General features: G+C 66.8%; 218 protein-coding genes, 5 tRNA genes, 3 pseudogenes and 2 riboswitches (2 of these 228 cut by a window edge). Of the genes and pseudogenes, 87 read left to right on the top strand and 139 right to left on the bottom strand.

Features of this window, described 5'->3' with window-relative positions; genetic code table 11:
• The 7 genes from JOF55_RS05855 to JOF55_RS05885 all read right to left on the bottom strand — a co-directional run.
• A protein-coding gene (locus JOF55_RS05855; RefSeq protein ID WP_310270710.1) for a type I restriction-modification system subunit M crosses the window boundary here: on the bottom strand, positions 1-500 show its 5' end (the start). Its footprint begins 1,909 nt before the window's first position; the window shows 500 of its 2,409 coding nt (coding positions 1-500); its start codon is at positions 498-500; its stop codon lies off the left edge, out of view.
• Between the two features lie 161 nt (positions 501-661).
• Complete coding sequence (locus tag JOF55_RS05860; protein ID WP_310270713.1) at positions 662-1,039, bottom strand: hypothetical protein; 378 nt, start codon at positions 1,037-1,039, stop codon at positions 662-664.
• A gap of 330 nt (positions 1,040-1,369) precedes the next feature.
• Positions 1,370-1,807: a hypothetical protein gene (locus JOF55_RS05865; RefSeq protein ID WP_310270716.1), complete on the bottom strand. Its 438-nt coding sequence runs from the start codon at positions 1,805-1,807 to the stop codon at positions 1,370-1,372.
• 524 nt (positions 1,808-2,331) lie between these two features.
• Positions 2,332-3,714 (bottom strand): hypothetical protein, encoded by a 1,383-nt coding sequence (locus JOF55_RS05870; RefSeq protein WP_310270719.1) that lies wholly within the window; start codon positions 3,712-3,714, stop codon positions 2,332-2,334.
• Positions 3,698-5,005 carry a WXG100 family type VII secretion target gene (locus tag JOF55_RS05875; RefSeq protein WP_310270722.1) on the bottom strand — a complete coding sequence of 436 codons (1,308 nt, stop codon included), beginning with the start codon at positions 5,003-5,005 and terminating at the stop codon, positions 3,698-3,700. Before JOF55_RS05875 ends, JOF55_RS05870 begins: the two co-directional genes overlap by 17 nt.
• Positions 5,005-5,313, bottom strand: a complete 309-nt coding sequence (locus tag JOF55_RS05880) for a type VII secretion target (protein ID WP_310270725.1) — start codon at positions 5,311-5,313, stop codon at positions 5,005-5,007. The genes JOF55_RS05875 and JOF55_RS05880 overlap by 1 nt, the downstream gene beginning before the upstream one ends.
• Positions 5,310-5,789: a YbaB/EbfC family nucleoid-associated protein gene (locus JOF55_RS05885; protein WP_310270728.1), complete on the bottom strand. Its 480-nt coding sequence runs from the start codon at positions 5,787-5,789 to the stop codon at positions 5,310-5,312. Before JOF55_RS05885 ends, JOF55_RS05880 begins: the two co-directional genes overlap by 4 nt.
• Before the next feature lie 115 nt (positions 5,790-5,904).
• Here JOF55_RS05885 and fdhD point away from each other — a divergent pair, with 115 nt between their 5' ends.
• Entirely contained in the window at positions 5,905-6,762 is an 858-nt protein-coding gene (gene fdhD / locus JOF55_RS05890; RefSeq protein WP_310270732.1) for a formate dehydrogenase accessory sulfurtransferase FdhD, read from the top strand.
• Between the two features lie 26 nt (positions 6,763-6,788).
• Here fdhD and JOF55_RS05895 read toward each other — a convergent pair whose 3' ends face one another.
• The 5 genes from JOF55_RS05895 to tig all read right to left on the bottom strand — a co-directional run bounded on the left by JOF55_RS05895 (position 6,789) and on the right by tig (position 12,138).
• Positions 6,789-7,427 carry an RBBP9/YdeN family alpha/beta hydrolase gene (locus JOF55_RS05895; protein ID WP_310270735.1) on the bottom strand — a complete coding sequence of 213 codons (639 nt, stop codon included), beginning with the start codon at positions 7,425-7,427 and terminating at the stop codon, positions 6,789-6,791.
• A 188-nt stretch (positions 7,428-7,615) separates the two neighbouring features.
• Entirely contained in the window at positions 7,616-8,911 is a 1,296-nt protein-coding gene (gene clpX, locus JOF55_RS05900) for an ATP-dependent Clp protease ATP-binding subunit ClpX (RefSeq protein WP_310270738.1), read from the bottom strand.
• A gap of 326 nt (positions 8,912-9,237) precedes the next feature.
• Complete coding sequence (locus JOF55_RS05905; RefSeq protein ID WP_310270741.1) at positions 9,238-9,870, bottom strand: ATP-dependent Clp protease proteolytic subunit; 633 nt, start codon at positions 9,868-9,870, stop codon at positions 9,238-9,240.
• Between the two features lie 52 nt (positions 9,871-9,922).
• Positions 9,923-10,549 (bottom strand): ATP-dependent Clp protease proteolytic subunit, encoded by a 627-nt coding sequence (locus JOF55_RS05910; RefSeq protein ID WP_310270744.1) that lies wholly within the window; start codon positions 10,547-10,549, stop codon positions 9,923-9,925.
• A 185-nt stretch (positions 10,550-10,734) separates the two neighbouring features.
• Positions 10,735-12,138, bottom strand: a complete 1,404-nt coding sequence (tig, locus tag JOF55_RS05915) for a trigger factor (protein ID WP_310270747.1) — start codon at positions 12,136-12,138, stop codon at positions 10,735-10,737.
• 239 nt (positions 12,139-12,377) lie between these two features.
• Here tig and JOF55_RS05920 point away from each other — a divergent pair, with 239 nt between their 5' ends.
• A complete protein-coding gene (locus JOF55_RS05920) occupies positions 12,378-13,310 on the top strand; it encodes a ferredoxin family protein (protein WP_310270750.1) in 933 nt (310 codons plus the stop codon).
• Positions 13,311-13,337: 27 nt separating this feature from the next.
• Here the strand turns inward: JOF55_RS05920 and JOF55_RS05925 are convergent, their stop codons facing one another.
• Together JOF55_RS05925 and JOF55_RS05930 are read right to left on the bottom strand one after the other, a co-directional pair.
• Positions 13,338-13,478 (bottom strand): hypothetical protein, encoded by a 141-nt coding sequence (locus JOF55_RS05925; protein ID WP_310270752.1) that lies wholly within the window; start codon positions 13,476-13,478, stop codon positions 13,338-13,340.
• Positions 13,479-13,628: 150 nt separating this feature from the next.
• Positions 13,629-13,702: transfer RNA gene (locus tag JOF55_RS05930), tRNA-Pro, on the bottom strand.
• Positions 13,703-13,912: 210 nt separating this feature from the next.
• Here JOF55_RS05930 and JOF55_RS05935 point away from each other — a divergent pair.
• The 5 genes from JOF55_RS05935 to JOF55_RS05955 all read left to right on the top strand — a co-directional run bounded on the left by JOF55_RS05935 (position 13,913) and on the right by JOF55_RS05955 (position 18,664).
• A tRNA-Gly gene (locus JOF55_RS05935) sits at positions 13,913-13,983 on the top strand.
• Positions 13,984-14,225: 242 nt separating this feature from the next.
• On the top strand, positions 14,226-15,704 hold the full coding sequence (locus tag JOF55_RS05940; protein ID WP_310270754.1) for an MDR family MFS transporter: 1,479 nt from the start codon (positions 14,226-14,228) through the stop codon (positions 15,702-15,704).
• A gap of 189 nt (positions 15,705-15,893) precedes the next feature.
• Entirely contained in the window at positions 15,894-16,529 is a 636-nt protein-coding gene (locus tag JOF55_RS05945; protein WP_310270756.1) for a 2'-5' RNA ligase family protein, read from the top strand.
• A gap of 47 nt (positions 16,530-16,576) precedes the next feature.
• Positions 16,577-17,800: a GNAT family N-acetyltransferase gene (locus JOF55_RS05950; protein ID WP_310270760.1), complete on the top strand. Its 1,224-nt coding sequence runs from the start codon at positions 16,577-16,579 to the stop codon at positions 17,798-17,800.
• Positions 17,801-17,890: 90 nt separating this feature from the next.
• Entirely contained in the window at positions 17,891-18,664 is a 774-nt protein-coding gene (locus JOF55_RS05955) for a hypothetical protein (protein WP_310270763.1), read from the top strand.
• 82 nt (positions 18,665-18,746) lie between these two features.
• Here the strand turns inward: JOF55_RS05955 and JOF55_RS05960 are convergent, their stop codons facing one another.
• The 3 genes from JOF55_RS05960 to JOF55_RS05970 are packed head-to-tail and all read right to left on the bottom strand — an operon-like array spanning position 18,747 to position 20,448.
• On the bottom strand, positions 18,747-19,553 hold the full coding sequence (locus tag JOF55_RS05960; RefSeq protein ID WP_310270767.1) for an Fpg/Nei family DNA glycosylase: 807 nt from the start codon (positions 19,551-19,553) through the stop codon (positions 18,747-18,749).
• A gap of 52 nt (positions 19,554-19,605) precedes the next feature.
• Complete coding sequence (locus JOF55_RS05965; protein WP_310270769.1) at positions 19,606-19,959, bottom strand: hypothetical protein; 354 nt, start codon at positions 19,957-19,959, stop codon at positions 19,606-19,608.
• An 18-nt stretch (positions 19,960-19,977) separates the two neighbouring features.
• A complete protein-coding gene (locus tag JOF55_RS05970; protein WP_310270771.1) occupies positions 19,978-20,448 on the bottom strand; it encodes a ribose-5-phosphate isomerase in 471 nt (156 codons plus the stop codon).
• 204 nt (positions 20,449-20,652) lie between these two features.
• Here JOF55_RS05970 and JOF55_RS05975 point away from each other — a divergent pair, with 204 nt between their 5' ends.
• A complete protein-coding gene (locus JOF55_RS05975) occupies positions 20,653-21,450 on the top strand; it encodes an MBL fold metallo-hydrolase (protein WP_310270773.1) in 798 nt (265 codons plus the stop codon).
• Positions 21,451-21,513: 63 nt separating this feature from the next.
• Here JOF55_RS05975 and JOF55_RS05980 read toward each other — a convergent pair whose 3' ends face one another.
• Positions 21,514-22,941, bottom strand: a complete 1,428-nt coding sequence (locus JOF55_RS05980; RefSeq protein WP_310270776.1) for an aldehyde dehydrogenase family protein — start codon at positions 22,939-22,941, stop codon at positions 21,514-21,516.
• A gap of 135 nt (positions 22,942-23,076) precedes the next feature.
• A complete protein-coding gene (locus tag JOF55_RS05985) occupies positions 23,077-23,694 on the bottom strand; it encodes a mycothiol-dependent nitroreductase Rv2466c family protein (protein WP_310270779.1) in 618 nt (205 codons plus the stop codon).
• A gap of 267 nt (positions 23,695-23,961) precedes the next feature.
• On the opposite strand from JOF55_RS05985, the gene pepN reads away from it, so the two are divergent.
• Both pepN and JOF55_RS05995 read left to right on the top strand, forming a co-directional pair.
• Entirely contained in the window at positions 23,962-26,559 is a 2,598-nt protein-coding gene (gene pepN, locus JOF55_RS05990; RefSeq protein ID WP_310270781.1) for an aminopeptidase N, read from the top strand.
• Between the two features lie 124 nt (positions 26,560-26,683).
• Complete coding sequence (locus JOF55_RS05995) at positions 26,684-27,436, top strand: response regulator (RefSeq protein WP_310270784.1); 753 nt, start codon at positions 26,684-26,686, stop codon at positions 27,434-27,436.
• Positions 27,437-27,461: 25 nt separating this feature from the next.
• On the opposite strand, the gene JOF55_RS06000 is transcribed toward JOF55_RS05995, so the two are convergent.
• From JOF55_RS06000 to JOF55_RS06010, 3 genes are all read right to left on the bottom strand, one after another.
• Positions 27,462-27,989: a DUF5130 family protein gene (locus JOF55_RS06000; RefSeq protein ID WP_310270787.1), complete on the bottom strand. Its 528-nt coding sequence runs from the start codon at positions 27,987-27,989 to the stop codon at positions 27,462-27,464.
• Positions 27,976-28,230 carry an aa3-type cytochrome oxidase subunit CtaJ gene (gene ctaJ / locus JOF55_RS06005; RefSeq protein ID WP_310270790.1) on the bottom strand — a complete coding sequence of 85 codons (255 nt, stop codon included), beginning with the start codon at positions 28,228-28,230 and terminating at the stop codon, positions 27,976-27,978. The genes JOF55_RS06000 and ctaJ overlap by 14 nt, the downstream gene beginning before the upstream one ends.
• A gap of 638 nt (positions 28,231-28,868) precedes the next feature.
• Positions 28,869-29,522, bottom strand: a complete 654-nt coding sequence (locus JOF55_RS06010) for an HNH endonuclease (RefSeq protein WP_310270793.1) — start codon at positions 29,520-29,522, stop codon at positions 28,869-28,871.
• A 233-nt stretch (positions 29,523-29,755) separates the two neighbouring features.
• On the opposite strand from JOF55_RS06010, the gene JOF55_RS06015 reads away from it, so the two are divergent.
• From JOF55_RS06015 to JOF55_RS06025, 3 genes are all read left to right on the top strand, one after another.
• Complete coding sequence (locus JOF55_RS06015; RefSeq protein WP_310270795.1) at positions 29,756-31,891, top strand: prolyl oligopeptidase family serine peptidase; 2,136 nt, start codon at positions 29,756-29,758, stop codon at positions 31,889-31,891.
• A gap of 162 nt (positions 31,892-32,053) precedes the next feature.
• Entirely contained in the window at positions 32,054-33,031 is a 978-nt protein-coding gene (locus JOF55_RS06020; protein WP_310270798.1) for a mechanosensitive ion channel family protein, read from the top strand.
• Positions 33,032-33,047: 16 nt separating this feature from the next.
• The gene (locus tag JOF55_RS06025) at positions 33,048-33,434 is read left to right on the top strand and encodes a globin (protein WP_310270801.1); all 387 of its coding nucleotides are present in this window, start codon (positions 33,048-33,050) and stop codon (positions 33,432-33,434) included.
• Positions 33,435-33,523: 89 nt separating this feature from the next.
• On the opposite strand, the gene JOF55_RS06030 is transcribed toward JOF55_RS06025, so the two are convergent.
• The 6 genes from JOF55_RS06030 to JOF55_RS06055 all read right to left on the bottom strand — a co-directional run bounded on the left by JOF55_RS06030 (position 33,524) and on the right by JOF55_RS06055 (position 44,655).
• Positions 33,524-34,165 (bottom strand): DUF8010 domain-containing protein, encoded by a 642-nt coding sequence (locus tag JOF55_RS06030; RefSeq protein ID WP_310270804.1) that lies wholly within the window; start codon positions 34,163-34,165, stop codon positions 33,524-33,526.
• On the bottom strand, positions 34,158-34,601 hold the full coding sequence (locus JOF55_RS06035; protein WP_310270807.1) for an acyl-CoA thioesterase: 444 nt from the start codon (positions 34,599-34,601) through the stop codon (positions 34,158-34,160). Before JOF55_RS06035 ends, JOF55_RS06030 begins: the two co-directional genes overlap by 8 nt.
• Before the next feature lie 80 nt (positions 34,602-34,681).
• The gene (locus JOF55_RS06040) at positions 34,682-39,634 is read right to left on the bottom strand and encodes an NAD-glutamate dehydrogenase (protein ID WP_374727404.1); all 4,953 of its coding nucleotides are present in this window, start codon (positions 39,632-39,634) and stop codon (positions 34,682-34,684) included.
• A gap of 188 nt (positions 39,635-39,822) precedes the next feature.
• Positions 39,823-42,369 carry a hypothetical protein gene (locus JOF55_RS06045; RefSeq protein WP_310270814.1) on the bottom strand — a complete coding sequence of 849 codons (2,547 nt, stop codon included), beginning with the start codon at positions 42,367-42,369 and terminating at the stop codon, positions 39,823-39,825.
• 17 nt (positions 42,370-42,386) lie between these two features.
• Positions 42,387-44,063 (bottom strand): energy-dependent translational throttle protein EttA, encoded by a 1,677-nt coding sequence (gene ettA, locus JOF55_RS06050; RefSeq protein WP_310270817.1) that lies wholly within the window; start codon positions 44,061-44,063, stop codon positions 42,387-42,389.
• A 148-nt stretch (positions 44,064-44,211) separates the two neighbouring features.
• Entirely contained in the window at positions 44,212-44,655 is a 444-nt protein-coding gene (locus JOF55_RS06055; protein ID WP_310270820.1) for a single-stranded DNA-binding protein, read from the bottom strand.
• Between the two features lie 393 nt (positions 44,656-45,048).
• On the opposite strand from JOF55_RS06055, the gene JOF55_RS06060 reads away from it, so the two are divergent.
• Positions 45,049-45,122 (top strand) — tRNA-Arg (locus JOF55_RS06060).
• A gap of 148 nt (positions 45,123-45,270) precedes the next feature.
• Here the strand turns inward: JOF55_RS06060 and JOF55_RS06065 are convergent.
• Positions 45,271-45,462 (bottom strand): DUF397 domain-containing protein, encoded by a 192-nt coding sequence (locus JOF55_RS06065; protein WP_310270823.1) that lies wholly within the window; start codon positions 45,460-45,462, stop codon positions 45,271-45,273.
• Positions 45,459-46,310 (bottom strand): helix-turn-helix domain-containing protein, encoded by an 852-nt coding sequence (locus tag JOF55_RS06070; RefSeq protein ID WP_310270826.1) that lies wholly within the window; start codon positions 46,308-46,310, stop codon positions 45,459-45,461. The genes JOF55_RS06065 and JOF55_RS06070 overlap by 4 nt, the downstream gene beginning before the upstream one ends.
• Before the next feature lie 123 nt (positions 46,311-46,433).
• Between JOF55_RS06070 and JOF55_RS06075 the strand changes: the two genes are divergently transcribed.
• The 13 genes from JOF55_RS06075 (at position 46,434) to JOF55_RS06135 (ending at position 55,155) form a co-directional block, all read left to right on the top strand.
• Positions 46,434-46,877 carry a hypothetical protein gene (locus tag JOF55_RS06075; protein WP_310270829.1) on the top strand — a complete coding sequence of 148 codons (444 nt, stop codon included), beginning with the start codon at positions 46,434-46,436 and terminating at the stop codon, positions 46,875-46,877.
• Complete coding sequence (locus tag JOF55_RS06080) at positions 46,874-47,083, top strand: hypothetical protein (RefSeq protein WP_310270832.1); 210 nt, start codon at positions 46,874-46,876, stop codon at positions 47,081-47,083. Before JOF55_RS06075 ends, JOF55_RS06080 begins: the two co-directional genes overlap by 4 nt.
• Complete coding sequence (locus JOF55_RS06085; protein WP_310270835.1) at positions 47,076-47,297, top strand: hypothetical protein; 222 nt, start codon at positions 47,076-47,078, stop codon at positions 47,295-47,297. The genes JOF55_RS06080 and JOF55_RS06085 overlap by 8 nt, the downstream gene beginning before the upstream one ends.
• Positions 47,294-47,641, top strand: a complete 348-nt coding sequence (locus tag JOF55_RS06090) for a hypothetical protein (protein ID WP_310270838.1) — start codon at positions 47,294-47,296, stop codon at positions 47,639-47,641. Before JOF55_RS06085 ends, JOF55_RS06090 begins: the two co-directional genes overlap by 4 nt.
• 735 nt (positions 47,642-48,376) lie before the next feature.
• Positions 48,377-48,550: a hypothetical protein gene (locus JOF55_RS06095; RefSeq protein ID WP_310270840.1), complete on the top strand. Its 174-nt coding sequence runs from the start codon at positions 48,377-48,379 to the stop codon at positions 48,548-48,550.
• A gap of 284 nt (positions 48,551-48,834) precedes the next feature.
• A complete protein-coding gene (locus tag JOF55_RS06100) occupies positions 48,835-49,200 on the top strand; it encodes a DUF6317 family protein (protein WP_310270843.1) in 366 nt (121 codons plus the stop codon).
• On the top strand, positions 49,197-50,504 hold the full coding sequence (locus JOF55_RS06105) for a WXG100 family type VII secretion target (RefSeq protein WP_310270845.1): 1,308 nt from the start codon (positions 49,197-49,199) through the stop codon (positions 50,502-50,504). The genes JOF55_RS06100 and JOF55_RS06105 overlap by 4 nt, the downstream gene beginning before the upstream one ends.
• Positions 50,505-50,516: 12 nt before the next feature.
• Positions 50,517-51,188 (top strand): hypothetical protein, encoded by a 672-nt coding sequence (locus JOF55_RS06110; protein ID WP_310270847.1) that lies wholly within the window; start codon positions 50,517-50,519, stop codon positions 51,186-51,188.
• Between the two features lie 28 nt (positions 51,189-51,216).
• Positions 51,217-51,786: a hypothetical protein gene (locus JOF55_RS06115; RefSeq protein ID WP_310270850.1), complete on the top strand. Its 570-nt coding sequence runs from the start codon at positions 51,217-51,219 to the stop codon at positions 51,784-51,786.
• Complete coding sequence (locus tag JOF55_RS06120; RefSeq protein ID WP_310270853.1) at positions 51,783-52,469, top strand: hypothetical protein; 687 nt, start codon at positions 51,783-51,785, stop codon at positions 52,467-52,469. Before JOF55_RS06115 ends, JOF55_RS06120 begins: the two co-directional genes overlap by 4 nt.
• A 273-nt stretch (positions 52,470-52,742) precedes the next feature.
• Positions 52,743-53,144, top strand: coding sequence for a YciI family protein (locus JOF55_RS06125; RefSeq protein ID WP_310270856.1), 402 nt, complete (start codon positions 52,743-52,745; stop codon positions 53,142-53,144).
• A 5-nt stretch (positions 53,145-53,149) separates the two neighbouring features.
• The gene (locus JOF55_RS06130; protein ID WP_374727405.1) at positions 53,150-54,397 is read left to right on the top strand and encodes an RNA polymerase sigma factor; all 1,248 of its coding nucleotides are present in this window, start codon (positions 53,150-53,152) and stop codon (positions 54,395-54,397) included.
• A 20-nt stretch (positions 54,398-54,417) separates the two neighbouring features.
• Complete coding sequence (locus tag JOF55_RS06135; protein WP_310270863.1) at positions 54,418-55,155, top strand: polyamine aminopropyltransferase; 738 nt, start codon at positions 54,418-54,420, stop codon at positions 55,153-55,155.
• 593 nt (positions 55,156-55,748) lie between these two features.
• On the opposite strand, the gene JOF55_RS06140 is transcribed toward JOF55_RS06135, so the two are convergent.
• The 4 genes from JOF55_RS06140 to JOF55_RS06155 form a co-directional block, all read right to left on the bottom strand.
• Complete coding sequence (locus tag JOF55_RS06140; RefSeq protein WP_310270865.1) at positions 55,749-56,669, bottom strand: heme o synthase; 921 nt, start codon at positions 56,667-56,669, stop codon at positions 55,749-55,751.
• Positions 56,670-56,677: 8 nt separating this feature from the next.
• Positions 56,678-57,070, bottom strand: a complete 393-nt coding sequence (locus JOF55_RS06145; RefSeq protein ID WP_310270867.1) for a DUF3817 domain-containing protein — start codon at positions 57,068-57,070, stop codon at positions 56,678-56,680.
• A 257-nt stretch (positions 57,071-57,327) separates the two neighbouring features.
• Positions 57,328-58,494, bottom strand: coding sequence for an LLM class flavin-dependent oxidoreductase (locus JOF55_RS06150; RefSeq protein ID WP_310270871.1), 1,167 nt, complete (start codon positions 58,492-58,494; stop codon positions 57,328-57,330).
• A 101-nt stretch (positions 58,495-58,595) separates the two neighbouring features.
• Complete coding sequence (locus JOF55_RS06155) at positions 58,596-60,005, bottom strand: GNAT family N-acetyltransferase (RefSeq protein ID WP_310270874.1); 1,410 nt, start codon at positions 60,003-60,005, stop codon at positions 58,596-58,598.
• Positions 60,006-60,326: 321 nt separating this feature from the next.
• Between JOF55_RS06155 and JOF55_RS06160 the strand changes: the two genes are divergently transcribed.
• The 5 genes from JOF55_RS06160 (at position 60,327) to JOF55_RS06180 (ending at position 65,143) form a co-directional block, all read left to right on the top strand.
• On the top strand, positions 60,327-61,358 hold the full coding sequence (locus tag JOF55_RS06160; protein ID WP_310270877.1) for a DivIVA domain-containing protein: 1,032 nt from the start codon (positions 60,327-60,329) through the stop codon (positions 61,356-61,358).
• 4 nt (positions 61,359-61,362) lie between these two features.
• A complete protein-coding gene (locus JOF55_RS06165) occupies positions 61,363-62,142 on the top strand; it encodes a hypothetical protein (protein WP_310270880.1) in 780 nt (259 codons plus the stop codon).
• Positions 62,143-62,304: 162 nt separating this feature from the next.
• Positions 62,305-63,279, top strand: a complete 975-nt coding sequence (locus tag JOF55_RS06170) for a coiled-coil domain-containing protein (RefSeq protein WP_310270883.1) — start codon at positions 62,305-62,307, stop codon at positions 63,277-63,279.
• A 9-nt stretch (positions 63,280-63,288) separates the two neighbouring features.
• Complete coding sequence (locus tag JOF55_RS06175; protein ID WP_310270884.1) at positions 63,289-63,807, top strand: hypothetical protein; 519 nt, start codon at positions 63,289-63,291, stop codon at positions 63,805-63,807.
• Between the two features lie 196 nt (positions 63,808-64,003).
• Positions 64,004-65,143, top strand: coding sequence for a polysaccharide pyruvyl transferase family protein (locus tag JOF55_RS06180; RefSeq protein WP_310270887.1), 1,140 nt, complete (start codon positions 64,004-64,006; stop codon positions 65,141-65,143).
• Positions 65,144-65,150: 7 nt separating this feature from the next.
• Here JOF55_RS06180 and thiD read toward each other — a convergent pair whose 3' ends face one another.
• Positions 65,151-65,984 (bottom strand): bifunctional hydroxymethylpyrimidine kinase/phosphomethylpyrimidine kinase, encoded by an 834-nt coding sequence (thiD, locus tag JOF55_RS06185; RefSeq protein WP_310270890.1) that lies wholly within the window; start codon positions 65,982-65,984, stop codon positions 65,151-65,153.
• A riboswitch (TPP riboswitch) is annotated at positions 65,972-66,117 on the bottom strand. Its footprint overlaps the gene before it by 13 nt.
• A gap of 251 nt (positions 66,118-66,368) precedes the next feature.
• Here thiD and JOF55_RS06190 point away from each other — a divergent pair.
• On the top strand, positions 66,369-66,638 hold the full coding sequence (locus tag JOF55_RS06190; protein WP_310270894.1) for a hypothetical protein: 270 nt from the start codon (positions 66,369-66,371) through the stop codon (positions 66,636-66,638).
• Between the two features lie 127 nt (positions 66,639-66,765).
• Positions 66,766-67,515 carry a hypothetical protein gene (locus tag JOF55_RS06195; RefSeq protein ID WP_310270898.1) on the top strand — a complete coding sequence of 250 codons (750 nt, stop codon included), beginning with the start codon at positions 66,766-66,768 and terminating at the stop codon, positions 67,513-67,515.
• Positions 67,516-67,600: 85 nt separating this feature from the next.
• On the opposite strand, the gene JOF55_RS06200 is transcribed toward JOF55_RS06195, so the two are convergent.
• Positions 67,601-68,002 carry a hypothetical protein gene (locus tag JOF55_RS06200; protein WP_310270900.1) on the bottom strand — a complete coding sequence of 134 codons (402 nt, stop codon included), beginning with the start codon at positions 68,000-68,002 and terminating at the stop codon, positions 67,601-67,603.
• Positions 68,003-68,257: 255 nt separating this feature from the next.
• Here JOF55_RS06200 and JOF55_RS06205 point away from each other — a divergent pair, with 255 nt between their 5' ends.
• Entirely contained in the window at positions 68,258-69,820 is a 1,563-nt protein-coding gene (locus tag JOF55_RS06205) for an AMP-binding protein (protein WP_374727406.1), read from the top strand.
• A 73-nt stretch (positions 69,821-69,893) separates the two neighbouring features.
• Positions 69,894-70,541 carry an oligoribonuclease gene (gene orn / locus JOF55_RS06210; RefSeq protein ID WP_310270904.1) on the top strand — a complete coding sequence of 216 codons (648 nt, stop codon included), beginning with the start codon at positions 69,894-69,896 and terminating at the stop codon, positions 70,539-70,541.
• A 207-nt stretch (positions 70,542-70,748) separates the two neighbouring features.
• On the opposite strand, the pseudogene JOF55_RS06215 reads toward orn, so the two are convergent.
• Together JOF55_RS06215 and JOF55_RS06220 are read right to left on the bottom strand one after the other, a co-directional pair.
• A pseudogene (locus tag JOF55_RS06215) lies at positions 70,749-71,203 on the bottom strand (SDR family oxidoreductase); the annotation flags it as partial.
• Positions 71,198-71,684: pseudogene (locus tag JOF55_RS06220) on the bottom strand (alcohol dehydrogenase catalytic domain-containing protein); the annotation flags it as partial. The pseudogenes JOF55_RS06215 and JOF55_RS06220, both read right to left, overlap by 6 nt.
• A 575-nt stretch (positions 71,685-72,259) precedes the next feature.
• On the opposite strand from JOF55_RS06220, the gene JOF55_RS06225 reads away from it, so the two are divergent.
• A tRNA-His gene (locus tag JOF55_RS06225) sits at positions 72,260-72,335 on the top strand.
• Positions 72,336-72,426: 91 nt separating this feature from the next.
• Here the strand turns inward: JOF55_RS06225 and JOF55_RS06230 are convergent.
• The 5 genes from JOF55_RS06230 to JOF55_RS06250 form a co-directional block, all read right to left on the bottom strand.
• Complete coding sequence (locus JOF55_RS06230; protein ID WP_310270912.1) at positions 72,427-73,458, bottom strand: uroporphyrinogen decarboxylase/cobalamine-independent methonine synthase family protein; 1,032 nt, start codon at positions 73,456-73,458, stop codon at positions 72,427-72,429.
• A 25-nt stretch (positions 73,459-73,483) separates the two neighbouring features.
• The gene (mnmA, locus tag JOF55_RS06235; RefSeq protein WP_374727238.1) at positions 73,484-74,572 is read right to left on the bottom strand and encodes a tRNA 2-thiouridine(34) synthase MnmA; all 1,089 of its coding nucleotides are present in this window, start codon (positions 74,570-74,572) and stop codon (positions 73,484-73,486) included.
• 2 nt (positions 74,573-74,574) lie between these two features.
• Positions 74,575-75,804, bottom strand: coding sequence for a cysteine desulfurase family protein (locus tag JOF55_RS06240; RefSeq protein WP_310270917.1), 1,230 nt, complete (start codon positions 75,802-75,804; stop codon positions 74,575-74,577).
• Positions 75,805-76,028: 224 nt separating this feature from the next.
• Complete coding sequence (locus tag JOF55_RS06245) at positions 76,029-76,988, bottom strand: electron transfer flavoprotein subunit alpha/FixB family protein (RefSeq protein WP_310270920.1); 960 nt, start codon at positions 76,986-76,988, stop codon at positions 76,029-76,031.
• Between the two features lie 35 nt (positions 76,989-77,023).
• Positions 77,024-77,806, bottom strand: coding sequence for an electron transfer flavoprotein subunit beta/FixA family protein (locus tag JOF55_RS06250; RefSeq protein ID WP_310270923.1), 783 nt, complete (start codon positions 77,804-77,806; stop codon positions 77,024-77,026).
• 325 nt (positions 77,807-78,131) lie between these two features.
• Between JOF55_RS06250 and JOF55_RS06255 the strand changes: the two genes are divergently transcribed.
• Both JOF55_RS06255 and JOF55_RS06260 read left to right on the top strand, forming a co-directional pair.
• A complete protein-coding gene (locus JOF55_RS06255; RefSeq protein ID WP_310270926.1) occupies positions 78,132-78,974 on the top strand; it encodes a DegV family protein in 843 nt (280 codons plus the stop codon).
• Between the two features lie 171 nt (positions 78,975-79,145).
• Complete coding sequence (locus tag JOF55_RS06260; RefSeq protein WP_310270929.1) at positions 79,146-80,027, top strand: endonuclease domain-containing protein; 882 nt, start codon at positions 79,146-79,148, stop codon at positions 80,025-80,027.
• A 48-nt stretch (positions 80,028-80,075) separates the two neighbouring features.
• Here the strand turns inward: JOF55_RS06260 and hrpA are convergent, their stop codons facing one another.
• The 6 genes from hrpA to glgP all read right to left on the bottom strand — a co-directional run bounded on the left by hrpA (position 80,076) and on the right by glgP (position 90,873).
• Positions 80,076-84,044, bottom strand: a complete 3,969-nt coding sequence (gene hrpA / locus JOF55_RS06265; RefSeq protein ID WP_310270932.1) for an ATP-dependent RNA helicase HrpA — start codon at positions 84,042-84,044, stop codon at positions 80,076-80,078.
• A 143-nt stretch (positions 84,045-84,187) separates the two neighbouring features.
• The gene (locus JOF55_RS06270; protein ID WP_310270935.1) at positions 84,188-85,366 is read right to left on the bottom strand and encodes a class I SAM-dependent methyltransferase; all 1,179 of its coding nucleotides are present in this window, start codon (positions 85,364-85,366) and stop codon (positions 84,188-84,190) included.
• An 81-nt stretch (positions 85,367-85,447) separates the two neighbouring features.
• Positions 85,448-86,230, bottom strand: coding sequence for an enoyl-CoA hydratase/isomerase family protein (locus tag JOF55_RS06275; protein WP_310270938.1), 783 nt, complete (start codon positions 86,228-86,230; stop codon positions 85,448-85,450).
• Positions 86,231-86,357: 127 nt separating this feature from the next.
• Complete coding sequence (locus JOF55_RS06280) at positions 86,358-87,146, bottom strand: ABC transporter ATP-binding protein (protein WP_310270940.1); 789 nt, start codon at positions 87,144-87,146, stop codon at positions 86,358-86,360.
• 175 nt (positions 87,147-87,321) lie between these two features.
• Positions 87,322-88,191 carry an LLM class F420-dependent oxidoreductase gene (locus JOF55_RS06285; protein ID WP_310270942.1) on the bottom strand — a complete coding sequence of 290 codons (870 nt, stop codon included), beginning with the start codon at positions 88,189-88,191 and terminating at the stop codon, positions 87,322-87,324.
• Between the two features lie 129 nt (positions 88,192-88,320).
• Positions 88,321-90,873 (bottom strand): alpha-glucan family phosphorylase, encoded by a 2,553-nt coding sequence (glgP, locus tag JOF55_RS06290; protein ID WP_310270946.1) that lies wholly within the window; start codon positions 90,871-90,873, stop codon positions 88,321-88,323.
• 95 nt (positions 90,874-90,968) lie between these two features.
• Here glgP and JOF55_RS06295 point away from each other — a divergent pair, with 95 nt between their 5' ends.
• Complete coding sequence (locus JOF55_RS06295; RefSeq protein ID WP_310270950.1) at positions 90,969-92,363, top strand: neutral zinc metallopeptidase; 1,395 nt, start codon at positions 90,969-90,971, stop codon at positions 92,361-92,363.
• 129 nt (positions 92,364-92,492) lie between these two features.
• A complete protein-coding gene (locus JOF55_RS06300; RefSeq protein ID WP_310270953.1) occupies positions 92,493-93,959 on the top strand; it encodes a neutral zinc metallopeptidase in 1,467 nt (488 codons plus the stop codon).
• 71 nt (positions 93,960-94,030) lie between these two features.
• On the opposite strand, the gene JOF55_RS06305 is transcribed toward JOF55_RS06300, so the two are convergent.
• Positions 94,031-94,960, bottom strand: a complete 930-nt coding sequence (locus tag JOF55_RS06305; RefSeq protein ID WP_374727407.1) for a tetratricopeptide repeat protein — start codon at positions 94,958-94,960, stop codon at positions 94,031-94,033.
• A gap of 355 nt (positions 94,961-95,315) precedes the next feature.
• Here JOF55_RS06305 and JOF55_RS06310 point away from each other — a divergent pair, with 355 nt between their 5' ends.
• Positions 95,316-95,573 carry a cousin-of-CoaP protein gene (locus tag JOF55_RS06310; protein WP_310270959.1) on the top strand — a complete coding sequence of 86 codons (258 nt, stop codon included), beginning with the start codon at positions 95,316-95,318 and terminating at the stop codon, positions 95,571-95,573.
• 82 nt (positions 95,574-95,655) lie between these two features.
• Here JOF55_RS06310 and JOF55_RS06315 read toward each other — a convergent pair whose 3' ends face one another.
• Positions 95,656-95,958, bottom strand: coding sequence for an MTH1187 family thiamine-binding protein (locus tag JOF55_RS06315; RefSeq protein ID WP_310270964.1), 303 nt, complete (start codon positions 95,956-95,958; stop codon positions 95,656-95,658).
• 223 nt (positions 95,959-96,181) lie between these two features.
• On the opposite strand from JOF55_RS06315, the gene JOF55_RS06320 reads away from it, so the two are divergent.
• Positions 96,182-96,682, top strand: coding sequence for a MarR family winged helix-turn-helix transcriptional regulator (locus JOF55_RS06320; RefSeq protein WP_310270967.1), 501 nt, complete (start codon positions 96,182-96,184; stop codon positions 96,680-96,682).
• A gap of 88 nt (positions 96,683-96,770) precedes the next feature.
• Here JOF55_RS06320 and JOF55_RS06325 read toward each other — a convergent pair whose 3' ends face one another.
• Positions 96,771-97,130 carry a DUF3817 domain-containing protein gene (locus JOF55_RS06325; RefSeq protein ID WP_310270970.1) on the bottom strand — a complete coding sequence of 120 codons (360 nt, stop codon included), beginning with the start codon at positions 97,128-97,130 and terminating at the stop codon, positions 96,771-96,773.
• 348 nt (positions 97,131-97,478) lie between these two features.
• On the opposite strand from JOF55_RS06325, the gene JOF55_RS06330 reads away from it, so the two are divergent.
• Together JOF55_RS06330 and JOF55_RS06335 are read left to right on the top strand one after the other, a co-directional pair.
• The gene (locus tag JOF55_RS06330) at positions 97,479-97,913 is read left to right on the top strand and encodes a TipAS antibiotic-recognition domain-containing protein (RefSeq protein ID WP_310270973.1); all 435 of its coding nucleotides are present in this window, start codon (positions 97,479-97,481) and stop codon (positions 97,911-97,913) included.
• Positions 97,914-97,984: 71 nt separating this feature from the next.
• On the top strand, positions 97,985-99,340 hold the full coding sequence (locus JOF55_RS06335; protein WP_310270976.1) for a DNA polymerase IV: 1,356 nt from the start codon (positions 97,985-97,987) through the stop codon (positions 99,338-99,340).
• 62 nt (positions 99,341-99,402) lie between these two features.
• On the opposite strand, the gene JOF55_RS06340 is transcribed toward JOF55_RS06335, so the two are convergent.
• A complete protein-coding gene (locus JOF55_RS06340) occupies positions 99,403-100,233 on the bottom strand; it encodes a hypothetical protein (RefSeq protein WP_310270979.1) in 831 nt (276 codons plus the stop codon).
• A 137-nt stretch (positions 100,234-100,370) separates the two neighbouring features.
• On the opposite strand from JOF55_RS06340, the pseudogene JOF55_RS24415 reads away from it, so the two are divergent.
• Positions 100,371-100,841, top strand: a pseudogene (locus JOF55_RS24415) (PIN domain-containing protein); the annotation flags it as partial.
• Positions 100,842-100,907: 66 nt separating this feature from the next.
• Here JOF55_RS24415 and JOF55_RS06345 read toward each other — a convergent pair.
• Entirely contained in the window at positions 100,908-102,095 is a 1,188-nt protein-coding gene (locus JOF55_RS06345) for an acetyl-CoA C-acetyltransferase (RefSeq protein ID WP_310270981.1), read from the bottom strand.
• Between the two features lie 154 nt (positions 102,096-102,249).
• On the opposite strand from JOF55_RS06345, the gene mce reads away from it, so the two are divergent.
• Positions 102,250-102,690, top strand: a complete 441-nt coding sequence (gene mce, locus JOF55_RS06350) for a methylmalonyl-CoA epimerase (protein ID WP_310270984.1) — start codon at positions 102,250-102,252, stop codon at positions 102,688-102,690.
• Positions 102,691-102,719: 29 nt separating this feature from the next.
• Here mce and JOF55_RS06355 read toward each other — a convergent pair whose 3' ends face one another.
• On the bottom strand, positions 102,720-103,364 hold the full coding sequence (locus JOF55_RS06355) for a TetR/AcrR family transcriptional regulator (protein ID WP_310270986.1): 645 nt from the start codon (positions 103,362-103,364) through the stop codon (positions 102,720-102,722).
• Between the two features lie 218 nt (positions 103,365-103,582).
• Complete coding sequence (locus JOF55_RS06360) at positions 103,583-103,975, bottom strand: SPW repeat domain-containing protein (RefSeq protein WP_310270988.1); 393 nt, start codon at positions 103,973-103,975, stop codon at positions 103,583-103,585.
• A gap of 166 nt (positions 103,976-104,141) precedes the next feature.
• On the opposite strand from JOF55_RS06360, the gene JOF55_RS06365 reads away from it, so the two are divergent.
• Positions 104,142-105,626 carry a coiled-coil domain-containing protein gene (locus JOF55_RS06365; RefSeq protein ID WP_310270991.1) on the top strand — a complete coding sequence of 495 codons (1,485 nt, stop codon included), beginning with the start codon at positions 104,142-104,144 and terminating at the stop codon, positions 105,624-105,626.
• Positions 105,627-105,674: 48 nt separating this feature from the next.
• Here JOF55_RS06365 and JOF55_RS06370 read toward each other — a convergent pair whose 3' ends face one another.
• Together JOF55_RS06370 and JOF55_RS06375 are read right to left on the bottom strand one after the other, a co-directional pair.
• Positions 105,675-106,490 (bottom strand): alpha/beta fold hydrolase, encoded by an 816-nt coding sequence (locus JOF55_RS06370; RefSeq protein WP_310270994.1) that lies wholly within the window; start codon positions 106,488-106,490, stop codon positions 105,675-105,677.
• A gap of 83 nt (positions 106,491-106,573) precedes the next feature.
• A complete protein-coding gene (locus JOF55_RS06375) occupies positions 106,574-107,323 on the bottom strand; it encodes an alpha/beta hydrolase (RefSeq protein ID WP_310270997.1) in 750 nt (249 codons plus the stop codon).
• A 144-nt stretch (positions 107,324-107,467) separates the two neighbouring features.
• Here JOF55_RS06375 and JOF55_RS06380 point away from each other — a divergent pair, with 144 nt between their 5' ends.
• Positions 107,468-108,043, top strand: a complete 576-nt coding sequence (locus tag JOF55_RS06380) for a hypothetical protein (RefSeq protein ID WP_310270999.1) — start codon at positions 107,468-107,470, stop codon at positions 108,041-108,043.
• 21 nt (positions 108,044-108,064) lie between these two features.
• On the opposite strand, the gene JOF55_RS06385 is transcribed toward JOF55_RS06380, so the two are convergent.
• The 9 genes from JOF55_RS06385 to nucS all read right to left on the bottom strand — a co-directional run bounded on the left by JOF55_RS06385 (position 108,065) and on the right by nucS (position 116,962).
• Positions 108,065-108,367: an Rv1322 family protein gene (locus JOF55_RS06385; RefSeq protein WP_310271002.1), complete on the bottom strand. Its 303-nt coding sequence runs from the start codon at positions 108,365-108,367 to the stop codon at positions 108,065-108,067.
• Positions 108,368-108,410: 43 nt separating this feature from the next.
• The gene (locus tag JOF55_RS06390) at positions 108,411-109,409 is read right to left on the bottom strand and encodes a DUF3558 domain-containing protein (RefSeq protein WP_310271005.1); all 999 of its coding nucleotides are present in this window, start codon (positions 109,407-109,409) and stop codon (positions 108,411-108,413) included.
• Between the two features lie 89 nt (positions 109,410-109,498).
• Positions 109,499-110,233 (bottom strand): dihydroxyacetone kinase phosphoryl donor subunit DhaM, encoded by a 735-nt coding sequence (gene dhaM / locus JOF55_RS06395; protein WP_310271008.1) that lies wholly within the window; start codon positions 110,231-110,233, stop codon positions 109,499-109,501.
• Positions 110,230-110,886, bottom strand: coding sequence for a dihydroxyacetone kinase subunit DhaL (dhaL, locus tag JOF55_RS06400; RefSeq protein WP_374727408.1), 657 nt, complete (start codon positions 110,884-110,886; stop codon positions 110,230-110,232). Before dhaL ends, dhaM begins: the two co-directional genes overlap by 4 nt.
• A 78-nt stretch (positions 110,887-110,964) precedes the next feature.
• Positions 110,965-111,960 (bottom strand): dihydroxyacetone kinase subunit DhaK, encoded by a 996-nt coding sequence (gene dhaK / locus JOF55_RS06405; protein ID WP_310271014.1) that lies wholly within the window; start codon positions 111,958-111,960, stop codon positions 110,965-110,967.
• A 208-nt stretch (positions 111,961-112,168) separates the two neighbouring features.
• The gene (locus JOF55_RS06410) at positions 112,169-113,716 is read right to left on the bottom strand and encodes an aldehyde dehydrogenase family protein (protein WP_310271017.1); all 1,548 of its coding nucleotides are present in this window, start codon (positions 113,714-113,716) and stop codon (positions 112,169-112,171) included.
• 191 nt (positions 113,717-113,907) lie between these two features.
• Positions 113,908-114,192, bottom strand: a complete 285-nt coding sequence (locus JOF55_RS06415; RefSeq protein ID WP_310271021.1) for a PMP-22/EMP/MP20 family protein — start codon at positions 114,190-114,192, stop codon at positions 113,908-113,910.
• A gap of 27 nt (positions 114,193-114,219) precedes the next feature.
• On the bottom strand, positions 114,220-115,899 hold the full coding sequence (locus JOF55_RS06420; RefSeq protein WP_310271024.1) for a sodium:solute symporter family protein: 1,680 nt from the start codon (positions 115,897-115,899) through the stop codon (positions 114,220-114,222).
• A 403-nt stretch (positions 115,900-116,302) separates the two neighbouring features.
• Entirely contained in the window at positions 116,303-116,962 is a 660-nt protein-coding gene (gene nucS / locus JOF55_RS06425; RefSeq protein ID WP_310271025.1) for an endonuclease NucS, read from the bottom strand.
• Positions 116,963-117,066: 104 nt separating this feature from the next.
• On the opposite strand from nucS, the gene JOF55_RS06430 reads away from it, so the two are divergent.
• Positions 117,067-117,600 carry an NUDIX domain-containing protein gene (locus JOF55_RS06430; protein ID WP_310271028.1) on the top strand — a complete coding sequence of 178 codons (534 nt, stop codon included), beginning with the start codon at positions 117,067-117,069 and terminating at the stop codon, positions 117,598-117,600.
• A gap of 82 nt (positions 117,601-117,682) precedes the next feature.
• On the opposite strand, the gene JOF55_RS06435 is transcribed toward JOF55_RS06430, so the two are convergent.
• Positions 117,683-118,837, bottom strand: coding sequence for an FAD-dependent monooxygenase (locus tag JOF55_RS06435; protein WP_310271030.1), 1,155 nt, complete (start codon positions 118,835-118,837; stop codon positions 117,683-117,685).
• 112 nt (positions 118,838-118,949) lie between these two features.
• Here JOF55_RS06435 and JOF55_RS06440 point away from each other — a divergent pair, with 112 nt between their 5' ends.
• Positions 118,950-119,513, top strand: a complete 564-nt coding sequence (locus tag JOF55_RS06440) for a TetR/AcrR family transcriptional regulator (protein ID WP_310271033.1) — start codon at positions 118,950-118,952, stop codon at positions 119,511-119,513.
• Positions 119,514-119,780: 267 nt separating this feature from the next.
• Entirely contained in the window at positions 119,781-120,593 is an 813-nt protein-coding gene (locus tag JOF55_RS06445) for an SAM-dependent methyltransferase (protein WP_310271035.1), read from the top strand.
• 115 nt (positions 120,594-120,708) lie between these two features.
• Here JOF55_RS06445 and JOF55_RS06450 read toward each other — a convergent pair whose 3' ends face one another.
• Together JOF55_RS06450 and JOF55_RS24420 are read right to left on the bottom strand one after the other, a co-directional pair.
• Positions 120,709-121,293 carry a dienelactone hydrolase family protein gene (locus tag JOF55_RS06450; RefSeq protein WP_310271039.1) on the bottom strand — a complete coding sequence of 195 codons (585 nt, stop codon included), beginning with the start codon at positions 121,291-121,293 and terminating at the stop codon, positions 120,709-120,711.
• Between the two features lie 39 nt (positions 121,294-121,332).
• On the bottom strand, positions 121,333-121,533 hold the full coding sequence (locus JOF55_RS24420; RefSeq protein ID WP_374727409.1) for a DUF5701 family protein: 201 nt from the start codon (positions 121,531-121,533) through the stop codon (positions 121,333-121,335).
• Between JOF55_RS24420 and JOF55_RS06455 the strand changes: the two genes are divergently transcribed.
• Positions 121,522-122,184 carry a LysE family translocator gene (locus JOF55_RS06455; RefSeq protein WP_310271041.1) on the top strand — a complete coding sequence of 221 codons (663 nt, stop codon included), beginning with the start codon at positions 121,522-121,524 and terminating at the stop codon, positions 122,182-122,184. The two genes, JOF55_RS24420 and JOF55_RS06455, sit on opposite strands and share 12 nt — an antisense overlap.
• On the opposite strand, the gene JOF55_RS06460 is transcribed toward JOF55_RS06455, so the two are convergent.
• Positions 122,185-122,619: a hypothetical protein gene (locus JOF55_RS06460; protein WP_310271046.1), complete on the bottom strand. Its 435-nt coding sequence runs from the start codon at positions 122,617-122,619 to the stop codon at positions 122,185-122,187. It lies immediately after the preceding gene.
• A gap of 182 nt (positions 122,620-122,801) precedes the next feature.
• Between JOF55_RS06460 and JOF55_RS06465 the strand changes: the two genes are divergently transcribed.
• Positions 122,802-123,263 (top strand): QcrA and Rieske domain-containing protein, encoded by a 462-nt coding sequence (locus JOF55_RS06465; RefSeq protein ID WP_310271049.1) that lies wholly within the window; start codon positions 122,802-122,804, stop codon positions 123,261-123,263.
• Between the two features lie 31 nt (positions 123,264-123,294).
• Here the strand turns inward: JOF55_RS06465 and murA are convergent, their stop codons facing one another.
• On the bottom strand, positions 123,295-124,551 hold the full coding sequence (murA, locus tag JOF55_RS06470) for a UDP-N-acetylglucosamine 1-carboxyvinyltransferase (RefSeq protein ID WP_310271053.1): 1,257 nt from the start codon (positions 124,549-124,551) through the stop codon (positions 123,295-123,297).
• A 137-nt stretch (positions 124,552-124,688) separates the two neighbouring features.
• Here murA and JOF55_RS06475 point away from each other — a divergent pair, with 137 nt between their 5' ends.
• Positions 124,689-125,261 (top strand): cob(I)yrinic acid a,c-diamide adenosyltransferase, encoded by a 573-nt coding sequence (locus JOF55_RS06475; protein WP_310271057.1) that lies wholly within the window; start codon positions 124,689-124,691, stop codon positions 125,259-125,261.
• Positions 125,262-125,266: 5 nt separating this feature from the next.
• Here JOF55_RS06475 and JOF55_RS06480 read toward each other — a convergent pair whose 3' ends face one another.
• A complete protein-coding gene (locus tag JOF55_RS06480) occupies positions 125,267-125,737 on the bottom strand; it encodes a GNAT family N-acetyltransferase (protein ID WP_310271060.1) in 471 nt (156 codons plus the stop codon).
• A gap of 142 nt (positions 125,738-125,879) precedes the next feature.
• Here JOF55_RS06480 and JOF55_RS06485 point away from each other — a divergent pair, with 142 nt between their 5' ends.
• Positions 125,880-126,152 (top strand): type II toxin-antitoxin system Phd/YefM family antitoxin, encoded by a 273-nt coding sequence (locus JOF55_RS06485; protein ID WP_310271062.1) that lies wholly within the window; start codon positions 125,880-125,882, stop codon positions 126,150-126,152.
• Positions 126,149-126,427, top strand: a complete 279-nt coding sequence (locus JOF55_RS06490) for a type II toxin-antitoxin system RelE family toxin (protein WP_310271065.1) — start codon at positions 126,149-126,151, stop codon at positions 126,425-126,427. Before JOF55_RS06485 ends, JOF55_RS06490 begins: the two co-directional genes overlap by 4 nt.
• 16 nt (positions 126,428-126,443) lie before the next feature.
• On the opposite strand, the gene JOF55_RS06495 is transcribed toward JOF55_RS06490, so the two are convergent.
• The 13 genes from JOF55_RS06495 to JOF55_RS06555 form a co-directional block, all read right to left on the bottom strand.
• Positions 126,444-126,899 carry a DUF2550 domain-containing protein gene (locus tag JOF55_RS06495; protein ID WP_310271068.1) on the bottom strand — a complete coding sequence of 152 codons (456 nt, stop codon included), beginning with the start codon at positions 126,897-126,899 and terminating at the stop codon, positions 126,444-126,446.
• Positions 126,900-126,911: 12 nt separating this feature from the next.
• Positions 126,912-127,277 carry a F0F1 ATP synthase subunit epsilon gene (locus JOF55_RS06500; RefSeq protein WP_310271071.1) on the bottom strand — a complete coding sequence of 122 codons (366 nt, stop codon included), beginning with the start codon at positions 127,275-127,277 and terminating at the stop codon, positions 126,912-126,914.
• Positions 127,278-127,467: 190 nt separating this feature from the next.
• Positions 127,468-128,901, bottom strand: a complete 1,434-nt coding sequence (gene atpD / locus JOF55_RS06505) for a F0F1 ATP synthase subunit beta (RefSeq protein WP_310271074.1) — start codon at positions 128,899-128,901, stop codon at positions 127,468-127,470.
• Between the two features lies 1 nt (position 128,902).
• The gene (locus JOF55_RS06510) at positions 128,903-129,826 is read right to left on the bottom strand and encodes a F0F1 ATP synthase subunit gamma (RefSeq protein WP_310271077.1); all 924 of its coding nucleotides are present in this window, start codon (positions 129,824-129,826) and stop codon (positions 128,903-128,905) included.
• Positions 129,827-129,836: 10 nt separating this feature from the next.
• Positions 129,837-131,492: a F0F1 ATP synthase subunit alpha gene (atpA, locus tag JOF55_RS06515; protein ID WP_310271080.1), complete on the bottom strand. Its 1,656-nt coding sequence runs from the start codon at positions 131,490-131,492 to the stop codon at positions 129,837-129,839.
• A gap of 60 nt (positions 131,493-131,552) precedes the next feature.
• Complete coding sequence (locus JOF55_RS06520; RefSeq protein WP_310271082.1) at positions 131,553-132,383, bottom strand: F0F1 ATP synthase subunit delta; 831 nt, start codon at positions 132,381-132,383, stop codon at positions 131,553-131,555.
• 106 nt (positions 132,384-132,489) lie between these two features.
• The gene (locus JOF55_RS06525) at positions 132,490-133,062 is read right to left on the bottom strand and encodes a F0F1 ATP synthase subunit B (protein WP_374727410.1); all 573 of its coding nucleotides are present in this window, start codon (positions 133,060-133,062) and stop codon (positions 132,490-132,492) included.
• A 31-nt stretch (positions 133,063-133,093) separates the two neighbouring features.
• Entirely contained in the window at positions 133,094-133,300 is a 207-nt protein-coding gene (gene atpE, locus JOF55_RS06530) for an ATP synthase F0 subunit C (RefSeq protein WP_310271089.1), read from the bottom strand.
• Between the two features lie 50 nt (positions 133,301-133,350).
• Entirely contained in the window at positions 133,351-134,133 is a 783-nt protein-coding gene (gene atpB / locus JOF55_RS06535) for a F0F1 ATP synthase subunit A (protein WP_310271091.1), read from the bottom strand.
• Between the two features lie 74 nt (positions 134,134-134,207).
• Positions 134,208-134,435, bottom strand: a complete 228-nt coding sequence (locus JOF55_RS06540; protein ID WP_310271093.1) for a hypothetical protein — start codon at positions 134,433-134,435, stop codon at positions 134,208-134,210.
• Positions 134,432-134,989, bottom strand: coding sequence for a Cg1360 family ATP-synthase-associated protein (locus JOF55_RS06545; protein ID WP_310271096.1), 558 nt, complete (start codon positions 134,987-134,989; stop codon positions 134,432-134,434). The genes JOF55_RS06540 and JOF55_RS06545 overlap by 4 nt, the downstream gene beginning before the upstream one ends.
• Before the next feature lie 86 nt (positions 134,990-135,075).
• Complete coding sequence (locus JOF55_RS06550) at positions 135,076-136,224, bottom strand: glycosyltransferase family 4 protein (RefSeq protein ID WP_310271099.1); 1,149 nt, start codon at positions 136,222-136,224, stop codon at positions 135,076-135,078.
• Positions 136,225-136,492: 268 nt separating this feature from the next.
• A complete protein-coding gene (locus JOF55_RS06555) occupies positions 136,493-137,140 on the bottom strand; it encodes an L-threonylcarbamoyladenylate synthase (RefSeq protein ID WP_310271102.1) in 648 nt (215 codons plus the stop codon).
• A 234-nt stretch (positions 137,141-137,374) separates the two neighbouring features.
• On the opposite strand from JOF55_RS06555, the gene JOF55_RS06560 reads away from it, so the two are divergent.
• Entirely contained in the window at positions 137,375-138,244 is an 870-nt protein-coding gene (locus JOF55_RS06560; RefSeq protein WP_310271105.1) for an alpha/beta fold hydrolase, read from the top strand.
• 57 nt (positions 138,245-138,301) lie between these two features.
• On the opposite strand, the gene prmC is transcribed toward JOF55_RS06560, so the two are convergent.
• The 8 genes from prmC to JOF55_RS06600 all read right to left on the bottom strand — a co-directional run bounded on the left by prmC (position 138,302) and on the right by JOF55_RS06600 (position 145,244).
• The gene (gene prmC / locus JOF55_RS06565) at positions 138,302-139,183 is read right to left on the bottom strand and encodes a peptide chain release factor N(5)-glutamine methyltransferase (RefSeq protein WP_310271107.1); all 882 of its coding nucleotides are present in this window, start codon (positions 139,181-139,183) and stop codon (positions 138,302-138,304) included.
• 95 nt (positions 139,184-139,278) lie between these two features.
• Positions 139,279-140,349 carry a peptide chain release factor 1 gene (gene prfA, locus JOF55_RS06570; protein WP_310271110.1) on the bottom strand — a complete coding sequence of 357 codons (1,071 nt, stop codon included), beginning with the start codon at positions 140,347-140,349 and terminating at the stop codon, positions 139,279-139,281.
• A gap of 87 nt (positions 140,350-140,436) precedes the next feature.
• Positions 140,437-140,667: a 50S ribosomal protein L31 gene (rpmE, locus tag JOF55_RS06575; protein ID WP_310271113.1), complete on the bottom strand. Its 231-nt coding sequence runs from the start codon at positions 140,665-140,667 to the stop codon at positions 140,437-140,439.
• Between the two features lie 173 nt (positions 140,668-140,840).
• A complete protein-coding gene (locus JOF55_RS06580; RefSeq protein ID WP_310271117.1) occupies positions 140,841-141,491 on the bottom strand; it encodes a LuxR C-terminal-related transcriptional regulator in 651 nt (216 codons plus the stop codon).
• Positions 141,488-143,146 (bottom strand): sensor histidine kinase, encoded by a 1,659-nt coding sequence (locus JOF55_RS06585; RefSeq protein WP_310271120.1) that lies wholly within the window; start codon positions 143,144-143,146, stop codon positions 141,488-141,490. Before JOF55_RS06585 ends, JOF55_RS06580 begins: the two co-directional genes overlap by 4 nt.
• 121 nt (positions 143,147-143,267) lie before the next feature.
• A complete protein-coding gene (locus JOF55_RS06590) occupies positions 143,268-144,032 on the bottom strand; it encodes a hypothetical protein (RefSeq protein WP_310271122.1) in 765 nt (254 codons plus the stop codon).
• Between the two features lie 7 nt (positions 144,033-144,039).
• Positions 144,040-144,564 (bottom strand): hypothetical protein, encoded by a 525-nt coding sequence (locus tag JOF55_RS06595; RefSeq protein ID WP_310271124.1) that lies wholly within the window; start codon positions 144,562-144,564, stop codon positions 144,040-144,042.
• Between the two features lie 14 nt (positions 144,565-144,578).
• The gene (locus JOF55_RS06600; protein ID WP_310271128.1) at positions 144,579-145,244 is read right to left on the bottom strand and encodes a signal peptidase I; all 666 of its coding nucleotides are present in this window, start codon (positions 145,242-145,244) and stop codon (positions 144,579-144,581) included.
• 220 nt (positions 145,245-145,464) lie between these two features.
• Here JOF55_RS06600 and JOF55_RS06605 point away from each other — a divergent pair, with 220 nt between their 5' ends.
• From JOF55_RS06605 to JOF55_RS06620, 4 genes are all read left to right on the top strand, one after another.
• Positions 145,465-146,061 carry a TasA family protein gene (locus tag JOF55_RS06605; RefSeq protein ID WP_310271132.1) on the top strand — a complete coding sequence of 199 codons (597 nt, stop codon included), beginning with the start codon at positions 145,465-145,467 and terminating at the stop codon, positions 146,059-146,061.
• A gap of 108 nt (positions 146,062-146,169) precedes the next feature.
• On the top strand, positions 146,170-146,760 hold the full coding sequence (locus tag JOF55_RS06610; protein WP_310271134.1) for a TasA family protein: 591 nt from the start codon (positions 146,170-146,172) through the stop codon (positions 146,758-146,760).
• Positions 146,761-146,980: 220 nt separating this feature from the next.
• Entirely contained in the window at positions 146,981-147,559 is a 579-nt protein-coding gene (locus JOF55_RS06615) for a TasA family protein (RefSeq protein WP_310271137.1), read from the top strand.
• 400 nt (positions 147,560-147,959) lie between these two features.
• Entirely contained in the window at positions 147,960-148,574 is a 615-nt protein-coding gene (locus tag JOF55_RS06620) for a TasA family protein (RefSeq protein WP_310271140.1), read from the top strand.
• Positions 148,575-148,822: 248 nt separating this feature from the next.
• Here the strand turns inward: JOF55_RS06620 and rho are convergent, their stop codons facing one another.
• The 7 genes from rho to JOF55_RS06655 all read right to left on the bottom strand — a co-directional run bounded on the left by rho (position 148,823) and on the right by JOF55_RS06655 (position 159,493).
• Complete coding sequence (rho, locus tag JOF55_RS06625; RefSeq protein ID WP_310271142.1) at positions 148,823-150,811, bottom strand: transcription termination factor Rho; 1,989 nt, start codon at positions 150,809-150,811, stop codon at positions 148,823-148,825.
• A 1,063-nt stretch (positions 150,812-151,874) separates the two neighbouring features.
• Positions 151,875-152,804 carry a homoserine kinase gene (locus JOF55_RS06630; RefSeq protein ID WP_310271144.1) on the bottom strand — a complete coding sequence of 310 codons (930 nt, stop codon included), beginning with the start codon at positions 152,802-152,804 and terminating at the stop codon, positions 151,875-151,877.
• Positions 152,805-152,887: 83 nt separating this feature from the next.
• Entirely contained in the window at positions 152,888-153,976 is a 1,089-nt protein-coding gene (thrC, locus tag JOF55_RS06635; RefSeq protein ID WP_310271146.1) for a threonine synthase, read from the bottom strand.
• Positions 153,973-155,277 (bottom strand): homoserine dehydrogenase, encoded by a 1,305-nt coding sequence (locus JOF55_RS06640; RefSeq protein WP_310271148.1) that lies wholly within the window; start codon positions 155,275-155,277, stop codon positions 153,973-153,975. The genes thrC and JOF55_RS06640 overlap by 4 nt, the downstream gene beginning before the upstream one ends.
• Positions 155,278-156,696, bottom strand: coding sequence for a diaminopimelate decarboxylase (lysA, locus tag JOF55_RS06645; RefSeq protein WP_310271151.1), 1,419 nt, complete (start codon positions 156,694-156,696; stop codon positions 155,278-155,280).
• A gap of 138 nt (positions 156,697-156,834) precedes the next feature.
• Positions 156,835-158,496: an arginine--tRNA ligase gene (gene argS, locus JOF55_RS06650; RefSeq protein ID WP_310271152.1), complete on the bottom strand. Its 1,662-nt coding sequence runs from the start codon at positions 158,494-158,496 to the stop codon at positions 156,835-156,837.
• A gap of 76 nt (positions 158,497-158,572) precedes the next feature.
• Entirely contained in the window at positions 158,573-159,493 is a 921-nt protein-coding gene (locus tag JOF55_RS06655; RefSeq protein ID WP_310271155.1) for a cation diffusion facilitator family transporter, read from the bottom strand.
• Between the two features lie 161 nt (positions 159,494-159,654).
• Between JOF55_RS06655 and JOF55_RS06660 the strand changes: the two genes are divergently transcribed.
• Positions 159,655-159,727, top strand: a tRNA-Arg gene (locus tag JOF55_RS06660).
• Between the two features lie 33 nt (positions 159,728-159,760).
• On the opposite strand, the gene JOF55_RS06665 is transcribed toward JOF55_RS06660, so the two are convergent.
• Both JOF55_RS06665 and JOF55_RS06670 read right to left on the bottom strand, forming a co-directional pair.
• Entirely contained in the window at positions 159,761-159,904 is a 144-nt protein-coding gene (locus JOF55_RS06665; RefSeq protein ID WP_310271157.1) for a hypothetical protein, read from the bottom strand.
• A 265-nt stretch (positions 159,905-160,169) separates the two neighbouring features.
• On the bottom strand, positions 160,170-160,808 hold the full coding sequence (locus tag JOF55_RS06670; RefSeq protein ID WP_310271159.1) for a class I SAM-dependent methyltransferase: 639 nt from the start codon (positions 160,806-160,808) through the stop codon (positions 160,170-160,172).
• Between the two features lie 776 nt (positions 160,809-161,584).
• Here JOF55_RS06670 and JOF55_RS06675 point away from each other — a divergent pair.
• Positions 161,585-162,745 carry a S1 family peptidase gene (locus JOF55_RS06675; protein ID WP_310271161.1) on the top strand — a complete coding sequence of 387 codons (1,161 nt, stop codon included), beginning with the start codon at positions 161,585-161,587 and terminating at the stop codon, positions 162,743-162,745.
• A 162-nt stretch (positions 162,746-162,907) separates the two neighbouring features.
• On the opposite strand, the gene JOF55_RS06680 is transcribed toward JOF55_RS06675, so the two are convergent.
• From JOF55_RS06680 to JOF55_RS06690, 3 genes are all read right to left on the bottom strand, one after another.
• The gene (locus JOF55_RS06680) at positions 162,908-163,867 is read right to left on the bottom strand and encodes a patatin-like phospholipase family protein (RefSeq protein ID WP_310271163.1); all 960 of its coding nucleotides are present in this window, start codon (positions 163,865-163,867) and stop codon (positions 162,908-162,910) included.
• A 110-nt stretch (positions 163,868-163,977) separates the two neighbouring features.
• Positions 163,978-164,430: an alternative ribosome rescue aminoacyl-tRNA hydrolase ArfB gene (arfB, locus tag JOF55_RS06685; RefSeq protein ID WP_374727239.1), complete on the bottom strand. Its 453-nt coding sequence runs from the start codon at positions 164,428-164,430 to the stop codon at positions 163,978-163,980.
• A gap of 102 nt (positions 164,431-164,532) precedes the next feature.
• Complete coding sequence (locus JOF55_RS06690) at positions 164,533-164,874, bottom strand: GntR family transcriptional regulator (protein WP_310271169.1); 342 nt, start codon at positions 164,872-164,874, stop codon at positions 164,533-164,535.
• A 65-nt stretch (positions 164,875-164,939) separates the two neighbouring features.
• Here JOF55_RS06690 and JOF55_RS06695 point away from each other — a divergent pair, with 65 nt between their 5' ends.
• A complete protein-coding gene (locus JOF55_RS06695) occupies positions 164,940-165,137 on the top strand; it encodes a hypothetical protein (RefSeq protein ID WP_310271172.1) in 198 nt (65 codons plus the stop codon).
• Between the two features lie 106 nt (positions 165,138-165,243).
• On the opposite strand, the gene JOF55_RS06700 is transcribed toward JOF55_RS06695, so the two are convergent.
• Positions 165,244-166,593, bottom strand: a complete 1,350-nt coding sequence (locus JOF55_RS06700; protein ID WP_310271174.1) for a serine hydrolase domain-containing protein — start codon at positions 166,591-166,593, stop codon at positions 165,244-165,246.
• 6 nt (positions 166,594-166,599) lie between these two features.
• Between JOF55_RS06700 and JOF55_RS06705 the strand changes: the two genes are divergently transcribed.
• Both JOF55_RS06705 and JOF55_RS06710 read left to right on the top strand, forming a co-directional pair.
• A complete protein-coding gene (locus JOF55_RS06705; protein WP_310271177.1) occupies positions 166,600-166,803 on the top strand; it encodes a hypothetical protein in 204 nt (67 codons plus the stop codon).
• A gap of 111 nt (positions 166,804-166,914) precedes the next feature.
• On the top strand, positions 166,915-167,871 hold the full coding sequence (locus JOF55_RS06710) for a CPBP family intramembrane glutamic endopeptidase (protein WP_310271181.1): 957 nt from the start codon (positions 166,915-166,917) through the stop codon (positions 167,869-167,871).
• A 16-nt stretch (positions 167,872-167,887) separates the two neighbouring features.
• Here JOF55_RS06710 and JOF55_RS06715 read toward each other — a convergent pair whose 3' ends face one another.
• From JOF55_RS06715 to JOF55_RS06735, 5 genes are all read right to left on the bottom strand, one after another.
• Positions 167,888-169,978: a transglycosylase domain-containing protein gene (locus JOF55_RS06715; RefSeq protein ID WP_374727240.1), complete on the bottom strand. Its 2,091-nt coding sequence runs from the start codon at positions 169,976-169,978 to the stop codon at positions 167,888-167,890.
• Between the two features lie 175 nt (positions 169,979-170,153).
• Positions 170,154-170,594 carry a hypothetical protein gene (locus JOF55_RS06720; RefSeq protein WP_310271187.1) on the bottom strand — a complete coding sequence of 147 codons (441 nt, stop codon included), beginning with the start codon at positions 170,592-170,594 and terminating at the stop codon, positions 170,154-170,156.
• 9 nt (positions 170,595-170,603) lie between these two features.
• Complete coding sequence (locus JOF55_RS06725; protein WP_310271191.1) at positions 170,604-171,851, bottom strand: MFS transporter; 1,248 nt, start codon at positions 171,849-171,851, stop codon at positions 170,604-170,606.
• 194 nt (positions 171,852-172,045) lie between these two features.
• Positions 172,046-172,819: a DUF6319 family protein gene (locus JOF55_RS06730; RefSeq protein ID WP_310271193.1), complete on the bottom strand. Its 774-nt coding sequence runs from the start codon at positions 172,817-172,819 to the stop codon at positions 172,046-172,048.
• A 275-nt stretch (positions 172,820-173,094) separates the two neighbouring features.
• Positions 173,095-174,594, bottom strand: coding sequence for a flavin-containing monooxygenase (locus tag JOF55_RS06735; protein ID WP_310271196.1), 1,500 nt, complete (start codon positions 174,592-174,594; stop codon positions 173,095-173,097).
• A 110-nt stretch (positions 174,595-174,704) separates the two neighbouring features.
• Here JOF55_RS06735 and JOF55_RS06740 point away from each other — a divergent pair, with 110 nt between their 5' ends.
• Positions 174,705-175,331, top strand: a complete 627-nt coding sequence (locus tag JOF55_RS06740; RefSeq protein ID WP_310271199.1) for a TetR/AcrR family transcriptional regulator — start codon at positions 174,705-174,707, stop codon at positions 175,329-175,331.
• Positions 175,332-175,549: 218 nt separating this feature from the next.
• The gene (locus tag JOF55_RS06745; protein ID WP_310271201.1) at positions 175,550-176,449 is read left to right on the top strand and encodes a hypothetical protein; all 900 of its coding nucleotides are present in this window, start codon (positions 175,550-175,552) and stop codon (positions 176,447-176,449) included.
• Between the two features lie 74 nt (positions 176,450-176,523).
• Here the strand turns inward: JOF55_RS06745 and JOF55_RS06750 are convergent, their stop codons facing one another.
• From JOF55_RS06750 to JOF55_RS06790, 9 genes are all read right to left on the bottom strand, one after another.
• Positions 176,524-178,743, bottom strand: a complete 2,220-nt coding sequence (locus JOF55_RS06750) for a 3-hydroxyacyl-CoA dehydrogenase NAD-binding domain-containing protein (protein WP_310271204.1) — start codon at positions 178,741-178,743, stop codon at positions 176,524-176,526.
• 127 nt (positions 178,744-178,870) lie between these two features.
• Positions 178,871-180,088: an acetyl-CoA C-acetyltransferase gene (locus JOF55_RS06755; protein ID WP_310271206.1), complete on the bottom strand. Its 1,218-nt coding sequence runs from the start codon at positions 180,086-180,088 to the stop codon at positions 178,871-178,873.
• Positions 180,089-180,256: 168 nt separating this feature from the next.
• Positions 180,257-182,047, bottom strand: coding sequence for an L-lactate permease (locus tag JOF55_RS06760; RefSeq protein WP_310271209.1), 1,791 nt, complete (start codon positions 182,045-182,047; stop codon positions 180,257-180,259).
• A 244-nt stretch (positions 182,048-182,291) separates the two neighbouring features.
• A complete protein-coding gene (locus tag JOF55_RS06765; protein ID WP_310271212.1) occupies positions 182,292-183,638 on the bottom strand; it encodes a (Fe-S)-binding protein in 1,347 nt (448 codons plus the stop codon).
• A complete protein-coding gene (locus JOF55_RS06770; RefSeq protein WP_310271215.1) occupies positions 183,638-184,924 on the bottom strand; it encodes an FAD-binding oxidoreductase in 1,287 nt (428 codons plus the stop codon). The genes JOF55_RS06765 and JOF55_RS06770 overlap by 1 nt, the downstream gene beginning before the upstream one ends.
• Positions 184,924-186,474: an FAD-linked oxidase C-terminal domain-containing protein gene (locus tag JOF55_RS06775; protein ID WP_310271219.1), complete on the bottom strand. Its 1,551-nt coding sequence runs from the start codon at positions 186,472-186,474 to the stop codon at positions 184,924-184,926. The genes JOF55_RS06770 and JOF55_RS06775 overlap by 1 nt, the downstream gene beginning before the upstream one ends.
• A 258-nt stretch (positions 186,475-186,732) precedes the next feature.
• Positions 186,733-187,896 (bottom strand): alkaline phosphatase family protein, encoded by a 1,164-nt coding sequence (locus JOF55_RS06780; RefSeq protein ID WP_374727411.1) that lies wholly within the window; start codon positions 187,894-187,896, stop codon positions 186,733-186,735.
• Positions 187,897-188,014: 118 nt separating this feature from the next.
• On the bottom strand, positions 188,015-189,157 hold the full coding sequence (locus JOF55_RS06785) for an acyl-CoA dehydrogenase family protein (RefSeq protein WP_310271224.1): 1,143 nt from the start codon (positions 189,155-189,157) through the stop codon (positions 188,015-188,017).
• Positions 189,158-189,160: 3 nt separating this feature from the next.
• Positions 189,161-190,348, bottom strand: a complete 1,188-nt coding sequence (locus JOF55_RS06790; RefSeq protein WP_374727241.1) for a CaiB/BaiF CoA transferase family protein — start codon at positions 190,346-190,348, stop codon at positions 189,161-189,163.
• An 83-nt stretch (positions 190,349-190,431) separates the two neighbouring features.
• On the opposite strand from JOF55_RS06790, the gene JOF55_RS06795 reads away from it, so the two are divergent.
• From JOF55_RS06795 to JOF55_RS06810, 4 genes are all read left to right on the top strand, one after another.
• Positions 190,432-191,151 carry a MerR family transcriptional regulator gene (locus tag JOF55_RS06795; RefSeq protein WP_310271230.1) on the top strand — a complete coding sequence of 240 codons (720 nt, stop codon included), beginning with the start codon at positions 190,432-190,434 and terminating at the stop codon, positions 191,149-191,151.
• A gap of 292 nt (positions 191,152-191,443) precedes the next feature.
• Positions 191,444-191,884 (top strand): SSI family serine proteinase inhibitor, encoded by a 441-nt coding sequence (locus JOF55_RS06800; protein ID WP_310271233.1) that lies wholly within the window; start codon positions 191,444-191,446, stop codon positions 191,882-191,884.
• 70 nt (positions 191,885-191,954) lie between these two features.
• Positions 191,955-192,350, top strand: coding sequence for a YidH family protein (locus tag JOF55_RS06805; protein ID WP_310271236.1), 396 nt, complete (start codon positions 191,955-191,957; stop codon positions 192,348-192,350).
• Positions 192,351-192,352: 2 nt separating this feature from the next.
• Entirely contained in the window at positions 192,353-192,724 is a 372-nt protein-coding gene (locus JOF55_RS06810; protein WP_310271239.1) for a YidH family protein, read from the top strand.
• A 64-nt stretch (positions 192,725-192,788) separates the two neighbouring features.
• On the opposite strand, the gene JOF55_RS06815 is transcribed toward JOF55_RS06810, so the two are convergent.
• From JOF55_RS06815 to gcvH, 3 genes are all read right to left on the bottom strand, one after another.
• The gene (locus JOF55_RS06815) at positions 192,789-193,025 is read right to left on the bottom strand and encodes a hypothetical protein (RefSeq protein WP_310271243.1); all 237 of its coding nucleotides are present in this window, start codon (positions 193,023-193,025) and stop codon (positions 192,789-192,791) included.
• A 130-nt stretch (positions 193,026-193,155) separates the two neighbouring features.
• On the bottom strand, positions 193,156-194,511 hold the full coding sequence (locus tag JOF55_RS06820) for an L-serine ammonia-lyase (RefSeq protein WP_310271246.1): 1,356 nt from the start codon (positions 194,509-194,511) through the stop codon (positions 193,156-193,158).
• Between the two features lie 28 nt (positions 194,512-194,539).
• The gene (gene gcvH / locus JOF55_RS06825; protein ID WP_310271249.1) at positions 194,540-194,914 is read right to left on the bottom strand and encodes a glycine cleavage system protein GcvH; all 375 of its coding nucleotides are present in this window, start codon (positions 194,912-194,914) and stop codon (positions 194,540-194,542) included.
• A gap of 153 nt (positions 194,915-195,067) precedes the next feature.
• Positions 195,068-195,191: riboswitch (glycine riboswitch) on the bottom strand.
• A gap of 88 nt (positions 195,192-195,279) precedes the next feature.
• Here gcvH and JOF55_RS06830 point away from each other — a divergent pair.
• From JOF55_RS06830 to JOF55_RS06840, 3 genes are all read left to right on the top strand, one after another.
• The gene (locus tag JOF55_RS06830; RefSeq protein ID WP_310271252.1) at positions 195,280-196,869 is read left to right on the top strand and encodes a PucR family transcriptional regulator; all 1,590 of its coding nucleotides are present in this window, start codon (positions 195,280-195,282) and stop codon (positions 196,867-196,869) included.
• Positions 196,870-196,987: 118 nt separating this feature from the next.
• The gene (ald, locus tag JOF55_RS06835; RefSeq protein ID WP_310271254.1) at positions 196,988-198,103 is read left to right on the top strand and encodes an alanine dehydrogenase; all 1,116 of its coding nucleotides are present in this window, start codon (positions 196,988-196,990) and stop codon (positions 198,101-198,103) included.
• Positions 198,104-198,542: 439 nt separating this feature from the next.
• The gene (locus JOF55_RS06840; RefSeq protein WP_310271255.1) at positions 198,543-198,908 is read left to right on the top strand and encodes a hypothetical protein; all 366 of its coding nucleotides are present in this window, start codon (positions 198,543-198,545) and stop codon (positions 198,906-198,908) included.
• Here the strand turns inward: JOF55_RS06840 and JOF55_RS06845 are convergent.
• Positions 198,862-200,103: an alpha-amylase family glycosyl hydrolase gene (locus JOF55_RS06845; protein WP_310271259.1), complete on the bottom strand. Its 1,242-nt coding sequence runs from the start codon at positions 200,101-200,103 to the stop codon at positions 198,862-198,864. The genes JOF55_RS06840 and JOF55_RS06845 overlap by 47 nt on opposite strands.
• Positions 200,104-200,425: 322 nt before the next feature.
• Here JOF55_RS06845 and JOF55_RS06850 point away from each other — a divergent pair, with 322 nt between their 5' ends.
• From JOF55_RS06850 to JOF55_RS06860, 3 genes are all read left to right on the top strand, one after another.
• Complete coding sequence (locus JOF55_RS06850; protein WP_310271263.1) at positions 200,426-201,538, top strand: ATP-binding cassette domain-containing protein; 1,113 nt, start codon at positions 200,426-200,428, stop codon at positions 201,536-201,538.
• Positions 201,538-202,386 (top strand): ABC transporter permease, encoded by an 849-nt coding sequence (locus JOF55_RS06855; protein ID WP_310271267.1) that lies wholly within the window; start codon positions 201,538-201,540, stop codon positions 202,384-202,386. The genes JOF55_RS06850 and JOF55_RS06855 overlap by 1 nt, the downstream gene beginning before the upstream one ends.
• 185 nt (positions 202,387-202,571) lie before the next feature.
• On the top strand, positions 202,572-202,961 hold the full coding sequence (locus JOF55_RS06860) for a VOC family protein (RefSeq protein WP_310271269.1): 390 nt from the start codon (positions 202,572-202,574) through the stop codon (positions 202,959-202,961).
• A gap of 243 nt (positions 202,962-203,204) precedes the next feature.
• Here the strand turns inward: JOF55_RS06860 and JOF55_RS06865 are convergent, their stop codons facing one another.
• Both JOF55_RS06865 and JOF55_RS06870 read right to left on the bottom strand, forming a co-directional pair.
• On the bottom strand, positions 203,205-203,489 hold the full coding sequence (locus JOF55_RS06865; protein WP_310271272.1) for an HC3 family zinc finger protein: 285 nt from the start codon (positions 203,487-203,489) through the stop codon (positions 203,205-203,207).
• A 41-nt stretch (positions 203,490-203,530) separates the two neighbouring features.
• Positions 203,531-203,866 (bottom strand): hypothetical protein, encoded by a 336-nt coding sequence (locus JOF55_RS06870; protein WP_310271275.1) that lies wholly within the window; start codon positions 203,864-203,866, stop codon positions 203,531-203,533.
• Positions 203,867-203,969: 103 nt separating this feature from the next.
• Here JOF55_RS06870 and JOF55_RS06875 point away from each other — a divergent pair, with 103 nt between their 5' ends.
• From JOF55_RS06875 to JOF55_RS06910, 8 genes are all read left to right on the top strand, one after another.
• Complete coding sequence (locus tag JOF55_RS06875; RefSeq protein WP_310271277.1) at positions 203,970-204,833, top strand: helix-turn-helix domain-containing protein; 864 nt, start codon at positions 203,970-203,972, stop codon at positions 204,831-204,833.
• Between the two features lie 18 nt (positions 204,834-204,851).
• Positions 204,852-205,058 carry a DUF397 domain-containing protein gene (locus JOF55_RS06880; RefSeq protein ID WP_310271279.1) on the top strand — a complete coding sequence of 69 codons (207 nt, stop codon included), beginning with the start codon at positions 204,852-204,854 and terminating at the stop codon, positions 205,056-205,058.
• 152 nt (positions 205,059-205,210) lie between these two features.
• Positions 205,211-205,606, top strand: a complete 396-nt coding sequence (locus JOF55_RS06885; protein ID WP_310271282.1) for a hypothetical protein — start codon at positions 205,211-205,213, stop codon at positions 205,604-205,606.
• 62 nt (positions 205,607-205,668) lie between these two features.
• Complete coding sequence (locus JOF55_RS06890) at positions 205,669-206,169, top strand: DUF3558 family protein (RefSeq protein ID WP_310271285.1); 501 nt, start codon at positions 205,669-205,671, stop codon at positions 206,167-206,169.
• 18 nt (positions 206,170-206,187) lie between these two features.
• Positions 206,188-207,696, top strand: coding sequence for a hypothetical protein (locus JOF55_RS06895; protein ID WP_310271288.1), 1,509 nt, complete (start codon positions 206,188-206,190; stop codon positions 207,694-207,696).
• Entirely contained in the window at positions 207,696-208,487 is a 792-nt protein-coding gene (locus JOF55_RS06900; RefSeq protein ID WP_310271291.1) for an ESX secretion-associated protein EspG, read from the top strand. The genes JOF55_RS06895 and JOF55_RS06900 overlap by 1 nt, the downstream gene beginning before the upstream one ends.
• Positions 208,488-208,592: 105 nt before the next feature.
• Positions 208,593-212,582 carry an ABC transporter ATP-binding protein gene (locus JOF55_RS06905; protein ID WP_310271293.1) on the top strand — a complete coding sequence of 1,330 codons (3,990 nt, stop codon included), beginning with the start codon at positions 208,593-208,595 and terminating at the stop codon, positions 212,580-212,582.
• A gap of 345 nt (positions 212,583-212,927) precedes the next feature.
• On the top strand, positions 212,928-216,665 hold the full coding sequence (locus tag JOF55_RS06910; protein WP_310271294.1) for a multifunctional oxoglutarate decarboxylase/oxoglutarate dehydrogenase thiamine pyrophosphate-binding subunit/dihydrolipoyllysine-residue succinyltransferase subunit: 3,738 nt from the start codon (positions 212,928-212,930) through the stop codon (positions 216,663-216,665).
• Positions 216,666-216,804: 139 nt separating this feature from the next.
• On the opposite strand, the gene JOF55_RS06915 is transcribed toward JOF55_RS06910, so the two are convergent.
• The 12 genes from JOF55_RS06915 to JOF55_RS06970 all read right to left on the bottom strand — a co-directional run.
• Positions 216,805-218,019: a helix-turn-helix domain-containing protein gene (locus JOF55_RS06915; protein ID WP_310271297.1), complete on the bottom strand. Its 1,215-nt coding sequence runs from the start codon at positions 218,017-218,019 to the stop codon at positions 216,805-216,807.
• A 683-nt stretch (positions 218,020-218,702) separates the two neighbouring features.
• Positions 218,703-219,935 (bottom strand): ATP-grasp domain-containing protein, encoded by a 1,233-nt coding sequence (locus JOF55_RS06920; protein ID WP_310271300.1) that lies wholly within the window; start codon positions 219,933-219,935, stop codon positions 218,703-218,705.
• Positions 219,936-219,987: 52 nt separating this feature from the next.
• Positions 219,988-221,223: an ATP-grasp domain-containing protein gene (locus tag JOF55_RS06925; protein ID WP_310271302.1), complete on the bottom strand. Its 1,236-nt coding sequence runs from the start codon at positions 221,221-221,223 to the stop codon at positions 219,988-219,990.
• Positions 221,214-222,494: a condensation domain-containing protein gene (locus JOF55_RS06930; RefSeq protein WP_310271305.1), complete on the bottom strand. Its 1,281-nt coding sequence runs from the start codon at positions 222,492-222,494 to the stop codon at positions 221,214-221,216. The genes JOF55_RS06925 and JOF55_RS06930 overlap by 10 nt, the downstream gene beginning before the upstream one ends.
• Before the next feature lie 143 nt (positions 222,495-222,637).
• Positions 222,638-223,918 (bottom strand): ATP-grasp domain-containing protein, encoded by a 1,281-nt coding sequence (locus JOF55_RS06935; RefSeq protein WP_310271308.1) that lies wholly within the window; start codon positions 223,916-223,918, stop codon positions 222,638-222,640.
• A gap of 33 nt (positions 223,919-223,951) precedes the next feature.
• Complete coding sequence (locus tag JOF55_RS06940) at positions 223,952-225,223, bottom strand: MFS transporter (RefSeq protein WP_310271311.1); 1,272 nt, start codon at positions 225,221-225,223, stop codon at positions 223,952-223,954.
• 7 nt (positions 225,224-225,230) lie between these two features.
• A complete protein-coding gene (locus JOF55_RS06945; protein ID WP_310271314.1) occupies positions 225,231-225,455 on the bottom strand; it encodes a hypothetical protein in 225 nt (74 codons plus the stop codon).
• A complete protein-coding gene (phzG, locus tag JOF55_RS06950) occupies positions 225,452-226,093 on the bottom strand; it encodes a phenazine biosynthesis FMN-dependent oxidase PhzG (protein ID WP_310271317.1) in 642 nt (213 codons plus the stop codon). The genes JOF55_RS06945 and phzG overlap by 4 nt, the downstream gene beginning before the upstream one ends.
• A 64-nt stretch (positions 226,094-226,157) precedes the next feature.
• A complete protein-coding gene (locus JOF55_RS06955) occupies positions 226,158-226,871 on the bottom strand; it encodes a maleylpyruvate isomerase family mycothiol-dependent enzyme (RefSeq protein ID WP_310271319.1) in 714 nt (237 codons plus the stop codon).
• 8 nt (positions 226,872-226,879) lie between these two features.
• Positions 226,880-229,108, bottom strand: a complete 2,229-nt coding sequence (locus JOF55_RS06960) for an FAD/NAD(P)-binding protein (protein WP_310271322.1) — start codon at positions 229,106-229,108, stop codon at positions 226,880-226,882.
• Between the two features lie 44 nt (positions 229,109-229,152).
• Complete coding sequence (locus JOF55_RS06965) at positions 229,153-230,361, bottom strand: pyridoxal-phosphate-dependent aminotransferase family protein (RefSeq protein WP_310271324.1); 1,209 nt, start codon at positions 230,359-230,361, stop codon at positions 229,153-229,155.
• Positions 230,358-230,686: the final stretch of an amino acid kinase family protein gene (locus tag JOF55_RS06970; protein WP_310271327.1), read on the bottom strand. 487 nt of this gene lie beyond the right edge of the window; only the last 329 of its 816 coding nucleotides appear in the window; its start codon lies beyond the right edge, outside the window; its stop codon occupies positions 230,358-230,360. Before JOF55_RS06970 ends, JOF55_RS06965 begins: the two co-directional genes overlap by 4 nt.

A 230,686-nucleotide genomic window follows, 5' to 3' on the forward strand; every position in this document is an offset into this window, starting at 1 on the left:
CCCAGCAGATCGGGGAACTCGAAGTCCTCGTTGCGCAGCCGCACCTTGCCGAAGTGGTAGATCAAATCCCGCAGCTTCTGGTCGGACAGGCCGGCCTGCCCGACCTTGCGGGTGAAGTCGATGTGCTGAACCACGCCCTCCAGCGAGGGGTTGTACACCTCCAGCTGCTCCAGTGCCGTGTTCAGCGCGTCACCGACCTGGTTGTGCACATGGTTGGCCAGCCAATCCCACCGCGCCTGGTCCGGCACGAAGAACGCGCTGCGGTTGCGATACGTGCCGGGAGCACCGGCCCGCTTCTCCGCTTCCTCCTCGCTGCGGCCGCGTTCCCGCTCCGCGGCGAGGACCCGCTCGCGCTCCACCTCGAACTGGTCCGAGGCGCGTTTCAGGAACAGCATCCCGAAGATGTACTCCTTGAACTCGGAAGCATCCATCTTGCCGCGCAGGATGTCCGCCGCCGCGAACAGGTGCCGCTCCAACTGCGGCAGGGTCAGCTTGGCCAATTCCGGCTCCGTCTCTCGACTCGGTGGGGTCGGTGGTGGTTCGCGACATGCGCGCTCCCGCCGGGTCCCTGTGGGCCTACTGCCGGGAGCGCGCGGCGACGACCGCGCACGCGGCCCCGAGCCTACGACCGGACGTCCTCACCGGAGGGGGCGGGCACGGATCACGGCGCCGCCGGCTCCGGGAACCCCTCGCGGAGTTGTTCGCGGGCGTGATCGATTCCGCTTTTGACCATCGCACGCCAACAGGGGCATTTCTCCGGACGCCCCAGAGCAGCACAGATCAGGACCCCGAGAACGCGAAGCGCACGAGCGGCCGGTCCCGGCCCGCCCGTCTCCGAGACGACGACTCTGCCCACCACGGCAGCGGCCACCTCGCGCGTGGCGGGAAACGGTGCCTCCTCGGAACCGAGGATCGACTCGGTGAGCTCCTGTTGGCCGCACCGACCGACCGTGTCCAGCCATCGAGCCAGCTCGGCCAACGTCTTGCAACAGCCGCGTGCCCACTCCGCCTCGAAACCCGACCACGCGCGCTGCCCCACTACGGCACGAGCACGCCGTGTGACCCGACGTCGCCAGGCCGTACCCGTGGTTGCGTGGACAGCATGATCTCGTTGTCGCTTTCTCTCCCGATACGCGTCGAAGAAGAGCACGAAGTCCCCACGGGGACCGCAGAAACGGTGGTCGGAGCAATACTTCGAGTCGTAGTCGTCACTGACCGTACGCTCGCACGGTTTCCGGCTGTGTGTGTTGGTACTGCCGCACAAGTGCGAGTCGGGGCGTCTTGATCGTTTTCCAGCCACCCGGACACGGTCGAACGCACCAACCGAGCAGAGGTACCGCGATCCGAGTGATCTCCTCGCGCAACGCTGTCACCGGCGTATCCCGAAATCTTTCAGTCTCGACGTTTCTCGGTCGGCAGTGTTTTCCGCATTCTTCGCACGTTTCGGTCCCCGTACCTTGTGCACAGCCAGTGCTATCCCTCGAAGGACCGTCCGAGCCAGGAAAAAATACCAGAAACAGAAGGCGGCAATCGCCAGCGGGCCGATCAGGATCTGTCCCAGCACTGCGGGTTCACCTGCTGCAACGGGTTTCCACACTCGCCCTCGGACGGGGGTGGCAGTGTCATACACCGGCACGAGCCTGCCCACATCAGCCTCATCGAGCGCGGAAATCCGTGCGTGATGGCGAACCTCTTCTCCGTGTTGGAAATGGTCCTCGAGAGGCGCGATCGTTCCCGCGAGCAGAACCCCGTGAACGAAGTACGCCGCGTAAGCCAGTGACGCGGCCATGATGAACGGCGCCCACACGGGCCACTTGTGTACCGGTCCTCCGGGTTGAAGAACTCCGGCTTGGTCTTCGCTCCACCACGGTCAATGGAGTAAAGGGGCATCGGAATCCGCTTATCGATGTCGACCGGCCGAAACTCCGAGTGGTCGAAGGTTCGTATCGGTGACCGCCACGCTGCGGTGACCTTCTCGGCAGCGTCCGGAACATAGCTCAGCCGGGCATCACACGACCACGTTGTTCCGAGCATCACCCAGTTGCGATGACAGTCCTGCACCTCGGCGTAGCCATAGACCGGGCCTGGTTCGGTGGCTCGGTACTCGATCCAACCGGACACGAACCATAGCCCGTAACAACCGACCAGTCCGCTCAACAGGAACGCGATGCTCATCCTGCGGTAACGGCGGACCGGACTCCCGACACCGTCCACCGATGTTTCCGCCACACTTTCTCCCGTACTGCTGAAGCTCCACACGCATGCTCATGAGGACACGCAGACTCGGACAGCCCGGCAGGAGGACCGGAACGCTATGGCCAGGCCGGCCCACTACCCGCTCATGGAGTCGTATGAGCCGTGCGAGCCGTGCCGCGATCGGGACCGGGCAGCACCAATAGCGAGTAGGGCAGCCACAACACCGCGAAAGGCCATCACCATCGCACCGATCACCAGCGGAAGCACGAAAAGCCCCAACCACCTCGGCGCGCTCTCCCGGTATTTGGGTTGCCAGTCACTACCGCCGTCCAAATACACGGGAATCCGTTTCCCGATATCAGCCGCACCGAATTCCGAGAAAGCCCTGTCGTAGCGGTTCGGCTGGTCCTTGAACCCTTCCACAGCAGTGACCGTGCCGATACAGACCGAACGTAGGCCCAGCACCGTCCAGTTCGGCTCGCACGACTCCAGGACAAGATGACCGTTTACCGACTGGAGGTCACTACCCCCCTGGTCGCCGGCGACGAACATCCCGTGGCTGAAGTACGCCGCATAGGCCAACAACGCGGCAACGCCCCAGTACCGCCAGAAGTATTTTTTGAGGACGCGTGATCGAGTGCCGGTTTCTTCATCTCCTGGCTCTCCTGCCGCTCCGGATTCCACCGCCGGACTCTCCGGCTGCTCCTCGTCCTCGCTGCGGCCTCGTACCCTTCTCTTGACGATCGCACAGCCGCGAAATACCGCCCGCGCGAGGAAGAGATACCAAAACAAGAACGCGAAGAGCGCCAGCACGCCGATCAGTAATTCGGCGAGAATCGGTGGTGAGCTTGCCTCCGCCCCTTTCCAGGTGCGCCCTCGAAATGCTTCGAACGAGTCGTACACCTCGACGGTGCGACCGATATCAGACCGGTCGAATCGGGAGAACCAAGCGTCGTAGCGCACCGTCTCCCCATGCTGAAAGTGCCCCTCCATCGGAGTGATGGTTCCCGTGCAACCGGATCGCAGTCCCAGCACGGTCCAATTCGGCTCGCACGACTCCACAACGAGATGCCCCTCTGCCGAGGGGGTATCCGCATGAGTCTTGGCGAGAAAGACACCATAGTCGAAGTACGCAGCGTAAGTCAGTACCGCGGCCACGATGAAAGGCTGCCAAAGAGGCCACTTGTGCATCGGTTGGCCCGGATCCCGCCGCAGAGCCCGCACGAAGCGCGAAAAGCCATGCCGCGTAGGCGATGTGGGAGTCCTTGATTTCCACCACAGGTTAAGCCCTCGGGCACACTGCCAGATTCCGGCGGTAACCAGCCCTATTGTGGCGAATACCAACGCCACTCCGGCATACTTGAACGCGGCGGTGTGCTGTCCACCCACTCCGGCCATGAGCCGGAACGCATAACCGCCGATCAGTCCGAGCAGTAGGAAAATACTTCCGTTACGCAGGCGGCGGCGAATGCGTTTCGGTACAGCATCTTCCATCTCGGCACTACTGGTCGCGTTCACCCCGAACCTCTCTGGTTTTCGATTCATGGGGCTTCTCGGACGGAGTTCCCTCCTCGGGGTTCCCTTCTTCCTGACCGAATGCCTTGTTGATCTCTTTTCCGAACTCCTTACCTCCCGCCACGGCATCACCGACTCCGGGCTTGATGTTGCCGAGATCACTGAGGGCAGGCTTGTGCTGACCGAGATCTCCGGAGGCGGCCTTGACCCAGTTCCCCCCGTCGAAAGCGTTCTTGTTCAGATGATTGTCCGTTTGGTCGACGACCTTGCCGAGCGTGGTGTTCGCGAGTGGCCCGCCCTCTCGATCCCACCGGTCGGCAGTGGCGCGCATGTTCTCCGCACGGGTACTGGCGGAGTCCGTGAAGTCATCGACTCGCTGGTTCCGTGCCTCCAGCCCCTGCCCCTGAATCCGGTCACCGAATGCGTCGCGGTTGTCCGCCTTGGTCCGCATCTCGGCCGACATGTGCTCTTCCTTCATCTTGATCCGACCGCCGAATCCGCTGTCGGGACGGCTTCTGCTTGTCGCGGCCAGATCGTCGGCGCGCTTGTGCAGGGTGTCGGCGGAGGTCTTGGCAAGTCCTCCCAACTTGTCGAGAGCACCGAACAGCTTCTTCAGGAACTGCGCGATCCGGCCCGCGATCTCGACGGCCTTGGCCACCGCGCGAGCGACGAAGGCCGCCACGGAACCACCGAAGGTGAACCAGCTCGACGCGAGCGCCGCCAATCCCCATGCGATCAGGGTGCCCACCATCTCGGCGATCAGGTCCCGGATCAGCGCACGAGTGCCCGCAACGACGGCACCGGCTAGTTTGACCTTGTTCGAGACCGCGAGGGAGGCAACTTCGGCGTTCCTGATGTGTTCGAAAAGATTGGCCGCCGAGCCCCGGTAAGCCTGTCCGGACTGCCCTCGCCACTCCGTGACCTGCGACAGTGAGCTCCTGTGCTGCTCGGATACGCCGCCGAGATGTTGATGGATATTGGCCCACGTATTGGCAGCGGCCTGGATCGCGGCCGGATCGCCCGCCAGATTGTCGAACGGTTCACGGACCCACTCCACGTTCTCGATGAGCCAACCGACAACGGACGACGCCAGCGTGGCCAGCGGATCCGTCAGAAAACCAGCGGCGTCCAACGCCATACCGGCTCCGTCGATGGCCAGCTGAGTCTCGTCGACCTGTGCGCCGTCATGAAAGATGTTCTCCACGTTGGCCGCGAAGTCCTCGGCACCGTCCAAAGGACCGGCTCCGGTGAATGTTTTGTCCTCGACCTGGATATCGGCCTGCAGATCGTCCATCAGCGCATCCCCTCAAACCTGTTGACAGCTTCCTCGTCGCGATCCCGGAACTCCTGGGCGGCTTCCTTCACTTTGTTCCCACTGTCCTCCATTGAACGAGGCAACTGCTCCAGCAGCTTCTCCGCGGCGTCACGCTCTTCCTCGAAGAGGACAGTCCACATCTGGCACAACGCCCCCATCGCTCCGGCGTCTATGGGGGTCTGTGTCGATGCCTCACGGGCCTTGTCCAGGGCCGAGGTGATCTCGCCGGTCAGGTGCTTGCCGTGGGCGTCCATGGCATCGGTGTTGGTGTGGATGCCGCCGCTCATCGTGAACCTCCGAAACGCCGACGGTCACCGCCGTCCCAGTCGTCATCCCAGTCGTTGCGGCCGAGATCCATCTCCGGAGCCTCGCCGCGCCGCGAGCCCGTTCCCGCGGACTCCTCCTCATCCGGCTGCAACCGGGCGATGCCGGCCTCGACCTGCTCATTGAGGAAGCTCATCGCCGCACCGTCACCCAGCAGCGGGCGCATGCTTTCCTGCACCTCGCGAGCGGCCTGCTCCTGAGCCTTGCGGATGGTCGCCATGATCGTGCTCGCCAGCTTGGTATGGCCGAGCTCCATCGCCTTCGGGCCGAGATCGAGCGACTCGATGCTGCCGCCACCGGCTACCGCCACGGTGACACTGCCGTCGTCGCTGCTGGCCCGGCTGCGCGCGTTGGCGAACGCCTCCTGCGACTGTTCCAGCTGCTGCTGCATCTGGCCGGCCTTGTTCTCGAAGTCCTCGAGGAACTTGTACGGATCCACCGGAATTCCTTCACCATCGTGATCAATGCGATGTAGAGCGTAACGTGAGTGGATCAGCGAATGTGGTCGATCCGGTAAACGGAATACAGCCGAAGAAAACGGCAGGAGGCTGGCAATGGGACGGATCACCGTACGGCGCCCGGTGCTGCGCATCACCTCCGACGGCAGCAGACAACGGCCGGACACCCTCGCCGCCGAGGAACCACTGGAGATCCGGGTCGATTCCCGCCCGCTCAGCGTCACGATGCGCACCCCGGGCCACGACGTGGAACTCGCGCACGGCTTCCTGCTCACCGAGAGCGTGATCACCACCCACGCCGACGTGCGCACGGCACGCTACTGCGACAGTCCGGGACCGGACGGGCGCAACACCTACAACGTGCTGGACGTGCAGCTCGCACCGGGTGTCGCCCCTCCCGACGCCTCCGTGGAGCGCAATTTCTACACGACCTCGTCCTGCGGCGTGTGCGGCAAAGCCGCGCTCGACGCCGTGCGGCTGCGCACCCGGCACCCACCGGCCCACGACCCGCTCACCGTCACTCCCGAACTGCTCACCGACATTCCCGACCGACTGCGCGAGGCACAGCGGGTGTTCTCCTCGACCGGCGGCCTCCATGCCGCCGGGCTGTTCGACTCCACCGGTGCTCTGCTCGCCGTGCGGGAGGACGTGGGCAGGCACAACGCCGTGGACAAGGTGCTCGGCTGGGCCCTGCTCGAAGGGCGTGTACCATTGGCCGGATGCGTGCTGATGGTCTCCGGCCGCGCTTCCTTCGAACTCGTCCAGAAGGCCGCGATGGCCGGCATCCCGCTGCTCGCCGCCGTGTCCGCTCCCTCGTCACTGGCCGTGGAACTGGCCGAGGAACAGGGCATGACCCTCGTGGGCTTCCTGCGCGGGCCGTCGATGAACGTCTACACCGGTGCCGAGCGGATACACCTCCAGCGCCCGACCGAACACACCACGAGCACAGGCTGAACACCCCCGGGAACGATGGGGCCTTCTCACACCGGCCGGAGTCGGTCCGGTACATACACCGCCGTGTGCGCCGGGGAGCCGAAGCGGTCCTCCAGCGGCACGGTCCCGTACAGCGCCCAGTGCAGCAACGAGGGCCACGGACCATAACCGGCCTCGGTGTTGAGGTCTTCCCCGTCCGGGATGATGTCGAGCTCCACCTGCAGAGCGCAGGCCAGCGAGTGGGCGCTGTACACCGGCAGATTCGGGTCCCCGGTGCCCGCGACGAGCCGGGTCAGCCCGGCCGCGCGCCGCAGCGAGTACGCATCGACCGGATAGGGCATCAACCCTTGCACGTCCGGATGGCGCCATTCCGGTGCCGGCGGGGACACCAACAGCACCCGGTCGGCTCGGCATGCCACCGGGCCGATGGTCGCGGCATGATGCAGCCACAGCGCCGCCCCGCAGGAATGCGCTGCGACGACGAGTTCCGCATCCGCGGGAACGGCATCCAGCCGGCGGCGAAGCACCGCGAGCCCGTCATCGAGGACGGGACGGTCCGGATCTCCCAGAGTGGACAGGTCCACCCGGACACCGCGCTCCGATAACTGCGCGGCGAGCCACTGCTGCCAGTGCCAGGGGCCCGATCCCCCGAAGCCGTGTATCAGCAGGACGTGCATCTCGCTCATCGCGCCGCTCCCCGAGATCGGTGGTCATGGCTGTTGACCGTGCCACCGATGATCTTCCCCCGAGGTCGGCTCGCAGGCGAACATCCCCACGGCACTCGAACGGCTGATAATGCCTGCCGGGGCGGCACGTTCGACGAACTCCCACCACCCGGACGAGCCGGCCAGGGGAGTTCGCCCCTCGTGCCTGGTCAGGCCGACTTTTCGCGGCGCTCGTGGCGACTGTTCGGCCGCGCCACGATCGTCGGATTCACACTCTCCCGGACGGTCTGCTCGGTGATGATGACCTTGGCGACGTCCGAGCGGCTCGGAACGTCGTACATCACCGGCAGCAGAACCTCCTCCAGGATCGCGCGCAGCCCTCGGGCACCCGTCCCCCGGATGATCGCCAGATCGGCGATGCCTTCCAGCGCCGAGTGCGTGAACTCCAGCTCGACACCGTCCAGCTCGAACAGCCGGGTGTACTGCTTGATCAGGGCGTTGCGGGGCTCGGTGAGAATCTTCACCAGCGCCTGCTTGTCCAGGTTCGTCACGCTGGCCACCGTGGGCAACCGGCCGATGAACTCCGGGATCAGGCCGTACTTGATGAGGTCCTCGGGCAGGACCTCGGAGAAGTGCTCGGCTGCGTCCACGTCGGCCTTGGAGCGCAGGTCGGCCCCGAAGCCGACGCTGCTCTTGCCCACCCGGTCCTCGACGATGTCCTCCAGGCCTCCGAACGCACCCGCCACGATGAACAGCACGTTGGTGGTGTCGATCTGGATGAACTCCTGGTGCGGGTGCTTGCGCCCGCCCTGCGGGGGGACGCTGGCGCTGGTGCCCTCCAGGATCTTCAGCAGCGCCTGCTGCACACCCTCGCCGGAGACGTCCCTGGTGATGGACGGGTTCTCGCTCTTGCGAGCGATCTTGTCGACCTCGTCGATGTAGATGATGCCGGTCTCGGCGCGCTTGACGTCGTAGTCGGCGGCCTGGATCAGCTTCAGCAGGATGTTCTCGACGTCCTCACCGACGTAGCCCGCCTCGGTCAGCGCCGTGGCGTCGGCGATGGCGAACGGGACGTTGAGCATCTTCGCCAGCGTCTGGGCGAGGTAGGTCTTGCCGCAGCCGGTGGGTCCGAGCATCAGGATGTTGGACTTCGCCAGCTCCACGTTCTCCTCACGGCTGTCGCGTGCGGAGTTCTGTTGCTGCTGCTCCCCGGCCTGAATGCGCTTGTAGTGGTTGTACACCGCCACCGAGAGGTTGCGTTTGGCACCGTCCTGGCCGATGACGTACTGGTCGAGGAAGTCGTGGATCTCGCCCGGCTTGGGCAGCTCGTCGAGCTTGACATCGCCGGCCTCGGCGAGCTCCTCTTCGATGATCTCGTTGCAGAGATCGATGCACTCATCGCAGATGTACACGCCGGGACCGGCGATGAGTTTTTTCACCTGCTTCTGGCTCTTCCCGCAGAAGGAGCACTTCAGCAGGTCGCCGCCGTCACCGATACGCGCCATGCCGATGACCTGTCCCCTCCGGCGCGCCGTTCTTCTGACGCACCTCGCCGTGTCTGCCTTCGACGGTACCTTCCGTGTCCCGCTTCGTGGAGACTCCGAAAACGTCGCCGGTCACAGCAGTGAACTCCACCATACGCCCGATGACCCCGACCACAGGGCGACCGGGACGAGTCCGGAAGGCTCGAAAACGCCGTCGACGAAACCGGGTGTTCTCGTCAGCCTGCCCCCGACACGCCGGGCACGGCGACAGCGCCGCCGCACTCGGCGTGTCGAGGTGGACCACAGTCATTCCCGCTGTCCGCGGACCTACCGCACGAAGGTCCGCCTCAGGACTGCTGTGCCGAGAGCTTGCGATACGGCATGATCTCGTCGACGATGCCGTACTCCTTGGCCTGCTCACCGGCCAGGATCTTGTCCCGCTCGATGTCCTCGCGGATCTGTTCCTGGGTCTTGCCGGTGTGCCGGGCCAGCGTGCTTTCCAGCAGCTTCCGCATCCGCTCGATCTCGTTGGCCTGGATCTCCAGGTCGGAGACCTGACCGTAGACACCCTCGGTGGCGGGCTGGTGGATCAGCACCCGCGAGTTCGGCAGTGCCATCCGCTTACCGGCCGATCCCGCGGCCAGCAGCACGGCGGCGGCCGAGGCGGCCTGGCCGAGGCAGACCGTGCGGATGTCCGGCCGCACGTACTGCATGGTGTCGTAGATGGCCATCAGCGCGGTGAACGAACCGCCCGGCGAGTTGATGTAGAGCTGAATCTCCCGGTCCGGGTCGTCGGACTCCAGATACAGCAGCTGCGCCATGATGTCGTTGGCCGAGACGTCGTCGACCTGCACCCCGAGGAAGACGATGCGTTCCTCGAAGAGCTTGTTGTACGGGTTCGACTCCTTGACCCCGTAGGCGGTGCGCTCGACGAAGGACGGGAGCATGTACCGGGACTGGGGGAGTTGGAATGAGTTCACGTCAGTGACTCCTCGTGACTATGGTGGCCGGCACGTTCGCGAACGGGCGCGATCAGGCGCTCGGCATGTTGGCGCGGTTGGCGATGTGGTCGATGAAGCCGTACTCGAGAGCCTCGTCCGAGGTGAACCAGCGGTCGCGGTCGGAGTCGGCGGTGATCTTCTCGACGGTCTGGCCGGTCTGCGCGGCGATCAGTTCGGCCATCTCACGCTTGTGCCGGGAGAACACATCGGCCTGGATCGCGATGTCCGAGGCCGTGCCACCGAGACCTGCCGAGGGCTGGTGCATCAGGATCCGCGAGTGCGGCAGCGCGAAACGCTTGCCCGGAGCACCCGCCGAAAGCAGGAACTGCCCCATCGACGCGGCGAAGCCCATCGCCACGGTCACCACGTCCGGCTTGATGAGCTGCATCGTGTCGTAGATGGCCATGCCCGCGGTGACCGAACCACCGGGCGAGTTGATGTAGAGCGAGATATCGCGCTCGGTGTCCTCGGCGGCCAACAGGATCAACTGGGAGCAGATCTGGTTGGCGATGGTGTCCTCGACCTGGGAGCCGAGCACGATGATGCGCTCCTGGAGCAACCGCTCGTAGACCGAGTCGTTGAGCGAGAGTCCACTGCTCGTGGTCCGCATCTGCGGCGACTGCGCCTCGGACGCCGGAACCGTCTGGTGCTGCGTCACGTCTCCCTGCCTTCTTCCACAATGGACCCGGTCGTCATATCGGTCGACCGGGCCGCGTTGAAGTATTGTCCGTCACCGGGCTGCCGGTGTAGCCGGTGATCCGTTACAACAGACCCTAACGAACGTGGGCGGCACCAGCTTCCCAGTACCGCCCACGTTCGCTCTTAGCGTGTTTTTCGACTCGATCACTCCGAGCCGGTGCTGCGCGACTGCTCCTCGGATTCGGCTTCGACGACCTCGGGCTGCTCCTCGGTCTCGCCGCCTTCCTCCTGCGTGCCGAACAGCTCGTCCAGGTCCAGAGCATTGCCCTCGGTGTCGGTCACCGTGGACTGGCGCACCACGGAGAACAGGGCCTTGCTCCGGCGGATGTCGGCGTAGATCACGCCCAACTGGTTGGACTGCTGGATCTGCTGAACGTACTGGTCCGGGCTGATGCCGGACTGCTGCGCCTGGTAGATGATCCGCTCGGTGAGCTCGTTGTCCGAGACCGAGATGTCCTCGGTGTCGGCGATCGTGTCCAGCACGAGCTGGGTCCGGACCGCCTGCTCGGCTTCCTCACGAGTCTCGGAGTCGAACTGCTCACGGGTCTTGCCCTGTTGCTGCAGCGACTCGACGAAGCGCTCCTCGTCGTGATCGAACGGGTGCACCGCGTCGTGCTCGCGCCCCTCGACCTCGGACTGCACGGCCGTCTCGGGCAACGGGACCTCGGTGTTCTCCAGCAGGGCCTCCAGGATCCTGTCCCTGGCCTGCATGCCCTGCTGCATCCGCTTGACGCGGCCGAGTCGTTCCCGCAGGTCGGCGAGCAGTTCCTCCACCGTGTCGAATTCGCTGGCCATCTGGGCGAACTCGTCGTCGGCCTCCGGCAGCTGCCGTTCCTTGACCGAATTGAGCGTCACCGTGACATCGGCCTCTCGGCCCGCATGGTCACCGGCGACCAGAGTGGTGGTGAAGTTCCTGGTGTCGCCTTCGCTCGCGCCGATCAACGCGTCGTCGATGCCCTCGATGAGCTGCCCGGAACCGATCTCGTAGGACAGGCCGCTGGTCTGGGCGTCGGAAACTTCCTCGCCGTCAACGGTGGCCGACAGGTCGATGCTGGTGTAATCACCGTGCGCGGCGGGGCGCTCGACACCGGTCAGCGTGGCGAAGCGGGCGCGCAGCTCGTCGAGCTGCTCCTGCACCTCGTCCTCGGTGACCTCGACGTCGTCCACGGTCACGGCCAGCTCGCCAAAGGCGGGCACAGTCAGCTCGGGCCGGACGTCGACCTCGGCGGTGAACTCGATCTGCTCACCGTCGGCGATGTTGGTGACCTCGAGTTCCGGACGGCCGAGAGTGTGAACATCGTTGCTGTTGACGGCCTCCATGTACTTCGACGGGACCGCCTCGTTGACAACCTCGTCGAGCACGGGGGCGCGACCGATGCGGCTCTCCAAAACGGGAGCCGGTACCTTGCCGGGGCGGAACCCCGGAATCCGGACCTGCTTGGCCAGTTCCTGATACGCGCGGTCGAAGTTCGGCTTGAGCTCGTCGAACGGCACCTCGACGTTGATCCGTACGCGCGTCGGGCTCAGGTGCTCGACGGTGCTCTTCACGTGGTCTCCTAGTGCGAACGTGCTTGGCTATCCCCGGCGGTGCCGGTGGGAGTCCGGGGCAGACCGCCGGTGGCTCCGTCGACGCCGGGTGACCTCTGAGTCTATTGCGTGAGCTCCGAGTACCCCGTCTCGGGTCATGCATATTCCCCGTACATCTTCCCATGCGTGCGTGAACGCCCGAGGACTGCGGGGCGACGGGCGAGGATGTCCGCTCGCCGCGGCCGTGTTGAGGTGGAGGAGTGCATAAGTGCTCCACCGAAACCACCGGCGCAAGCAGGTGCGCGGCGCTGTCCGTGGCCCTGGGCGAGCCGCTCGCGGGCACGGCCGCGGCGGCCGATACGTGGCTGTGCCTGGAGCAGCACGGCCCGTGGGGACGCGATGCGCTGACGCAGAGTCACCTCGACGCCGAGCTGGGAGCCGCCCTGGCCGAGCGGGCGGACTCCAGCGGTGTTCGCGTACAGCTGATCCGGCGCCCCGGGCGACATCCGGACGCCGGTGACGGCGGAAGCCGTCGGATCTACCTGGCGCACACCCGGCCGGGGGCGAGTTGGCTGCGCACGGCGGAATCGACGGATCCGTCCGAGCTGCTCGCCCTGGACTTCGACCGACTCGCGGACGGCAAGCACGATCACTGGGGTGATGCGGTCACCGATCCCGTGCTGCTCGTCTGCACCAATGGCAAGCGGGACCAGTGCTGCGCAGTCCGGGGCCGTGCGCTGATCGAGGAACTCGCGGGTCGCCATGACGGCGCGCTGTGGGAGACCACGCACACCGGCGGACACCGGTTCGCCCCCGCCGCCGTGCTGCTTCCCAGCGGGTACACCTACGGGCGTCTGGACGCCCGGCATGCCGATGCGGTCCTGTCGGCGGCGTGTGCGGACAAGGTCGTCACCGACCACTGCCGGGGTCGCTCGTGCTGGGACGGCGCAGGTCAGGCCGCCGAACTCGCCGTACGCGAGCACGCGGGCGAGTACCTGGCCGATGCTCTGTGGGTGCGGGATCCGGCCCCGAGCGAGGCGGAAGGACGAGTGCGGATCGCACATCGGGACGGCAGGCAATGGGCGGTGGCCGTGCAGCGGAGGACCCTCGATCCCCCCAGACCGAACAGCTGCGGGAAGTCGGCCATCCGACCGGTCACCTGGGGCGCCGGAGACGTCTCCGAGCTGCCCTGATCCTTCTCCTCTCCGACCGGGATCGTGCTATCGGGGGACGCTGAGACGGACGGGAGTGACGGCCGGGGCGACCTCACCGCCCGGATTCGCGGGGACGGGGCGCTCCACAAGCATCGAGACACCGATCAGCAGCACCGCGGCGGTTGCCAGCAATGCGATCACCACCACGGCCGATGTGTGCGGGCGTGACGGGAGAACAGGAGTCCTCTCGGTTGAGGTATGCACATCTCCTTCATCGCCGACGCCGCCGTGCCCCGTTAGCGTCGGATGCCGGTTGGCGCCGGTCACCCGCTTTGTCGCAGGCGACCGGCTCCGGCGTCGGGGTGGCGGGATTTGAACCCACGGCCCCTCGCACCCAAAGCGAGTGCGCTACCAAGCTGCGCCACACCCCGTCGTGAACCCGTAAGCCCGGGTCCGTTGCGAGCACCCTATCGCGACCGGTTAGGCTTGGTCATACGCGGTCGACATGACACCCTGCAGCAGCCATGCAATGGCTGCTGTGGTAGCTTCTCCGCGGCCACGTTCTCCGTGGGAGCGTTTCCGCACGGTGGTGTTCCGGCGGGGATGATCCATGCGGTATGGTGTCATGCGCGACGCCGCACGCGGGTGTAGCTCAATGGCAGAGCCCCAGCCTTCCAAGCTGGTCATGCGGGTTCGATTCCCGTCACCCGCTCCGAGGCGAGCATGAACTCGCCAGAAAACGGCCGCCCGGGCGGGCGGCCGTTTTCGTGTGTGCCCGGTCTTCCTGTGTGACCAGTGCCATGCTCCGGTCGCCGGAAATCGCTTGGCTCGCGCCCGCGAACGGGCGCATGCTGGGGAGTCTTGTGCGTCCACCGGAAAAGTCCCGGCGCGCCTTTCGGACTCGACGCACCCGCCACGGCAGGCCCCACCCGAGAGCGGACGGAGAGTTTCGGTTTGCGACGACTCGAAGGCATGCTGCCGGAATACAAGTGGCTGGTCGGCATCACCTTCGTGCTCGGTCTCATCATGCAGATCCTGGACATGACCATTCTCAACGTCGCGCTGGCGCGTCTGGGCGACGAGTTCGGCATCGAAGCGGGCACCCTGCAGTGGGTCCTGACCGGATACATGATCAGCCTCGCGGTGTTCATCCCCTCGTCCGGCTGGATCGCCGACCGGTTCGGCAGCAAACGAACCTTCCAGTTCGCCGTGATCATTTTCACACTCGCCTCGGTCCTGTGTGGAATGGCACAGAGCATCGGGATGCTCATCGCCGCACGCATACTGCAGGGCGTCGGGGGCGGCATGCTCGTCCCCGTCGGTCAGGCCATGCTCTTCCGCGCGTTCCCTGCACACGAGCGCGCGAAAGCCTCGGCCATCCTGGCGATTCCGATCACCGTCGCCCCCATGCTCGGTCCGTTCATCGGCGGCGTGCTGGTGCAGTACGCGAGCTGGCGCTGGATCTTCTTCATCAATGTGCCGGTCGGTGCCCTGGCCCTGCTGTTCACGTTCCTGTTCCTCCGGGAGGAGTACCGCGATCACCCCGGCAGGTTCGACCTGCCGGGATTCCTGCTCGCCGGTTCCGGGCTGGCCACCCTGCTGTTCGGGCTCGACGAGGCCTCCCGTCTGGGATGGTCGGCGCCGCAGGTCTGGTTGATTCTGGGCACTGCCGTACTGCTCGTCGGCGGACTCACCTGGCGGGAACTCAGCATCGCCGAACCGATGCTGAACCTGCGCCTGCTCGGCAGCCGGTTGTTCGGTCTCGGCAACGGTCTCCTGCTGTGCCAGACCGTGGCGATGTTCAGCATGCTGTTCCTGCTGCCGCTGTACCTGCAGAATCTGCGCGGCATCACGCCCATGCTCACCGGTGCGGTACTGATGCCGCAGGCACTGACCATGCTGCTGGTGACCCAGGTCGTCTCCCGGGTGTACGGGCGGATCGGCCCGAAGCGACCGATCGCCGTCGGCTTCCTGCTGCTGAGCAGCATCGGCCTCGCCATGCAACTGCTCACCCCGAGCATGTCGTTGTGGTTCATCGTCGCCGTCCTGGTCGTGCAGGGCGTGGCCATGGGGTTGTTGATGACTCCGCTGCAGACCGCCACGTTCGCCCGCACCTCACCGGCATCGATGGGGCACGCGACCTCGATGTTCAACGTCAGCAGGCAGGTGGCCACCGCGCTCGGCACGGCGGTCGTCGCCAGTGTGCTGGTCATGCTCACCAATGCCGGGCTGGCAAGCGCGGACCCGGCCGTTCCCGCCCAGCTCGTCCAGGCCCGGATGCAGGCGTTCCGAGGTGCCTTCCTGGTCAGCACGGTGTTCGGTGTGCTGGGGCTGCTGCTGACCGCGTGGGTGCGCGACTCCGATGCGGCCGCGACCCTCGATCGCAACCACCCTCATCGGGCCGCCGACACGCTCGACGAGACTCGTTCATGACCGAGCGGGCCGACGAGCGCAGGTGACGATGGCCACGCGCGAAAGCTCGGTCCGGCCCGCATCCGGAGCATGGGACATCGTGGCAGGAGGCCATGGCAGGGGGCCGTGGCAGGAGTCGAGATCCACAGGCACTATTTCCACGAGCCCGCTGCCGGAGACGGGCACGATGCGAAGGGCGCTATTCGAAGAATGACCGAGATGCCGCACGCCGACCAGGTCCGCAACCATGCACGCTGGCGTCCGGGGTGGGCCCCGGGGCGCACCAGTTACGCCTGGCTACTCCCGCTCGGTGATCAGCCCGGGCTCCGGGAGCTGGCCAACCAGTACCAGTACGCGCTGCGGGACCTGCCCGGCTTCGACCCCGTGCCGCTGGAATGGATGCACATCCTCCTGCAGGACGTCGGATTCACCGACGAGGTGCCTGCAGGCAGCACCGAAGCTCTGCTCGATGCCGCGCGCACCCGGCTGGCCTCCGTCGCCCCGCCGGCACTGACGTTTCACGACGGGGTCGTGCTCCCCGAGTCGCTGGCGCTGCCCGCCGAACCGCAGTCCGCGCTGTCCGAGCTGCGCTCGGCCCTGCGCGCGGCCAGTGCCGAGGTGATCACCGAATCGGCGCTGCCCGGGGAGCCCGAGGAAACCGACCAGCACGTCAGTCTCGCCCACCCCACGGCGGACGGCCCGGCCGCCTTCGCCGCGGCCACGCTCGCAGCCACCATCGTCGAACCTGCCACGGTTCGGGTTCCGTCCGTATCACTGGTCACACTCACTCGCGATCACGCCTCCAGTGAATGGGAGACACTCGACCGGGTGAGCTTCGGCGGCTGAGGCGGCAAATCGTCGCGTCCGTCCCGGCTCGGCGGTAGGAACGGGGCATGGCCGACCCGACGTTGACCGTGCACTCCCTCAGCCACGAGGACTTCGAGCGCTACTACAACGTGTTCGCCGCATCGTTCATGGAGGACCGGCGCGAACATTTCCGCGAACAGGTCCGGGACGTGTTCGACCCCGATCGCGCGCACGGTGTCTTCGACGGTGACGAGCTCATCGGCGTGGCCTGCATGCTCTCCCCGGAGATCACGCTGCCGGGGCGGATCCGGCATCCGCTGGCGGCGGTCACGACGGTCGGAGTGCAACCGGGACATCGTCGACGCGGGGTGCTGAAGATCCTCATGCGCGCGCAACTGGACGGACTGTACGAGTCGGGTTCCGAACCGGTGGCGGCGTTGTACGCCTCCGAGGGCGGCCTCTACGGCCGTTACGGGTACGGGGTCGGCTCCCACGAAATGCGGCTCTCCCTCCCCCACGGAGCCCCGTTCCTCCGAACGGTGGAGATCGATCAGCGCCCGGTTCGGGAGGTCGAACGCAAGCGGGGCTTGGAGTTCATGCAGGAGCTCTACCCATCGGTGGCGGGGCAGCGCATCGGATGGCTCTCCCGTGACGACGGCGCATGGCACATTCGGGTCGCCAATGACCAGGCGAATCGGGACGACAAGGGCGCGCTCCGCTATGCGCTCCATCCCGACGGTTACGCGCTGTACCGGCCGAAGACCAGGTGGAACGAGCGCGGACCCGCCTACGAACTCCACGTGCAGGAAGTTGCGGGGACCACCCCGCAGGCCTACGCGGCGCTCTGGCGCTACCTGCTCGACCTCTCCCTGGTCAGCGAGGTGACCTGGGACAAAGCGGCAGTGGACGAGCCGGTCACGAACCTGCTCGCCAACCCCCGGCTGGCGCGGCGGCGGATGAAGGACGGGCTGTGGGTACGACTGGTGGACGTGGACCGGGCGCTGCGGGCACGCCGCTACTCGGCGCCGCTGGACACGGTCCTCGAGATCACCGACGACTTCTGCCCCTGGAACGCCGGGCGCAGGCGCCTGCGTATCGGCCTCGACGGTGTCGCCGAGGTCTCCCCGACGGAGGACTCCGCCGAACTCGCACTGGACGTGAGCGACCTCGCCGCCGCATACCTGGGAGACACCACCCTCGCGGCGTTGGCTCGTGCCGGCCGGATCACCGAACTCGGCGCGGGTTCGCTGCTGCCCGCTTCGCGCGCCTTCACCACCGAGCACGCACCGCACTGTCCGGAAGGTTTCTGAAGGTATTCGTCCCACGAAAGAGTACTGTCGGAGACGTCGGAGTTGTGGTCGCGGCAGCATCGCCGCACCAGCGGTAGCGCGGGAGGAACCATGGGTACCGCAGTCGCTCTCATCGTGATCCTCGTCCTCCTCATCGGTGGCGCCGTGTGGTGGTACCAGTACCGCGCCGCGGCCAAACAGCGTGATCTCGACGACGCCAAGGCCGAGGCACGCCGCTGGGTGGAGCGCCTCGGCGGTCAGGTCCTGAACCTCATCGGCACCAACGAGGCCGCCAAGCAAGCCCTCGCCGATGCCTCGGAGCGGCACAACGCCGCAGGCTCGCAGATGGAGCAGGCCGATACCCCCGAGAAGTGCCGCCTGACCACGCAGACCGCGCTGGAAGGCCTGTACTACGTCCGAGCCGCGCGCGTCGCGATGGACATGGACCCCGGCCCGGAACTGCCCGATCTGGTGGGCCAGCGCGGTGCGGGCGCGGTCACCGAATACCGCGAGGTCGACGTGGAGGGACAGCACCAGGTCGCCTCGCCGCACCCCACCGAGCAGACCCCGCACTACTATCCCGGCGGCAGAGTCGCCGGGCGGCCGGTACCCCGGGGCTGGTACAGCGAGCCGTGGTGGAAGCCCGCACTCGTGGCGGGTGCGTGGGGCTTCGGCTCGTTCATGCTGATGGGCGCCCTGTTCGGCGGCATGGCCGGGGTGCCCGCCGCGGCCGCGTCCCCCGAGGAGTTCCCCGAGGGCGACGCCGGTGACATGGGCGACGGCGGCGACATGGGCGGTGACGGCGGCGACATGGGAGACATGGGCGGCGGCGACATGGGCGGTGGTGGTTTCGACCTGGGCGGCTTCGACATCGGCGGCTTCTGACCCCTCGGTGCCGGTGAGATTTTTGCAGTTTCGCGCGAAACTGCATTTTTATAAACGTGCGGTTTCGCGCGAAACTGCACAGCTACTGCTGGCAGGAGGGGCACCAGTAGAGGTTGCGTCCGCTCAGGTCGGCCGTCAGCACGGGAGTGGCGCACACCAGACACGGCTGCCCGGCACGACGGTAGACGTAGACTTCACCGCCGTGCCGGTCCTGCCGGGGCGCCCGTCCCATCACCTCCGGCTCGTGTTCCGGCCGCACCGTGTCGATACGCCCGCTGCGCACTCCTCCGGCCATCAACTCGACGAGATCGCTCCAGACGAGCTGCCAGCGTTCCCGCCCCAACTCACGTCCGGGCGTGTGCGGTGGGATGCCGTGCCGGAACAGCACCTCGGCCCGGTACACATTGCCGACCCCCGCGAGCACCTTCTGGTCCATCAGCAGTGCGGCGATACTCGTCCGTGAACGCGCAAGGCGCTCCCAGGCCCGTTCGGGGTCGGCATCTTCCCGCAGCGGATCGGGCCCCAGGCGCGAACGCAGCGCCGCGACCTCAGCACCGGTGAGCAACTGGCAGGCGATCGGTCCGCGCAGGTCCGTCCCGTACGTCGAACCGACGAGTCGCATCCGCACCTTGCCGCGTGGCTCCTCCATCGGCACCGGGGCCTCGGTGAACTTCCCGTACAGCCCGAGATGGACATGCACGACACGGTCGGGGCCGAAACTGTGCAGCAGATGCTTGCCGTGGGCTTCGACCCGTTCGAGAACGGAGCCGTCCACCAGCGACGCGTCAGCGGCGAAGCGCCCCTGCGGGCTGCGCACCCGGACTTCGGTGCCCGCATATCTCCGGTGATGCAGCCGGGCGAGCCGGTGCAGGGTGTGTCCCTCGGGCATACCTCACAACTCTGTTTCGTATCCGCGTGCGTAATCGAGCGCCGGAGCGTGGCTACACCAGAATCCACACGAGGACGGAAGCCACGGCATAGCCCAGCAGACACCACAGGCACGCCGACACACCGCGACGGGCGGCCATCCGAGGAGCCGTCTCGTGGCGATGCAGCACCCCCAGCACGATGCCCGCGATCATCGAGGCACACAGCGCGAGGAAGCCACCGGCCATCAGCAGGATCCCGACACCGAGGGCGCAGTCCGGCGCGCCGCACAGGGCGCCGTAGCCACCGGCCAGGGCGGGGACGAGCTCGGTCTGCCCGAAGAAAAGCACGGCAACTCCGAGCAGCGTGCCGCCGAAGGCCAGCAGTGGCGTCAGCAGCCAGGCGGTCGGGGCTCGTGACTCGGACATGGGCCTCGGCCTGCGAGTTCAGGCATCGGGCAATGCCGGGGGCGTGCCGGTCCTCTCGTAGTCGGCAAGCATGTCGATCCTGCGCTGGTGCCTTCCGCCCTCGAAGCCGGTACCGAGGAACACATCGACGATCTCCTCGGCCTCTTCGACGGTGTGCATCCGCGCACCGATGCTCACCAGCAGTGCATTGTTGTGCTGCCGGGACAGCTTCGCGGTCTCCACGTTCCAGGCGAGCGCCGCCCGAGCACCGGGCACCTTGTTCGCTGCGATCTGCTCGCCGTTGCCGGAGCCGCCGATGACCAGGCCGAGACTGCCCTCGTCCGCGACGACACGCCGAGCGGCCTCGATGCAGAACGGCGGATAGTCGTCCTCGGCGTCGTAGACACTGGGGCCGACGTCGGTGACCTCGTGACCGAGATCGGTCAACCGCTTGACGAAGTGGTTCTTGAGTTCGAATCCGGCATGATCGGAGCCTAGGTAGACGCGCACACGAGTAGTCTGTCAAACGGCCCACGCGGGACGCACACCCTGGTTAGGCTCGACCGTGATGACTTCCGACTGTGCGTCCGGCCGAGAGCTCGCGGCATGGGGTTTCGCTCACGATGTCGAGCTGGCTGCCGACGTCGACAGCAGCTCGGTGGCTCCCCCGCTCCACGGGGACACTTTCGAACCGGAACCCCGGAGGTGACGGGGATGGGGCACTGGATCGAGCTCGCCGACGGTGTGCTGGTGCGGCGGTATGCGGAGCTGGATCTCTCGGTCGGTCTCGTCGTCGGTAGTGAGCAAGCCCTCGTGATCGACACGCGCGGTGACACCGTGCAGGGTGCGGAGCTCGCCGAGGCCGCCCGGCGAGTGACCTCGCTGCCGTGGCAGGTGGCGATCACGCATGCCCACTTCGATCACTGCTTCGGCACGGCGGCGTTCCTGCCCGCGCCCGTCTGGGCACACGAGCGGTACGCGGCACATCTGCGACGAACCACCGAGAGCCAACGTGCCGAGTGGGTCACGCACTACCTCGCGGAGGGTCGGCGCGAAACCGCCGAGGCTCTCGGAGCGAGTGAGCCCGTCGTTGCCGATCGGGAAGTGCGTGACGAGGTCGAACTCGACCTGGGTGGCCGGCTCGTGCGGTTGAGGCATCCGGGTCGCGGGCACACCGACCACGACCTGGTGGTGCACGTACCGGATGCGGCGGTGGTCTTCGCCGGTGACCTGATCGAGCAAGGTGCGCCGCCCGCCTTCGAGGACTCTCTGCCGCTCGAATGGCCTTCCACCGTGGAGGAGGTGCTGCGGCTGCGACCGCGGACGGTCGTGCCGGGGCACGGTGACCCGGTGGGTCGCGACTTCACAGCCCGCCAACGGGACGAGCTCGCCCTGATCGCCGATCTCTGCCGCGCTGTCACCTCCGGATCACGCACCGAGAGCGAAGCACTGCACCGCTCTCCGTACCCCGCCGAAACCACCCGGGAAGCGCTCGCGCGGGCCGACGGCTGAACGGAACAGGCCCGGACTGCGAACCGTGTCGCGATGTCCGCATCATTCTCGGTATCCCGCGTCTCAGCGCTGGATGGACTTGACCTCGAGGAATTCCTCCAGACCGAACCGGCCGAACTCGCGTCCGTTGCCGGACTGCTTGTAGCCGCCGAACGGCGCGGCCGGGTTGAACGCTCCGCCGTTGACCGCGACCTGACCCGTACGCAGCCGCCGGGCGACCGACATCGCCCGCTCCTCGGAGCCGAAGACCGCACCCGCCAGGCCGTACTCGGAATCATTGGCGATGCGCACCGCCTCCTCCTCGTCGCCGTAGGACATGATCGACAGCACCGGCCCGAAGATCTCCTCACGTGCGATGGTCATGTCCGGCTTGACACCACCGAACACGGTGGGCCGCACGTAATAGCCGCTGTCCAGCTCCTCGGGGGCCTCCGGCCCACCGGTGACCACCGTCGCACCTTCGGCGACGCCCTTGCGGATGTAGTCCATGACTCGATCACGCTGTGCACCGTTGACCATCGGCCCGACGCGCGTGCTCTCGTCGGTCGGATCGCCGACCGGGTACTTGCCGACCGCGGAGACCGCGAGCTCCAGGGCCTCGTCGTAGCGCGACTCCGGCACCAGCATCCGGGTCAGCGCATTGCAGCTCTGGCCACCGTTGGGCAGGCAGCCGGCCACACCGAGCTTCACGGCCTTGGTCAGATCGGCATCGTCGAGCACCACGTTGGCCGACTTGCCACCCAGCTCCAGGGCCACCCGTTTGATGGTCTCCGAGGCGACGGCCGAGACCCGTCGACCGGCTCGGGTCGATCCCGTGAGCGAGACCATGTCGACATCGTGGTGCTCGGCCAGGGCCTCGCCCACCACGGGCCCCGTCCCGTGCACGAGATTGAACACGCCCGTCGGCACCCCGGCTTCGGCGACGATTTCGGCGAAGATCGACGCCGTCAGGGGTGCGACCTCGCTCGGCTTGAGCACGACGGTGCATCCTGCGGCCAGGGCAGGCGCCACCTTGGCCACGACCTGGTGCAGGGGATAGTTCCACGGCGTGATCGCGGCGACCACACCGATCGGCTCGCGCACGATCAGCGAGTTGCCCGTCTCCTCGGTCCACTCGTAACCCGCATCGAGCAGATCGGCGATCCCGGCGGAGGTGGCCACCGGAACACTCGCCTGCACCTGCGTGGCGAAAGTGATCGGAGCGCCCATCTCGGCGGTGATCGTGGCCGCGATCCGCTCCTTGCGCGCGGCGATGCCCTCGGAGATCCGCCGCACGACAGCCGAACGCTCGGCCACCGACGTGGCGGCCCAACCGTCGAACGCCTCCCGGGCCGCCCCCACCGCAGCATCCACATCGGAGCGTATTCCGGCGGGTACCGAGGCGATCACCTGCTCGGTAGCCGGATTGACGACCTCGATGCGCTCACCGGAACCCTCGACGTAGTCGCCGCCGATGACGTGCTCGGTACGAGGGGGAGCCGGAGTCGGCATGGAGCCTCCAAGGCAGTGGAACGTCCGATCGGCGAAAGCCTGCCACAGCGTCCCGGGGTCACGCACCGGTTCACCACATCCCCGGGTGGGCGGCTTTCCTGAAATTCGTGAAAGTCGCCCACCCGAGGACCCGGCTCAGTCGAACTGCGGCGCCTCGGTGCGGGTGCGCTTGAGCTCGAAGAAGTACGGGTACTCGGCCATCATCCGCGCGCCGTCGAAGAGCTTGCCCGCTTCCTCGCCGCGCGGGATCCGCGTGGTGATCGGGCCGAAGAAGGCCACCCCGTCGACGTGGATGGTCGGGGTGCCGACCTCGTCACCGACCGGATCCATTCCGGCATGATGACTGGCCCGGAGTTCCTCGTCGTAGTCCTCGCTGTTCGCGGCCTTGGCCAAGGATTCCGGCAGCTCCACCTCGGCCAGCGAGTCGGAAATGACCTGGTCGAAGTCCCGGTTGCCCTCGTTGTGGATCCGCGTCCCCATCGCCGTGTACAGCGGTGCAAGCACCTCCTCACCGTGGTACTTGGCAGCGGCGATCGCCACCCGCACCGGCTTCCACGCCGCGCTCATCATCTCCTGGTACTCCTCGGGCATGTCACGACCCTCGTTGAGCACGGACAGACTCATCACACGGAAGTGCAGGTCGATGTCACGGACCTGCTGCACCTCCAGGATCCAACGCGACGACACCCAGGCGAACGGGCAGATGGGATCGAAGTAGAAGTCGACCCTCGGCGTGTGGTCGGTAGCGGTCATTTCGGATCTCCCTCGACGTTGCCGATCGGGTTCGGGCCGACCGGGTTCGGGCCGACCGGGTTCGGGCCGACCGGGTTCGGCCGGTACAGGACTGCGTCCTTTTCCGGAACAACCCGCAACCCCTCCCGTGTCTTCCCGAACACGACGACACACGATCAACTCCGGCCGCCCGGGCGCGCGAGCGGGCGGATACGTGATTGGATGCCTGCATCCTTGCCAATGCGACGCCGAGGAACCGGCATCGATCGACGATCAACGAGGTGATCCGTGGCCCCGCCGAATCTCACCCGCCAGCAGGCCGAGCAGCGCGCCGAGCTGCTTACGGTCCAGTCGTATGTGATTGATCTGGACCTGTCCGACGGCGCGAGCGGGCACGAGGTGGAGACCTTCGGCTCCACCACCAGGGTGCAGTTCCGCAGTGCGCACGTGGGCGCCACAACCTGGATCGACCTGGTGGCCGCGCGCGTGCACAGCGCCGTTCTCAACGGGGCCGAACTGGACGTCTCGGGATACGAGGAGTCCCAGGGCCTCGTACTGCCGGATCTTGCCGCGCAGAACGAACTCGTCGTGCACGCCGACTGCGAGTACACCAACACCGGTGAGGGCCTGCACCGCTTCATCGACCCCGTCGACGGTGGCGTGTACCTGTACAGCCAGTTCGAGACGGCCGATGCCAAGCGCATGTTCACCTGCTTCGACCAGCCCGATCTCAAGGCCACCTACCAGCTCACGGTGACCGCACCGGCCGCGTGGAAGGTCGTGTCCAACTCCCCTGCCGAGGTCACGACCGGATCGCACGGCACCTCTGCACAGGATGTCCGGCGGCACGTGTTCGCCACGACACCGCCCATGTCGACCTATCTGGTCGCACTGGTGGCAGGACCCTATGCGGAGTGGCGGGACGTCTTCGGTGGGAAGAACGGCCGGCAGGAGATTCCCCTGGGGCTGTACTGCCGCGCGTCGCTGGCCGAACACCTCGACGCCGAACGTGTGTTCACCGAGACCAAGCAGGGATTCGGCTTCTACCAAGAAGCGTTCGGCGTGCCGTACCCGTTCGACAAGTACGACCAGTGCTTCGTGCCCGAGTTCAACGCGGGAGCCATGGAGAACGCGGGATGCGTGACCTTCCGCGAGGACTTCGTGTTCCGCTCGCGAGTCACCGGGTATCTCTACGAACAGCGCGCCGAGGTCGTGCTGCACGAGATGGCGCACATGTGGTTCGGCGACCTGGTCACGATGCGCTGGTGGGACGACCTGTGGCTCAACGAGTCCTTCGCCACCTGGGCGAGTGTGCTGGCACAGGTCTCGGCCACCCAGTACACGCACGGCTGGACCACCTTCGCCAATGTCGAGAAGTCCTGGGCATACCGACAGGACCAGCTCCCGTCCACGCATCCGGTGGCCGCCGACATCGAGGACCTGCAGGCGGTCGAGGTCAACTTCGACGGCATCACCTACGCCAAGGGCGCCTCGGTGCTCAAACAGCTCGTCGCCTATGTCGGACTGGAGAACTTCCTGTCCGGGCTGAAGGTGTATTTCGATCGCCACGCCTGGGGCAATGCCACGCTGAACGATCTGCTGACCGCTCTGGAGCAGGCTTCCGGCCGGGACCTGTCGTGGTGGAGCGCGCAGTGGCTGCAGACCAGCGGGCTGAACATGCTGCGGCCGAAACCGGCCACCGATTCCGAGGGGCGGTTCACCGAGTTCTCGATCATCCAGAGCCCGGCCCGTCCCGGTGAAGGCGAGTACCGCACGCACCGCCTGGCCATCGGCGTGTACGACGACGATCCCGCCACGGGCAAGCTGGTGCGGACCCACCGCGTCGAACTCGACGTCGACGGGGAACGCACCGAGGTCCCGGATCTCGTCGGTGTCGACGCGGGCAAGCTGGTGCTGGTCAACGACGACGACCTCACCTACTGCACGCTGCGCCTGGACCCGGACTCGCTGGCGACGCTGATCAACCGCATCGGCGACATCGAGCAATCGCTGCCCCGTGCGCTGTGCTGGTCCACGGCGTGGGAAATGACCCGCGAGGCCGAGCTGAAGGCCCGCGACTTCGCCAGCCTGGTACTGGGGCGAACGGCCGCCGACGGCATCGGCGCGGAAACCGAGATCGGCGTGGTTCAGCGGCTGCTGCTGCAGACCCAGACCGCACTGGCCTCCTACGCCGACCCGGCGTGGCAGCCGGAGGGCTGGCAGCGCTACACCACGCGTGTCCTGGAACTCGCCCACGCCGCCGAGCCCGGTTCGGACCACCAGCTCGCGCTCGTCAACGCGCTGACCGGTGCCGTACTCGACGAGGCGACGGTAGGGGTGCTGCGCGGTTGGCTGGACGGCTCCGCCCCCCTGAAGGGCTTGGTCGTCGACACCGACCTGCGCTGGCGACTCCTGGAGGCGCTGGTGGCACATGGTGCGGCCGAGGAAACCGAGATCGACCGGGAACTGGCGAATGACCCGACGGCAACCGGACAGCGCCGCGCGGAGCGCGCACGGGCACTGATTCCGACCGCGGCGGCCAAGGAGAAGGCGTGGCAGCGCGCCGTCCATGACGACGAACTGCCCAACGCGGTGAACGAGTCCATCATCTCCGGGTTCCAGCACCCCGCCCAGCGGGAGCTGCTCTCGGGATACGTGCAGCGCTACTTCGACGAGATCGACGAGGTATGGCAGCGCCGCTCCAGCGAGCGTGCCCAGCCGACCGTCATCGGGCTGTTCCCCTCCTGGGCGGTCGAGTCGGAGACGGTGGAGGCCGCCGACGCGTGGCTCGCGGGCGAGCATCCGCCTGCGCTGCGTCGGCTGGTCTCCGAAGGACGTGCGGGCATCGTTCGCGCACTTGCCGCACGGGAGTTCGACCGTTCCTGAAGCAGCGGTTCCACAGCGTGAGCGGGGTTTCTTCTCCGAAGAACTCCGCTCACGCGGCACATCCGCTTGATCACTGCGGGTAAGCTACAGGATCGCACCCGATCCGGCGAGCAGTGGAGCGGCGATGCCCGAGTTGATTACCGCGATTGCCACACTCCTGTGGCCGCTGCTCATGCTGATGGTGCTGCTCGTCTTCCGACGTGCGATCGGCCGGGTGCTGCACACTGCCGAGAAACGCGAGCTGGAGTTCGACATCGGTGGTCAGCGACTGACCCTGCACGAGCTCAACGACCAGCAGAACGAGATGATTCAGGATCTGCAGCGCCAGTTGAGCACGGTGAGCAAGAAACTCGACGAGCGCGAGCGTGCTCTCGCGGAAACGGCGGAACCACCCGCAGCCGGGCGGGAAAGCCACGAGACTCACGAGCACGCCGAGCAGGCACCGCCGGAGTCCGCCGAGGTCGACGCCGAGCTGCCCCCGGTGCAGGCACCCACCGGCTCGGAGCCGTTCGCGGTTCTGTGGGTGGCCGACCGGCCGGAGAACCACGCGCTGCTCGTGGGGCAACTCCGCGACAACGGGGTCCGCGTGACCGCCGCCTCGACCACCGCCGAGGCGATCGCCGAAGTCGCGGAGCGGCCCTACCGGCTCATCGTCTCGGACATGGCCCGCAGAGAAGAGGACCGGCACCACGTGGATGCGGGGCTGTCTCTGCTACGCGAGCTACGCGACCTCGGCGTGGACACTCCCGTGATCGTGTTCAGCGGGCAACGCGGACAGCTGCAATACGGTGGCCAGGCCCGCCAGCTCGGCGCCGTGGCCACGACATCCTCGACGTACGAGATGTTCCGGCATTTCCAGAACTTCGACCTGCTTTAAACCGAGCATGGCCGCCACGGACGTCTCAGTGGTGGCCGGGGGCACCCTCGCCGGAAACCCGGGTGCCTGCGGCGTCCGAGAGCATCCGCAACGCGCTGACAAGCCCCTCGATCAGGTTGCCCTCCTTGAACGAGGCCACCATGCTCATGACCGCCAGGTTGCAGGTTCGGTCCGGCACTCGACGGTATGCCTCCGCCCCGGTGACGATCTCGATCCGGCGCTGGCCCGGTGACACGGCGATCAGAACACCCGCATCGGCCCGGTCTCCCAGATTCGCGTGGATCTTCTCGGCATGCTCGCGGGTCTGCTCCTCCAGCTCACCGAGGTAGATGGCGAACTCCAGACCGGTCGTCCGGCTGGACAGCGTCAGCGCCTCGTCCAAACGTGCGAGCTGGGCGTGCCCGAAGGGCAGGTTCGCCTTTTCCGGTTCGATCCGGCGAGCGATCGAGAGGCGGCCCGTGGCCATGAGCGCCTCACCGCTGGCCAGTTCGTCGGACTGCCGCACACCGGATCGCCCCTCGTCGGGCGTCTCGGCGATCTCACCAGTTGCCACGTGCGCCTCCCCGAGCGGTGCTGAGCTGTGCCTCCGACGCGGTGCTCTCCTCCGCTCCCGGTGGGCTGGTCGTACTCACGCCCGCAGGGTTGGCCACCCAGAACACCGGGGGAAAGTCCCACTCCTGGCCCGAGCGGTAGCGGGCACGGGTGATCCTCGGCCACAACACAAGGAGCGAGACCAGGCCATAAACGGCCGCAGGGGTCAGCACCAAGATGAGCAAGGTCTCCACAGCAGTCACACCAAGACGGTATCCGATCGGGTTGCTCGGCTGGTCAAGACCTGTGGGCATGCCACATCACAGGGCGGCGATCGCCGCGTGTTCCCCAACACGCACAGCAACTCGTAGCCAGGTCATCTCAGCCTCCATCACCTCAAGTGACAGAAATCTCCAGCTTGGCACCATAAAACTACTCTTGGTTACTAGTAAGCGTGAGGAGCATCACCTAAACTAACTCGTCCAGGCTAGCTTCAACCGCCAGTCGGGTCCCCCGGAAGGCCGCCCCTGGCGGCCAACTTGGCGGATTGTTTCGACGAGGTTCCGGTTCTAACTTTCACCTGTATGGGTCTTGCATATTTGACCGGACAAGTTTCAAGCATGGTCTGCGCTTACAGGAGGCACACGATGTCGAGCACCAAATCCGCCACCCACGGCCATGAGGTCACTCGTCCGAACTACCACACTCTCGTGGGAGGCGGTGTGCGTATCAGCGGTCGGCGACAGGAAGAAGCTCGGCCGGGAATCCGGACCAGCCGAGGCGGCCGAGGCGTCCGCATCAGCGGGACATCGGGAGTACGCATCAGCGGTTGCGGGCGGAACCGCCGCCCCGGCAGCCGCAAACACAGCGCGGCCGGCACCGGAGCCCGGCACCGACCGGTTCAGGCGGCGGCTTCTCCCAGGTAGGGCAACCACAGCGGATCGGTCTCGGACAAACCCGCGATCAACCGCCAGTGCCGACCACGCGGAGCCCGCGGTGTCTCGGCCAACCGCCAACCCAGTTCACGCAGGGTGTGATCGGCCTTACGGCGATTGCACTTGGTGCAGCACGCCACGCAGTTCTCCCACGAGTGAGCCCCTCCCCTGCTCCGGGGAACGACGTGGTCGATCGTCTCGGCACGCACACCGCAGTAGACACATCGGTGGTTGTCGCGGTGCATCAGTGCCGAGCGGCTCAACGGTACGCGTCCCCGATAGGGCACCTGGACGAAAGTGCTCAATCGGATCACGGACGGAACCTCGACGCTGCTCGTTGCCGAGTGCAGCATCAATCCCGCAGAGTCCCCGTGCACCACTTCTGCTTTGCCACAGACCACCAGCACGATGGCCCTGCGCAGCGGAAGCGCCGTCAGCGGCTCGAAGGTCGTATTGAGCAGAAGTACGCGTCGCCTGCGCCAGGACAGCCCACCGTGGGCGGATGTCGGCTCCGGGGTGACCCTGTTCGCAGGTCCACTACCCCGGCCTTGCTGGCACGATGTCGCTCGCGACGTCAGCCCCGTGGCTGCGCCGAGCGGAGTCGGTTTTCGGTCGGGCACTCGACCACCTCCACCGGTTACCGAGCAATAGTCGAACACAAAACCCACCCGGAATGCACGCGTGATCCGCATCGCATCACATCGATAATGTCAAAATTTCTCGAACGAAGGTCGAACACGGGACAAACGACATCCGAGCAACCCCCCGAAATCCCGATAACGATGATCGAATCGGATGCAGCAGACCCGACACGAATCCACCCTGCGCGTGCCCATCCGTATCGTCGGTGGATGTGAGTGACGTTCAGCCCGTGCCCCAGCCCCACCCCGCTGCCCGGCCCTATCCTGATACCGAGCGTGCGGAGACCGTGGAGTCGCTCCACGGCCACCGTGTTGCCGACCCGTACCGGTGGCTCGAAGACACCGAGGACCCACGCACCCCTGCGTGGTCCCGAGCACAGGACGAACTCGCTCGCGGCCGGCTCGACGCGCTGCCGGGCCGGGAGACTGCGGCGGACAGCATGCGATCGCTTCTCCAAGCCGGTTCGGTCTCCGCACCGGTATGGCGCGCCGGTCGGGCGTTTTTCACCCGGCGCGCACCGGAGCAGGAGTTTCCGGTCTTGTATGTCCGCGACAGCGACGGCACGGAGCGGACCCTGCTCGATGTCACCGACCTCGATCCCTCCGGTCTGACGACGCTGGACCGCTGGTCGGCGAGCCTGGAGGGCGATCGGCTCGCTTACCAGGTCTCGGCAGGCGGCGACGAGGAGTCCTTGCTTTACGTACTCGACGTGGCCGGCGGAGAGCTGCTCGACGGACCGATCGATCGGTGCCGGTATTCCTCGATCGGGTGGCTGCCCGGGGGCGACGAGTTCTTCTACATCCGCAGACTGCCTCCCGAATCGGTACCCGAGGACGAACAGCAGTTCCACCGCAGAGTGTGGCGCCACCGGGTCGGTACCTCTCCGGACGAGGACCTGCTCATCCACGGTGCAGGTCTGCACCACACGTTCTTCTTCGACGCGAGTGTGTCGCGGGACGGGCGCTGGCTGCTCATCCACGGCAGCCCCGGCACGGCCCGGCGAGACTCGGTGTGGATCGCCGACCTCTCCCGCAGCGGCACGGTGCCCCGTCTGCACCGGATTCTCGACACCTCCGAGGAGGTCCGCGCCTCCGCGTGGGTGGAGCGCGACGGGCGGATGTACGTGCAGACGACGCTGAACGCCGCACGCTGGCGGCTGTGCGTGGCCGATCCGGAACATCCCGATCCGGCGAACTGGACGGAGTTGATCGCCGAGGACTCCGACTCCGTCCTGGAAGCCGTCCGCTGGTTCGATCCGGGTGACGAGGCCCCGCGGCTGGTGGTGCTGCGGACACGCCATGCCGTATCCGAAGTGACGCTGCACGATCCCGCAACCGGTACCCGAACCGGCACGGTTCCACTACCGGGTACCGGCCAGGTGACCGCCCTGACCACGGTCGACGAGCACACCGGCACCGATCGCGATCGCCTGTGGATCGGCTGGACCGACTTCACCACTCCTCCGTGCGTGCACTGCTACTCGCAGGCGGCGGGAAGGACCGCGCTCGTCGAGCAGGCGCCCGGCACACGGGATTCCACTGCGGTGTACACCCGTCAGGTCAGCTACGCCTCCGCGGACGGCACCACGGTGCGGATGTTCGTCCTCAGCCCGACACCCGACCCCGATGCGACCCGCCCGGCCCTGATGACCGGGTACGGAGGTTTCTCCCTGCCGATGGAGCCCGGCTACTCCCCGACCGCGCTGGCCTGGGTCACCGCGGGCGGCGTATGGGCGCTGCCGTGCCTGCGGGGTGGCGGTGAGGAGGGTGAGCACTGGCACCGCGCGGGCATGCGCGAGAGCAAGCAGAACGTGTTCGACGACTTCCACGCCGCAGCCGAGCACCTCGTGACACACGGCTGGACCACGCCGGAGCAGCTCGCGATCACCGGCGGCTCCAACGGCGGACTGCTGGTGGGGGCCGCACTGACGCAGCGTCCCGACCTGTACCGGGCAGTGGTGTGCTCAGCGCCCCTGCTCGACATGGTGCGCTACGAGAATTTCCTGCTCGGACGGCTCTGGAGCGAGGAGTACGGCTCCGCCGACGATCCCGAGGAACTCGGGTGGCTGTTGTCCTACTCGCCGTACCACAACGTGCGGGAACGGACCGACTACCCCTCGGTGCTGTTCACGGTGTTCGAATCGGACACACGCGTGGATCCCGGTCATGCCCGCAAGATGTGTGCTGCACTCCAGCACGCGACGGCATCCGACCCGAACAAACGCCCGATACTTCTGCGCAGGGAAACCGAGGTAGGTCATTCCGCTCGCTCGGTGTCGCGTACGGTGGGGTTGGCAACCGACCAGCTCACCTTTCTGGCGGAGGCGACGGGACTCCCTCTGGAGTAGTCCCTCCGCGGCCGGTGCCGGTTCCCCCGGCCGGCACCGAAAGCCGACATCGTGGACGGCGGGGCGTTCACGAGGTCCGGGTGAGCATGCGGATCGGTCCGCAAGCCGGATCATGTCTCGGTTCGCCCGACCCGCGAAGCCCCCCATGGAGCCCCCGAAACCATGACCTCGTCCCTGTTATCCCAGCCCCGATGTGGCAATAAAAGCAATCTGTGCAACTGGATTCACCAGGTCACCGGGAACAACTGGCTGGCTGTCTACTCCGACATGCTGATCGCCAAGCCACTGCAGATCCTGTTGATTCTGCTTGTCGCCCTGCTGCTGCGGTGGCTCGTACACCGCACGATCACTCGGTTGACCCGAGGTAACGGCACACCGCCGAAGCTGCTGCAACCGTTGCGGGAGCGTCAGGGTGAGGCGCTGTCCGGCGAGACGCTGGCGGAGCGGCGCAACCAGCGCGCGAGAACGATCGGCTCGGTGCTGAAGTCGCTGGCTTCGTTCATCATCTTCGGATTCGCCCTGGTATATGCCATGAAGGTGCTGGGCGTGGAGCTCGGGCCGCTGATCGCTTCGGCAGGGGTGGTCGGTGTCGCACTCGGTTTCGGCGCGCAGAACCTGGTGCGCGACTTCCTCTCCGGTATTTTCATGATGATCGAGGATCAGTACGGGGTCGGCGACTGGGTGGATCTCGGCGAAGCCAGCGGTACGGTGGAAACCGTCGGTCTGCGGGTGACGACCTTGCGGGATGTCAACGGCACGGTCTGGTACGTGCGCAATGGCGAGATCCTGCGTGTCGGCAACTCGAGTCAGGGCTTCGCGATCGCGGTGGTGGATCTGCCGATCGCACACACCAGCGACGTGAAGAAGGCACAGGAGGTCGGGGCCACCGTCGCCGCCGAGGCCTCCGCACACGAACCGCTGTCCTCGGAGGTGCTGGAGAAACCGGAAATGCTCGGGATCAACCAGATCACCTCCGACACGATCACGCTGCGCTTGACCGCCAAGGTACGTCCTGGTCAGCAGTGGTCGGTGCAACGCAAGTTGCGTGCCGAGATCAAGCGCGCTTACGACGACGAGAACATCAAGCCGCCTTATCCGGCCGGTCGCGTGATGCCACACTTGGACGGGTACCAGTCATAACGCTCAGGGAGGGCGCGTGGGCACTCCGGAAACCTTCTACGAGCAGGTCGGCGGCGAAGCCACCTTCCACCGCATCGTGGCACGCTTCTACGCGGAGGTGGCCAAGGACGAACTGCTGCGACCGCTGTATCCGGAGGAGGACCTCAGCGGTGCCGAAGAGCGTCTGCGACTGTTCCTGATGCAGTACTGGGGTGGGCCGCACACCTACTCCGAACAGCGCGGCCATCCCCGGCTGCGGATGCGGCACGCACCGTTCAAGATCGGACTCGCGGAGCGGGACGCCTGGCTGCGCTGTATGCGGATCGCACTCGACGAGGAAGTCGACCTCGCCCCCGAACACCGCGATCAGCTCTGGCAGTACTTCGAAATGGCCGCCCACGGCATGGTCAACTCCTGGTTCTGAGGTCTTCCCGGTCGGCCGGGGAGAGGGTTGAAGTCTTCCCGCAAACTTCAACCCCTCCCCGAGCACATCGAGGTCGCCTCTCGCCGGCCTCAGAACAGCAGCGGAAGCAGCGCATGGCGACGACGGGCCACCGCACCGAACCGGGAATCCAGCCGCAGCCACGAGTCGGTGGCGCTGACCCGCACCACCTCGCTCTCCGCCGGTGAGTTCACGAGGAATCCCATCCCGGACAGCACGAACAGGCAGCGCAGCGGGATCTTGACCTCGAACCCGGCGCCGTTGACGGTGAACACTTCCTGATCCATCAGCGAGGCGGGCGGGGTGCCCTTGGGACCCACATTGTCCTTGGCCAGGCCGACTCCCTGCTCGGCGACCTCTCCCACCAGCTTGGCGGGCAGGTCATCCACCCGCTTCCATCCCTCGGTGGGAGGCAGTTCGGAGCGCCACAGCAAGTCGCGCGGTGGCCCCGGATCCATCCTCGCGCCTCCCGCGACGGTCAGCGTCGCCAGCAGTTCGCTGCCCGACACGCTCAGGTCCGCGGGCTCGACCTCGCCGCTCACCGCCCTGGTGCACAACGCGTCGAACGGGGTCGCCGACCAGGCGTCGATCCGCCCGGTGTCACCACGCGCCCGCAGCCGGATCACCGCCTGTTCATCCAACCGAACGGCTCGGGCCACGAACGCGCTGAGGTCGTCACGCTGGACCGCTTCGGACATCCGCAACTCAGGCAAGACCGTACTCCTTGTCCGCCAGAGCGGGGTTGAGCTGCCATTCGGAGAGGAACTCCCGCTCATCATCGGTGAGCCGCCGGGGGCGCCCGGCAGCCAGGTCATAGGGAACCATCAACGTTTCCGCCGTGGTCACCGAGGCGGTGTCGCCGGCAGTGGCCGTGTAGTCGATCACGAACGAGGCCGGCCGCAGGTCACGCACCGACATCCGCACCTGGAGCACGCCCGCCCGATAGACCAGGGGTGCGTGGTAGTCGATCACCACCCTGGCCACCACCATGCCCTCGGCCATTCCGGTCAGGCCGTGCCGTTCGGCCTCGTTGAACAACAGGCCGACGCGGGCCTCCTCGAGCAACGTGACGGTCCTGGCGTGGTTGACATGGCCGAACGCGTCCATATCGGACCAGCGCAGGGCCACCTCGGCAATGAACGCTCCCACCAGCTTCCTTTCTGCTGCACAGGGCAGCGGTGGCCGATACCGTCACCAGCCACCGCTGCCGGGTTGATCGAACTCTCGCGCTATCGGACCATACTGCTCAGTTGCCGCGCGGCGACCGACAGCGTCGCCAGGTCCTGCCGCCCGGAGCGTTTGACCTCCTCCAACGACGCCCTGGCTCGACTCAGCCGGGAAGCATTGGCCTGCTCCCACTGCGCGATCTTGACCTCCGGACCGTCCTCCGGATTGCTGGTGCGCAGCACATCCACGGTGATCGCACGCAGGGACGCGTAGAAGTCGTCCCGCAGTGCCAGCCGCGCCAGCGAGTGCCACCGATTGCCACGTTCCAGGCCACTCACCGCCACCAGCATCCGTTCGATGTCGAGATGTTCGGCCAGGGCATAGTACAGCTCGGCACTTTCCCGGGGGCTGCGCTCGGCGCTGACCCCGGCATCACGCTCGGCCAGTTCGGCGATCTCGGTGATGTCCAGCAGCGCATAGGTGTCCAGCAGCGCACCGAGCCGCTCCGCCAGGTTCGACGGCACTCCCGAGGCGGTGAGTCTTCCCGCGTATTCGGCGGCGTTCTCGGCTGCACGGCCACGCAGCAAGCTCTGGACACTCGCGGAGAGTTCGGCCACCACCGGCCGGAACCGGCTGATCTCCGCACCGATGGCCAGTGGCTGCGGACGGTTCGACAACAGCCACCGCGATGCTCGATCGAGCAACCTGCGGGTCTCCAGCACCATCCCATCGGTGATCTCACTGGGCAGCTCCGTGCCCAGGTCGTCGATCTCCCGCCACAGCGACGGAAGGTCATAAACGCACGTCACCACGGCATAGGCCCGGACGGCATCGGTGGCGCCGGTGCTCATCTCCTCGGCCAGCCGATAGGCGTAGGAGATTCCGGCACCGTCGACGACCTCGTTGACGAGCAGGGTCGTGGTGATCTCCCGCCGCAGCGGATGATCCGGGATCGCCTCCGAATACCGGTCCCGCAACGGACCCGGGAAGTAGTCCGGCAGCCGCCTGGCGAATGCGTCGGCATCCGGCAGGTCGCTTGCCAGTACATCCTGCTTGAGGGACAACTTGACGTGCGCCATGAGGGTGGCCAGCTCGGGCGAGGTCAACCCCGCGCCCGACTTCTCCCGCTCCCGGAACTGCTCGGGGGTCGGCAGCGCCTCCAGCTCGCGGTCCAGGCCGTTGTGCTTTTCCAGTGCGCTGACCTGCCGCGCGTGCACCGAGAGCATCTCCGCCGCATGGGCGCGCGAGATCCCCAGGAGCCTGTTCTGCCGGTGGTTGTCGTCCAGCACCAGCTCCGATACCTCGTCGGCCATGTTCGGAAGCAACTCGTTGCGCTGGACACCGTCCAAGTACCCCTGGGAAACCAGCTGATCCAGCAGCACCTTGATGTTGACCTCGTGGTCGGAGCAGTCCACACCGGCCGAGTTGTCCAGGGCGTCGGTGTTGACCTTGCCACCCATCTCGGCGAACTCGATCCGGCCGAGCTGGGTCATCCCGAGGTTTCCCCCTTCTCCGACGACCCGCACCCGCAGCTGGTCCCCGTCGACACGCACCGGGTCGTTGGCCTTGTCCCCCACATCGGCATGCGTCTGCGTCCCTGCCTTGACGTAGGTGCCGATGCCGCCGTTCCACAGCAGGTCGGCCGGTGCCTGCAGAATCGCCTTGACCAGTTCGGCCGGAGCGAGCTGGTCGACGTCGGCGTCGATGCCCAGTGCCCGACGAATCCGCGGGTTCAACGGAATCGACTTCAACGACCGGGGCCACACCCCGCCGCCCGCACTGATCTTGCTGCGGTCGTAGTCGTCCCAGGTCGACCGCGGCAACTCGAACAGGCGCCTGCGCTCGGCAAACGACGATGCCGCATCGGGATCCGGATCGATGAACACGTGCATGTGATTGAACGCGGCGACCAGCCTGATGTGCTCGGACAGCAGCATGCCGTTACCGAAGACGTCACCACCCATGTCCCCGACACCGACGACGGTGAAGTCCTCGCGTTGGACGTCGGTATCCAGTTCCCGGAAGTGGCGCTTGACGCTTTCCCAAGCCCCTTTGGCGGTGATCCCCATGGCCTTGTGGTCGTATCCGACGGAGCCACCGGAGGCGAACGCATCACCCAGCCAGAACCCGTAGGACCGGGCGACCTCGTTGGCGATGTCGGAGAAACTCGCGGTGCCCTTGTCGGCGGCCACCACCAGGTACGTGTCGTCACCGTCGTGGCGCACCACCTCCCGTGGCGGCACGACACGACCACCGGCGAGGTTGTCGGTGAGGTCGAGCATCCCGGAAATGAATATCCGGTAGCAGGCGATCCCCTCGGCCTGAACCGCCTCCCGATCGGCGGCACCATCGCCGGTCGGTACCGGCGGACGCTTGACGACGAAACCGCCCTTGGCACCCACGGGGACGATCACCGCGTTCTTGACCGCCTGGGCCTTGGCCAGGCCGAGCACCTCGGTGCGGAAGTCCTCCCGCCGGTCCGACCAGCGCAGTCCACCACGCGCGACCGAGCCGAAACGCAGGTGCACGCCCTCCATGCGTCGCGAGTACACGAAGATCTCGAACTGCGGACGCGGAGCGGGCAGCCCGGGGATTTCCCGGGGTTCCAGTTTGAACGCCAGGAACGGGCGTAGCTGTCCACTGTCGTCGGTGACCAAGTAGTTCGTGCGCAGGGTGGCCCGGATCAGGTTGAGGTAGCTGCGCAGGATCCGATCGGCATCGAGACTGGTGACCTCGTCGATCGATCGGACGACCTCGTCGACCAGCTCCTGTTCCCGTCTCGCACGCTGCTCGGCGGACAGCGACGGGTCGAAGCGCACCTCGAACAACCGCATCAGCACCACGGTGATGTCGCTGTGCGTGAGAATGGCGTCCTCGATGTAGTCCTGGCTGTAGGCGGTACCGGCCTGGCGCAGATACTTCGCGTAGGCGCGCAGTACGATCGCCTGCCGCCAACTCAGCCCCGCCCGGAGCACGAGGGAGTTGAACCGATCGATCTCGGACTCCCCCAGCCATGCGGCGCGGAACGCATCCTCGAAACGCTCCTGCAGCGAATCGAGCCGCTCCGAACCGGCGGCTTCCAGCAGGTCCTGCCCCACGCGCAGGCCGAAGTCGAAGATCCAGCACTGCGTGCCGTCGGGGCGCAGGACCTCGTAAGGGCGCTCGTCGACCACCTCCACGCCCATGCTCTGCAGCACCGGTAGAACCTGGGACAGGGTCACCCGCTCGTTGATGAACATCTTGAAACGGCGTTCCCACGGGCCCGCATCGCGCGGCACGTAGAACGACATTTCCAGTTCACCCGGCTCGGACAGCGACTCCAGCCGTCGCAGGTCGATCAGGCCTTCGCCCGCGTTGAAATCCTCCTTGTAGGCCTCCGGGAAGGAAGCAGCATAGCGCTGCCCGACCTCGCTGTTGGCTTCCGAGCCGTATCCCGCGGAGCGCCCGTCATACCGACCGTCCGGGCGTTCGACGTCGACCTGGTCGACCATCCTGTCGTCCCAGGTGCGGATCGCCTCGCTGAGCCGTTTCTGCACGTGCGCCAGGTCGGGGTCGATCCGCTGCTGCGGGTCGGTGTGCACCACGAAATGCACTCGCGCCAACGTCGACTCGCCCACCCGGGTGCTGTATTCGAGACTGTTGCCGCCCAGCTCCGCGAGCAGAACCTCCTGCATCGCCAGCCGCGAGCGCGTCGTGTACCGGTCCCTGGGCAGGTAGACCAGGCAGGAAAAGAAGCGACCGTAGGGGTCCCGCCGCAGGAACGGTTTGAGCTTACGGCGCTCGGCCAGCGCCAGGACTCCGGTGATGATCTCCTGCAGCATGTCGGTGTCGGTGGAGAACAGTTCGGTTCGCGGATAGTCCTGGATCTCCTCCAGCATCCGCTGGCCGGAGTAGGACTCCATCGGAAAACCCGCACGGTGGATCACATCTCGCACTCGCCGCTCGATGACGGGAATGTCGAGGACGTTCTCGTGCAGTGCGGTCGTGGTGAACAAACCGAGAAAGCGATGCTCACCCGTGATCCGGCCTTCTTCGTCGAAGGTCTTGACCCCCACGTAGTACGGGTGCACCGCACGATGCACCGTCGAGGTCGCGCTTGCCTGGGTGAGGATCAGCAGTTCGTCGGGCAGTGCGTCGACCCGCGCATCCGGCCCCTCCGTCAGGCTACGGGCGGCAACGCTGTCGCTGCGCAGCACACCCAGCCCGGAAGCGAGCACGGCACGCAACGCCGGTTGGTCGCCCGCATCCGAATTCCGCACCAGTTCGCTGTGCCGATAGCCCAGGAAGGTGAAGTGACCATCGGCGAGCCAGCGCAGCAGGCGAGCACCATCCGCGGCCTGATTGCCGGGCAACGGCGGCGGAGCACTTTCGAGAGCATCCGCCAGTCCACGCGCGGTGGTGATCATCCGCTCGGTGTCCTCGACGACTTCCCGCACATCGTTGAGCACCTTCAGCAGGCTCTGCTCGAGAGCTCGAGCGCGCTCCGGATCGGCCACCCGGTCGAGCTCGACATACATCCACGATTCGGCGATGGCACCGGCCCCGGGGTCACTCGGATCCGCCTCCGGAAGCACCTCCAGCAGTTCACCGGTCAGACCACGCCGGACCACCACGATCGGATGCACGATACGCCGCACCTGGGCGCCGTCACGGGTCAGCTCGGCGATCACCGAGTCAACCAGATACGGCATGTCGTCGGTGACCAGGTGCACCACGGTGGCTGCGCTGTGCCACCCGTGCTCGGCGCGGCTGGGATTGAAGATCGTCACCACGGGACGCCCGGCGATCCGATTCGCGGCAAGATCGTAATGCGAACGAAGCGCACCGACCAGATCGCCGGGCTCATCGTGCGCGAGTTCCTCGGCCGGAACGTGCCGATAGTACTTGTGCAGCAGGTCAGCCAGTTCGGGTACCATATGAGCGGCCCGCTCGAGCAACTGGTCCCTGGCTTGTTCGGGGCTCTGTGGTTGGTCCACAGCGGGGTCTCCACTGCTCGAGTTGTGCTCGGTGCTCATCTGTCCGGTTTTCGAGGTCATCTTCCAGGTAGCTCCATACGTCGCGGCACCTCGTTGTGCCGACACGGCTCCACCCTAGAACCCGAGAGGCGGCTTCTGCGCATGGACCGACTGCGCGTCGAGCTACTGCGCGTCGCCCGAAAAGCACGAAGAGTGACGATCACGGCCGGGTAGGTCGACGACGCCACTCAGCCCGCAGGCGGCGTCCAGCTGTACGGATTCCCCGAGGCCGCGTGCCGGTGCCGCCTGCCACCCGGATCGGAATGATGATCCGCAGCAGGGCTCACAGCGGAATGCGCCGCACCATCGGTGGCTTCCGATTCGTTTCGCTTGCCGCTCTCATAGGCGACCAGAGCCTCTGCGAGGAGGTCCGCGAGCCCGGCCTCACCATTCGGTTCCGCTTCCTGCTCACTGCCCTGGTTCGACGAAAGTCCCTGCAGCAGATCACGGTGCTTGGCCAGGAAATCACCGGCAGAGCGCCGTTCTGCGGGGGCCGAGGCACCGGCATCCTCGGGTTCGGCACGATGGCGCCGCCCCGAAGCCTGCTCCGGAAACCGGTCCGGCTCCGGCGGTCGGGACCGCGTGTCGTCCGACGGCTCCGCCGAGTCTCCGGAGCGCTGTGCTCGTCGCTTGCCTGCTTGCTCCTCGACGAGTTGAAGAGCCGCCCGGATCTCGGCCAGTGACCGGCCCTGCGCACTACGGCCGGTACCCGAGGAATGCGCTACGTCGCCTTCGGCACGCTCGCTGCCCGAGCCTGCGATGCCCGAGCCTGCGATGCCCGGCCCTGTGGCCTCTCTCGAAGCAACGGCTTCTGCCGTGCCCATCGGGCCCCTGTGCTCGGGCACCTGCGAAGACGATTCCTCCTCCGAGTGCTCACGCTGCCGTCGCCGACCACCACGCCCGGAGGAAGCCTCGGGTTCGCCGAAGGGCTCCGGTTCCGGCTCCAGTGGCCCCGGGATGACCGGCATGATCGTGGTAACGTCGGGCGTCGGCAGTTCCGGCCCCGATGCATCCGGTTCCGGGGAGTTCCGCTCCGGGGATTGTGCGTCGGCAGGTCCTCGTGAATCGGCAAGTCCCCGTGCGGACAGCTCGCTGAGCTGCTCGGAAGCAGCCGACACACGCCACGAATCGGAATCCGCCACGGTCGGGTCGGATAACCGACCGAACTCACCGGGAACAGCATCGCGCTGCTCTCCGCCCCGCGTTGCCGGCCTCGTGGGGTCGGCGAACATGGTCTCCGGTACCGGTACCTCGTGCCCCGAAAAGCCGGTGCCGCCGTCCGGATCCGTCCGGTTCGGTACGACCGAGTTCGCAGCGTCCTGCTCGATATCCGCCGGTTCGCGCTGCGCTGCGTTCCGGATCTTCTCAGCCAACCCGGGCAGCCTCTCGATACCGCCGTACCCCCCGGTCTCGCCCCGATTCCCGGGGGAGGAATCGGCGGGATCCGTCGCGGGCGTCGGCTGCACCGCCCCGGGCAGGGATTCCCGGGAATCCCGCGTCTCGGCTCCGCCGAAGGCCGTATCGCCCCCGGCGACCAAGGTGTCCATCAACCGGCGGACCGACTCACGCACATCCTCGCCGTGGGACGGATGCCGCGATACCGCCTCCTGCTGCTGCCTGCCGAACTCCTCCTGGTCCGGCACCGACTGTTGACGAGGAACGGCAACCTCGGTCGCCGTTGCCGGAAACTCCTCGAGCAGGCGAATCCGCGCGGCATGCACCGAGGCACGCCGGCGGCGGTCGGCCGCGTACGCCCCACGCACACAGCGCAGTGCCTCCGCGAAGTTCTCCCCGCCCTCATGCACGTGGGACAGGGTGCCGAGCACCTCCGCCTGCAGATCATCCAGTCCGTGACGTTCCGCACCGGCGAGAGCCTCGGTGAGCAACCGCACCGCCGTGTGGTGCTCCCCTTGCGGTAGGTGCAACCGGGTGGCCAGTGCAAGCCGCAGCCACCCTGTGGGAGCGGCCGCGGCCGCCCGCAGGGGCTGCCACAGGACGGGCGCGGCAACCCGCATGGCTGCCGAGCACTCACCGAGGTCCAACAATGCCTGGACCCGCTCCAGCACGAGGTGGACGTGGATCTCCGCACTGTCCGCAGCCGGGTCATCGAGCTGCTCCAGCAGCACCAGCCCCGCTTCGGTGGCCTCGGCCGCTGCCGTGGGCTCCGCACACCTGCGGTGGTGGCCGGCGCGCGACATGTTCACCCGAGCGCGCAACAACCGGGTCATATCTCGGCTGAAGTTCGACTCCTCGGCGTAGAGACGCTCGGCTTCGTTCAGTGCCTGTACCCGGTCGGCGCTCCTGCGCTGTGCGGGCAGCGACGCGGCCAGCTCGATCAACGCGTGCGCACGGAGATCCGGCTCGATCCGGTTCTGCTCCAGGACCGGTTGCAGCACCCGCACAGCGACATCGTGACTGCCCGAGCTGCGGGCGCAACATGCCAGTTCCACCCGCAGGCAGGCAGTACTTCCGGTATCGCCGCCGCTCTCGGCATCGCGCACCGCCGCAATCGCGCGCTCGGTCGCGGCCACTCCACGATCGAGCCGGTTCGAGGCGAACAACGCCAATGCTTCAGCACGCAATCGCAGTGCCGTATCACCAGCCCGCCCGGCCTGCTCGGCAGCCCGGTCACCGAGCATCAAAGCCAGTTCCGGAGCCCGCCAGCGCATCTGCCAGGCGGGCTCCAGTAACTCCTGGGCGGTCCCATTCCACTGCGCACCGCGTACGCTCGCCAAGTCGACTCCCCGCTACTTCAGCCCCGTGTCAACTTACGGTGCGTGACCCGGTGCGGGCGGGCGGCTTCCTGCCCCATCCGCTCGATCTTGTTCTTCTCGTAGCCCTCGAAGTTGCCCTCGAACCAGAACCACTTCGCGGGATTCTCGTCATCGCCTTCCCAGGCCAGGATGTGGGTGGCCACGCGGTCCAGGAACCACCGATCGTGGGAAATGACCACGGCACAACCCGGGAACTGCTGCAGTGCGTTCTCCAGCGAGCCGAGTGTTTCCACATCGAGGTCGTTGGTGGGCTCGTCCAGCAGGATGGTGTTCCCGCCCTGCTTGAGCGTCATCGCCAGGTTCAGCCGGTTCCGCTCACCACCGGAAAGCACTCCGGCGGGCTTTTGCTGATCGGCTCCCTTGAAGCCGAACGCGCTCACGTAGGCCCGGGAGGGCATCTCGACCTGACCGACCTGGATGTGGTCCAAGCCGTCGGAGACCACTTCCCAGACGTTCTTGTTGGGGTCGATACCGGACCGAGCCTGGTCCACGTAGGAGAGCTTGACGGTATCGCCGACCCGAACTTCACCGCTGTCCGGTTCCTCCAGCCCGACAATGGTCTTGAACAGGGTCGTCTTCCCGACACCGTTGGGCCCGATCACACCGACGATGCCGTTTCGGGGCAGTGTGAACGACAACCTGTCGATCAGGACCTGGTCCTCGTATCCCTTGCTCAGCTCGTTTGCCTCCACGACGAGGTTGCCCAGTCGCGGCCCCGGCGGGATCTGGATCTCCTCGAAGTCGAGCTTGCGGGTCTTCTCCGCCTCGGCGGCCATCTCCTCGTAGCGCTCCAAGCGCGACCGGGACTTGCTCTGGCGAGCCTTGGCGTTCGAGCGGACCCATTCCAGCTCTTCCTTGACCCGCTTTTGCAGCTTGGCGTCACGCTTGCCCTGTACCTCCAGGCGCTCTTGCTTCTTCTCCAGGTAGGTGGAGTAGTTGCCCTCGTAGGGATAGGTGCGCCCGCGGTCGAGCTCCAGGATCCAGCCCGCGACGTTGTCCAGGAAGTAGCGGTCGTGGGTAACGGCCAGCACAGCACCGTGGTAACCGGCCAGGAACTGCTCCAGCCACAGCACGCTCTCCGCGTCGAGGTGGTTGGTGGGCTCGTCGAGCAGGAGGAGGTCGGGCTTGCTCAGCAGGAGTTTGCACAGCGCAACCCGGCGGCGCTCACCACCGGAGAGATACCGGACCTCGGCCTCCCGCGGAGGGCAGCGCAGGGCGTCCATGGCCTGCTCCAACTGGGAATCCAGTTCCCAGGCCTCGGCATGGTCCAGTGTTTCCTGAAGCCTGCCCATTTCCTCCATGAGTTCATCGGAGTAGTCGGTGGCAAGCTGTTCGGCGATCTGGTTGAAGCGGTCGAGCTGCTCCTTGATCTCGCCAACGCCTTCCTCGACGTTGCCCAGGACCGTCTTCTCCTCGTTCAACGGCGGTTCCTGCTGCAGGATGCCCACGGTGTAACCGGGTGACAGGAATGCTTCCCCGTTGTCCTCGTGGTCGAGTCCCGCCATGATGCTCAGCACGGTCGACTTGCCGGCTCCGTTCGGGCCGACCACACCGATCTTGGCACCGGGGTAGAACTGGATGGTCGCGTCATCGAGGATGACCTTGTCCCCGTGCGCCTTGCGCACCTTTTTCATGGTGTAGATGAACTCGGCCATAGCACCGATCGTAGTTGCATCGGGTACCGGGCTGTGCACTGCGGTCAGCACACGGCCCGGCCGTGCCCCTCAACGATCTTCCCAGCACCTTCGATGGCCGGGCCGTACCAGCTCACGAGGCATGTCGGTTGCGAACCGTCGGGGACCGTCACCCGCTTACCGACACCGTCGGCGGCGGATGTCGCAGCATTCCGGAAGGGGCGGAACCCTCGCCAACAGCGCCGTGGGAAGGCTCCCCACCCGGGCCTGCCGGGCGGTGGCTACGTGCCAGGTCGAGTCCGAGCGCGGTGGCTTCGACTTCCGTACTGGATCGCCGCCGCCCGTCGACCTCGTACTCCCGCGTTCGGAGCCGTCCGGTCACCACGACGGGATCGTTCTTGTACACGGCCTCCGACACACCGCCGGCCAGCTTTCTCCGGCAGTTCACCGTTGCGAAGACGCGGTCGCCGTTGACCCACTGCTCGGTCTCCTTGTCGAAGCGGCGAGCCGTACTCACCATACGGAAACTGGTGACCTGACTTCCGTTGGCGGTCTCCTGCACCGCAGGGTGGCTGATCACGGTACCCACCAGGGTCACGGTCGTCTCGAACATGACGGGTCTCCTTTCCATGCGGCCCCATGCGCATCGCCCTCCGGCGCCGGCGGCCCACTCCACGCCGGTCGGCGTGCCCATCACGCCTGTTCGGCGCCAACACCAGCCTGCAGGCCGGGAATACGAATGGCGATGGCATCGTCACAACCTGTGGATAAGCAAGGGACCTGTGGACAACCACGACTCCGGTCACCGCACTTCACCGGGACCACACCGGTGCACCACGATCCGCTGATCGGCAGACCTATCGGCAGTCCCCCGGAGCGCGTTAGCCGCTCGCAGCTGTCGATCGGCTTGCCATTCGATACCAGCTCAACAACGGTGTCGTATAGGCTCCACCAGTTGCGCCACAGACCGTTACGCTGCTTGATACAGCTCAATCGAGCTGCACGAGCCCTCGTAGCTCAGGTGGACAGAGCAAGAGACTTCTAATCTCTGGGTCGCAGGTTCGAGTCCTGCCGGGGGCACCTATGATGGCCAGGGAAAACACCGAAGCGGGAATGCCCCGACCAAGATCGAATGGGCAAAAAAGGGGCAAGACTGCCCCCTTGGCCCCTCGGACACGTAAACGGGCCCCGGTTTCGCGCCGGAGGCCCGTTTGCGTGTCTCGGTTGGTCAGGCGAAGCGGTCCGCCTTGATCGCGGCAACAAACGCCGACCACTGAGCACGGTCAGCGGTGAAGTAGCCGGCGGCACGGTCCTTGGTGTCACGCACCGCCGCGCCCTCGGCGACACGGCCGACCTCGACACACGCGGACTGCTGCCCTGAACGGCTGGACTTCCGCCAGTTTGTCGGGTGTACCGTCATGTCAGAGCCTCCATTTCCTTGACACAGGAGGCAATGAGTTCTGCCGATTCGGTGGGGCTCATTGCCGTCTCTCGGAGGGTAGTTATCGCCCTGGAGTAGTCACTCACATCCTCCGAGTCGTGGAGGTAGGCGCTGGACCGATAATGCTCCAGGTTGACGATCGGCGCTGCCTTGGGGAACTCGAAGTAGATGAACGCGCCTTCCAACGCCAGATGCCAGCGCGACAGACCAGAGGGAACCACGTAGAGGGTGACGTTCGGCAGCTCGGCCATCTGCGTCATGTGATGGAGCTGATCGGCCATCACGTCAGAACCGCCGATCGGTGTCCGCAGCACATGCTCAACAATGAACGCCTCGAACTCGACCGGACGCCGCCGTGTCAGCACGTCCCGGCGCCCTGCCCGCATCGTCACGTGCGTTTCCAGCTCCGCTGACGACATGCCCGACATGATCTCCCGAGCGTAGTCCGCCGTTTGCAGCAAGCCGGGCACGATCATCGGCGAAACTTCGACGATCGATGTGGCGGTACGCTCGAACTCAATCAGCGTTGTGAGCTCGCGGTGGATACCGGATGCTCCGCTGGAAAGCCAGTTCGGCTGTGCGGCATCACGAGCCATCTCGATGAGGTGTTCCCGCACCATTCCACCGTCTCCGAGCGCGGTAACAATGCTGGCCACATCCTCGGGGGACGGCACGCGTTCGCCGGTCTCATAGCGTGACAGGCTGGCGTTGGATATCGCTACACGTTGAGACAGGGTGCGCTGACTAACCTGACGATCCTCGCGGAGTTCTCGCAGTTCAGCACCCAGCGCGCGAGCCTTCGGAGTCTTTCCAGCGTTTCCAGCCATACGGCAATCCTATCCATGCTGCCCCTCGATCGCGATCACTCCAACGGAGTATTGATTCCGCGTTACCGATATTGGGATATTATCCGGTAACAGTAGTCCGATACAGAAAAGAAGAGGATCCGCATGTCCTATCCGCTCTCCGCGTCCTGCGCCATAGCCGACCAGGGTCCGGTGACCACCTATGAGCAGGCAGCCGGGATCAATCCGTACGACCTGGCCGAGTGGTACTCCGACATCGGTAACCGTCCGGCGTCACCGCACCGCAGCATCCCCGAGCACCTCGAGGAGCTGGCCCGTGCCGCCGCACTGGCTGAGCACTTGGCCGACATCCATGGGCACCGCCTCCACGCCGCCCTGATCACCGGCGCCACCGTGGCCGACATCGCGGGCGCACTCGGTATCACTGCCCAGCGGATCACCGCAGAGTGGCTCAACTGGGTCGCCGGACAACGGGATCTCCACGACGGCACCGACGGGCGATTCGGCATCAGTTCGGGTGACTACACGCAGGTGAGCGCCGTGCTCGCCGAGGACTCGGCCGCACGCCGCAGCAGGCAGCAGTCATGAACCGCCACGAGCGCACAGCACAGCTGATGACGCAAGCCGTGTTCATGCTCAGCCACGCCGCCAGCGACGTCCGGCTCGGCCGCTACAGCAGTGACGAACGCGCCCACCTCGCCGACGGGCTCGACCGGCTCTCGGCGGCACTCCGTGACACCGACCAGCCAATGGTCATCACCGCCACCACCGAAAGGACCGACGACCATGCCTGACCAGCCCTGGACCACCGTGGACTGCAGAGACTGGGCAGACCGCGACCGCAACCTCGGCCTCGGCCGCATCCGACGCGGCATCACCCTGCGCACCCCGTCAGGCGAGACAGCCCTCTTCGACCTGCCACAAGCCCGTGCACTGCGCGCCGCACTCGACGAGGCCATCACCGACCTGCACATCGAGTGCACCCCAGCCACCGAGCGGCGATCATGATCCCCGCCGTTTCCGCCGCGACCGTGGCCCTGCCCATCGTGGCAATTGCACTGGCCACCACATGGACCTACGCCCCACGTCCCCAGCACGCGGATTCCGGCGCCGGAGCACTGACCGTGGCCCAACTCCTCGCACAGTCCCGCGAGCAGGACCGCACCGAACGCATCCTCATCATCCCCCCAGAAACACCAGAGGTCCCGATCGCCTGGCCCACCACCGACCCGGACATCAAGGCCCCCGGCAGGCCCTATCTGCCGGGGACCACCTCGCAGGCTACGCCGGAGTTCGACGCTCCGAACCTGGACACCCTGCACCGCGTCCTCGACGGGCTCCAACGCCTGTGACCCGGCCCGGCGCCGTCGACCTCCCCGAATCCTGTCCGGCGCCGGGCCGCACCGCCGGGCGAGGCACGCTCCCCCGACTGCCTCGCCCGGCGGTGTCCACCACGAGCGACGGGAGGTAACCACGATCCACGACACCGCCTGACCGCACACCGCAGACGACACTCCTGGAGGAGCACAGGACCGCCGTAGTGGAGAGCACGGCAGCCCGAACCCTCATCGACGAGACCCTGTTCGACCGACTGGCCAATCGCATCCGCGGGTTATGTGGTGGACCATGAGCTCTGGGCAGGGAAGAAAGGTCTGTGCTCGCCGTGCCACAACGGCTGCGCCGATGATCCTCCACCGGACCCGCCGCCCCGCGACCCGAAAAAGAGGTGACCATGCCCCGGCTCGGGTGGATTGATCTGCCGGTAGCCGTGCGTACAGCCATCGAGTCACAGTGCGGCCCCGTGGCATCGGCGGTTTCTCCTGACGCCGGGCGGAGCTCGGGCCTGTCCGTCACCCTGCACACGGGTGGCGGGCAGGTCGTGTTCTGCAAGGGTGTCGACCTCTCCACACACCGGTCGCGGATGCATCGACACGAACCCGGGTGGCCCCGTATCTGCCAACGGTGGCGCCGCGGCTGCTGTGCGGCTACGAGCATGTACCCGGTCGGCATGCCAGCCTGGAACCGGGCTCACCGGATCTACCGCTCGTTGCCGAGACCGTGGCCACCCTCGGCCGCGAGCTCGACCCGTGCCCGCGTGGAGCCAGGCGTCCGAAGAAGCGCGCACCTCGGCCGCGATCGCCATCCTCGGTATCTGGGAGTACATGCAGCGAGCCGAGCCGGCCCCGCACCGACCCCGGCTGGTCACCGTGGCCCGCCAGTGGGTGAGCTACCGACTGCAGACAGCGCCGGTGCGAGCGTGAGTAGCACCTGACCCCGGATGTACGAAAGCGCCTCGGCGTCCAAGCTCGATTGGAGCCCAACGGAAGCCATCTCACGTCGGCCCCAAGGTTCATGATCCAGGTAAACGGCGATCTCGCAGTCGGAGAGGTCGGCGTCATCGATCGGCGTCATCGAGCCGTAGCGAAAGATTCGGTCCGCGCGACGGAAGTGCCGCCGATGTCCGGAAATCGCAATCTCGCCAAGATCGTGAGTGCTACCGTACCTGCTCGGCGGATGGTCGGTACTGGAGCAGCCGGGAGGAAACGTGCCCGATTTCACGGTCGATATCGGGGCGCTGGATGCGATGGAGAAGAACCTCAATCGCGCCGAGGAGAACCTCGGCAGCGCGCTCAAAGCGATGGAGGATATCGGGCCCGACTCGATCGGACCGGACTTCCTCGATGAGGCGTGTGCACAGTTCCGCGAGGACTGGCAGCGAGGCATCGGCGAGATCGGCGACTGCGTCGACAAGATCACCACGGGGCTCGGCGATGCCAAGAAAACGTATACGGAACTGGAAACCGCCCTGCGGGACGGATTCACGAAGATGCACGAGGCGGTGTCATCCGGCACGGCTGGGGCGCCCGAACCTCCCACGGCGAAACCCGCACCTACCGGAGGTGCCCAGTGAGTCAGCCCCAGGACTGGCATGGGCTGGGGTTCAATCCGGCTCGGGGCAACCCGGCATCGGTGGGTGCACTGTCGAGCCAGATGACCAACACCGGCAATTGGCTCGGGGAAACCTACGAAGTCCTCGAGAGTGTCCAGAACCAGAAGGAATCCTGGACCGGCGAGGCCTCCAAGGCCTTCGTGGAAAAGCTGGGAGAGCTGCCGAAACTTCTCGACAACGCGCACCAGTCACTGGTGGATGCCGGTAAAGCACTCGGCTGGTGGCAGGACACGCTGACCGAACACCAGCGCAAAGCCGTCGACCTCGAAAACCGGGCTCGGGAAGCCATCGCCGCTGCCGAACGAGCCGACGCCGCAGCACAGCAGGCCAGAACCAAGGCCAACACCCCAATCGCCTACGCCCCCAACGACCCGGAGGCCGCGCAAGCCGCGCACCGGCAGGCACAGGCCAACGCCGACGCGGCCGCCCAAGCCGGCCGGAATGCCGAAGAGGCCTGGGCACGTGTGGACGACATCCGGCGCAAGGCACACGACCTGCAGGATCGATGGGAGGACGATGCACGGTCGGTCGCCGACAAGCTACGAAACGCCACCGATATCGCACCTGGCTTCTGGGATGCCGTCGGCGACTGGTTCGCCGGAGCGGGCGACTGGGTCGTCCAGAACCTCGGCGAGATCGGCGACGTCGCGGGCATGATCTCTGCGGTCGCGGGAAGCCTGGCACTCATTCCCGGCGTCGGGGTGGCAGCGGGGGCGGTCGCCCTCATCGCAGGCGGAGTCGCGCTGGCGGCCCACGCCGGCGAGATGGCCGTCGAGGGCAAGTGGGACGAGCCGACCGCCTGGGCCGGACTGGGCACCGATGCGCTGGGCATGCTTCCGGTCGTGGGGCCGGTCGCCAAGAGTGGGTCCGCAGCCACGGATGCACTGCATCTGGCCGATGGCCTGAGTACCGCCGTGGGAACCGGAGCAAAAACATTCGGCGACGAGATGTCGACGGCACTGACCAAGATGAAGGAGCCTGCCGAATTTTCCAAGTATGTCGGCGATAAAGTTGCCAATGCAGTCGGCGGCAATGCCGATACGATTGCGAGGGTAAGCCAAGGCACCTTCAATGTCGCCACTCAGGGGCCGACCGCAGCCGACCTCCTGGTTGGAAACGAGACCACGGGCACAATCAAAGACGGGACCGGTTACGGTTCACTTGCCGGAGCGGGCGCACAGAGCTACGGCGAGTGGAAGAATACAGGATCGGCTTTCGGTAGTCTGGGTGGTTCCATCGCGGACTTTACGAGAGCATTGAAGTAAGGGCGGTCGTCGATGAGTTCCACGGAAAAGACGGATAAATCAAGTGACTTCCCGCTCACTTTTTCACTTCATCCTGGATTCAATCCCATTGACTTAACACAGAACCCGCAAACCCGTTCCGAAAAGTTGCTCGAATCACTACAAAGCACCATTCCGGAACTGAGCGGCGAGCAGTACTTGCGTGTCATCTTGGCTTACGAGTATTCGATACAGCGGATGCTCGAGGAGGGAGTGATCTACGCGGCCAACTTCGTCGGTCGCTCCCAACAAGACCCTTCGGCAGCCACCACAGCGCAGTTCACCGTGCTGGTTCGTGAAGCGGAATTGAAGGCCTCCCAACCGCTCAATGTTCTGGCTCGACACCTCCGCGAGGAACGTACGGGGCGTGAGGTGGACTTCGTGAACCTGTCCATTGGACGCTGCCTCGCGGTGGTCCAGGAAGACCTATTCGATCCCGAGGTCAACCTCACCGGCCACGAGACGCAGAACAGCCGCCGCACACGCCAGTTCCAGGTCATCGCGCCACTGGCGAGTCGTGGTCAACTCGTGTTCTTTGCGTTGGTGACCGAATGTATACGGGACTGGAACGAGTACGTCGCCATGATGGCCGAAATCTGCAAGACCATTACCTGGAACGAAACACAACAGAGCTCGATCGCCTCCAGGCTGGAAGGACTGCTATGACCATACCGACGGAAGCGAAGGAACACGCGTGATCATCTACTATATTTTTCTGGTGGTGTTCGGCCTCTTTGCTGCCGCATTTCTGTTCATCGGCATATTCGCGTTGATTCAACATCGACGCCAACCGCTGCAGCAACGCCTGGAACAAGTTCGACAGGACCTACTGAAAAAGGAGTCGACGACAGGCGCGTCGGAACTCAATGCCGGCATGTACTCGAAGATCTCCAATGAGATGCTGCGAGATATCGCAGAATCGGAAGGGTTTCGCTTCACCGGCAAATCAAATCGTTACCTCGGTTTTCAGCGAGCTCTTTCCCAGTCCGGCGAAACACGAGCATCGCTGGGGTTCAGTAGTGCAGTCGGAGACGACTTCGGCGAAAAACGCCAAAGGGAGAGCCTGCATCAGACACTGAGTACGACCGGTGACACCGCTGACAGGAGCTCGCTGACCCTGCGGCGTGACGAGCTCGGGGCGCTGCCGAAAGCGGAGATCCTGCGTACGGCGCAGGAACACGGCTGGGAGTATCAATCCGAGGAGATCTCGGGCAACGAGTGGCGGTTGACCTTCCAGCGAGACGGACAGGCAGTGAAAGCATGACGGAAACCCGCGATACGAGCAGAGAGGGCCGTTCGCCGGAGCAGGAATTCTTGGCCCGGCTCGATGGGGTGACCGCTGACATTTCGGGTGTGGCCGAGGTGAGTCTGACCGAGCTTCCCGGTCGGCTGTCGCTGAGCAACTACCGCGAGCTCGCCGCCGCCCGAGGCTGGGAGGTCGAAGGGCTCCATCGCTCCGGCGGAAAGCTCTGCCTGCAGGTCAAACGAGCCGGTTCGTCCCCGATAACACGGCAATTGGGAGCCGAGTTTCTCAGCGGCCCCAGTCTCACCGAGCTCCGTGGCAATGACGTTGCCCGTGAGGAAGCGGCGCTGGTGTTGCGGGAGACCGGCGTGGATGTCCTTTCCGATACGGTCCTCGACGACGCACGCCGCCAACATCTCGCGTTCCGACGCAAGGTCATGCGGCGCACGTGGCTGAGCATGCTGCCCGGTGTGTTCGCGTTCGCCGGCGTGATGTTCTCCTTCGTGCTGTGGCGCGACGGCGACACGCAGGCAGGGAATGTGCTCATGGTGCTCTCACTGGTGGCGGCTGTGGTGTGTGCGGCAACGATTTCCCTGCCGGTCAAAGCTGAAAGGGCACGAAAGGCGGCGGTGCACGACTACACGACCGCTTACGAACGCGTCGTCTCCGCCGCGCTTGCGACTCGAGGTCGTTCGCACGATTGATCTTGTCCGGCCGCCGCGCTTTTCACGGCACGGCGAACGTCCGTCACGAGCTGTGCTACCGGCATCGGCAGCACGGCCTGCGAGAGATCGATCGGTGTCGCCATCGATTTGGTGTCGGTGCGCAGGCCCGGCCGTTCGAGGTCGTTCGAGGCCGACCGTGCGGTCACGTACCGACGAAAATCGATTCCCACGAGCATGTCGAGAACGAGACACGTGCTCCGTCCTATGCACGAGTGCGCCAGGATGGGCGCGGCGAACGGTGAGGAGCCGGACATGACGAAGTTCCTGTTGCTGCAGAACTACGAAGGCGGCGAAGGCGTGGAGCCCATGACGAACTGGGCCTCCGAGGACATCAAGGCGCACATCGAATTCCAGCAAACCCTGAACGAGGAGCTCACCGACTCCGGCGAGCTCGTCGACGCCCAGGCTTTGACCGGACCCGAGCTGGCCAGGATCGTGACCGGCGACGGCGTGAGCGCTCCGGTGGTCACCGACGGCCCGTTCCCGGAGTCCAAGGAGTTCCTCGCAGGCTACCGGATGGTCGACGTGGAGACTCCCGAGCGCGCCGCCGAGATCGCCGCGAAGATCTCGGCGGCTCCAGGACCCGGTGGCGCCCCGATCCGGCAGCCGATCGAGGTGCGCCAGATGATGAGCGCGCCCGGCGGCGACCTGTGAACCGAATACCGAGCGCCGAGGACCTGCTGCGCGAACTGGCGCCGCAGGTCCTCGGCGCGATCATCCGACGGTTCGGTGACTTCGACTCCTCCGAGGACGCCGTGCAGGAGGCACTGCTCGCGGCAGCCCTGCACTGGCCGGAAGAGGGAGTACCGGACAACCCGCGCGGCTGGCTGATCCAGGCCGCCGCGCGGCGGATGACCGACCGGTTCCGGAGTGAGCAAGCCCGACGCCACCGGGAAGACCTCGCCGCGGCGCAGGAACCGCCGACCGCGGAAGTTACCGATCACGACGACACGCTGATCCTGCTGTTCCTGTGTTGCCATCCCGCTCTGACACCGGCCTCGGCGATCGCCCTGACACTGCGGGCGGTGGGCGGCCTGACCACGGCCGAGATCGCCAACGCGTTCCTGGTGCCCGAAAAGACGATGGCGCAGCGGATCAGCCGGGCCAAGCAACGCATCAAGGGCGCCGAGTGCCACTGGCGGATGCCCACGGGTGCCGAGTGGGCGCGGCGACTGCGCTCGGTGCTGCACGTACTGTATTTGATCTTCAACGAGGGTTACGCGAGCAGCATCGGCCATGACCTGCACCGCAGCGACCTTTCCGACGAGGCGATCCGGCTGACCAGGGCGATGCACGAGGAATTGCCGGACGATGGTGAAGTCGCAGGTCTGCTCGCGCTGATGCTGCTCACCGACGCTCGGCGCCGCGCCCGCACCGGGTCCGGGGGCGAGCTGATCCCGTTGGCCGAACAGGACCGTACGCTCTGGGACCAGAAGCTGATCGCCGAAGGCGTCGCGCTGGCCGTCGAAGCGATGCCGCAGGGATCGGTCGGCGAGTACCGGCTGCAGGCCGCCATCGCGGCCGTTCATGACGAGGCGGCACGTGCCGAGGACACCGACTGGCCACAGATCCTCACGTTGTACGGTCTCCTGGAGCGGGTGTCCGGCAATCCGATGGTGACGCTCAACCGGGCCATCGCGGCGGCCATGGTGCATGGACCGGCCACCGGGTTGGCCCTGCTCGAAACGCTCGACGAGCGGCTGGCCGGCCACTACCGTCTCGACGCCGTGCGTGCCCATCTCCTGGAAGAGGCCGGCGATGCGGACGCCGCTGTGGCGCACTACCGCGCCGCGGCGAATCGCACGACGAGTATCCCGGAGCAGCACTACCTTGCCACCCGAGCAGCCCGGCTCGGGACGCGAACGGAGGTCTCGGTGAAGCCGTACGATCTCCCGGACACGCGGTAGGCGAGGAACGGAAGGGCTCAATGAGCACGCGCTTCGAGGAAATTGATTGGCGCGAGACGCCGATCGGCACCATCAGTCTACGGAGGAGGCTGGATCCGGCACTCCAGGTGGAGGTGCACGAGGTCAAACTCGACGACGAGTTTCTCATGTCGAGCCTGTTCACGGTGGCCGAGATCGAGCTTGCCCGGCTCGGCCTGGCCGAACCGGCCGGTACCGACTTCGATGTCGTCGTCGGCGGGCTCGGGCTCGGCTACACCGCGCGGGCCGTGCTGGAGGATTCGCGCGTGCGTTCGCTGATCGCGGTGGAAGCGCTCGGCGAGGTGATCGAGTGGCACCGGCGCGATCTGCTTCCCCTTGCCTCCCGGGTGACCTCGGATCCGCGAACTCGTCTGGTACACGGCGATTTCTTCGCGATGGTCAGCAGTGGCTCGGGGTTCGATGCCGAGGCGCCGGGCAGGCGTTTCCACGCCATTCTTGTCGACATCGATCACACGCCGCGTCAGGTCCTGCATTCGAGCCACGCCGCGTTCTACGAGCCCGCGGGGCTGCGCCGCCTCGCCGAGCATCTCCATCCCGGTGGGGTGTTCGCGCTGTGGTCGGACGATCCCCCCGACGAGGACTTCCTCGCCGCGCTCGGGCAGGTCTTCGCGAGCGCGGAGGCCCACGTCGTCACCTTTCCCAACCCCTACACAGCCGGCGATGCGGCCAATACCGTCTACGTTGCCAGGACGGACTCACCGCACAGCGTGACGGGATGACCACCACTCGGACACGCCGAGGCCGGACTCTTCGGTAGCGCAGTGGCCGTGCCCGGGCGCAGCACGTTGCGTGCACGTGGCACGTTGACCAGCGCATTGTGTGATCGGATTTCCACATCTCGTATTATGGGAGGTGGCGGAGTTGTGTTCTCGACTCCGCCACCGCGCCCACAGGGTGCGCCCCTCTCCGGTTGCTGCGTGGTTCGGGGCCGACGCCTACCGGAGAGATGTGGCCGTCGTGCGCTCCACACACGGCCATGTCCGGGCGCGGAGAGGATCGCGAGCACCGTTCGGGGCTGCGATCTTCCCGCGCCCGACCCTACCTTCACCTCGCATACGGCTCCCGCTGAGCCCTCTCCGAGTCGGGACACATCACACCCGGCACGGATACCGCGCCGGCAGCTGCCTTCTGCAGGCAGCCGACCTCGAGCGGCAGGGAGCGCGCAGCTTTCCCTCGAAAGCCCAAGCCGATCAAGTGCGGGCCGTGGCCGTCGACCGGCCGCGTCGGCGGATCGGCGCACTGCCCCGGCGAACGCATCGGCGGACTCGACAGCGCCCTGCACCTGCACCTGGGCCTCTGAGCGAACCGGGACTCAGCCCAGCACGGGAAGTCCGACGGCGGCGTCCACGGCGATCGCCACGAACAGCACCGTCAGATAGCTGTTCGACAAGTGGAACAACTTCATCGGGTTGATGCCCGCACCGCGGCGCACTCCCGCGTGCAGCCGCTGCGCCATGATCAAAAACACCGCGCCGGTCAGGACCGCGCAGGCGACGTAGATCCAACTCGTCACGGGGACGAGCAGCAGCGTGCAGGCCACGGTCGCCCACGAGTAGGCGAGGATGCGCGCCGAGACATGCCGGGCCGTGGCCACCACGGGAAGCATCGGGACACCGGCGCGTGCGTAGTCGTCGCGATACTTCATCGCCAGTGACCAGAAGTGCGGCGGCGTCCACAGGAACACCACGCCGAACATCACCAGGGCGGGCCATTCGACCGTGCCCGAGACAGCCGCCCAGCCGACCACGACGGGCATACACCCGGCGGCTCCGCCCCATACGATGTTCTGCGAGGTGCGGCGCTTGAGCACCAGGGTGTAGACGAAGACGTAGAACAGGGTCGCAGCCAGCGCCAGCACGGCCGCGAGCAGATTCGCACCGAAGGTGAGCACCGCGAAGGACGCCGCACTCAGCGCGATACCGAAGAGCAAGGCGTTGCGGCGCGGTACGCGATAGCTCACCAGCGGGCGCGACTTCGTCCGATCCATCACCGAATCGATATCGGAGTCCGCGACGCAGTTCAGCGCGTTGGAACTACCCGCCGCCATGGCGCCGCCGGCCAGCGTCGCCAGCACCAGCCCCAGCGACGGGATGCCTCGTTCGGCGAGGAACATCGCGGGGATCGTGGTCACCAGGAGCAGTTCGATCACACGCGGCTTGGTCAGTGCCAGGTACGCGCCGAGCACACTGCGGAAACCGCCGCGTCCGGATGTCGTGGAATCAGTCCCGTGCATGGCCGCCGTCATGACCGTGCCGACCGTGCGCCGCCGGTCGCAGCGTTACCACCGGTATTCGAGCTGCCTGCACCGTGCTGCCGGTCATGGAACCATCGCACCACCTTGCGCTCGGCGAAGAAGGCACCGAAGGGAACGGTGCCCGCGAGCAGAACCAGCAGCATATGTCCGATCTCGATCCGCAGCATTCTGGTGAGGAAGAACGCCACCACGAGGTAGAGCATGTAGAGCCAGCCGTGGGCGATGCCGATCGTCGTGGTCCACGCCTCGCCGGACTGCTGGATGGTGCTGCCGTCCGGCCAGCCGTACTTGAGCACCACGGACACGCACAACCCGATCAGCAGAACCGCGGTCACGTAGGCCATGACCCGGTAGAAGGTCAGCAGAACACTCGGCTTCACGACAACTCCTCATCCCGCCTCGTGTCTCCAACACACCCTCGTCGCGCCGACGACGACGGGCCGGTCACAGGGTCGCGGTGGCCGGAAAGGCGGGCAAGGGCCACCGCGCCCGACCATTCCACCAGACCGTACGCCACCCACTGCGCACACCTGTGCCTGCCTAATCGGATCGTGACGCCGCCCACGTCACGTGCTGCACGAATCGGGTACCACCGGCGACACACCGTACGGGCGCACCGGTCCACCGGCAGTCCCTCTTACTTCGCCGCGGCCGCTCCGGGGAATCGGTAGGCTTGGGCGATCAACTCGTAGGAGCGCAGCTTGGCCTGCCGGTCGTAGATGTTGGCCGTGAGCATCAGCTCGTCCACGCCGGTCCGCTCACACAGCTCGTCGAGTTCGGACCGCACCGTCGCCGCCGAACCGTACACGGCGTCGGACAACCAGCTGTCCACGAAAGCCTGCTCGCGCTCGGTGTAGGGGTACTCGGCGGCTTCCTGCCGGCTGGGCATCCGCCCGGGACTGCCCATCCGCAACCGCAGCATGCTCAGTGCGATGGGGCGGGCGATCTCCAGCGCCTCCTCATCGGTCTCGGCCGCGATGGCCTGCACCCCGATCTTCGCGTACGGCTCGTCGAGCACCGACGACGGCTGGAACGAATCGCGGTACAGCTTCAGCGCGGGCATCGTGTTGGCGGAGCTGAAGTGATGGGCGAAGGAGAACGGCAGTCCCAGTGCCCCCGCCACCTGAGCACCGAATCCACTGGATCCGAGCAGCCACACGGGTGGCACGGAGCCGTGCGGGATCGCGTGTACGTCGGCGTAGGGGTGGTCGGCCGGGAAGTCGTCCTCGAGGAAGGCGATCAGTTCCCCGAGCTGCTGCGGGAAGTCGTCGGCCGACAGTTGTCCCGTGGTGCGGCGCAGTGCGCGCGCCGTCCCCTGGTCGGTACCGGGTGCGCGGCCGAGTCCCAAGTCGATGCGGTCCGGGTACAGCGCCTGCAGAGTGCCGAACTGCTCGGCGACCGCCAGCGGTGTGTGGTTGGGCAGCATCACGCCGCCCGAGCCGAGGCGCAGTGTATTGGTGGCGCCGGCGAGGTGGGAGATCAGCACTGCCGGTGAGGAGCTGGCGATACCGGGCATGCCGTGATGCTCGGCGACCCAGAAGCGGTGGTAGCCCAAGCGTTCGGCGGAACGGGCGAGCTCGGTGGTCGTGCTCAGCGCGTGCCCCGGTGTGGTTTCCCTGCCCACCGGGGCGAGGTCCAGCACCGACAGGGGGACCGGCGCGTCCCCTCTGGCGGTACCCCGGATCGGATGCGGTTCCGGTTCGGGCGGCTGCTCGTGGCTCAGCGCGGTGCGGTCCGGATTGGCGACGGTCTCCTCCATCAATCGGCACAACCCGTTGACCAACACGGTTGTTCCCGTCCGCATTCGGCACGGCACCACCGTGCGCGGCAGCACGATCCGGTGCGCCCCACTTCCCCGCGGGCACGGCTTCGGGGCCTTGCGGAGGATCTCGTACGGCTCGCCGATCAGCGCGCGTACACCATCAGTGCGGAGTTCTTCGACGGCAGGCCGACGTCGCGCCCGCGTCCATAACCGGCCTTGGTGAACGCGCCGACCGAGGCACGATTGTGGACGTTCGGCTCGGCGACCACTCGGCGGCAATCGGGATCGGCGGTCAGCAAACCCCGTGCGAGGGCACGCAGCAGTGTGGAACCGAGGCCCCGACCGATCTCCCCGGGCTCGCCCACGGCGATGTGCACACCGAGATCGTGGGGGTGGAACGGGTAACAGCCGGACAAGGTGTCCCGCATCACCCGATAGAGCTCGACATAGGCCATCGGACGTCCCCCGCTGCTGACCAGGCAGGGCAGTGAATGGTCACCGCTGAGCTGGGTGGCCAATTCCCGATGCCATTGCGCAAGCGACCAGGCCTGCTCCCAGTGGGGTGCGACGTGCTCGGCGTTCATCCACGTATGGACCAGAGCCACATCCGGGCCCCCGTCGTCCCCGGTGACCTCGATCGCCCGCAGAGACCAGTCCTCCCCCGGTTCCGGTATCGGCACGCCCGGCACCCGGGCCTCGACGGCGGTTCGCTCGTACAGCGGGTTCGCGATTTCGTAGTAGGTGGGTTCGACTCCCGGCACGCCCGGATGGGCAGGGCAGCGCAGTCCGGCTCCGTTCAGGCCACCGAGATCCGTCACCGTGGGATCGTTCAGCCAACGCCGCACCAGCCCGCCCGCTTTCGAGTGCGTCAGCGGCTGCAGCCTGCGCGACAGCAGCTCCAGCATGTCGGCCTCGTCGGCGACGCCGTATCGGCCGAGCAGCCCGATCACCGTCAAGGGACCTCTCGTCAAGAGTGTGGCCGTCGCGGCCTCGGCCGATGCGTACGGCGCTTCCAGCGCCGGGTGCAGCTCAGTGGCCACATGCTTGTCCAACCAGTTCTCGTATTCGGCGAGATCCGTGACCGTGTCGAGGAGTCGCGGCAAGCGGTTCGCGCTCTCTTTGACGAGCTCGTGGAAAGCGGCACTTCCGGACAACGAACCGACCGGATCGAGGTCCCACTCGGGCTCGATCAGCGCCCGCCGCATCCACTCGGCCGGCGAAGCAGTCCGCACGGGCCGCACGGAGTCGGCGGCACCACCGTCGGGCATGCGCGATCGGGCATCGGCCGAGATCGCCGCCGCCAGCACGCTCGGGTCGAGCGCCTCGTCCGTTGTGCCTTCTTCGCCACCCACCGCGTGGAGCGGCCCGAATCGATGCGCGCCGGTCGGCGAGTTCGAGCGAATCTCGGTCCGCACTTCCAGCGAACCGACATGCACCCGCAGCGGCCCGAGCGGCGTCGGGGTGTGTGTCTCACGCAGCCATCGCCGCAACAGTGCCGAACAACGCCGGTGCGCTGTCCCGGCAGGGCCCGTTTCCGCGTCCTCGTCCGCCACACCAACCCTCCGAAAAAGGGCACCCTCTTCGCAAGCCAAGGCTAACCTGAGTAAGCGCGGGAGGATACGGTCGCACGGCCCCGGACGACCCGAGCACGACCGAGCGCGTCACCCACAGCTCGACGGCCGTCACCGCAGGCAACGCAATAGGCCGACAGTCGAATTCCGTTCACTTCGCCGGAATCCGCGGTTACCGGCGATCATACGTTGGGGTGATTTCCGCCCGCCTGTCCCGCACTCGGCCCCGATTCGGATCGCGACCTCCACTGTGGGTGCATACGATCTCCAGCAACATAGTGCCGAAGAGGAATGCGGTGGACTATGAACGACGAAACCGTCGTCCCCCTGCGCCCGGGGTTCGACAACGAGTTCCGGGGATTCAACCGCAAGCAGGTCCTCGAGCACATCGAATTGCTCGAAGATCAAGTCAAGATGTTGACCACGGACCGCGACGAGGCGATGCGGCTCAATGAAGATCAACGCCGCATCACCGACGAAACGCGACATCAACTCGAAGCGACCACGACCGAGCTGAGACGGATCGAGACCTCCGAGACCGGCCTTCCGCACGCCACCCGGCGTATGCAGAACATGCTCATCATGGCCGACGAGGAAGCCAACGCGATCCGCGAAAATGCCCGGCGGGATGCGGAAACGATTCGCGGAACGGCCAGCACCGAAGCCGAACAGACCCGCAGCGAAGCCGAATCCAAGGCCGGCGCGCTCCGCCGGGAGTGCGCCGAACTGGTCAATGATCTGGAGCAGAAGCGTAATCAACTGGAGGAGCAGCACACCGCACAGATGGCCGAGATCGAATCGCAGCGAGAGGAAATGCGGCGCTCGGCTCATGAAAAGTACGAGGAAGCCATGTCGGCGGCGCACCGGGATTCCACCGAACTCCTGCGCCAGACTCAACAGCGATGCCAGGAAATGGAAGCGGCCTCCCAGGCTTACCACGCGAGCGCGATGGAGGACATCGAGACGCGAGCGGCCAAGCTGGAGGATTTCCGGCAGCGCATCCTCGAAATACTGAGGTCGATGTACGAGTTTTCCGGGACCAATCACGCGACGATCGCGCAGCAGGTCACGACCGACAGGTCGGCGGCCTCCGATATGGACCCGGCCCGGGACCAGTCCCGTGGCAACGTTGCCGAATCCACGGACGAGTCCGGGAAACGGCTGCACATCCCGATCCAGGCGGGTCATGACGGTGCCCAGGGTGGTCAGGGACAACTTCCGGTCAGCGCGGTGACCGACGACGACGTCGTCCACGAAGAACTTCCCCTGGGCACCAGGCCCCGGACACACGCAGGATTCGGACACCCCGTGCGTCCCGTCGAGCAGAGAAGTTGATCCGATGCCACTCGATCCCTCCCTCGGGGAATTCGCCAGGATACTGATCGCATTCCTACTCGGGGTTCTGGTTACCGCTCTCCTAGCCGGTTTCCTCGTGGTGCGCACCCGACGTAGCAATGCGCGGCTACGCCAGGAGGTCGCCCGACTCACGACCTCCGCGGCATCGTCCGGCGACCCCGCCACGCCGAGTACGCCCCGCCGTGTCGAACCCGAATATCATCGAGACGCCGGGCAGCAGCAGCCACCGGAAGTCGTCGGTCCACAGCCGTCTCCGCGGCAGGCGCAGGCACCGTCCCTCCCCCCGAACACCGCCGGGAACGGCTTTCCCCAGCAGAGCGGGCACATAGCGACGACGAGCGGTGAGCAGGCGGAGAACAGGGCCGACAATGCCCGACCGGTGCGCTCCGGCCACGAATCGGACGGTTCGGCAACCACCGGTACCGACCTGCCGACCCAACCGGTCTCCGTCGAACCGCACTCTCCCGCGGATACGGGCCCGGCAGGGAACGGCACGGGCAACGGCTCTCCGGTGGGCAACGGTTCCCATACGGGTTCCCAAGCGGGCAACGGTTCCTATTCACCGGCACCATCCCCGCAGGTCGGATGGCCCGAGCAGGACAGGAACGGGAACAGCCCTCCCCCGTATCCCACGGATGGTGCGGCAGTGCGGTTCCAACCTGATGAGGAACCCATGGAGGCTGCTCGCCGACGCATCGCCGAGTTGCGGATGCAACTGGGCGATGTCCCCTCCGATCACACCTCGCGACCACCCGAGCGGTAACCCGGTACCGCGATCACGGTACCGGGACGGCGATTGCCCATGACCTGAACGGGTGGTCACCGCTCTCCACTGAGCGAGAGTCACCGAATCCGCCTACTCTTCGCACAGGCCGAGTCGCACAGGCCCATTCCCGACAGGTTCATCCGGAAGGGAGTATCCGCTATGGATGAATCCGACGAAGCCGTCATCCCGCTCCGGCCGGGATTCGACGTCCAGTTCCGGGGCTTCCATCGCAACCAGGTCATCGACCACATCGAAGTCCTGGAAGATCAGCTCAAGATCGTCACGATCGACCGCAACGAGGCAGTCCGGCTCAATTCGGATCTCCGCAAGCTCTACGACAGCACACGGCAGGATCTCCACGACACCGAGCAGCAACTCAAACGCATCGAGTCCTCCGACACCGGGCTGCCTGCCGCTTCCCAACGGGTACAGAACATGCTCTCGGCCGCCGAGGACGAGGTTCAGACACTCCGGGAGCGGGCACAGCACCAGGCCGAGATCGTCCGGGGTTCCGCGGAGAACGAGGCGGACCGTCTCGTCGAGGAGGCCGAGAACGCCGCAGCCGAACTGCGGGCCGAATGTTCCTCGCTGCTCTCCGAGGTCGAGAGGCGTCGGGACCAGATGCGGCGGGAACACGCCAGTCAGGTCCATGACATGCGGGAACGAGAGCATCGGCTGCGCAAGGCCATTCGCGACGAATACAAGGCAATGGTCTCCTCGGCACAGGAAGAGGCCAACGAACTGATCGCACGTGCTCAACAGGAGTGCGGGCAACGGGACGCCGAGTCGGAGCAGCTTCGCCTCGACGTGCAGGAGGAAATACATCGCAAGCGCACCGAGCTGGAACAGCTCCGGCAAACGGTTCTGTCCTCTCTGGGCACTGCTGCGGACACCATCGACGCATCCACCACAGCCCTGCACGCACAGGCTCCCAGTTCCGACATCGACCAGCAGCCACCGCTGCCGGACCCACCGCCGGTCCGACTGCCCGAGCAGCAGGACAACGTCCGGACCTACACCATTCCGCTGAACAACAACGGCACGAGCCTGGACTCTGCGATGCCCGTGGCCACCGATGGTCACACCACCGATGGTCACACCGCCGACGGTCACGGCACTGCCCAACGGAGCTAGGGGACAGCCATGTTGCTCGCGCAGTTTCTCACCCCGGACACGGGCATACTGGTTCTGACGTTTCTCGGTGGTCTCGTGCTGGCGACACTCGTCTTCTGGCCGATCCTGCACCGCGCCAAGCACAGCGGTGGTGCCGAACGCGGTGCCGTACGGTCCGGCGGGGAAGGAAGGCACGCCCTGAACCGGCGAGGGACCACAAAACCGGCTCGGGCGGTGAATACGACCTCGAAGCATTCCGTGCGGCCCACCCACCCCACCGCATCGGCGCAGAGCACCGACTCGGCCGCGCAAGCATCGACGGCTTCCGCGATGCGATCGGTTCCCTCGGAGGGTGCGGAGCCCTCGCAGGCGGATCCGCACGAACCTCAGGCGATCGCCACGGAGGCGAACCCTCCGGCACAGCGCAGCGAGGAACCGGTCGATCTCCCCGAGCTTCCGTCCGATCTCTTCCGACAGCACCATGCCGCGCATTTCGAGCGTGTTCGCGAGCGCGCCAACCGCCTCCGGACCGAGCTCACCGAGCGGTGACCGTCCTGCTCCCAGGTACCGTCCGGCCCTGCAACACGCCACCCGAGCACGCAGGAAGCCAGCCTCGGACGAGGTTTTCGTCCTGGTGAGTGACCACCGGTGATCGAATCGATGCGCCACGTCGGCGATCGCGCTGCTACGTTCGGTTGTGTCCTGCCGACTGTTCAGGCAGCACCGCAACCGACAGGAGCCATCAGTGACCAGCCGCGAGTCCCGTGCGCCCGCGACGATCTACCTGGTCGCCACGACCGGTCATCCGAACTACGGGGACGAACTCATCGCCGCCACGTGGCTGAAGTACCTGGCTCGAACCGCCCCGGACAGCGAGATATGGCTGGACTGTCCGAATCCCGGCCCCAGCGAGGTCCTGCTGGGGCACCTGCATCCGAACCTGCGCATCACCGACACCTTCTGGCGACTGTGCTGGGAAGCACCCTCCGGAGAACCCTGGGAGGTCGCCTCGTTCGTCCAGCACGCGATCAACGATCCCGGTATGGCCCCGCGCTGGACCGCAGGTATCGAGCTGGCTGCCCGGGTGGACCTCGTGCATCTCATCGGTGGTGGCTTCGTCAACGGCATCTGGCCACGCCACATCGGGTTGCCTGCCGCCGCCGTCGCGGCGGTGCGCCGTTCCGGCGGACGCGCCGTCATGACCGGCCAGGGTCTGTGGCCGGTCATCGACGAGGCGCAGGCCCTGCTCCGGAGCCTCGTGGCACAGTTCGAGATCGTCGACGTCCGCGACGAGCCGTCCGGTGGTCTGCTGCATTCCTCGGAAAAGGTCGAGTGCACCGGTGATGACCTGTTCTTCGGGATCGAGCCGGGCCTGTTCCGCGGTGACGACCTGCGTGAGGTCATGATCTGCGTCCAGTCCGACCTGCTCGACGTGACCGTGCCCGCGCTGGCCGGTTTCCTGCTCGACACCCTGCGGGAGTGGGGCGTCTCCCCCGAACAAGTGGGCTTCGTCGAGGGAATCCCGCGAGTCGACCGCGAGGTGTTCATGCTGGTCGAGCACGCCCTTCCCGGTGCGCGCTTCTACCCCTTCTCCGAGATCATGGACAACGGCTTGCCCGCCGCCGCAGGCCAGCGGTGGTTGTCCACTCGGTTCCACATGCATCTGATGGCCGCCGCCGCGGGTGCCCGGGGTGTCGCGGTGTCGATCAATTCCGGGTACTACACCAACAAGCACCGATCGTTGATCGATCGGGGCTCGGGCTGGGGACTCAGCGAAGGATTACAGGTTCCGGCGATGCCGAGCGAGGGTGGTTTCATCCCGAGCATCCTGCAGGACCTGCAGGAAGGCAAGGCCGCACTCGCGCGAAGGATCTACGGGAACTGACCGCGACTCATTTCCACCAGCGGTGAAAATGATGCACGGGTCCGTGCCCGTGGCCGACGTCGAGCCGGTCGGCTGCCCGTAATGCGTCGCCGAGGTATGCCTTGGCCTCCCGGACGGCACTCGCCCATTCCTGGCGCTGCGGGCGCAGAGCAGCAATCGAGGCGGCGAGCGTGCAGCCAGTGCCGTGGTTGTTGGTGGTCACGACACGCTCCTCGCTCAGCAGTTCGGTCGAGCCGTCGCCATACAGCGCATCCACACTCGACTCGCCTGCCAGATGGCCGCCCTTGAGCAGAATCCGCTTGGCTCCCAGCCCGGCCAGACGCTCGGCCTGCGCCCGCATTCCGTCGATCTCGGTGACCTCGGCCGTTCCCAGCAGGTCGGCGGCCTCCGGCAGGTTGGGAGTGATCAGATCCACCCGAGGCAGCAGTTGTTCGCGGAGCACACGCACGGCCTCGGTGGCCAGCAGACGATCACCGCTCTTGGCGACCATGACGGGGTCCAGAACGACATGCGGCGGGGCGTAGTCGTCCAGAAACCTCACCACCGCCCGGATCACCTCGGCATTGGCCAGCATGCCGATCTTGACGGCGTCCACGCGAACATCGTCGAGCAAGGTCACCAGCTGCGCTGTGACGAATTCCGCGGGGATCTCGTGCACCTGCGCCACACCGGTGGTGGTCTGCGCGACCAGTGCCGTGGCCACCGACATCCCATAAGCACCGTGCGCGGAAAACGACTTGAGGTCGGCCTGCACACCGGCGCCGCCGCTGGGGTCGGTTCCGGCGATGGTCAGGACGTTGGGGATCGTCCTGGTGCCCGACCGGGTTTGCGTCTCGTTCACGACGTCCCTTCGCTAGTGCGAGCTAGTTCAGGTTCGACGGGTCTCTTCTCAGCCCGAGCAACCGTGTGCAACGCACTGCGTGAAACGCACCGTGCGAAGCGCATCGGGCGGTCGGGCACCCCGCGTCACGCGGATCAACCTAGCAAGGACGGTCAAGTGCCGGGAAGGGCTACTCGATCGGATCGACCGGGCCACCGGGCCACCGGGCATTCGCACCCGGCAGAACGGCGCTGCACGCGAATGGCGTTACGCACTGCGACGATTGTTCCCACAAATTCCCTCGGACGGGCCATATACAGGGTGATCCCAGCGTCCGAAACTGAGCAGGGCCGGATTCCGAGCTCATGGGCTTCCGGCCGCCGTACAAGCCAGGGGGTATGGTCGGTGTTTCTCGATCGCGAACACGTCTGGTGGATCGTTCCTGCTGGTCAGCAGCTCAGGCACGCCATCACCAACCACCCCGGATCGCGCCCCGCGGGCGACCTCGTCACCGCCCTGTGCTCGGCCATGGTGAAGCTGCCCTACGAGACCTGGCCTGCCTCCCGGGAACCCGCGAGCCGTCGCATCACGGCTCGCTGCCCGAACTGCCAGACCGAGGTGGCCGACCGGCAGGAGACGGTCGAAGGACTCATCGTCAGCACCTGGGACAGTTGACCCGGGCTTATCGCACTGTGTTCAGTGCAGGCCACCGGATGATCGAAGCGGCAGCGAGCGAAGTCACAGCACGGACTTCCGGACCGCGTAGTGAGGGAACCCTCACGAGCGGATTAGAGTTGGGGTAATGAACAGTACGACCGACACCCCCTCCTCCGTTCGCTCCGGGCGGAGCGCCCCGGCCGACCCCGCAGCGCTGTGGTCCCCGCTGGCCGGGCTCACCGACGCGGCTGCGAATATTTCGACCGGGTCCGACACCGTCGCCATCACGCGCGGATTCGACCGGCACGGACGCCAGCGAGCGAAGGCGCTGAGCGAGTTGCTCGGTGAGCGAGGTGTCGCTGCCGTCGAGGTGACTCCGGCACCGGACAGCGAGCAGCTCCTCGCGGACACCGAGGTCGCCGCGGTGGTCAACCTGGTCGGCGCGGGGGCGTGGCAACCGTACCGGCTCGCGGCCAAGACCCGTGCCCCTGTTCTCACTCCCCAGCCCACCGCAGGAGAGCCCGAGGGAGAGGTCACGCGCGACGTCATCGGCATGTCCGGCACCGACGCCGCGCGCGATGTCGCACTCACCCGCGTCGCCGTGCTTCCCGAGAACCCCGAGAATGCGGACGAGGGCAGCATCACGATCACTCGTGACGGCGAGCCGCTGTCGATTCCCGGCGGCCAGGTGGCGATCACACTGCACGAGCAGCGTCTGCACGTTCACCTGCAGGGGCCCGAGTTCGCCGCCCAGGACTTCTCCGCACGGGAAATCACCGTCGAAACCTCCGGTGGACCGCACCGACTCGTCCGGGACGAGTTGCCCATTGCCGACTTCGAGGGCGTTCTGGCCTTCACGAGTGAGCCGCGAGGACTGACCGTCCGCCCGATCTGAGGCAGGCTCGAGGCAAGCCCGGTGCCGAGGTAAGCCTCCGGGGGAGGGACGTGGCCACACGGCGGTGGCCACTCCGAACGCCGTTTTACAGGCGCCGGCGGGTGACACGGTTGATCCCGGTTGTGGCTCCCGCGGCGCCGACCCCGGCAAGAGCCAGCGCCAGCGGTGACAGTGTCCCGGGAAACAGGGCGTTGACCAAGGCCCACCATCCGATCAGAAGCGTCACGCAGGCGAGCAGGCCTGCGGTAAGAGCAAGCAACGGTCGGTGACGCGGAAGTTTCCGGAGAGCCCGGCGAGCGTGTGGCGGCAGTCGCCACACCGTCGCCGATACCGGCAGGGCGACGATCAGCACGAGCAGCAGACCGAACAGCGAAGCCGACCGGTCCGGACGCGGTTCGAGCCCCAGAAGCAACCCCACTACACCGACGGCCAACATCAGCAATACCCGGTGAAGCACGCGCCACAATCGTGCGTCGAAACCGCCCACACAACCGAGTCTCCCAGCCCGGAACAACGAAAATCACCGTCCATCTCATTGCCCCGAATGAGCTGTTCCGGGCATGATCTACTCACCAGTAGCCTCAAGAGAGGGGGACACGTGGCGACCGATTCTCCGAAACGGGCATCGTGCGGGACCCGCGCCTCGACCAGGGCTGCCGACCGGATTGCGTCCTGGTGCCTGCGCAGGGCCCCGGAATTGCTCAACGTGGGCACACTGGCGCGACAAGGTGTCCTCCGGCCGATGCGGCCGGACAAGCTGATACGCATTCTGCTCGCATGGCGGCGATGGGGGATCACGCCGCCGATGGGCTATGCCGTCGGCGCCATCCGCCATCCCGACCGCCCGGCGATCATCGATGAGCGGGGCGCACTCAGCTTCGCCGAGGTGGAGCAGCGCACCACCCGGTTGGCGCACGGCCTGCGCGAGCGCGGCCCCAGCGGCGACACGCGGGTGGGAATCCTGTGCCGCAACCACCACGGGATGGTGGAAACGGTCATCGCGTGCTCCAAGATCGGGACCGATGCCGTTCTGATCAACACCGGTTTGAGCGCACAGCAGATAAGCGATGTTGTCACCGAGCAGAACATCGGACTCCTGGTCGTGGACAACGAATTCCTCGAACACGTCACCGCTCTCACCGACACCCAGATGGTGCTGGCATGGACCGAGGGCACCACCAGGCACGCCACCCTGGAACACCTCATCGGCAATTCATCGGCACGGCCACTCCCCCGCCCCTCGCGACACAGCCGGATGATCGTGCTCACCTCCGGCACAACCGGCCCTCCGAAAGGGGCGCGTCGCCCGGACCCACCGGGACTGGCACCGGCCGCCACCGTGCTCTCCCGAATGCCGCTGCGCAGCGGGGAGCGGATGCTGATCTGTGCTCCGCTGTTTCACACCTGGGGAATCGCGGGCTTTCAGCTCGGCATCGTGCTCGGTGCCACTCTCGTACTGCGCCGCAAGTTCGAACCCCAACAGGCTCTGGCCGCGATCCAGCGGCACCGCTGCACCTCCGTGTTCGCCGTGCCCGTGATGCTCCAGCGGATACTCGAGCTCCCGGCCGACGTGCGCACTCCCTACGACCACCGCTCGCTGCGGGTGGTCGCCTGTAGCGGCTCGGCACTGTCCGCGGACCTCGCGAAGAACTTTCAACGCGAATTCGGCCGGGTCCTGTACAACTTCTACGGATCCACCGAAGCCTCATGGGTGAGCATCGCCACCCCGCACGATCTGTGGCAGGCACCGGGAACGGCAGGCACCGCGCCACGTGGAACGAAGCTACGCCTGCTCGACAGCGACAACGAGCCCGTGCCCACCGGCGGTACCGGACGGATCTTCGTCGGCAACGACATGCTCTTCGAGGGCTACACCAACGGATACGACAAGGAGCTGCACGACGGACTCATGCCCACCGGCGACCTCGGTCGCCTCGACTCGGCCGGGCGCCTGTTCGTCGCAGGCCGCGCGGACGACATGATCGTTTCAGGGGGCGAGAACGTCTATCCGCAGGAAACCGAAGACGCCATCGCCTCGCTGCCCGAGGTCACGGAAGTGGCGGTGACGGGAGTGGCGGACGCGGAATACGGTCAGCGCCTCGCCGCGTTCGTCGTCACCCCTGAGGGCAGCGGTCTCGACGCGGAAACGCTGCGGGCACGTGTTCGTCCGAAGTTGTCGCAGTTCGCCCGACCCCGCGACGTGGTGTTCCTGGACCGGCTTCCCCGCAACGCCACCGGCAAGGTCGTTCCGCGTGAGCTTCCCGACAGCACCGGGTCCGACTCCCCGGTTCGACACGGTCGGTAATCAACCGGGTACGCACGTCCACACACACCGGCAACCGGGCAATCACCCGCCGTGGCGCGTTAGGCTCACGCGGGTGAACGACCGCCTAGTGTGGATCGACTGCGAAATGACCGGTCTGGATCTCGGCTCCGACGCCCTGGTCGAGATCGCGGCCTTGGTCACCGATGCCGATCTGAACATCCTCGGGGAGGGCGTGGACATCGTCATCCACGCCGACGACGACACCTTGGCCGGCATGCCTGAGGTGGTGCGTGAGATGCACGAACGATCCGGGCTCACCGATGAGGTCCGCAACTCGGCGGTGAGCCTCGCAGACGCGGAACAGCAGGTGCTCGACTACCTGCGTCGTCATCTGCCCGATGGGCGTTCCGCTCCCCTGGCCGGGAATTCGATCGCCACCGACCGTGGTTTCATCGCCCGCGACATGCCCGCCCTCGACGCCTACCTGCATTACCGCATGGTCGACGTCTCCTCCATCAAGGAACTGTGCCGCCGGTGGTTTCCTCGGGTCTACTACGCGCAGCCGGAGAAGGGGTTGGCGCACCGGGCGCTGGCCGACGTACGCGAATCCATCCGCGAGCTCGCCTATTACCGGCGTACCGCGTTCGTCCCCCAGCCCGGCCCCAGCAGCGAGGAGGCGCAAGCGGTCGCCACCGAGCTGCTCGAAGGTGCCGCCGAAGTCGGCGGCACGGAGAAGGCCCGCGAGGCAACCGAGGAGTAGCAGGGCTGCACCGGACGACACGGCCGAGCACCGACGACGCCAGACCACAGCGGTCACGAGGTCCGGGGAAGAACCGGAACAGAGGGCACGACAACGCAGGTCACCGCGTCGGCCCAACCCCGGTGAGAACTCCTCCGCCCCGTCTTGCCCAGCAGCAATGCTCGCTACCGTTCATTTCTCGCGGTTCTTCTCCGGACCCCGTGCTGGTTACGCGGTTTGGCCGCCGTCGACGACCATGGCGTGGCCGGTGGCGAAGCCACCCTCGTCGGAGCACAACCACAGCACGGCCGCGGCGATCTCCTCGGGCTTGCCCGGGCGGCCGATCGGCTCTTGGGCGATCACGTTCTCCCGGCCTTCGCGCATGTCGCCGGTGAGCCGCCCGATCATTGCGGTGTCGATGATCCCGGGGCAGATCGCGTTGATGCGGATGCCTGCGGAGGCGTAGTCCAGGGCTGCGGACTTGGTGATCCCGATGACGCCGTGCTTGGTCGCGGCGTAGGCGGCTTGCCCGGCAAAGCCCTTCACCCCGGCGCCGGCGGAGGTGTTCACGACCGCGCCGCCGCCGTGGGCGAGCATCACCGGGATCTCGTGTCGCATGCTGAGGAACACTCCGCGCAGTTGACCGCGACGAGCCGGTCCCACTCGTCCTCGGTGATCTCGGCCGCCTGCTCCAGCGGCAGGGTGAGGTCGAAGACCTTGCCGGGGTCGATCTCGCGGTTGAAGATCAGCTCGATCAACTGGGGCAGGAACCGGCGCACCGGGGCGTGACCGCCGTGCAGGTGCACCTGGGAGAAGAACAGTTCCTCACCCGGCAACCGCACGTCGTGGGTGATACCGACGTAGCCGACGTGTCCGCCCAGGCGGGTGGCGCGGATGGCCTGCATCATCGCCTCCTGGATACCGACCGCCCCGATGAGGCCGTGCGCCCCGAGTCCACCGGTGAGCTCCTCGACGACGCCGACATACTCGTGCCCCATCGGCCTCGGGCCGTCGACGTGCTCAACACCGCGGTAGGGCCACAGGTCCGAGCCGCAGACACACACCGCGGACGGGCGGAGGCTCGCATCCACGGGGTGCAGGATCGTCGGAACCTCTCGGTCCTCCCCCGGACATCCCCGGGGCGTGCAGCACAGCACCACGCACGTTGTCTCTCCTCACGTCACTCCTGGATTGGCTCTCGGTCGAGCCGGAAGGTCGATTCGGTGCCCACTTTCGAGGCAGGCTGCGCACGCGAGTGCGCAGCGCACGCACCTGTTCGACTTGGCCCGGGTGGCCAACGCCACCACCCGGGCACGTCACAAGCCCAGCAACAGGTCACGCCGAGTGTCCAACGCGTCCTCGCCGGCATGACCACCATGCCGGCGTTCGTGCAGAACAGGCGCCTGGACATGGGGGCGCCGTCAACCGGCTCGGCCGCGCCCCGTACTCACCCGTGTTCGAAAATCCGGCACGAGCGGCCAACTTTGCCCGGTCTGCCTTCTTCAGCCCGCACGCGAACGAGTTCTCTCCCGACTGGAACAGCGCGGCGAACACCACGGTGGCCCATGCTGCGCACTTCGGCTGGTCGCCCGCTCTTCGCCCCTGATCGAAGCAGAGCCGTGATCGAATGCCGGGTACCGGTCATCGGAGCCACAACAACCGACCCCCGTGAAAGCGCTCGACGGCGGACGCTAGGATGGTCAACGTCGTTCGGAACGGCCACGTTCCGAACAGCCGTGGTGGGTGTAGCTCAGTCGGTAGAGCACTGGGTTGTGGTCCCAGGAGTCGCGGGTTCGAATCCCGTCACTCACCCCACTGAAAGCGGCCCTGGTCCGGCATCGGATCAGGGCCGCTTTGCTGTGCGGGGTGTTCAGAGGCTCCGGCGGCTCACGGTTCGCGTGATCACTCAGTTCTCGGCTTCGTCGCGGAACAGCCTGCCCAGGTCGGCCGCCATCCGCAGTGCGCGCCGCGCCCACTCCGGTGCTGCCCCACCCAGACCGCACGCAGGTGTCGGCATGCTGCGCTCGGCCAGCATCCGGCGATGGAAACCCAGTCGCGCGGCCATCTCCTGCGCGGGCCGTGCGAGATCCCGAACCGTGGGCTCCCGCGTGGGTGCCACGTTCGGCACCAGCCCAAGCAGGAGGGTGAGATCCTCCTCCCAGGCTTCGCCCAGTTCGTCGGCCAGTGTCGCCGACATCGAATCGAGGCCGGTGGCATCCAGTGCGATCGCACCGGCGCCCGCGCGGCGCAACAGGCCCACCGGAGGCCGCGACGCACAGCAGTGCACCACGACCGGACTCCCGGTGGCCGCGCCGAGCCGGTCGATCACCTCGGACAGGAGCCGCTGCACCTCGGGCTCGGGAACGGCGGGCACATGGCCGTATCCGGAGGGAGTGGGCAGGCCACCGTGCAGCACCGCGGGAAGGGTCGGTTCGTCGAGCTGGACGAGCACGCGCGCACCCGTCCGCGCCGACACCTGGCCGGCATGCTCGATGAGGCCCTCGATCAGCGATTCGGTGAAGTCCCGCAGCGCCCCGTGGTCGGTCAGCACCCGGTGCCCGCGCTCCAGCTCGATTCCTCCGGACAGCGTCCACGGCCCGGCGGCCTGCACCTTGACGGTGTGCAGCGGCCCCTCGGTCTCGGAGATCGTCTGGAGGGCATCGAGGTCCCAGCGCAGCAGGTCGACGGCGCGTCGTTGATCGCGGCCCGCACGCGCGGCGACCCGATACCCCGAAGGGACGACTTCAACAGGGAGATCGAGCAGCAGACCCGCCGCACGTCCCAACAGGTCCGCACCGACGCCCCGCTCAGGCAGCTCCGGAAGTGGCGTCAGGCCGGGAAGTTCCCCGGCGACGAGACGGGTCGTCTCATACGGGTCGGTTCCGGGCATCGAACCGATCGCGGTCGCGGTACCGGGCGTCCAGGGTGTTTCGGTCACGTGGTCATTGTCGCAGGCACCGCACTCAGCGGGTGGCGGAGATCTTGGCGCTGCCGAGAACGAGATCCCCCTCGGCTTCGGGGTGGTACAGCACCACGGATTGGCCGGGCGCGACCCCCTTCATCTCCTCCCGCAGCCGTACCCGCACGGTGCCGTCGGCGACCTCGGCGACGGCCTCGGCGGTTTCGCCGTGGGCGCGGATCTGGACGGCGCACTCGGTCGGTCCGCTCAGGGGTTGTTCGGACGGCCAGATCGGGCGAGTGGCATCGATTTCCGTGACACCCAGGTGATCGGCGTTGCCCACCTTGACGTCGCCCGAAACCGGCTCCAGCGACAGCACGTAGCGCGGGCGGCCATCCGGCGCGGGTGCGTCGATGCCCAACCCCTTGCGCTGGCCGACCGTGAACCCGTGCACCCCGCTGTGCTCGCCGAGCACAGCGCCGCTGTCGGCGTCGACCAGGTTGCCCGGCCGCTCGCCCAGCTTGGATTCCAGGAACTTTTTGGTGTCGCCGTCGGGGATGAAACAGATGTCGTGGCTGTCGGGCTTCTGCGCCACAGCCAGATCCCGTTCGTCCGCCTCGGCACGCACCTCGGTCTTCAGCGAGTCCCCGAGCGGGAACATCGCGTGCCGCAACTGCTCGGCGGTCAACGATGCCAGCACATAAGACTGGTCCTTGCTGTCGTCTCGGCTGCGGCGCAGGACCGGCGTCTCGTCGACGAGGGACAACCGCGCGTAGTGACCGGTGCACACCGCATCGAAGCCCAGCGCGATCGCCTTGTCCAGCAGGGCCTCGAACTTGATCTTCTCGTTGCAGGTCATGCACGGGTTCGGGGTGCGCCCGGCCGCGTACTCCCCGACGAAGGAGTCGATGACCTCCTCGGTGAACCGCTCGGCGAAGTCCCACACGTAGAAGGGGATCCCCAGAATGTCGGCCGCGCGACGGGCGTCCCGGGAGTCCTCGACGGTGCAGCAACCGCGCGCACCGGTGCGCAGGGTTCCCGGCTTCGCCGACAGCGCCAGGTGTACCCCTGTCACCTCATGGCCCGCCGCCACCGCCCGGGCCGCTGCGACGGCGGAATCCACTCCGCCGCTCATTGCTGCGAGTACTCGCACGCTCACACCTCCGTCGGGGCTGTCGTCGGACCGGCCTTGCGCAGACCGGACAGTCCGGCACTGCGTGCCCGCTGCACCGCCGGGCCGATCGCCTCGGTCAGTGCCTGCACATCCGCGGACGTCGAATTGTGTCCCAGTGAGAACCGCAACGACCCTCGCGCCGCCTGCGCATCGGCTCCCATCGCCAGGAGCACATGGCTGGGTTCGGCCACCCCGGCAGTGCAGGCCGAGCCGGTCGAACACTCGATTCCCTTGGCATCCAGCAACATCAGCAGGCTGTCCCCCTCACAGCCGGGAAATGTGAAGTGGGCATTGCCCGCCAACCGCACATACTCGTCCGTTCCGGGATCGGTTCCGGGATCACCGTTGAGAGTCGCATCCGGCACCGCCGCGCGTACGCCACTGATCAACTCGTCCCGCAACCGACTCAACTCGCCGATGTGCCGTGTTCTGGTCTCCACCGCCTCACGCACGGCGCTGGCCAACCCGAGCACGCCCGGTGTGTCGAGCGTACCGGAGCGCACGTCACGTTCCTGGCCACCACCGTGCAGGACCGGCGTGCACTCCACGTCCCGGGACAGCACCAGCACGCCCACACCGTAGGGGCCACCGACCTTGTGCCCCGTCATCGTCAGCGCCGACACCCCCGTCGACGCGAAATCCACGGGGACCGTCTCGACCGCCTGCACAGCGTCGGTGTGCAACGGGACGCCGTGGGAACAGGCGACCTCGGCAAGTTCGGAGATCGGATTGATGGTGCCGACCTCGTTGTTCGCCCACATCACCGTGGCCAACGCCACCTCGTCGGGAGCCGCACGCAGCGCCTCGTCGAGTACCTCGGGCCGCACTCGGCCGTGGCCATCGACGTCCAGCCAGGTGATTTCGGCGCCTTCGTGCTCGGCCAGCCACTCGACAGCGTCCAGGACGGCGTGGTGCTCCACAACCGAGGCCAGGATGCGGCGGCGTTGCGGGTTCCGGGTTCGTCGAGCCCAGAAGATTCCCTTGACCGCCAGGTTGTCGCTCTCGGTGCCACCCGCGGTGAACACGACCTCCGACGGTCTCGCCCCCAGCGCGGCGGCGATGTCCTCCCGGGATTCCTCCACCGCCCGACGCGCGCGCCTGCCCGAGGTGTGCAGCGATGAGGCGTTGCCCAACGTGGCCAGCGCCTCGCTCATCACCGCGACCGCCTCCGACCGCATCGGAGTGGTGGCCGCATGGTCCAGGTAAGTCATCGCCCTTCCAGGGTAGACCGCCCGGCGCGAGCGACCGGCCTCGCACCCGTCGGACCCACATCCACGAGCGGAACGACCGGGAGGCCAGGCCCCGGTGCCGGAACCTCGATACCGACCGGCACGCCATCACCCACACCGCCGAGGTAGCCGACGACTTCGGCGGTGCACACACATCGTGGGCGGGCCGCTGATGGTGTCGGCCCGCCCACGATGCTTCGGTGCTTTCAGCTCTTGCGCTTGTCGATTTCGTCGGTGAGCTGAGGGGCGACCTTGAACAGGTCACCGACCACGCCGAAGTCGGCGATCTCGAAGATCGGCGCCTCGGCGTCCTTGTTGACGGCCACGATGGTCTTCGAGGTCTGCATGCCGGCGCGGTGCTGGATCGCCCCGGAAATGCCCAGAGCCACATACAGCTGCGGTGAGACGGTCTTGCCGGTCTGGCCGACCTGGAACTGGGCCGGGTAGAACCCCGAATCCACCGCCGCCCGCGAGGCACCCACCGCGGCACCCAGCGAGTCGGCCAGCTTCTCGATGACCTCGAAACTCTCGGCGGAACCGACACCGCGGCCACCGGAGACCACCACACCGGCCTCGGTCAGCTCGGGACGATCCCCGGACTCGGCAGGCTGCCTGCCGGTCACCCGCGCGGCCTTCGCCGGATCCACGGCCGGGACCTCGACGGAGACCTGCTCACCGGCACCACTGACCGCCTCGGCCTCCACACTGCCCGGCAACACCGTGACCACCGGCACCCCGGAGGTGACCTTGGCCGTGGCCTCGTACGAGCCACCGAACACCGAATGCGAGGCCACCCCCTCGGCGTCGATGTCGACGACCTCCGACAGCAACCCGGAACCCAGCCGCATCGCCAACCGGCCCGCGATCTCCTTACCGTCGATCGAAGCCGGAATCAACACCGCCGCCGGCTGCGCACTGCCCGCCAGGTGCGCCAGCACGTCCACCTGCGGAGCCACCAGATACCCGCCGACCTCGGTCGACTCGCACGTATAGATCTTGCTCGCGCCATAGGCAGCCAGGCTGTCGACCAGCTTGCCCGCCGTGCCCGGCTCACCGGTCACCACCGCAGCCGGCTCCCCCAACCGGCGCGCCGCGGCCAGCAGTTCCAGCGTGACCTTCTTGACCTCGCCACCGGCGTGGTCGACGAGGACCAAAACCTCGGACATGGAAAAGCCTCTTCCCTCGCGAACCCGCTTACTCGTCAGACCAGCTTCTGACCGGTCAAGAACTCCACAATCTGCACGCCACCCTCGCCTTCGTCGGTGACGCGCTGACCGGCCTCCTTCGGCGGCGCCGGCGCCGACGAGACCACCTGCGAGGCCGCATTGGCCAGCCCGACCTCACCGGCCTCGATCCCGGCGTCGGCCAGCGACAGCACGCTCACCGGCTTCTTCTTGGCCGCCATGATCCCCTTGAACGACGGATACCGCGGCTCGTTGATCTTCTCCGTGACACTCACCAGCGCAGGCAGGCTCGCCTCGACCGTGGCCACGCCCGCATCCGTCTCCCGCTCGATCGACACCGACTGCTCGTCGACCGACACCGAGCGCGCATACGTCAACTGCGGCAACCCCAGCGCCTCGGCCACCATCGCAGGCACCGCACCGGCACGCCCGTCGGTGGACTCGTTACCGGCGATGACCAGATCCACCGACTCCAAGGTGCCGACCACCTTGGCCAACGCCCGCGCGGTCTGGACCGCATCCGAGCCGTGCAGCGCCTCATCCGACAGGTGCACCGCCGAGTCGGCCCCCATCGACAGCGCCTTGCGGATCGCCTCGTTCGCCCGCTCCGGACCCATGCACACGACGGTCACCTCGCCGCCCTGGGCCTCCTTGGCCAGCAACGCCTCTTCCACAGCGCGCTCGTTGATCTCATCCAACACCGCATCCGCCGACGCCCGATCCAACGTGTGATCGGCATCCGACAGCTTGCGCTCGGACCACGTGTCAGGCACCTGCTTCACCAGGACGACAATGTTCATGGGCCCTCTTCGACCTCCCGCGGACAGACGACAGCATCACCGGCTTAGCTCGTTCTCCCGAGGCCGTATTCCGGGTCGGATCCGAATACGGCTCCGGGAGCTTGACCTTGCCATGTGGTCACTCGAAAAGCACAGTGACTCCAACCACTCTCGATGTTACTATTCGGTAGGCTCGACGTAACCAGGGACGAGAGTGACAGTACTCACTTCACGACTGGTGCGGAGTCCCATACATCGAAACCCGAGGAATCGATTGCCGCAAAACCACCCGGAATCACCGGATGGCAAACGTGAATAGTCTTCTCGTCACACGTAGCCTTGGCCCATGCGCCGACGTGTCGCCATCGTGACCGACTCCACCGCCTCCGTCCCCACCGGGATCGCCGAGAAGTTGGGAATCACCGTCATTCAACTGGAGCTGAAGGTCGGCGAGGAATACAACGACGAGCGACGGGTCCCGCACTCCCAACTGGCACAGGCCATGCGTGACGGCGTGCCCGTGGCCACCGCACCGCCACCACCGCCCGCCTTCTTCTGGAACTACATGGATGCGGTCAGCGCAGGCGCGGAGGCGATCATCTCGGTCCATCTCTCGGAGGGACTGTCCCGGACCTGCGAGGCAGCCCGGATCGCGGCAACGGAAGTCGATGTTCCCGTCCATGTCGTGGACTCACGGCTGTGTGGCCTCGGGCTGGGATATCCGGTGATCGCGGCGGCCGAGTCCGCTGCTGCCGGAGCGACAGTGCAGGACGTACTCGGTGTCCTGGACCGGCGGCTGCGCGGAACCACGGAGTTCCTCTACGTGGACACGCTCGAATATCTACGGCGTAGCGGACGAATCGGTCGAGCACAAGCCATGCTCGGTCAGACGTTGGCGGTCAAGCCCGTCCTGGGCTTCCGCGAGGGTGAACTGGCACCACTGACCAAGGGCATCGGCACGGAGCGCGCACTCGGCAAGGCGATCACCGCCGCTGTGGAGCGCGCCGGAGGCGGATCCGTGGACATCGCCACCGAACATTTCCAGGCCGCAGAGCGGGCCGGACAGGTCCTACACCAGCTGCAGGACCGGCTACCCGGGGCACGACAGCCGATCCTGGAGGAGACCAGCGCGATCATCGGAGCGCACACCGGGCCGGGCGCCCTCGGTATCACGGTTTCCCCCGTGTGACCCCACAAAACAGCACATCGGGTTTCTGCAGTTTCGCGCGAAATCAAAAAAATTTGATTTCGCGCGAAACTGCAGAAACCCATGAGCCCGAGTGTCCACAGGTCTCTTCGTTGTCCACAGATCGCTATACCGGGTGGTCCCGGATGACCGGATGTTGGTCACGCTGGCCTCATGACCAAGCTGCTCTACCCGCCGACCGTCAACGATGAAGGACTTTTCACCCGGCATGCCGCACTCGCGGAGGGATGGACGGACGCGGACCTTCGTAAGAACCCCGATGTGTACCGAGTCGTCCACGGGGTATATGCACTGAGCGAAGTCCCACTGACACACCGCCTGAAGTGCCGGGCGGTGTCGATGCGTCTCCCCGAGGAGGCCATCATCACCGGACGCTCGGCCGCGACGCTTTACGGTGTGGAACTCGCAGCAGCGCACGACAGGGTCGAAGCTCTGGTGAGCGAGCGCAAGTACATGAACAGACGTTTCGGCACGCGATGCTGGTCAGTGCGCGCCTGGGATTCCGAGCACGGGGAGTGGCACGGGATTCGCTTGGCGACGGTGGAACGTGCCGCCTTCGATCTCCTTGCGAGGAACCCACTCAACGCGGGTGTGGCCAACGTGGATGCCCTGCTCCACCACGGCCTCACCACTGCGGCATCCTTGGGGAAGTTCCTTTCCGGGCGTCACGACCACGGAATCGTCAAAGCGCGCCGGGGCTTCGAGCTTCTCGACGGGCGCGCGGAATCTCTTCCCGAGTCCTCGCTTCGCCTGGTGCTGATACTCGGCGGCCTCCACCCTGAACCACAGGTCGAGATTCATGACCACCTCGGTTTCGTCGCTCGAGTCGACCTCGGCTTTCGCCGGGAGAAGGTAGCCGTCGAGTACGACGGAGCCTGGCATGGTGAGCCCGAGCAGTTCCGTCGGGATCAGGAACGGCTCGCTCGGCTGCACGCCAACGGCTGGCAAGTGATCGTCATCACAGCCGACCGGCTCCGGTCCGCCCCGCAGGAGATCGTCGACCAGGTACGCAAGGCACTCGCCGTGTCCACGTAGCCGCTGACAAAATTGCAGTTTCGCGCGAAACTGCAATTTTGTCAGCGGTTAGGCAGCGAGCTTGTCCATCGCCCGAAAGATGCGCTTGTCCGAGACCGAATGCGGCGTCTTCAGTTCCTGGGCGAAGTAGCTGACCCGCAACTCCTCGATCATCCAGCCGACCGCCAGCAGCGACTCCCCGGCCGGCTGCCCCTGTGGCACCGCATCGAGCATTTCCTGGTAACGCTGCTCGACGTCGAGGACCCGGTCCATCCACTCCCGGTCGCGCCGCGGATGCTGCGGCAGCTTGTCCAGCCGGTACTCGATCGCACGCAGGTAGCGCACGACATCCGGCAACCGCTGCCACCCCGTCGCCGTGACGAACCCCGGATACACCAGGTTCGACAACTGGGTCCGGATATCCTCCAGAGACTCCGCGGGTATCGAGCGGGACGGATTCGCCAGGTGTGCCTCGATGCTCTGTGCCGCAGCCAGCACTCGCTCCACATGGGACACGACATCGGCCGAGGTTTCGTTCAGTCCCGCACGCACCCGCTCGGTGAGCCGGGCAAAGCCGTCCTCGTCCGTGACCGGACCGCCGGAATCGGCAATCAGCTTGTCCGCCGCGCAGGCGATACAGTCCTCGAACAACGTCGTCACATCACCGTGCGGGCTCCGGCTGAACACCAGCTTGGACGTGTTCGTCAGACGCCGCTGGAGGAACTTCACCGGTGAAGGCGTATTGAGCAGTACCAGGCGGCGAGTACCCTGCCACAGAGCTCGGCGCTGCGCGGCCTCGGTGTCGAACACGCGAACCCCGACGGTTTCCCCTTCGTCCACCAGCGCCGGGTAAGCCTTGACCACCTGCCCGTCACGTTGCTGTTCGAACGTGTGCGGCAACCGGCCGAAGTCCCAGCTCCGCCGCCCGTGCTGCTCGATGTCCGCGGCCGCGGCCGAGATTTCCGCCCGCAGTTTCGGCTTCAGCCGCTGCCGCAGCGACTCAAGATCCTTGTCCTCGTCGAGCTTGCGTTCCTTGCCGTTCGCACTGTCGACGACACGGAAGGTGACCTTGAGGTGCTCCGGAACCCGGTCGAGATCCCAGGCATCATGCGGCACGATCACACCGGTCATCCGGCGCAGCTCCCGTTCCAGTGCCTCCAGCAGTGGCTCGGAGTGCGGCGTCATGCGCTGCAGGACGGCTTTGGCGTGATCCGGCACCGGGACGAGGTTACGCCGCACCTGCTTGGGCAGGGACTTCAGCAGCGCCGTCACGAGTTCCTCGCGCAGTCCGGGGATCTGCCAGTCGAAACCCGCGCTACTGAGCTGGTTGAGCACCGGCAGCGGAACGTGCACCGTCACGCCGTCGGCGTCGGAACCCGGCTCGAACTGGTAGGTCAGCGGCAGTTCCTGACGGCCCTGCCGCCACACGTCCGGGTAGTCGTGCTCGCTGACCTCGCCGGAATCCTGGTTGACCAGCATCGACTTGGAGAAGTTCAACAAGTCCGGTTGGGACCGGCGGGTCTTCTTCCACCAACTGTCGAAGTGCCGCGCGGAGACGACCTCATCGCCGATGCGCCGGTCGTAGAAGTCGAACAACGTGTCGTCGTCGACCAGGATGTCGCGCCTGCGGGCACGCTGCTCCAGGTCTTCGACTTCGGCCAGCAACGCGCGGTTGTCGTGGAAGAATTGGTGATTGGTCTCCCAGTCACCTTCCACCAGGGCGTGCCGGATGAACAGTTCCCGGCACAGCTCGGGTTCGATCCGGCCGTAGTTGACCTTGCGCGAGACCACGAGCGGCACGCCGTACAGGGTTACCTTCTCGTAAGCCATCACCGCGCCCCGGTTCTTTTCCCAGTGCGGCTCGCTGTAGCTGCGTTTGACCAGGTGCCCGGCGAGTTTTTCCACCCACTCTGGTTCGATCCGGGCCACCGTGCGCGCCCACAGCCGTGAGGTCTCCACCAACTCGGCCGCCATGACCCAGCGAGGGGGCTTCTTGGACAGTGCCGACCCCGGGAAGACCGCGAATTTCGCGCCGCGTGCTCCCAGGTACTCGTTCGGACCCTTGCGTCGGGAGCTCTGCTCCTTCGACGAGGAACCGGAGGTGCGCTCCTCGTCCTTGAGCCCGATGTGCGACAACAGGCCCGCCAGCAGCGACTGATGAATCCGGGGCGGGTCGGCCGGCTCGTCGTTGACCGACATGCCCAGCGACTTGACCATCTGCCGCAACTGCCCGTAGAGATCCTGCCACTCACGCACTCGCAGATGGTTCAGGAACTCGGACTTGCACAGCTTGCGGAACTGGTTCGACGACAGCGCCTTCTGCTGCTCACGCAAGTACTGCCACAGGTTGAGGTAGGCGAGGAAGTCCGATTCCTTGTCGGTGAAGCGTGCGTGCTGCTCGTCGGCGGCCTGTTGCTTGTCCGCCGGTCGCTCCCGGGGATCCTGGATCGACAGCGCGGCGGCGATGACCATCGTCTCCCGAGCGCATCCGTTGCGCTCGGCTTCCAGCACCATGCGCCCCAGCCTGGGATCGATCGGCAACTGCGCGAGCTTACTGCCCACCGAGGTCAACCGTTGGTTCGTGTCCTTCTTCGACGGCTCGAGAGCGCCCAGCTCGTGCAGCAGATTCACCCCGTCGGTGATCTGCCGCCGATCCGGAGGCTCCACGAACGGGAACGAGCCCACGTCGCCCAGACCGAGGGAGGTCATCCGCAGGATGACCGAGGCGAGGTTGGTGCGCAGGATCTCCGGGTCGGTGAACTCGGGACGGGCCAGGAAGTCCGCCTCCGAATACAGCCGGATGCAGATGCCTTCGGACACACGACCACAGCGTCCCTTGCGCTGGTTCGCCGATGCCTGCGAGATGGGTTCGATCGGCAGGCGCTGCACCCGTGTGCGGTAGCTGTAGCGGGAGATGCGCGCGGTTCCGGGGTCGATCACGTACTTGATGCCCGGCACCGTCAGCGACGTCTCCGCGACGTTGGTGGCCAGCACGATGCGACGGCCGGTGTGCTGCTGAAAAGCCCGGTGCTGCTCGGCGGCCGACAGCCGCGCGTACAGCGGCAGGATCTCGGTGTTCGGCAGGTTGCGCCTGCGCAGCGCATCGGCCGTGTCCCTGATCTCACGTTCCCCGCTGAGAAACACCAGCATGTCCCCGGGGCCCTCGGCGGCGAGTTCGTCCACCGCGTCACAGATCGCCTGCTGCTGATCGCGATCGAGATCCTCCCAGTCGTCGGAATCGTCGATCAGCGGCCGGTAGCGGACCTCGACCGGATAGGTCCGCCCGGAAACCTCGACCACCGGGGCATCGCCGAAGTGCCGGGAGAAGCGTTCGGGGTCGATGGTCGCCGAGGTGATGATGACCTTCAGGTCGGGGCGCCTCGGCAGCAACTGTTTGAGGTAGCCGAGGATGAAGTCGATGTTGAGGCTGCGCTCGTGCGCCTCGTCGATGATCAGCGTGTCGTACTGGCGCAGCAGACGGTCCCGTTGGATCTCGGCGAGCAGGATCCCGTCGGTCATCTGCTTGACCAGCGTGTCCTCGCCGGATTTCTCGGTGAAGCGCACCTGGTATCCGACGGCCCCGCCGAGTTCGGTGCCCAGCTCCTCGGCAACCCGCTCGGCCACGGTGCGTGCAGCCAGCCTACGGGGCTGGGTGTGGCCGATCATGCCGTGCACTCCGCGCCCCAGCTCCAGGCACATCTTCGGCAGCTGGGTGGTCTTGCCCGAGCCGGTCTCCCCGGCCACGATCACCACCTGGTTGTCCCGGATCACCTCGAGGAGGTCGTCGCGACGCCGGCTGACCGGCAGTTCCTCCGGATAGCTCACCGCCGGGGCGAGAGCACGGCGACGTGCCACACGTTCCTCCGCCGTAGCCACGTCGGCGGCTATCTCGTCGGCGACCGCCTGCAACGCCTCGGGATTCCGGATTTTGCGAGCGCCGTCGAGGCGCTTGCGCAACCGACGCTGATCCGGCGGCATCAGGTCGGGCAGACGTTCACGCAGGTCGGCGAGCGGCGAAGTTGCAGGTGGCTTTCCCATACGGCGTCCAGGATAGGCAATCGGGGCGAGGGCACGTGGCCATCGTCGACCAACGCTCCTGCCAGGTGTCTCCATCCTGCTGCACCTCACGTGGCGTTCGGCAGTGAGCAAAAGCACACTCTTGGGATCGATCCAGCGCTGCGCTACGTGCGTTCGGCATGACAGAGATAGGCGGTGGGGCTGTCACCGACGCGGGTCAGGACCACGGTCGCTTCGGCGGTGCCCTTGAGTTTGAGCCTGCGGCGCAAGGCGTCCGGATCCACATCCAGGCCCCGCACGAGAATTTCCAAGCGGCCGATCTCATGCCGACGCAGCATCGTGCGCAGGGATTTCTCCGTATAGCGGCCGTGCTCGAACACTCGGAACGCACGCACCCCCCGCGGTGGCTCGTCCCCGGTCAGGTAGGCGATCCGCGGGTCGAGCTGGCCGAGTCCGTGCCGAGCCGCGTAATGCCGAACGAGGCCCGCGCGCACCACGGCGCCGTCCGGGTCCACCAGCCACTGCCCCACTTCTCGCACCGGGCACTCATCCGGTTCGGCGTCCGTCACCGCCCAGCCGGAGCCGTCGGGATGCAGCACCGTCGCCCGGCGGTGCACACCCGCAGTGGCGAGCCCGCCGAGCCATAGCGACGCCTCGCGCACCTGTCCGCCCAGGGACACGAGCTCGATCTCGGACTCGGCGGGAACACGGTCGAAATCCAGTCCGGGGGCACACTTGACCACCAGATCTCGGCCCGCATAGACCTCGAGCAGTTCCTCCAGCGGAGGCTCGAGGTCTGCCGGATTCCAGCGGCGACGCCCGCCACCGTCCCTGCGGCCCGGGTCGGCGACAACCGCCGTGTCCACGGTCACCGGCCGCAACGCGTCCGCCTGGGCCAAGGGGACGACATGCCCGTCCTCGGCGAGGTTGTGCCGGGCCATCGCCAGTCGCGGCCGGTCCAGATCGGAGCCGACGCAACGTGCGGCCACCTCGGCAACCGCACGCAGGTCCGCACCGATCGAACACGTCACGTCGTGCACCTCGCGCTCTGCCAGCCTCCGGGCACGATGCCCGGCGACCGGGGTCGGGGTGGCCTGCTGCAGGGCGTCATCGGTGAACAGCCACTCGTCCACGGAGTCCAGTTTGGACCGCGCACGGCGCCGGAGAACCGCTGTCTCCAGCACCGCCGCCGCGAAGCGCTGCCCGGCGACCTTCCTGGCCCGAGCGGTGTCGTCCAGTCGGGAGGAGGCCGTCAGCGGTAGCCGCGCGACGGCGGCCACGGCGTCCGCCCCTTCGGGAGAACGCAGATAGGCGACGTCGTCGAGGTCGAAGGCGTAGGACACGGCTTCCTATCCTCTCCCGCTCGACCTTCCGGTCGGGACCGGCCCGCCACGACGTATCCGACACGCCCACGGGCGCCGGGCTCACTGCCCGGTGAACTGGGCCTTGCCCGGACCGTTCTCGAGGAAAGAGCGCATTCCGATCTTCTGGTCCTCGGTGGCGAACAGCGCGGTGAACAGATTGGTTTCGGTCTTCAGCCCGCTGTCGAGGTCGACATCGAGACCGTCGTCGATGGCGGACTTGGCCGCCGCGAGGGCCTGGGCAGCACCACCCACGAACTGCTCGGCCCAGCGCCGTGCCGCCGCGTAGACGTCATCGGCAGCCACGAGCTCGTCGACCATGCCGATCGAGAGCGCCTCCTCGGCCTTGACGAACCGCCCGGTGTAGATGATGTCCTTGGCCTTGCTCGGCCCGATCAGCCTGGCCAGGCGCTGCGTACCGCCCGCGCCGGGAATGACACCGAGCAGGATCTCGGGCTGGCCGACCTTGACGTTGTCGGCGGCGATACGCCGATCACAGGTCAGCGCCAACTCGAAGCCGCCGCCCAGTGCATAGCCGGTGAGTGCTGCCACCGTCGGCTTCGGGATGTCCGCCACGGCGCTCATCGCCGCGGACAGGCCACGGCGTTCCTTGCCAGCCATGTCCCCATAGGACATTTCGGCCATCTCCTTGATGTCCGCACCCGCTGCGAAAACCTTCTCACCGCCGTAGACGATCACCGCACGCACATCGGAACGCTCGGCGGCTTCCACGGCCACCGCGTGAATCTCCTGCTCGATCTGGCGATTCAGGGCATTCATCGGAGGACGATCCAACCGGATGGTTCCGATGCCGCCGTCCACCTCGAGCCTGACCAACTCACCCACGCCGTAACCTCCTCGTCGAACTGGCCGTGTACGCGCCGGAGGTTACCCCGCCGCCACCCGTCCCGTCAGGATCCTCGATCGCCCGCCGCGTTCGCCCGGCATGTTCGCCCGGCGTGCAGGATGGTGATCAGCCGCGACGCCGCGCGAAGTACCGGTCACCGCTGCGCTGGAGCTCCAGGTCCTGGCCGAAGGTCTTCGACAGGTTGTCCTCGGTGAGCACGTCGTCGAGCAGACCCTGGGCGACCACGCCACCGTCGGCCAGCAGCAGGGCGTGGGTGAACCCGGGCGGGATTTCCTCCACGTGGTGCGTCACCAGTGTCATCGCCGGGGCGTCGGGGTCCATCGCCAGTCCCGACAGCCGCGCGACCAAGTCCTCACGGCCGCCCAGATCCAGCCCCGCGGCCGGCTCGTCGAGCAGCAGAAGTTCGGGGTCGGTCATCATCGCCCTGGCGATGAGAGCGCGCTTGCGCTCCCCCTCGGACAGGGTGGCAAAGGCACGATCGGCCAGGTGCGCGATGCCGAGCGTGTCCAGCAGTTCCGCCGCCCGATCGGTGTCCATCCGGTCATATTCCTCGCGCCAGCGCCCGAGCACCGCGTACCCGGCGCTGACCACCACATCGCGGACGAGTTCATCACCGGGCACGCGAGCGGCCACGGACGCCGAGCACAGTCCGATCCGGGGGCGCAGCTCGAAGACGTTGGTGCGGCCCAACTGCTCGTCGAGCACCTCGACGGTCCCTGCCGTGGGGTGCACCTCGGCACCGGCGAGCTTGAGCAGGGTCGTCTTGCCCGCGCCGTTCGGACCGAGCACCACCCAGCGCTCGTCCAGCTCGACCGACCAGTCCACGCCGCCCACCAGCAGGTTCTCGCCCCGCCGCACGCTGACGCCGTCCATCCGGATGACCTGGTCGTCCACGTCTACCTCCCAGCCGTGCCTGGCCGTACACCGCCCGCCGATCGACGCACGGTTGTTCTCCGTCGAACCGCCCGTCGACTCCGGCAGCTCCCCTCGCTCGTCCATTGTCGCGGTCGCTTCGCGGGCATCTGCGCCCGGGAGCACTCACCCACCGCAGCCGCACGACCACCCGGAATCAGGTTTCCCGGATCGCCGGGGCCAGTTCTCGCCACTGTGCTCGGGGGAGGTCGTCCGAGCCCGTGAGCACCTGAAGAGCGACATGATCGGCCCCGGCCTCGTGGTGCTCGCGCACTCGGTGCAGCACCGTGTCCACATCGCCCCAGGCCACCAGCGCGTCGATAAGCCGATCACTGCCCCCGTCGGCGAAGTCCGCTTCGGTGAAGCCGAGGCGCCGCAGGTTGTTCAGGTAGTTCGGCAGGCCGAGGTAAACCTCCACACCCTGCCGTGCGATCCGGCGTGCCCTGTCCGGGGCCGTCTCCAGCACGACTTTCTGCTCCGGGGCCAGCAGCGGTCCGTCACCCAGGATCTCCCGCGCCTGCGCGGTGTGCTCCGGAGTGACCAGGTAGGGGTGCGCACCGGCCGTCCGCTGCCCCGCCAGCGCCAGAGTCCGCGGGCCGAGGGCAGCGAGTACCTGCACGTGCGGAGGGACCGGCGATTCCGCCCGATCGATCTCGTCGAGGAACGAACGCAACTTGCTGTAAGGCTTGCTGTAGGTATGGCCGAACCGCTCGACGAGAGGTGCGTGACTGCTGCCGAGCCCGAGCAGCGCCCGGCCGGGATGGACCCGGTCGACCCGCTGATAGGCGGCCGCGAGCTCGGCGGCGTCATGCGTCCACACGTTGACAATGCCGGTGGCCACCGCGAGCTTCTTGGTGGCATCCAGCAGCCCGGACATCACACGCAGGTCACCGTCGGCATTGCCCAGCCAGAGCGTGCCACAACCGAGATCGTCCAACTCGGCCACCGCCTCGCGGTGCTCACCATTGTCCGGGTCCCATCCCGCTTCGGCCCTCCAGAGGCCGACCTTGCCGACTCGGATCGCCATCCCTCTTCCCCTCTCGTCGAATCCGGAACAACCGGTCATCCACAGCCACCCGCAGGTGACACCCACATCGTGTCGCGAGTGCGCGCCGTGAATACCCGATTCCTACCGGATCGTGCGCTCACGAGCCCGTCACCCCGCGAGGACGACCTTGCCCAGTTCCGCCGGGGTGGACAGCAACGGGTGCCGGGGCAGAATCCGGACGGTGTATCCGGCCGGGCCGGTGTGCGGCAGCGTCACCGTGGCCTGATATCCACCGTCGGCGACGAGGCTCATCGACCGGGTGACGAAGTCGCGCAGCTCGTCGTCGTCATCGACCCGCCCGACGACCACCTCGACGTCCACATCGGATGGTTCCAGCCCGGCCAGCTCGACCAGTGCCCGCACGGTCACCTGACCGCCCAGAAACGGCGTGGCACCGTCCTCGACGGACATGTGCGTGTCACTGACCCGCACCCGTGCCCACGCCGCCGCCAGCCGCGCCCGGTAGTCGGCGAGTTCCCTGGCACCCCGGTACTCGTCACCGGTGACGTCCCGCACCGACCGAGCCGCGGGCGAGTAGCAGTGGTCGACGTACTCGCGCACCATGCGCGAGGACTGCACGCGCGGTCCCAGCGTGGCCAGCGTGTGCCGCACCATCGACATCCACTTGCCCGGCACGCCGTCGGCATTGCGCTCGTAGAACAACGGCGCCACGTGCTCGGAGATCAGCTCGTAGAGCGCGCCCGCCTCCAGGTCGTCGCGACGGTTGATGTCGGTGACACCGTCGGCGGTCGGGATGGCCCAGCCGTTGTACCCGTCGTAGGCCTCGTCCCACCAGCCGTCGCGGATCGACATGTTCAACCCGCCGTTGAGCGCGGCCTTCATCCCCGAGGTGCCGCAGGCCTCCAGCGGACGCAGCGGATTGTTCAGCCACACGTCACAACCCGAGTACAGGTAGCGGGCCAGCGACATGTCGTAGTCCGGCAGGAAGACGATCCGGTGCCGCACCTCGGGATCGTCGGCGAACCGGACGATCTGCTGGATCATCGCCTTGCCGCCCTCGTCGGCCGGATGCGACTTGCCCGCCACGACGAGCTGGACGGGACGTTCCGGATCCAGCAGCAAAGCCCGCAACCGCTCGGGATCACGCAGCATCAGCGTGAGTCGCTTGTAGGTGGGCACGCGGCGGGCGAAACCGATGGTCAGCACTTCGGGATCGAACACGGAATCGCACCAGCCGAGCTCCAGTTCGGAGGCTCCTCGCTGCAGCCAGGACAGGCGCAACCTGCGGCGCACCTCGTGGATCAGGCGCTGCCGCAGGGAACTGCGAAGCTCCCACAGCAGCGAGTCGCTGACCGGCTGCATTCCCCGCAGCCCGGCTCCACGGTCCATTTCGGACTCGCCGATGAGCTTGCCGAGCTCCCGAGCCGCCCAGGTGGGACCGTGCACACCGTTGGTCACCGAGGAGATCGGGATCTCCTCGGTGCCGAAACCCGGCCACAATCCGTTGAACATCGCGCGGCTGACCTCGCCGTGCAACTCGGAGACGCCGTTGGCGCGCTGAGCCAGCCGCAGCCCCATGTTGGCCATGTTGAACTTGCGGGGGTCCTCCTCCGCCCCCAGCGCCATGATCCGTTCGGTCGGCACTCCCGGCAGCAGGGCTTGCGACGTCTCCTCGTCGAAATAGCGGCGCACCAAGTCGATCGGAAACCGGTCGATCCCGGCGGCCACGGGCGTGTGTGTGGTGAACACCGTTCCTGCTCGCACCGCCGCCACGGCCTCGTCGAACTTCAGTCCCGGTTCGCTCAGCAGTTCGCGGATCCGTTCCAGACCGAGGTAACCCGCGTATCCCTCGTTCATGTGGAAAATCTCGGGCTGTGCGGCCCCGGTGAGCTCGCAGTAGGCGCGCACGGCGCGAACCCCACCGATTCCGGCGAGGATCTCCTGCCTGATCCGGTGATCGGCATCTCCGCCGTAGAGACGGTCGGTGACCCCACGCAGGTCCTCGTCGTTGTCGGCGATGTCACTGTCGAGCAACAACAGCGGCACCCGCCCCACCTGGGCCTTCCAGATCCGCGCGCGCAAGGTGCGCTCACCGGGCATCGCCACCTGCACCAGGGCCTGCTCGCCCCAGGAGTCGGTGAGCAGCTCCAGCGGCAGGCCACGCGGATCGAGTACCGGGTATCGCTCCACCTGCCAGCCCTCGGCCGACAGTTCCTGGCGGAAATAGCCCGAACGGTAGAGCAGGCCGACACCGATCAGCGGCAGCCCGAGATCGGAGGCCGACTTCAGATGGTCCCCCGCGAGCACGCCGAGTCCGCCGGAGTAGTTCGGCAGCGCCTCGGTCAGCCCGAACTCCATCGAGAAGTAGGCGATCGAGTCCGGCAGCACACTGCCCTCGTCCCGGCGTTGCTGGTACCAGCGCGGCACGGTCAGATAACGGCGCAGGTCCTCGTCCACGGCCCTGGTGCGCGCGAGGAAGTCCTCGTCCCGAGCCAGCCGATCCAGCGTTTCGGCAGGAACCCGAGCCAGCAACCGCAACGGGTCGCCGCCCACCGCCGACCACACGTCGGGGTCCACGGAAGCGAACAGATCCTGGGTCGGGGGGTGCCAGGTCCAGCGCAGGTTGGTCGCCAGCCTGCCCAGTGCGAGCAGTGATTCCGGGAGATGTGCGCGGACGGTGAAGCGGTGGACGGCTCTCACGGATGCGAACCTTATCTCCCGGGCGGGCGGGAACGCCGAAGACCGCTTCGGCCGCCGGCCCCGGAGTCGGCGATCGAGTTGGGAGGTCGGATCGCGTGCGCGCACCACGGGTCATTCCGGCCATGGCGGCGGCCCTGCTGCTCGCCGTCATCGTGGCGGTCTTCGGATGCTCGAGCATCGCGGGCACCGCACGACCGACCGAGAACATCCTCGTCCGGCCGGTGGACCCCTCGTTCGTGTACGGCACGGACGGCAGCAGCATCGACAGGCTGGCGGCCACCGTCGTCACCGATGTGCAGGCCTACTGGTCCCGGGCCTTCCCGCAGCACTTCGGCAGCCCGTGGCGCGATATCGACGGCGGTTTCTTCTCCGTGGACACCACCGACAAGGACAGCGACCCGCCCCCGTGTACCGCGGAAGTCGCCGATCTGGCGGGTAACGCCTTCTACTGCACCGCGCTGGATGCCATCGCGTGGGACCGGGCGGCCCTGCTGCCCGTGCTGGCCGAGCACTACGGCCGGACGGCCGTGGTCGCCGTGCTCGCCCACGAGATGGGGCACGCGGTGCAGCACCGGCACAGCACCCCTTCCGGTGACACCGGATCCGGCGCCGCGGGCACCTCCACCAGCTCTCCCATACTGACCGAAGCGATCGCCGACTGCTATGCGGGCGCCTACGCACGCTGGGTCGTCGACGGCCACTCCGAACGCCTGCACATCAGGAAAGCGCAACTGGACGGTGCGATGCGTGCGCTGACGAGTTTCCGCGATCCGGTCGGCACCCCGCGATCCGACGCCGGTGCTCACGGCACCGCATTCGATCGCGTCTCGGCCTTTCAGGACGGCTACCGCGGTGGGCCGAGTTCGTGCGCGGAGATGACGAGGCACAACCGATTCACCAGTACGGCGATGACGTCGGCCCCGGAACGCCGCAACCAGCCGCTGGAGAAAATCCTGCGTTCCCGCGCAGCCGCCATGCGGGCCTACTTCGCCGGACTGGTCGATCGCAGGGGTGGGCACTGGACCGATCCCGTCCTGCACCGCGCGTCCCCGGCGAATTGCACCGAGGGACGTCGAAGGGCCGAGGACCGTCGAAGGCCGGTCGTCTACTGCCCGCAACCGCCCACAGTGCTCGTCGACCGCCGTGAGCTTGCGAACACGCATGGCGAGATCGGTGACCAGGCGAGTGCCACGGCCCTGGCCACAGGGTATGCACGGGCCGCCCTGTCCGGCCTCGGCAGACCCACATCCGGTGCCGAGGCCGCCAGGCAGGCGAGTTGTCTGGCCGGCGCCTACACCGGATCGGTGCTGCACGAGGCCGCTCGGCGACCGCCGCTGTCCGCGAGTGATCTGGACGAGGCCGTCATCCTGCTTCTGTCGGAGGAGAAGGTCGGCCGCGCCGCTTCCGCTACGAGCGCACCGACCGGATTCGACCGGGTCACCGCCTTTCGGGCCGGCGTGCGCGGCGGCGCGGACGCCTGTGGTGCATGAAGCCCGATGGTGCGGACGAGATCGGGGCCGTGATCGGCACCCGTTAGGCTCTGCGGTGGCACTCGCCGGCGGCCGAGGCCGCCCGGGGTGGGGCCGCGAGAGACCTTCGGGCAAGGATGAGGCGCGGTAGTGACAGCGACAGTGGGAACACGCCATCGGAAGCGCTTCATCGGCGCGGTCCTCACGGTGGTGGCGTGCCTGGCCGCCACCGGTTGCGCGCACCCGATCAGCGGGATGCCGACCACGGCAGGCAGCTTGGCCACCGCTTCTGTCGCGGGACTGCCCGCGACGAACGGCCCCAGCGGCCCGCGACCGGGAGTGCCCGACGCGAGCCTTCCGGTGGAAAACAGCGCAGGGGGCGAACTCGACACGCTCGCCACCAACGCGGTCGCCGATATTCGGGCCTACTGGAAAAAGGCCTTTCCGGAAACCTTCGAGGGCCGGGAGTTCGCCCCGGTCAAGCGCCTGGTCTCGTATGACTCCACCGGATCCGGTGTCCAACTGTGCAAGCAGAGCACGGCAGGCCTGGTCAACGCCTTCTACTGCCCGCTCGACGACGCCATCGCCTGGGATCGGGGCAGGATGCTGCCCATGCTCGAAAGCAGCTTCGGGCCGATGGCGGTGGTGACCGTGCTCGCCCACGAGATGGGGCACGCCATGCAGCACCGCGCGGGAGTCCTCGACAAGGACACCCCCACGCTGGTGCTCGAACAACAGGCCGACTGCTTCACCGGTGCGTTCTTCCGCCACGTCGCCGAGGGATCGGCCGAGCATTTCCGCATCTCCACCGGTGCGGGCCTCAACAATGTCCTGGGCGTGCTCAACTACATTCGCGATGCACCGGGTCGAACGGGATTCGCAGGCCCCCGGGCACACGGCAGCGCCTTCGACCGGATCTCGGCGTTCCAGTACGGATTCGCCGACGGCCCGGAGCGCTGCACCGAGATCACCGCGGACTCCGTCAAGCAGCGCACCACCCAGTTCCAGTTCTGGAAGGACGCCCAGGAAACCGACCTGCCCATCAACCGCAGCAGCGTCGAGATCGTCGAGGAGAGCCTGCGACGGGTCTTCGCCGACACCGGCGCCGCACCGCCCCGGATCACCACGCAGCAGCTGTCGTGTCCCGGACTGTCACCGACGTCCCCGGCGTTCTACTGCCCGGAGACGAACACGGTGTCGCTGGACATGCGGAAACTCCACGAGATCGCTCAGCCGCCGAGCACCGATCAACGGAAATCCGGCTATGGCGATTTCGCGGCCTACGCCCAGGTGGCCTCGCGCTACGCCCTATCGGTGCAGAACGCGGCAGGCCTCTCCCTGGACGACGAGGCCGCAAGCCTGCGTACCGCGTGTTTCGTCGGCTCCTGGAGCGGCCTGCTCGTGGAGGACCCCATCGGCAGGCGCAACCCCGTCGGCAAGCTGCGGATCGCCCCCGGCGATGTGGACGAGGGCGTGGCAGCTCTGCTGAGCAGGGACAGCCTGATCGCGGCCGACGTCGAAGGTGATCAGGTCCCCGCCGGATTCGCTCGCGTGGAGGCCTTCCGGATCGGTTTCCAGCAGGGCATGGGAGCCTGCGTCGCCAAATACCGGCACTGAGCGGACACGGCTGATCGGGTCGCCGCGGGCTGGCGAGGTCCGCACATCGCCCACCCGTCGGCGTTCGCGCGTCAGAACAGGGCGCTGGCCAAGTTGCGTCGGGCGGTGGCCACGCGCTCGTCCCCTTCGGGGAAGAGTTCGAACATCTCGATCAGATGCTCCCGCACACGGTTGCGCTCATCGCCCGAGGTGCGCTTGACCGTGCGCACCAGCCGGTCGAAGGCCGGCTCCACCCGCTGTGCGGCCAACTCCGCATCAGAAGCCGCCAACTGCGCGTCCACGTCGTCCGGAGCCGCATCGGCCCGCTCGATCGCCGAGGGGTCCGCGCTCTCGGCTCGCGCCGTGAACCGCACCTGCGCCAGCGCGGCCTTGGCCTGCTCATTGCCGGGTTCGGCGTCGAGAATCTTCTGGTAAGCGGATTCGGCCGCCGGGTAATCACCGCGTTCGAGAGCGTCCTCGGCAACGGTGAAGCGGGGATCCTCGGGCTCCTCCTGCTGCTCTTGTGCTCCCTGCTCGGCCGCACGGATGCCGGGAAGCTGATCGCGCTGGGCATCCAGGATCGAGTCGAGCCACTGCCGGATCTGAGCCTCCGGCTGCGCACCGGCGAACGCCTCGACCGGCTGACCATTGGCCACCGCGATCACGGTGGGAAGCGACTGCACTCCGAACAACTGCGGAATGCGCTGGTTGGCGTCCACGTCGATCTTGGCGAGTACCCAGCGACCGCCGTCCTGCTGCGCCAGACGCTCCAGGACCGGCGAGAGCTGCTTGCACGGCTGGCACCAGTCCGCCCACAGGTCCACGATCACGGGGACCTGCATCGAGCGCTCGAGGATCTCTGTCTGGAACGTCGACTCGGTGACATCGACAACCCAGGAGTTGGCCCCGTCGGCACCGCCGGGCGACTGACCGCCCCCGGCCGCAGCCGACTGGCCCGTGCCCGAACGGGCCGATGCCTCCGCCCTGTTCTTGAGCGCCGACAGGTCTACCGCACCCGCCATCGAGGCGGACGCGTCTGCGTTCTGGCGTGGATCTGGCCGTGTCACGACTCCATCGTGACACGACACGCAGCGCGAGTGGTCCCCGGGAGCAGGATCGCCGGGCACCTCGCACCACCCGAGGAAGACTCAACAGCCCGATCAGCCGACACGCAACGTGCACATCACCGAGAGATCAACTCGCCCAGGTGAACCAGTGCCACTCGATCAGGTGGCATTGCCGAAAAAGACTCATCCTTCGGGTGCTCGGCGTCGAAGAACCGACAGAGCCTGCGTGAGCGGACATCCCCTCACTCGGGCTTGCGAGGACTCCGATGGAGGACCTCACCGTCCGAAGTTCGATGAGAGGTACGAAACAGTGCGTATTGCTACTCGCATTGCCGGTGCGACCGGTGTGGCCGCCCTCGGCATGGTGACCCTGGGCTCCACCGCGTTCGCCGACAGCGCCGACAACGACGGCATCAACGTGTTGAACGACAACAACATCAGTGCCGTGCCGGTGCAGCTGTGCGGCAACAACGTCGCTGCGGTGGGTGTCGTCATCCCGGTCCTGTCGCCGCAGCAGAGCCAGTGCGTCAACGCGCCGGTGGTGGACCACCCCTCCGCTGAGAGCTGAGCGCACCGCCGGTGACGGAGCCGGAGCGGCATCGGGTTCTCCCGGGGCCGCTCCGGCTCTTTTCTCGCCCGGCTATTCCCGGTCACTCCTCTGCGAGGTGGTCCTCGACGCGCTGCACCTTCTCCTGGAGCTGATTGGTGTGCCCGGGTCGGATATCGGCTTTGACGACCAAGCTGGTGCGCGGTGACCGGGCCGAAACGGCCTCGGTCGCCCGTTTGACCACATCCATGACCTCGTCCCACTCGCCTTCCACCGTGGTGAACATGGCGGTCGTCTCGTACGGCAGCCCGGAATCACGAACCACACGCACCGCCTCGGCCACGGCCTCGCTGACACTGTCCGAATCCCCGGCACCCGATGGCGCCACGCTGAATGCCACCAGCACGTCATCCTCCATTCCACGAGTCACAAGCCCACGAATTACCGGCCCACGGGCATCGAGTCCACGAGCCCATCACGATCTCCGGTGCACTTGCAGTGTGGCCGATCTCCTCCCGGCAGGCACGGTCTCACTCACCGGAACACACGGTCCCGCGCAGCACAGCACTGTGGCCGAAACGGACCGCGCTCACCGGCTCGGGGCATACTCGCTGCTAGCGTCGAATGCCATGAGCCCCCGTCAACCGCTGCCCTTCGACCCCATCGCGCGCGCAGCCGAAATCTGGTCCGAACGGGTCGGCCCGTCCACGACGATGGCCGCAGTGACCAGCGTGATGCGGGTGCAGCAGATCCTGCAGTCCGCGGTCGACGCAGCATTGCGCCCGCACAATCTGACCTTCGCACGGTACGAGGCCCTTGTCCTTCTCACGTTTTCCCAGCGCGGCAGCCTGCCGATGCGGGTCATGGGCGATCGGCTGCAACTGCACCCGACCAGCGTCACCAACATCGTCGACCGTCTGGAACAGGACGGTCTGGTGCAACGCCTTTCGCACCCCACCGACCGCCGAACCACGCTCGTCGAGATCACCGATAGTGGCCGCGATCTGATGAAGCATGCGACCGAATCCGTCAACAGGATCGACTTCGGGCTCAGCGGTATCACCGAACGTCAGACACAGCAGCTCACCGAACTGCTCAGCAGGGTTCGGCACGCCGCTGGCGACTTCTGACCGGTGGGCGGGAAGTTTCCGGTGGGGGTGGTCAATTTCTCGCGAAATTGGCCACCCCCGCCCAGGGCAAGGTCAGCCGGACACCGCCCTAATTGAGCGCGCGCAAGGCCCCGGTCAGCCGGGACCATGAGGTAGGCCCCAGGGGAATCGGCGTTTCCAGCAGCTCACGCCGGGTGGCCCAACGCTCGAAGACGACCGTGCCGAAGGGGGGCACAGAAGCGATCAGTGCCAGCACCAGAACACGGAACTTCCAGCGCAGCGGCCCGTACACGAGCAGGCTCGCCACCACGTAAGCGGTGAACACCATGCCGTGGATCCACCCGAAGATCGTGACGCCCAGCGGCTGCCCCAGTCCGTATTTGAATACCATACCGATCAGCAGGCCCGCCCAGGAAAACGCCTCGGCGATCGCGATCAGGCGGAACCATCCAACATACGTTCTCAGCACGCACTCACCGTATCCTGCGCACGGTTCGGTCGATTCTTCAGGTCTCCGGGCCCACCACCCTGCCGAACCCGAAAAATCCGCCCCGACCAGGAAAGAAGCACTGTGGCAACAGCACGCACCGAACATTACGGGGCGGCTGCACCATCGTGCTCCCCCACGCGGTGGGCACCCGGCCGAAGGGTGATGACACGGCGGTGCGCCGCCGCCCACCAGCTTTTCGGGCGAACCGCCACAGCACTCCTCCCCCCTCGGGTTAGTGTCGCCCGGACAGGTGACAACTGCGACCGAGAGTGGGCACACTCGACGCTCGCACAGGTGTCATACGCCGTCAGCGAAGGAAGGGGCGCCGTGCAGCCGGTGCAGGACAACTCCGATCTTCGGCGGGCCGAAGCCGCACAGGACGGCACCGCGCTGATCGGCTACATCGACCCGGAACGGACCGACCGCATCGGGGTCCCGGACCAGCCGGGCCACAACCGTGCCGGCGCCGACACGATCGGGCAGGACTGGAATCGGATCAGCGATCACATCGCCGAACTGTTCAGCGCCGGCGTGGCCGAGAACGATCCCCGCACTCTGAAGGTGATCGGCGAACACTATCGCTGGATCTGCCACTTCTGGACACCCGATCACGAATCCTACATTCGGCTCGCGCGGATGTATGTGAGCCAACCGAAGTTCCGCAAGCGCATCGAACGCAGGAGACCCGCGGGGCTGGCCGCCTACCTGCGCGATGCGATGATCGCCTACGCCTGGGCACACCTCCAGTCGACCGCCTTGTAACCGGTGAGTCGCGGGCACCGAGCGACACGGCGGCGACCTCTGCGTGCTCGATGTCGGCCGTATCCCGTTCAATGGTGCGCGTGAAGCGATGGGTGTTGCACATGGACATGGACGCGTTCTTCGCGTCCGTGGAGCAGTTCACCCGGCCGACGATTCGTGACCGTGCGGTACTCGTGGGAGGGCTGGGACCGCGCGGCACCGTCGCAGGCGCCAGCTACCGGGCTCGCGAGTACGGCGCGCGCTCGGCGATGCCGATGTCGGAGGCACGGCGCCGTTGTCCGGTCGCCGTGGTGCTACCTCCCCGCTTCCGCCTGTACCAGGCGGTCAGCAAGCAGGTCTTCGAGATCGTGCGCCAGGCCTCGGAGCACGTGGAGCAGGTCTCGGTCGACGAGGCTTTCCTGGAGCCCGACGCACTGGCAGGAGCCTCGGCCGGGACCGTGCAGGAGTTCGCCTCCCGGCTGCGCACGGCGGTGCTCCGGCAGGTCGGAGTGACCGCCTCGGTCGGCGCGGGCTCCGGTAAACAACTCGCCAAGATCGCCTCGGGACTGGCCAAACCGGACGGCGCGCGGATCGTCCCGCCGGAGCAGGAAGAGGAACTGCTGTCCGGTCTTCCGGTACGCAAACTCTGGGGCATCGGACCGATCACCGAGTCGAAACTGCATCGCATCGGAGTGCGCACGATCGGCGATCTCGCCGCACTGCAACTCGGTGATGTCATCTCACTGCTGGGGCAGGCGCACGGTGTCGAGCTGCATCGGCTCGCCCGGGGTATCGACGAACATCCGGTGGCCGAGCGCGGTGAAGCCAAGCAGGTCAGTGCGGAGACCACATTCGACATCGATATCACCGATCCCGTGAAGCTGACCTCGGAAGTCACCGGAATGGCCGAGGCGGCCCACCGGCGACTGGTGGCCTCGGGTCGCGCTGCACGCACGGTGACGGTCAAGGCACGCGACTCCACATTCGCCACGAGCAGCCGAGCGGAGACCCTGCCGACGGCGACGAGTGATTTTCCCGCACTGGCCGCGGCGGCCCGGCGGCTCGCACCGGTGGCAGCGCCGCCGGGAACACCGGTGCGGCTGGTGGGCGTGTCGTACTCGGGCTTGGCCGCGTGGGAGCAGGAATCCCTGTTCGGAAACCCGGCCGATGGGCAATCGCCATCCGGTGCGGCCGAGACGCAGGCTTCGGCCACAGCACCGCAGGTCTCGCACGATCCGGAGACCGGGGCACCACATGCCCGACGATGGCAAGCAGGTGACGATGTTCACCATGCCGAGTGGGGACACGGCTGGGTGCAGGGCTCCGGGATCGGCCGGGTCACCGTTCGGTTCGAGACGGCCCGCACCGGCCGCGGACCCACCCGCACCTTCGCAGTCGACGATCCCGCACTCTCCCCGGCCAACCCTCTCGCCAGCCTCGGGTGGTGAGAAAGCAGGGGCTGAAGTTTCAGGGAGAACTTCAGCCCCTGCCAAGCCCGACCGGACACGTCCTACTGCGGGGGGAGTTCGCGCCGGTAGTGGCCGATCCACTTCTGCGGTGCGACATCCTGCACGGCATGTTCCAGGTGACGAGGCAGGCGGCTCAGCGGGGGCAGGTGGAAGCGGTAGCGGATACCGGGCAGTCCGGGCATGGGTGCGGGTTCCTCGACCCGCCAGCGTTCGAATTCGGGATGCCGATGGACGAACGCCGAATCGGCCGGATAGAACTCGAAGGCCCGGCGGCGATCCGGCGGCACCATGCGCTTCTGCTGGATCGGGGGCAGCGAGCCGACCCCGGCCGCGACGATCTCGTCCCAGGGAACACCGAAGACCTCACCTCTGGTCCGCGCGTAGAGCGCACCGCGATCCAGGAGGAACCCCCTGCTGCTCAGCGTTCCCTTCGCCGAGGCCAGGAACCACAGGAAAATCGCACCGAACACGATCTGCCAGATCCACAACCACACACTGCCACCGCTGCCGGACAGCGCTGCCGCGCACAGGACGGTGAGAAATCCGCTGATACCGCCACCGACCAGCAGATTGCGGAAGGCGGCGGCACTGACGTCGACATCGCGTGCCTCGACACCCAGCATCGGAGCAGGCGCCGCGGGCACGTCCTGGTCCTTGGCGTAGGTCTTCGTTGCCGGACCGGAGGCGTGCGGGCGCTGCTCCGGGTACTGCGCCGTGGCCCGATGGGGCGATTGAGCCCGCTGGGCCACGGTGGGCTGCTCGGGCGCCGCCCGCCGTGGGACGGTCGCCCGTTGCGTGTCCACCCGATCGGTGCCCCTGCGATTGTCACCCACGCGATCGGCTCGCTGCCATCCGCCCGGAAGCCACTTCATGCCTGCCAGGATAGCCCGAAGAGGCACTGTTGATCTCGTTCGGTGCCCCGACCTCGGGATGTCCACCGGAGCTCTTGTGGCGTTCTCGCCCCCAAGGGGCGTAGCACTACGCAGCCACCTCCTTTTGCGCTGCCGCCATGAACCCTCCGATTGCCCGACGCGAACTGCGCAATGACAGTGGAATCGCGGCCGAAGAGCCCGGCCTGGATTCAGCAGAATTCCTCGCCGACCTGGATCGTGTTGTGGACCAGGACGGGCTTCTCGGTGAGCAAGGCCAAGCACCGCTGGACACCTGCGTTCTCATTGATCTCCACGAGATCGACGCACAAGAACTGACAGCGGATCAATACTACCTCAGCGTGATCAACATCGCCGAGCTCACGACAGGCACCCATGCCTCCGATAAACCCTCGGTACGAGCCACGCGCTTACGGCGCTTGCAATCGGTGGGGTCCCACTTCGACCCGATTCCATTCGATACTGCTGCAGCACGCTCTTATGGTCAGGTCTTTGCGGCAGTTCAACAGGCAGGGCGTCAGCCACGAAGTCGGCTTGCCGACCTTCTGATCGCCTCGATTGCGATCGCACGGGGAATGACGTTGATCAACCGCAATCCGGACGACTTCACCGGATTGAACTCGCCGCTGACTGTCGAAGCGATCCGACTCTCGCCGTCAGCTCTGCGGCACGCGCAGGATCAGGGCGTCACCCTGGCCGCCGCCACCACACAGCGCCGCCGCACCACTGCCGCCGCCGCGTCGCTTCAGCTCCAGGGCCAGGTGCAGAGCCAGCCGGGCACCCGACATACCGATCGGATGCCCCAGCGCGATCGCTCCCCCGTTGACGTTGACCCGATCCTCGTCGAGGCCGAGCGCACGGGTGGACACGATCCCGACCGCGGCGAAGGCCTCGTTGATCTCGACCAGATCCAGCTCTTCCGGAGTGCTGTTCTCCCGAGCGCAGGCGGCTTTGATCGCGTTCGAGGGTTGCTCGTGCAGACTCGCGTCCGGGCCTGCGACCACACCGTGCGGGCCGATCTCGGCCAGCCACGGCAATCCGAGCTCAGTCGCCTTGGCCTTGCTCATGACCACGACCGCAGCCGCACCGTCGGAGATCTGCGAGGCCGACCCGGCCGTGATCGTGCCGTCCGCCGCGAAGGCAGGCCGCAGCTTGCCCAAGCCCTCGGCCGTCGTATCGGCACGCACGCCCTCGTCGGTGTCCACCACGACCGGCTCGCCCTTGCGCTGCGGCACGGTGACCGGAGCGATTTCCTCGGCGAAGACACCGTTGGAGGCCGCCGCTGCGGCACGCTGATGCGAGCGCGCGGCGAAGGCGTCCTGCTCCTCGCGGTCGAGCCCGTGCCTGGAGTTGTACTTCTCGGTGGAGGCCCCCATCGCGACCTGGTCGAAGGCACAGAACAGACCGTCGTGGGCCATGTGGTCGAGCATCTGCACGTCGCCGTACTTGAAGCCCTCGCGCGATTTGCCGAGCAGGTGCGGCGCCTGGGTCATCGACTCCTGGCCACCGGCCACCACGATGTCGAACTCACCGGCCCGGATCTGCTGGTCGGCCAGCGCGATCGCATCCAACCCGGACAGGCACACCTTGTTGACGGTCAACGCGGGAACGTCCATCGGAATACCGGCCGAGGCGGCGGCCTGGCGTGCGGGAATCTGCCCCACGCCTGCGGTCAGCACCTGCCCCATGATCGTGTACTGCACCTGGTCGGGCCGCACTCCCGCACGCTCCAGCGCGGTCCTGATCGCCACACCGCCGAGCTGGGCACCCGAGAAGTCCTTCAGCGAGCCGAGCAGGCGCCCCATGGGCGTGCGCGCCCCGGCCACGATCACGGAACTTCCCACGACTACCTCCCGGTACTGCTACTGCTGATTGCCCTCCATGCTGCCCCGTCCGCATCATGCGGACCAGACCACAACCGGATAAACGTGCCATGTGTGAGGCGGCGCACAGGAGCGCTTCTCTCGCCATGCCGCGGAGCGCGTTACGCTCCGCCGCATGCAGCAGGCATTGGGCGAACTCCTCAGCAGCATCGATCACGTCGGTATCGCGGTCGCCGACCTCGACACCGCGATCGAGTTCCAGCGCGAAACCTTCGGACTCGTACTCACCCACAGCGAGGTCAACGAGGACCAGGGGGTGCGCGAGGCCATGCTGTCCGCACCCGGTGATACCACCGGTGCCACCCAAATCCAGTTGCTCGCACCGATGCGCGACGACTCGGCCATCGCCAAGTTCCTCGACCGCAACGGGCCCGGACTGCAGCAGCTGGCTTTTCGGGTCACCGATGTCGACGCCGCCTGCGAGGCACTACGGGACAAGGGGGTCCGGTTGCTCTTCGAGGCACCGCGCAGGGGTACGGCGAACAGCCGCATCAACTTCGTGCACCCCAAGGACGCCGGAGGTGTTCTCGTCGAGCTGGTGGAGCCCGCCCGCTGAGGACGGTGGTTTTCGCCTTGCCCGGGCCCTCATGAAGCCCGCCCCGTTCCGTGGCCCCGCGCCGGGACGCACTCCAACGCCTGCGCGATGAAACCGACCTCGCGCTGTAGTTCGGAATCGTCATCCGTGTGCCGCGCGACGGAGTGTCGATGGTGGACGGCACGTGCGAGCAGGAGCGCTGCGGTGTCGATATCGCCGCCCGTGCCTGCGGGCAGCGCCACTTCGATCACCCGACGGATCTGGTCGACAACCCGCTCGAACCGAGCCTGCAAGGCCTCCCGCACCGCACTGTGGGTGTCGGCCTCCCGCCAAAGCAGATGACTGAGCAGCAGTGAGGAGTCCAGTCCGGCGTCCAGGTGGCGCACCAATCCGCACAGGCTCGCCGAGACATCCCCGTGGACGACGACTCCTTCCGGGTCCACTCTCTCCTCGGGCAGACGCTCGACCAGCGCAGCGAGCAGGTCCTGCTTGCGCCGAAAATAGTAGTGAATGAGTCCCTTCGGGACGTCGGCATGCTCGGCGATGCGCGATGTCGGGGTCGCATCGAATCCGCGGCGGGCGAACAGCTCGCCCGCCGCGACGAGAATGCGCTCTCGCGTGGAGGCGTGCTCGTCGACGGAACCGTCTTCGGCGCCTGCACCCGGCGGTGAGTCCCGCTCGATCGCCTCCGCCATGGGTTCACCCTCCCGCATTCTTTCCACGCGGCCTCGTACCGGCCGCCCGATCCACGCACGTCTCGCGACGCTTCCCGGAACATACGACCCGGGAAGTCCGGGCCGACAACAACACCGAACATCACGGCGCGGCCCGGAAGTCGCCTCCGGACCGCGTCGGGATGTCCGTGCCGGAAGCCGAGGTGGCCCGCTCCCGGCACGCCCTCAATGCTGTGCCCTCAATGCTGTGCTGCCATGCCACCCGTCCGGTGCGCGGTTCCTGCCTCGGGAAGTGCTGCGGCTCCGGCGATCACGGCCAGTGCGCCGACCACCCATGAGGTCCACGCAGCACCCGCGAATGCCGTATAGCCGAGCACCCACGGAGAGATGAACAGCAGTACACCGAGCAGCATGTGTGCGTACTCGCTGGTGATGGAGCCCGGCATCGCAAGCGACCATGCACCACCGATCACCAGCAGGCCACCGAGCACGAGCATCGTCAACAACGCGCTCGCATTGGTCGCCGTCCACAACATCGTCGCCAGAATGAGATAGGCACCCAGCACCACGGCGACCCAGTCCTGCCAGCGCGTCCATGCCCGCGCCGACGATCCACCCGACTCACCGGCCATGTCGATCACCTCCACTGACCGTCCCCTACACTGACCATAGTTGCCTTGATTGGCCAGGCGGTCAAGTACCTTTTCGCTGCTGTCATCCCCTGCGCGAGCTCCGGAAATCCGGTTCCGCCATCCATACCCACCAACAGCGGCGGCGGTCGGCAGGTAGCGTTGAGGTATGGGTCTTGCCGACGATCGTGATCTGCTGCCGCTGGGATCGGGCTTCGATATCGTTCGAAAGGGTGGCTATGACCGCGCTCAGGTCGACGAGCACCTCGAACGCGTCGACGCCGACCTGAGCATCCTCACCTCCGATCGAGACGCCGCCGTCTCCCAGGCAGGCGACCTGTCCAAGCAGCTGGAGTCGGCCCGGTCGGAGATCGAGAATCTGCGCGGTCAGATCGAGCGGCTGGCCAAGCCACCGACCACACTGGAAGGCCTCAGCGAGCGTCTGCAGCACATGCTGCGGCTGGCGCAGGAAGAGGCCACCGAGATCCGGAATCGGGCCGAGAGCGATGCGGCCGAGACTCGGTCCGAGGCCGAGACCGAGGCAGGCGAGCTGCGGAAAAGCTACGAGAACCTGATCGCCGAGATGGAAACGCGCCGCGGCGAGATGGAAGCCGAGCACCGCTCGACGATGGAGACGGCCAAGGCCGAGGCCGAACGAATCACGCAGGAGGCGGAGGAGAACCGCAAGCGGGCCGACGAGGAGTCGCAGGCACGGCGCGAGCAGGTCGAAGAGGATTTCGAGATCGCGATGGCCGCTCGGCGTACCGAGTCCATGCAGACTCTCGCCGAACAGGAAGCCACCAGCAAGGCCGAGGCAGAACGGCGGGTGGGAGAAGCCACCGAAGAAGCCAACCGGCGCCTGCGGGAAGGTACCAACGAGGCGCACCGGCGTGTCCGGGAAGCCACCGACGAATCGAACCGACTCGTTCGAGAGGCCACCGAGGAAGCCGAACGACTGCACCGCGAAAGCACCGAAGCAGCCGAGCGGCGGGAAAACGAGAGCAAACAGGAAGCCGAGCGGCTGGTCACCGAGGCCACCGAGAAGTCCCACCGGATGGTTCGGGAAGCCACCGACGAAGCCACTCGACTGATCGAGGAGGCGACCCAGGAGAGCAACCGGCTTCTCCGGGAATCCCGTGCGGACGCCGAACGACGTATCGACGACACCACCCGGGAGTGTCTACGCCGTGTGGACAAGGCCGACGAGCAGGTGACCGCACTGTCCGAGCTCCGGGACACGGTGGCCGCGAAGTTGCGCGACGCCGCCGAACTGTTCGGCCGGACCACGCCGATCCTGGAGCGCATCGACCGGGACGATGCCGACGAAACCACGCTCCGGGAAACCGCCGACGAGGCCCGTGAGCAGGCACGTCGGCAGGCCCGGGAAGTACTGGACACTCCTCGCCCCGCGCAGGAGACGGCGCAGTCCGAGGCGACCCGAACCACCGAGACGGCCCGAACCACCGAGACGGCCCAGAACGACGGAGACTCCGAGGATTCCGAGAGCTCCGAGGCCGGTTCGGACACCGGCGAGGAACCGACCGAGAGGATTCAGCGCGGCAAGGAGCGGGCGGGCGATCCGTACGATCCCCCGACGCAGCGGATCCGGTTGCCCGTCTCCGAGGACGAGTCGACCGTGCGAACCCACGGTTGATCCTATCTCCGGGTGGGTTGGTCAATTTCTCGCGAAATCGACCAACGCTCAACCGATGCGATCGAGCCAGGGCAGCACGGCGTTCGCGAACGCCTCCGGGGTCTCCATCGCGGACAGATGTCCGGCCCCCGGCAGGGTGACCAGTTCCGAATGGGGCAGCACCGCCGTGACATCCCTGGCGGTCTCCGGCGGAGTGATCGCGTCCTCCTCCCCCACGACGACCAGTGCGGGACCGGTGAAGCCGCGGAGTGTGCCGGTGCTGTCCGGGCGTGCCGCCATCGCGCGCTGTGCCCATGCCACGCCCTCGGCGGGTTGCTCGTCGATCAATGTGCCGATCTCGTCGACAACGCCGGGCCGCTCATGGCGAGTGGTACGGCTGACGAGACCGGGAAGGCTGTTCTCGGCGAGCCACCCTGCCGTTCCCTCGGCCTCGGCGCGGTCGGCGACGTTGCGGCGGTTGGCGCGCTGATCCTCGTTGTCGGCGATCGTCTTGGTGTCGGCGAGCAGCAGACCCGCGACACGCTCCGGCGCCGCCCGCAGCACTGCCATGGCGACGTACCCGCCCATCGAGCACCCGCCCAGGACGACTTCCGACAGGTCGAGACCGTCCAGCAAGGCGATCACATCGGTGGCCACGGTCTCGAGGTCGGGCTGCTCCGCAGCACGCCGAGTGGCCCCCTCATCGGCCAGGTTCGGAGCCGACGAGCCGTCCAGGGGACTCTGCCCGAGGCCCCGCTGATCCGGGGTGATGACTCTGGCCTGTCCTTCGAGCAGTGCCCGCGTACCGTGCCACATGCGCGCGTCCACCGGGAACGCGTGCAGCAACACCAGCGGTGGCCCCACTCCCGATTCGATGTAGTGCACATCCCCATCCTGCCGCAGGAGATCACCGCTCGCGCACCGCCACCGGCACGCGTCCCGCAGCGTGCCGAGCGGACCTGCGGTACTCAGGAATCGACGATGGTGACCTGATGGGTTTCGGCAGGACCGTCCCAGGTGGTCGGCAGCGGTGTCGGCACGTCCGGAGCCACGACTCGAACCAGGGCGTCGAGAGCCTGCTCGGCCTTGCCGACCCACAGGTGCTTGGTGCCCGGGAACCCGACCACGTTCGCCTGCGGGAGCGCGGCGAATCTCCGCTGGGCTTCCTCCGGTTGAAGATAGTCGTCATACTCGGGAACGAAGGCGTGCACCGGCTTACCGGAATCACCCCAGGCCCGCAGGTGCTCGTCGGTGCTCCACCGCAGGGGCGGGGAGATCAGCACCGCACCCTGCACCAACGGATCCAGACCGTGCACCAGTGTCAGATCGGTACCGAACGACCATCCGAGGAGCCATACATTGGGTAGGTCGTGGAACTCCGCATACTCCAGGGCGGCGGCGACATCGAACCGCTCGGAGTCACCTCCGTCGAAGCTCCCCTCGCTGCGCCCGGCCTCGCTGGCGGTGCCGCGCGTGTTGAACCGCAATACCGCGAGATCGGCCAGTGCGGGTAGGCGCCAGGCAGCCTTGCGGAACAGGTGCGAATCCATCATGCCGCCGTGGGTGGGCAGTGGGTGCAGACACACGAGCGTGGCCCGCGGAGCCCGGTCCTGCGGCAGTGACAGCTCACCGATCAATGTCAACTCGTCGGCGGTGTGCAGGGTGATCGGTTCCCGCCGCCCCGGCAGCACGGTGTTCGCACGGATGTCGGTACTCATCGCCGACGATCCTGTCACGACCGTTTCGGATCCGGTGTCCGCGCCCTCCTCCGGACAGCCGAGGTGCAGTGGCGCCGATCGCCGATCATGATGTGACAACCGGGACTCGCTGGAGGAGCACGAGCACGGACGAAAAGGAGAACCATGAGCGACCCCCGATCCGGTCCGGATCCGGACGACCCCGATCGTGAGTACCGGCACGAGCCACCGCCGCCGCCCCGGTATCCAACTCCCGCATCGGAACAGCGGGAGCAGCCGCCGCGACCGCCCATGCCCGCCCTCGTCCATTATCTGACGATCGGGCTCTTCGTTCTCGTGGCGCTGCAAGCACTCAGCGCCGTCCTCCTGCTCGCAACCATGCCTGCCGTCATCGACACAGCCGTGGACCGAATGAGTCAACAAACCCCACGGGTGTCCCCGGAGCAGATCGAAACGTTCACCCGCATCACCGTCATCGGTGCAGCCGTCCTCGGTCTCGTCCTTGCCGCGCTGTTCCTGTGGCTGACGATCATGGTGCGCAAGGGCCGTAACTGGGCACGCATCACGTCCACGGTGTTCCTGGCGTTGGGAGTTCTCTTCGGCCTCGGCAGTCTCGGCGGAGGCGCGGGCATCGCCACGGTGATCAGCACCATCATGCTGCTGCTCGAGATCGCAGTGCTCATCATGCTCTGGCTGCGCCCTTCGAACGAATACTTCCGTCCCGAAAGACACCCCGCCTGAGCATCCGACCGACATCGAGGGTCAACGGCGACTCGGGCCTTGGCGTCTGCGCCCTCGCCAGCAACCGGTGTGCCAGTGGCGCCGGTCCTCGACACTGCCGTAGTCGTCGGCGGGCCAGGCCACGACGTGGCCCACACCGGGGCGGATCTCGTGATCGCACCCGGGACAGCGGTAAAGCTTGGTCGCCTGTGCGGCGGGCACCGTACGCACCATCCAGTCTCCGTCCGGCCCGGCCTCCACCTGTGCGAAGCCGAACCCCGCACCCATCGGGCGGATGCCGGGCTGCGCCCGCTTCGGGCGGCCGGGACGGTTTCGACGAGGCATGGCAACCACGTTAACCGCGGATTTCGTGACTCGATCCAACCGGTCATCGCGAACGCGGCAGCTGCGGCCAGACCCGCTCGGCGATTCCCCGGGCAAACTCACAGGCGCGGATGCCGTCGCCGCCCGGAACCGCGACCACCAACATGGCCACTTCCACCTGCTTCGTCTCGGGCGGCCCGAACGGAATGTGTGCGGTCTCGGCCATGCACAACGGCACCCGGGGATCGCCACCGACGATGCTGATCACCGTGCGGCGCCCGGCGATGCGCTCTTCGACCGCCGCACCGTGCAGCACCCGGGGAGGGGATCCCGCGGTGTGCACCATCCGGACTCGCGGCTGTCCGGCTTGCTCCGAACCCCACCGGCACTGATGCCCGCCCGGAGCGGAGTGCGGCCGTGCCCGTTGCAATCCAGGTACTCGCTGCACGACCGCAGTGCTCACCATCGTGCAAGGGTCGATCAGGGCCAGCGAGTTCGGCGGGAAACGACGGTGTCCGATCCGATTCGCCGCGATGGCATCGACCGCCGTCTTCGCTCCCGCCTCGGCCATCCGGCACAGTCCCGATACCGGGTGGCCCTCCAGCAGATCAGCGCTCACCTGCATCGCGACCCCGTCGGAGAACAGGATCTGCCGCGTGCAGTGGCCGGGTACCGGCGCCTTCCGCACGATCCGCAACGCCGCTCGGCGGGTCACGGGCAGTCCTCGGGTGACCTCGACCGGATCGACCTTGCGCAGCTCACCCACGGCAAGCTGCACCAGGGACCCTCCGGACATCCGGATATGCAGCAGGCAGTAGTCGAGCGAGACCGTTCCCGCGTTGTCGACCTGCCCGAACCGCCGCAACGCCGCCGGATCGGTCAGCGTGCACGGATCCACTGTGCGCAGGTCTCCCAGAACCGCACTCGACAGGTGGGACGGCGGGGTGCTGCTGCGATCCGGTCCCGGCTCGACGGGAGCCCCTCCCGCGCAACCGACTGCCAGGATCACCAGCAGCAGCGCGAGAATCACCGGCATGCCTCGGAAACGACGGCGTGGCGGCATTGGGTCACCTTAATCCGCGGGAGCGCACGAAAGCAGCACGCAGGGCACGGGATGAACGTAGCTCCCCGGCCGGTGCACGGGGGACCGTGTCACTCGTCGAAACCACGAGCGGCGAGATCCACGATCCGCTGCACTGCCTGCCGCGCGTCTCGGCCGGTCGCGCGAAGAACGATCCGGTCTCCCTTCCGTGCCCCGAGTCCCATCACGCCCAGCACGCTGCTCGCATCGGCCTCGGTATCGCCGAGGGACACCGTCACGGTGGCCTCCAAACCGGTCAGGGTCCGGGTCAGCAGTGCCGCAGGCCGTGCGTGCAGTCCGATCTCGTTGGTCAGCACGAGCTCCTCGCGGACTTCGGCCGTCCCGGTGGCCTCCTCGTCCGCACCGACCGGATGAGCACTGCTCTGCTCGGCACCGGTTGCCTCGGACGCCTGCTCGGCCCCGGTCGATTCCGCGCTCACCGCATCGGTGGCCGCGCGTGCGACCGCTTCGAGCCCGCTGCCGCCCTGCGCCGCGACGGCGGCAGCAACCGCGCCCTCGACCAGCGGTGCCTCGGCCACGATCGCGGAACTCGGATCTCCCAGTGACTCGACGGCGAGTTCGGCGGTCATCTGTGCGCTGCCCAGGTCGTACAGCAGCACCGCCCCCGAACCGCTGTCGGCATCGGACAGCGCCGCCGACACCATCTCGAAGTCCGTGCCGGTCGCGCCGTCGGGAAGACCACCGGCGGCCACCACCCGCACCTCGGGTGCCATCTGGGCGGCCAGTTCGACGACTCCCTCGGCCAACCGGCCGCTGTGCGCAACGATCACCAGTCCCACACTCATCGGGCAGCTCCCGCGGCTCCTCCTGCTTCTCCGGCTTCGGCGAACGCCGCGAGCAGCAACGCCGTCGACCTGGCCCCCGGATCGACGTGCCCGGCGCTGCGTTCTCCCAGGTAGGAGGCACGGCCCTTACGCGCCACCAGGGATTCGGTCGTTTCGGCGCCGGTGTGCGCGGCGTCGGCGGCTGCCGCCAGCACCGTGGCGGCTCCTGCACCGCTCTCGGCGGAGGCTTTGGCGGCCTCCACCGCCGGGGAGAGTGCGTCGATCATGGTCTTGTCGCCGGTGACGGCCTTGCCGCGTGCTTCGACGCCCTCCATCCCCGCCTGCAGGGCACCCACGAGCACGCTTCCGTCGAGCTCGGCGGTCTCGCCGAGCGCGGAGGCGGCCCGTAGGAATGCGGTGCCGTACAACGGACCGGAGGCACCACCCACGGACGAGATCAACGTGGTGCCCACCAGTTTCAGCGCCGCCGCCGGAGTTTCCGGCGGCGCGGAGTCCAATTGTGCGACGACCGCACGGAATCCACGATCCATGTTCTCGCCGTGGTCGGCATCGCCGATCGAGCGATCCAGCCGTACCAGCTCATCGCGATGTTCGGTGATGGTTTTCGCGCCCGCGCATAGTGCCGCGATCACATCCTGGGTCGTACAAGGCATCGGGCCCACCAATCCGTGGAGTTGCTGCTCACCCATCTCCAGGGTCACTCGTGCTGAGAATTCCTGCGGGAGGGTGCCTCACCAGTGCAGGGCAGGGGTGTGCACGGGCGAGTCCCAGAGCTCGGTGAGTTCGGCATCGAGTTTGAGCAGGGTCATGCTCAGCCCCTGCATCTCGAGGCTGGTCGTGTACGGGCCCACCAGGCGTCGTTGTACCCGGATACCGCGCTCCGCCAGCAATCGCTCGGCGACCCCGTGCGCCAGGTAGAGCTCCATCAGCGGTGTGCCGCCCATCGAATTTGTCAGCAGCAGGACCTCGTCCCCCTCGGTGAAGGGCAGATCCTCCAGCACCGGGTCGAGCAGCCTGCGGACGATGCCGTCCGCGTTGTCCAGCGGCACCCGCTCACGGCCGGGCTCGCCGTGGATACCGATGCCGATCTCCATCTCGTCCTCGTCGAGAGTGAAGCTCGGCTCGCCCACGTGCGGGACCGTCGGAGCGGTCAGTGCCATGCCCATCGACCGGACCCGCTCGCTGACCCGCTCGGCCAGCCGGTGGCATCCGTCGAGGTCCGTGCCCTGCTGTGCGGCCGCACCCACGATCTTTTCCAGCAGCACCGTACCGCCGACACCGCGTCGCCCGGCCGTGTGCGTGGAATCCCGCACCGCCACGTCGTCCTGCACGACGACCGTGCGCACCTCCGTGCCCTCGGCGGAAGCCAGCTCCGCTGCGGTTTCGAAATTGAGCACATCGCCGGTGTAGTTCTTCACCACGAGCAGCGTTCCCGCTCCGCCTTCGGCCTGGGAAATGGCCGCCTGCACCGCGTCCGGCGTCGGCGAGGTGAACACCGGCCCGGGAACGGCGGCGGAGAGCATGCCCGGACCGACGAAGCCGCCGTGCAGCGGCTCGTGGCCGGACCCACCGCCGGAGATCACCGCCACCGTGTCCCGCACCGGTGCGTCGGCGCGGACGATCAACGCCGGATCCGTGCGGACGCGGACCAGGTCGGGATGAGCCAGCGCCATGCCCCGGAGCGCATCGCCGACCACGTTCGCGGGTTCATTGAGGATCTTCTTCACTCTCGGCCTCCTCACTGCTCGGTGGGAAAAGCATGACGGCACCGCGCGCGGCACGCGGGCCGGCCGCCCCCTGTTGGAGTGACCATGTGCAGTTTCGCGCGAAACCGCGTTTTTCTGATTTCGCGCGAAACTGCACTAGCTGCAGGGCCACGTTGTCCACAGGGACCTTCGGTATCCACAATCGGCTCCGGAAAAAGGAGAGTGCTCCTCAGCGCCCGCGCACCATCCGCACCAACCGTACGAGACGCCGCACCGTGCGTGGCGAGCGATTGAACGTCATCGGGTTGAGCGGAATCCGGAACTTGGTGCGGGTCACCGACTGGGTACGGGCGAACTCGCGCAGACCGTCGGCACCGTGGATTCGTCCGAAGCCGGAATCGCCGACACCGCCGAAGGGCAGCGCGGGCACGGCGGCGAACGAGATCACGGAGTTGACCGCGACCATGCCGGAGCGCAACCGCCGTGCCAGCTCTGCACCACGCGACCGGGAGAACACCGTGGCTGCCAGCCCGTATCGACCGCTGTTGGCGCGTTCGATCCCCTCGTCCACATCGGCCACACGATCGACCACGACAGTCGGACCGAAGGTCTCCTCCACAGCCGCCTCGGCATCGGCGGGAACATCGGTGAGTACCACGGGTTCGACGAAGGGTGGCCGCACCGAGTCGCTGCCCCCGACGACCGCACGCCCACCGAGACGCAGGGCATCGTCGACATGGTGGCGGATCACGTCCACCTGGGACGACATGGTGATCGGGCCGAAATCCGCCCCGGGCTCGCTACCGGGCCGGAGCTCCGCAGCACGCTCGGTGACCAATGCGAGGAACCGGTCGGCCACGGCCTCCACGACATAGACCCGCTCGACACCGATGCACGTCTGCCCCGCGTTGGACATCGCTCCCCAGACGGCGGCCTCGGCGGCGGCGCGCAGGTCCGCATCGGTGTCGACGATCAGTGCGTCCTTACCGCCGCACTCCACGAGCACCGGAGTCAGCGTTTCCGCACAGGTGGCCATGACCCGCTTTCCCGTCTCGGTGGAACCGGTGAAGGCGAGTTTGTCCACTCCCGACCGGCAGAGTGCCGCACCGGTCGCACCGAAGCCGGTGACCACCTCGAACACCGGCTGCTCCGGTACGACCTCGGCGAATGTCCTCGCCAGCCACTCCCCGACCGCCGGAGTGAGTTCGCTGGGTTTGAACACGACGGTGTTGCCCGCCGCCAGCGCGTAGGCGATGGAACCCATCGGCGTGAACGCCGGGTAGTTCCAGGGGCCGATGACGCCGACCACGCCGAACGGCAGGTATTCCACGGTGGCCGCCTGATTGGCCATCAGCACACCGGGCGAAACCTTGCGCCTGCGGAGTACGTTCTCGGCCTTGTTCGCGGCCCAATGCAGGTGGTCGATGACCAGCACCAGTTCCATCCTGGCGTCATCGAGCGGCTTGCCGGTCTCCGAGCAGATCACCCCGGCGGCCTCGTCGATTCTGCGCATCAACAGCTTGCGCCATGCGTCCAGCCGCTTCTGCCGCCCGGAAAAGCCCAGTTCAGCCCACCAGCGCTGTGCTTCGCGAGCACCGCGAACCACCTCGGTGACGTGGTCGGCGCCGTGGATCGGATGCGTGCCCACCACCTCGCCGGTACGAGGGTCGAGCGATTCGAATGTCGCACGCTCCGGCAGTCCGGCAGGGTCCGTGTCCGCCTCGGACGGACCTGCCTCGGACGGGGTCTCGACACTGCCACGGGCGGTCCGGGTCATCGCTGTCCTCCCACCGGTTCCTGATGCCGCTATTGAACGCAGCCTACGGAACATGGCCGCGTACGGACATCCTCAACGACTCACCGTGCCTTCCGGTTGCGCCGTGGAAGCGAAAAACCACCGGGTGGGACCGAGCACTCTCCTGCAATCCCACCCAGGTGACGGAACAAGCCCGGTGTTGCGGTGAGCGCTCAGTGCTCCGGCGGCTCGGCATCGGAGTGCTCGTCGGGCACCACGAGCGGGCGCAGGCGCACCCACACGCCGAACAGTGCGGCGAAGACCAGCATGCCGATACCGCTCCAGAGGTTGATGTTGATCCCTGCGGCCTGACTGATCTCCCGTGCGCTGGTGCCGAACAGTCCCATGGCCGTGACGATCACACCATAGATGCCGAACAGCACCGCGATGATCATGCGGACGTCGAAGGCACGCACGGCGCGTCCGCTCTGCCCCGAGCCGCTTTCCGGAATGTTCATGCCGATTACCTCCTGTCAGCCGGGCCGTCACGCGAACACGATGTTGAGCAAAATCGTCAGGGCAAGCACGATTCCGGCGAGCACACCCGGACGGCGATACCACCCGGCGTCCTCGCCCGTGGTCGAGGCCTGCAGACGTTCCTTCGGAGTCAGCGAGTACACCAGGCCGACCAACTCTCCGGCAGGCTTCGGACGGGTCACCAGGCTGACCACGATGCTGACCGCGATGTCGACGACGAACGCCGCACCGGCACCGACGAAGCTCGCTCCCTGCCCCGGCAGATCCAGCACACCGGTCTCGGCCATCAGGAAGACCGTGAGCGAGGCGAGGGTGCCCATCACCAGACCGAGCCAGCCTGCCGTCGGCGTCATCCTCTTCCAGAACATACCGAGGATGAACGTGGCGAACAGTGGAGCGTTGAACAGTGAGAACAGGGTCTGCAAGTAGTTCATCAGGTTGGAGTAACCGGAAGCGATGAACGCCGTGCCGATCGCGGCGGCCGTGGCACCCACGGTTACCCAGCGCCCCATGTTCAGGTAGTAGTCGTCCGACCTGTTCTTGACGATGTAGGACTGCCAGATGTCGTAGGTGAACACCGTGTTGAACGAACTCAGGTTCGCGGCCATCCCGGCCATGAACGAGGCGAGCAGGCCTGCCAGGGCGATACCGAGGATGCCGTTGGGCAGCAGGTCGCGCATCAGCAGCAGGATCGCGTCGTTGTAGTCGACATCGCCTTCGCCCGTCTGCTTGAACACCATCATCTCCTGCACGGAGACCGCGGCGATCATGCCGGGGACGACGACGATGAACGGGATCAGCAGCTTCGGGAACGCGCCGATGATGGGGGTACGCTGCGCGGCCGACATGCTCTTGGAGGCCATCGCGCGCTGGACCTCGACGAAGTTGGTCGTCCAGTAGCCGAAGGCCAGCACGAAGCCCAGCCCGAAGACGATGCCGAACACGCTGAGGATGTTGCTGGTGAAGCCGGTCAGTTCATTGCCCGGCCAGGCCGAGAGCTGCTGGGCTCCTGCCTGAGCGGTGACCTTGTCCACCAGGCCACTCCAGCCGCCGACCTTGGCCAGGCCGACGATGGTCAGCGGCAGCAGGGCGGCCACGATGACGAAGAACTGCAGGACCTCGTTGTAGATCGCCGCGGACAAGCCACCGAGGCCGGTGTAGGTGAGCACGATGATCGCGGCGATGATCACCGAGACCCACAGTGGCCAGCCGAGCAGCACGTTGACGATGCTGGCCAGCAGGAACAGGTTCACCCCCGCGATCAGCAACTGGGCCAGCGCAAAGCTGATGCCGTTGACCAGGTGGGCGGCCTTGCCGAAGCGGCGCAGCATGAACTCGGGAACGCTGCGGACCTTGGAGCCGTAGTAGAACGGCATCATCACGATGCCGAGGAACAGCATCGCGGGGATCGCACCGACCCAGAAATAGTGCATGGTCGGCATGCCGTACTGCGCGCCGTTGGCGGACATGCCGATGATCTCGATGGCGCCGAGGTTGGCGGCGATGAACGCCAGACCGGTCACCCACGCGGGCAGCGAACGACCGGACAGGAAGAAATCCAAGCTGGTCGACACCGACCGGCGCGCGAGGTAGCCGATGCCGAGCACGAACGCGAAGTAAAGCGCGAGCAACACGTAGTCGACGGCGGCGGCATCGAGCCGCAGCTCGTCCTGGGCCAGCACAGCCACGCTGCCTCACCTCCAAAACCAACAAATCCAAACGGTAATCACCACTCAAGTGCAAAGCGGTCGAACAGTACCGCACAGTAACCCCGATCGGGGTAGCCCTATACCGTTTTGTTGGTTTCGGAAGCTCAATCGATCCGGGTCATCCGCCGGACAGCCCAGAGACTCCGTGCAACGGGAGTCCGCGACTACCCCGAACAGCAGCACGCGACAGGCGGGGCTCCATACGCGGTGCAGGCAGCCACCGCACGACTCAACATGTCCGCCCGAGAAGCGACACGGGACCGCGGAAAGCCGGCACCCGGCCCGCTGAGCCGGGTGCGTCCGGTTGTCCTGGCGGGATCGGAGGTTTTCCCGCAGGCTCCGGGCACTCCCGCACGGCATCCGCACGGGAACCGGCCCACCGTCAGAACAGGCGCAGTTCGTCGGACTCGGTGCCCCGCAGGGCGTCGTAGTCCAGGGTCACGCAGCGGATCCCCCGGTCCTCGGCCAACGTGCGAGCCTGCTGCTTGATCTGCTGCGCGGCGAACACACCGGTCACCGGCGCCAGCAGGGGATCACGGTTGAGCAGTTCGAGGTACCGGGTCAGCTGCTCGACACCGTCGATCTCGCCACGGCGCTTGATCTCCACCGCCACACTCGTCCCCTCGGAGTCGCGGCACATGAGATCGACCGGCCCGATCGCCGTCGGATACTCCCGGCGCACGAGGGACCACCCCTCCCCGAGGGTGGTCACGTGCTCGGCGAGCAGCTCCTGCAGGTGCGCCTCGACGCCGTCCTTGACCAGCCCCGGTTCCGCCCCCAGCTCGTGCTTCGAGTCGTGCAGGACCTCGTCGATGCTGATGACCAGTTTCTCCCCGGCCTTGTTCTGCACCGTCCACACGTCGTGGTCCTCGATCAGCCAGCAGGGCGGGCTCATCCAGTTCAGCGGCTTGTAGGCCCGGTCGTCGGAGTGCACCGACACCGACCCGTCCGCTTTGAACAGCAGCAGCCGCTGCGCGAGGGGCAGGTGCGCGATGAGGCGGCCGATGTAGTCGACCTTGCAGGCAGCGATGACGAGACGCACCCGGCACAGGGTACGGGTGCCGGACGAGCCGGTAGCATCCCCGCACCCGATCGGGGCGGATGCCGGGCGTGCGGAGAGATCGGTCGCATGGAGACTGTTCGCTCATGAGGAGAGAAACCAGTCGTGAGGTGTACGCGAACCCGTGGATGACCGTGCGGGAGGACGCCATCCGCCGTGTGGACGGGTCGGCAGGGGTCTACGGCGTGGTGGACAAGCCGGACTACGCACTGGTGGTCCCGCTGGACGGCGATCGGCTGCATCTGGTCGAGCAGTTCCGATATCCGCTCGGACTGCGCCGCTGGGAGTTTCCCCAGGGCACGGCTCCCGGACTCGCCGAGTCCAACCCCGCCGAGCTGGCCGCCCGAGAGCTGCGGGAGGAAACCGGACTACAGGCCGCCGAGCTGACCGATCTCGGGCTGATCGACGTGGCGCCGGGGCTGTCCAGCCAGCGCGGACGGGCGTTCCTGGCCACCGGGCTGACCGCGGGTGACCACGCGCGCGAGCACGAGGAGCAGGACATGCGCTCGGCATGGTTCTCGCGCGCCGAGTTCGAGCGCATGATCGCCGAGAGCGAGATCACCGATGCCCAGTCACTGGCCGCCTACACCCGGCTGCTGCTGCACGAGCACTCCCGGTGAGCGAACCATCCGGGCACTCCGGCACCACGGTCTGTTCACCTCGTCCTCCGCGCGGCCACGACGGCTTCCTGATCGAGACCGATCAGGCGGCGGTGGCATCGTAGCCGTGAATCCAGTCGAGAGTTTCGTCGATGGTGGCGAGGTTGCGGTCCCGCTGTTCGGCCTCGGGGCCGTCGGGCAGGTGCAGCAGGTCGGAGGCAACCCAGGAACTGCGCTGGACCTGCCGCGTACGGGTCCGACGCAGCCGCTCGTAGCGCCCCAGGGCCGCTGACGGATCATCGCCGTCGGCCTCGGTCAGGCATGCGGCCAGCACTGCGGCGTCCTCGATGCTCTGGTTGGCGCCCTGGCCGTGGTGCGGCAGCATCGCGTGCACCGCATCTCCGAGCAGCACGACCCTGCCGCGATGCCAGCGGTTCGACGGGTCCTGTGTGAACAACGCCCAGCGCTGGTGAATCGACGTCGCCGTCACCATGTCCACCACCGCCGGGTGCCAGCCGCCGAAGGCCGCGGCGATCTCCTCCGGCGGTGCCGGCCGTGCCCAGGCTGAGTCCGGCCAAGTCTCCGGCTCGTGCCGAACGGCCAGGAAGTTGATCAGCTCCCCACCGCCGATCGGATAGTGCAACAGATGCCCACCGGGACCCATCCAGAACTGGATCGCACCGGGATCGGGCAGGTTCGGCAGTTGCTCGGCCGGGATCAGTCCCCGGAAACCGCTGGTCCCGGAGTACCTCAGGGTGTCGGTGTCGGTGATGTGGGAGCGCACCGTGGAGTGCACTCCGTCGGCGCCGACGACGACATCGGCCGTGACCGCACGACCATCGGCGAAGGTCAGGCGGACTCCGTCGGCTGCCTCGGTCAGGTCCACGGCACGGTGGCCGAGATGCACCCGTTCCGGGTCGCACGCAGCGACCAGGATCTGCTGCAGATCCGCGCGGTGCACCCCGTAGTAGGGAGCACCGAAGCGCTTCTCGTAGGTCTCACCCGCCTCGAAAGCCCGGAGGCGGCGGCCATCGCGCCAATGCCGGTAGATCAACTCGGTCGGCACGGCCGAGCAGATATCGAGCCGATCACCGACACCGAGATCACGCAGCACCCGCGTCCCGTTGGCCGACAGGGCGACCGCGGCCCCGACCTCGTGGAACCCCGACGCCTGCTCGTAGACGTCCGCGGCGATGCCCCGCGATTGCAACGACAACGCGAGCGTGAGCCCACCGATTCCACCACCGACGATGGCCACGCGTGTTGTCCTGTCCGGCATTGCGCTGCCCCGTTCCACACAGATCCAGGATGTACCGATCGGTACAAGCGTTGCACTGGAACGTATCCGTACCGATCGGTACGGTCAATGCGTGATTCGATCCAGCGATAAACGGGACGAGCTGCTGCGCCGTATCGTGGGCTACCTCGAGACCCACGGGATCGCGGATCTCTCGCTCGGTCCGATGGCCACCGAGCTGGGGACCAGCAAGCGGATGCTGCTGTACTACTTCGGCAGCCGCGAAAACCTGATCCACGAAGCGATCGCCGTCAGCCGGCCGCACGTCGCCGACCTCTTCGGTCCCGCCGAGGACATCACCGCGCTGCGCGATGCCGCCACACGGCTGTGGCAGGCGATCACCGCCGGCGCGCAGCAGCGGCCGATCCGGATCCTGTTCCAGCTGCTGAGCCTCGCCCCGACCCAGCCCGACCAGTACCACTCCCTCGCCGACGAAGCGGTGCACGCCATGGTCGATCCCATCGCGCAGACCTACCGGCGGCTGGGAGTCGCCGATCTCGACGCGCAGGCCCGAGCGACCCTGCTGGTGTCCGGACTGCGCGGACTGTGCCAGGACCGAATGATCACCGGCGACATCGAACGCACCGACACCGCAGCACACCTGCTGATCCACACTGCCACCGCCCTGCCCACCTGACCGATACGGCGCGGGAGAACCGAGGACGGGGACAATCAGGAGTCACTTCCCGTACTCTCGCTCGAACAGACCCCGGCACCATGTAAGCGACCAAGCAGGGCCGAGCTGTTATCCGTTTGTCCGATTCACTCCGCGCTGATCCACTCGGTATCTGCACGAACGCGTATAGTTACCCTCATCGACCATCCCCTGTGGGATTGATGATCATAGCAACATGATCGGATGACAATCACGGCATCTGATTGACACGGACAGTGAGGTACCATCGTGACAAGCCGCCCGGACCGGCAGCCGGAGCAGGTCGACCTCAGCAAGCCCAGCGCGGCGAGAGTCTACGACTACTTCCTCGGTGGTTCATCCAATTTCGCCATCGACCGCGAGTTCGCCCGCGAGGCACTGCAGATCTTTCCCGGTGCTCGGGAGTACGCACGGCTCAACCGCATGTTCCTGCAGCGTGCCGTGCGGTTCATGGCCGACAACGGAATCCGGCAGTTCCTCGACATCGGTTCGGGTATCCCCACCGTCGGCGCCGTGCACGAAGTGGCGCAGGCAGCGGCACCGGAATCACGGGTGGCCTATGTGGACAATGAAGCAGTCGCCATCGCGCACAGCGAAATCATGCTGGAAGGCAACGACAACGCCATCATCGTGCAGGGCGACATGCGTGCCCCCGAGGAACTGCTGCGTGATCCCGACCTGACCGCGCTGTTGGATACGAGCGAGCCGATCGGGGTGCTCATGCTGGCGATGCTGCACTTCATCCCCGAGCAGGATGATCCGGCGGGTCTCGTCGAGCGCTACCGGCAACTGCTCGCCCCGGGCAGCTACCTGGCGATCTCGCACGGCACCGATGACGATCTCCCGGAGATCACCGCACTCGGTGACCTCTACAAGAATTCGACGAATCCCGCGACACTGCGTACGAAGCAGCAGGTGACCGCGTTGCTGCAGGGCTTCGAACTGGTCGATCCCGGCATCGTGTTCACCCCGGAATGGCGGCCCGAATCGCCCGAGGAGGTCGGGGACGACCCACAGCGCTCGGTCGCCTACGCGGGCGTCGGATACAAGCCGAAGTCCTGACGGCACCGGAGCAGTCACTTCGGCGACAGGGCGCTCCCGAGCGTGCGGGCGGGTGCGCTCTCGCCCGGGCCGGTTCCGGCGGAATCGCACTGATGCGGGAGGCCGCCCCCGCGGCTCAAGCACCGAGGTCGTCGCAGAAGTCCAGCACCCGCTGCCACAGGAGCTCGGCCGACGCGGCGTCGAATTCGGTGGGCAGCGAGGAATCGGTGAACAGGTGGCCCGCTCCGAGGTAGTCGAAGACGGCCACGTCCGCTTCTGCTGCCTGTACCTCCTCGACCACTGCGTCGATGAAGTTCTGCCTGCGGAAGGGATCGTCCCGGGTGTAGTGGATCTGCGCGGGAACGTGTGCCGGCCAGTTCTGTTGCCCGAGCATCCGCAGCGGCAAAGCCCCGGAAAGCATGAGCACGCCGCTGACCGGTCGAACGGAGGCGACGTACTCGGACATCCCACCACCGTTGGAGAAACCGGCGGCGATGAACCCGTCGGGCAGTGCGTCGGTGGCGGCTGCGGCTCGGCGCATCAGCTCCGGGTAGCCGATCCGCTCGGCGAACGCACTCGCCTCCTCGTAATCGTCGAACACGCGGCCGTCGTACTGATCGACGGTGAGCACCTCGTGCCCGGCAGCCCGGAGCCGGTCGGCCGCGTCGAGAACACCGGGGCGCACACCGAGGACGGAGTGGAAAAGCGCGATGTCAGCCATGGGGGCATCCTGCCAACCGGGGCCGACATCCATCCGCTGTCAGCCAATGCGCCGGGCGGCCGAAGCCATACTCAGCCAGGTGTGCGGATTGCCGCCCCAGCACCACCCGAGCCGGGGTGCTCCCTTGCTCACCCGGATTCCGGTGACGCGTTTGTCCCCGGCCCGCGAACCGCGAATCGTTCCGCGCCGGGCAACCGAGTACGTCGCCGCCGGGATACCCTGGCGGTGATGCCCGATCAGCTGCTCCCGTTCCTGCTGCTGGCCGTGCTGATCACGGTCGCCCCCGGCCCGGACACCGCGCTGGGGCTGCGCAACAGCCTGCGGGGCGGAACCTCGGCGATGTGGTGGACCGGTCTGGGATGTTGCTCGGGCCTGCTCGTGCACGCTGCGGCCTCGGTGGCCGGCCTGTCCGCGCTGCTCGCCGCGTCGGCGGCCGCCTACACCGTGGTCAAGATCGCCGGCGCCGCCTACCTGGTGTGGCTCGGCGCGAGCACCCTGTGGAAGAGCCGGCGCGACCGGAAGGCCCCCGTGGGTGCTGCAATGGAGCCCACCGGGGCGCTGGGAGAACGGACAGGCACCGAGAGTTCCGGAATCACCAGGCGAGCCGCCTTCCGACAGGGCCTGGTCAGTAACCTGCTCAACCCGAAGATCATCATTCTGTTCCTGACGCTGATCCCGCAGTTCGTCTCCCCGGGAGAGCCGCAGACGGCGACCTCGATCGTGCTGGCCCTGGCTTTCCTGGCGGTCGGCCTGACGTGGTGGCGTCTGGCATCGCTCTTGGTCGGTGGCCTGCGGCGGTTCCTCGTTCAGCGCCGGGTCCACCTGATTCTGGAACGCCTCACCGGCACCGTGATGATCGCCCTCGGCCTGCGCGTCGCCACCGGCCCGTAGTCACCGCACGCGGGAGCGGACGCCGACAGCCAGCAGCGCCACCGCGCAGACCAGCGCGACGAGCTCGGCGACACCCGCCAGCAGCTGGGGAACCCCCGCCGCCACCTCGTTCGACCCGAACAGCCCGACCGTGACGGCCAGCGCGAACGCGACCAGAGTCAGCACGCTGAAGCCGATCGAGGCCACCGCGGGCAACCAGTGCTTCCAGGTCAGCACGGCCAAGGCGATCACGAGTCCACCCACCGCGTTGAGCAGGAACAAGGGGCCGATCACCGGAACCTCGTCGACGCCCTGTGCCCAGAGTTCGAAGTGCACCACCGCCGACATGAGAAGACCGGCAGCGGTCAGGCCCCTGAGCAATTCCGCGCCGCTCTGCCGGGCGGAGCCACCCGCCGTGGAACCATCCGGCACACCGGTCGACCGGTCAGCACTCATCACACATCCTCACTCGCCGGGACACACCATCGCGACACGGCGATCGCGTGTGGCGATATTCTGTCGGCATCGGTCCGATCCGCACCATAGGTCATGATCGCATGGTGCGGCCTGGTGATGGAGTACGCGCTGTCGTCTCCTCCCACCTCGAGACCAGCCCCGCATTCACGGCAAGGACAATCATGACTTCGCAACAGCCCACCTCACGCCGCCGCCTGCTGGCCGCCGGAGGAGCAGGTATCGGCGCCGCTGCGCTCTCCGCATGCGCCGACGGTTCCTACCAGGGCTCGGCACTGACCTCGTCTCCCGACCCGTCGAGCGGCGAGCAGGCACCTTCCCGGTCCGGCACCGAGCTCACCGCGCTCGCCGATGTGCCCGTCGGGGGGACCACGGTCACAACCGGACCCGACGGGAAGCCCATCGCCGTCTCCCAACCCCGGCAGGGCGAAGTGGTGGCGTTCAGCGCGGTCTGTACACACATGGGATGCACCGTCCGAGCCGATGACGACCAGCTGCGCTGCCCCTGCCACGGTTCGGTTTTCGAGGCGGGCAGTGGCGACGTCGTCACCGGCCCGGCCAAGCAACCACTCGGCACGGTTCCCGTGCACGTCGAGGGCGGCAAGGTGGTGACCGGCGAGGGGTGATCGGCTACCGGCCACCCCGGCCGCCGACGCATCAGGGCGTCACGCGCTCGATATAGGCGCCGAGCCCCTGGAGATTTTCCATGAAGTTCGGATAGCCGCGGTCGACGTGGAAAATGTCACCCACTTCCGTGACCCCGTCCGCACACAGACCGGCCAGCACCAGTCCCACCCCGGCCCGGATGTCCGAAGCCCACACCGGAGCGCTGGAAAGGCGTTCGAGTCCGCGCACCACGGCATGATGCCCATCGGTGCGCGCATCCGCTCCCATCCGGACCATCTCCTCGATGAACCGGAAACGCGATTCGAACAGGTTCTCGGTGATCATCGACGTCCCGTCGGCCACGGCCGACAAGGCCAGCGCCATCGGCTGCAGATCGGTCGGAAAACCGGGGAACGGCAGCGTCACGTAATCCACGGCATACGGCCGGGATTTCATCGCGACGCGGAAACTCTCGTCGCCGGTGCTGATCTCCGCACCCGCGCTGCGCAACTTCTCCAGCACCAGATTCACGTGCTGGGGCTGCACCCCGCGAACCGTGACATCGCCTTGCGTCGCGGCAGCGGCGAATGCCCAGGTCGCTCCGACGATGCGATCTCCGATCACGCGGTGCTCGACCGCTTCCAGCGAGGACACGCCGTGCACGGTCAGGGTCGAGGTACCTGCTCCCTCGATCCGGGCGCCCATCTGCTGCAGCATCACGCACAGATCGACGATCTCCGGTTCGCGCGCGGCGTTGTCGATCACCGTGGTGCCCTCGGCCAGGACCGAGGCCATCAGGATGTTCTCCGTGGCCCCCACACTGGGGAAATCCAGCCAGATCTGTGCTCCGCGCAGGTTCTCCGCCTCCGCGACGACGGCACCGTGTTCGATGTGGCTGTCCGCACCGAGGCGGCGCAGGCCGTTCTGGTGCATGTCCAGCGGGCGTGAGCCGATCGCATCGCCTCCCGGCAGCGTCACCACCGCGCGGCGGCACCGCGCGACCAACGGGCCGAGCACGCACACCGAGGCGCGGAGCCTGGTCATGTGCACCGACACCGCCTCATGGCTGATTTCGGGCGGGACCGTGATGGTGGTGGTGGCGCCTTCGGTCTCGACCTCGCAACCGAGGCTGCGCAGCACGTCCCCCATCAACGGAACATCCAGGATCTCCGGGCAGTTGGTGATCTTGGTCGTGCCCTCGGCCAGCAACGCCGCCGCCATCAACTTCAGCACGCTGTTCTTCGCACCGACCACGCCGACTTCACCGGCCAGCCGTGCGCCACCGTGTACCCGGAAGTACTCACTCACGAACAATCAGGTTACGGCCGGGCCACGGCTCACTCCGGAGCGGGTTGGACCCGCATCGTGTTTCATCCCACGATCGCACCGAAAACCGGATACGCCACGTGCACAGCCCGGTATCGGCAACCGAATAGGCTGGTCGCATGAGTGTCCACTTGACCAAGATCTACACCCGGGCCGGTGACGCGGGCCAGACACGCCTGTCGGACAACTCCCGAGTCCACAAGACAGATCCGCGGCTGGTCGCGTATGCCGACGTGGACGAGACGAATTCGGTGCTCGGTGTGGCACTGGCCACAGCCTCGTTCGATGTCGAGATCGGCCGGGTACTGCGTGCCGTGCAGAACGACCTGTTCGACGTCGGCGCCGACCTGTCCACCCCGGTCACCGAGGCGCCGGAATACCCGCCGCTGCGAGTCACCCAGACCTACATCGATCGCCTCGAGGGTTGGTGCGACGAGTACAACGCGCAACTGGGCAAGCTCGATTCGTTCATTCTTCCCGGCGGAACCGCCGGTGGTGCACTACTGCACCAGGCACGCTGTGTCGCCCGGCGCGCGGAGCGCGGAGCCTGGGCTCTGCTGGCCGATGACGGCGAGCGCACCAGCGACCTGCCCGCCAAGTATCTCAACCGGCTCTCGGACCTGCTGTTCATTCTGGCCCGCATCGCCAACCCCGGGGGAGACGTGCTCTGGAAGCCGGGAGAAAACTCCTGAGGGCCTTACAGGTCCTTGGCGAAGCAGCGGCTGTCGGGCTCGCACCGGTACACGCCGAACTTCGCGACCTCGTGGTAGCCGGAGGACTCGTAGAGCCCGATCGCCTCCGGCTGCTGCAGGCCGGTCTCCAGCAGCATCCGGCGGCGACCTGCCCGCGCCGCCGTGCGCTCCAACTCCGCCAACATGGCTCGCGCGAGGCCGAGTCCGCGCGCATGCGGCATGACATACATCCGCTTCAGCTCGGCATCACCGTCGCGAAATCCCGGTTCGTCACCTTCGTGGACACGCCAACCACCGGATGCCACAGCCTGACCATCGCGGTAACCGAGCAGGAACAACCCACGTGGTGACGCGAACTCGCCGACGTCGATCGGGGTGGTGTCCTGCTCCCCGTACCGGACAACGTATTCCTGTTGAACCTCGTCGATCAGGCGCTTGGCGTCGGGATGGTCGTACGAGGCAATCTCGATTCGCACGGACACAGCCTAGAGTTCGACGCCAACCGCTTTCGAGCCATGCCTCGGCCGGGGCCTGAGCTGTCCGGCACCACCTGTCCAGGGTGTCCTGCCCGCCATACCGCACTGGACCGCCGAACAAAACCGTGCCACAATTGTGGCCATGACTGTCGAACCGGTGCGTAGCGTGCGCGACCATCTTTCGGATGTCGTGGACCGCGCCGAACGTGAACACGATCGCATTGTGATCACCCGCAACGGACGACCCTCCGCAGTGATCATCGGATACGAGGATCTCCAAGCCATGGAAGAGACACTGGAGCTCCTCAGCGATCCGAACGCCCGTTCCGAAATCGCCGAAGCGGAGGAAGCCGTCGAATCCGGTGATGTCATCAGCGGCGTTGATGCGGTTCGCGCTCTACGGCCTCGCTCGTGAACGAATCACCTTACGAGCTCGAAGTAGCCGGTCCAGCCGCACGGGCGATCCAGTACAAACTTCCCGAGACGGTTGCCTCCGCGGTCATCGAATTCATCACCGGAGCTCTACTCGACAACCCGCACGAGGTGGGAAAAGAGCTCATCGGAGAACTCACCGGAAACCGCTCAGCCCGGCGAGGGGCTTACCGCGTGCTGTATCGCATCGACGAACGCCGACATCTGGTCGTGGTTCTTCGTATCGAGCACCGCGCCGATGTCTACCGGCCCCGCTGAAAGTGAAAGGGCTGCCTCACGGCAGGGCCCACGGGGCCGAGGAACTGGGCGGGGCTGATTCGAGCCACGACAGGAATCCGGTCAGCGCGTCCGGTCCCATGGCCACTTCGATGTCACTGCCGGGGCGGGAGAGATGCAACACGACCGACCCGGTGGGCATCGTGTACATCTCGGACAGCGCCGGTTCGCGGCGGTTGGCGATCTCCACGTTGCCGCGGTTGAGAATCCAGTTGGGGCCGGAGCGCAGGCTCAGCGCGCGGTACCAGACGAAGTCCTCGCCGCGGTAGCGTGCGACACCCAGATGCCAGCCACGCCCGGGGTCCTCCCGATACACCCGCAGGGCGACATCGATCCCGCTCGTCCGCAACCGCCGTAGCCGTCGCCACGCGAGCAGCATCGCGCCGAGGCTGACCAGGAGCGCAATGACCACCAGCGTGGCAACCACCGCGAACCACACGACCGGCGACCCCATCCGTGCGGGCCGTCAGGCCGACTGTCCGGCCACCCGCAGTCGGGTCATCGCACGCGCTCGGGTCTGCTCATCGCCGCCCTCGGCCTCCTGACGGGCCCGGGCGATGTCGATTTCCTGTGCCAGCTCCGCGGATTCGGCCAGAATACTGACCACGCTCTCGGATACCGACAGGAAACCGCCGTGTACCGCGGCTGTCACGGTCTCGTGATCGGGGGTGGTGATCGTGACGACTCCGCCCTCGGTCAGTCGGCCGAGCAGGGGCTCGTGGCCGGGCAGAATGCCGATCTCGCCCTCGGTTGTCTGAGCCACAACGGTGGTCGCGTCACCAGACCACAGGCGGCGCTCGACAGCGACCAGTTGCACGGACATGTTGGCCACGCGCGTCTCCTTTGTCGGGTGTGTGGAGTCAGTCTATCCAATGTCTTCCCGGAGCTTCCGGGCGGCCACGAACCGCCCGGCCGGAATACACGTACGCAAGCGCTCACCCGCGTACGACAAAAGGCCGGGGCCCACATCCTTCGGACCCCGGCCCTGCCGTCGACATCTCGTCGTCGACGAGAAGCCCGACTCAGCTCTCGGTGTACTGCCGGTACGCCTGCTCCAGGTCCTCGAGACCACCGATGGACAGGAATGCCTGCTCCGGGTAGTGGTCGAAGTCGCCCTTGCAGAGCTTGTCGAACGCCTCGATGGTCTCCTTCAGCGGAACGAAGGAACCCTCCTGGCCGGTGAACTGCTTGGCCACGAAGAAGTTCTGCGACAGGTACCGCTCGATGCGCCGAGCGCGGTAGACCGTCACCTTGTCCTCTTCGGACAGTTCGTCCATACCGAGGATGGCGATGATGTCCTGCAGCTCCTTGTACTTCTGCAGGATCCGCTTGACCTCCTGGGCGACCCGGTAGTGCTCGTCACCGACGATGCCCGGCTCCAGGATGTTCGAGGTGGAGGTCAGCGGGTCCACCGCCGGGTAGATGCCCTTCTGGGTGATCGCACGGGAAAGCTCCGTGGTCGCGTCCAGGTGGGCGAAGGTCGTCGCAGGTGCCGGGTCGGTGTAGTCGTCGGCGGGAACGTAGACCGCCTGCATCGAGGTGATCGAACGCCCCTGCGTGGAGGTGATCCGCTCCTGCAGCGCACCCATCTCGTCGGCCAGCGTCGGCTGGTAGCCCACCGCCGAGGGCATCCGGCCCAGCAGCGTGGAGACCTCCTGGCCCGCCTGGCTGAACCGGAAGATGTTGTCGATGAACAGCAGCACGTCCTGGTTCTGCACGTCGCGGAAGTACTCCGCCATCGTCAGACCGGACAGCGCGACCCGCATACGAGTGCCCGGCGGCTCGTCCATCTGGCCGAACACCAGCGCGGTGTCGGCCAGCACGCCGGACTCCGACATCTCGACCCAGAGGTCGTTGCCCTCACGGGTGCGCTCACCGACACCGGCGAACACCGAGGTACCACCGAAGTTCTTGGCGACACGGCGGATCATCTCCTGGATGAGCACCGTCTTGCCCACACCGGCACCACCGAACAGGCCGATCTTGCCACCCTGCACATACGGGGTGAGCAGGTCGATCACCTTGATGCCGGTCTCCAGCAGCTCGGTCTTGCCCTCGAGCTTGTCGAATGCCGGCGGGTTGCGGTGGATGCTCCAGTGCTCGGCGTCACTGGCGTAGCCGGGTTCGTCCAGGCAGTTGCCGAGGGCGTTGAACACGTGGCCCTTGACCGCCTCACCGACGGGCACGGAAATGGGTGCGCCGGAGTCGGTGACCGAGACTCCCCGGACAAGGCCCTGGGTCGGCTGCATGCCGATGGTCCGCACGACATTGTCGCCGAGGTGCTGAGCCACCTCCAGCGTCACCGTGTTGGCCATGCCCTTCGCGGTGATCTCGACGGTCAGCGCGTTGTTGAGGTCGGGCACCTGGTCGCGCGGGAACTCGACGTCCACGACCGGGCCGAGAACCCGGACGACGCGGCCGGTGCCAGTAGCCGTACTAGTGGCAGTAGCAGTCATGTCACTCACTTCCTGCAGACGAGAGCGCCTCGACACCACCGACGATCTCGCTGATTTCCTGGGTGATCTGGGCCTGGCGGGCCCGGTTGGCCTCGCGGCTGAGGTTCTCCACGATCTCGTCCGCGTTGTCCGTGGCCGCCTTCATGGCGCTCCGCCGGGCCGCGTGCTCGGACGCCGCGGAGTCCAGCAACCCGGCGAACAGGCGCGTGTTGATGTACTTCGGAAGCAGATCCCCGAACAGGGTCTCCGCATCCGGCTCGAAATCGTAGGCCGGGCGCAGAGCCTCCCGGGACTCCGAGTACTCCACTTCCAGCGGAGCGATCCGCCGAACCGTGGGTTTCTGGGTGAGCATGGAGACGAACTCGGTATTCACGAGGTGGAGTTCATCCACACCGAGAGCCGCAGCGGATCCGTCTCCGTCGAGGTAGTCCTCGCTGCCCGCCATGAAGGCCTTGACCAGCGTTTCACCGACATCCGCCGCATCGGTGTAGTCCGGCCGGTCGGTGAATCCGGCCCAACTACGCTCGATGTCGCGGTTGCGGAACCGGTAGTAGGCCTCACCCTTGCGACCGATCACGTACAGCACCGGAGTCTTGCCCTGCTCGCGCAGCAGGCTCTGCAATTCCTCCGCCGCCCGGATCACGTTCGCGTTGTAAGCGCCGCAGAAGCCGCGGTCACTGGTGACCACCAGCACCGCGGAACGCTTGGGGTTCTCCCGCTCCTGCAGCAGCGGGTGGTTGAGCGGGCTCGCGTCGGCCAGTGCCGACAGGACACGAGTGATCTCGTCGGCGTACGGACGCGAGGCCTCCACTCGTGCCTGTGCCCTCTTGATGCGCGAGGTGGCGATGAGCTCCTGCGCCTTGGTGATCTTCCTGGTCGACTTGATCGACCGGATCCGGTCACGTAGTTCCCGAAGCTGAGCCATGGCTACCCGGTCACTTCTCGTCGTCCGACGCGGGGCGGTTGACCTTCACGGTCTCCTGACCGACCTCACCGGCGTCCATGGTCTCGGCCTGGCTCTCCTCCGGCGGAGTCGCCGCGGAATCGTCCGAGGTGGTGAACTGCTTCTTGAACTCCTCCACCGCCTCGACGACCGTCTTCTCGGAGTCCTCGGAGAACTGCTTGGTCTCCACGATGTCCTTGAGGACGGTGTCGTGGTTGCGGCGCAGGTAGGCGAGGAACTCGCTCTCGAACCGGTTCACGTCGTCCACCGGCACCGTGTCCAGGTGGCCCTTCGTGCCCAGGTACAGCGAGACGACCTCCTCCTCGACCGGGAAGGGGTTCCCCTCGCCCTGCTTGAGGACCTCCATGAGCCGGGCACCACGGTCGAGCTGAGCCTTCGACGCGGCGTCCAGATCGGAGGCGAACGCGGAGAACGCCTCCAGCTCGCGGAACTGCGCCAGGTCGATCTTCAGTGAACCGGTGACCTTCTTCATGGCCTTGATCTGCGCCGAGCCACCGACACGGGAAACCGAGATACCGACGTCGATCGCCGGGCGCTGACCGGCGTTGAACAGATCCGACTGCAGGAAGCACTGGCCGTCGGTGATGGAGATGACGTTGGTCGGGATGTAGGCCGACACGTCGTTGGCCTTCGTCTCGATGATCGGCAGGCCGGTCATCGAGCCCCCGCCCAGCTCGTCGTGCAGCTTCGCGCAGCGCTCCAGCAGGCGGGAGTGCAGGTAGAAGACGTCACCGGGGTAGGCCTCACGGCCCGGCGGGCGCCGCAGCAGCAGCGAGATCGCACGGTAGGCGTCGGCCTGCTTGGTCAGGTCGTCGAAGACGATCAGAACGTGCTTGCCGTCGTACATCCAGTGCTGGCCGAGCGCCGAACCGGCGTAGGGGGCCAGCCACTTCAGACCGGGCGAGTCCGCGGCGGGAGCGGCCACGATGGTGGTGTAGTCCATCGCCCCGGCCTCCTCCAGGCGGCGCTTCGCGTTGGCGATCGTCGTGCCCTTCTGGCCGATCGCGACGTAGACGCAGCGCACCTGCTTTTCCGGGTCGCCGCTGGCCCAGTTGCCCTTCTGGTTGATGATAGTGTCGACCGCGACCGAGGTCTTACCGGTCTTGCGGTCACCGATGATCAGCTGGCGCTGCCCGCGGCCGATCGGAGTCATCGAGTCGATGGCCTTGATGCCGGTCTGCATCGGCTCGTTGACCTCCTGGCGCTGCACGACCGAAGCCGCCTGCAGTTCCAGCTCGCGCTGTCCTTCGGCGACGATGTCGCCGAGGCCGTCGATGGGCTCACCCAGCGGGTTGACCACGCGGCCCAGGAAGCCGTCGCCGACGGGCACCGAGCTCACCCTGCCGGTGCGTCGGACCTCCTGGCCCTCCTCGATGGAGTCGGCCTCGCCCAGGATGACCGCACCGATGGACTGGGCGTCGAGGTTCATCGCGACGCCGTAGATGCCACCGGGGAATTCGAGCAGCTCCTCCGTCATGACCGAAGGCAGACCCTCGACATGGGCGATGCCGTCACCGGTATCGGTGACGACCCCGACCTCCTCGCGGTTGACCTCCGGGGAGTAGCTGGAGACGTACTTCTCGATCGCACTGCGGATCTCGTCCGACGAGATCGTCAGCTCCGCCATGTCTCGTTCCTGCTCTCGGTTCGTTGTTGCCAAGGGAGTGAGCGGTTCGTCTCCGCGCCGTCAGTCGGCGAGATCGCGCCGCAACGCCTGCAGACGTCCCGCCGTGCTGCCATCGATGACCTCGTCACCGATCCGGATCACCAATCCGCCTCCGAGCTCGGGATCCACCTCCAAGTGGATCGCGATGGGACGCGAGTAGATCCGCTGCAACGTGGCAGCGAGTCGCTGCTGCTGGGCGTCGGTGAGCACCATCGCCGAGCGGACGTGGGCCACCGACCGTTCCCGCCGCCGTGCCGACAGCTCGGCCAGCTCTTCCAGTCCCTCACTGACATGTTGCCCGTGCGAGCGGGACACAAGCTGGCGAACCAGGCTCTGTGTGACCGATTCAACTTTGCCGTCGATGAGCTGGTCCACGGTCGCGGCCTTGCCGTCGGGGTCTGCCGTCGGATCCGACAGCAGACTCTCCAGCTCCGGCTGCGCTCCGATGATCCGACCCAGCCGGAACAGCTCGTCCTCCACCGCGTCGAGCCGCCCGGCTCGCTCGGCCTGCACCAGCAGGGCGGTTCGGGCGAGTCGCTCCAGCCCGCGGACCAGGTCGCTGGGATTCGACCAGCGGGATCCCACGGCCTCGACCACGACCGGGAGGGCCCGGGCACCGAGCCGCTCCGCCAGCAGCTCCCGGACCAGGTTCTGCCTGGATTCCGGGGCTGTGGAGGCGTCGGCGAGAGCACGCCGGAGCGTGGACTCGTCACCCAGCAGCGCTGCCACATTGAACAGCTCGTCGGCGAGCCCGGTGATCTCCGCGGGTCCGGCCCCGTCGGTGGCCTGGAGCAACTGCAGCTCGGTGGCTGCCAGTGCGTCGCGACTCGCGGCGTTCACGAGGGTGCTCAACTCTCAGCCTTCCTCTCCGGGCTCTGCCTTCGTAAGCCCCACCCAATGGGCCACAGCCCTGCCTGCCGAACTCGGCTTTGCTTGGATCATCAGCCTGCGAAGCCCTTCAGACCCTGTTCGATTCCGACGAGGTCGATCCGGACGGGGCCGAAGTGGTCTCCAGTTCGTCGAGGAACCGGTCCACGGTTCCGCGGCGACGAGCCTCGTCCTCGAGGGATTCCCCGACCACGCGACTCGCCAGGTCCACCGCCTGTCGTCCCAGGTCGGCACGCAGCTCCGCCACGATCTGCGATCGCTGAGCGGCGAGTTGGGCCTGACCCTGGTTGACGATCCGATCCGATTCGGCCTGGGCCTGGGTCCGCATCTCCTCGACGATCTGCTGACCTTCGGCGCGGGCGTCGTCGCGGATCCGAGCAGCCTCGGCGCGGGCTTCGGCCAACTGCTCCTTGTACTGCTCCATGGTCCGCTGAGCCTCGGCCTGTGCCTCCTCGGCTCGCGCGATCCCGCCTTCGATCCGCTCGCTGCGCTCCTTGTAGATCTTCTCGAAGCGCGGCACGACGTACTTGTGAACGAAGAAGTACAGGATCGCGAACGAGATCAGACCGATGATCGTCTCGGGGACATGCGGGAACAGGGGGTTGGGCTGCCCCTGCGCCAACACCGTGGTGTTCTCGTTCAACACGATCTCTCCTCGCTGAAGTCTCGCCGGATCACATGAAGACGAAGGCGAGCACCAGACCGAAGATCGCGAGTGCCTCGGCGAGTGCGAAGCCCAGAATCGCGATGCCCTGGAGCACGCCGCGAGCCTCCGGCTGGCGGGCGGTGCCGTTGATGAATGCGGCGAAGATCAGGCCGATACCGATGCCGGGGCCGATGGCCGAGAGACCGTAGCCAAGAATGGCAATGTTGCCTTCCACCGTGAATATTTCCTTTCACTCGGTCCGCAGAAGTTGCGGATCGGGTCGTGTCAGTGCTCCTCCGCCACGGCACCACCGATGTAGCTGGCGGTGAGCATGGTGAAGATGTAGGCCTGCAGGAACTGAATCATCAACTCGAAGAACATCAGGACGATGCTCAGAATCAAGGCAAGTGGCCCGGCCACCATGCCCAGGACACCGGCGTGCAACAGCAGGTACTCGCCGCCCATGATGAACACCAGCAGGACGAGGTGACCCGCGAACATATTGGCGAACAGTCGCAGGGACAGCGTCAACGGCCGCACGAGGATGTTCGAGACGAACTCGAGCGGGGTCACCAATGGCCGGATCCAGCCGGGAACGCCGGACGGCCAGGTCTGATGCTTGAGATAACCCACTGCCCCGTGCCGGTGGATGCCGGCACCGTTGTAGACCAGCCAGACCACGAGTGCGATCCCATAGGGAACGCCGGGATTCGACATCGTCGGGAGCTGCAACAGCGGCACGAAACCGAAGACGTTGTTCACCACGATGAAGGTGAACACGGTGACCAGCAGCGGCAGGTAGGGACGCAGATCCTTACCCCCGATCATGTCCCGGCCGATGTTGTTGCGGACGAAGTCGTACGTGCTCTCCGCGGCGAACTGCAGCTTGCCGGGAACGATCGACGACTTGCGCAGGGCTGCCCAGAAGAAGACGCCGATGATGACGATCGACAGAACCAGCAGCACCATCGGTTTGGTGATCCCGGACACAATCGCCGGGTAATCGAAGCTGCTCACTCCGGGGGGTTGGAATTCCCCTCCTTCGGCAGCCAACACCGGTGTGCTCACCTGGGCTCCTTCCGGTTCTCCCGAGGGCCACCCGAGACCGACTCGGGTCCACACCTTCGGGGGAATCTTCACGATCAGGACTTAACGTACCTGACGTACACCAGGTACACGGAGGCGGCCCCACCCCCGACGAGACCGAGCGGAAGGAACAGGATCGTTCCCAGCCACTCGTCCAGTCCCCATCCGGCCAGGCCGTAGAAGAGCGGACCGCTGAGCATGTACGCCAACGCGGTCCACGCATCCGCCCGCTGACCACCGCCATTGCCGTTCTGATCAGGGGTTTTTCCGGATGAGGCGTTCATTGCAGCCGCAGGTTACCAGCCGGTTGTCCGCTTCCTGCACCTGCACTGGAGGCGTCATTGCTGGGCACGGGTGTGATGGTGGCCACGCGGGCGCGCAGGAAGCCGACAAGTTCGCCGGCGGTCCACACCACCGCGGCAACCAGAATGGCCAACGCGAACGCTCGGATATCGAACAACGTGGTGTCCGCCAGTACGAGCAACAGCGTGAGCAGTGCCACGAACTTGCCGCAGTAGCAGCCGATCGCCACGGCCATGACCGTGACCGGCTGGGCTTTCGCGGTCCAGCGCATCGCGACGATGTTGAACCAGCAGCAGGCGATCACCAGCAGCGCGCCGAATGCGGCACCCACCGCACCCGGAAAGCCGGACAGCAGCGAGGCGACGAGAACGGTGAGCAGGCCCACTGCCACGGTCGACCACAGCGCGGGCCGCAGCATCGCCGTCACGAAGCGGAGCACCGTGGTCTCGGTCGTTTCGGTGACCTCGGTCGTTTCGGCGTTCTCCGGGGCCGGAGCCGCCGTGTCGGCTGGAAGCTGTCCAGCGGAAGAATTCATCTGGCTCTCGTCATCCGGCGGCTGCCGCCACCATCGGGTGGCCGGCATCGGGTGGCTGGCATCGGGTGGCTGGCATCGTGCGGCGGTCAGCGGGCCCGTATCCTGGGAACAATCGAAATGATACCGGCAACGAGCACCACGAAGCCCATTGCCCAGGCCACGACGAGCACATCGAACAGGGTGAGCGAGACGGCGCCGAAGGCCAGCACCGCCGCCCACAGGTAGATGAGCAATACGGCGCGCCGCTGCGAGTGCCCGATCTCGAGCAGCCGGTGGTGCAGGTGCATCTTGTCCGCGTGGAAGGGGCTCCTGCCCGCACGGGTACGGCGCACCACCGCCAGGATCAGGTCCAGCAGCGGCACGAACAGCACCGCCACCACGACGATCAGCGGCGCGAACAAGCCGAGCGCGTCCTCGGGGGTGAAGCTGGTGGGATCCATCTTCCCCGCCGCGGTGGTACTGGCGGCTGCCAGCATGAGCCCGATCAGCATCGATCCCGAGTCGCCCATGAAGATCCGTGCGGGCTGGAAGTTGTACGGCAGGAAACCCAGGCAGGCCCCGGCGATGGTGGCGGCGATCAGCGCAGGCGGATACGCCGTGACATCGCCGTTCTGGTTCTGCAGCAGGCTGAGCGAGAACGCACACGTCGCGCTCGCGGCGATGAGGCCGATACCGGAGGCGAGACCGTCGAGTCCATCGACGAAGTTCATCGCATTGATCATCGCGACGGTGAGCAGCACGGTCAGCAACTGGCCCTGGTTGGGGCTCAGCACCAGCACCGAGCCGATGTCGCTGGTCTGGCCACTCGAGGGCAGCATGAACCAGCGCACGCCCATCAGCACCAGAATCCCGGCGGCGGTGACCTGACCGGCGAGTTTCGTCAGCGAGTCCAGTTCGAAGCGGTCGTCGAGCGCGCCGACCACCGTGATCAGGCCACCGGCGAGGATCACCGCGAGTGCGTCGTTGGAGTAGTCGAAGCTGCGCGAGAGGGCGGGCAGGTTGTTGGCCAGGAACATGCCCCCGAGCACGCCCCCGTACATGGCGACGCCGCCCATCCGGGGAATCGGGGTGAGGTGCACGTCCCGGCGCCGGGGGTGGGCGACCGCGCCGGTCCGGAGGGCCACCACCCGGACGATTCCGGTGAGCAGGAACGTGACCGCCGCCGATGTCAGGCAGATGAGCAGGTACTCCCGCGCCGGAAGACCGGCGGGCGCCCATGCTGGTGTGCTGTCCACGGCAGCGGCTCAGGAGCGGGCGACAGTGGTCCGCACGGGATCGACATCCACACCCCACGGCGGCATAGTCACAGTTCGGTGCTCCTCATCGCAGTCCACGTTGTGCATCCGTACGCTCACGCTATCGGGCCACGGCACGGACGCTCATCACCGGTCCGGCCGCAGCGCCCCACCTCGGCAGCCCACCACGGTGACGTGCCCGCCAGGACAGGCCCGTTCGGTCCCGAGCACGGTCCCCGAGCCGGGACAGCGGCTCCCCGTGCTCTTCCTACTCGGAGGTGACCTCCACGCCGAGGACCTCGGACACCTCGGCCGCACTCACCGCGCCCGCACGCAGCATTCGCGGCTGGGCCTGGGTCAGGTCCACGATGGTCGAGGCCACCGCGTCCTGAGCGGGGCCGCTTTCCAGGTACACCGAGACCGCATCACCGAACTGTTCCCGTGCCTGCTCGGCGGTGGCCGCCGGGGGGTGGCCGGTGCTGTTGGCACTGGAGACCGCCATCGGCCCCACCTCACGCAGCAGATCGAGGGCCACGGGGTGCAGCGGCATCCGCAGGTTCACGGTTCCCCGGGTATCACCGAGATCCCAGGCCAGCGACGGTGCCTGCGGCAGGATCAACGAGAGTCCTCCGGGCCAGAAAGCCTCGATCAGCGCACGGGCCTGCCGCGGCACCGACAACACCAGACCGTCCACGGTGGACCATGATCCGACCAGGACCGGCACCGGCATGTCCCGCCCGCGCCCCTTCGCGGCCAGCAACGACCCCACCGCTGTGGAATCGAAGGCATCGGCGCCGATGCCGTACACCGTGTCGGTGGGCAACACGACCAGCCCACCGGCTCGTACCGCATTGGCAGCCGCAGCCAGCCCCGTCTCCCGACTGTCCGGACGTTTGCAGTCATAGACCGTGCTCACGACTGCGATCCTGGCACGCCCGCTGCGGCGCCGTACGACGAGGTGCGGTGACGTACGGCGAGGTACGCGCGGTGCGGACCCGCACGCGCCGGAATATCCTGAACAACCGTCCGGAACACCCTCTTTTCGTGCACCCGGATGTAGCAACCCGGGTACCGATGTCGATGTTGGTGGCGGACAACATCATCCGCAGGCCGCTCCCGGCAAGCCGCTCCGACAAAAGGAGAGAGAACAATGACCGCCCCACCGCAGGGTGTCGACATCGACCACAGCACCTTCCCGGCAGGGACGATCCGCTACTACCGTGCCGGATCCAGTGGTCCGCCGATCGTTCTGCTGCACGGAGGCGGGGTGGACAACGGGCTGCTGGCCTGGCGCCACGCGATCCCGGCCCTCGCGGTGGACCACCGTGTCCACGTGCCCGACCTCCCCGGCCGGGGCGGCAGTGTCGACTGGACCGGCCGGGCGGATCAGCGCAACCTGGAGGAAGTGCTGCGCTGGCTGCTCGACTCGTGGGGACTCGACGACGCGACTCTGGTGGGCCTGTCCCTGGGCGGCAGCGTCGCCACCGGATTCGCGCTGCGGCATCCGCACCGCGTACGCGGGCTGATCCTGGTCGGTTCCGGTGGGATGCAGCCCCGGGTGGACAACCAACTGCTGCTCCATCTCTTGCTGCGAACACGCTTCGCAGGCCCCCTGATCGCCCGGCTGCTCCGGCTGAATCGGGGTTTCAGCCGCCGGTACCTGGCGCGCGGCGCCTTCGCCGGTTCGGAACCGATCACCGACCTGGAACGGATCATCGACGAGGTGCACGCCGAGCTGCGCACCTGCGGTTCGGTGTTCACCGACTGGATGACCGACGCGGTGGGACGGCGGTCGATGCAGGTCAACCACCTTCCCCACCTCAACCGGATTCACTGCCCGACGATGTTCATCCACGGTGAGCAGGACGCGATGGTGCCCGTGGCCTCCGCGCGCGAAGCCTCCGGAGCCGTCCCGGATGCGCAACTGCGGGTGGTCTCCGGGGCCGGTCACTGGGTGAACCGGGAGAAGCCCAACGAGTTCAACGCCGCTCTGCGGGAGTTCCTCAACGGTAAGCTGTGATCCGCGTACCGAGACGAATGGTTCCACGAGCTCGGTGGGCTGGTAGCCGAAGCACCATCACACCGACGCACCCGGATCGGCGCGGCGGGCGGTGGCGAAGCGAGGGCGCCCCGCGAGGTCGGTGTGCTCCTCGGCGCCTGCCAACACCCGTCGCGCCGCCAGCATGGCCGGAACCGATCCCCCGTGGGTGTCGTCGTGCTCGATGGCCACGTGTCCGCCCGGGCGTAGCAGCCGTGCCGCGCAGGCGACCACATGCCGCACCACGTCGAGGCCGTCCCGTCCACCGAACACGGCCTCGTGCGGATCGTGATTGCCGACTTCGGGAGGCACCGGCGTTCCGTCCGGAACGTAGGGCGGGTTGGACACCACCAGGTCCACCAACCCCTCGAGTTCCAGCAGCAGCATCGAGTCCGCCACATCGCCTGCATACAGCCGGATCGGTGTGTCACCGGCCTGCGCTCGCTCGTTGGCGTTGCGGCGTGCCCAGGACAGAGCCGTGGCGTCCTTCTCGACGGCGTGCACCGTGGCGTCGGGGCGTGCCTCGGCCAGGGCCAGTGCCAATATTCCCGAGCCGGTGCACAGATCCACGACCACCGGGTTGTCCACGCCCTCCAGACCGGCCAGTCCCCATTCGAACAGCAGCTCGGTCTCCAGGCGCGGCACGAACACACCCGGTCCGACGGAGAGGGTGACATTGCCCAGGGTCGCGGTGCCCGTCAGGTGCTGCAGCGGCACCCGTGCGGCACGCTGCCGCACCAGCTCGTACAGCGCCTCGACCACCGGGGGGTCCACGAGCGGGACCATCATCAGTTTGGTGCGTTCCACCCCCAGCAGGTGGGCAGCCAGCAGCTCCACATCGGTGCGTGGGCTGGCCACGCCTGCCGAGGACAGGAGGCGTTCGGCTTCCAGGATGGCCAGGCGCAGCGGTTGACGGCTCACGCCGACAAGCCTAGAGCTCCGGGGAAGTCACCGTGATCGCGGTACATGGCACGAAAAGTCACCACCCGGGAAATCGCCGCTGTCGGAGACCTCGGTCAGGTAGCGGAGGTAAGTCGCTCCTGCCGATCCGCCGAGACCAGCGCCGCGAGCACGGCATCGAGCTCGCCGTCGAGAACGTGGTCGAGGTTGTAGGCCTTGAAGTTGATCCGATGGTCGGAGATGCGGTTCTCCGGGAAGTTGTAGGTACGCACCCGTTCCGAACGATCCACCGTGCGCACCTGGCTACGGCGGGTCTCGGCGACCTCGCGCTCGGCCTCCTCCTCGGCGATCGCCTGCAGGCGCGCCTGCAACACCTGGGTGGCGCGGAGCTTGTTCTGCAGCTGTGATTTCTCGTTCTGGCAGGAGACCACGATGCCCGTGGGCAGGTGGGTGATCCGCACCGCCGAGTCGGTGGTGTTCACACTCTGACCGCCCGGCCCGGACGAGCGGTGAACATCGACGCGCAGGTCCTTCTCGTCGATCTCGACCTCGACCTCTTCGGGCTCGGGGTACACCAGCACTCCGGCGGCCGAGGTGTGCACCCGTCCCTGGGACTCGGTGACCGGCACGCGCTGAACGCGATGCACCCCGCCCTCGAACTTCAGCTGGGACCAGACACCGTCCGGACCCGTATCGGCTTTGTTCTTCACCGACAGGGTGATGTCCTTGTAGCCACCGAGATCGGATTCCGTGGAACCGAGGACCTCGACTCGCCATCCCCGGCGCTCGGCATAACGCAGGTACATGCGCAGCAGGTCACCGGCGAACAGGGCCGACTCCTCGCCACCCTCACCGGACTTGATCTCCACCAGGACATCGGAGGAGTCACGCGGGTCACGCGGGATCAGCAGCTCGGTGAGCTTGCCCTCCAGCTCCGGGACCGTCCCGGCCAGCTCGTCGGCCTCCGCGGCGAAACCGGCGTCCGCACCGGCGAGCTCCCGTGCGGTGGCCAGGTCGGAGCGAGCCTGCTCCAGCTGCTGCGCGGCCTGCACGATGGGGGTCAGTTCGGCGTGGCGTTTGCCCAGCTTGCGTGCACGGTCCTGATCGGCGTGCACGTCCGGGTCAGCCAGCCGTTGCTCCAGCTCGGCGTGCTCGGCGACCAGGTCCTCGAGCTTCGATGTGTCCACGTGCCTCTACCTTCATGACGAGCCGACTGCACCAACAGAAAACGGCGCCCGCCCCACGCATCGCGGTGGCGGGCGCCGTCGGCTCGGCTACTTCTTGGTGCGGGCACCCTGCGGGCGACGACCGTAGCGGGCCTCGAAGCGGGCGACGCGGCCACCGGTGTCCAGAATCTTCTGCTTGCCCGTGTAGAACGGGTGGCAGTTCGAGCACACCTCGACGTTGATGGTGCCGGTGTTGCGGGTGCTGCGCGTGGTGAAACTGTTCCCACAGCCGCAGTTCACCTGAGTTTCCACGTATTCGGGATGAATGTCAGACTTCATGCCTTGTCCTCTCCTCGTGGCCGCCGGGTCCACACGGCGTGTGCCGCGCGGTGAACCGGAGCCGGAACCAAGCGCACAGTGTGCCAGAAGCACACACTTGACCTGCAACGCAGGTGGCGTCGGAGGTATTCCGGAGCAGGCATCTCCGCGGAGACGGGCATCGGCGCAGCCGGTCACCGCCGGGCGTCCTGGTGCAGCGCAACCGCTTCCAACTGCGAACCGACATCGAGTTTGGTCAGGATGGAGCGGATCTGGGTACGCACGGTGGCCAGTGAGACGAAGAATTCCTCCGCGATGGTCGCCGCCCGCTGGCCCTGCGCCAGCCGTTCCAGGACCTCGCTCTCCCGGTTGCTCAGGCGGGCCAGTCGTCCGTGGATGTCCGCGGACCGCTTGCTCGCCTCCCGATGCAGTGCGAGCCACTGCTTGCGCTGCTCCTGGGACAACAGCGCCTTTCCTTCCACGGCAGCGAGAACCGCGTTCAGCAGATCGTCGAAGGACTCCGACTTCGGTACCCAGCCGTTGGCACCGGCGGCAATCGCCGCGGCCACCCGTTCCTGCTGGGTACTGCCGGAGACCACGACCACCGACCAGCCTGCCCGGCACAGCGGGACCACCAGGTCCGCCCCGTCCATCTGGCGACCGTCGGCTCCCTCTCCCAGCTCGAGGTCGACCAGGGCGAGTCCCGCCGTGTGCTTGTCGGCCTCGTCCAGCACTCCCTCGACGTCGAAGACCGGGCAACGGTGCGCATCGAGGGAGTGTGCACGCAGGGCCATGACAAGCGAGGCGGTGACCAGCTGGTGGTCGTCGATCACCAGCACGCTCATGAGGTCTCCCTTCCGATACAGGCACGATCCTGTGGTGCAGCGGCCGGAGCCGAGCGGGTCACACGGCGCAGCGACATCAACCTCGCCTTGTTGATCGGCTGGGTTTTCTCCGCGTGAGCCGTCGTCGTCTCCGCCTCGTGAGCCGTCACCGCTTCGTCCGGACGAGCCGCGGACGCAGCGTCGGGTTCCGTGGCCGAGGCAGGCACCTCGACCACAACGGTGCACCCGGGCCTTCCCCGGGTGGAGGGCAGCATGGTCAGGGAACCGCCCTCCTCGCGGAGCAGGTCCGCACACACGTGCAACCCCAATCCGCTACCGCCATTGCGCTGGTCACCGAACTGCCGCTGCACGACGAGTTCCTCGGTCCCGGGCGCCAGGCCGGGACCGTCGTCACTCACCTCGATACGCAGCGTCCTGCCGACCTCGGCCGCGTGAATACGCACTTGTGCGCCCGGCGCATGTCGCTCGCAGTTGGCCAGCAGGTTCGTCAACACCTGGGACAGCGTCGAGGACGAGACCGTGGTCCGCAGTGCTTCGGGCACCTGCAGTTCGATGTCCGTACCCGCGGTGCGCCGGATCATGACGAGTTGCCGCAGCAGGGGAGCCAGCTCCGCACCCTGCTCGGCAGACCGCCGGCCCGAGCGTTCGAGCAAGGCGCGCAACCGCTCCAGCTCGGATTCCACAGCCGTGTGCAGCTCACCCTGGTCATTGGCGGGCAGGGCGGCGCCATCCGGCCCGAGAAGGCGCGCCGCACCGGACAGTCCGACGAGAGCGTTGCGCATCTCGTGATCGCGCTCGTCGTTTTGTGCACGGCGGCGCTGCTCCTCGTCCTGCATCGCCCGGAGTTGAGCACGTTCGGCGTCCTGCCGCACCCGCTCCGCTCGGCTCAACACCGCCGCGTGCATGCCCACGGCGGCCAGCACCACACCGAGCCCGGCGACACGCAGGACCGCGAAGGGCAGATACGGGTCGGAAACATCCGCCGACCCCACGCGCAGCGCCCCCTGGGCAGCGGCGAGCACCAGCACTCCCAAACCGATCCGCCAGAAGGTCCGCTGCCTGCGGGCGAACCCGAAGCCGACCATCACCACGCCGACCAGGACGTAGCCCTCGACGGAACCGCGTCCGGCCATATTGGTCAGCAGGTCCGTCGCCTCGGCGGGGAACCTCGCAGCCGACATACCGACAACGAGCACGATCGTGCTGATCACGAGTGCGGACGGCCAGGCGGTGGCCTTCGTCTTCGGTCCCCTCGGCCACAGCGACAGCGCCAGCAGCACGGCCACGCCGACGCTGGCCACGAACCGCGCGGTCTGCAGCGCGACCACATCGGCCTCGGGGCCCGGATCGACAGTGGTGGTGGGCACGACGACGAGCCCGTAGACGAACAGTGCCGCGGCGATGCGGGCGTCCTGCCACCTACCGCTCATCCGGGTGACGAGCTCGGCCAACACCCCCGCTCCGGCCGCCGTGGCGGCCGCGAGCATGGTGATCACAAGATAGCTCTGCTCGGCAGGCCAGAGCGTCCGGACAGGTCCCAGCGTCAGCCCGAGGAACCCGGCCGTCACGATGACGACCCCAAGCAGATCGACGAACAGCGCGCCGCCGCGCGAGCCGAGCACTCGACGAACCCGGCCTACGCTCAACGCATCCATCCACTCGCCTCTTTCCCAGCCCGGGAGCGCACTCCCGACTCGCCGAACTCCCCGGCAGTGCTATCGACTCGACCGAAGCGGATATTACTGGTGAATCGGACTCGCTTCTGCAGTCGGACTGCTACTTGCGAGTACGCACGAGCCCTCGTCGCTCGCGGCCGAACCACAGCGCCAGGACACCGGCACCCACCGCCAGCAGGCCACCGAGCAGGAGCGTGCGGACCGGCGAACCGGTGAGCGCGAGGAAGGACGAGTCCGAGGAACCGCTGCTCTCGGAGATGACCGGCACGGAAGCGTCGACGTTGCCCGCCGTACTCGTGGCCCGCCAGACCAGCTCGAACAGGGCTTGATCGCTCTGGATCCGATTGTCCACCTCCACCGGGACCGTGAGGGTCACCTCGACCTGGATCGAATCACCCGGTGCGATCAGTGGCAGGGGAACACGCCGGTCGAGCGCATCACGAATCGGCATCGAACGTGCCGCTTCGGGCGTGTCCACCGGCTGCGCCGAAAGACGCAGGGCGGCACCCAGCTCACCTTCCTCGTCGGCACACGTGGTGTCGACGGTCCGCTCGGGCTGGTTGCACCCGTTCTCGCTCTCGGTCAGCTCGGCTGCCCCCAACCCGAGCCGGATCTCCTCGTTCGAGTCGTTGGTGACGAGTGCGGTGACGTGTTCGATCGTGCCCGGTACGAGTTCGGTGAGCCGGATCTCTTCGGGGCCGTCCAGTGTCATGCCCGTCGAGGTGACGTGCAGCCGCATCTCCGGCTCCGATGGGGATTCCGGCGCCGCGGCGGCCGGTGATGCTCCGAGCAGCGCGGTGCTCAGCGCAACCCCGATGAGTGCCGACACGAATCTTCGGCCGGTGCGCGTGGAGCAGGTCGACACCGACCCGTCATTGGTTCTCCACATTGGTTGGCGCCCCCTCCACGCAGGTTTGGTCCGTCTTGTCGGACGGTGTCGGGCTCGGACACGGCACAGGCTCCGACTTCGGTTGCTGTTTCGACGATGTCGTCGGCGAAGACCGCTCCGGCGGAGGTGGTTTCGAGGTTCGTGTCCCACCACCGGCCGGTCGACTCCGCGTCGGCTGGTCACCCGGTCGCGACGGCACCTGGCTGCGCTGCTGCTCGCCGCTGTCCTTCCGCGCGGCCGGAGCCGACGTGCTCGGGGCGTCCGGTCGGATGGGTGCCCCACTCGGCGCGCTCGACTGCGGCACCTCGGCCGGAGCGGGCACCGAGTCGGGATCTTTGCCGGGGCCGGTGACGGTGTACTCCAGCACCACTTCCGAGTCGGTGAGTCCGGCCTCCGTGGTCCCGGACAGCGCCACAGCGCTGGTGATGACGACCAGGGAACCAGCCAGGGCACCGGTCAAAGCGGCCCAGTGCCCCGACCGGGCGAGACGCTGGGTCTGCTCGTGCATGCGCATCGGCATCCTTATTCGTGATCCCCCGTTTCGATGGACGGACGCAGCGCGGAGCGCAGCGCCCCCACGCCGATGACCAGCAGCACAGCGCCCCCACCCAGCAGCATGATCTGGGGAAGTCGACCGTGGGCCCAGCCCAGCCACGGAAGGTCGAACCATACCTTCCCGATGACGTCGTCAGCGGCCACGGGCTGCGCGTCCACCACGTCGTTGGCATCTCCTCGGGTGGTGAAGCTCAGCTCGCCTTCCTTCCCGTGCACGGCCACGATCCGGTGGGTGACGCGGTGCGGATTGCCCAGGGAATCCGGGCCTCGGGTGGAGAAAGTGATCACGTCACCGGCCCGCAGGGAAGCCGGCTCCACGGACTTGGTCACCACGACCGATCCGGCCGGGATGGTCGGGCTCATGCTGCCGCTGAGCACCGTCAGCGTCCTGCCGCCGACAATGGCGGGAACCACGGTGATCGATGCGGCCAGCGCGATCGCCGCGAGAACCACGAGCCCGCCGAGCCAACCCGCGATCCGGCGCGCCATCGAACGGGGCGGTTTCCGGCGTTTCCGGGGACGGTGATCATCGCGTGTCGTGTCGGCAGCCACAACCGGTATCTCTTCCGTCGGGATGTCCTGCGAGGTTTTCGTCGGTATTTCCTGCGTGATGTCTTCCGTGCTGGCGGTCATTCCTTACCCCCTACGGCCACTGCCGTGGGCGCGGGGTACGTCCACAGCGGAATACCCACCCTCGTGGAACGGGATGATCGGTCGCATCATCAAAACCGAGTATTCGGCTTTCCTCAAGGTTGGTGAAGTCGATCGACCGGTCGGCGCAGCACGATCTTCGGTGACACGGCAACACCGCCGCCATCGCCGCCGCATCGGCGGCCCCGGGAAAGGAACTGCCATGAAGAACAAGAAGCTCGCCGCCGGCATCGGTGGAGTCACCGCCGTCGCCGCCGCCGTCGCCATCTCCGCGGGTACCTTCGCCGCCTTCTCCGACTCGGAGGAGCGGGGCGTCGTGGCCACCGGCGGCACGATGGACCTGCAGGTGAGCAACAGCCACGGCGACAGCGTCTTCGGCGAGAATGGCATCGTCACCATTCCCAACAGCGTCAAGCCCGGCGACTCCTACAGCGCCACCTTCACCCTGAGGAACGAAGGTGACGTAAACGGTGACCTGTCGTTCAAGTTCGTGCAGATGAGCAACAACGAGAACGAGCTCACCGAGCCCGAAGAGGGCGCCGGTGACAGCACAGCCGGTGATGCCGAGGGCAATGGCGGAGGCGAGCTGCTCCAGAACCTGGAGCTCACGGCCCCCACCATTGACGGCGCCACGCTGGCAGAGCTTGCCGGCGACTCTCGCGGTGCCGGAGCGCTGGATGCGGATCAGGAGCGGACCTTCGAGGTGACCCTCGAGGTCCCGCAGAGTGCCACCAGCGTGATCCAGAACGACACGGCCAGCTTCAAGATCGTGGCCAACCTGGACCAGGCCCAGAACTGATCGCGAGCGGCTCGGGGAAGCCGCTGACGCGTTCGGCCGAGGCGCAGGCAGCTGGGCCCCGCACCGATCCGGTGGCGGGGCCCGCTGTGTTCGAGAAAGGAACCATCAATGCGCAACAAGAAGCTCGTCGTCGGGCTCGGTGGAGTCAGCGCCGTCGCCGCCGCCGTCGCCCTCTCCGCGGGCACCTTCGCCGCCTTCACCGACTCGGAACAGCGCGGCGCCATCGCCACCGCAGGGACCATGGACCTGCAGGTGCAGGACAACAACGGCGACCTCTTCGGCGAGAACGGCACCGTCAACGTGCCCGGGACCGTTGTTCCCGGTGAGACGCTCGGCTCCGCCACCTTCACCCTGAAGAACGCGGGTGACGTGGCAGGCAATCTGAGCTTCGATTACAAAGCGGTGACCAACGACGAGAACGGCCTCACCGACCCCGAAAAGGACGCCGGTGATAAGCCCGAGAGCAATGGTGAGCTGCTCCGGAACTTGGCGCTCACGGTCACCGGCCCGGACGGAAGCACGCACTCGCTGAACAGCCTCAGCGGCATCGAGAACCTCGATCTCGCTCCTCTCACCAGCAACGGTGAGAGCCAGTACACGTTCGAACTCTCGGTGCCTCGGAGCGCCACCAGCGAGATCCAGACCGACAAGGGCGAGTTCACGATCACGGCCAACCTGGACCAGCAGGTCCGGAACTGAATCGCGAGCGGCCCGGAAAGTCGCTGACCGCGCTGGTCGCCCACTGAGCCGAGCTTCAACCAGGGCGCCAGGCAGTGGGTCCCGTACGAGACCGGTGCGGGACCCACTGCGTTCGGAATTTCCTCAACTTTGACGACGCCGCAGGCCTGGTCGATCCGGCACGCTCGTCGTCAACACGGCACCACCACCGCTGGATAGGCGGCTCAGGAAAGGACCTTCGATGAAGAACAAGAAGCTCGCCGCCGGCATCGGTGGAGCTTCCGCTGTCGCCGCCGTCGTCGCCATCACCGCAGGCACCTTCGCCGCCTTCACCGACGAGGAACAGCGGGGTGCCGTGGCCACCGCAGGCACGATGGACCTGAAGGTGAGCAACGTGAGCAACACCGAGGGCAGCTCCTTCGACAAGGACGGTGCCCTCGAGGTGGGTCCTCTTCACCCCGGCGATTCCAGCAGTGCCTCCTTCACCCTGACCAACGAGGGCAGCGTGGCAGGCGGCCTGTCCTTCAGGCTCGAGCAAGTGACCGGCAACGAGAACGAACTCACCGAGCCCGAACGGGAAGCAGGTGACTCCGGAGGCAAGGGCAAGGGTGAGCTGCTCAAGAATCTGAGGATCACGGGTCTCACCATCGAGGACGAAAAGCTCGTGGAGGTCGACGGCGAACTCCGTAGCGCCGGAACGCTCGATCCGGGTCAGTCGCAGACCTTCACGGTGACGCTCACGGTCCCGCCCGACGTCGGCAGCAAGATCCAGAACGACTCGGCAGGCTTCCGGATCATGGCCGAGCTGAATCAGCAGTGAGCACGAGCGACCTCGGTGATCAAGGAGGTCTGCGGGGCACGAGAAACCGTTGAACGCACTGCTGAAAACGGGGAGTTTCCCGAGGGGCACGGGAAACTCCCGCCATGCGCCGACTGAGCGCAAGCGCAGCCGGGTGTTGTCCGAGCTTCCTCCGGCCGCCCTGCTTCCCGCTCAGCCGCGGCGCAGGCAACCGGGGCCCCGCGCCAGGATCGGTGCGGGGCCCCGGTTATGTCCGGTGGTCACCATCACCGATCCGGACCGTCCTCCTCGGTCTCGAACCATCGACGGAGTTTCGTCAACTTTGACGACGCCGTTCAATCGATCGATCCAGCACGATCTTCGGTAACACGGCAACATCCATCCCACTGCTTTCCCGAAGGATCGGGAGAAAGGAACGTCGATGAGGAACAGAAAGCTGGCCGTCGGAATCGGTGGAGTCACCGCCGTCGCCGCCGCCGTTGCCCTCACCGCGGGTACTTACGCGACCTTCAGCGACTCGGAGCAGCGGGGTGCCGTGGCCACCGCCGGAACGATGGACCTGGTCGTGAGCAACACCCAGGGCAACGTCTTCGGCGAGAACGGTGTCGTCGAGGTGAAGCCCCTGGCTCCCGGCGACTCCCGTAGTGCCTCCTTCACCCTGACGAACAAGGGTGACGTGGCCGGTGACCTGTCATTCGAGTTCGCGCAGGGTGCCAACAACGAGAACAGCCTCACCGAGCCCGAAAGCGCCGACGGTGACAAAACCGGCGGTGACATCTACGGCAAGGGCGGGGGCGAGCTGCTCCGGAACCTGGAGTTCACGACCGCCACCGGCAGCGGCGAAAAATCCATTGACGGCGAGGAGCTGACAGAGCTCATCGGCGATCCGCACAGCCTCGGAACGCTCGACCCGGGCGAATCGCGAACTTTCCGAGTAACCCTCGAGGTCCCTCGGAACACCGACAACGTGATCCAGTCGGACTCGGCTCGCTTCCGCGTCGAGGCCGTGCTGAACCAGGTTGCGAACCAGCAGTGAGCATCAGCGGCCCGGAGTTCGGGCAGGCCGCTGAGTGCACTGCCGAGAGCAGGGGAACTTTCCCGGAAACGCGGGGAGGTTCCCCGTCTTGTGCCCGCTGAGCGCAAGCGCGGCCGGGTGTTGCCGGTTTCCCCCGACTGCCTGGCTTCCCCGTCGGCGCTTTCCGCTCGGTCAGGGCGCAGACAAGCGGACCCCGCACCGATCCCGGTGCGGGGTCCGTTCGTGCGTCCGGCGTGCACGGCGAGGAGTTACTCCTCGTCCTTGCCCGGAGTGGTCTTGGCGACCTGCATGAGGAACTCGATGTTCGTCTTCGACTTGCGCAGCCGGTCCTGCACGAGTTCCAAAGCCTGCTGGTTGTCCAGCGCGGCGAGCACCCGGCGCAGCTTGTTGTTGACCGCCAGCTCGTCCTGAGACATCAGGAGTTCCTCCTTGCGGGTGCTGGAGGAATCCAGGTCCACAGCGGGGAACAGGCGCTTGTCGGCAAGCTTGCGGTCGAGCTTGAGCTCGGCGTTGCCGGTGCCCTTGAACTCCTCGAAGATCACCGTGTCCATCGCGGACCCGGTCTCCACCAGCGCGGTGGCGAAGATCGTCAGCGAACCGCCGTTCTCGATGTTGCGGGCCGCGCCGAGGAACCGCTTCGGCGGGTACAGCGCCGTGGAATCGACACCACCGGACAGGATCCGGCCGGAGGCAGGCGCCGACAGGTTGTAGGCACGCCCCAGGCGGGTGATCGAGTCCAGCAGCACGACCACGTCGTGGCCCATCTCGACGAGGCGCTTGGCCCGTTCGATGGACAGTTCCGCGACCGTGGTGTGGTCCGACGGCGGACGGTCGAAGGTGGAGGCGATGACCTCGCCCTTGACCGAGCGCTGCATGTCGGTGACTTCTTCGGGCCGCTCGTCGGCGAGCACGACCATCAGGTGGCACTCGGGGTTGTTGGTCGTGATGGAGTTCGCGATCGACTGCAGCACCATCGTCTTACCCGCCTTCGGCGGCGAGACGATGAGGGCACGCTGCCCCTTGCCGACCGGCATCGCCAGATCGATGATCCGGCTGGTCAGTTGCTGCGGCTCCGTTTCCAGCTTCAGCCGCTCGTTCGGGTACAGCGGGGTCAGCTTCTGGAACTCCTTGCGCCCCTTGACGGCATCCGGCTCCATCCCGTTGATCCCGTCGACGCGCACCAGCGGGTTGAACTTCTGACGCTGCTGCTCGCCCTCTCGCGGCTGCCGGATGACGCCCTGGATGGCATCGCCTCGGCGCAGACCGTACTTGCGGACCAGCGACAGGGAGACGTAGACGTCGTTCGGCCCCGCGAGGTAACCGGAGGTACGCACGAAGGCGTAGTTCTCCAGGACGTCGAGAATTCCGGCCACCGGCAGGAGAACGTCGTCCTCACGGACCTCCGGCTCCCCGCCACCTTCACCGCGCCCGCGGTTGCGGCGACGATCCCGGAAACGGCGACCGCGGCGGCCGCCCCGGTCGTCGTCGGAGTCCTGACCCCGATTGTCCTGCTGGCGATTGTCCTGGCCCCGGCCGTCCTGCTGACGACCGTCCTGCTGACGACCGTCCTGGCCCCGACCGTCCTGGCCCCGACCGTCCTGCTGGCGGTTGTCCTGGCGATCGCTGCGGTCCTCGCCCTGATCCTGACCACCGCCGGAACGGCCCGAGGAACGACGACGACGGTTGTTGCCACGGCGATTGTCATCACCGGAACCGTCACCGCCCTGCCTACGGGGGCCTCCACGGCTCGGCGCGGAGCCGTTGGTCGAAGTGCCTGCGCCCTCACCGGGCTGCGACTCGGTTTCGCGCGACTTCGGCTCCGGTTTCGTTTTCGCAGCAGGGGCTTCCTGCGCGGTCTCCGCCGCGGGAACCTCCTGTGCAGTCTCTCCGGTGTCCTTCGCAGGGCTTTTCACAGGGCTCTTCGCAGCCGCCTGAGAACGGTTTCCCCCGTCCTGGGCCGACTGTTTCCTGCCCGTGCTGGAGGATCCGGCCCCGCCCTGGCGTTCCTTGATGGCAGCGATCAGATCGCCCTTGCGCAGACCACTGGTGTCGATACCCAATTCCCCAGCGAGTTGGCGCAGCTCGGCAAGCACCATGCCGGACAGACCACCGCGTCGACGTGGAGTGCCATTGCTCTCGCCGTTGGAGGTTCCTGCACTCGACGACTCGGATCCCTGCTGGCCAGCCGAAGAGACGCCATCGGCGATCTCGCTGCTCAACAGATCAGTGTTGCTCACGAATGTCCTTCCTGACCGGATCCGCGCCTCCTACGCGGTCCAGCGGATTTTCCGCCCGCGACAATGGCGAGCGGCCTTGTAGTGCTACCAGCCCTCGTGTCGAAGGAGACTCGACGAGGGCTCACGACACGATCGGCCTCGGCACCGACTGAGGAACCAGCGGCGCCGATGGGTGGAGACACCCGGCTCACGTGCACGTGCTGCTGCTGCCTCACGCCAGGAATCACCATCTCAACAGCCTTTGCCGTGCTGGGGTCGAGTCCGGCTGCCGCACATCCGCGGCAGTCCCGGAAATCCCCGGCGCCTCGCTTGCGGTCATCGATCATCTCCACGGAGGCCATGCGCGACCACGACCGCACAACGCCGGAACTCCCAGCGCGACACCGGACACGGTTCGACGTTCGAGTTCGCCGAAGCGAGCCCCATTGAGTTGCCAACTCCTACCTCGGTCACCGCGATCGAGTACCCGCCAATCCTGATCTTCACCCGTATGGGGGTGGAGTCAATACACAGCGAGGGATGCACCACGGGAATGGATGTCCCGGGTACGGCACCGGCGCTCGTGCGCGCGGTGACTGATTGACCTTGAGGGTAAATGCCGTCCACCGATACGTACAAGCCATACCGGTGAGCCGCCATCTTGCGATGCGGCCTTGGCCCCGACCGCGCCACGCTCGGGGTCTTCTCCTGGCGATACCCGCAGCCTGCCGCAACAGGGCTTACGTGGATTTCCAGTGAGCCGTTTATCGTCACCCCGCAACGCTGGGAAGACGCCCGCCGGAGCAGGAACGAGTTCCGGTAAGCCGGCTTGGTCTTCGCCGACAGGGCAAACCCGCTGGATCAGAGCGTAGCACACAACGCATCGGTGTATGCTGCTTGATCCACTCGAGTTCACTTCAGACCCGAACTCACTGCGGTGTTGAGCCCACTGCAGCGGATCACCTCGAAACCGGTGCCGCCACTGCCGGGCCCGACACTCCCTTTGTACCACCGGAAAAGGCCCGAATGCCCACCGGGTTGCCCGCACACCGCAACCACCTGTGCAAGTCTGCCAGGACGGTCGCTACGACGTGCGGTCGACCCGCACCCCGGTGCGGTCCACCGGAAGTCGGAGCGCCTCGAAGCCGGCGTGCTCGATCCCGGTAGGCAGTTCTCCATCCGGCGGGAATGCGAGCACGGTCGGTCCCGCGCCGGACACGGCAGCCGCAATCCCCGCAGCACGCAGTTTCCGCACCAGTGCGATGGTCTCCGGCCACGCCGGTTCCCGGTAGTCCTGGTGCAGACGGTCGCCGGTCGCCTCGGCAAGCAAGTCGGGGTTCCCTGTCAGCGCATGCACCGCCAGTGCGCAGCGGCTCGCGGCGAACACCGCGTCGCCGTGCGGCACGCTGTCCGGCAACAGCCCTCTCGTCGTGTGCGTGGCCGATTCCACCTGTGGAACAAGGGCGACCGGCCGAATATTCCCATGTGGCTCCAGCCGAGCGGCGCGGAAGCGCTCCCCCTCGTTCCACGCGATCACAAGACCGCCGTGCAGACTCGCCGCCACATTATCGGCGTGCCCCTCATGCGAGGCCGCCAGTTGCAGCGCGCTCGCGGCACAGCCCGGAGAATCCGTCTGCTGTCCGAACAACGCCTCACCCGGCAGCGGACCATCCGGCGATACAACACCGGCCAGCGTGTAACCGGCTGTGATCCCCGCGATGATCGCGGCGGCCGAGGACCCCAGTCCCCTGGAGTGCGGGATGGTGTTGTGGCAGCGCACCCGCAGCGCCGGTGCCGTGGCACCCGATTCGGCAAGAGCCCGGTGCAGCATCCGCACCACCAGATGGCTCTCGTCGATGGGGACCGCACCACTGCCCTGCCCCAGCACCTGCACCCTCGCGGTGCCCGCACGACCGTCGACCACCTCGACATCGACGGTGTCGTACAACGCCAGGGCCATGCCGAGCGTGTCGAAGCCGGAGCCCAGATTCGCCGTGGACGCCGGGACGGTCACCCGGAAGGAGGTAGCTGGTTCGGAGCGAGCGGAACTTTCGTCCCCTCTCGGAGGGTGAAAGTTCCGTTCGCTCCCCGCTGAACTCATGACAGCTCCAGAGCCGTGGCCACCGCGTTGGGATCCACGGGCAACGGTTCGACCTCGACCATGCCCGCCAGTGCGGTGTCGGGGTCCTTGAGGCCGTGTCCGGTGACCGTGCAGACCACCGTCGACCCGCTGGGCAACCGACCGTCCGCGGCAGTATCCAGCAATCCGGCGATGCTCGAGGCCGAGGCGGGCTCGACGAACACGCCTTCCCGGGAGGCCAACAGCCGGTACGCGTCGAGGATCTGCTCATCGGTCACCGCCGAGAACAGGCCGTCCGAGGCCTCCTTGGCCGCCAGCGCGGCCTGCCACGACGCCGGACTCCCGATGCGGATGGCCGTGGCCACCGTCTCGGGCGACGAGACCGGCTCCCCGTGCACGATCGGAGCCGATCCGGCGGCCTGGAAACCGAACATGCGGGGTGTGGCCTCGATGACCCCGTCCGAGGCGTATTCGGCGTAGCCCTTCCAATAGGCGGTGATGTTGCCCGCGTTGCCCACCGGCAGGCAGTGCACGTCCGGCGCGCGGCCGAGCACGTCGCACACCTCGAAGGCGCCGGTCTTCTGCCCCTCGATCCGCACCGGATTGACCGAGTTCACCAGGGTGACCGGATACTCCGCGGAGGTCTTGCGGGCGAGCTCCAGGCAGTCGTCGAAGTTGCCCTGCACCTGCAGGATCTTCGCACCGTGCACCACGGCCTGCGCGAGCTTGCCCATCGCGATCTTGCCCTGGGGCACCAGCACCGCCGAGGTCAGTCCGGCACGCGCGGCGTAAGCGGCGGCCGACGCCGAGGTGTTGCCGGTGGAAGCGCAGATCACGGCCTGGATGCCGCCCGCGACCGCGTGGGTCATCGCCACCGTCATCCCCCGGTCCTTGAACGAACCCGTGGGATTGGCCCCCTCCACCTTCAGATACACCCGGCATCCGGTCAGCTCCGAAAGATGCTGGGCCTCGATCAGGGGAGTGTTGCCCTCGTGCAGGGTCACCACGCGGGCGCCTTCGGGGACTTCCACCCGCTCCCGGTATGCCTCGATCAGGCCGGGCCAACCGGCACCGGAAGCGGGTAATGCCTGGATTCCCGGCGTCACGACTGCTCACCTTCCACCCGCATCACGCTGGCCACGTCGTGCACCGCCGAAAGCTGCGCGACCTCTTCCACTGTGGATTGCAGAGCCGAGTCGAGCGCCGTGTGGGTGACCACGACGAGGCTGGCATCCGCTCCCCGGCCATGCTGGCGCACCACCGAGATACTCACGTCGTGGTCATTGAACATGGCCGCGACCTGCGAGAGCACACCGGGTTTATCGGCCACATCGAGACTGATGTGGTATCGCGTCGGTGTGGCGCCCATCGGCTGCACCGCCAACTGCGCATGTGCCGACTCACGTGGCCCCTTGCCCGCGACCACGATGTTGCGGGCGACCGCGACCAGGTCACCGAGCACTGCGCTGGCCGTCGGTGCACCCCCGGCCCCCTGGCCGTAGAACATGAGCTGGCCCGCCGACTCGGCTTCCACGAATACCGCGTTGAACGCACCGCCGACGCCGGCCAGCGGGTGACTGCGCGGAATCATCGCCGGGTGCACGCGTGCCGAGACGGACTCGTTGCCCTCCTCGTCGAGCACCCGCTCGCAGATCGCCAGCAACTTGACGGTGCGGTCCAGCGCTTTCGCGGCCTCGATATCACCGGCCCCGACCCCGGAAATGCCCTCCCGGTGCACGTCGGTGGCCGTCACCCTGGTGTGGAAAGCCAGCGAGGCCAGGATAGCCGCCTTCGCGGCAGCGTCGAAGCCGTCCACGTCCGCCGTCGGGTCCGCCTCGGCATAGCCGAGTTGTCCGGCCTCCTCCAGCGTCTCGGCGTAACTCGCACCGGTGGAGTCCATCGCCGAGAGGATGTAGTTCGTGGTGCCGTTGACGATGCCCATGACCCGGGTGATCCGGTCACCGGCCAGCGACTCCCGCAGCGGCCGCAGCAGCGGAATCGCACCGGCCACGGACGCCTCGAAGTAGATGTCGGCTCCCGCGGCGTCGGCCGCCGCATACAGCTCCGAACCGTACTCGGCCAGCAATGCCTTGTTCGCCGTCACCACCGACTTGCCCGCTCGCAACGCCTGCAGCAGCAACGACCGGGCGGGTTCGATCCCGCCGATCAGCTCCACGACAAGATCGACATCACCGTTGACCAGCGCCGCAGCGTCGGTGGTCAACAGGTGCTCCGGCACCTCGGGATGCTTGTGCGTGCGGCGTACCGCCACGCCCGTCACCTGGACGGGCGCTCCGATTCGCGCGGCGAACTCCCATGGGCGAGCCTGTAGCAGACTCACCACCTCGGTTCCGACCGTGCCGCATCCCAGTAGCGCCACCCTGATCGGTTCACGATCCTCGATCACTCACACCTCCAGCCGGAGCAGGTCGTCCTCGGTCTCCCTGCGCAGCAGCATCCGCGCCTGCCCGTCCTGCACCGCGACCACGGCGGGCTTGGGCAAGCGGTTGTAATTGCTGGCCATCACGTAGCAGTACGCCCCGGTGGCGGCTACCGCGAGCAGGTCTCCGGGGGCAATATCCTCCGGCATCCAGCAGTCGCGCACCACTACGTCACCGGACTCACAGTGCTTGCCCACGATGCGGGACAGCACACCGGGTTCCTCACCCGAACGGGAGACCAGTCGGCAGTCGTAAGCCGCGTCATACAACGAGGTGCGCACATTGTCGCTCATGCCGCCGTCGATGCTGACGTACCGGCGGGACATTCCACCGTCGAGAGCCACATCCTTGATCGTGCCGACCTCGTAGAGAGTCACCGTCCCCGGCCCGGCGATCGCCCGGCCCGGTTCGACGGCGACGCGCGGCGGCTCGAACCCGGCGTCGGCGCATTCCTTGCGCACGATCTTGTGGAGACGTTCGGCGAGCTCGGAGGCAGGCAGCGGATCGTCCTCGGGCGTGTAGGCGATGCCCTGGCCACCACCGAGGTCCACGGTCGACAGCGAGGACACCGCTTCGGCCCCGTGTTCCGCACGCAGCTCGGCCAGTAACCCGACCACCCGGTGGGCCGCCAGCTCGAAGCCGTCGTCGTCGAAGATCTGCGAACCGATGTGGCTGTGCAGGCCCACCAACTCCAGGGATTCGGCCTTGAGAGCTCGGCGTGCGGCCTCGGCGGCGTCCCCGGCCGCCAGCGAGAAACCGAACTTCTGGTCCTCGTGTGCGGTGGCGATGAACTCGTGGGTGTGTGCCTCCACGCCCACCGTGATCCGGATCATCACCGGCTGGTGGACCCCGCGCTCCCGCGCCACGTGCTCCAGGCGCGTGATCTCGTGGAACGAGTCCAGAACCACGGCTCCGACCCCGGACTCGACCGCCGCCGCGAGTTCGGCGACGGACTTGTTGTTGCCGTGGAAGGCGATCCGCTCGGGCGGGAACCCGGCGCGCAGGGCCACGCGCAGCTCGCCGCCGGTGCAGACGTCCAGGCTCAGCCCCTCCTCGGCAACCCACCGTGCGACTTCGGTGCACAGAAACGCCTTTCCGGCGTAGTGCACCGAGGCGGGGTCGCCGAAGGCCGCGGCGTACTCGGCACAGCGCGCGCGGAAGTCCGCTTCGTCCAGCACGAACAGCGGGGTGCCGTACCGCTCGGCGAGTTCGCGCACGTCGAGACCGGCAAGCCGGGTGACCCCGTCCTCGCCGCGCACGGCATTGTGCGGCCACACCGTCGGGTGCAGCCGCGCGGTCTCCGCCACGGAAGCCGGTGCGGGACCGGGAGTACCGCCGGGCACGACGACGTCGGCGTGCCGTGGGCCTGCGGGATGGGCGCGCATGCTTGCGCCTCCTCCTAAGGGTGTTCGAAAACCTGCTTCGGTGGTTGCTTCAACCGCCGCCCGGCTGTCGGACTTCCGCGTGGGCCAGCACTGCCTTGCAGGCCACACCGGGGAGCGACGAGGGACTTCCACCACTTTTTACATCTGTTCCGGTGCGCTCACGCCGAGCAGGTCGAGGCCGTTGGCCAGAACCTGGCGCGCCGCCTCGCACAGGTGGAGCCGGGCGATCGTCAGCGCACCGGCCCGGTCGTCGCCGGGCTGCAGAACACGACAGGCGTCGTAGAACTTGTGGTAGGCACTGGCCACGTCCTCCAGGTAGCGCGCGACGCGGTGCGGTTCCCGCAGTTCCGCCGCCGCCCGCACCGTGCGCGGGAACTCCCCGAGCGTGCGGATCAGGTCGCCCTCGCGGTCGTGCGTGAGCAGCGACAGGTCCGCATCGGCCACCGCACCCCGATCGATATCGAGTGAGGCGGCATTGCGCTGCAACGACGACAACCGCGCATGTGCGTACTGAACGTAGAACACCGGGTTCTCGTTGGTGCGCTTGCTGATGAGGTCCAGGTCGATATCCACCGGGGAATCCACCGAGGACCGGATCAGCGAGTATCGGGCGGCGTCGACCCCGACTGCATCGACGAGGTCCTCCACCGTCACCACGGTACCCGCTCGCTTGCTCATCCGAACCGGTTTGCCCTCGCTGACCAGGTTCACCATCTGCCCGATGAGCACCTCGACGGCGGACGGGTCGTCGTCGAGGGCCGCGGCAGCCGCCTTCAACCGCGCGATGTATCCGTGATGGTCGGCGCCGAGCATGTACAGGCACAGGTCGAATCCCCGGCTGCGCTTGTCCCGCAGGTAGGCGACGTCGGCGGCGATGTAGGCGGTGTCGCCGTCGCTTTTGATGAGTACCCGGTCCTTGTCGTCGCCGTACTCGGAGGAGGGCAACCACCAGGCGCCCTCGGCGTAGTACAGGTTGCCGGATTCCTTGAGCGTGTCCAGGGCCCGCGTCACCGCCCCGGAGGTGTGCAGCGAGTCCTCGTGGAAGAACACGTCGAAGTCGGTGCCGAACTCGTGCAGGCTGCGCTTGATCTCGTCGAACATCAGACCGACCCCGGTGCGCCGGAACACTTCGTGCCGCTCGTCGGGGGGCAGGTCCAGCACCTGCGGCTCGCCGCGCACGACCTCGGCGGCGATATCGTCGATGTAGGAACCGCCGTATCCGTCCTCCGGTGCCTGCTCGCCTCGCGCCGAGGCGATCAGGGAGCGCACGAAACGATCGATCTGCGCGCCCGCGTCGTTGAAGTAGTACTCGCGGGTGACCTCGGCACCCTGCGCTGCCAGGACCCTGCCGAGCGCGTCACCGACGGCGGCCCAGCGAGTCCCGCCGAGGTGAATGGGCCCGGTCGGGTTGGCCGAGACGAATTCGAGGTTGATGCGCCTGCCCCGGTAGAGCTCGCCGCTGCCGAAGACGTCGGCCTGGCCGAGCACCTGGCGCACGATCTCGCCCTGGGCGTCGGCGGCCAACCGCAGGTTCAAGAATCCCGGGCCCGCGACCTCCACGGAGGCGATGGAGCTCTCCGAGGTCAGGGCCTCGGCCAACCAGCCTGCCAGTTCCCGGGGGGGCACACCGGCTTTCTTGGCCACCTGCATGGCGACGTTGGTCGCGTAATCGCCGTGCTCCGGATTGCGAGGTCGCTCGACCGTCACGGTCTCCGGGAGCACCGAGGTGTCGAGCCCTCGGGCGTCGAGGACCTGCACGGCGGTATTGCGAACCAGTTCTGCGAGCGCGGCGGGAGTCACCTGATGCAGTCTAAGGAAACGTCACTGCTGTTCAGCCAACGGGTTGACAACTCGGGCCGGGACACGGGCCGCGCTCTCACCAGGTGAGATTGTGACAGCGGCCCGCGCTCTCCGTGGGCTCGACCTGCAGCGTGGCGTGGTCGATGCGATAGCGCTCGGACAGCAGGCGTTGGGCAGCAACCAGCACGTCGCCGTGGTCGGCATCGGATCTGGTGGTCAGATGCGCGGAGGCCACCTCCATGCCGGAGGTCAGCGTCCACACATGCAGGTCGTGCACGTCGGTCACCGCGGGCAGGTCGGTCAGTTCCGCGCGGAGCTCGTGGACATCCATCCCCTCCGGAGCTTGCTGCACCAGAATGCGCAGTGCCTGCCTGGCCAGTTTGAAGGTACGCGGGAGCACGAACAGCCCCACGGCGATGGCCACGACGGGGTCGGCGAGATACCAGCCGAACGCCCAGGTCAGCACACCACCGAGGAGCACACCGACCGAACCCACCGCATCGGCGAGCACTTCCAGGTAGGCGCCGCGCACGTTCAGGCTCTCACCTGCTCCCCCGCGCAGCAGGACGAACACCGCCAGGTTCGCCACCAGCCCCGCCGCCGCGGTCGCCATCATCGGCACACCGGCGACTTCGGGCGGGTTCCGGAAGCGCCCGACCGCCTCGTACACGATGTATCCGGCGACCCCGGTCAGCAGTACGGCGTTGGCCAGGGCCGCCAGCACCTCGATCCGGTAGAGGCCGAAGGTGCTTTTGCCCGCGGCAGGGCGCCGTGCGGCCGTGATGGCCGCGAGTGCCATCCCGACACCGAGGACGTCGGTGAGCATGTGTCCCGCATCGGACAACAGCGCCAGCGAGGAGGTCAGGAAACCCACAACGGCTTCGAGCACGAAGAACGCCAGCAGGATCACCAGGGACACGGCAAGCCGCCGAATGTAGTGCCCCGACGCGCTCGTGGCTGTCTCCCCGGGCCCGCCGTGGCCGTGACCGTGGCCCACTTCCACACCTCCAGTCGTCCGTTTCAGATATATAGTGACATATGCATAAGTCGTTCGCAGTCGGCGTCACGCGTCGTTCGACCAGCCTTCATCCGGCACCGGGATACCCCTTTCACGTCGTCGGCGACGGTGCGCTAGGCTGTGTCCCGTCGCCATGACGAGCCCTCGTAGCTCAGCGGATAGAGCACCGCCCTCCGGAGGCGGGTGTCGCAGGTTCGAGTCCTGCCGAGGGCACCCAGGTCAGAAGCCATGTGTCCCATCCCGAGATCACTTCTGGGGCACATTTGGGGCACGTACGGCCAAGTCCATCCGGTCGGCGATGCCGTTGAGCCGGTCCGGGAACAGGTGGCCGTAGAGATCCAGCGTCATCGTGGCGGTCTTGTGCCCGAGCATCTGTTGAACGATCTTCACGTCCGCCCGGAGGCGATCGCTGCCGTACCTGTGGCTACCGGGGATCGCGGGGCGATCCGCGCTCCCCGCAGCCTTGCCCCAACACGTCGCCGGTCACCTCGTGCGCGAAAGACCCGAGGAGCATCAGCACGAACAGCAAGTCCCCGGGACGACCGGCCCACCGGCACAACTCGATCAAGTTCCATCGGTTTCCGTAGAGGTCAGGAATCTCACCGATGTGCGCCGCGCCGGTGTGCGGGTGGTCCTCGTCTCGTGGCGTGGCAGCTCAGGTGGTACGGGCCAGTCGCCACACGTTGTCCACCCGTGTGCCGGGCTTGCCGTCGGGCGATGGCGAGGGTCGTTCCACAGCCTCCAGAGTCCCCACCCGCCAGGTGTTCTGCAGCGCAAGCATCGCAAGCAAGCCCTGGAGCGTGGGGAAGACGGCATCGAACGGGTACTCGTGTTCCTCCATCCAGGAGGGCCATCCAGCGTGCATGACGACGAGGAGGGTGCCACCCGGCGCGACCGCTTCGGCGGCCCGTTTGAGCACGCCGTCCTGGTCCAGTGCGACAGGTGACTGAAGGAACTGAGCGCTGACCAGATCGAAGCTTCCCTCGGGGAAGGTCATTCCGAGTTCGTGCTGCTCGAACGCCGTCTGCTCAGCGAGACCAGCCTCCGCAGCATGGGTCGCCGCCCGCCCCAGCGCTGTGGCGGAGATGTCCACGCCGGTCACCCGCCATCCGTGCGAGGCCAGCCATAGGACGTCACCACCCTCACCACAGCCCAGGTCCAGAGCATTGCCTGGCTCCAGGGCGCTGATCTCACGCACGAGCAGTGGGTTCGGGTCCCCGCTCCAGATGCGTTCGTCGGCGCGGTAGCGCTCTTCCCAGAACTGCCTCGGGGCACTGGGCTGTGGTGTCGACATCGAGACTCCTCCGGGACGACTGCGCGGTGCCTGCGGCACCTGGGGTCAGGGTTGCCAAACAGGAAGAAGCACGTCAAACGTGCTTGCCAATTCGGCAACAAGTGAGCGCAGGACCGGATCGCCGGTATCCCGGCTCGGGCGTGCCCGGAGATACCGTGCGTGCTGCGCGGCCGACCCGGGCCTGGAGAATGCCGGTTTCCGATACTCCGTGCCGAGCGAGTTCCGTGCCCACTCACCGGGTGTCCGCAGGCCCGGCGTATGCGGCGCCGTGCAACCTCTCCCGGCTCGATTCCGTCCTTCCCACAGCACCGGTGATCACCAAGCCGGCGCATCCGGAGGTGTCCTCCGAGCGCGGCATCCGGAGCACCGACTTTCAACAGAATTGCCATTCGGCCCGCAGAACCACCCCGCCCGAGCAATACGGGAAATACGGTAAACAAACTCGCCGATCGCCACACGGCCTTCTGAACCCACTTTCCACTTCGCTGACCTGCACAGAAATATTCGCGCAGCACGGTGCTGGTCCGAATGGAGTCTTTTTTCTCGCCGCGCGACTTCCTACCGTTTTCCAACAGAACGGCGGAAATCGACCGACGCAGTCCCGAGAGAAAAGACAAACCGGCCGGAAGTGTCCGTGCACTGCCCCAGCACACCGGTTTCCGCACGTTCGACGCGACACTCGGCCCGAGTTTTTTTCCGTAACCTCCCCGCGTTTTTTCGAGCATCACCGATCCCACTGCGCGGGTGCTCACTGCATACGGATCAGGAGAGAAAACATGAGCCGGAAACGAACGATGCGATTAACCGGTGCGGTTCTGCTCGCCACCGGAACGATCACGGCATTGGCCACGCCGTCGATGGCGAATCCCCAGGCCGACGAATCGAAATCCCCCGAACCGCTTGCCGCCACCGAGATGTCCGAGGCGATGCAGCGGGATCTGGACCTGACCGCCGAACAGGCTCGCACCCGACTGGCCCAGGAAAGCAAGGCCAGAAAAGTCGAGGACACATTACGGAAGTCCTTGGGCAGCTCGTTCGGCGGGGCATTCTTCGATGCCGATCGCGGCAAACTCGTCGTCGGCACGACCGATGCCTCGGAGAAATCGGCTGTCCGCTCCGCCGGAGCGGTCCCCAAGGTGGTGGCCAACAGTACGAAGGAACTGAATGCCACCAAGGCCGAACTGGACCGGATGGAGACATCGGCTCCCGACAGCGTCACCGGCTGGTACGTGGACACCCGGTCGAACAGCGTCGTGGTGACCCTCGACACGACGAAGCGCAGCGCCGAAGCCAACAAGTTCCTGGCGCGAGCCCGTTCCGCCGGTGACTCGGTACGTGTCGAGAAGGTCAGCAAGTCCCCACGTACCCTGGCCAATCTCATCGGCGGCGATGCCTACTACATGGGCAGCGGCGGGCGCTGCTCGGTCGGCTTCCCGCTCCGCAGCGGAGGCATGGTCACTGCGGGGCACTGCGGCGACGTAGGCACCTCCGCATCCGGCCACAACCGGGAGCACATGGGTTACTTCCAGGGATCGTCGTTCCCCGGCAACGACTACGCCTGGGTCTCGGCCAACTCCAACTGGACCTCGAAGCCGTGGGTGAACATGTACGACGGCTACGCCCGTGCCGTGGCCGGATCCCAGGAGGCGCCGGTCGGTTCCTCGGTCTGCCGATCGGGCTCCACCACCGGCTGGCACTGCGGTGTCATCGAGGCCAAGAACCAGACCGTGCGGTATTCCCAGGGATCCGTCTACGGTCTGACCCGCACCGATGTCTGCGCCGAGCCCGGTGACTCCGGTGGTTCGTTCATCAGCGGTAACCAGGCGCAGGGCATGACCTCGGGTGGCTCGGGTAACTGCACCTACGGCGGGACGACGTACTTCCAGCCGGTCAACGAGGTCCTGAACCGCTACGGCCTGCAACTGGCCACCAACTGATCCTTCCCCTGTCTCGGCCTGCCCCTGGCGAGTGACCACCGATCACTCGCCAGGGGCGACCTCGTGTCTCACCGCGCCGCGGCGGCCTGCAGAATCCTGCCGACACTCCGGTGAGCACACTGCTCTATCGGACAATTCCTGTGAAAGGAGCCGCAAAAATCTTCAGCGCGTCGTGAGATCGGCGGCTTCCGCCCCGCGGCCGTCGACACCGGCTTCGGTCGCGACCACCGGATTTCCGCCGATGTCCACCGGCCCCGGCGGTACGGGGGTGGCCGTCGGCAACCACCTCCGGGCGGCCCGCCACGCCTCCTCGATGAGGGCACCGGAATGCGCGAAGGAGTACGGCGAGAGCCCGTGGATCGATGGAGCGGGAAGCACGTGGAGCTCACACCGCGTGGAGTTGAGCTGCATGTCGAGCCGGGCGGCGGAGGCCATGGCCGCGCCCAGCGCATCACCGTTGAGACCGCTGATCGACTTCGGAGGTTTCTTCGGTGGCGGCAGTGTCGCGATCGAACCGACACCGCGCTCGGGCTCGACGGGTTCGAATGGTTCGGTCCCCCCGCAAGGCAGCACGTAAACCCGGTCGGCGCCCTGTTCCACCGCACGGCTGATCGGCATGAAAGCGGCAGGCCCACCGTCCACAAGCCACCGATCATCGATCCGGACCGGAGGAAACATGCCCGGAATCGAGCACGAGGCGATCAGCGCGGGCAGCACCGGACCGTGCTCGAAATACACGCCGTCACCGCTGTTGATGTCCGTGGCGGTGATGGTCAGCGGGATCCGCGCGTGCTCGATCCGCCGGTACGGCAGGGTGCGATGCACCCAGCGAGCCAGCCCGTGGCTGCTCATCAAGCTGTTGGACAGACCGAGTTTGCCCGCGAGAATGCGTACGGGCTGAATGGGAAACACGTCACGGCGCCGCATCGAGTTCCACAGCTCCCGGAGCTTCTCGGCGCCCCGGCTGGAGGGATCGCCTGCCAGCCAGGCAGCGTTGAGGGAACCGGCCGAGGTACCGAGGACCATCTCCGGCTCGATACCGGCCTCGAACAGCGCCGTCACCAGCCCGGCCTGAATCGCTCCGAAGGTGGATCCGCCCGGCAACACCCACGCCGTCCGCATCCGTGTCCCCTCTCTGCGCGCCTGCCACACCACCAAAATAGCGGTGGACCTTCGACAATGCCGGAACGGTCGAGACCGTTCGGAGCCATCTCCCCTCGGCAGGCGACTACTCAGCTTTCCCCGGGATCGCCCCGGCGCCGCTGCCGTTTGATCTCACCCCGGCGCTTCTTGTGCTCGAGACGGCGCCGCTGGACCCCTTTGCTCGGTTTGGTGGGGCGACGGGTGGGCGGTGGCTGCGCGACGGCCTCGGCCAGTACTGCGGCCAGGCGCTCGCGCGCATCCCTGCGGTTGGCCAGCTGACTGCGATGCCGGGACGCGGCGACGGTGAGCACACCATCGCTGAGCCGATGGTGCAGCCGGGCCAGCGCGCGCTGCCGAGCCTGCTCGGTCAGTGACGGCGAGTTTCCGAGGTCGAACGACAGTTCCACCCGCGAATCGGTGGTGTTGACGCCCTGCCCGCCAGGACCGGACGAACGCGAGAAACGCTCGCTCAGTTCCGCCGACGGTATGAACAGCCGCCGCGTAATGCGCAAGTCCTCGGTCACGTCCCCAGGATGCCGCATGACACTGCAAGAGCCGAACCGGTTTTCGCGCCGAACGCTGCCCCGACCGAATCGCTGACGACCGGACCACCGGCAATCGCTGTGCCGGACACAGCCACCTCTTCAGGAGCGACTCGCCAGTAGTGCGGCGAGCTCTCCCCTGCTGATCCCGAGCCGGGCGGCCTCGGCAAGCAACTCGTCCGCGAGGCTGTAGAGGCGTGCGCGGTCGGCATCCCCGCGCACGATGGCCCCGCGTCCGCGCCGTAGCTCGACGAGCTCTTCGGCGGACAACTGTCGGTAGGCACGGAGAACCGTGTTGATGTTGACGTCGAACTGGCTCGCCAGCTCTCGCGCGGTGGGCAGCCGGGTCCCTGGTTCGAGCTCCCCGTCGCAGACGGCACGGCGTACTGCAGCGGCGATCCGCTCGTGCAGTGGGCCGGGTTCGGCCGAATCGAGGCGCAGCATGGTGCTTCACACAGTAGCATGAAAGTAATAGTATTACTAGCACAACTAGCTTATAAGGAGGCATCATGAGCGAGCAGGTCATCGCGATGGTCTTCGCCGGCTTTGCGGTCGTGGCAACGCTCGTGAGCTGGGTGTTCTACATCGTGGCCGGTAAGTCCTTGTGGGACATGCGGAAGTTTTTCCGGGGTTCCCCCGGCGATCACGGAAGGCCCCTTCGGGGCCGGAGACACACGCAGGGACCTTCCCCGGAGGAACGGCACTGAGCGCCGTCCGTTTCGGCAACCATGTCCCTCTCGGAGCGAAAAAAATGCAGTTTCGCGCGAAACTGCATTTTTTGCAGGAACCGGGCCTCGACCGAAGGCGTGTCGATCAGCGCCAGGATTCGGCGCCTCCGGGCACCGGGGCGTTCGGGTCGTAGGGCGAGCGCGTGAAGATGAACGTGTTGAGATCCAGGTGGTTCGGCGTTCCGTCCGCGGCCCGACCGACACGCAGCCACTCACCCCGGTGATATCCGTCCAGGCCGGTCCAGGTGCCATCGGCGTTCGGTCGAAACCGTGACGCCCTGCCCTTGCCCTGCCACGGCACGAGATCGAGCATCCCGTCCGGCAGAATGCGCACCACATGCGCCGTCGGTCCCCAGTACCAGAGCCCGGTCAGTTCCAGCAGCGCCGGATCGACCGGAGCGGGCTGCCACGGCTCCGGAACCCGCGGCTCGTGCTCCTCCAGAATGTCCAGCAGATCCACGGCCAAGGCTCCGCTCGGCCCGGCGGTCGCATTGGCCAGAAACACCGCACCGGTGTTCTCGTCGGGGTCGACCAGGAGATTCGCCAGGAATCCCGGCATCGAGCCACTGTGCCCGGCAAGCCTGCGCCCGCGATGTCGCTGCAACTGGAGACCGAGTCCGATACCCGCCGTCCACGTGCCTGCGTCGTCCACAGTGGTCGGAGTGCGCATCTCCATGACCGTGTCGGGATGCAGGACCTCCCCGGTGTCCCCGCCGAGGAAGTTCATCCAGCGCGCCATGTCATCCACCGTGGACCACAGTTGCCCGGCGGGCGCCATCGCTTTCGCGTCCTCTGTGGGCTCTTCCTGCACGAGATCGGCCCACGGATGCACCGCCCAGCCACGCGCGTACGGAGCAACCGGATGCGTCGTGGTGCGCCGCATTCCGAGCGGATCGAGGATCTCGCGCTGCAACGCCTCCGTCCAGTCCGCACCACGATGCCGTGCCACGAGTTCGCCCAGCAGGCCGAAGCCGACATTGGAGTAGTGGAAAACCTGTTGCGGATACGGCCGCATCGCATCCTTGTCGATCTCGTCGAGAAACGTCTCGCTGTCCACGCCGGGTGTCCGTTCCCACCACGCGCTGTTCGGCTCCGCCGTCAGCCCGCTGTTATGGGCGAGCAGTTGCCAGATCGGACGCTCCCCCACCGAGGTGCCCGGCACGTGGTCCTCGACACGGTCGGCCAGGTCGAGCCGCCCCTCATCGCGCAACCGCATGACCAGCACCGCGACGAATGTCTTGGTGATCGAACCGATCCGGTACTGCGTGTCGGCGGTCGCGGGTTCTCCTCCGACCCAACCGCGCGTATCCACCCAGATCGTCTCGCCGTCCCGGACCAACCCCGCGATGAGCGACGGCGCTCGGCCATCCCGCTGTTCTCGGGCCAACCGCCGGAGCAGGGCGCGTTCGGTCGTGGGCAACAAGCTTGTCAACATGCGCTCATGCTTTCGCGAGCCATCGAGGTCGGCAAGAGGAATCCGGAAGGCGTCGAGAAGCTGCTGCGAGCGACCCTCGAATCGGTGCCTGCCGAGCGGCTGTGGGGCAACCCCGACTGCGGGCTGAAGACTCGTGATCACGCCGAGATCGACTTCGCACTGCGCAACATGGTCACCTCGGCGATACGGATGCGGAACTCCCTGCAGTGATCCCCGGCTGGCGGCCGCCCCACCACGCCGCGAACACAACCGCACCGGATCGGTGCCCCACCACCACCCGGACGGAACCTGCCTGCCGACCCCGTTTGACAGGATGCCCGCATGGACACCGAGTACGACCGAGTGGATGTTCGCGGCGTGGTCGGCTTCGTGCTGGTCGCCTACCTGCCCGCGTGGCTGTTGACGCTGCCGATGTGGCTGACCGGACAAGGCCTGTCCTGGGCATGGTCCCCGGTTGTGCTGGTCGCCATGATGTTCATGCCCGCGGTGGCGACGTTCGTGACCAACCGGTGGATCAGTCCGCGCCGAAGGATGCTGCGCGAGACGGGAATCACCAATCGGGGCGGCATCGCGGCATGGTGGCGCTACGCACTGCTCGGGTGGTTCGCTCCACCGCTGGTGATGATGCTCGCACTCGTGGTCGGCTACGCCCTCGGCGTCTACCAGGCCGACTGGGGTGACTTCTCCGGTCTGTCCGACCGGTTGCGGTTCTCCCCAACCGATCAGCAGGGAATGCAGGCGAGCACGGCCCTTCCGCTTCTCGCCGTACAGACGTTCCTGCTGGGGTGGCTCAATGTGATCTCGGCGTTCGGCGAGGAATGGGGGTGGCGCGGGTACCTGACACGGGCGCTCCTGCCACTGGGGCAACCGGGCGCGTTTCTGGTAACCGGCGTGCTCTGGGGGTTGTGGCACGCTCCGCTCCTCGTGCTCGGCTACAACTACCCCACCGCACCGGTGGTCGTGGCGTTCATCATGATGATCTGCTTCTGCACGCTGACAGGCACCTTGCTCGGCTGGTTACGCCTGGCCTCCCGCAGCGTGTGGCCCGCGGTGATCGGCCACGGCTTCCTCAACGCCTCGGCCACGCTGCCGATGGTGTTCAGCGCTGCGGACCAACCGGTCCCCAACGTCTCGGTGGGCCTACTGGGCTGGTCCGGCTGGATCGTGCTGGTCCTGCTGATTCTCGTGCTGATCGCCCTGCACAAGCTTCCCGTGCCGAATCCGGTCCCCCGGGAACCCGGCCTGACCAAGGGCAGGCTCAGCCGCCCGAGAACCTGACCGATCCCGCGCACATCTACGGGCTTCGTGGCGCGGCGGACAGTGGCACCGCGGGCAGTCCTTCGTGAATCTCGGTCATCGCGTTGAACCAGGTACGCCCGGGAACCGTGCCGCCGTAGATGTTGCCGCCACCACCGCACAGGTACGGCGGGTTACCGGGGCCCACCACGCAGATGCCTTGCGGATTGCTGCCGCTGGCATAGGTCAGCACCGCTCCGGCCATCTGCGGGGTCGCCCCCACGAAGGCAGCGGACTGGTGCCGCTGGGTCGTACCGGTCTTGGCCGCCAACGGCCGGTCCCACCCGGCTGCCTGCGCCGCAGCATGGGACGTCCCGCCCGGCAGGTGGTCCTTGCTCATACCCTTCGCCAGTGCTTCCGCGATCCGCGGGGAGATCACCTGCTCACACGCCTTCTGCTTGACCGGCACGCGATTGCCGTTGCGGTCGGTGACGGACTCGACCGGTGTCGGCGGGCACCACAGACCGTCACTCATGATCGTGGCCATGACGTTGGACAGCTCCAGCACGCTCACCGAGGACACGCCGAGCGTGAACGAGCCCGAATTGTTCCGCTTGATGGTTTGCGCCTCGGACAACTCGCCCTTCTGCAGCGACTTCCCGTGGGAGTCCACCTTGGTCATGCTGCGGCGCATTCCGAGCTTGGTGGCCATGTCCACGACATTGCTCAGGCCGACCTTCTCCTCCAGCATGACGAATGCCGTGTTCGGCGAGGTCGCCAGCGCCTCTTGCAGCGTCCGGGGGCCCGGCGCCACGCCCGCCGCGTTGTGGACCGTGTAACCGCTGCCGCCGGGACCGTACACCGGGGACGTGTAGGACGGCGGCGTCGGTATCACGTCGTGGATGCTCATGCCCTGCTGGAGCGCCGCCGCAGCGGTGAAGATCTTGAACACCGAGCCGGCGCCGAAGGGCTGCACCTTGCTGACGATGTCCCGGGCTTTCTGTCCTTTGCTCAGGTCGTTGCCGTAATCCTTGTTGGCGACCAGTGCCCGCACCTTGTGTTTCTTCGTGCCGGGCTCCACGACGGCCATCGCGTTGGAGATGCCCTTGGTCAGGGTCGGCACCTGGGCCTCGGCGGCGGCCTTGGCCGCCTCGGTGGCCTTGCGGTCCATCGTGGTGCGGATGGTGTAGCCGCCGGTGTTCAATTGCTTCTCGGTGAAACCGGCCCGCTCGAGGTAGCTCTTCAGGTACTCGCAGAAGAACCCGTCGGTGGTGCCGTCACCGATGCTCACGCAGCCGTTCGGCGGGCGGCCCAGCGGCGAGATGATCCCCAACGGCTTTTTCTTCGCCCGCTTGGCATCCTCCTGGGTGATCCGGATCCGGTTGCCCGGATTGGCCATGCGGTCGATGACCAGGTTGCGGCGATGCAAGGCATCCTGTGGGTGCGTATTGGGGTTGAGCGCTCCCGGCGCATTGACGATCGCAGCCAGCAACGCCGACTGCGCGATGGTCAGCTTGTCCGGGGTGGTGCCGAAGTAGGTCTGCGCGGCTGCCCCCACGCCGAACGTCTGGTTACCGAAGGGCACCACGTTGAGGTATCCGGTGAGGATCTCCTCCTTGGTCATGGTGCGTTCCAGTCCGACGGCGATCCTGGCCTCGCGCAGCTTGCGCGCGATGGTGGTCTCCTTCGCGTCCTGCGCCTCCACCGCGTTGTCGGCCGCCACGTGAACGAGGTAGTTCTTCACGTACTGCTGGGTGATCGTGGAGGCGCCCTCCTTGACCGTGCCGCTGGCGATGTTCGTGGCCAGCGCACGCATGGTGCCCTGCCAGTCCACCCCGTGGTGCTGCCAGAAACGCTTGTCCTCGATCGCGGTGATCGCGGCCTTCATCGTGTCGGAAATCTCATCGGCCGGTGTCGGGATCCGGTAGTCCTCGAAGAAGTAAGCCAGCGGATCGCCGTTGCGGTCGGTGACCTTGGTCATCAACGGCATCCGCTGCTTTTCCAGCGAGTCGGACATCCGCGACATCGCAGTGGTGGTCCGGTTGACGAAAGCGCCTGCGCCGACGGCCATCGGCAACATCAGGCTGGCCACCAGCACACCCGTCAGGACGCATAATCCGAACAGCTTCACAAGCACGCCGCCGCGCACATCAGCCCCAATCCCCGTGGCTCATCCACTTGGCACTCGCCGATCGAGGGACACCCTATCGAGGCATGCCTCCCCCGAATGGATCCAGGGTGCGGTGGCGAATCCTCGCGGCTCCGAGCGGCGTGTCGATTTTCGACCACCACGTCCGAGGCCGCCGGAGCCGACCGGGCAGGCGTCAGCAGCGCTGCCGCTCGGCTTCGTTCAGTTCCCTGAGGTACCGGTTGTAGGCAGCCAGCTCCGGGTCCTCATCCGCGTCCACCGGAGGTGCGGGCGGGGGCACCGGAGAACGCTTCCGGCTCCGTGACGGCTCCTCGGACGGGTCGGCGCTGTCGGCCTCGGGGTCGGGGAGCGCTGTCGTTCCGTCCTCGGAGACGGGAATATCCGGTTGCTCCTCCGCGGCCCGCTGCAGGTCCATGCGCGCCACCTGGTACCAGAGAAACAACGCGAACGCGCCGAACAGCGGCCACTGCAGGGCATAGCCGAGATTGCGGAAGCTGCCACCCGCCTCCTGCGCACTTTCCCACTGCCACCACCCCAACCAGAGCGAGGCAGCGAAGGCCGCGAGGAACACCAGGTGCAGCAGCACCCAGCCCGGAGTCAGCAGACGACGCTTCACACCCCTATCCTAAGGGCTTGCTCCGGTACGGGCTTTCGCACGGGTGCTTGACCTGAGCAGGGCAAACGGGACGCTGCAGAGGACGAGTACGGCCGCGAGGGAGAAGGTCGCCGGGTAGTCCACGACACCGATCAGCACGCCGAAGCCGGTCGCACCGATGCCGTTGCCCGCGTCGTAGGCGACGTTCCACGCGGTACTCGCCGGGCCGGATCGGGCCCGTTCGAACATGAGCACCAGGGTCGCGTTCTGCACCGCACCGAAACCGCCACCGAGCACCAGTGCCCCGGGAACCGCGACAATGGCCGGTCCGGCAGCGGCCACGGCGACAGCCGCCATCCCGAGCACCGCCATCAGGACCGAGGGCAGCAGGACGGCCTGCGAGCCGAACCGGTCTCCCACCTGCCCGGCCAGCCACCGACAACCCGTCGTGGCCATCCCGAAGGCCAGCAGGGCCACCGGCGCGATCGAGGACACGACCGCCAGGGGGAGAAAGGCGATGACACCGCCTGCAACGATCGACACGGCCGTCATCACCAGCCATGGCGGCAGCAGGCCGACCGGGAAGTTCCGGCCCCGGCCCGTCTCGGGATGGTCGGTGCCGTCCCGGGCCACCTCGTCCCGGGCAACCCCGTCTCGGGCAGCATGGTTCCGGGCGGGGGCGATTCCGGCGACGGCGATGGCCGCCGCGATGGGCAGCACCCCGGCGATCCAGAACAGCGGGACGAATCCCATGTGCTCGGCCAGCCACACCCCCACCGGCAGGAGTATCGCGTTGGGCAGACCGACCGCGAGGCCGTAGAGCCCGGCCGCCCGGCCACGCTGTGGCGCGGGCACGAGTTCGGCCACCAGTGCACTGCCGGTCACGGTCAAAAGCCCGAACCCGACACCGCGCAAGCCCGATACCGCCAACAGTGCCCACAATTCGGCCGCCAGGGCGAACAGCGGAGCGGGTACACCGATCAGGAACGTGCCCAGTCCCAGTGCCAGCCGATGATCAAACCGCCGCAGCAGCCACGGCATCCCCAGTTGGGTCAGGACTGTGACCAGCATGAATACGCCGGTGGTCGCCCCCGCCGCGACCTCACTCGTACCCGCCTCGACCGCCCACAGCGGAACGACCGGCAGCAGCAGCACAAAACCCGAGAACGCGCCCAGAGTCGCCACCAGCAACATCAGGAAGGAACGGCTGCGCAGGGCCGGAGCCTCGTCATCGAGGGAACGCGCCCCGAGGGAACGTGACTCGGCTCGAAACCGCATCTGCCCCTCCGCGAAAGGCGCCTCTGGTGTGTCCGGCTCAGCCGGAACCGGACTTGCGACGATGTGCCGCGAAAAAGGCGGCACCCCAGGGGGATCGGGGTGCCGCCGCTACGCGAGTGTAGTTGTCCTCCACCGCCGCCTCACCCACCGGGCAGCACGTGGTTTTCACGTCGAAAGCCGGGCGTGCCCGTTGATCATTCGCTCAGGTCATCGAGCATCCGCTGGGCTTCGGACAGTTCCTGCTGAAGTTGCTCGACCCGGGCACGCTGATGCTCCCGTGCTGCTTCGAGCAACGGCTCGACCGCTTGGGCGACATCCTCGTGCAGTGCCTTCGCGGCATGGGCGACCGCGGAGGCGGGAACAACCATGGGGCGAAGGACTCGCTTCTTCCCGTTGCTGACCTCGACGCTCCACTGGCCATCCGAACCCGCCGTCAGGGTCACGCTCGCCCCGGCCGGCTGGCGCGGCTTCCGGCGTGCGGCCGTATCGGTGCGAGCCGCTCCTGTCGAGGCCGACGACGTCGTCGACGTGCCTTTCGAGGAATTCGGCTTCGCCGGACCGTCCGCGACGGACTCGGTGGTCTCCGGCCGACTCGCCGATTCCGTCGCAGCGGCCTTGGCGGTCGGCTTGTCGCCACTGCCGGATTTCGCCGTACTGCCGGACTTGCCCGCACCGCCGGACTTCGCAGCCCCGGACTTCGCCGCGGCCCCCGTATCCTTGCTCCGGCGCGCGGGCTTGACGACCGTCACCTCTCCGGCCGAGAACGACAACACGTCCTTCGATCCCGCCGGACGAACCTGGATGAAGTCACCCTCCGCAGGCTCGTCCAGGGCGGTCACCTTCCCGGAGCGGCCCTCCTGGACCCCCACCGCCGAGGACGTGAACCACACCGTGGGCGTGCCCCCCGCAGCCAGTTCCTCGCGGAGACCGCGAACCTCATCGGACGAAAGTGCACGGGTCTGAGACATCGATATCCCTGCTCCGACAGCAGGATCCCACCATGCCGGGGCAGGGCCCAGCCGACGTCCGGAGTTCGACCCCGTGAAGCTTCCGGCCACGCGGGATTTTTCAACCGCCTGGGGATTCGGTGTACGACTCCGGCTGCGTGGAATCCCGGCTGCGTAGGATTCCGGCTATACAGAATCCGACTGCGTAGCCCCGGCTGTGTAGGACGCCGCATCCGGCGTGGTGGGATCCGTGGTGGCAATGACACGCACAGCGTATCGAACGCCCGTGCGAACCCTCAACGACGCCCGGCGGTCCGGATCTCGTAGTCGGCCGGGTCGAGCTTACGCGTACGTCGCCAGTAGTTCCACGTGAACCCGGGCCACACCGTCCGGTTCACTCCGTTGGCGTCCAGATACCAACTCCGGCAGCCACCCGTCGACCACACCGACTCGGTGAGCTCCGACTGAATCTCCGCGTTGAACTCGTCCTGCACCGACTGCCGCACGTCGACCTGGTCGATCCTGCCCGCCAGCATCGGGCGCAGCACGCTGAGCACATAGTTGACCTGTGACTCGATCATGAACACCACGGAGTTGTGCCCCAGGCCGGTGTTCGGACCCAGCAGGAAGAACAGATTCGGAAATCCGGAGACCGTGATACCGAGGTGGGCTTCCATGCCGTCGCGCCAGGCGTCCTGTAGTTTTCGTCCACCCCGACCGACGATGGCGAGGTGCTCGAACGCGTCGGTGACGTGGAAGCCGGTACCGAAGATGATGGCATCGACCGGATGCTCCTCGCCGTCGCCGGTGACCACCGACTGCTCCCGCACCTCCGCGACTCCGCTCGTACGGAGGTCCACATTGGACCGGTTGAGCGCGGGGTAGAAATCACTGGAGAGCAGAATTCGCTTGCATCCCATGGAGTAATCCGGCGTCACGGCCTCGGCCACCTGCGGGTCGTGCACCTGCTTGCGGATGAACCGCTTGGCCAGCCACTGCGAGACCCGCTGCAGCCGGGGATTGCGCAGGACGGCGACCGAGCGCAGTTCCAGCGTCCAGTAGATCGCAGCCCGTGCCGCTTTCTGCACCAGCGGAATGCGACGGAAGGCCTTTTGCAGCCCGGCCGGGATCGGCCGGTCCGGTTTCGGCTGGATCCACGGTGGCGTGCGCTGGAACAGGTGCAGATGCCGGACCTTCTTCGCGATCTCGGGAACGAACTGGATCGCGCTGGCGCCGGTACCGACCACGGCCACCCGCTTGCCGCGGAGGTCGTAGTCGTGGTTCCAGTCCGCGGAGTGAAAAGTCTCGCCCCGGAACCGCTCCAGCCCCGGCAGTTCCGGGTAGTGCGGGATGTGCAGTGCGCCCACGCCCGAGACGAGAGCCCTGCCGACATACTCGGTGCCATCGGCGGTGGCGACGTGCCAGGTGCGGTTGTTCTCGTCCCACTCCGCGCCGGTGAACTCCACGCCGTAGTGGATGTGCTCGCGCACGCCGTACTTGTCGGCGCAGTGCTGGAGGTAGTCCTCGATCTCCGCCTGCTCGGCGAACATCCGCGACCAATTCGGGTTCTGTTCGAAGGAGAAGGAGTACATCAGGGAGGGGACGTCACAGGCACACCCCGGATAGGTGTTGTCCCGCCAGGTACCGCCGAGATCCGCGTTCTTCTCCAGCACGAGGAAATCGTGGATGCCCGCCTGTTTCAGCCGGATCGCCGTTCCCAGTCCCGAGAACCCGCTCCCCACGATGACCACGGAGGTCTCGTACCTGCGCTGATCCCGCACCTGTCGCTCCGCCATCGGCAGTACCTCCTCGTTCCCGCGCCACACTGCTTACTTTCCAGTAGCCTACTATCGGTAAGTTGTGTGTAGCCTACTACTGGTAAGTTACGTGCGGTAGGGTCGATTTCGTGGAGGTTGAACAGGCAGACACACGCCAGGGCGACACCGCTTCTCGCAAGCGGCTTCCCAGAGCCGAACGCGAGCGCCAGATCCTCGGAGTCGCCGAGGAGGTATTCGCCACGCGGGGTTACCAGACCGCTTCGATGGACGACATCGCACAGCGTGTCGGCCTGTCCAAACCGATGCTTTACGAGTACTTCGGTTCCAAGGACGGACTGCTGCTGGCCTGCCTCGAACGAGCCAAGCGGGAACTGCTGGAAAGCACCACCGCCGCGGCCGAGAACGCCTCCGGCCCCGAACAGCTCCTGCACGACGGTCTCCTGGCGTTCTTTCGGTTCAGCGAGGAACACCGACAGGCGTGGGCACTGCTGCGCAACGAGTCCGCCATCCCGGGGCTACCGGTCGATTCCGAACTCGAGTCGATCCGCAGTCAGCAGGTCGAGTTCACCGCGGGCATGCTGCGCCGCTCGCTTCCCGAGACGAACGAGGTACGTCTGGAAGCCTTCGCCGAGTCGATCATCGGTGCCTGTGAGCGGCTGGCCATGTGGCGCGAGCACCGCCCGGAGATCACCCCCCGGATGGCCACGGAACACCTGATGGCGCTGATCAGCCCGAGCCTCACTCTCGGCACTTGACATAAGCAGGATCCCCACCCGGTGTTCGTGGCGCATGCCCACAACGCCAAAACCACCCGATCGAGGGTTAACGGCAACCTCGGGCTCAAGATCGCCCTCGTCCGTTCCGATGCGGAGCACGTTGGTCGTTCCAGCCGTCCCCGTCATCTCTCCCCGAACCGACGGAGCCGACAGCCGGTGCGACCTCGCCGTAGACAACAGACCGAGGAGAACTGACCTTGCGCCCTTGGACCACGCGCACGTTGAACGCCGCTGTTGTGGCTGCGGGGTTCGCCGCAGTCGGAACGGGCTCCGCCTCGGCGGCGGACACTGCGACCCCCGGGCTCCCCGACCTCACTCAGGCACCGGACGACATCGGGATCACGGCTCCCCTGCACACCTGCCAGGCCGCCGCAGACCTACCGATGGGCCCCTGCCCGAACGTCACCGTGAAAGCAAGCATCCCGAACGTGTTCAAGCAGGTCGGCGCGGACATCACGACCATGGCCCATGGCGTGGCCGGTGAGCTGCGGGACAGCAGGCAGCCGCTCTCGGCGGGCAACGCCACCCGCGTACTCGGGCACGTCACCGCGGAGACCACGCGTCTGCAGCGGATGACCGACACCCGGCCGACGGTCAGCGCCGAGGTCGAAACCGGAAACACCGCTCGCACCGAATCAGGCGGCAAGCACGCCAAGCTGCTCGACGCCGAAGTCGGGCCGCGCCACTCCGGCCACGAAGGCGTGTCCGCCGCCGACACGGCAGTCGATCTCACGGCCGCGCAGGGCCAAAGCATCGCACCGTTGACGAATTCGGTCGGCACCGTCGTGCCGAGGAGCGTGCAGGACGCCCCACCGCAGGTCTCGGACGGCCGAGTGAACCTGCCGAGGGCCGGCGAGGCCCTGCCTGCTCACCGGAACACCCCGGCCATGGCCGCGCTGGACGACGGTCTCACCGGCGTAGCCGGGAAGACCGGCACGACAGGGCAGACCGGCGTGGCCCGCAGCTCCGGCATGGCGGAACGGGCAAGCGACACCCTCGCAGGCATCGGCACACCCGTCGGCACGCCGAGCGACTCGCTGCCGGTCGTCGGCAGTGTGCCGAATCCGCTGTCGAACCCTCACTCGCTCGGACTCTGAACGGGCTTCGTCAACCGGGTGGGCCCCGGAACCGCACTCCGGGGCCCGCCCGCTCGCTCGACACCGTTCCCGCCTCAGGCGGCCACTGCGGTGACCACCTCGGCGTCCGGTTCACCGGTATCGAAGGCCTCGCCCGCTCGGGCCTTGGCCACGAGTGATTCCGGCGGCTCGAAACGGTCACCGTAGCGAGCGGCGAGTTCCCGCGCACGCTCGACGAAACCGGCCAGACCTCCCGGATAGCCGTTCATGTACTGCACGACTCCGCCGGACCACGCGGGGAAACCGATTCCGAAGATCGACCCGATGTTGACGTCGGGCACCGACTCCACCACTCCCTCGTCGAAGCAGCGAACGGTCTCGAGCGCCTCGATGAACAGCATCCGCTCCTGGAGGTCGGTGAGGTCGACCTCGCCGGGGTCGCGACTACCGGCACCGAAATGCTCCTGCAGGCCCGGCCACAAGCCCGTGCGCTCGCCATCGGCATAGTCGTAGAAACCGGCACCGCTGGAGCGGCCCTTACGGTCGAACTCGTCGACCATTCGATCCAGCACCGGGTCGGCCGGATGCGGTGTCCATTTCCCACCCGCGGCTTCGACGGCCTGCCTCGTTTCTTCCCGGATTTTCCGGGGAAGGGTGAGCGTGAGCTCGTCGTAGAGCTGCAGAACGGGCGCGGGGAAACCGGCCTGCGAGGAAGCCTGCTCGATCGATGCGGGGGCCACTCCTTCGGTCAGCATCGCCACTCCCTCGTTGAGGAAGGTGCCGATGACCCGGCTGGTGAAGAATCCCCGGCTGTCATTGACGACGATCGGCGTCTTGTTGATCTGCCGCACCACGTCGAAGGCCTTTGCCAGCGTCCGGTCGCTGGTCTGCGCACCGCGGATGATCTCCACCAGGGGCATCTTGTCCACCGGTGAGAAGAAGTGCAGGCCGATGAAGTCGTCCCGGCGGCGCACGCCCTCGGCCAGCCCGGTGATCGGCAACGTGGAGGTGTTCGAAGCGATCACCGCGTCCTCGGCGAGTACCCCTTCGGCCTGGGCGTACACCTCGTGTTTGACCGCGGTGTCCTCGAAGACGGCCTCGATCACCAGGTCACACCCGGCGAGCTGGTCGACCCGGTCGGTTGCGGTGATGCGGGCGAGCACGGCGTCGCGCTCCGACTCGCCGGAGCGTCCCCTGGACACGGCCTTGTCGAGCAACTTCTGCGAATAGGACTTGCCCTTCTCGGCCGCTTCCACGGACACGTCCTTGAGCACGACCTGCATGCCCGCCTTGGCGCAGACGTAGGCGATCCCGGCGCCCATCATGCCGCCACCGAGCACGCCCACCTTGCTCGCACTCCATTCCGGCACGCCCTGCGGACGGCTGCCACCGGAATTCACGTGCTGCAGATCGAAGAAGAATGCCTTGCTCATGTTCTTCGACGTCTGTCCACAGAGCAGCTCCAGGAAATAGCGCCCCTCGATGGTCAGAGCGGTGTCGACGTCGACCTGGGCTCCTTCCACGGCCGCGGACATGATGTTGCGCGGCGCGGGCAGCGGGGCGCCCTTGAGCTGTTTGCGCAGGTTCGCGGGAAAGGCGGGCAGGTTGGCGGCGAACTTCGGATCCGACGGCGTGCCACCGGGGATCTTGTAGCCCTTGCGGTCCCACGGCTGGGTGGCCTCCGGATGGGACTTGATCCACTCCTTGGCTTTGCTCAGCAGCTGGTCGGAGTCGGTGACGAGTTCGTCGATGAGGCCGAGTTCGTGTGCCTTGCCGGGCCGCAACCGCTGGCCCTCCAGAAGTACCTGCATCAGCGCATCGGCGATCCCGAGCAGTCGGACCGAGCGGACCACACCACCGGCACCGGGCAGCAGGCCCAACGTGACCTCGGGAAAACCGAAGCGCACGCCGGAGGCGTCGACGGCGATGCGGTGGTGACAGCCGAGCGCGATCTCCAGGCCACCACCGAGTGCGGTCCCGTTCAGTGCTGCGACGACCGGGACACCCAGTGTCTCCAGCCTGCGAAGCTGCTGCTTGGCCGTGTCACTGGTCTCGGCGACCTCGTCCACGTTCTCCGGGCGCGCCCTGATGAGCTCGCGCAGGTCGCCGCCTGCGAAGAAAGTGCTCTTGGCGGAGGTGATGACCACACCGGTGATGTCGTCCTTCTCCGTCTCGAGTCGCCGGAGGGTTTCCTCCATCGAGCGCAGGTAGCGCTCGTTCATGGTGTTGGCTTGCTGCTGTGGATCGTCCAGAGTGAGCACGACGATGCCGTCGGCGTCGCGATCAGTCCAGCGGATGGTGCTCTGGTCGCTCATGAATGATGTGTCCTTACGAGGCAGTGTCTGGGGCGGGATGATGACTCGACAGCTTTGATGTGGCCGTTGCGCTTCGCTCTTGCGGGAAAGAGCAGCCTGCGCAAGAGATCACCTACGCAGGCGGCACTCAGGCCTCCACTCGTTCGATGATGGTGGCGATCCCCATTCCCCCACCGATGCAGAGAGTGGCCAGGCCGTAGCGCTGCCTGCGGCGTTCGAGTTCGTCGATGAGGGTGCCGAGGATCATCGCGCCGGTGGCGCCGAGCGGATGCCCCATGGCGATGGCGCCGCCGTTGACGTTGACCTTCTCGTGTGGCACGCCGAAGTCCTTCATGAACTTCAGCGGTACGGCAGCGAATGCTTCGTTGATCTCGACGAGGTCGATGTCGTCGATGGACATCGTCGCCTTGGCGAGGGCCTTGCGCACGGCCGGGCCGGGTCCGTTCAGCATGATCGTGGGGTCGGCACCGCTGAGTGCGGCGGAGACGATGCGGGCGCGCGGGCGCAGTCCGGTGCGTTCGCCGAGGTCGTCACCGCCGATCAAGGCCAGTGCGGCACCGTCGACGATGCCGGAGGAGTTGCCGGGCGTGTGCACGTGGTCGATGCGCTCGACCCAGTGGTACTTCTGCAGGGCCACGGCGTCGAAACCGCCCATGTCGCCGATTCCCGCGAAGGACGGCTGCAGCCCACCGAGGTCTTCCACCGTGGTGTTGGCGCGAATGTGCTCGTCGCGGTCGAGCACGGTGCGGCCGTTGCGGTCGGTCACCGGAACCACGGAGTGTGCGAAACGGCCGTCGGCCCATGCCTTGGCGGCCCGGGTCTGCGATTCGGCGGCGAAGCCGTCGACGGTATCACGGTCGAATCCTTCCAGGGTGGCGATCAGGTCGGCGCCGATGCCCTGTGGCACGAAGGAGGTGTCCAGGTTCGTCTCCGGGTCGAGCGCCCAGGCACCGCCGTCGGTACCCATCGGCACTCTCGACATGGATTCCACACCGCCGGCGAGAACCACGTCCTCCCAACCGGAGCGGACTTTCTGCGCGGCCGTGTTGACGGCCTCCAGACCGGAGGCGCAGAAGCGGTTGAGCTGCACACCACTGACGGTCTCGGGCAGGTCCGCCGCGAGAGCGGCGGCTTTGGCGATGTCGCCTCCCTGGTCGCCCACGGGCGTGACCACGCCCAGGACGACATCATCGATCGTTTCCGGATCCAGTTCCGGATGGCGCCGCTTGAGCTCGTGGATGAGATCGACGACCAGACCGATCGGTTTTGTCCCGTGCAGTGACCCGGTTTTCTTTCCGCGACCGCGTGGCGTGCGGATCGCGTCGTAGATGAACGCCTCGGACATGGGTGGCTGCCTCCTCCTTGCCGATACTCCACTCAGAGTGTGACACCAGGACTGTCACAGTCAATGGGAGAGAGTGCGCGGAGGGGACACTCCACGTTCTCGCGACGGGAGAGCCCCCTCCGCACACTCTTCCGGACGTGGCCCCGATATGCAGGTCGGCGCCGGTCCTCACCGCACGGCGTCCTCGCTGCTGTCGGGATACTCCTCGAGCTGCCTGCGCATCAGGAGAATGCCGCCGACCAGTGCGAGACCGATGAGCACCAGCATGATGGTGCCGATATTCGGGCCGAGCCCGTTGGTCAGGACGAACGCCAGCGCGCCCGCGAACAGGCAGTAATAGATCAACGGGAAGATCGTCTTGCGGATGAGGTCGCCTTCCCGGCCCAACAGGCCGACGGTCGCCGATGCGGCCACCACGTTGTGCACGGTGATCATATTGCCCGCGGCACCACCCACCGCCTGGGCTGCCACCACGCTCTCCGGTGCCACACCGATCTGCTCGGCGGTGGAGAACTGGAACAGGGAGAACATGAGATTGCTGATCGTGTTGCTGCCTGCGACGAACGCACCGAGCGCGCCGATCCAGGGCGCCAGGACGGGCCAGCTCCCACCCGCGATCGTGGCCGCACCGTCGGCCAGCGTCATCGGCATGCTCTCGTAGCCGGACACGTTGAACTCCGCTCCGGAGTTGATGAAGATCCGTACCAGGGGCAGCGCGAACAGCAGTGCCACCGCCGCGCCCGCGATCTGCCGACCGGCCACCCGCCACGATGCCGCGATCCGCCGTCCGCTCATCCGGTGCAGACCGTAGGTCGCGACGCTGGCCAAGAGCAGGACGAACCCCGGAATGTAGAACGGCTGCAGGCTCTCCGTCACCTCGGTACCGAAGATGTTCTCGAAATCCAGCGTCAGTCCACTGAGGAACTCCTTGACCGGCGGCACCGTTCGGGTGAACACCAGGAGTGCGGCGACCAGCAGGTACGGCGCCCAGGCGCGGGCCGGGTGCATCAATTTCCCGGGCACATCACCATCGGGTTCGACGTTGCCCGTCCATCGGGCCGGCCAGCCCTGCCGTTCCGGGAACTCCCAGGGCCGCGCAGGCAGGAACAGGCCGCGGCGAGCGGCGGTGACCACGATCGTCAGCCCGATCAGTCCACCCAGCAGTGCCGGGAATTCCGGTCCCAGCACGGCGGCGACCACGAGGTAGGGCACCGTCATCGCCAGCGCGGCGAACAGCGCGAACCGCCACACGCCCAACCCCTCGCCGAAACGCCGGTTCTCGCCGAAGAACCCGGTGAGCATGCAGGCCAGGAACAGCGGGATCAGCGTGCCGATGATCGCGTGCATCAGTGCGGCATCCAGGGCGATCCGGGCGATGTAGCCGGGCATGTCCACACCCAGGATCGAAGCCCGCTGCTCCACGGCAGCACTGCCGCTGAGACCGTCGGTGACTCCGACCAGGATCGGCGTTCCGACCGCGCCGAAGGTCACCGGCGTGCTCTGGATCGTCAGGCCGACCATCACCGCTGCCATGGCGGGGAACCCGAGCGCCAGCAGCAGCGGTGCCACCACCGCTGCCGGAGTGCCGAATCCGGATGCCCCTTCGATGAAGCTGCCGAACAACCAGCCGATGATGATGGCCTGGATGCGCCTGTCGGGGCTGATGTCGGTGAAGGTGGCCCGGATCGAGGACAGCGCACCGCTCTTGCCCAGCGTTTCGAGCAACAGCAGAGCACCGAACACGATGTAGAGCAGACCGATCGCGAGGACCAGTCCCTGCACACTCGACGCCGCGATCACCAGGGGCTCGACATCCCACACGAAAGCCGCTGCGATGACGACCACGACGAATCCGACCGGCATGGCATATTTGGCGGGCCACCGCAGCCCCACCAGAAGGATACCGATGACCACGATGGGCGACAGCGCCACCGCACTGAGGACCGCGAGATTATCCATGGCACTCACATCCGAAAAACCACGGATCCGGGGAATGCTGATACATGATCACTCCGTTGTGTGGAATCCGACTTCTTTATCGATCACAACGGGGCGAATGTAGCGTTTCACGACGTCCTACGACAGGTCTTTCCCGATACGATTTCGAAAGTACCGCTCCGCCGGTACGGCACCGGGCACCGCCGAATTCCGCGTTTTTTCGGGGAACGGCCCCGGACACCGTTCCCCGCCGTTCGTTCCCTGTTCACCGCCTCAGCAACGACTCCACGGGCAGTCCCCGAATCGATGCATCGAGCACTTGCACGGTATGGGCCATCGCCATGTCCTGCTCGCGCCGCTCCAGTGCCGTACGAATCTGCATCGAGCATCCCGGATTCGCGGTCACCAGCACATCGGCGTCGGTGGCGACCACGTTCTCGGCCTTTCGGTCACCGAGTTCCCGTGCGGCCTGCGGCTGCAGCAGGTTGTACACCCCGGCCGATCCGCAGCACAGTTCTCCGCGATTGATTTCGCGCAATTCCAGCTCGGGAATGGCGCGAAGCAATTCCCGGGGCTGGGTGCGGATTCCCTGCCCGTGGCTGAGATGGCACGCATCGTGGTAGGCGATGCGTGCGGGCAGCGGATGACGCTCGGCGACAGTACCGATCTCGCCCAGCAGTTCGGAGATGTCGCGTACCCGCGCGGAAAACCGCTCGGCACGCTCGGCACGGGCGGGATCGTCGGCCAGCAGGCGCGGATACTCCTTCAGCGTGGAACCACAGCCGGCCGAGTTGATGACCACGTAATCCACATCGGCGGCTTCCAGGCGATCCAGGAGATCACGGGCGAACGCCACGGCCTCGGTCGCGCGCCCGGAGTGTTCGCTCAGCGCCCCGCAGCAGCCCTGCGATCGCGGAATCACCACGTCGCATCCTTCGGAGGCCAGCACTCGTGCGGTCGCGGCGTTGACCTCCGGGAAGAAGGCGCCCTGCACACATCCGGTGATCATGCCGACCACGGCGCGCCGCCGGCCGAGTGCTCGCACCCGCTCGGGGAGTTTCGGGGCGCGCCGAACCGGTGGCGCGAGTGACTCCATCGTCTGCAGGTGCTTCGGCATCCGTGCCAACAGCCCGGATCGCCGTAGCAGTCCGGCCAGGCCGAGCCGCTGGTACAGCGCGAGGGGGCCGCGCAGGGCCTTGAGCCTGCGCGGGTACGGAAACAGCGAGAAGATCGTGCCGCGCAGCGCGCGCTCCCAAAAACCGCGGCGATGCCTGCGTTCGACCTGCGCGCGGGTCTCGGTGATCAGAGTGCCGTACTGCACCCCCGAGGGGCAGGCCGTCACGCACGCCATACAGCCCAGGCAGTTGTCGAAGTGGCTGACCATGCTCTCCGACAGCGGTTCCCCGTCCAACCCGGTCTCCATGAGATGAATACGCCCGCGCGGGGAGTCCATCTCCTGGCCCCACAGGTCGTAGGTGGGGCAAGCGGGCAAACAGAAACCACAGTGGACACAGTCGCTGATGAGCTCCCGCTGTGGCGGGTGGAAGGCGTCGAAGGCGCCCTCCGGGCGGGCGGATTGCTCACCGGCGGGATGTGCAGGGTACTCGGTCATCAGATTCCTCCCACGAACCGACCGGGAGACAGGAGACGCTCGGGATCGAACTGGTCTTTGGTGCGGCGCATGAGCGCCAGTGCCCCGTCGGCAACCGGGCCCCAGACGTCCACGGCAGCTCGTACCGCCGCGGAAGCGCACACCACCACGGCGTATCCGCCGTGCGCGGCGGTCACCGCGCGCAGACCGCGCACCAACTCGGCAACGGCTGCGGGCTCGGCATCCTCGGGTACGCGGGCATGGACGACACCGAGACCTGCCGAGCCACGGATCGCCGGCGACAGCCCGCACCGCTCGGCGACCTGCTGTGCCTCGCCGAGCAGCGAACCGATCGCCGCCGGCTCGACCCCCAGTCGCAATCCGGTACCGCACGAAGCGTCGAAGGGATCGTCGCCCCACCAGGTGGGTGCCGCCTCGAGGACATCGCCGGAGGAGCCGGTCGCCGTGCCGACGGCCTCGGCCAGCTCCCGTGCGCGCCGGTCCGTCGCCTCCGGACGGCCGTCGAGCTGCGCACAGACCGTGATCGGGGCACCCGGTTCGTCCCGGTTCACCTCGATGGCGGTGGGCATCGCCTGCGAACTCCGCAATGCGTGGACCGCCGCACCGGCGGCGCCTGCCTCCGGCACGGTCACCGACACCCAGCGGTACTCGGCGGCCAGCGGGTGCAGGCGGAAGATCGCCTCCGTGATCACGCCGAGGGTGCCGTAGGAGCCGGTGTAGAGCTTGCCGAGGTCGTATCCCGCGACGTTCTTGACGACCTTGCCCCCGGAAGCGGTCACCACACCGTCGGCACGCACCACGGTGATGCCGATGAGCAGATCCCGTACTCCGCCGAACAGGTGACGACCGGGGCCGGTCGCACCGGTGGCGATCACGCCGCCGACCGTGGAACCCGCCAACGGCTGGTCGATCGACAACTGCTGCCCGGCACCGCTGACCACCCGCTGCACCTCGGCGATCGGCGTACCCGCCCGTGCCCGAACCACGAGATCGCCGGCCGCGTGTTCGAGTACCTCGTCGGCACCGGAGAGGTCCAGCAGCAGCTCCACCGCGTCCGGGGCGTTGCCCCGGCCGATCCTGCTGCCGGCTCCCCGAGGAATCACCCGGAGCCCGTACTCGCTCGCCACCCGCATGGCCGCGGCGGTCTGCTCGGTGTCCGTAACCGAGGCGACCCAATGGGGCCGGACCCCGTTGACGGCATCCGCCTCTCCCGCGTCACGAATGCGCTCCGCCCCGAGCGCGGCCGACAGGTCGGCACGCGCCGCGTCTTCGGTCCTTGTCGCCATCAGAACTGATCCGCCAATCCGGCTTCGGTCAGTGGGTGCACTCCGCGACGCGGCCCCGGGACCTCCCCGCACAGCCGGGGTGTCGGGAAGACCTTGCCCGGATTGCAGAGGTTGACCGGGTCGAACGCGCACCGCACTCGCTGCATGGTGTCGAGGTCCTCGTCGGTGAACATGCGACCCATATAGCGCACCTTGTCCGAGCCGACGCCGTGCTCCCCGGTGATCGAACCATCGTGTTCGAGGCACAGGTCGAGGATCGCGCCGGAGACCTCCTCCGCGCGCTCGGCCGCACCGGGTTCAGCGCCGTCGAACAGCACCAGCGGATGCAGGTTGCCGTCTCCGGCGTGAAAGACGTTGGCGACCCGTACCCCGGACTTCGCCGAGAGATCGGCGATCCTGGTGAGGACCTCGGGCAGCGATGTCCGGGGGATCACCCCGTCCTGGACGATGTAGTCCGGGCTGATCCTGCCCACGGCGGCGAAGGCCGACTTGCGCCCCTTCCAGATCAGCGCCCGCTCCGCGTCGTCGGCAGCGACCCTGATCTCGAAGGCACCGTGTTCCTCGCAGTGCCGCTGAACTTCGGTGAAGGTGTGTTCCACCTCGGCGGCGGGGCCGTCCAGTTCGACGACCAGCACAGCCCCCGCACCCTCCGGGTATCCGCAGTGGACGGCCTGCTCGGCGGCCTCGATGGACAGTGCGTCCATCATCTCGATGGCTGCGGGCGTGACTCCACAGGCGATGATCGCCGATACCGCCGCGCCCGCCTCATCGGTGGAGGGAAAACCGGCCAGCAAGGTCCGCACCGACTCCGGATTCCGCAGCAGCCGCACGGTGATCCGGGTGGCCACACCGAGCGTTCCCTCACTGCCGATGAAGGCGCCGAGCAGGTCGTATCCCGGCACGTCCGGAGCGGAGCCGCCGAGTTCCACGAGCTCGCCGTCGGGCGTGACCACCTCCATCGCGAGGATGTGGTTGGCGGTGAAGCCGTACTTCAGGCAGTGCGCCCCGCCCGAGTTCTCGGCGACGTTGCCCCCTACCGAGCAGACCTGCTGACTGGAGGGATCCGGGGCGAAGTAGTAGCCGTGCGGGGAAGCCGCTCTCGTGACGTCGAGGTTGATCACGCCGGGTTCGACCACGGCTCGCTCGTTGGCGATGTCGATGTCGAGAATGCGGCGCATCCTGGAGGTGACCACGAGAACACCGTCGGCATGCGGCAGTGCGCCCCCGGACAGGCCGGTACCCGAACCACGAGCGACGAAGGGGATTCCGTGCTCGGAACACACCCGCACCACCGCCCGAACCTGCTCGGCGTCCTCGGGCAGCACCACAGCAGCGGGCACCACCTTGTAACTGGCCAGTCCGTCGCACTCGTAGGTGCGCAGTTGCTGCGGATCGGTGATGACCGCATCCGGCGCGAGAATCCCGCGGAAGCGTTGCAGCGCTCCGTGCAGGTCCGGATGTTCGGTCCCGCTCTCGGCGGCCTGTCCGCTACCGACTTGCCCGCTACCGGCTTGCCCGCAGGCAACTTGCCCGGTATCAGCCGACTGCATGGCCCGCCTCCCTCTCACCGCATCACCGGTTCTCGTTCCAGGGAAAGCCCTGTGACGGTGTAGCGCAGACCATATGTTGGATACGTCATAGATACAAGAGGTCGGCAAGCACTGATCGGCCCGCAGTCGAACCGGTCCCTTCCGGCTCGGTGGTATCCGCACCGGCCGAATCGACATGGAGGCACAGCCGGGTACCCGGCAACGGCCGAGAACGCAACATGCACATCGCCGTGCCCGGAGAGCACCCGACCACGGCAATCAACCCGTCGTGACCAGCAACGGAACGAACTGCTCCGCAGCGGTCAGGGAGCCGTGGTGGCCGCGCAACGCCGATTCGTTCGGTTCCAGGGCCGAACGGGTCACCCCGCCCTCGCGCATCACCGCGAGCACGTCCCCGATACGGGGGCGCACGTCCTCGTCGATGACGGGACCGAACCAGCCCTCGTCGATCGCCTGCTCCCCGGTCAGCACCAGACCGCGCTCGCCGATGGTGCCCCGCCACGCGGCGTGCACATCATCGACCGCGCCCGGTTCGACATACACCTGACGAGCGCGCACCTCGCCACCGATCAGTCGCACACCGTCCCGCAGTTCCGGCTCGGTGTCGACATCGACCGTCTCCTGTGGGTCCATGGTCACCATGCCGTGGTCGGCGACGACGGTGAGCACGCTGTCGCCCGGGAGACGCTCGGCCAGTGCGGACACGAATCGGTCCACCTGTTCGAGCTGCATCCGCCACGGCAGCGATCCGGGCCCGTGCAGGTGACCGAGCAGGTCGAGGTGCCCGTGATAGCCGTAGCACAGCGTCGGGCCGGGCGCGTGGACCGCATCGAGCAACTCCGCTGCGAGATCACCGAAGGCATGGATGCCCCGAAACTCGGCACCCCGCATCGCCGCCCTGGTCAGCCCGGTGTCCTTGAAATCGCGCGGCACCGCGATGCGGACGTCCACGCCGGCTGCCTCGGCCTGCTGGAACGCCGTCGGATGCGGCTGCACCCGCTCCGGAGGCCACACGTCGAGCAGGCTGCTACGGCGTCCCGCCGTGTCCTCCGCCGTGCCGTGCGTCGACCAGGACAGCGGATGCAGCAGGCCACCCGAGGGTTCCGCGAACGTGTAGCCGACCACCCCGTGCCTACCCGCGCACCGGCCGGTGCCCAACGAGGTCAAACTGGTGACCGTCGTCGTCGGGAACCCCGCCTTACCGGGTGCTCCGGTGGCCAACGAGGTCAGGAACGGCGCATGGTCGGCGTACTCGTGCAGCAACGTCCAACCGAGCCCGTCGACGAGCAGCACCACCGCCCTACGGCATCCGGGCATGCCGATGGTGTCGGTGAAGCCTGCGGTGCCGAGCGCGGCCAGCGCGGAGGGCAGGACGTCGGCGAGCTCACGTCCGGCACCATCCGGAGCGACGATCCAGTCCACCACGCATCCCTCCGCCCCCGGAGACAGCGGACCGGCTCCTCGGAGCAGGAGCTCACGTCCAGCTTCTCAACACGGTCGATCGCTGCCAACCGCCCGTGCGGAAGGATCGGACACGATCCTAGAAGCCCATCGACTTGCCCACGATCTCCTTCATGATCTCGGTCGTACCACCGTAGATCGTCTGCACCCGGGAGTCCAGGAACGCCTTGGCCACCGGATACTCCGCCATATAGCCGTAGCCGCCGTGCAGCTGCAGACAGCGATCCACCACTCGCTTGTTCATCTCCGACAGCCACCACTTGGCCATCGCAGCGTGCTCGACGCCGAGTTCGCCCCGCTGGTGCTCGGTCACGCAGCGATCGACGAACACCCGGCCGATCTGCACCTCGGTGGCCATTTCGGCCAGCTCGAACCGGTTGTGCTGGAACTTGCCGATCGGGCGGCCGAAGGCGGTGCGGTTACGGCAGTATTCCTTGGTCGCTTCCAGGGTCCGCTCCGCGGCGGCGGCCGAAGCCACGGCGATGGACAGGCGCTCCTGTGGCAGGTTCTGCATCAGGTAGATGAAGCCCTGGCCCTCCTCACCGAGCAGGTTCGCCGCGGGGACACGCACGTCGTTGAAGAACAACTCAGCGGTGTCCTGGGACTTCTGGCCGATCTTGTCCAGGTTGCGGCCGCGCTCGAAGCCGGGCATGTCACGTTCGACCACCAGCAGGCTGAATCCCTCGTGGCCCGCCTCGGGATCGGTGCACGCGACGACGATCACCAGGTCGGCGTTGATGCCGTTGCTGATGAACGTCTTCTGGCCGTTGAGGACGTAGTCGTCGCCGTCCCGTACGGCCGTGGTGCGAATGCCCTGCAGATCACTGCCCGTACCGGGCTCGGTCATGGCGATCGCGGTGATCGTCTCTCCGGAGCAGAATCCGGGTAACCAGCGCTGCTTTTGCTCCTCGGTGGCCAGACGTGTCAGGTAGGGCGCGTTGATGTCGTTGTGCACGGGAACACCGAAACCCGAGACTCCGGCGTTGATCAGCTCCTCGTCGAAGACGACGTTGAACCGGAAGTCGTCGACGCCGCCCCCGCCGTAGCGCTCGTCGACACTCGTGCCCAGTAGTCCCTGCGCACCGGCGGCGAGCCAGGCGTCGCGGCTGACGATGCCCGCGGCCTCCCACTCCTCCTGATGCGGCACCAATTCCTTGTCGATGAAGGTTCGCGCCGTCTCGCGAAAAGCCCGGTGCTCATCGTCGAACAGTTCCCTGCGCATGGCTCACGCATCCTTTCGGTTCGGCCGAACGGCTCCGGACTCGAGCAGTCCCTCGGCTCCGGCGACCCGCCACTCGCGCAACACGGAGTCGCCGTCGGCGCCGGAACGGGGGACCGGACCCGGTGCCGGATTCGGCGTGTGGGAAAACCGGGGCGCCGCCGCCGGTTGAAGCGTCCCGTTGTACTCCCCGAGTGATCCGCGCGCGTGCACGTGCGGATGCTCGGCGGCCTCGGTCATCGACAGCACCGGGGTCACGCACGCATCGGAGTCGGCGAAGATCTCGGTCCACTCCTGCCGGGTCCGTGCGGCGAAGGCCTCGGTGAACCGGTTGCGCAGTTCGGGCCAGTTCGCGGGATCGTCGCGGTCGGGGAGCGCCCCGGTCAGCCCCAGGCGTTCGAGCAACTCCTCGTAGAACTGCGGTTCCAACGCGCCGACGGCCATGTGCTCGCCGTCGGCGGTGGCGTAGACGTCGTAGAACGGGGCACCGGTATCGAGCAGGTTCGTACCGCGCTCGGTACGCCACCCACCGGTCGAGAGCATGCCGAACAGCATCGTCCCCAGATGCGCCGATCCGTCCACGATGGAGGCATCGACCACCTGGCCACGGCCGCTGCCGCGTGATTCCAGCACAGCCGCCAGGATCCCGACCGCGAGATACATCGCCCCGCCACCGAAGTCGCCGAGGAGGTTGACCGGAACCTGGGGCGGGCCGCCCGCTCTGCCGATCGAGTGCAGCATGCCGCTCAACGCGATGTAGTCGATGTCGTGCCCGGAGCTGGACGACAGTGGACCGTCCTGTCCCCACCCGGTCATCCGCCCGTAGACCAGTGCGGGATTGACCTCCCAGCAAGTCTCGGGGCCGATACCGAGACGCTCGGCGACCCCCGGCCGGAAGCCCTCCAGCAGCACGTCGGCCTGCTCGACCAACCCGAGCACGGCGGCCGGTCCCCGCTCGTGCTTGAGATCCACCGAGATCGAACGCTTGCCGCGATTGAGCAGGTCGTCCTGTTCGCCCGCGCTGGTGGGGCGGTCCACGCGCACGACGTCGGCCCCCAGATCGGCCAGCAGCATGGCGCAGAAGGGAGCAGGCCCGATCCCGGCCAGCTCGACCACCCGAATCCCCGCCAGCGGACCCCGTCCTGCCTGCCGATTCGATTCCTCGCCTGCTGCCACTGGCACACCTCCCTGCATGCCTGTGTCGTCCGACACAGAACTGTGACGCAAATAGTGTTACACCGCTGGTGTCACATTGGTCAAGGAGTATGGTGCCACGCATGCTCCGAACAGCGGACGAAGAGCTCACCGTCGACGAACTGGCAGCACGTGCGGGTGTCACAGTGCGCACCGTTCGGTTCTACTCCTCACGAGGACTGCTACCGCCCCCGCGCCTGCGTGGACGAGTGGGTCTGTACGGAGGCGATCACCTCGCACGGCTCGACCTCATCCGCGAACTCCAAGCGCTCGGATTCACCCTGACGGCCATCGAACATCACCTGCAGCGCATCCCGCACGATGCCCCGCCCGAGGAGCTCGCACTGCATCGGGCACTGCTGGCGCCGTGGACCAATGATCAAGCCGAGGACATCGACCGGCACGAACTCGACCGGCGCGCCGGCCGCTCACTCGACGACGAGCGGATCGAGCAGCTCGTCATGCTCGGCATTCTGGAGCGCATCGAGAACGAGCCGGACCGCGTGCGCCTGTCCAGCACCGCGATGCTGGGTGTCGGCGTGCAGATCCTCGATCTCGAGCTACCTCTGGAGATGATGGTGCAGGCCAAGCGGATCGTCGAGCAGCACACCGCACAGATCGCCACCGACCTGCGCGAACTGTTCGCCGCCCATGTGCTGCGACCCTATGTCGAGCGCGGCAGGCCGGAGAACGAGCGGGAGCGGGTCCGGGCCGCCACCGACCAGCTCCGCCCGTTGACGATCCAGATCCTGGTCAACGGTTTCCAGCGAGCGGTCAACGATGTGATCCGCGACCACGTTTGAGGCCTGCCTGGTTGATCACGGGCGATGACGTGCTCGCGATGTGTCGGCACAGCCGCGCCCCTGCGCGATGCGGGGCGCGTGCTGCCGGGGCCGCACATCCGGAGGCGGCTTCGCCGGTCCACAGCGGAACGGTTTCACGTTCGGCAGCGTTGCCCGAACGAGTGAAACTCGATTCGGTGGTTCTTCCCGCCGAGTACAGCGATTCGGAGGCTCTGCCGGTAAGGATGGATCGGTAGAGATCAGCCAGTAAAGCTGAATGCCATCTCCCGATCCAGATGGAGGCACCACGAGCATGGCTGCAATCCGGTTATTCGGCCGCACACTGATCGCCACCACCGCGATCGCCGCGGCCACGCTGGCTTCCACCGGCGCCTCCGCAGCACCGCTGCCGTCGGCGAGCTCCGAGCCGTCCGTGCAACACTCCGCCAGCGTTCTGCACCTCACCGTCGATCGCGGCACCGGCTCCGACCCGTACCGAGCGGTAGTACTCACCTGCGGACCAGCCGGCGGCACCCACCCCAAGGCAGCATCGGCCTGCGAGAACCTGGACAGGGCAGGCGGGAAGTTCAGCGGCCTACGGGCAGGTCGGGACAACGCCATGTGCCCGCTGGTCTACCGGCCGGTGACCGTGACCGCCACGGGCACGTGGGAGGGCACCCCGGTCAAGCACGAGAAGACGTATTCCAATGCATGCGTGCTCACCGCCCACACGGGGCCGGTCTTCGACTTCTGAGGGATCGTCGACACCACGGCAGCGGCACCGCCACGGCCGGACCACGTGGAGGCCTGGTTATGGTGGTCGCATGGTCCCCGCCGATTCCGAAACCGAACCCCGGCGTCGGCCACGTCGGGTCTATCGCGAGGGCTCCGAGCCCGATCCCCGCTTCACGCTGGCCAACGAGCGCACCTTCCTGGCATGGCTGCGCACTGCTCTGGCCCTGATGGCGGGAGGAGTCGGAGTCGAGGCTCTCCAAGCGGCGCAGGAGCGGACGAGCCCGCTGGGGACACTGCTGGCGGTCGTCCTGCTCACCGGTGGCATTCTGTGCAGCATAACGGCGTTCGTGCGGTGGGCCTCGACCGAACGGGCCCTGCGCACGGGTAGCGCCCTGCCCGCGCTCCGGATGGCTCCCGCGTTCGGTTCCGGACTCGCGGTGATCGGTGTGCTCGCCTGCATTTTCGTCCTGGTTATCGGGTTCTGACCGTGCTCAGCGAACGCGGGAGAAGCGACCGTGGGAGCAGCGGCCATCGCGGGCACAGCGGCCCGTGGGATCCCGGACTGCAAATCGAGCGGACCACCCTTGCCTGGTCGCGCACCGCACTGGCATTCGTGGTGGCAACTGCTGTGGTCATCCGCTTGCTCGCGGGAACCGATGTTGTCCTCGCCGCCGTGTGCGCCGCACTGACGCTGCCCCTGGTCGTGGTCATCAGCTTGCTGACCTGGCGACGCTACCGGCGGGACGAGCGCAGTCTGCACCGCGAAGCACCGCTGTCGGACGGCGCACTGCCCGGTACCGTGGCGGCTTTCACGGTCCTCGTCGGCGGCCTCGGCCTCATCTACGTACTGGCGAACTGAGCGAATCCTCCTGTTCCGGCCGAGCATGCACGGGATCGCCTGCTCGTACGGATGCCACACCTGCCTACACGGGCGCGTCCAGGCCGCGCAGGTGACCGGTCCCCCGGCAGTGCGGACAGGTGCGCCACTCGGCCATCGTCATCCCGGCCTGCATGTCGGTGGTGGCCTGGATGACATACACCCTCGGCTCACTGACCCGGCGGAACCCGCCGCAGGTGAAACAGAGTGTGTTGGGCCCCTGTGCGAAGTTCTCGGCTTCCGAATCGCCCCGCCCGGAGCCACCGTTGTCGTGTTCGCTCACCACACCAGTGTGCCCCCACACGGCCCGGCGCTTCCGGAGAGATCGGAGTGAATGATGTGAGCGGAACTTTCGCCTCAACAGGTGCGACGAAAGTTCCGCTCACTCCCACTCGATTCGGGAGGCACGCACGTCAGCATTCGATGACGTTGACGGCGAGCCCGCCGCGGGCGGTCTCCTTGTACTTGTCCTTCATATCCTTGCCGGTGGCGCGCATGGTGGTGATGACCTTGTCCAGCGACACGAAGTGGCGCCCGGTACCACGTAGTGCCATCCGGGCGGCGGTGATCGCCTTGACCGAGGCGACCGCATTGCGCTCGATGCAGGGAATCTGCACCAGCCCGCCGATGGGGTCGCAGGTCAGCCCGAGGTTGTGTTCCATGCCGATCTCGGCGGCGTTTTCCACCTGCTGCGGACCGCCGCCGAGGACCTCGGCCAGCCCGGCCGCGGCCATCGCACACGCCGAACCGACCTCGCCCTGGCACCCGACCTCGGCACCGGAGATCGAGGCGTTCTCCTTGAACAACACCCCGATCGCCCCGGCGGCCAGCAGGAACCGCACCACCCCGTCCTCGCTCGCGTCGGGAACGAAGTGCCAGTAGTAGTGCAGCACCGCCGGGATGATGCCCGCCGCCCCGTTGGTCGGCGCCGTGACCACCCGCCCACCTGCGGCGTTCTCCTCGTTGACCGCCATCGCGTAGACAGTGACCCACTCCATCGGATCATCGGTCTCGGAGAGCTTGGCCCGCAGATCGGCCGCCCGGCGGCCCACCTGCAACCCGCCCGGCAACTGGCCGGTGTTGGCGCACCCGTTGTCCACGCACTCGGCCATGACGTGCCAGATGTGCAGCAATTCCCGGCGCACCGCATGGTCATCGCGCCACGCGTACTCGTTGGCCAGCATCACACCACTGATCGGCAAGCCCGACTCGCCTGCCCGCGCCAGCAGTTCGGCTCCACTGGAAAACGGATACGCCACCTCGGTGGCGTCCGGAGTGACCCGGTCGGTGCCGGACGCGTCGTCGTCGACGACGAACCCACCGCCGACCGAGTAGTACACCGCCGCCAGCAGCTCACCGCCTGCGCCGTCACTGGCCGAGAACCGCATCCCGTTGGGATGCACCGGCAACGACTTCCGCCGATGCAGCACCAGATCGTGATCGACCAGAAACGACAACTCGTGAGTGCCATCGAGCAGGATCCGGTTCGACGCCCGGATCTCGGTCACCCGATCGGCCACCGCCACCGGATCCACCGACTCCGGCCGGTGGCCCTCCAGTCCCAGCAGCACCGCCTTCGCGCTGCCGTGCCCGTGACCCGTCGCGCCCAGCGAGCCGAACAATTCCGCCCGCACGTGCGCGACCTCGGGCAACAGCCCCTCGGCCCGCAACCGGGCAGCGAACATGCTCGCCGCCCGCATCGGGCCGACGGTATGCGAACTGGAAGGGCCGATCCCCACCGAGAAAAGATCGAAGACACTGATCGCCATTGATCAGCCCTCCTTTGTCTGCCGAGGGCTACTCCCCACCGGTCAACTCGGCATACTGCTCCGCGGTGAGCAGCTTGCCGTTCTCGCTCACGCGCATCTCCAGCAGCCAGCCGTCACCGAAGGGATCGGCGTTGACCAGCGAGGGATCGTCGACCACCGACTCGTTGACCGCCACGACCTCACCGGTGGCAGGCGCGTACAGGTCGCTGACCGACTTGGTGGACTCCAACTCGCCGCAGGACTCGCCCGCCTTGACCTGTTCGCCGACGTCGGGAAGCTGCACGTAAACGATGTCGCCCAGGGCTTCGGACGCGTAGGGCGTGACACCCACGCGCACGATGCCGTCACGATCCTCGAGCCACTCGTGCTCTTCGGTGTACTGGAGATGCGTGGGCAAAGACATAGGGGAGGCTCCGTTGATATCGAGGGCATGGACATGCCCGGGTACTTGGGCCTCCCCCTCTGTTGCGGAACCTGAGAGCTTCGCCGCATGCTTGCGGCTTGCACCGTGGGTGCGCCTGCGCCCCGGCACGGGGCGTGCGCTTTCCAGAGTTGCCTCGGCCGGGCGGTCATGGGTGCCTGAGAGTTTGCGGGGAGTCTTGCTCCTTCGGCGCCCTGCTCACCGGAGAGGTCACCGTCGACCTGTTCCGTGCCCGCAGGGGCTCTCCCGCCCGATTTCAACGGCCGGTATGCGATTGTCGCTGTGTCCGGCAACGATAACCCGGCTCGCCGCAGCGTCCAACCCGGGTGTGCTCCAGGAGGCAGGGGATGATCGATGTCCGGGCTCTGATCGAACGGGTCGGCCCGACGTTACTGCGCATCGTAGGAACTCCCGATTCGACCGAGTGCGTCGGCGATGTCGTGATCGCCGAACCCGGCGTGGCCCGCACCGTCGCCGACGGCGACCTCGTGCTCGGCATTGCCGTGACCGAACTCACCCAAGCGGTGGCGCTCATTCGGGACTGCGGTACGCAGGGCGCGGCGGCGGTGCTGCTCAAGGCGCCGATGGCCACCGATGATGAGGTGGTCAGCACAGCCGAGAGCGCCGGGCTCGCGCTCATCGAAGTGCGTGACGGCACGGCATGGGCACAGCTCGTATGGCTGATCCGCGCAGCGTTGGCGGGCACCGCCGTCGAGGACACCGACGGCGGTGACCACACTCACATGGGCTATCCCGGCCTCGGGGACCTGTTCCGGCTCGCCGACGCGGTCGCCGACGTCGTCGACGCACCGGTGACCATCGAGGACGCGCACTCGCAGGTGCTGGCCTACTCGGCACGCCAGGACCTCACCGATCCGGCCAGAGTCTCCACGATCATGGGACGCAAACAGCCCGATGAGGTGCTCGCGAAGTTCCGTGCGCGCGGGACGTTCCGCAAGCTCACCAAGGGCGGATCTGCGATCTTCGTCCCCGCCCAGCAGGACGGCACCCTGCCCCGGTTGATCATGCCGATCCGGATGGGCGGGGAACTCCTCGGATCGATGTGGGCCGTCGTGCCCGAGGAGGTCTCCGAGGAACGCGCCACGGCCTTCGCCGACACGGCCCCGCTGGTGGCACTGCAACTGCTGCGCTGGCGAACGATCGCCGACTCCGAACGCAGGCGATCGGCAGGGCTCGTCCGGATTCTCCTGGAAGGTGGTGACGGTCGGCGTGCGGCTGCGGACGAGCTCGCGCTGACCGATGAAGCACATCGCGTCGTCGCCATCGACATCCGCCCTGCGGACGGTTCCGCCGAGGGGCACCGGCTGGCGATGTGGGAGTGGATCACCAAGGGGATCGGTAAACGGCCGCTGGTCACCGAGTCGGAGGGCCTGCTGTACGCGCTCGTCCCCGAACGCAGTGGCTCCGGTGGATGGACCGCGCTGCGGGAATCCCTGGACTGCCACATCCATCGGCGCGCAGGTGACGCTCCCCGCATGCTGATCGCGGTGGGCAGAGCGGTCGGGTTGGGGGAGCTGGCACATTCCCGGCAGCAGGCCGAGGAGGTCCTCGGGCTCTTGCGCAGCGGCCGGACGCACGAACCCGTCGCCGTGTACGAGGAACTGTGGCACCAGCTCGTCCTCAACCGAATGGCAGGCGCCGCCACCGACGCCGGAGTCGGCACTCTCGGCCCGCTTCCGCCACTGCGCGAGCACGACCGCAACCAGGGCACGGAGTACCTGGCCACACTGCTCGCGTGGCTGAGGCATCCGGGCGATCCGCGTGCCGCGAGCGCGGAACTGCGTATTCATCCCAATACCTTCCGGTACCGGATGAAGCGGCTGGACACGCTCGTGGACGTGGACCTGGACGACCCCGAGGTGCGCTCGGCCCTGCTGGTGCAGCTCCTCGCCGAGCAATGGGCCCGGCATCGGTGAACAATCGGTTGGTGCTGGGAGCACAAGCACCCCGGAGTCGTCTCGTTCTCCGGCAATGATGCGTGCTGCCGGGCATCGGTGGATCGTGGTGCGCACCCGAAGGAAAGGATGCGTTTTCGTGAAGATCGCCGTTCCCCGCGAGATCAAAAACAACGAGTACCGGGTCGCGCTGACCCCGGCGGGCGTGCACGAGTTCACCAGTCGCGGTCACGAGGTCTTCGTCGAGTCCCGGGCAGGCATCGGCTCGTCGATTCCCGACGAGGACTACCTCGCCGCAGGCGCCAAGATCCTGCCCACCGCCGAGGAGGTCTGGGCCGAAGGCCGACTGGTCCTCAAGGTCAAAGAACCCCTCGCCGAAGAATACCCCCGCCTGCGCCGCGACCAGGTGCTGTTCACCTACCTGCACCTGGCCGCCTCGACCGAGCTCACCCACGCTCTGCTGGACTCGGGCACCACCGGCATCGCCTACGAGACCGTGCAGACCGCGACCGGCAACCTGCCGCTGCTGGCGCCGATGAGCGAAATCGCCGGCCGCATCGCCCCCCAAGCCGGCGCCTCCGCACTGATGCGTCCCCACGGCGGCCGCGGCGTGCTACCCGGCGGCGTCCCCGGCGTGCACCCGGCCCGCGTGGTGGTCATCGGTGGTGGCGTGGCCGGCCTCAATGCCGCCCGCATCGCCCAGGGCATGGGCGCCGACGTGGAGCTGCTCGACACCGACGTCGACAAGCTGCGCACCATCGACCGCGAGCACCACGGGCACCTGAGCACCGTGGCCTCCAACCGCTACACCGTCGACCAGGCCGTGCGCGCCGCCGACCTCGTCATCGGCGCGGTACTCATCCCCGGAGCCAAGGCACCCAAGCTGGTCTCCCACGACCTCGTCGCACAGATGAAACCGGGCAGCGTTCTCGTCGACATCGCCATCGACCAGGGCGGTTGCTTCGCCGACTCGAAACCCACCACCCACGACAACCCCACCTACCGAGTCCACGACTCGCTGTTCTACTGCGTGGCCAACATGCCCGGCGCCGTTCCCAGCACCGCCACCCACGCCCTGGGCAACGTCACCCTGCCCTACGCCCTGCGCATCGCCGAGCGAGGCTGGCAGCAAGCCTGCCGCGACGACACCGCCCTGGCCCACGGCCTCAACACCCACCACGGCACTCTCCTCAACGCACCTGTCGCCGAAGCACACAATCTACCGAGCACAAACCTCGACAAGGTCCTAAACTAAAAGCGGTAGCCAGCGGTTTTCCGGGACAGGCGCCACCGCCGGGAGGAACGCAGGCGGGAACCCGAACGGGTTCCGGACAAGTAGGGGCGGCCTGCTCAACCGGCCTGGGGGTCACCGGGAGCGGGCCGCCACCCCTCAGTGTAGGACACGTTTGCTTCTTTGCCGAAGTCCCGACGCGCGGTGGCGCAAAAATTCCGCTCACCGGGAGCCGACCGGCTTCCCCCCACCCCTCCGTTTCCTCACCCGAACGAGTGCTTCTGCGTTCTCTCGCTGAAGTCCGCATACGCACAAGCCGATATCGGACGAGTGGTACCGGAACCGGGCCGGGCACCTTGCGTCCGACCTGCACTGCTTCCGACTCCGCCTGAGCGTCCGGCACCGAGCCTCCGTATCCCACAACACCGGCGACGATCACCGCTCGATGACGCTGGGAGACGACGTGACGGACACGAGAGCACCGGAGCCGGACGGAACGGACCCGACGCGATGGGACCGGGAACGGCGGGAAGCGGTTCTCGATCAGCTCGACAGGCTGGACGAGGTGGCCCGGGAAGGCGAAGCCGATACCTTGCTGCCGCTGGCGCGCAGTGAGCTGTATCGACTCACGGAGAGCTTGCGAGCCCTGCTGGACGAGCACCAGCCGAACGAGCACGGCCGCTGCCGTGTCTGTCCCGGCTCCCTGCGATCCCGCCGATGGCCCTGTTCGGTGTGGACCACGGCGCACCAGCAGCTGATCGGCAACCAGGCCGACCACTCGGTCAAGCGAGCCAAACAGCGGTATCGGGAGGGACCCGGTTTCCCGTGAGGGGACCGCTGGACAGCAGGACCTCACCCGGAGGCAGCGGCACCAGTTGCCGTGAGGTGTTGAGAGCGCAGACGAGCCCGGTGCTGCCGCGTCGAAAGGCAAGGCAACCGGCTGGTGCGCCGTACCATTCGATGGTGCTGCCACGGAAAGCGTGATGCGTACGGCGCAGGGCGAGTGCCGCACGGTGCAGAGACAACGTGGAAGTGGGATCGTTCGTCTGGGCTTCGACGGTCAGGTGTTGCCAATCCTGCGGGATGGCCGGTGTGTACGGGGCGTCGGTGAATCCGAACGTCGCGTCGGCCCCCATCCAGGGCATGGGGCCACGGGCAGGCTGACTGCCGATCCGATCGGACGTGTTCGTCTCCGCGAGTCCGAGTTCGTCGCCGTTGTCCAAACCGGCGATCCCGGGCAGTGCCAATTGGACCAGCGCCATCGCACGTGCACGCGCGAGACCCGTGCGACCCTCACCGTGTTGCCCGGCCGGACGCGGCCGATCCCAGCCCGCGAGCACCCACACCGGATACGTGTCGACCGAAGCGAAATCGGCCAGGATGCCGTCGATGACATTGCGGACCGCCGCGGCATCGAAGCTCACCGAGCCGAAGCGGACATCGGTTCCCAGGTCCAGCCTGCCGAGCCCCGGTATCCTCGGGAAGCGTTCATCGACGAACGCGCCGATCAGGCACCTCGGGTGCTCGGCGAGTACGGAGCGCATGGTCCCGAGCATGCCGCTCACGGCCTCGTCGGCAGGTCGTGTCATGCCGGGCGAAACACCCACTCGGAACCCGTCGACCCCGCGACCGATCCAGAACCGCAGGGCCCGGGCGAGTTCGCCGCCGAACCCGGGCTGGTCGATGCCGGAACGCTCGGCGGCGAGATCCATCAATATGCTGATTCCACGCCCGTGGGCCTCGGCGATCAGCTTGTCGTAAGAGCCGAGGTCCCCGAGCATCGGATCGACGTCGCAGTCCCGGCTCGGCTCGGAGATCGGCCCGGCGAGGATCCCGGTCAGCCAGAGAGCGTCGATACCCAGCTGATCCAGGTATTCCAGCTTGCTGCGGACTCCCTCGAGGTCCCCGATTCCATCGCCGTCCGAATCGCGGAACGAGCGAACGTCCACGCGATAGTTGACCGCACGATGCCACCATGGCCGATCTCCGGCGTATCTCCGTTGCGAACCCGTGAGATCCCACACGTCGCCACATTTTGGCACCCGCACACCCGGCTGCAGGATGTTCGCACCTAACACGATGTGGTGAATTAGCTCTGCTCGGCGGTGTATCCCCTCGGTACGGCCCTGGTTCAGGAGGCAGGACCGGAACCCGAAGGTGACGATCGAAGGTTCCCCGCGCGAGTCCGCGCCATGTCCCGGAGCGATGCATCCGGAGCGATGTCGGCACTCCTGCCATCCATGCGCTCGCGATGAGGCAGGATGGATGTATCCGGCATGTAGGACCCCGGCGATGATTCCGCCGAGGCCACGCCGTGCGACATACCCTGTCACCCTGGAGGAGCGCGTGCACGACGGCAGTGGCCGGATCCTGGTGCAGGGCCTCAGCAAGAACTTCGGCCCGATCAATGCGGTCCAGAACCTTCATTTCGCGGTGGAGCCGGGAGTCGTAACCGGGTTCCTGGGGCCCAACGGATCCGGTAAGACCACGACCCTGCGGATGATCCTGGGGCTCATCGAACCGAGCGCCGGAACGGCGACCATCGGCGGGCTGCCCTTCGCGCAACTACCGAACCCGGCCACCGTGGTCGGCGCCGTACTGGACTCGCAGGGTTTCCATCCCGGCCGCACCGCACGCAATCACCTACGCAGCTATGCCGCTGCCATGAACGTGCCGGACCAGCAGGCCGATCAGGTGCTGGAACTCGTCGGTCTGGGCAGTGCCGCCACCCGCAGGGCGGCTGGTTTCTCACTCGGCATGCGTCAACGACTCGCCCTGGCCACCGCCCTGCTCGGAGACCCGCAGGTGCTGGTCCTCGACGAGCCGTCCAATGGGCTCGATCCCGAGGGGATCGCATGGCTCCGCGGTTTCCTCAAATCGTTCGCCGCCACCGGCCGTACCGTGCTGGTTTCCAGTCACCTGCTGCGCGAAATGGAGCACACGGTCGACCACGTCGTGATCGTCAGCCGGGGACAATGCGTCTACAACGGCAACCTCGAACACCTGCGCTCCGCCCAGCGCTCCCGGGTCCTGGTGCAGGCCGCCGACCCGAACACACTGGTCACCGCACTGCAGCAGAGCGGTCTCGCCGTGGAGCATCTGCCGGATGGGCGACTGGCGGTGCTCGACTCGGACTCCCGCACGGTCGCCGACCTCGCCTTGCAGGCGGGAGTCGCGCTCTACGGCATGCAGGATGAACGGGTCGACCTCGAGCAACTGTTCTTCCAGCTCACCCATGGGCAATACACCGGGGGCGCGCCCCACGCGGGCTCCGCCTGGGCGGGTGGCCCGGCACAGTGGGGGCCGCAGAGTGCAGGCTTCGCACCATCGCCCTACCAGCAAGTCGGCTACCAGCAGCCCGAGTATCAGCAGCCCGGATATCAGCCACCACCGGGAGGACCACCGCAACAGGACCATCAACAACGGGGTGGAAGCGGCGGTTTCGGAGGTGGCTTCTGATGACCGGGCTGGTCAAGTCGGAATTCCGCAAGATTTTCACGGTCAACCTGTGGTGGGCACTGCTCATCCCGGTGGCCGTGCTCAGCTTCGGGGCGGGCTGGCTCGGCACCGCCTTCGGCTCGATCGAGTCGCTGCAGGAAGCCACGGGGCAACCGCTGCCGACCGGTCTGCTCACCGTGTCGATGTCCACGAACTACAGCACGATCTTCGCAGCGCTCTTCGGCGCCCTGGCCATCGCGGGTGAGCACCGCAACAAGACCATCAGCACGACTTACCTCACCGGCAACCCGCGCGGTGCCGTCCTCGGTGCCAAGCTCATCGCCCACACGGGCATCGGATTGGGCTACGGCCTGGTCAACGTGTTCTCCGCCACTCTCGGCGGACTGCTCGGGGCAGGCTTCGACGGTTTCGGCAACCCCCTCGACTGGTTCACCGTGGGCGCTGCCGGCCTGCTCGCGATGGTGCTGTGGACGCTGCTCGGCGTGGGCTTCGGGGCGCTGGTGACGAACTCGATCGTGGTGGTGCTCGCCCTGGTGCTCTACAAGTTCGTGATCGAGTTCATCCTCTCGAGCATGCTGTTCAGCACCACGGCCGCCGGGTTCGTCGCCTACCTGCCGGGCGCTGCGGGCAACGGAATCGTCGGCAATCTCGCGGTTCCGATCTTCATCTCCACCGTGGCCGGCCAGTCCGAGCCGCTCGTGCCGGTGGAGGCGTTCCAGATACTGCACTTCTTCTTCGGCGGCACCTACGGCCATCCGTGGTGGCTGAGCATGCTCACCTTCATCGGATACGCCGCTGCCTTCGTGGTCGGAGGTTGGCTGGTGAGCCGCAGGCGCGACATCACCTGAGGGAGGTCACCGGGACCCGACCTCCCCGGGTGAACGCCTCGTTCCAGCTGTGGGAACAGCCGGAACGAGGCGTTCACCGATGGTATTGCACAGGCCACCTCCATCGTGACAAGATCAATTCGGCGTCGCGTGTCGGTGGCGGGCAGCGTCAGGCATGGAGGCGTCGGGGTTTCGAGAGGTCTTCGATGACCATCCTGTTCAATCACACGATCATCGCCGCGCGCGACAAGCAGCAGTCGGCGTCTTTCTTCACCGAGATATTCGATCTCCCGCCTGCGGAGCCCGGTGGATTCTTCCTCGTCGTCCGTCTCGACGGCGGTGTCCTCCTCCAATTCGCCGAGCCGGGGATCGAATTCCCACCGCAGCACTACGCTTTCCTCGTGACCGAGGACGACTTCGACAACATCTACGCCCGGATCCGGGCCGCAGGCATCGAGTACTCGGCCGACCCGCAGGGGAAACTCCCCCGGCAGTACAACACCAATCACGGTGGCCGTGGAATCTACTTTCACGACCCGTCCGGCCACTACCTCGAGGCCATCACTCAGCCGTACGGCGCCGACACGGCCACCTGACGAGGCCATGCAGGCGAGGCGGAACCGAGAGGCCGATGCCCCCGTTACCGTGCTCGTGGTCCCCAACCGGGGCTCCTGGTCGCCCTCTCCTGGGAGAAGGCCGTGCTGGCCTCCCTCGGACCATTCGGCACCGAAGCCGAGCGGCGCGCTCGGCGGCGTGCCCGACCGTGCTTGGCCGTGGCTTGGCGGAGAGTGAACGGAACTTTCGTCTCGACAGCTCGATAGGTGCGACGAAAGTTCCGTTCATCTCTCGCGCGCGGCGCGGTCGCGTTCAGCGCGACCGCGTTCGGCACGGGCACGCTCGGCGCGGGCGTCCCGGCGCGCGCACGCCTCGGCCATACACGCATCGCAGGTGGGCATCAGCCAGTCCACAGCAGCGGGCTCGGTCAGCGTGACCGACTCACCGCACACCGTCTCCCGCTGCTGTCCCGCCGCCGGACGCTCCTCGGGAGGCAACGCGTGCCGGTACCCGTCCACCGGGCGCCACCACACCACCGGTCCCTCCCACTGGAAACCGCCACAGGTCATGTCCTCCACCTCTGTCCTTGCCTCGCATTTCCCGAGTCGGGTCACTGTTGTTCCTGGTCACCGGACTGCTCCGGGCTGCGGTGACCCGGACGGGACCGCTCCGGCTGCTGCAGCAGCACCCGCATCACGCACACCGCGCACGGCTCGGCCCGCGCCTGCCCGCCCACGGGCGGAAACCGCGCCGGATCGTCGGCCTCGTCGAGATCGCAACGGTCGAACTGCCGCCCACACGGCGAGACCAGGTAGCTGGGGCTGATCGGCAAATCGGCAACATGCACCAACCGTTCGGCGTCCTCGACCACCCCGGCCCGATACCGAAACCACACCATCCCCACACCCGCCCTTCTCGCCGGCTGATCGTCAGCACGTTCGATCATGATGTTGAGCGTATCGTTAGACGTATCATGAGTCATTCATCAATCGGGTGAATCTCAAGAGAAAAGCGATAGGAGACGATGAAGTGGCGACAGGAGGTGGCAGGTGGCCGTACGAAGTGATCCTTCGCCACTGCGGTGGCTGATCGGCGTGGAACTCGCCCGATACCGCAACGAGGCGGGCGTGTCGTTGGCAGTGGCCAGCGACCAGACCGGAATGTCCAAGGCCAAGATCGGCCATATGGAAACCGGCCGGCAGCACCAGGATCCCGAGGACATGGCCCGACTGCTCAAGTCCTACGGAGCCGAACAGCACGACGTCGACCGGCTGACCAACCTGACCGGCCGGGCGGACCAGGCGACGTGGTGGGGACCATGGGCACAGGTCGTTCCCGACTGGCTGAAGACCTTCGTCGGGCTCGAAGGACTCGCCGAGCGCGAGTTCGTCTTCGAACCGATCATCATTCCCGGCCTGCTACAAACCGAGGACTACGCTCGCGCGACCACAGCCAACACGCCACGGGTACGCCAGGATCACGGTGAACGGTTCGTCGGATTCCGAATGGCGCGTACTCGGAGGCTCACCGATCCGGAGCGCCCGCTGCACCTGCACGCGGTCATCGCCGAAGCCGCACTACGGCTCCGAGTGGACGGCCCCGAGGTACAACGTGCGCAACTGGAGCACCTGCTCACCATGGCGGAGCAGCCCAACATGGCGGAGCAGCCCAACATCACCATCCAGGTCGTGCGCCCGGAAGACGGCCTGCATTCCGCTTACACCGGCCAGTTCATCGTGCTGGACTTCGAAACGGTTCGCTCCATCGGTTACGCAGAGCTGCATGATGGAGCCGTGTACGCGCAAGATCCCGAACAGGTCAGTTCGTATATCATGGCAGCTGAGAGCTTGCAGCGCGTCGCACTCAGTCCTCATCAATCGAGTGCGCTGCTCAAGCAGATGCTAGAAACATAGCTGTAGCGAGGAGCAACCGTGGTATCCCTGATTCCGGAGAATGCGGTATGGCGTAAGTCCAGCTACAGCGGCGGCAACGGCACCTGCGTCGAAGTGGGATTCGCGCCTGCGGCGGTTGCCGTGCGGGACACCAAGGACCGCGAGGGCGGCATGCTCGCAGTGTTACCCGACAGGTGGAGCAACTTCCTCGCCGACCTCAAGCAGGGCACCTTCGACCGGCACTGATACCCGGTCACGATGAGACGCCCATGCTGTCTCGCACTGTTGTGAAGCTATTTCACTTCGTGCGTTGACCCTCCGTGTCATGATCAGTACAGTGTGAACGCTGGAGGGCGCACGCGCGCGTACGCGAACGACTGGGGGAAGCCGAACCCGTCATGACGGACCCGCAACAGGTGGCAAGCAGCATGTCCGCCACCAACAACGCGATGCAGGACATCATCACCTCGGCCAACAAAGGCCAGTTCCAAGTCACCCCCGAAGCCGGCGACGAACTCATCACCATCTTCCAGGAATACGCCGACTACCTGGATGCCAGATTGAACGACATACAGGTCGTCAAAAATCGGACTCCGCTGGGGGACAGTCCCGCTGGCCAAGCCATCGCGGAATTCAACCAGCAGGTCGCCGCAGGCGGCGAAGACTCGTTCGAGGACGCGATTCTTCAGTCGAGCAAACAGGTACCACAGGTGATCGAGGCCATCAAGAGAGGGATCGCCCTGTACCAGGAAACCGACGAAGGCAACGCCGCCGGCTTCGGCAACCGGACGTAAGAGTGAGGACGGTCAAGGTGCAGAGGAATGTGCGGCGCTCAGCCACTACGGTAGTGCTCGCGATGGTTTCGTTGACCCTCTCAGCCTGTGGAGGTTCCGCCGGGAACACAGAGGACACGGTCAACACCGCGCGACAGACGGCAACCTCGGAACCCGGCGCGTCGAACAGCCAGCCCTTGGCCGGAGTAAAACCCTGCGAGGTCTTCACCACCGAGCAAGCCACCAAGCTCGGATTGAACGGGCCGGGCACCATCAACGAGTTCGACGACTCCACCTGCGGCTGGAAACTCGGCGAGCACATCCTGGGAGTCTCCGTGTACAAGGACATGGCTCTAGGTGAGATCAACTTCTCCGGAGACGAAAAAACCCAGACCACGTTCCAGGGGCACGATGCTCTACTAGTCCGCCCAAATGAACGCCAGTGTTCACTCGCCTTTGCGATCTCGGATGCCACGTCGATGCTAGTCCGAAGCACAGTAGACGTTTCCGCGTCACCTGACACGGCCTGCAAGCTGGTCAAGAAGGCCGCGCCGATGGTCGAGGCCACTATTTTCGACAACTGAGAAACCGAGGGGGACGGCATGACTTCGGCGAAGCCGGAGTACGGCAAGTACGAGTACATCGCCAACCGTGAACGGCAGGCCTATGTGGATGCCGGCGGTGTCGAGGCGCACCAAAAGGCGGTATCGGATGCCGCCCATGCGAATAACGCGGCAGCCAGGGCTCAACGGGCCGAGGCGAAGACGCATGCTGCTCAGGTCGCCGCCGAGTACGGGCAGCAGCAGGCGAAAACTCTGTCCGAGGGCCACCAGCTGTGGGACAAGCCTTCCGCCCTGGGGGCAACGCATTACCTGTCCTATTCGCACAAGGAACTGGCCCGATTCGTGCGCGAGAACTTCGATCCGGTGGCAGTGCACGATGTGGGGCGGTATTACGGCAGGGTCGGCAACGACCTGGTCGAGTTCTCCGGCCGGATTCGTCAGGCCGCCATGAAGACGGAGGAGTCCTGGAAAGGCACGGCCGGAGACGCCATGCGCACCCATGTCACCGCAGTCTCCGACGGGATGGGCCGCACCGGCGAGGCCGCGCAGTTGACCGCCAATCAGCTCGGGATGCAGGCCGAGGCCGGTGAACGGGCTCGCAATGCGATGCCCGAAGAGGTCGAGGTCGACACCGCCACCGAGCTGAAGAACAACGCGCAGAATCCGGATCCGGTCGCCGCTCAGCAGCAGGCCAACGCCCTGGCGGAAAAGCAGGAGAAAGCCCGAGTCGCCCACGCGGAAGCCGCCCAGGTCGTGTCCACGATGGAAAGCGACTTCGGCACGGCCGCGGCGAGCACTCCGAAGTTCGCACCTCCGCCCCCGCCCCCGGGTGACGACGGAGGATCCGGCGGCTCATCGGGTGGCACCGCACCGGTGGGCGGCTTCACCTCTCCCGCCGGTTCCGGCGGCAGTGCGGCCTCGACGTATTCGGCCTCGGCCGCAGCACCGAGCGTGGCCCCACCCGCCAGTGGCGGTGGCTCCACTCCCCCGCTCTCCCCCGCCGGTTCGGGTACGCAGGCCCCGGCAGGCACGTCCCCGTCCTGGGCGAAACCCGGATCGTCACTCCCGCCGGGAGCGGTACGCGGTCCGGACGGCACGGTCTACCGCCAGGATCCGCGCACCGGCCAGTGGATGCGGCAGAACCCGCACAACGGCCGGTGGGCACCGGTACCGCCGGGGCAGCAGGTACCGGGTGGCGGTCGCGCAGGCGGCGGTGTCGCCGGCGGTGGCCGCCCGGGCGGCGGATTCGGCCCACGCGGTTCGGCTCCCGGCACCCCGATGGCGCCGGGAGGGCGCTCCGGCAGTGCCCTGCCCGGTTCGCCGACCTCGGGGACACCCGCAGCCGGCACCACGTCGAGTTCCTCCTCGGCGCGCGGCGGCCGGATGCCGATGGGCGCCATGGGTGGGCAGAACCAGCAGGGCGGTGACGAGGAGGAGCACGAGCGCAAGTACGTGCTCGACAACGACGACCTCGGTGACGAACTCGGCCTCCCCCGCGTGGCACCGCCGGTCCTCGGAGCCCTGCCCGACGAAGACGGCGGCCACTGATGCCGAGATCGTTCGCCCTCCCGCTCCAGGCCGCCGACATTCTCGCCGAGGACCTGCGGGTCGACCTGCGCCGGTTCCCGTTCGAGATCGCGCACGGCGGCGCCACCCTCGACGAGCGCGCGCGGATGCGTACCCAAGTGTGGAACGAGCTGCGCAGCCGCGGTCTCGCCGACCGCGATGAGGTCGACCCCGAGGTACACCAAGCGCTGGGGCTGCTGCACGCCTCGGACATCGATGTCGCGGTCACGGCCGTGGAGGTGGCCACCGACGAGGTGCTCCGCGCGCGCATCGCGGTCTCCGGGCGCGCCGGGGTGCAGGCGATCCAGGAACAGCAGCGGATCCGATTCGAGCCCGTCGATCCGCGCGGGCTCGCGCGGATCTGCACCGAGCTGCTCTCCGACGTTCCGGCGGGGCGCCTGGACTCGGGGACCATCGCCACGTCCCAGGGGCAGCAGGCCGGTGGTTCCGGTGGCAATGCCGGCGGCGCCTGGTCGGGTGCGGCGCAGGCCACCGCGACCCGCCAGTCCGGGGGCGCGGAGATGCGCAAGGTGCAGCGGATCATGGCGCTGCCGGTGCGGCGGGTCGGCTATTTCTTCGTCACCGGACGCGATGGCCAGGGCAAGCCGGTGCGGCTGCCCGCCATCGGGTGGCGCGACACCGAGCAGGGGCGCTACAGCGTCACCACTCGCCGCAACAACGACGGCGAGGACTGGAACACGTTCGCCGGAGCCGACAAGCCACGTCTCGCCACCTACCTCGGCGAGCAGCTCGGGGCCTTCCAGGGCCGGTGACAAGCGGCACCGGCCGAGGTGAATGCGTCGTTTCGGCAGTCACACCGCCACAATGACGCATTCACCGGAGAGCACCGTGTCGCCGTGGCGACATAGCCTGGCGGGGTGTCCGACTCCGATACCCCCGGTTCCGATGATCCCGGTACCACCTCCGGCGGCTGGCTACGCCGACTCGCCGCCGCATGTTGGCGGCATCCCGCCGCCGTCATCCTGGCGATGGTCGCCGCGGTCTCGGCGGTCGGAGCCGAAGCCCTCATCCCACTGCTGAGCAAGGCCGCGATCGACGGCGCCGTCGCCGGAAGCACGGCACGACTGGGCTGGATCGTGGCCGCGATGCTCGGGCTGGGTCTGTTCCGTTTCGGCGCGGCGTTCCTGCGCCGCTACATGGCGGGCAGGCTCGCCGTCGGCGTCCAGCACGATCTCCGGCGCGCGGTCTTCGGCGCGGTGCAGCGTTTCGACGGCGGCAAGCAGGACGCCCTGCGCACCGGGCAGGTCGTCTCCCGAACCATCAGTGACCTGCAGTTGGTGTACAGCCTGCTGGCGATGCTGCCGATGGCGGCCGGAACGATCGTGCTGGCTCTGGTCGCCATCGTGGTCATGCTGTGGCTGTCGCCGCTGCTGACCGTGATCGCCCTGATCGTGGCGCCGTTGATCGCCGTGATCTCGGCGCGCAGCAAGAGGACACTGTTTCCCGCCACCTGGGCAGCGCAGCAGAGCGCCGCCGATATCGCCCAGCACGTCGAGGAGACCGTGACCGGCGTGCGCGTGGTGAAGGGCTTCGGGCAGGAGTCCCGGGAAGTCGAACAGTTGCGCTCGAGAGCTCGCCGGCTGTTCGCCGACCGGCTGCGTGCCGCGCGGATGACCGCGCTGCCCGCGGCGAGTCTCGCGGCGCTGCCCGCCGCCGGACAGGTCGGTGTCCTCGGTCTGGGCGGGTGGCTGGCCCTGCAGGGCCGGGTCAGTCTCGGCACGTTCGTGGCGTTCTCCGGATACGTGGCCATGCTCGCCGGACCTGCGCGGATGCTGTCGAGTCTGGTGATCCAGTCGCAGCTCGCGCGGGCGGGGGTGGAGCGCATCCACGATCTGATCGACTCCCAGCCCGAGGTGGTCGATGCGCCGGACGCGGTGGCTCTGCCGGACGGGCCGCTGCGTGTCGAACTCGACGATGTTCATTTCGGTTACACCCGCGACCAGCCCGTGCTGCGCGGAACCTCGCTGCAGGTCCGACCGGGTGAGACGGTCGCCCTGGTCGGTCCCGCGGGCTCGGGGAAATCGACCGTGTCGCTGCTGCTGCCCCGCTTCTACGACGTGCACGGGGGCAGTATCCGGATCGGGGCCGACGGCGGTGCCGATGATGGCGATGCGACCGCCGACGATACGGCCGATAGCGATACGGCCGATAGCGATACGGCCGATAGCGATACGGCCGGTGGCAATACGACCGCCGGCGATACAGCCGAGGTCGGCCGGGAGTCTCCCGCGCACGATATCCGCCGAGTGCGCATGGATTCGCTGCGTTCCTGCGTGGGTGTCGTGTTCGAGGAGGCTTTCCTGTTCTCCGACACCATCCGCGGCAACATCGCCTACGGCCGTCCGGAGGCCCCCGACGAGGAGATCGTGGCCGCGGCCAGCGCCGCCGAGGCCCACGACTTCGTCACCGCGCTGCCGGACGGCTACGACACACTCGTCGGCGAGCGGGGCCTCACCCTGTCCGGTGGCCAGCGGCAACGCATCGCGCTGGCACGGGCGCTGCTGTCCGACCCACGGATCCTCGTGCTCGACGATGCGACCTCGGCGGTCGATCCCACCACCGAGGCGGCCATCCACGACACGCTGAGTTCGGTGACCGCCCAACGCACGACCCTGCTCGTGGCCCATCGCCGTTCGACGCTGGCCCTGGCCGACCGCATCGCGGTGCTCGACGAGGGACGCGTCCTCGACATCGGCACGCGGGAACAGCTCGAACAGCGGTGCACGCTGTTCCGGGAGCTGCTGAGCGGACCGGGTGCGACGATCGATGCTCCCCGTTCCCGGCACACCGCGGTGTCGACCGGCACCACGCCCGAGCTGTGGCCGGAGGGTTCGGAGGAGGAAACAACACCTCCGGACCCGACCACGACGCCCCCGACCTCGGCGACACAGATCTCCACGACGCAGACCTCAGCGGCCCAGACCGCCGCGGCACCGCGCGGCATGCGTCCCGCCGGTGGCGGCTCGGCCGGGGCGGGCGCGGTTCCGCCGAGCCACGAACTGCTGGAGGGAATCCGCAAGCTCCCAGCCGCCACCGCCACACCGAACCTGGGCGCCGAGAATCCGACCGCCCCGGACCCCGAATTCCGGTTGCGCAGGCTGTTCCGGCCGATCCGCTGGGGGCTGGCACTGACGATCCTGCTGGTCGCCGGAGACGCCCTGTCCTCGGTCGCCCTGCCGTCCCTGGTGCGCTGGGGTGTGGACGGCGGCGTCAGCTCGGGCAACACCACGGTGCTGTGGACGGTGACCGCCGTCGGTGCTCTGGTGGTCGCCCTCGGCTGGCTGGCAGTGCGCTGGCAGACGACCGTGACCGCCCGTACCGGCGAAAGTCTGCTGTACCTGCTGCGCCTGCGCAGCTTCGCGCACCTGCAACGGCTCGGGCTCGACTACTACGAGCGGGAACTCGCCGGCCGCATCATGACCCGGATGACCACCGACGTCGATGCGCTGTCGTCGTTTCTGCAAACCGGCCTGGCCACGGCAGTCGTCAGCGCGTTGACCATCCTCGGTATCACCGTGGCACTGCTGGTCACCGATCTTTCGCTGGCACTGGTGGCCCTGGCCGTACTGCCACCGCTGTTGGCGGCCACCGTCGTGTTCCGCAGGGTCTCGGCCACCGCCTACACCGAGGCACGGGAACGTGTGAGCACCGTCAACGCCGATATGCAGGAAAACGTCTCCGGTCTGCGAATCGCGCAGGCGCATCGCCGCGAACGCCACTCCGCGCGAGTATTCGCCCAGCGCAGCGACGCCTACCGGCGCTCGCGACTGCGCGCGCAGCGCTACATCGCGACCTACTTCCCGTTCGTGACGCTGCTGTCGGAGGTGGCGCAGGCCGCCGTACTCGGCGTCGGTGCCTACCGGGTCGCCTCCGGTGACCTGACCGCCGGTGTCCTCGTCGCCTTTCTGCTCTATCTCGGTCTGTTCTTCACACCCGTACAACAGCTGTCCGGGGTGTTCGACGCCTACCAGCAGGCGAAGGTGGGCCTGCGGCGCATCGGCGGCCTGCTGCGCACCTCGACCTCGGTGCCCGAACCCCGCGATGCGGTCGCGGTGCCCGAGCGGCTCAGCGGAGAGGTCGAACTGCGGTCGGTGTCGTTCCACTACCCCGGCACCGAACGGCCCGCGCTGAGCGATATCGACCTGCGGGTGCGGCCGGGCGAGACGGTGGCGCTGGTGGGTGCGACGGGCGCGGGCAAATCCACCCTGGTCAAACTCCTCGCGCGGTTCTACGACGCCACACAGGGGGCGGTGCTGGTCGACGGGGTGGATGTGCGCGATTACGAGCTCTCCGCCTACCACCGTCATCTGGCGGTGGTTCCGCAGGAAGGCCATCTCTTCGCCCGCGACATCGCAGCCAACATCGCCTACGGGCGTCCCGACGCCACCCCGGCCGAGGTCGAGGGCGCCGCACGCCGTGTCGGGGCGCTGCCGGGGATCTCGATGCTGCCGCACGGGTTCCGGCAGCAGGCGGGTGAGCGCGGCAACGGCCTGTCCGCGGGCCAGCGGCAACTTGTCGCACTGGCCCGTGCCGAGCTCGTCGATCCCGGACTGCTGCTGCTCGACGAGGCCACGGCCGCGCTGGACCCGGCGACGGAGTCGATGGTGGTGGCCGCCGGTGACCGGCTCTCGGCACATCGGACGACCTTCGTGGTGGCCCACCGGCTGGCCACCGCCTCCCGTGCCGACCGGATCGTCGTCCTGGACGCGGGGCGAATCGTGGAGCAAGGCACCCACTCCGAGTTGCTGGCCTCCGGAGGTCATTACGAACGCCTGTGGTCGGCGGGCGACATGGCATCCCGGGAGAGTCGGGAGCCGGCGAGTGAGGCGGTGAGTGCGGCGCAGTAACCCCGCAATCCCGCACATTTATCCCACTCATCGGACGGAAAACGACCACGATGCGGGAGAAGAACGAATCAGCGGAAGATCACAGTCGTTGCCGCAGCGCCATGGCCGAAGGAACTTCCGCAGGCTTTCGCAGCTGAACAGCGCAAACATGATACCTGACTCCGCATTCGGCCGCAGCAACCGAATGGGTGCAATGCCGGGATCAGCCGGGCTCCTGGATCGGTTTTGTGACCTACCTCTTCCGTCCGGCAGTCGCACTAGCTGCCAACTGCCTGAGGTGAACCGTTAGCCTGGTAGCCGAGTGTTTGTAAACCACGAGCAGATGGATCGAGGCGAACGCCAGCCGTGTCCAGCAGCAGCCCTGCGTCACAGTTCGGCCCCAATGAGTGGTTGATCGAGGAAATGTACGACCAGTTCCTCAACGACCCCTCCTCGGTAGACTCGGCGTGGCACGAATTCTTCGCCGACTACAAGCCGGGCCAGGCAGCCACCGAAACCTCCGCTACCGCGGCCTCGAGCGCTGCCACAGCTCCGACCACCGCAACCACCGCCTCCCGTACCGCCGAGAGCAACGGTCAGGTCCGTTCGGGCAACACCGGCGCAGGGACCACGAGCACCCCGACCACCCCGGCGAGTGCCGGGTCGGCCGACAAGCAGAAGCAGGCCGAACCACCGCAGACTTCCAAGCCCTCCCCCCAGGAAGCCGCCAAGGCCACCCCTGTCAAAGAAGAGAAGGCGGGTGAGGAGAGCAAGACATTGCGCGGCCCGGCCGCAGCGATCGCCAAGAACATGGAGCAGTCGCTGACGGTGCCGACCGCGACCAGCGTGCGCGCCGTCCCGGCGAAGCTGCTGTTCGACAACCGCATCGTCATCAACAATCACCTGAAGCGGCACAAGGGCGGCAAGATCTCCTTCACGCACCTGATCGGCTACGCGCTGATCCAGGCGCTACGGGACTTTCCGAACATGAACCGCCACTACGGTGAGGATGCCAAGGGCAAGCCCGCCGTGGTCACTCCGGAGCACGTCAACCTCGGCCTGGCCATCGACATGCCGGGCAAGGACGGCTCCCGCAATCTCGTCGTGGCCTCCATCAAGGGCTGCGAGGAGATGACCTTCCAGCAGTTCTGGCACGCCTACGAGGACATCATCCGCAAGGCGCGGAACAACAAGCTGACCGCGGAGGACTTCGCCGGGACGACGATCTCGCTGACCAATCCCGGCCCCGCCGGGACGAATCACTCGGTGCCCCGGCTCACCGCGGGCCAGAGCGCGATCATCGGCGTCGGCGCGATGGACTACCCCGCCGAGTTCCAGGGCGCCAGCGAGAAGACGCTCATCGACATGGGGATCAGCAAGATCGTCACGCTGACCTCCACCTACGACCACCGGGTCATCCAGGGCGCGGAATCCGGCGAGTTCCTGCGCAAGGTGCACGAACTGCTGCTCGGCGAGCACAAGTTCTACGACGACATCTTCGCCTCGCTGCGCATCCCGTACGAGCCGGTGCGCTGGAGCCAGGACATCCCCGAAGGCGCGGTGGACAAGACCGCGCGGGTGCTGGAGCTCATCGACGCCTACCGCACCCGCGGCCACCTGATGGCCGACATCGACCCGCTCAACTACCGGCAGCGGCGCCACGAGGACCTCGACGTCCTGTCGCACAGCCTCACGCTGTGGGATCTGGACCGGGAGTTTCCCGTCGGCGGCTTCGCCGGCCAGGAGCGCATGAAGCTGCGCGACGTGCTCGGGGTGCTGCGCGACTCCTACTGCCGCACGGTCGGCGTCGAGTACATGCACATCCTCGAGCCCGACGAGCGGGAGTGGCTGCAGAAGCGGGTCGAGAAACCACACGCCAAGCCGGAACCGTCCGAGCAGAAGTACATCCTGTCCAAGCTCAACGCCGCCGAGGCCTTCGAGACGTTCCTGCAGACGAAGTACGTCGGGCAGAAGCGGTTCTCGCTGGAAGGCGCGGAGACGGTGGTCGCGCTGCTGGACGCGGTGCTGGACTCCTCGGCCGAGGCCGAGCTCGACGAGGTCGTCATCGGCATGCCCCACCGGGGCAGGCTCAACGTGCTGGCCAATATCGTCGACAAGCCGATCTCGCAGATCTTCCGCGAGTTCGAGGGCAACCTCGATCCCGGGCAGGCGCACGGCTCCGGCGACGTCAAGTACCACCTGGGTGCCGAGGGCAAGTACTTCCGGATGTTCGGTGACGGCGAGACCAAGGTGTCGCTGACCTCCAACCCCTCGCATCTGGAGGCGGTGGACCCCGTCCTGGAGGGCATCGTCCGCGCCAAGCAGGACATCCTGGACAAGGGCCAGGAGGGCTTCACCGTCCTGCCGGTGCTGCTGCACGGCGATGCCGCCTTCGCCGGGCAGGGCGTGGTGGCCGAGACGCTGAACATGTCGCAGCTGCGCGGCTACCGCACCGGCGGCACCGTGCACGTGATCGTGAACAACCAGGTCGGCTACACCACCGGCCCGGAGCACGGACGTTCCAGCAAGTACTCCACCGACGTGGCGAAGATGACCGGCTCACCGGTGTTCCACGTCAACGGCGACGACCCCGAGGCCTGCGTGTGGGTGGCCAAACTGGCGGTGGAATACCGGCGGGTGTTCAACAAGGACGTCGTCATCGACATGGTGTGCTACCGGCGTCGCGGCCACAACGAGGGCGACGATCCGTCGATGACCCAGCCCGCCATGTACGACGCGATCGACAAGATGCGCAGCGTGCGCAAGACCTACACCGAGTCGCTGATCGGCCGCGGTGACATTTCCGTCGAGGAAGCCGAGAGCGCGCTCAAGGACTACGCCAACCAGCTCGAGCACGTGTTCAACGAGGTTCGGGAGCTGGAGAAGCACCCGCCCGAACCGAGCCCCTCGGTGGAGTCCGAGCAGCAGATCCCGGCCAAGCTGGAAACCAAGATCTCCGAGGAGATGGTCCAGCACATCGCCGACGCGCACGTCAACCTGCCGGAGGGTTTCACCCCCCACTCGCGGGTCAAGCCCGTGCTGGAACGGCGCGCCAAGATGGGCCGGGAAGGCGGCATCGACTGGGCCTTCGGTGAGCTGCTGGCACTCGGGTCCCTGGCGGTGGCGGGCCACCCGGTCCGGCTGACCGGTCAGGACACCCGGCGCGGCACGTTCGGGCAACGGCACTCGGTGGTCATCGACCGCAAGACCGGCTCCGAGTACACGCCGCTGCAGAACCTCGCCGGGAACCAGGCGAAGTTCCTGCCCTACGACTCGTCGCTGTCCGAGTTCGCCGCAGTGGGCTTCGAGTACGGCTACTCGGTGGCCAGCCCCGATGCACTGGTGCTCTGGGAGGCGCAGTTCGGCGACTTCTTCAACGGCGCGCAGCCGGTCATCGACGAGTTCATCTCCTCGGGTGAGGCCAAGTGGGGGCAGCGCTCGGACGTGGTGCTGCTGCTGCCGCACGGCCACGAGGGCCAGGGGCCGGACCACTCGTCGGCCCGTATCGAGCGGTGGCTGCAACTGTGCGCCGAGGGCTCCATGACGGTGGCGATGCCGTCCACCCCGGCGAACTACTTCCACCTGCTGCGCAGGCACGCCCTGGACGGCATCGACCGGCCGCTGATCGTGTTCACGCCGAAGTCGATGCTGCGCCTGAAGGATGCGACCAGCCCGGTCGAGCACTTCACGTCCGGCAAGTTCTCCTCGGTGATCGACGACCCGTCCCAGCCGGATCCGGAATCGGTGCGCAAGCTGGTGCTGTGTACCGGCAAGCTCTACTACGAGCTGGCCTCCGAGAAGGCCAGGCGGGAGCAGACCGACACCGCCGTGGTGCGGCTGGAGCAGCTCTACCCGCTGCCGCACCGCAAGCTCGGCAGGCTGCTGGATCGCTACCCCAACGCCACCGACATCCGGTGGGTCCAAGAGGAGCCCGCCAACCAGGGTGCCTGGCCGTTCCTGGGGCTGGCGCTGCCCGAGCTGGACGCACGCTTCTCCGGCATCAGGCGGGTGTCCCGCAGGCAGATGGCCGCCCCGGCCACGGGCCTGGCCAAGGTCCACGAGGTCGAGCAGGCCGAGGTCGTGCAGGGCGCCTTCGAGGACTGACGCACCGGTGGGTGCACGGTCCCGACCGTGCACCCACCGCCCGCTCACAACACGTCGAGCCCGTGGGCTCGTGCCGCATCGGCCCGGCGTTGATCCCCGGCCACCACATCATCGATCGCTGCGCACGATCCGAGTACTGTCACAGAGCACTCTCAGCGACCGCGCGCCAGACCTCGGCCGCCAGGTCGGGCATATTCTCCATCTGGATCTGAGCAGCGATTTCCTTGAGCCGGTCACCGGCGCCCTGATCACCGGACCATATCGCGAGGAGGCAACGAAGGACCTTGAAGCGGATCCGATCCCGGTAGGAGAGCAGTTCGACCCCCTTCTCCACCTCGGCGACCACTTCGGCCGCACATTCCAGTTGACCATGGTGGAAGGCGAGCTTGGCTTGCAGGAAGGTGAGCTCCTGCTCCTGGTGAGGTGTTCCCGTGACCTTCAGAAGAGGCTCGACGCTTTCCAAAAAGGACTGAGCCTCCACCAGGCGAAGTGGCCTGGCTTGCATCGACAAGGAAGCAGCGTCCAAGCGCAGGCGAATCCAGAGCATGAGGTCGTCCCGACTGTCTATGGCCTCCAGGGCTTCGAGCACGAAAGCGAAAGCACGGGAATAGTTGCCCTGTCGACTACTCACCATGGCCGCTGTCCGGAAGGTCTCCGCCGCGAGGTCACCCTTGGTGCTCTCCAGCGAGCCACAAACTTCCTCGTTGAGGCGGGCGGCTTCGGCGAGGTCGCCCAGTTCCACCTCGGCGAACACCAGGGCGAGTTTGCTGCGAATGAGATCGGAAGCGGGAAGCTGCAGGGCGTACTGCTCCCTGATGGCGAGCATCTCGCACACCGCACGACGGACCTCTCGCGCGTCGCCCAGTTTACGCGCACACTGGGCCATCCGGATTCGGGCACGAGCCCGGAGGAGGGGACGGTCCAATTCGTCGCTCAGTGCATTCAACTGAATGAGAGCGTCGCGCTCAGCAGCGGAATCATCGAGAACCTCGTGGATACGCACAAGCTGGGCCCATGCGTACCATCGTGTCATCTGGTCCACATCGGTGGCGCCGGCCAGGACGTCGGCCAGCCGGTCAGCAGCTTCGGCGTCCAGCTCGCTCTCCGAGAGTGCAACAACATTGGTGATGGTATCCGTGAGGCTGTCTTGGGGCTGCCCCCCGAAGCTCTCCACCGTGACACCGAGCCGCTCGGCCAGATACGCCGCTGCACGCACCGTCGGCTGGCGGTTGCCGGACTCCAGACGCGACAGGTAAGTGGCGGACATCCCGGGACCTGTCAGCTCAACCTGTGACCTGCCCTGTTGTTTTCTCAGTTGACGGAGACGTCGACCGAATTCTGGCTGCTCGAGCAACTTTTTACCTCTGCGTGTTTACTCCGCTACCCCAAGTCGCTTCCCTACCAATCCCGCAAAGGATGTCCCGAAGATTGACGACCACCTAAGCAGGGCATCATTTCGGAGCGATCCGAGCCGTGACCACTCAGCGCCCCGGGAGACCAAAACGGTGTGAGCGGAGACGCCGAAGGCAACCGGAAGAAGGGTCCGCCGATGACCAGCTTGGCAGTACGCACGATGCTACTCCTCCCGACCCTTGCATAGTAGCCCATAACGGTGCGGGCACAGCATTGGACGGAGCAGCAGCAGCTACCCCAAACGGGGGTAGACATGCCGAAGAAGCAGCGTCCACTTCTGCAACTCCGAAAAAGTTGACAGATTATGACGATTTTGTGAACCAGGCGTGTTCATTGCTGGGCGAGCACCCGGTCGGCGAGGCTCCTGAGGCGCCTCGGCGAGTCTCGGGACAGGGCCACCAAGTCAGGAGAGCGGAGGGAGTGCAGTCGACGAGGAAACCGCGGCCAATCGGCCGGAGCGAGCCGTCCGCACCATCCGCACGGCCGATTGCTTCGCCTCCGGGGGTATCCGTTCGGCGCAGCCATGAGCTCCATCATGTCCCCCAGCCCACGGGCTCCGACCAACCCGGGATGCAACCCTGCGAACCGCCGCGGCGTGTCACCGCCGACGTTGCCCGACGGCGTTCACGATCCCGACTCCTCCGTGGTGATGAGAATTTCACCACACGACCTCCGGCAGATCGCGAGCGCGGTGTCCGCGTCCTCGCCCACGGCGATCACTTGCCCCACTCGATCCCAGCTCGAGTTGAGCGCTCGGACCTCCTCCCCGATGGAGACGCCGACTTCGACGTCCAGCACTCCGTCCAATTCACGTGCGGCATCGGTTCCCTCGATCCCGGTGACAACACCGGGCTCTCCGCTCAAGAACAGGGTGGCTGCAGCCCGCAGCAGGTTCGGCCGCTCCTCGAGATCCGGAAGGTCGCTGCTGGGCCAGGCAACCGTATAGGCCTCGATGTCAAAGCCATATGCCGCCTCTATCAAGTCCCGGATACGGCCGCCCCCGGGACGGCCATGGGACTCGATCACCCGAGGCCCGTCGGCAGCGAGCCGTAATTCGGTGTGGGTGGGACCGTGCATCACACCAACTGCATCGAGGAATTCCAGAGCCGCCGCCTCGATGACCTGCTCGGTATCCGTATCGATCCTTGCGGGAATCACGTGTCCCAACTCGACGAAATTGCTGTTCGTGAGTTTCTCGGTGATGGCCACGATCACGTGCCGCCCTGCGAAGGTAAACGCCTCGACACTGTACTCACGACCGTCGATGTAGGGCTCGACAACAAATCGATCCAGCGGGAAGGACTTCGCCGACCGGTGGGCGGACCCCCTCATCCGGGAAATATTCTCCCAGCTCGCGCCGATTTCCTCCGCATCACCGACCAGCTGCACGCCCAGACTCGCGATGCCGTCGACAGGCTTCACGATCAACGGGTAACCATGCTCCTCCGCGAACACCTCCAGGTCCGCCCGATCCGTCACCTCGGCGGCGGGGACAGCGGCGGATCCCACTCTGCTCAGGTGCTCGCGCATACTCAGCTTGTCCCGCAGCAACCGAGCGCTTCGATGCGAGAGGCCACCCAGGTTCAGCAACTCGTTGATACGCGCCGCCGTCTCCACTCCGGCCTCCCCGGTGGTGACCACGCGTGTGAAACCGTAGCTTTCGTGCGCTGCGGTGACCAACGGTTTGACGACCGACCAGTCGGTGAAGTCGACCAGCAGCGCAGCATCCACCAAGGCGGCGTGCTCCGGTGTGAACTTGTCAGGTTGCTGGAGATACACGACGCCCAGGCCGCGCTCTTTCGCCTTGTGGACGTTCTCGATCCGGCCGCCGATAATCAGGACTCGCTCTACTGACATGCTGTTCCTTATGCTGGGAAGGACAAGTCCGCGCAGGCAGGCACAGGGCCGCTCACGCGGTGGGAGATCCTTCGGCGATCTCACAGGACGCGGAGACGCGTAATTCCTCGGCGAGTCGGCGCATTTCCTCCGCATTGGCACAGTCGAGCACGGCATAGGCCAGTCGGTCCCCGGAACTCTCGGCAGGACGCACGGGCGTACCGGCAGACAGCCGTATGCCGTATCGGGCGACTCCCGAGTGGGACGCCCAGTCCGCGAGGTCGAGCGCGACCAGGGTCCCCGCACACTCCGCACTGAGGAAGAGGCTTCCGGCCGAGCGCGCAGGTTCCGATCCCGGCGGCAGCTCCGGCGTCTCCTGCAGAGCCAGTCGCAAGCAGGCCTCGTAGATATCGACACCGTGGGCACGGGAGACGATCTCCATGAGATGGTCACCGGGCGTACGCACAGCGACCTCCATGATCACGAGTTCCTCGGCAATGGGTGTCCTGAACTCCAGGTGCACGATGCCGGTGGAAACCCCCATGGCTGCCACCACTTTCCGACACAACTCCTCGGACGCCTTGCGCAGCACCGGACGCTCGGTGCCGTAACCGGCCTCGTGAAGAAGCTCGACGAAGAACGGCGCGCCGGTGGTCTCCTTCCGAGTCAGGTTGGTGAACAACACCCTGCCGTTCTCCACCAACGCCTCGACGCTGTACTCGTGCCCCTCGACGTACTCCTCCACCAGCAACGGACCCTCGGAGCCCCTGCGCGCCAAGGCGTCCTGCCACTCTTCGGGGGTGTCAATCCTCTCCACTCCCCGGCTGCCTTGCATCGAGACGGGCTTAACCACCACCGGCAGTCTGGGCAGAGCCCACTCCGTCGCGTTCTGCAGTCGATCGTGCAAGTACCCGGGCTGCGGCAGGTCGGCACGCTCGAACTCACCACGCTGAAGGGCCTTGTTCCGAGAGATGACTGCGGCGTCCAGTCCGGGCCCCGGAACCCCCAGACGGTGCTGAAGGATCGCCGTAGCCAGTACATGCGGCTCGGCAAACCCCAGGACCCCACGAGGCCGCATGCGGTCCGCCAGCACCGTGGCCGGAGCCAGCCATGCTTCGTCCTGTGCCCCCTCCTCCACCGGCTCGAAGTCGGCAATGCACGAGAAGCGCGATGCGAGTGCCCCACACCGATCGGCGGTCTCCACCACTCCCACCCGCAACCCCATCGTTTCGGCGGCGGACAAATAGCCCTCGGCCATGCCTCCCACACCGATCAGTACAACAGTTCGCTCCGTAGCGGTCAGTGGCATGGCGACTCCTGATTCCGTGCTTCCGATTGCCTCCCGAAACTCACCAGCTCGTCTACGCCGACCTCGCGTACCGCGGCTGCGCACAGCAAGGACTCCAATGCCTCCATCCATTGCTCAGCCCAGCCGGGAGAGCGCATCGCAGTGTCCACTTGGAGCAGGAGGTGAATCCCCGCCTCGCTCACGTCCGCACTCAGGTAGCGCGATGCCTGCCACAACGGATCATCGAATGTCCAGGAGGTGCGACGCAGGGACGCCATCCCGCTGAGCTCCTCCTCCGTCACCTCGCGTCGGGGTAACGAGGTGGCTCTCGGCCGGTAGTTGAGCGTGGGGGAGATGTCCAGCCGCACACCCCGTTCCTCTTCGACAGCCCGGTGAATCTCGACGAGTCCGGTGGGGGGGTAAGAACCGAACCGGTGTGCACCCAGCGCGGCTGACGCCGTTCTGTGGACCAGCTCCGTGAAGGGCTCCCGACCGATGTCCACACAACAGGGGACGGGTTGAGAACAGGGCACCACGGCATTGACCAGCTCCGGTCGCGACCGGTTGGCGGTGATCAGCTGCGCATAGCCGGTACTGCTGCCCTCGAAAGCCGAATCGACCGCGATCATGGCTGCCGTGAGCACGGCGGCCACGCTCTCTCCGCAGCGCAGAGACACTGCGCCCACCGCCAGGTCGAGTGCGGGCGACCGGTGGGACAACGAACGGAACCGGTCTCCCTCCGGCGTGGCACCCCGCGGTGGAGGCGCAGCCGGCATCCGGCGAAACACGTCCGCGATTCGCCTTAAGGCCCGCTCCGCCATCCGTTGGCCGCCTTCCCCCGCCTCTGCGGCCGCCTGCTCGTACGGCTGGCGTCCCGGTTCCCCCGTGCGGGACTCCGGCCAGTCCGGATGGCGTACGGCGACGGTGGCAACAAGATGGTCGGTAACGGGCAGGAGAGCGAACGCGTCCACCGCGAGGTGACTGAACACCAGCGCCAGAAACCGGGGGGCCAGTCCCTCTGTCACCACCGCGGCGCGCAGTGGCCACTCAGCGGCCACGTCGAACGGTTCCTCCGCGAGCTCCTCGACAACGGCGGCAGCCGCGTCCACCGCTGCATCCCCCGCTCCCGCCTCGTGGACAGCGAGCCGCACGGTACCCTCAGCATGGACGCGCTGCCGCGTGGAAGGTCCTTCGCGCACCACGGTACTGCGCAGACCCTCGAAGCGCTGCAGCAGCGTTCTCAGGGCATCGGCCACTTCGGCTTCGGTGACACCGTGCTGCAATTCGTACAATCTCCTGATTACCAGGCCGCATCCGAATGACCGAGCCGAATCCGTCTCCGCCAGGTAGTACTGCTGACTCCATGTGAGGGGAACCAGCCGGTTCTCACCGCCGGTGAAGCGAACCGCGCTGTACTCGAGCCCCACCATGGCGACTAGGACCGCCCTTCGGACTCGTCGAAGGGTGACCAGCTGAAAATCAGCTTCTCACCCGCCGCCCTGGCACGGCTCAGGGCTTCGTCCCGGTCAGCGCCTTCCGCGATGACCCAGGCAGCACGGTCGCGATTCGAGCCGTTGGCCCTGTAAACCATGCCGGGTTGCACTCCAGGTCGCATGTGCACTTCATGCACACCTTCCATCGACTCTGCCTCCGCCACACCGTCAATGGCATCGAGGCGGCCCAGCGGCGCCGACATGAGGAAGTGCACGACCGCGGTGCGGTCGCAGTCCAGGGTCAGGTCGGGTATTCCGCCGATCAGCGCAGTCATGTGAAGCCGACACATGTCAACTCCGCTGGTGACACGGACCAGTTCAGGGATGCGGTCCCCTGCGATCCGCCCGTTGACCTCGATCACCCGGGCATCCTCACCATCGGCCGTGAGCTTCAGCTCCACATGAGCCGGCCCCCAGATCACACCGATCGCCTTCACAGCCTGCTCTGCCTTTTCGAGCAGTAGACGCTCTCGCGCGCCCGAGACGGGGGCCGGGAAAATATGGCCCATTTCCAGGAAAAATGGTGGTTCGCTGCAGATCTTCTCGGTGAGGCCGAGTACCCGTCCATGCACGACCTCAGCGGAGTACTCGTCTCCCGGCACACATTCCTCGACAACGACCTGGGGCGTCACCTTCTGCCCGAGGTACTCCCCGATCCGCATGATCTCCTCGGTGATCGCGGTGACCTGGTCGGCCGAGTCGCAGCGGCGCACCCACAGACTGCCGGTGAGGTCGAGCGGTTTGACGACCACGGGGAAGCCGAATTCGGCAGCGGCAGCCACTGCCTCCCCCGGGGACGCACAGACCTGGAAGAGAGGATTGAGACCAGGGGTACCCGCCATCGCCCGGCGCATGGACGCCTTGGAGCGGCAGGCGGTCACGGCTGCAGGGTCCGGGCCGGCCAGTCCGAGCCGGGAGGCGACTTCGGCGCCGATATCACAGTAGTACTCGTACACCGAGGTAACACCGATCAGTTCTCCCTCTGCGGCGATCTTCCGGCAGGCCGCCAAGACGGCGTCGACGCTGTGCGTGTCGCAAGAACGGATCTCCACGTTCAGATCGGCAAAGTCACGTCGCAGCGAAGGGGCCATCGAGTCCGGGGAGGCTGCCAGCACGAGAGGGGTCACCCCCTGCTCCAGCAGGAACTTGGCACAGTCCTGGCCGGCACCGGTCAGTGGTGACTCGACGAAAACGACGATACGGGGGAACTCCCGGGGAGCCATACGCATACTCCTTGATCAGAATCTCGGGGCCGGTCATTTGGAGGTGTCGGAGGCGAGGGGCGGTTCCTGTGGAGCAGGCCTCGTCTCCTCGGCAGGTAGGTCGCGCATCCCGGACAACCGGGAAAGGAGCAACCACAGGACACCGGAGGTCATACCGATGCCGGCCACGAACAGGCCTCCACGAACGCCGATCCACTCTCCGAGAACACCGCCGGTAAGCGATCCGAGCGAGAGGATTCCCCAAACGATGAACCGCACACTGGCGTTCATCCTGCCCAGCATCTGCGGCGGGCACAGGGCCTGACGAATGCTGACCTGGCCCACGTTGTAAATGACGATTCCGAGACTGACGGTGAACCAGGGAATCGCGAACAACGCGATTGCCCAGCCTGTGCCCGAGAACGGAATCAACAGTGTCATCGGCACCGCGACCAGATACGACATCCACATGGTTCGCACCTGACCGAGCCGAGCGGTGAGCCATCCGGCCACCGTCGCACCCGTGATGCCGCCCAATCCGCTGACCGCCATGAGCAGACCGACTGTGGTACCGGCCAGACCGATCTCATCCACCAACAGCAGCATCACCAGGGGCAGTGCCATGCCGTAGAAGAAATTGTAGGTGGCAGCGGATCCGGTAACGGCTCTGAAAATCGGCTGCCGCAGAACGAAAAGCAGGCCGCTCCTGATGTCGGCCCCCATGCTTCGTCTCTCGCTGTGCTTCGGCTTCTCTTCGACAGTCCTGATACGAGACAGCAGGCCGACCGACAGCAAGTGGGCGAAGGCTTGAAAAGACACGGCGAGGGAGGCCCCCACAAGCTGCACCAGAGAGCCGCCGAGAGCAGGCCCCGCCATCCTGGAGACCGCGTTCGTGCTCTCCAGCTTGGCGTTACCCTCGACAAGATGGTCCAGTCCCACGACGGCCGGAATGTACGAGTGGTACGCGATCTCGAAGAAAACGCTGGCGAGGCCGATAGCCAGTGACATGATCATCAGGCCGGTGAAATTCATCCATCCCAGTGCGAACCCCACCACCGTGCAGGTCAGAAGCAGGGCACGCAAAACGTCGCAGACGATGAGGATGGGACGTCGGCGCATCCGATCGATCAACGTGCCCGCCGGTAGCCCAACGAGCAGATACGCGACGGTCTGCGTCGCCTGCAACAATCCCATCTGGAATGGTGACGCGGCCAGCAAGGTTGCCGCCAGAAGCGGGAGAGCCACCCTGGTCATGTGAGTGCCGAGCATACTGGCCGTCTGCGCCGCCCAGAACAGGCGGAAATCCCCGTGCTTGAGCAGTGACATGTTCCACCTACCAGGCAATCGAGGGGCAGGGCGCCCCGATGTCCGAACCGGACACGAAGGAACGGTGGTGAATCCGGTGGTCCCGTACGCAATCGTCATGACCGTCGATCCGCTGCGGCAGCCCGAAGACATCGCCGGCCAGGTCACAGCCCACTGCTTGAAGAGATTCGGGATCGTGCTTCGGGTACTCCGGGGCTCTTCCGCCGAGAACGGGCACGTCCGCGTCGCTCATGGCTGGAGCCGCTGATGAGTCCAGGGAGAGCTGTCGCCGGACCGCTCGTAGCGCAGCCGACGGTGCAGTCGGTCAGGGCTGCCGTACCAGAACTCGATGCTGTGCGGCACCAATCGGTAACCGGTCCACTCGGTGGGCCGCGGCACCGGTTGCCCTGCCTCCACCAGAGCTTCGGCCCTGGACCGGAGCTCCGGCTCATCGTTCAGGGGGCGGCTCTGGCTCGACACTGCGGTCGTCGCCTGCGCAGCGAGCGGACGCCGGGCGAAGAGCGCGTCGGAATCCTCCGCGGCCAGGATTTCGACCGGGCCTTCTGCCGTGAGCTGCTGAAGGCTTTCACGCCAGTAGAAGGTGATCGAGGCCCAGGGCGAGGACGCCAAGTCGCGGCCTTTCCGACTGCCCTGAAAACTGGTGAACAGCAGTCCTCGCTCGTCGATCTCCTTCACCAGTAGCACCCTGCTCGACGCCTTGCCCGATGAATCGGCCGTGGCCAGCACGGCGGCGAACGGCTCACGCACCCCGCGGTTCACCGCGGATTCCAGCCACTCGTGCATCAGTCCGTGCGGTTCCTGCGGAGGTGTGTCGAATTCCGGCAACACCAGAGCGGTGTCACCACTGAGCGTGTGCGTGTTCGGCGCCATCCGGTCGTCTCCTTACTCGTCTCTCGTGTCGAAGCCCCTGTTGGGCGGTAATTCCTGTGGTGGATCAAGGCCATGGACCGAGTTCCGGCAACGAGTCGGTGGACCCGTACGCCTTGGGAGTCCGGCTCACCGGGCGTCCGGTGAGCCAGGCCGCCAAAGTGTTCTGAAGGCCGTGAACCGTGGTGGGAGTGCCCGTTCCGTACTCCCAGCGACGGTCCGTGTCACCGGCCAGAAGAACCGTGGTCCGGTTCTCCGGGAGACGCGGCAGCAGGTAGCCGACCAGGTGCTCGCCGAGGGCATCGCTCCAGTCGTCCGCCCCGTACCCGACTTCGAGGTCGGCATAGTGCACGTGCACCTCGCGCCACCAGCACAGCTGAGTCGCCAGCAACGTCGAATCACGATAGGCGGATGGCAGGCTCCAGTCGTCCGGACCCAACTCGGCCCAAGCCTCCTCGAGCCGGGTGAGTCCGTCCTCCAGGTCCGCCATGAGCTCACCGGCCGATCGCCCCGCCCCCTTCTCGATGGAGGCGTCGCGGCCGGGACGACCGTCGTCGTAGACCGCGACGATACGACCCTCGAGGGCGGAACGCGCCTGACGTGCGAAGGCTCTTGCGAGATCTCCGAGATGGGTCAGGACGTGCCCCCTGCTCCACCCCGGAAGACCGGTCGCCTCCCGCATCCGGGAATCGTCGAGTGCAGACGCATCCGACCGCAACCACCGGTGCGTCTCGGCGATCTCCTCGAGCCGCTTCCTGGGCTCGGTGTCCCGCTGACTCATCTGTTCTGTCACACCTCCGCAGTCGTGAGCATGTCGTCGAGCTCCGAACTCTTGTCGACCTGCTCCCAGAACTCCCGCATCCATCGCAGGATGTCCTGCATGACGTGGTGGTTCTGGTTCGGCCTGAGCGCACCGAGCTGGAAAAACATGACGCCCTCGCTCGGCGGACCGAGCAGAGTCAACCGCTTGTCCACCGTCCCCTCGGCTCGCACCGGGTGGAAGTCCTCGGTGAGGTCGAGGCCACCCGGCTCGAAATCCGGTTCGTGGAGTCCCGGATTGCGCCACTTCCGGACGATGCCACGCTGCAACAGGTTCGGGTAGATGGGCAGGACGTCGTTCTCGGCGTCGAAGGGATGGACACGGGAGTCGACGAGGACATCGATCGGCAGCACGGCGCCCGTGAGAGGCCCGCACACCACGAACCGCCCGTTCTCCTCGTCCATGGCTATATCGGATTTCGGGCCGGCCGACACGTCCACCAGTCCGCATTCGATCAGCGCTCGAATCTTCTCCATCACTTCGAGCGCGGCACCGTTGCAGAGCCGATTGTGGTGACGCATGAAGACGTCGAGGAAGTCACGGTGCGAGGATGCGTGTAGACCGCCGAAGTCCACTGCGGCAGCGAGAACGCCCCGTAGATCGCGCCACACGCCGTCAGCCGCTGCCTTCGCCGGGTTCGTCAGGTTGTCCTGGGCGGCCCAGCGGTGATCGACGTCGATAAAATCCAGCAGGGCACGTCGGTACTCCTCGCCTGTGGAGAACGAGTCGCGGGGGATCGGCCAGATCGAACGTTCCCACGAGAAACGGTTGTCCGCAGCCTTCTTGGGATGCCGCCACGGAGACTCGGCCCCGGCGACGGCGGCGGCGAGCCCGGCGGGATCTTCGAGGGAGCCGACGATCCCGTCGGCCTTCTCCGTCCCGAAAACCACGTTCAGAAATCGGCGCAGCGCCGCCTCGACATCCCAATCGCTTTCCTTGGCCGCACTGAGCGCGAAATCGCCTGACAGGACACTGTCGACCATCTCGACGCCTTCTTCGACGAGAGCTTCGAGAGGAGCGAGAAGACGCCGTACGGAGAGGTCGGACTCCGCTCCCCCGCCTCCGTCCGCGAGGAACGCATCGTATTCGGGACGCGCGGCCCTCTCGAGATGGCCGCCGAAGTCGGCGCCGAACAGCGTCGTGTAGTACAGATGAGCCATTTCCAGTACGACCACGGGAAAAATATGGTCCCGGAAGTTGAGCTGCCACTGCTCGAGGCCGCCGATGGTGGTGGACCGGCCGACCGTCCGCCGTAACCTGCCCACCGCGTCCTCGGTGAGGAAGACGCCCTTGTGCTCGAGTTCCTCCGGATTTCGCTCCTTGGCGTTGTAGGGACGGGCGAAGGTGAACAGCCCGGCACGACTGAACATGACGATGGAATCGGGCTCCTCGCCCGAGGCACGGTAAGTGAGCGTGCCATCGCCCTGCTCCTCGAAGACACCACCTCTGCCCTCGGTCAAGTGCAGGATCACATCGATGCCGGTCAACCCCATACCGACGCACCCGACCGTGCTGCCGGGCCCGGCCCGATCCGGTTCGAAAGCATTCTCGAGCGGATAGGCGGAGGGAACGAACCCAGCAGGGTGACGTTCGGCGAACCGCGCCCACGCGGCCTGGCGGGGGTAACGCACCGGGGCGTTGGAGGAATGGCCGGTGAGCATCAGCACGTGGTCGGCGTCCAGAACCTGCTCACCGTCCTCACCAAGGACCCGCAACCTGCCGTCGGACAGCTCCTCGAGATCGGTCACCTCCGCGTGGTGTAAATGGACCTCCATCCCCGGCACCTCACGCAGCATCCTGACATAACGAAAGAACTGCTCCCGCAGCGCCAAGCCGTGGATGTAACGCTTCGGCCAGTCCTCTGCCACCAGGTCAAAAGCGGTGTCCCCGGTCTCCTCGTACCTGGTGCGGCACCATTCCAGCAGGGTTGGCCGTTCCTCCTTCGGCAGCAGCGGCCCTGCTCCGACCACGCTCTCGTCGGCCGCGAAGGCAACCTGACCGACAATACGATTGAGGAAACTGGTGACCGGCTGGTCGATGCTGTGCACCTGGCCAGCACCGAACTGCCCCGAACGATCGAAGATGTGAATGCCGAGAGATATCGGAGCGGCTGCTGCCCGCGCTGTCGCGGCAAGCCGGTCCAGCACATAGGTGCAGCTGGGTCCCGCACCGACAATGGCCAGTCTGTTGGAAGGCATGGTGAGTCTCCTTGTGGGATCTGTTGGCCATTCCGGCCTTTCCGTCACGCCTCCGGGGCGGTCTCCTCGACGACCACTCGGTCGAAGGCCGCCAGGAAGCCGGCGATGTCGGCGCCGTCGAGCTGTCCCATATTGGCGACCCGGAAGACGCCCCCGAGCCGCGACTGCGTGGAGTAAATGACGTAGCCCTCGGCCTTCAAACCGTCGTGTAGCTCCTCGTAGGTCATGCCGTGGGGCACGTAGACGTGGGTCACTGAATTGGCGCGCTGCTCCACCGGCAACAGAAACCGGGCATCCCGTTCGGCCAGGCCCGCGCGGATCATCTCGGCCAGTGCGGTGTACCGCTTGCCACGCCCTTCGACACTCTCCTCCAAGGACTTGTCCAGAGCTTTCTCGAAAGCGGTCAGCACCTGGAGAGCCGGGGTGAACAGCGGCGCGTTCTTCCTGTCCTGCGAGATGAAGTGGCCGTACAGGTCGAGATAGAAAGTGCGGGTCGGTACCGTTTCCAACGCTTCGAACTGTGCGCGGGAGGCCGTCACGAAGCTCACCCCGGGCAGCCCTTCCAAGCACTTGTTGGCGGTGCCGACACACCAGTCGATGTGGTCGACGTCCAAGTCGAGGCGCTCCGATCCGAGGCTGCTGATGGCGTCGACGGCGAGTCGACGACCGTGCTTGGCGACCACGGCCCCTATCTCCCGCAGTGGGTTGAGCATCCCGGTGCTTGTCTCGTGATGGACCAGGCCGACGTGGGTGATACCCGGGTCCTCGGCGAGTGCCCGGTCAACAGCGGCGACGTCGATCGGATTGCACCAGCCGAACTCCATACGACGGTGCGCAATGCCGTGTACTTCGACGATGCGCCGGAGACGTTCGCCGTAGTTGCCATTGTCCAGAATCAGGATGCGGCCGTCCTCGGGCACGATCGAGGAGAAGGTGGCCTCCAGAGCAGCAGTGCCGGAACCAGCGAGCAGCACCGAGGTGTGCCGATCGTCGCCACCGCTGATCCGCGTGGCCTTCTCACGGACACGGGTCATGAGCGCGGCAGCTTCCGGCTCCCGATGGCACTGGTCGGGAGAGGCCATGGCGGCACGTACGTCGTCGTGCACGTTGACCGGTCCGGGGTTGAGCAGCACCAGGTGATCGGCAGTGGGTGCGGCAGTACTCGAATACACGTCGGAAACTCCCGAGGACAGACGTTGAGAAGTACGGAGGAGCGCTCCGGGTGAGCAGCCGGAGTCGACCGATGCGGTCATCCACGGCCTCCTACCCGTGAGTTGTCCCGCGGCGGGGTTGCCCGCGCGATCAGGGTGTAAGGCACGGCCTGCGGCCATTCGGCGATCGGCGCGAACATGTGGCGCAGCCCGGCCGCGTATCGGTCACCGCCGGTGACCACACATTCGGCTCCGCGCTGCGCGTGCGCCACCAACGCGTCGAGCTTGCCCCCCATGGCCCCGCTGGTGTCCCACTCGGCGGCCTCCCACACGAGCTTGTGCGCAGGCGCGGGATCATCGGCATCGACCCACGGCAGTACGGGGTCGTCCTCGCTGCTGCCGGTCAGGATGCCCGGAACATCGGTGA

Origin of the sequence: Haloactinomyces albus, assembly GCF_031458135.1 — a bacterium.
Classification (GTDB): domain Bacteria; phylum Actinomycetota; class Actinomycetes; order Mycobacteriales; family Pseudonocardiaceae; genus Haloactinomyces; species Haloactinomyces albus.

Bases quoted from the DNA above. Each gene is read 5' to 3' on its own strand.
- JOF55_RS06380 (WP_310270999.1), top strand. From the start codon at position 107,468: ATGAGCGACCCCCGATCCGGTCCGGATCCGGACGACCCCGATCGTGAG.
- fdhD (WP_310270732.1), top strand. From the start codon at position 5,905: ATGGGACGGATCACCGTACGGCGCCCGGTGCTGCGCATCACCTCCGAC.
- JOF55_RS06680 (WP_310271163.1), bottom strand. From the start codon at position 163,867: ATGCGGACGGCGTGGGTGTTGCCGGGCGGATCCACCTTCGGAGCGATT.
- JOF55_RS06800 (WP_310271233.1), top strand. From the start codon at position 191,444: ATGGCTGCAATCCGGTTATTCGGCCGCACACTGATCGCCACCACCGCG.
- JOF55_RS06080 (WP_310270832.1), top strand. From the start codon at position 46,874: ATGAACCGCCACGAGCGCACAGCACAGCTGATGACGCAAGCCGTGTTC.
- JOF55_RS06065 (WP_310270823.1), bottom strand. From the start codon at position 45,462: ATGACGGTACACCCGACAAACTGGCGGAAGTCCAGCCGTTCAGGGCAG.
- JOF55_RS06610 (WP_310271134.1), top strand. From the start codon at position 146,170: ATGCGCAACAAGAAGCTCGTCGTCGGGCTCGGTGGAGTCAGCGCCGTC.
- JOF55_RS06675 (WP_310271161.1), top strand. From the start codon at position 161,585: ATGAGCCGGAAACGAACGATGCGATTAACCGGTGCGGTTCTGCTCGCC.
- atpA (WP_310271080.1), bottom strand. From the start codon at position 131,492: ATGGCGGAGCTGACGATCTCGTCGGACGAGATCCGCAGTGCGATCGAG.
- JOF55_RS06750 (WP_310271204.1), bottom strand. From the start codon at position 178,743: ATGAGCGACCAGAGCACCATCCGCTGGACTGATCGCGACGCCGACGGC.
- JOF55_RS06020 (WP_310270798.1), top strand. From the start codon at position 32,054: ATGACCTCGTCCCTGTTATCCCAGCCCCGATGTGGCAATAAAAGCAAT.
- JOF55_RS06965 (WP_310271324.1), bottom strand. From the start codon at position 230,361: ATGACCGCATCGGTCGACTCCGGCTGCTCACCCGGAGCGCTCCTCCGT.
- JOF55_RS06085 (WP_310270835.1), top strand. From the start codon at position 47,076: ATGCCTGACCAGCCCTGGACCACCGTGGACTGCAGAGACTGGGCAGAC.
- JOF55_RS06165 (WP_310270880.1), top strand. From the start codon at position 61,363: ATGCCACTCGATCCCTCCCTCGGGGAATTCGCCAGGATACTGATCGCA.
- JOF55_RS06895 (WP_310271288.1), top strand. From the start codon at position 206,188: ATGACTTCGGCGAAGCCGGAGTACGGCAAGTACGAGTACATCGCCAAC.
- JOF55_RS06335 (WP_310270976.1), top strand. From the start codon at position 97,985: ATGGTGCGCGTGAAGCGATGGGTGTTGCACATGGACATGGACGCGTTC.
- JOF55_RS05980 (WP_310270776.1), bottom strand. From the start codon at position 22,941: ATGCCGACTCCGGCTCCCCCTCGTACCGAGCACGTCATCGGCGGCGAC.
- JOF55_RS06595 (WP_310271124.1), bottom strand. From the start codon at position 144,564: ATGCACGAGCAGACCCAGCGTCTCGCCCGGTCGGGGCACTGGGCCGCT.
- JOF55_RS06390 (WP_310271005.1), bottom strand. From the start codon at position 109,409: ATGCCGCCACGCCGTCGTTTCCGAGGCATGCCGGTGATTCTCGCGCTG.
- JOF55_RS05950 (WP_310270760.1), top strand. From the start codon at position 16,577: ATGGCCGACCCGACGTTGACCGTGCACTCCCTCAGCCACGAGGACTTC.
- JOF55_RS05945 (WP_310270756.1), top strand. From the start codon at position 15,894: ATGACCGAGATGCCGCACGCCGACCAGGTCCGCAACCATGCACGCTGG.
- JOF55_RS06475 (WP_310271057.1), top strand. From the start codon at position 124,689: ATGAGTGTCCACTTGACCAAGATCTACACCCGGGCCGGTGACGCGGGC.
- JOF55_RS06195 (WP_310270898.1), top strand. From the start codon at position 66,766: ATGAACAGTACGACCGACACCCCCTCCTCCGTTCGCTCCGGGCGGAGC.
- JOF55_RS05895 (WP_310270735.1), bottom strand. From the start codon at position 7,427: ATGAGCGAGATGCACGTCCTGCTGATACACGGCTTCGGGGGATCGGGC.
- JOF55_RS06620 (WP_310271140.1), top strand. From the start codon at position 147,960: ATGAGGAACAGAAAGCTGGCCGTCGGAATCGGTGGAGTCACCGCCGTC.
- JOF55_RS05975 (WP_310270773.1), top strand. From the start codon at position 20,653: ATGGGGCACTGGATCGAGCTCGCCGACGGTGTGCTGGTGCGGCGGTAT.
- dhaL (WP_374727408.1), bottom strand. From the start codon at position 110,886: ATGCCTTGTACGACCCAGGATGTGATCGCGGCACTATGCGCGGGCGCG.
- JOF55_RS06790 (WP_374727241.1), bottom strand. From the start codon at position 190,348: ATGCAGGGAGGTGTGCCAGTGGCAGCAGGCGAGGAATCGAATCGGCAG.
- JOF55_RS06430 (WP_310271028.1), top strand. From the start codon at position 117,067: ATGAGGAGAGAAACCAGTCGTGAGGTGTACGCGAACCCGTGGATGACC.
- JOF55_RS06545 (WP_310271096.1), bottom strand. From the start codon at position 134,989: ATGAATTCTTCCGCTGGACAGCTTCCAGCCGACACGGCGGCTCCGGCC.
- hrpA (WP_310270932.1), bottom strand. From the start codon at position 84,044: ATGGGAAAGCCACCTGCAACTTCGCCGCTCGCCGACCTGCGTGAACGT.
- JOF55_RS06055 (WP_310270820.1), bottom strand. From the start codon at position 44,655: ATGTTCGAGACGACCGTGACCCTGGTGGGTACCGTGATCAGCCACCCT.
- JOF55_RS06205 (WP_374727406.1), top strand. From the start codon at position 68,258: ATGCGGCCGGACAAGCTGATACGCATTCTGCTCGCATGGCGGCGATGG.
- JOF55_RS06900 (WP_310271291.1), top strand. From the start codon at position 207,696: ATGCCGAGATCGTTCGCCCTCCCGCTCCAGGCCGCCGACATTCTCGCC.
- JOF55_RS06670 (WP_310271159.1), bottom strand. From the start codon at position 160,808: ATGTCGACACCACAGCCCAGTGCCCCGAGGCAGTTCTGGGAAGAGCGC.
- JOF55_RS06110 (WP_310270847.1), top strand. From the start codon at position 50,517: ATGAGTTCCACGGAAAAGACGGATAAATCAAGTGACTTCCCGCTCACT.
- JOF55_RS06510 (WP_310271077.1), bottom strand. From the start codon at position 129,826: ATGGCTCAGCTTCGGGAACTACGTGACCGGATCCGGTCGATCAAGTCG.
- JOF55_RS06285 (WP_310270942.1), bottom strand. From the start codon at position 88,191: ATGGCGATCCGAGTCGGCAAGGTCGGCCTCTGGAGGGCCGAAGCGGGA.
- JOF55_RS06795 (WP_310271230.1), top strand. From the start codon at position 190,432: ATGCTCCGAACAGCGGACGAAGAGCTCACCGTCGACGAACTGGCAGCA.
- JOF55_RS06455 (WP_310271041.1), top strand. From the start codon at position 121,522: ATGCCCGATCAGCTGCTCCCGTTCCTGCTGCTGGCCGTGCTGATCACG.
- atpD (WP_310271074.1), bottom strand. From the start codon at position 128,901: ATGACTGCTACTGCCACTAGTACGGCTACTGGCACCGGCCGCGTCGTC.
- JOF55_RS06920 (WP_310271300.1), bottom strand. From the start codon at position 219,935: ATGTCAGTAGAGCGAGTCCTGATTATCGGCGGCCGGATCGAGAACGTC.
- JOF55_RS06935 (WP_310271308.1), bottom strand. From the start codon at position 223,918: ATGGCTCCCCGGGAGTTCCCCCGTATCGTCGTTTTCGTCGAGTCACCA.
- JOF55_RS06170 (WP_310270883.1), top strand. From the start codon at position 62,305: ATGGATGAATCCGACGAAGCCGTCATCCCGCTCCGGCCGGGATTCGAC.
- JOF55_RS06855 (WP_310271267.1), top strand. From the start codon at position 201,538: ATGACCGGGCTGGTCAAGTCGGAATTCCGCAAGATTTTCACGGTCAAC.
- JOF55_RS06580 (WP_310271117.1), bottom strand. From the start codon at position 141,491: ATGAGCGTGCTGGTGATCGACGACCACCAGCTGGTCACCGCCTCGCTT.
- JOF55_RS06240 (WP_310270917.1), bottom strand. From the start codon at position 75,804: ATGACTTACCTGGACCATGCGGCCACCACTCCGATGCGGTCGGAGGCG.
- arfB (WP_374727239.1), bottom strand. From the start codon at position 164,430: ATGCGGCATCCTGGGGACGTGACCGAGGACTTGCGCATTACGCGGCGG.
- JOF55_RS06255 (WP_310270926.1), top strand. From the start codon at position 78,132: ATGCGCCGACGTGTCGCCATCGTGACCGACTCCACCGCCTCCGTCCCC.
- JOF55_RS06730 (WP_310271193.1), bottom strand. From the start codon at position 172,819: ATGTCTCAGACCCGTGCACTTTCGTCCGATGAGGTTCGCGGTCTCCGC.
- mce (WP_310270984.1), top strand. From the start codon at position 102,250: ATGCAGCAGGCATTGGGCGAACTCCTCAGCAGCATCGATCACGTCGGT.
- JOF55_RS06460 (WP_310271046.1), bottom strand. From the start codon at position 122,619: ATGAGTGCTGACCGGTCGACCGGTGTGCCGGATGGTTCCACGGCGGGT.
- JOF55_RS06890 (WP_310271285.1), top strand. From the start codon at position 205,669: ATGGTTTCGTTGACCCTCTCAGCCTGTGGAGGTTCCGCCGGGAACACA.
- JOF55_RS06090 (WP_310270838.1), top strand. From the start codon at position 47,294: ATGATCCCCGCCGTTTCCGCCGCGACCGTGGCCCTGCCCATCGTGGCA.
- clpX (WP_310270738.1), bottom strand. From the start codon at position 8,911: ATGGCGCGTATCGGTGACGGCGGCGACCTGCTGAAGTGCTCCTTCTGC.
- JOF55_RS06450 (WP_310271039.1), bottom strand. From the start codon at position 121,293: ATGGCTGACATCGCGCTTTTCCACTCCGTCCTCGGTGTGCGCCCCGGT.
- JOF55_RS06305 (WP_374727407.1), bottom strand. From the start codon at position 94,960: ATGGCGGGTGCGGTAGACCTGTCGGCGCTCAAGAACAGGGCGGAGGCA.
- JOF55_RS05995 (WP_310270784.1), top strand. From the start codon at position 26,684: ATGCCCGAGTTGATTACCGCGATTGCCACACTCCTGTGGCCGCTGCTC.
- JOF55_RS06705 (WP_310271177.1), top strand. From the start codon at position 166,600: ATGCTTTCGCGAGCCATCGAGGTCGGCAAGAGGAATCCGGAAGGCGTC.
- JOF55_RS06260 (WP_310270929.1), top strand. From the start codon at position 79,146: ATGACCAAGCTGCTCTACCCGCCGACCGTCAACGATGAAGGACTTTTC.
- gcvH (WP_310271249.1), bottom strand. From the start codon at position 194,914: ATGTCTTTGCCCACGCATCTCCAGTACACCGAAGAGCACGAGTGGCTC.
- JOF55_RS06760 (WP_310271209.1), bottom strand. From the start codon at position 182,047: ATGGATAATCTCGCGGTCCTCAGTGCGGTGGCGCTGTCGCCCATCGTG.
- JOF55_RS06495 (WP_310271068.1), bottom strand. From the start codon at position 126,899: ATGGGGTCGCCGGTCGTGTGGTTCGCGGTGGTTGCCACGCTGGTGGTC.
- JOF55_RS06140 (WP_310270865.1), bottom strand. From the start codon at position 56,669: ATGCACGGGACTGATTCCACGACATCCGGACGCGGCGGTTTCCGCAGT.
- JOF55_RS06765 (WP_310271212.1), bottom strand. From the start codon at position 183,638: ATGACCGAGTACCCTGCACATCCCGCCGGTGAGCAATCCGCCCGCCCG.
- JOF55_RS06770 (WP_310271215.1), bottom strand. From the start codon at position 184,924: ATGGCGACAAGGACCGAAGACGCGGCGCGTGCCGACCTGTCGGCCGCG.
- JOF55_RS06340 (WP_310270979.1), bottom strand. From the start codon at position 100,233: ATGAAGTGGCTTCCGGGCGGATGGCAGCGAGCCGATCGCGTGGGTGAC.
- JOF55_RS06365 (WP_310270991.1), top strand. From the start codon at position 104,142: ATGGGTCTTGCCGACGATCGTGATCTGCTGCCGCTGGGATCGGGCTTC.
- ettA (WP_310270817.1), bottom strand. From the start codon at position 44,063: ATGGCCGAGTTCATCTACACCATGAAAAAGGTGCGCAAGGCGCACGGG.
- JOF55_RS06360 (WP_310270988.1), bottom strand. From the start codon at position 103,975: ATGGCCGGTGAGTCGGGTGGATCGTCGGCGCGGGCATGGACGCGCTGG.
- JOF55_RS06755 (WP_310271206.1), bottom strand. From the start codon at position 180,088: ATGTCCGAGGCGTTCATCTACGACGCGATCCGCACGCCACGCGGTCGC.
- JOF55_RS05960 (WP_310270767.1), bottom strand. From the start codon at position 19,553: ATGCCCGAGGGACACACCCTGCACCGGCTCGCCCGGCTGCATCACCGG.
- JOF55_RS06725 (WP_310271191.1), bottom strand. From the start codon at position 171,851: ATGCGGTTTCGAGCCGAGTCACGTTCCCTCGGGGCGCGTTCCCTCGAT.
- JOF55_RS06925 (WP_310271302.1), bottom strand. From the start codon at position 221,223: ATGCCACTGACCGCTACGGAGCGAACTGTTGTACTGATCGGTGTGGGA.
- JOF55_RS06150 (WP_310270871.1), bottom strand. From the start codon at position 58,494: ATGCGGACGGGAACAACCGTGTTGGTCAACGGGTTGTGCCGATTGATG.
- JOF55_RS05985 (WP_310270779.1), bottom strand. From the start codon at position 23,694: ATGACCGCTACCGACCACACGCCGAGGGTCGACTTCTACTTCGATCCC.
- JOF55_RS05955 (WP_310270763.1), top strand. From the start codon at position 17,891: ATGGGTACCGCAGTCGCTCTCATCGTGATCCTCGTCCTCCTCATCGGT.
- JOF55_RS06485 (WP_310271062.1), top strand. From the start codon at position 125,880: ATGACTGTCGAACCGGTGCGTAGCGTGCGCGACCATCTTTCGGATGTC.
- dhaM (WP_310271008.1), bottom strand. From the start codon at position 110,233: ATGAGTGTGGGACTGGTGATCGTTGCGCACAGCGGCCGGTTGGCCGAG.
- rpmE (WP_310271113.1), bottom strand. From the start codon at position 140,667: ATGAAGTCTGACATTCATCCCGAATACGTGGAAACTCAGGTGAACTGC.
- JOF55_RS06135 (WP_310270863.1), top strand. From the start codon at position 54,418: ATGAGCACGCGCTTCGAGGAAATTGATTGGCGCGAGACGCCGATCGGC.
- phzG (WP_310271317.1), bottom strand. From the start codon at position 226,093: ATGGCGCCGAACACGCACACGCTCAGTGGTGACACCGCTCTGGTGTTG.
- JOF55_RS06415 (WP_310271021.1), bottom strand. From the start codon at position 114,192: ATGAACATTCCGGAAAGCGGCTCGGGGCAGAGCGGACGCGCCGTGCGT.
- JOF55_RS06385 (WP_310271002.1), bottom strand. From the start codon at position 108,367: ATGCCTCGTCGAAACCGTCCCGGCCGCCCGAAGCGGGCGCAGCCCGGC.
- JOF55_RS05875 (WP_310270722.1), bottom strand. From the start codon at position 5,005: ATGGACGATCTGCAGGCCGATATCCAGGTCGAGGACAAAACATTCACC.
- JOF55_RS06040 (WP_374727404.1), bottom strand. From the start codon at position 39,634: ATGAGCACCGAGCACAACTCGAGCAGTGGAGACCCCGCTGTGGACCAA.
- JOF55_RS06615 (WP_310271137.1), top strand. From the start codon at position 146,981: ATGAAGAACAAGAAGCTCGCCGCCGGCATCGGTGGAGCTTCCGCTGTC.
- JOF55_RS06940 (WP_310271311.1), bottom strand. From the start codon at position 225,223: ATGTCACTGCTCAAGCACGGGGATTTCCGCCTGTTCTGGGCGGCGCAG.
- JOF55_RS06585 (WP_310271120.1), bottom strand. From the start codon at position 143,146: ATGGATGCGTTGAGCGTAGGCCGGGTTCGTCGAGTGCTCGGCTCGCGC.
- JOF55_RS05965 (WP_310270769.1), bottom strand. From the start codon at position 19,959: ATGTCCGAGTCACGAGCCCCGACCGCCTGGCTGCTGACGCCACTGCTG.
- JOF55_RS06820 (WP_310271246.1), bottom strand. From the start codon at position 194,511: ATGGCGATCAGTGTCTTCGATCTTTTCTCGGTGGGGATCGGCCCTTCC.
- JOF55_RS06375 (WP_310270997.1), bottom strand. From the start codon at position 107,323: ATGAGTACCGACATCCGTGCGAACACCGTGCTGCCGGGGCGGCGGGAA.
- JOF55_RS06355 (WP_310270986.1), bottom strand. From the start codon at position 103,364: ATGGCGGAGGCGATCGAGCGGGACTCACCGCCGGGTGCAGGCGCCGAA.
- JOF55_RS06830 (WP_310271252.1), top strand. From the start codon at position 195,280: ATGATCGATGTCCGGGCTCTGATCGAACGGGTCGGCCCGACGTTACTG.
- JOF55_RS06120 (WP_310270853.1), top strand. From the start codon at position 51,783: ATGACGGAAACCCGCGATACGAGCAGAGAGGGCCGTTCGCCGGAGCAG.
- JOF55_RS06560 (WP_310271105.1), top strand. From the start codon at position 137,375: ATGACCGCCCCACCGCAGGGTGTCGACATCGACCACAGCACCTTCCCG.
- JOF55_RS06805 (WP_310271236.1), top strand. From the start codon at position 191,955: ATGGTCCCCGCCGATTCCGAAACCGAACCCCGGCGTCGGCCACGTCGG.
- JOF55_RS06410 (WP_310271017.1), bottom strand. From the start codon at position 113,716: ATGACCCGGACCGCCCGTGGCAGTGTCGAGACCCCGTCCGAGGCAGGT.
- JOF55_RS06320 (WP_310270967.1), top strand. From the start codon at position 96,182: ATGAGCCCCCGTCAACCGCTGCCCTTCGACCCCATCGCGCGCGCAGCC.
- JOF55_RS06945 (WP_310271314.1), bottom strand. From the start codon at position 225,455: ATGAGCGACGCGGACGTGCCCGTTCTCGGCGGAAGAGCCCCGGAGTAC.
- JOF55_RS06245 (WP_310270920.1), bottom strand. From the start codon at position 76,988: ATGTCCGAGGTTTTGGTCCTCGTCGACCACGCCGGTGGCGAGGTCAAG.
- JOF55_RS06160 (WP_310270877.1), top strand. From the start codon at position 60,327: ATGAACGACGAAACCGTCGTCCCCCTGCGCCCGGGGTTCGACAACGAG.
- JOF55_RS06885 (WP_310271282.1), top strand. From the start codon at position 205,211: ATGACGGACCCGCAACAGGTGGCAAGCAGCATGTCCGCCACCAACAAC.
- JOF55_RS06785 (WP_310271224.1), bottom strand. From the start codon at position 189,157: ATGCGCAGGGAACTGTTCGACGATGAGCACCGGGCTTTTCGCGAGACG.
- JOF55_RS06865 (WP_310271272.1), bottom strand. From the start codon at position 203,489: ATGACCTGTGGCGGTTTCCAGTGGGAGGGACCGGTGGTGTGGTGGCGC.
- lysA (WP_310271151.1), bottom strand. From the start codon at position 156,696: ATGCGCGCCCATCCCGCAGGCCCACGGCACGCCGACGTCGTCGTGCCC.
- JOF55_RS06690 (WP_310271169.1), bottom strand. From the start codon at position 164,874: ATGCTGCGCCTCGATTCGGCCGAACCCGGCCCACTGCACGAGCGGATC.
- JOF55_RS06070 (WP_310270826.1), bottom strand. From the start codon at position 46,310: ATGGCTGGAAACGCTGGAAAGACTCCGAAGGCTCGCGCGCTGGGTGCT.
- JOF55_RS06605 (WP_310271132.1), top strand. From the start codon at position 145,465: ATGAAGAACAAGAAGCTCGCCGCCGGCATCGGTGGAGTCACCGCCGTC.
- JOF55_RS06075 (WP_310270829.1), top strand. From the start codon at position 46,434: ATGTCCTATCCGCTCTCCGCGTCCTGCGCCATAGCCGACCAGGGTCCG.
- JOF55_RS05880 (WP_310270725.1), bottom strand. From the start codon at position 5,313: ATGAGCGGCGGCATCCACACCAACACCGATGCCATGGACGCCCACGGC.
- JOF55_RS06600 (WP_310271128.1), bottom strand. From the start codon at position 145,244: ATGACCGCCAGCACGGAAGACATCACGCAGGAAATACCGACGAAAACC.
- JOF55_RS06125 (WP_310270856.1), top strand. From the start codon at position 52,743: ATGACGAAGTTCCTGTTGCTGCAGAACTACGAAGGCGGCGAAGGCGTG.
- JOF55_RS06540 (WP_310271093.1), bottom strand. From the start codon at position 134,435: ATGAACGCCTCATCCGGAAAAACCCCTGATCAGAACGGCAATGGCGGT.
- JOF55_RS06710 (WP_310271181.1), top strand. From the start codon at position 166,915: ATGGACACCGAGTACGACCGAGTGGATGTTCGCGGCGTGGTCGGCTTC.
- JOF55_RS06695 (WP_310271172.1), top strand. From the start codon at position 164,940: ATGAGCGAGCAGGTCATCGCGATGGTCTTCGCCGGCTTTGCGGTCGTG.
- JOF55_RS06250 (WP_310270923.1), bottom strand. From the start codon at position 77,806: ATGAACATTGTCGTCCTGGTGAAGCAGGTGCCTGACACGTGGTCCGAG.
- JOF55_RS06870 (WP_310271275.1), bottom strand. From the start codon at position 203,866: ATGATCGAACGTGCTGACGATCAGCCGGCGAGAAGGGCGGGTGTGGGG.
- JOF55_RS06465 (WP_310271049.1), top strand. From the start codon at position 122,802: ATGACTTCGCAACAGCCCACCTCACGCCGCCGCCTGCTGGCCGCCGGA.
- JOF55_RS06960 (WP_310271322.1), bottom strand. From the start codon at position 229,108: ATGCCTTCCAACAGACTGGCCATTGTCGGTGCGGGACCCAGCTGCACC.
- JOF55_RS06860 (WP_310271269.1), top strand. From the start codon at position 202,572: ATGACCATCCTGTTCAATCACACGATCATCGCCGCGCGCGACAAGCAG.
- JOF55_RS06735 (WP_310271196.1), bottom strand. From the start codon at position 174,594: ATGGCGGAGCGACAGGTGCGGGATCAGCGCAGGTACGAGACCTCCGTG.
- JOF55_RS06775 (WP_310271219.1), bottom strand. From the start codon at position 186,474: ATGCAGTCGGCTGATACCGGGCAAGTTGCCTGCGGGCAAGCCGGTAGC.
- JOF55_RS06955 (WP_310271319.1), bottom strand. From the start codon at position 226,871: ATGAGTCAGCGGGACACCGAGCCCAGGAAGCGGCTCGAGGAGATCGCC.
- JOF55_RS06700 (WP_310271174.1), bottom strand. From the start codon at position 166,593: ATGTTGACAAGCTTGTTGCCCACGACCGAACGCGCCCTGCTCCGGCGG.
- JOF55_RS06175 (WP_310270884.1), top strand. From the start codon at position 63,289: ATGTTGCTCGCGCAGTTTCTCACCCCGGACACGGGCATACTGGTTCTG.